Below are 230,686 nucleotides of genomic sequence, written 5' to 3'. Positions count from 1 at the left end.
TTGTCAGCCGTATGGGCGACGGGCAATTCCGGCCATGAGTCAGCAACGACCAACTCGGCAAGATTATTCAGGTCGTCACCGATCACCACGTACTGATGGTCGAAGGCGGTGGCCTTGACCAGATGGATGCGCGACGCCCTCGGCTGGCTGGCGAGAATGGAGAACGTGACCTTGGAGTTTTCCGAGCAGTTACCGCCCTTGATCTCAATGGCTTTCTGCGCGGTTTCTGCGCTCGTCAACCGGGCTATAAATTCACCTGATTGAAGATCCAGTTGCCGGAGCCCTTTGATTTTCGCAATTGCCGAGCCGCCTTTTTCCCAGATACTCGGCAATTGGTTACCCGAGAGCGGCAGCAACTCCTTGGCCTGGAATACGGCGCGCTGCGCCGATTGCAAATTGGCCATGACCAGAGGCGATACCTCAGCCGAGGTCGGAATGATCGTCTCATCTTGCGCATACAACCTGCTGCGCCACAGTTCGATCGATGGCTCACCGGGGTGTACCGGGTTTGCGTGAACCGCCTGTTTGAGCGCGAGATATGCCTGATCCAGCCCGGTCTGTTGCAGCGTGCGCGCATTGATACCCAACTGGCATTCGGACTCCGTCAGCGGCTTCAGGCCATCCGCGGCAAAGAGTCTCCCGGCCAATTGCTGGAAGGCTTCGGCGGGCATCAGCGCCTTCAGGTCTGGCAAGACTTCGATACTCTGCACCACCCGTTGATTGGCTTCATAACTGTCCTGGTTGGCTGTGCGCAACGCCTCCCAAAGGCTGTCCAAATAATCGACCGGCAGACTTTCATCCATCAACTTCAGGCCGCGCAGATAGTTGTAACGCTCTACTTCGGCAACGCTGGGGTGAAATGCTGCGGCAACGAACGGGGCAAATTCGTCAGCGACGCTCTGTAATGCAGCGACCTCACCCGCGTCGGGCAGCCCGCCCCCACGCAGGCGCATGACCGACGGGTCGAAGGTATGCACTTGCAGAACGGGCAAATCGTTGAGGATCTTCAGCAGGCGATGAGGTTTGAGAGCATGCCCACGCAGTGCAGACCTCAATTTCGGCCCCTCGCCAATGTGAACGCCCAGCGCATTGCGCTCGGCATCTGGCAACGCCTGCAAGATTGCCGTGTAGAAATCACTGGCGCGGTGCAATGCCTGGCCCGTGTCATCGTATGCCTGGAACCTGCCGTTCTCGTCGACGACGATCGTGCGCTGAATCAACGCTGCGTCAGGGCCGATGCGGTCCAACTGGCGCCCGCCGTATTGATACAACTGCAGGTCGATGTTCACCTGCGGGTTCCAGCCCGGCAAGTTCTCCAGCGAATGCAATACCAGCGCGTCGCCGTCAGTGCTGCTGACCGAATCGAGAAACAATCCTTCATACGCGCGGCTGATGCGTAAATCACGCAGCGCCCAGCGCCCGAAGTTCAGCAACCGTGAGGGAACCTGATTCTCTGCCAGTGTCTCCAGCTCCGAAGGTGTGGCCAGCGCGACCAACTCCTGTGCCACCGGCCCCGGCAGTCCAGGCAATTTGTCCTGAATGACTTGTGCCTGATTCGAGACTGCTTTTGTGTAACGGCTGTAACGCGATTCGAACAAACTCGATTGACGCTGACGAGCCCGTTGCGCCAAGGCGCCGCGCAAACGCCGGGCACTTACATCGGTCGAGGCGACAGGAGCATTGGGCGGATCCCCCAGCAGCGTTCGGGTTTGAGCATCATCGAGTCGCGTCACCAGGGTTTTCAGCAAGTCGCCGTTGGTCAACCGCTCCGACGACAGCCGCACGGGCTTCTTGCTGCCCGAGCCGAGAACCGCCACCACTTCGCCGTGAGCATCGACCAGTTCAACGGCGTCAGCGGTCCACCAGCCATCCAGTAACTGAAACTGCCAGAGGGGATCAGCACTCAGATACGCTGCCGGGTCGGCACTGGACATTTTGTCGATGAAGGCTGTGATATCGCGATCGATTCTGAACCGTTTCACCGTGTCACTGAGCAAGGGAATGGCCCGCTCATTGTTGCTGTACATGCGCAGTAGTGCGCCTGGATCGACCTTGCTGACCGCGCGGATATCGGTGAAATCCTCGGTCAGCCCGTCCACCGACGGCCCAAGCCTTTGCATCAGCGTCTGAATATTCCAGGTGTGCGGTTTCTCGCCTTCGATCACGAACGCACCCTCACCATTGGTCGCGACCAGCGGTTGATAAGCGTCGGGACGCCCCGGATGCAGGACCCGATGTTTGCCGCTACTCGCCTCTTTCCTGACCTCGAAGTGACGCCCCTCCAGGCGCAGGATCGACTTGCCTTGATGCACATGCAGCCCGCCAGCATCCGGCTTCGAGTCGGTCGCCAGAAGTAGATTGCGTTGCAGGTAGGGATCGATATTCTGCCCCCACAGGCGCCGGCTGCCATCGGCCAACGTAACCGGTCTGGCATTTTCGAGGAACGACGACAGTCTCGGTCGAATGACCTCTTGGGCAAAACTGCCGCCAATCGCGAACAGCCCGGCCTCGACAAGCGATACAGTCACACCGATGAGATGTTCTGCCGCTTGCTGATACTCGCCTTCGGCGAGGTCTATCACGCCCTCCACGACCTCGCTGACCAACTGGTAAACCATGTAGCCCAGCATCAGCTCACCGAGAAACGGTACAAACGGCGTCACCACCAACAGCGCGACATTGAGAATGTCGGAGAGCATTTTTTCCAGATTTTCGACCCAGGCCCAGCGCTCGTTGCTGTCGGCGGCCGCCGTGGAAACAGCCAATGTGCGGCCGTCGTCGAGCATTTTGTTGACGTGCTGCTGGAACAGATAAGTCCACACGTCACCGTTGTAACGCTCGCCCGTCTGCTCGCCAAAGCCAATCATGGCAATGCGCAGATGCGGGTTTTGCGCCGGCGTTTCGCGCCACGACGGTACATCCGGTCGCGGCGAAGGTCCGTGATACTGAACCGGAAACAGCAGCGCCTTGAGCTCGGCGAAAAAAAACCCACGCTGCTGATGATCGACGAACTGGCTGAAAAACACTTGATAGGGATTCGGCGAAGATTGCGACGCCAGGACATCGCCCTGCAACTGTCGCGTCAGCTCGGTTGAAAAAGCCCGCAGCGACGGGTACTCCTTCAAGGGGTGCACGGGGTCGTTCGGCACATAGGCGATTACACGCCTGACGCTGGTAACCGGTGCATCAGGATCCGGCATCATCAGCACAATGCCTGTCAGACGAACACCCAGCATCGACAGGTGATAGTAGCGGACCGGCAACCCGTCAAGTTGCAGCCCTCGTTTGCCGTCAAACATGTGCAGAGCGTGCAAATACGCTTGCGCAGAGATGTCTTTTTTCATCAATGCCAGATGAGCGGCTGTTTTGAAGGCATGTCGCTGGCATTCGATAACGCTTTTGCGCACGACACCACGGGCCAGGGGTTCAGCAGAATTCAAATAATCTTCGAGATAGATCTGGTATTGCGCGCCGATGTCCAGCGTTCGACACAATGTCTTGAACTGCTCGACAGTCATCGTCTTCAAACTTAAAGTTTCAAATAACCCGCGCTCATCCGGTTTGCTGATGAACTGGCTGCCCGCCAGCAACTCTTCACCTATGGAAAAATTATGCAATGCCGCATCAAGCATTGAAACGGTCCGAGCACTTACACCACCCGTTACATGAGCGGCCCAAGGTGACAAATGCGCCGGCGAATACAGTCTTATATAAGTTTCCCGAACATCAACTGTCACGCCGTACTGATCGTTAAGCGCCTGAATCAACAAGCGTTGCCCGAAGGCATGGGCGTCCTGCAATTTCGCAAAAATCTTGTCCACAGCAGTCTGCGCCTGCCATCCAGACACCATGGCGCGCTTGAGTGCATCGCGTTCGATCGAAGATGCCGCTTTCAACCAGGGCGGCATGACTTTGGCGCCCTGATTAAGATCGACAACTCTTTTGTGACTGGACTGTACCAACCACCCCGGAATGTTTTCCTTGATTAAAGCGTAATGAACACTTTGACCGACACCATCTTGTGTCGAGCTTTTAATAGTCGACATTAACTCATTCATTTCTAATTTCCACTCAGCCAACTGAAAGTATCAACGGCAGACTACAGTGAGAAATTCATTATCTTTTGAAGTAAGTTTCGGATAGTTCTGTAAGAAATATCCTTTTCGCATTAGAACAATTTATGCCGACGATAAAACTCCGGTGTGCAACCCGCCTGGCGTTGAAACATGGCGATAAAGGCTGAACCGCTGCTGTAACCGAGATCGAAGGCGATCTCCTGAACGCTGCGCTGACCTTCCAATGCTTCGATCGCCGCGAGATAGCGCAAACGCTGACGCCACTCGCCAAAACTCATGCCCAACTCCCGCAAAAACTGCCGTGCCAGCGTGCGTTCACTGACATGCACCTGCGCCGCCCAATGCGCCAACGGCTGATTGTTGCCCGGCTCGGCTTGCAAGGATTCAAGGATCGTCAGCAAACCCGAACTGCTCGCGTAGGGCAGATAACACTCGTGCACCGGCGCCTGCTGCAATTGATCGACCAGCACCTGCGCTAATCGCTGATCGGCATCCAGCTGGGGAATCTTCACGTCGCGCGCGGCGAAGTCCTTGAGAATCGCCTTGAGAATGTCGCTGATCGCCAGCGTGCAGGCGCGGGCGGGCAAATCGGCACAGACCTTGGCATCCAGACACACCGCGCGATAATTGACGGGTTGATGGCTGTAGAAACTGTGTTCGATCTGTGGCGGCACCCATACCGCATATTGTGGCGGCGACATGAAGCGGCTGCCGTCGACGTCCATGTGCAGCACGCCATGTGCCGCATACTCCAGCGTGCCCCACGGGTGGCGGTGCGGTGCGGCGAATTCGTGGGCGTTGAAGTCGGCGTAGCGAAAGTACACCGCCGATGGCAGTTCGCTGAAATCCAGCAGATCGATGTGTTTGCTGTTCATGCTGTCCGGTTTCAGAGGCAGGTTGTCCGGTTCGAAGTATAGGCCTGCATCCAGACAAGGGATAATTGCGCTTCATCAACGTACTGGTTCCAACGCATGCAATACGCTTTTCCGCTGCTGGCGATTTTTATCTGGGCCGGCAACACCGTGATCAACAAACTCGCGGTCGGTGCAATTTTCCCGGCCGAGATCGGTTTTTACCGCTGGCTGCTCGCCGGTTTGCTGTTTACCCCGTTCATGCTCAAAGCGGTGATCGCGCACTGGCCGCAGATTCGCCCGAACCTGAGCAGGATTTTCGTTCTCGGCGTGCTCGGGATGGCGGTCTATCAAAGCCTTGCCTACTTCGCCGCAACGCTGACCACCGCCACCAACATGGGCATCATTCTGTCGCTGATGCCGTTGATGTCGCTGGCCATGGCGATCATCAGCCTCGGTCAGCGCCTGACCGCCGGGGCACTGGTAGGCGCGGTACTGTCCTTCGCCGGAGTGCTGGTGGTGGTGTCGTCCGGCAGCCTTGGCGCATTGCTGCAACACGGCGTCAACCTGGGTGATGCGATGATGCTGATCGCGACCCTGGCCTATGCCATCTACAGCACCCTGTTGAAAAAATGGCAGCTGCGCTTGCCGCCGCTGGTGTTGCTGTATTTGCAGGTGCTGGTAGCGATTGTCGTATTGTTTCCGCTGTATGCCACTTCGCCGAAAACCGGTCTGACCGTGCAGAATATTCCGCTGGTGCTGTATGCGTGCCTGCTGGCCTCGATGCTCGCGCCGTTGGCGTGGATGCAGGCAGTGCAGCGTTTGGGGCCGAGCCGGACGACGCTGTTCTTCAATTTGCTGCCGTTGATTACCGCGCTGATTGCCGCTGTGGTGCTTAAAGAACAACTGGCGATGTACCACCTGGTCGGCGGCTTGCTGACGTTGGGTGGGGTGATTCTTTCCGAGCGCTGGACGACCGTGTTGGGCCGCAGACCAAGCATCGCCTGATCGGGCCTCGTCGCTGGCAAGCCCACCCACCAGGATTCACTTGTTCGCAAAATCTGTGTTCAACACAAAACCTGTGGGCTTGCCAACGATGAACGATGACTCGATCTGAAGGTTAAAGGCCGGCAGCCTTGAGGCGCGCCGCATGCTCGACAAACAATCGCAGCGGGTCCGCCCCCCTCCCCACCAGCCCCAACGATTGGTTGACGATGTCGAAGTGATCCAGCGGATAGTCATCACCGATCACGGTCCCCAGATGCGAGCTAAAACGCCCGACCATCCCGTCACACTGCCCCGGCTCACGCACAAAGGTTTTCGCAAACAAGCGACAGCTGCGATTCGTCCCGTCAAACAGATTGCCGCCACGATCCGTCTTGCCTGGCTGCAATGTCCCCGACCACGAGTAATAGCGCACGCCGCCGACCTCCTCCGGCCCGTGCCCGCCCCAGGTTTCAGGCAATCCCTGTGGATAACGCTGGTTGAACAGCGCCACGCCAGCGCTGGTCAGCGATTGGTGCGACGCATGGATATCCACCGGCAGTTTCGGCCCGTGATAACCGGTTTCGAGTAAGGCCATCAGCCACCCGACAAAACCCAACAGCGCGGCGAGAATGCGTCCTTTGGCGCTGTCCGCCGGATAATGTTTTTGCAGATAATCGGCCAGCTCCGAACCATGATTGGGCCCAGCGACCGAAGTCACCGAAGCGATCAGATCCGGCCGTTTCGCCGCCGCATACCGCGCTGTCAGTGAGCCCTGGCTGTGGCCGAACAGATTGACCTTCTGCGCGCCAGTCTCGCGCAGAATCTCATTGATGCGCGCGAGCAATTGCTCGCCACGCACTTCAGTCGAATTGAGCGGCGACACCTGCACGGCAATCACCGTTGCACCCGCTCGGCGCAACGCCTTGATGATCCCGAACCAGTAGGGATAGAGCACCAGCCGGATAAACCCGAGCATGCCCGGCACCAGCACCAGCGGATAACGCGTCGACATGAGCAGACATCCTTGAGTTCGGTGAATAGAGGCAAGGCCTGCAAAACCCCCGCCAAGCATCCCTGCTGAACATGACAGCACAACCATCAGCCTGCTTCGACGATCTTTTCGCCCCTCCAGATCCGATAAAACTTTTTGCTTCGCTCGGGACTCACAACTTGGGTAGCGACCACGGCCGCAGAACGTGGCGCCCATCGGATTAGCCTCCAGGAGACTGAAATGAGTGACGACCTGCATCTGTCAGATGTGCAAACACTGCGCGAACGTGCGCGCCAACACGTCGAGAACGGCGCTGTGACCGAAAGTTATAGCGCCGACCGTGAGGAGGTGCTGCGCTTGCTCAATGCATCGCTGGCCACCGAACTGGTTTGCGTGCTGCGCTACAAGCGCCACTACTTCATGGCCAATGGCGTGAAAGCCCATGTGGCCGCCGAAGAATTCCTCGAACACGCGAATCAGGAAGCCGAGCACGCCGACCGTCTGGCCGAGCGCATCGTGCAATTGGGCGGTGAACCGGAGTTCAACCCTGACCTGCTGTCGAAAATGTCCCACGCGCAATACGTGGCCGGGAACAACCTCAAAGAGATGGTTTACGAAGACCTCGTGGCCGAGCGCATCGCCATCGACAGCTATCGCGAGATCATTCAGTACATCGGCGAGAAAGACCCGACAACTCGGCGCATCTTCGAAGACATCCTCGCGCAGGAAGAAGAGCACGCCGATGACATGGCCGACATCCTGAAAGACCTTTAAACCTTAAAAGCAAAAGATCGCCGCCGCCGGCGATCTTTTGCTCTGCCTTACCTGGATGGCTTGACCGTCACGGGTGCCTTGCCCGCCTTCATCTGCTCCAGCAATGGCGCACACTGATTCGGCTCACCACCACTCGGCGCTACCAGCGCCAGCAACCCTGCCGCCGGTGCCGCAATCACACCCAATGCGACCATCCCCGCGCCGCGAAGCAGCAGTGGCACAGCCTTGACCCCGGCGTCGGGCTTGATGAACTTGCCGCGCACGTACAGCGGCGAGCGCAGGGAAATCAAACGCCAGCCCTTCGATTCCGGTGTCACGGTCAAATCCAGTTGCTCGGTGGCCATGTTTGCCGTGCCGTCGATATAGATGATCGCGTTCTCGGTATCGAAGACGAACAGTCGTGTCGTCGCCAATCCGGTCTTGATGTCGAAGTCCGCTGCCGCGCAATTGATCTTCACTTCCTTGTCGCCGAAGATCTTGCCGACCACGTAGTTGCCTACGTTGAGCCCAGCCAGTTCCATCAACTCACGGCTGATCGCACCGTCATTGATCAACATCTTCAACTGGCCATTGGCGCCGCCGAGGAGCTTGGCCACCGAGTTGCCGCGACCGCTGATATCGGCATCGCCATTGAGCTCACCGAAACTGGTCTTCATCGGCTCAAACGTCGGGAACAGTTCTTTCAGCTTGAACTTGCGCGCGGTCAGCTTGGCCCGGCCTTCCAGCGGTTCTGTGCGACCGTTGAGGCGAATTTGCGCGTCGAGATTGCCACCGGCAACGCCGAAACGCAGCGGTTCGAGGCTGAGTTCGCCATCATTGAGTTTCAGGTGGGTATAGAGGTCAGTGAACGGCAGCTTTTCGCTGTGGACGATGCGTTTGCCGGTGAACTCGACATCGGCGTCCATCGCGCGCCAGCGATCAGTCTTGAACTCTTCAACCGGCAGCACTTTATCCGCCGGTTGCTTGCTTTCACCGCCACGGGCCTTTTGCTTGTCGTTCGAATCGGCGCCGATCAACGGCGCGAGGTCGGCGAACAGCAATTGATTGGACAGCAGCGCGCCGCTGAGTTTTGGCCTTGGCTGGCTGGCGGCGTAGGTCAGGTCGCCGTGGATGTCGCTGTTGCCGATCTTGCCGTTGAATTGCTCATAGGTGAACTTCGCGCCGGCGGCGTCATGCAGCTTGGCGATCAGGTGGCCATCGGTGGAATACGGCGGCGTGTCCGGCAAGGTGACGCCAGTCAGCGGGTAGAGATTGCCCAGGCTGGCACCGGCCAGCGTCAGGCGCAGATCGAGGGCGCCAAGATTCATCGGGTCGGTCAGGGTGCCGGCCAGTTCGATACGGGTGTCGCCGATCTTCGCCTGCGCTTGCAACGGGAACGGCTTGCTGGCGTCCTGCAAGGCCAGCAAGCCACCGATTTTGCCCCGACCGCTGAGGTTCTGGCCGTGATATTGGCCTTTGACCTTCAGCGCAAACGCGTAGTCCTGTGGTGCACCGCCCTTGTCCTGCGCAGTTTTTGCCGCTTTGTCGCCGACGATGTCGCTGTAAGGGATCGGTTTGCCCAGCGGATCGATCAACACATCGAGGTTGGTTTTCAAGCTCTGGTCATCAAGGGTGACGTGGCCCTTGTCGAACTTGATGGCGCCAATGTCGACAACCCAGTTAGACGGTTCAGCGTTCGGGTCCTTGGGATCGAACTTGAAGGTCCAGTTGGCGCGGCCGTCCGCCAGGCGCTGCAAATCGGCGTTGGGTTCAGTCAGGTCGATACGCGGAATCATCACGCGTTGCGCCAGCAGAGCCAGTGGCGAGATACGCAACTCGACGCGTTTGAGGGTGACCATCTGCGGTTTCTTCGACCAGTCCGGATTGCCCAGGCTCAAATCCTCGGCGACAACGTGCGGCCACGGCACCCAGGCACGCCAGCCACCTTCATCCGGTTCGCGCTGCCAAATAACGGCGAGGTTGCCATTGATCGCAAACGGTCGGTGCAGCTCTTCCGAGACTTTGGCGTTGAGCGGCGGTTTGATCCGGTTCCAGTCGAAGAACACGATGATCAAAACCAGCACGGCCAATAACAGCACGAGGATGGCGAAGGTCCAGCTGAAGATTTTTCCAGTGCGCGTCATGCACAAAGCTCCTGATCACGACCGTTCGCCAATGTCGCGGCGAACGGCTGAAACGGCGGGCCAAAGCGGCCCCTATGAATTCTGTGACTGGCAAAAGGCCCGCAGGTTTAATCAAAAGGCCGATTAAGGCGCAAAAACCTGCGTGCAATCTGACCGGTCAGTCGAACAGCGTTACCGCCCCCGCACTTTTGCGAGGCGTGAGTGAGTCGAAAATACCCACCTCGATGCAAAACCGATGCTCCGAAAGGCCCGATCTAGAGCCTCCCGCCAGAACAATCAATTCTGTTGATTATTACCATTGCGTTTATGAACTTTTATATCGACTTATCGAGAGTAGCATTGCCCTCGTACCCACTTTATCGCCCTCCCAAGGAGCAACCCATCATGAAACGCCAATTACTGCTCAGCCTTACCCTGTCGATGCTAGCCAGCACTGCTTTCGCCCTGCCGGCTGCCGACCAAGCCACGCCACAAGTCAAAGACAGCCACTCGGTGTTCAGCCAAACCCTCGCCGAAGACGGTTATGACCGCACTCCACAGGGTCAGACCCTGGCCGAAGATGGCTACGACAAAACCCCACAAGGTCAACTCGCCGAGAACGGTCGCAACCGTCTGGAAGAAAAAGGCCTGGTAGAAGACGGCTACGACAAGACTCCACAAGGCCAGGCTGTCGCCGAAGGTGGCCGTGATCGCCTGGAAGAAAAAGGTCTGGTCGAAGATGGCTATGACAAAACCCCACAAGGTCAGCTTGCCGAAGGTGGTGGTGACCGTGTGATCGAACGCAACAGCGCTGTGAGCTAAGCCCGTGGCGGCCTCGAAAAAAAGCCCAATCGACGGATTGGGCTTTTGACTTTTCAGGCGCTGGTAAAAGATCCCGCAAAAATCCCCGCTGCACCGTCCTGCCGTTCGACGCCGATAAAGCCGATTTGCTAGAGTGCGGCGCTTGTCCTGCCGAAGAACACACTCTGCGATGCTGCCCCGCGCCGAACAGAAACAACAGACCCGCAACGCCCTGATGGACGCTGCCCGCCACTTGATGGAAAGCGGCCGAGGATTCGGCAGCCTGAGCCTGCGCGAAGTGACGAAAACCGCCGGGATTGTGCCCACCGGTTTCTACCGGCATTTTGCCGATATGGACGAACTCGGGCTGGTGCTGGTCAGTGAAGTCGGCCAGACCTTTCGCGAAACCATCCGCCTGGTCAGACACAACGAATTCGTCATGGGCGGCATTATTGATGCCTCGGTGCGGATCTTTCTCGATGTGGTCAGCGCCAACCGTTCGCAGTTCCTGTTTCTCGCCCGCGAGCAGTACGGCGGTTCGCAGCCGGTGCGTCAGGCCATTGGGCGCTTGCGCGAGAACATCAGCTCCGACCTGGCTGTTGACCTGACCCTGATGCCCAAGCTTCAGCATCTGGACGCGGCCGGGCTGAGCGTTATGGCCGACCTGATCGTTAAATCGGTGTTTGCCACCCTGCCCGACATCATCGACCCGCCGCCCGAAGCGTTGCCGGAGCATTTGACGCCGCAGGCGAAGATTACCCAGCAACTGCGCTTCATCTTTATCGGCCTCAAGCATTGGCAAGGCCTGGGCAGCACTGAGTAAAGACCCAAAGATCGCAGCCTTCGGTGGCTCCTACAGGGATTGATGTAGGCGTTGCCGACGGCTGCGATCTTTTTTGCGCGCCACAAAAAGGTGCGTGTAAAAATCTTCACGCACCAAAACCTTCCAAAATCCCGCAACATCTTGAAACATCCGCTACGCTCCGACAGGGATTTCCTACATCTCGTCCGATTGGCAAGGCCCTTGCTCTAGCCTGAGCATTGTCCATAGCTGGAAGTTTTCCGATGCTGGTGATTCACCGCAGAATCGACCCCCAACCCGTCTGGGCCGCTGAATTGCACCTGACCTTCGAAGCGCGGAGTAAAAGCCGTTTGCGCTGTTTCAGTGCCGAGGGTGAAGACGTCGGGTTGTTTTTGGAGCGTGGCCAGGCGCCGCTGCATGGCGGCGAATGCCTGCAAGCAGAAGATGGCCGAATCGTCCGCGTTTGCGCGCGTCCCGAACAACTGCTGCACGTCACCTGCGCCAACGCTTTCGAATTGACCCGCGCCGCGTATCACCTCGGCAATCGCCACGTGGCCCTGCAAGTTGGCGATGGCTGGCTGCGCCTGCTCGACGACTACGTGCTCAAGGCAATGCTGGAACAACTCGGTGCACAGGTCGAAGCCATTGAAGCGCCGTTCCAGCCGGAACACGGTGCCTACGGCGGCGGCCATCACCATTCACGTCACGGCGACGAAGATTTCAACTACGCGCCAAAACTCCATCAGTTCGGCGTGCGCCTGTGAATCCGGCCTGGGCGCTGCTGCGCCTGGCCAGTCCGCAACTGCCGATTGGCGGCTACAGCTATTCACAAGGCCTGGAAATGGCGGTGGATAACGGCCGGGTGAACAGCCCCGACAGTGCGCGACGCTGGATCAGTGATCAGTTGCTGCTCAATCTGTCGCGCTTCGAAGCGCCGCTGTTGCTTGCCCATTGTCAGGCGGCGGCGGATGAAAACTGGGCTGAGCTACTGCAGATCAGCGAAGGCCATCGCGCCAGCCGCGAAACCCGCGAGCTGCATCTGGAGAGCCGGCAGATGGGCTATTCGTTGCAGCAACTGCTCAACGGCTTGCCGGAACTCGACGCGCCCGCCCGCACCTTTCTCCAACAATGCAGCGAACCGCATCTGGCGCTCTGCTGGGCACTGGCCGCGCGCGCCTGGGGCATCAGCCCACAGGATGCCCTTGCCGCATGGCTGTGGAGCTGGCTGGAAAACCAGCTCGCGGTCTTGATGAAAACCCTGCCGCTGGGCCAGCAAGCCGCCCAACGCCTGACCAGCGAACTGCTGCCGCTGCTGCAACAAGCCCAGCAGGACGCGACCCGAATCAATCCTGAACACATTGGCAGCGCCGCATTCGGGCTGTCCCTGGCGTGCATGGCCCACGAGCGCCAGTACAGCCGCCTGTTCCGTTCCTAGGGCCTTTTATCTTGGAGAATCAAATGAACACACAACCCCTGCGCGTCGGCATCGGCGGCCCGGTCGGTTCCGGCAAAACCGCGTTGACCCTGGCCCTGTGTCTGGCGCTGCGCGAGCGCTACAACCTCGCCGTCGTGACCAATGACATCTACACCCGCGAAGACGCCGATTTTCTGGTGCGCAACGAAGCCCTCGCGCCAGAACGCATCATCGGCGTTGAAACCGGCGGCTGCCCGCACACCGCGATCCGTGAGGACGCCTCGATCAACCTTGAAGCGGTCGATCAACTTAACCGACGCTTTCCCGGGCTGGATCTGATTCTGGTGGAGTCCGGTGGCGACAACCTGTCGGCGACGTTCAGCCCGGAACTGTCCGACCTGACCATTTACGTGATCGACGTTTCGGCCGGCGACAAGCTGCCACGCAAGGGTGGGCCCGGTATCTGCAAGTCCGACCTGCTGGTGATCAACAAGATCGACCTGGCGCCGCTGGTGGGTGCTTCGCTGGAGATGATGGACAGCGACACCAAACGCATGCGCAACGGCAAACCGTTCGTCTTCAGCAATCAGAAAACCGGTCAGGGTCTGGAAGAGATCATCGCCTTCATCGAACGTCAGGGCCTGTTGACTGCTGCCTGATTCACGACTTATCAACAAGGAAGCTTATTCATGACACTTAAACGCATTCTTGGCGCACTGGCGCTGCTGCTGACCCCGGCGCTGGCCTTTGCTCACCCGGGACATGGCGACAGCGGTTTGATCGCCGGCATCAGTCACCCGATTGGCGGTCTCGACCATTTGCTGGCGATGGTCGCTGTTGGTTTGTGGGCGGCGCAGCAACAAGGCGCGGCGCGCTGGGCGCTGCCGTGCACGTTTGTCGGCACCATGCTGATCGGCGGCATGCTCGGCTTTGAAGGGCTGGAATTGCCGGCGCTGGAAAGCGGGATAGCCGCATCGGTGCTGGCGCTGGGTCTGGCGGTGGCGCTGGCGGTGCGTCCGCCACTGGTTTTGGCGGTGGCGGCAACGGCGGTGTTTGCGCTGTTCCATGGTGTCGCGCATGGCCTTGAATTGCCTGACATGACCAGCCCGTGGGCGTATGCCGCAGGTTTCGTCGCCGCCACTGGCGTGTTGCATGCCGCCGGTTATGGCGTGGTGCGGGTGCTGCCTCAAGCCGCAGCGCCGCTGGTGCGCCTTGCAGGTGCTGCCTCAGCAGTGACCGGTGCTTGGTTACTGGCGGGCTGATCTCTATCGCCTGAACCGTCCTCATCGCTGGCAAGCCAGCTCCCACAGGTTTTGTGTACGACAACAAATCCTGTGGGAGCTGGCTTGCCAGCGATGACGGCCGATCAGACACCGAGCCGCTAATGTCGGTCTCTCTGCTACCATGTCGCGCAATCGCCCCAGCCGTGACGACGTCCGCCCATGCCCCACGCTTCCCGCTCCACCTCCCTGCCTGAATTGACCGCCCTGTTCAGCGAAGTGCAACAGCATTTCGTCAACGTGATCGTGCCCCTCTGGCAAGGTCCGGGCTGGAATGCCGACATGGCGCTGCCTTACGAGGCGCTGGATGCTGCGCATCAACCGCTGCCAGCGCAACGCTATCGGGCAATGGCCTGCGCACGACAGCTCTATCTGTTTTCCAGTCTGATCGGGGTTGTGGATAACGCGGGTGTTCGCGCGGCGGAGCTGTTCCGCTCGCTGCAACGGCACTTCCACGATGCCGAGCACGGCGGCTGGTTCTACAGCATCGATGCGCTGGGCAAACCGCTGGATCAGCGCAAGGATCTCTATACCCACGCGTTCATCCTGTTCGCCTGCGCGCATTACTGGGAAAAGTCCCGCGAGCCGCTGGTCGAGTCGACGCTCAACGCGGCGCTGGAAATCATCGGCCGACGTTTCGCCACGGGTGACGGCTTGTACGAAGCGTGCCTTGAACGCGACTGGATCACCTTGCAAACCGGCCCGTTGCAGAATCCGCTGATGCATTTGGCCGAAGCCTTTCTCGCGACATTGTCAGTGCGTGAAGACGCGGCAACGCAACAAGCGCTGCTTGAGTTATGCACAGCCATGCACAAGCAGTTCGTCGACCCGCAACACGGCGTGCTGATGGAGAAGCCGCTCGGGGCTGTGGATAACTGGTATGAGCCGGGGCATCAGTTCGAGTGGTATTTCCTGCTGGAGTCATCAACGCTGCTGCGCGGTTCGAAACTGCATGCTGCACTTGATCGCGCCTTTGCCTTCACCGAGCAATATGGCGTGGTGCAGCCATCCGGCGCGGTGCGGGCGATGCTTGATCTGGAAATGGACGGTCGGCCGAAAGATTCGACTCAGCGGATCTGGGCGCAGGCTGAATATTTACGGGCGTTGACGTTGCGGCCAGCCAGTGAAGCGGCGGTGCTGCACCAATTGCAGGCGTTGCAGCAGCGGTTTCTGCATGCCGGTGGCTGGCATGAGTGCCGGGATGAGCTGGGGGAAGTCAGCCGCAAGGACATGCCGTCGACGACGCCGTATCACCTAGCGACTTGCTACAGCGGCTTGGCTGAATACCTGCACTGATTTCATGCCAATGAGATCCACTGTGGCGAAGGGATTTACTGTGGTGAGGGTATCCACTGTGGTGAAGGGATTTACTGTGGCGAGGGGATTTATCCCCGTTGGGGCGCGAAGCGGCCCTAAAAAGGGGCCCTAAAAAGAGCGGGGCCGCTGCGCAGGAGAGTGTCAGATTTTTTGTGTGCGGGCCGTTAATGGCCTGCCGTCAGGCAGGCCTTCATTTCACCAGTTAGACCTGATGAATCGGTCCCCGTACAAAACCGCAAATTGATTCATAGCGTTTTTCCAGTCATGGGCGGCGCTTCCCCAGTTGGCGGTGATGTTTTGCAGTGCCAGCCAGATCAGTTTCGTCGCGGCTTCGTCGGTTGGAAAGTGACCTCTTGTCTTGATGATCTTGCGCAGCTGCGAGTTGATACTCTCGATGGCATTGGTGGTGTAGATCACCTTTCGTATGGCTGGCGGGAACACAAAGAACGGGATAACTCGATCCCAAGCGCGTCGCCAGGCTGCAACCACCGTTGGATATTGCTTGCCCCAAGGCCCCGATTCGAAGGCATCCAGAGCTTGCTCGGCGACTTCGGCGTTGAGTGCTTGATAAATCGGTTTCAGGGCCTTGGCCAGTTCGCGACGCTTGTCCCATGCCGCGTAATCAAGGCTGTTGCGGATCAGGTGAACGATGCATGTCTGCAACGCTGTCTGAGGAAACACTGCACTCAAGGCTTCAGGCATGCCTTTGAGACCATCCGTTACCGCAATCAGGACATCTTCGACACCTCGGGTTTTAAGGTCGTTGAAGACTTTCATCCAGAACTTGGCGCCCTCTGTGTTCTCAATCCAGATGCCCAGAATGTCGCGGGTGCCGTCCGGAAGTACGCCCAGAGCCAGGTAAATCGCTTTGTTGCGAACCACGCCTTCATCACGGATTTTAACCCGCAGCGCATCAAAGAAAATGACCGGGTACATGGGCTCGAGGGGCCGTTGTTGCCACGTACTGACTTCCTCCAGAACAGCGTCGGTAACGGTGCTGATGAAGTCATGGGAGACATCTGTTGCGTACTGTTCCGAGAGAAATGCACGAATCTCACGAACGCTCATGCCGCGGGCATACATGGCAATGATCTTGTCATCAAAGCCTGTAAAACGCCGCTCGTGTTTGGGGATCAAAATCGGAGAAAAGCTGCCGTCACGGTCTCTGGGAATATCCAGACGCAACGGGCCGTCATCGGTCAGCACGGTTTTGCCGCTCTTGCCGTTACGCTGGTTACTCGAATCCTCAGGGCGCTCCGCGCCCTGAGGATAGCCAAGGTGAAGTCCCAACTCGGCACCAAGGGCTCTTTCGATAAGCGCCTTTTTGAACGCCATCGCGGCATCCTGAATCGCTTCGGCACTCATCGTCTCGCTGAGGAACTGGTCGATCAGCTCTTTTGGAATGGACGGAAGGTCACGCTTGGCCTCACGGGCCGGTTTCTTTTTGGTTGGCATACATGCACCTCTGCAGCATGTTATGCCCGAACACAAAATTTATGACACTCCCCTGCGCAGCCCAACGGGGATAAATCCCCTCGCCACAATAAATCCTCTCCCCACAATAAATCCCCTCCCCACAATAGATCCCATCCCACAATAAATCCTCTCTCCATAAAGATCCCTTCACTACAGTAGATCCCCTATCCACAACGGTGTTCTCACCACAGATCCGGATTACATCAGGCGATCCACTTCTTGTCTCCGGTAAAGCTGATGGTCAACCAGCGCGCCGCATCCGGTTTGCCCAGCTTCGCCGAAATCTCCTCACGCAATGCATCCAGTTGCCCGACATTGCTCAGCGCATAGTCCGCCGGCAACACCACATGAATCTCGATAAACCGCGCTCGCCCGTGCTTCTGCACGTAGGACACGTAGTCGTCGAAACCATGCTCAACCTTGGCGGCGTCCATCACCAGGCGCACCTGCTCATCCAGTGTGTCCGGCGCAATCCCCAGGACATCCCGCAAAGCGGGTCCGAGGATCTTGAACGCCGGCGGCAACATGGTCAGCGCCAGCACGATCAGGATTAGCGGGTCGACGTAAACCGCCCACTGACCATAGCCCTGAGACTTGAGCAGCAGCGCCGCGAGGAAACTGATCAACAGGCCGACCGAGAGCATCGCGTCCACCAGCCAACTGATGTTGTCGAATTGAATCAGCGTGGATTTGAGCTTGCGATTGCGCCGGCGAACGTAGAAGAAATAAGCGAACTCAACCACGGTAAACACCGCGGCATAAATGATCACCAGCCCCAACTCGATCTCGCGACCACCATTGATGATGCCGAACACACCGTTGAGAAACGCGTAGATAGCGATCAACAGCAGGAAACTGCCTTCGATCAGCAACACCATCGGCTCCAGATGCCAGAAGCCGAACTGGAAACGGTGATTGCTTTGCTTGGCGATCAACTTGGCAGTGATCAGCATCAAGACTTTGATGAATGTTGCGATCAGCGAAAAAAAACCATCGAACATGATGGATTGGGAACCCGATACAAAACCGGTGACGATCCCGGCGATCGACACCGCGAACATCAGGATGGTCGATTGCTTGAGCAGCGACTGCTCACCTCGGTTACTCACTTTAACTCCTCGAAAAACCTTGAAAACCGCAGGGTGCGGTTGGGTTGTTGCGAGAGGAGTTTACCTTATCGCCCTGTTCTGGCCGATTTGGCCTCTTCGCGGGCAAGCCTTGCTCCTACTTTGAAATGCATTCCAATGTGGGAGCGAGCCTGCTCGCGAAGAACGATGACGCGGTATTAAGCCTTGTTACGCTCGATCGCAAACCCAGCCCAGGTCTGGCTCACCGGCATCAATTCCAGGCTATTGATGTTGATGTGCGCGGGCGCGTTCATGACCCAGAAAATCGTTTCGGCGATGTCCTGCGGCTGGATCGGCTCGGCACCCGCGTACGTCGCGTTGTAACGCTCCTGATCGCCAGCGAAACGCACCAGCGAAAACTCGCTCTCGCACAGCCCCGGCTCAATGTTGCTGACCCGCACACCCGTGCCCTGCAAGTCGCAGCGCAGGTTCAGCGAAAACTGTTTAACGAACGCTTTGGTCGCGCCATACACGTGGCTGCCCGGATACGGATAGTTACCGGCAATGGAGCCGAGGTTGACGATACCGGCGCCACGGCCATGGGCGATCAGGCGCGGCAGCAGCAAGCGCGTGGCGTACATCAGGCCTTTGACGTTGGTGTCGACCATGGTGTCCCAATCGTCCAGATCGCATTTCGGCGCCGGGTCCACGCCCAGCGCCAGACCGGCGTTGTTGATCAGGCCACGCAGTTTGGCGAACGATGGCGGCAGCTTGGCAATCGCCTCTTCCATCGCCTTGCGGTCACGGACATCGAGGACCAGACCGAGCACTTCAGTCTGCTTCGACAGTTCGGCGCAAAGCGCATCAAGGCGTTCTTCACGACGGCCGGTCAGCACCAGTTTCCAGCCAGCCTCGGCAAAACGGCGGGCGCAGGCTTCACCAAAACCGGACGTTGCGCCGGTGATAAACAGGGTGTTGGACATCGTGTTCTCCTTGCTTCGGCCACCGGAGCAGCCCTGAAATAGAAAATCAGCCCGCAGCATGCCCGGCCCGTGAATATCGGGCAACACCTGCGGCAGCTCCTGCATGGACGTATTTCAGCTCAAAAAATGATCAATCGTCGAAACGCCATACAGGGCGTGGCCTGTAGCCATGTGCGCGCACGTTATCCACAAGCCCTTCCACAGTTTCCGGGGGCAAGTGAAAACGCGCAAAGCCGCGCCACACAAGGCTTTGCGCGGAAAATAGAAAGTTTTTTGCTTGACCCTAACGCGGCAGATGTGCGGGACATGGCATTTTGCACGACTGCACAGTCACGGCGGTGATTGCGCCGGGCCAGTAATTACGCCGCTTAGCGCAGTCTTTCCAGAGTTTAGTCACAGACTTATCCACAGGATGGTTCATATGGAATCGGCTGCTCGAACGCAACTATAAAGAGGTTGACAAAGACGTCTGCCGCTATCGCAAAAACGCCTGATCAAAAAACACTCACACACCTGCAAGCCACGTATTACAAGGGCTTCAGCCAGCTACTCCCACGTTATTCACAGCCAGCTCCACAGCAAACGGGGACAAGTCAAAACTGTGGAAAAACAGCCATTTGCAGCGTCTATATGTCGCGCTTTGGCAGGTAGCGGAATTTGTTTTCCACAATTTCGGAATCGACTTGATATGGAAGATGGATTCACTGTAGGAGCTGCCGAAGGCTGCGATCTTTTGACGTCGGTTTTTAAGATCAGAAGATCGCAGCCTTCGTCAGCTCCTACATGGAATATGGCGGGCATGAAAAAGCCCCGGGACTTGCGTCGCCGGGGCTGTGTGTCTCCGGGGATAACTCAGTGCCCGCCCAGATAAGCGTTACGCACCTCCTCGTTCACCAGCAACTCCTTACCCGTGCCGGTCAGGCGAATCTCGCCGTTGACCATCACATATGCCCGATCCGACAGTTTCAACGCATGGTTAGCGTTCTGCTCAACGAGGAAAATGGTCATGCCGGTTTTGGCCAACTCGCGCAGGGTCGCGAAGATCTGCTTCACCACGATCGGCGCCAGACCCAGGCTCGGTTCATCGAGCAGCAGCAACTTCGGCCGGCTCATCAAGGCGCGGGCGATGGCAAGCATTTGCTGCTCGCCGCCAGACATGGTCATCGCCCGTTGCGTGCGTCGTTCCTCCAGCCGCGGGAACAGTTCGAACATGCGCTGCATATCTTCTTTAGCGTATTTGTCACCAATTGGAATGGTGCCCATCAGCAGGTTTTCCTCGACGGTCATGTCGGGGAACACCCGCCGCCCTTCCGGCGACTGCGCAATGCCGTTGGAGGCGATGTAGTGCGAAGACTTCTGGGTAATGTCGACGCCTTGATAAAGGATCTGCCCGCCCGCAGCCCGCGGCTGGCCGAAGATCGACATCAGCAATGTCGACTTGCCGGCACCGTTGGAGCCGATGAGGCTGACGGTTTCGCCTTCGTTGATCTGCAGCGAAACGCCTTTGAGTGCTTGAATAGGGCCGTAGAACACGTCCAGGTCTTTTAGCTCGAGGATTGGTTGGGTCATACCAGCTCCTCTTCGTCGGCGCCCAGATAGGCCGCAATCACTTTCGGATCATGGCGGATGGCTTCCGGTCCTCCTTCAGCGATGACAATGCCGTGGTCCAGCACCACGATGTGGTCGGAAATGCTCATTACCATGCCCATGTCGTGTTCGATCAGCACCACGGTCAGATCGTGCTCGTCGCGCAGCAGCCGGATCATCGCGCTCAGCGCTTCGGTTTCCTGAGGGTTGAGGCCGGCGGCCGGTTCGTCGAGGCAGATGATCTGCGGCCGCGTGCACATGGCCCGGGCGATTTCCAGACGGCGTTGCTGGCCATACGAAAGCTCACCGGCGAGACGGTTGGCGCAGTCCACCAGATCGACCACTTCCAGCCAGTAGAACGCGCAATCCAGCGCGTCGCTTTCGGCCTTGCGGTAACCCTTGGTGTTGAGGATGCCGGCGAGCATGTTGCGGTTGACCCACATGTGCTGCGCCACCAGCAGGTTTTCCAGCACCGACATTTCCTTGAACAGGCGAATGTTCTGGAAAGTCCGCGCCAGGCCTGCGCGGTTCACCAAGTGAGTGCCACCGAACATCTTGTAATACAGGCGGCTGAGGAAGGATTTCGGCGAAACGAAATCGGTTGGTTTGAACGACTCACCGAGCAGTTTGATGACGTTAGTCTTCTGGCCGCGCACGTTGAGTTCGATCTTGCCGCCGGAGGCCTTGTAGAAGCCGGTCAGGCAGTTGAACACCGTGGTCTTGCCCGCGCCGTTAGGGCCGATCAGGGCGAAGATCGAGTTGCGCTTGACCTTCAGGCTGACATCGCTCAAGGCCTTGATGCCACCGAAGTGCATCATCAGTTTTTCCACAGAGAGTACGACTTCACTCATGGCGCAGTCCTCTCATAGTGAATGACACCTTTGCGTGGAGTAACCCCGGTGCGGCTGATGCGGATCAGCCCACGTGGTCGCCAGATCATCATCAACACCATCAGGATGCCGAACAGCAGCACGCGATATTCAGCGAAGCCGCGCAACAGTTCCGGGGCGACGGTCAGCACGAATGCGGCGATCACCACGCCGATGGTCGAACCCATGCCGCCGAGCACGACGATGGCCAGAATCAGCGCCGATTCGAAGAAGGTGAACGAGGTCGGGTTGACGAAGCCTTGATAGGTGGCGAAGAACACCCCGGCAAGACCGGCAGTCGATGCACCGATAGTGAATGCCGAGAGCTTGACCAGTACATGGTTGAGGCCCATCGAACGGCAGGCAATTTCATCTTCACGCAAGGCTTCCCAGGCGCGGCCGACCGGCATTTTCACCAGACGATGCTTGATGTACAGCACGGCCAGGACCACGAGGAACAACACTGCATAAATAAAGTAGTACTTCACGTCCGGGTTGTAGGCGATGCCGAAGAACTCGTGAAACGGTACCCCGCCATCCTTCGCCCGTTTGCCGAACTCCAGACCAAAGAACGTCGGCAGCGGCGCCGGCATGCCGTTCGGGCCGCCGGTCAGCGACAGCCAGTTGTTGAGGATCAGACGAATGATCTCACCGAAGCCCAACGTCACGATCGCCAGATAGTCGCCGTGCAGGCGCAGCACCGGGAACCCGAGGATGCAACCGGCCAGACCCGCAGTGATCGCCGCCAGTGGCAGCACGGTCCAGAAGCCCAGCCCCAGATACTGGTAGCCGAGCGCCAGACCGTAGGCACCGATGGCGTAGAACGCCACGTAACCGAGGTCGAGCAGACCGGCCAGCCCGACCACGATGTTCAACCCCAGCCCCAGCAGCACGTAGATCAACCCGAGGATGACCACGCCCAGCAGGTAGGAGTTGGAGACAAAGGGCACGATGACGGCCAGCACAATCATCAGCGAGATGATCCAGCGCAGGCGTGATTTGTGATCGGCAGGCAACACATGCACGCCAGAACCGGTGCTCTCGAATCCGTCGAGAATCTTCAGGCCCTTGGGCGTTTGCAGGAACAGGCTGAGGGCAAAGCGGCCAATCATGACGATGCCAATCAGCCACGCTACACGGGTCGGTTCAAGGTTGAAGCTGTAACCCTCAAGAACGACGCCGACAATCGGCCCGAATACGATCAGGGCAATCAGGCCGGCCAGAATCGCCTCAACCAGGCTTTTTTTGATATCAATGCTTTTTGGGGTGGTTGAAGACATCGCTTACACCTTCGACACAAGAGGACGGCCCAACAGGCCCTGCGGCCGGAAGACCAGAACAAGTACGAGCAGCGAGAAGCTGAACACGTCTTTGTAGTCGGAGTTGACCAGGCCGGAGAACAGCGACTCGGAGATCCCGAGAATGATCCCGCCGAGCATCGCTCCGGGCAGCGAGCCGATGCCGCCGAGCACCGCTGCAGTGAACGCTTTGATGCCGATGACGAAACCTGCGTAGAAGTCGAACGTGCCGTAGTTCATGGTGATCAGCACGCCGGCCAACGCCGCCATGGCTGCACCAATGATGAACACATAGGAAATCACTCGGTCGGTGTTGATCCCCAGGATCGAGGCCATCTTGCGGTCTTGCTGAGTGGCGCGGCACATACGGCCGAGCTTGGTGTACTTGATCACGTAGGTCAGCAGGCCCATGCCGACGAACGCGGCCACGAGGATGAAGATCTTGGTGTAGGTCAGCTGGACGAAGCCGGTGCCGATATCGATGCGCCAGGCGCCGGTGAGTAGCGTCGGAACACCCTGTTGGCGGGCGCCCTGACTGATCTGGGCATAGTTTTGCAGAATCAGGGAGATACCGATGGCACTGATCAGTGGTGCCAGCCGGGTGGAATTGCGCAGAGGTTTGTAGGCGACTCGCTCAATGACCCAGCCATACACCGCGGTGACGACGATGGTGAAGATCAGTGTGCCGAGCATCAGCAGCGGGAAGGATTCGATACCGAAGTACGCCAGCAGAGCCAGACTGATTGCCGCCAGGTAAGCGGAAATCATGTAAACCTCGCCGTGGGCGAAGTTGATCATGCCGATGATGCCGTAGACCATTGTGTAGCCGATGGCGATCAGGCCGTAGACCGACCCGAGGGTCAGGCCGTTGACCAGTTGCTGCAGGAAAATACCATCCATAACGCAATCTCACGCAGTGAGAACCTGCACACCTGTGGGCGTGCGGCTCTTCTAGGGAAAATACAGATTTACGTCGGAGCAGTGTCAGCCACGATCAGCCCTTCCCACCCCGCCCCCTGTAGGAGCAAGGCTTGCCCGCGAAAGCGATTCAACATTCAACAAATGCTGTCGCCTGTCAGTCCGTCTTCGCGGGCAAGCCCGGCTCCTACAAGGAACCGTGGGATCAACTGATCGCGTCAGCCCTTACTTCTGTTTTTCCAGCTGGTGGTATTTGCCGGTCGCATCCCACTGGTAAACCACGTAGTCGGAGACTTTCAGGTCACCCTTGGCATCCCAGGTTTTTTCGCCCATGACGGTTTTCACCGGGTTGGCTTTCAGCCATTTCGCAGCGTCTTCGCCCTTGTTCGACTTGGCGCCGTTGAAAGCGGCGGCCAGGGTCTGAACCGAAGCGTAGGCGTACAGGGTGTAGCCTTCTGGCTCGGTGCCGGCCTTGCGGAACGCATCCACAACGGTCTTGCTCTCAGGCAGCAGACGCGGGTCGGCGCCGAAGGTCATCAGTACGCCGTCAACGTATTGCGGGCCGCCAGCGGTGGTCACCAGTTCGTCGGTGACGATGCCGTCGTCGGACATGAATTTCACGTCTTTCAGGCCTTCGGTACGCAGTTGTTTGACCAGTGGACCGGCTTCCGGGTGCAGGCCGCCGAAGTAGACAACGTCGGCACCGGCCGCGCGGATCTTGGTCACCAGGGCGCTGAAATCTTTCTCGCCACGGGTCAGGCCTTCATAGATGACCGGCGTCACGCCGCGCTTGATCAATTGGGCCTTGGTCGCATCGGCCAGGCCTTGGCCGTAGGTGTCCTTGTCGTGGATGACTGCCACTTTCTTGCCCTTGAGCACATCGACGATGTAGTCGCCGGCGACGATGCCTTGCTGGTCGTCACGCCCGCACATACGGAACATCGCGCTCAAGCCGCGTTCGGTAACTTGCGGGTTGGTGGAACCTGGAGTGATCGCAATGATGCCGGCTTCGTCGTAGATCTCGGAAGCTGGAATGGTCGAAGAGGAGCAGAAGTGACCGACCACACCGGCGACTTTCTGGTTGCTCAGGTCCTTGGCGACCGTCACGGCCTGTTTCGGCTCGCAAGCGTCATCACCCTTGACCAGCTGGATTTTCTCACCGTTGACGCCGCCCGCCGCGTTGATGGCGTCCGCTGCTGCCTGTGCACCCTTCATGTACTGCTCGCCAAATGCCGCGTTGGCGCCCGTCATTGGACCCGCTACGCCGATTTTGATATCAGCCTGAGCAAACGCAGAAACACCCAACGCAGTAGCCACTGCGAGGGCCAGAAAGCCTTTCTTGTAAAACGTCTGGGACATGAGGTGGTGCTCCAAGGTTTTTTTTAGTTGGCACTGCGACTTCACTTCACTGAATGCTCAGAGCAAGGGCCGTGCCATCGGTTTTTTATTCTTCAAAAAGTCGCTGCTTTCTTGTTATTTCGACTGTTTCGTTCCCATTTTCATTGGGCGTGCAACCGTCTAAACCGCGGAAGGTGAAACCGTTTATTTTTTCAGGCGCAACCCGCCTGCGACATCATTGCAACCGCGGCACCAAACGACGTGCAACCAGCGTGTAACAGCCCGCGTCACCGAACTGCACACTGTTGGTGCGGGACTGCTACAACCCGCACCATTACAGGCTAGTCGCTGCATCGGAAAGCGCCGCTTCCGGCAACAAATTTCAACACTCAGATGACGATGCGCAGGCACTGGCCCGCGTGATACAGCGAGAACCCGGCCTCGTACAGACAGCTGCGCAAGCCCACGCCAGCCAAGGGCTGCATCGGTGCGAAGGGAATCGGCAGCGCTTGCCGATTACCGTCACACAGATAATCCGCGAAGGCTTTGCCGACCACGGTGCCGGTGGTCACGCCACGGCCGTTATAGCCGGTGACGGCCACCAGGCCGGGCGCGGGTTCGAACAGACGCATCAGGTGATCGGGGGTAAACGCGATACGCCCGGTCCAGGTGCATTCCCACTCGACCGGCTTCAGATTGGGGAAGTAATGCTGCTGCACGCGATCGGCCCAGGCCTTGAGAAACCAGGCCGGTTTCTGATTGCCATTGCCGAGACTGCCGAGCAACAGACGCCCTTCTTTATCGCGGCGAATGCTGCTCAATACCTGGCGGGTATCCCACGAGCCCTGCCCGCCCGGAAGAATCTCCTGCGCGGCATCTTCGGTCAGCGGCACCGAGGCCACTTGATAGTAATAACCGGGGAAGAAGTTGCGCTTGAGTTCAGTCCAGTCGCCTTCGGTGTAGGCGTTTGAGGCGATGACCACCTGCTCGGCCTGCACCGAACCCTGTTCGGTCTGCACGGACCAATTTTGGCCGATGCGTTCAAGGCGAGTGACCGGCGAATGATCAAACATCTGCCCACCGAGCCCCCTCACGGCGTTAGCCAACCCGGTGACGTAAGCCATCGGATTGAGCGTGCCCGCTCGGCGATCTAACAACGCAGCGGCGATCTTCTGCGTGCCCGTGGCTTGCTCGCACGCCTTGCCGGTGAGCAATTCGACCGGAGCACCACGGCGTTTCCATTGCTGCTCACGACTGCGCAGATCGGCCTCGCCCTTGGCGTTGTGCGCCATGTGCAGGGTGCCTTCACGGCGTAACTGGCAGTCGATGTGGTACTTGTCCACAAGGCTGAAGACCAACGCGGGCGCAGCACCGAGCATGCGATTGAGCTGGCTGCCGACCGCTTCGCCGAAACCGGCTTCGATCTCGTCCGGCGCAATCCACATGCCGGCGTTGACCAGCCCGACGTTGCGTCCGGACCCGCCATGACCCGCGCGATGAGCTTCGAGTACACAGACGCTTTTACCTTTTTCCAACAGATGCAGCGCCGCCGACAATCCGGTAAACCCGGCGCCGATCACGCAGACATCGACTTTTACCTCGCCCTTGAGCGCGGTGTTATCCGGCCTTTGTGGCGTGAGTTTTTCCCACAGACATTCTTCGCGTAACGGCATTGCCAGACTCCAACAGAAACCTGCCAAACACACAATTCAATGTAGGAGCGAAGCTATCTGTGACGAAAACCTGTGGCTAGGGGATTTATCCCGTTCGGCTGCGAAGCAGTCGTCGCTGTTAGATTTTCAGGGCCGCTGCGCAGCCCGACGGGGATAAATCCCCTCGCCACAAGGGTTCACTCCGACAAGGGAGTTCTCATCGATCAGTCGAACGTGATGCCCTGCGCCAGCGGCAGCTCCAGCGAATAGTTCACTGTGTTGGTCTGGCGGCGCATGTAACCGCGCCATGCATCCGAACCCGATTCACGGCCGCCGCCGGTCTCCTTCTCGCCACCAAACGCGCCGCCGATTTCCGCACCGCTCGGGCCGATGTTGACGTTGGCGATGCCGCAGTCGCTGCCGACCGCCGACATGAACTGCTCGGCTTCACGCACGTCGGTAGTGAAGATGCACGACGACAGGCCCTGCGGTACAGCGTTGTTCAAACGCAGCGCTTCGTGGAAATCGCTGTAGCCGACCACATACAAAATCGGCGCGAAGGTTTCACTGCACACCACATCGCTCTGCTCCGGCATTTCGACGATGGCCGGCGACACGTAGTAGGCATTGGGGAATTGATCTTCGAGTTGGCGCTTGCCACCAAACACCCGGCCGCCCTCGCTCAGCGCCTGCTCCAGCGCATCCTGCATATTTTCGAAGCTGTGCTTGTCGATCAGCGGGCCGACCAGATTGCCTTCCAGCGGGTTGCCGATGCGCACTTTCGAATACGCGGCTTTGAGGCGGGTGACGATTTCTTCTTTCACCGACTCGTGGGCAATCAAACGACGCAGCGTGGTGCAGCGTTGCCCCGCAGTGCCGACCGCGCTGAACAGAATCGCACGCACCGCCATGTCCAGATCGGCGCTTGGGCCGAGGATCATCGCGTTGTTGCCACCCAGTTCAAGAATGCTGCGAGCAAAACGTGCAGCGACTTTCGGCGCCACTTCGCGGCCCATGCGCGTGCTGCCGGTGGCGCTGATCAGCGCGACACGCGGGTCATCGACCAGCGCCTCGCCTGCATCGCGACCGCCGATGATCACCTGGCAGAGATTGGCCGGAGCGTCACTGAAGTTTTTCACCACGCGATCAAACAGCGCCTGACAGGCCAGCGCGGTCAGCGGGGTTTTCTCCGACGGTTTCCACACCACCGGGTTGCCGCAGACCAGCGCCAGCGTGGTGTTCCACGCCCACACCGCAACCGGGAAGTTGAACGCGCTGATCACACCGACCACGCCCAGCGGATGCCAGCTCTCACGCATGTGGTGGCCCGGACGCTCGGAGGCGATGGTCAGACCGTACAGCTGACGCGACAGGCCGACGGCGAAATCGCAGATGTCGATCATCTCCTGCACTTCGCCCAAACCTTCCTGAGTGATCTTGCCCGCCTCCCAGGAAACCAGTTCGCCGAGATCATTTTTGTATTCACGCAATACTTCGCCGAACTGACGCACCAACTCACCGCGACGCGGGGCCGGCACCTTGCGCCAGGCCTCGAACGCATGATCTGCGCGACTGATGTGCTGCTCGACTTCGGCCGGGCCTTCCCAGTTCACGGCGGCAATACGGCTGCCATCGATGGGCGAATGCACCGGCACTTTGCCGTTTTGATAAAGGGCCGGGTTCACACCAAGACGATCAAGCAATGCGGCAACCATGGGTCACTCCTCAAGCGAAAAACTGAATGTGTGCGGGCGCTTTTTCGCGACCGGGCAGGCCTTTAGTTGTAGCGTCACAATGGCGAGGCAACAAACGACCTTTACGCGAGATATCATTCCGTTTATTCATGCTGGGCATAGAAAGACAAGAAAAGGATCGGCCATGCTGAACAAACGCCACTTGCCATCGATCACCGCGTTGCAGTGCTTCGAGGCCGTGACCCGGCACCTGAGCTTCACCCGCGCCGCCGAGGAGCTGAACCTGACCCAGAGTGCAGTCAGCAAACAAGTCGCACAGCTTGAAGAGTTGCTACAGCATTTGTTGTTCCGCCGCGTGCGCCGCCGTTTGCAGATGACGCCTGCTGGAGATTTGTACTTGGTGGAAGTACGAAAAATCCTCACGCAGGTGGAAATGTCGACCCATTACCTGCGTTCCTACGGCGGTGAGACTGAAGTCCTGCGTGTCTCTACACCGTCGACTTTCGGTGCCCGCTGGCTGGTGCCGCGCCTGAAAGGCTGGCGTTTGCGTCATCCGTCGATTCATCTGGATTTGTGCAACGAGCAGGAAGCCGATGATCTGCTGCAAGGTCGCAGCGATCTGGCGTTCTATTTCGGCCAGGGTTCACGGCCGGGGACTGAATGTTTGAAGTTGTTCGGCGAAGAGTTGGTGCCGGTGTGCGCGCCCGGCAGCCTGCCCGATCAGCCGTTCACTGACCCGACGCAACTCACCGATCTGGTCCTGCTGCAAAACGCCTCGCGCCCGCAAGCCTGGCACGACTGGTTCGACAGTCAGGGCTATCACACCGAACACAGCTACCACGGCCCGCGTTTCGAAACCTTTTATATGTGCATCCGTGCCGCGCAAGTAGGCTGCGGTGTGGCGCTGTTGCCACGGTTTCTGGTGGAAGAGGAATTGGCCGATGGCAAACTGGTCATTCCCTGGCAGCATGCAATGCCGAGTTCCGACGCCTATTACCTGGCCTACCCCGAGCATGCGGCGGAAGTGCCGAAGGTGCGGGATTTCGTCAAATGGATGCTCGAACAGATTGATAACCCCCTGTAGGAGCTGCCGAAGGCTGCGATCTTTTGATCTTCAAAACCAACATCAAAAGATCGCAGCCTGCGGCAGCTCCTACGAAAATTTGTCAAACAATCACAAACAGGCCATCCACAACCTGAGCTTGAGCGAGACGCGCGCGCAGATCGGCATCAATGGCGCAATCATCAGCTTTGTACAACCGGACACGACGATAGGCCGCGACCCGATCAATTTCCTGTCCCAGATAATCCCAGACAACTCTTGAACAGGAAGGAGCTCGATGATCAGCAGCCGAAACGCCCAGCTTCAACCCATTTAGCCGTGTAATACAGCTTTTGAAACTTGGGATAAGAATAGTCTGACTGATCTCGTTTGAGGTCAACGACTCATAATCCACGAGGAAAATTCGATCTCGCAGGTAATAAGCAACACCTTTATATCGATATCTTTCAAACGCGCCTTCCACCCCAGACATCTGTAACTGTTCGTTTCTCTCATAGACTATGTCACCGCCTTCTTCCCGCACATGCACAAGCGAACACAGAATAGAACCGGGTTCAGTCATCGCGTGATAATACTCGTGGTAATAACCCGTGTGAGCCATCAGTTCTGGAGAGGATTGTTTGCGCAGGTGTCTCAACACTCTTTGTGACACTGTTTCTTCATCAAAGAGCCTTGCCTTGCTGGTTTTAAGGCTAACCAAAGCGATGAACTGCTCGCTTGGCAGGCGCATCTCAAACTCTTCCACACCAAAAAAATCGCAGATACGCTTGAGATTAAAAGGCGCGGGCATACTATTCCCACATAGGTACTTATTGAATTGCCCACGATTAATACGAACTTTCCTACAGACTTCCGCGACAGATATGTAGTGACTACACAAAAACTTCAAGTTAGCAGAAAAAAACTCACACATAAATGACTCAGCAAAAACTCAGGAGCTCCCACCATAGCAGCAACTAGCATCACATTTGAGCAACTTGCGAAATTGCATCGAAGGAAATATGGCTGGATATTACGGCTCCTGAAAGGCTTCAGGACTGGCGACACCAATAATTCGCCAGCACTTCACATAGCAAGGAGCTTTGAATGCTAGACATCATCAATGACTTTCTGTCAGGCAAGGTATTAATACCCTTGGTTCTTGGACTGGGAAGCTATTTCACTGTCCGATCGGGATTTGTTCAGTTCAGATATTTCCTCCATATGTTTGGCGTATTACACGGCAGTTGGCGCAGCAACAGCCTTCACTTGAGTTCATTTCAGGCACTGATGCTCAGCCTTGCCGGGCGAGTCGGCACGGGTAACATCGTCGGCGTCGGGATCGCGGTAAGCATGGGCGGGCCTGGTGCGGTGTTCTGGATGTGGATGACTGCTCTCTTGGGCATGTCGAGCAGCTTTTTCGAATGTACGCTTGGGCAGCTCTATAAGCGTAGCGATGGCAAAGGCCTCTATCGAGGGGGCCCATCCTGGTACATACAGCACGGTCTGGACAAGCGCTGGCTCGGCATGATCGCAGCGGCTCTATTGCTGGTGACCTTTGGGTTTGCGATCAACGGCCTCGAATCGCATGCGGTATCACATTCACTAAAAGATGCGTTTGGCGTGGCGCCGATCTGGTCAGGGCTTGCACTTGCGCTGATGTTGGGGATCGTTTTCATCGGCGGGATAAAGCGCATAGCGGCAGTTGCTGACCTTCTGGTGCCTATTAAAGTACTGGCCTACATTGGCGTGACGGCCTACGTGATGGTTCTGCAGTTCGATCAAGTTCCGACGATGCTCATGACCATTATCAAAAGCGCGTTCGGGCTGGACCAGGCCTTTGGTGGGCTGGTGGGCAGTGCAATTATCATGGGGGTGAGACGCGGCGTATTTTCCAATGAGGCAGGACTGGGAAGCGCTCCCAATGTCGCATCAGTAGCGAAGATCGGCCACCCGGTTGCACAAGGTGTAGTACAAGCGCTGAGTGTTTTTATCGACACATTCATAATCTGCACCTGTACTGCGCTACTAATTTTGTTATCCGGTTTCTACCAACCGGGATTTGAAGGGGACGGGATTACTCTGGCGCAAAACTCGCTGGCAGCCGTTGTAGGGGAATGGGGAAAGATGTTTATCAGCGTCGTGCTTGCGCTATTCGTATTTACGGCGATGCTTTACAACTATTATTTGGGAGAAAACAGCCTACGATTCATGTTGGGTGAACCTCGGAAAACGCTGCTCTTGTACCGTGGATTGGTGTTGATATTAGTGTATTGTGGCTCCGTCGAAGATCTGTCAACTGTTCTGGCCTTTGCAGACATCACCATGACGCTACTCGCGCTTGTCAATCTGGTAGCAATGTTCTTGCTCTTCAAAATCAGCATGCGTGTAGTGCGCGACTACGATGAACAGCGTCGTGCTGGAATCAAAAGACCTATTTTCGATTCAAAAAAATTCCTGGATCTGGATATCGATCCTATGGCCTGGCCGCCGCAATATGACAGCCCAGTCATAACCGTTCATAGCCAGCCCCTTATTTCTTCGAACGCCAGCAAACAGATTGCCAACACTTAAATAGTGCATGCAAAGTCATTAAAGCAACTAATGACTTTGCAGCCAATACATCAAAACAACCTGAACATAAAACCTCAAGAACCATGCTTTCTTCGAACCGCCACGACCAGAACAAACTGAAGGAGTTTATCCCATGAATCGCTTTTACCCCCTAAAAGCAAATGCAACGAATACTCCAACATACTTCATAGACTCACATGCCACACCCAATCAATTATTCGAAGACGCCTGTTTCAGAATTCGCGCATCCGCGGGGCTTTTGGAAGCTTTTACATTAGTCACCATCAAAGGCACTAACGATTCTGATTTTTACAAATTAATACTTCCAGCTTACGTGCTACTTCAGGACGGCGTTGACACACTGGAACAGATCACCTTCAAAGGAGGCATCATTCATGTATAAAATAGTCACCCAGGAAATGCTCAGAGCCGCTTTGATTAAAGCAGTCGAAATCAATCTGATACCAAAACACTCTCTACTGGCCGATTATTTAAAAAGCGGAGAACAACTTGAACACGTCATTAAAGCCGCGCTTGAGGCGCAACCGAAAATAGCTAAGTTTTGCGGGCTGAGATGTATGGCATCAGAGGATCTTTCACTTGAAAGCAAAAAAGCGCTGGCAATTCCCACCACTGATATGCGCCACTAGCGCCATCGATTGAGACCGCGCCACAGCGCGGCGCACCTGGAGACCCTTTATGAGCGAGAGTGTGTTTGCCGATCGCATCGTGCAGAACCTGCTCGACACCGACTTCTACAAACTGACAATGATGCAGGCGGTGCTGCACAACTACCCCAACGTCGAAGTCGAATGGGAGTTCCGTTGCCGTAACAGCGAGGATTTGCGTCCGTATCTGGCCGAGATCCGCTATCAGATCGAGCGCCTGGCCGAGCTGAGTCTGAGCGCCGATCAACTGAGTTTTCTTGAACGCATCAGCTTTCTGAAACCGGACTTCCTGCGCTTCCTTGGGCTGTTCCGCTTCAACCTGCGCTACGTGCACACCGGCATCGAGAACGGCGAGCTGTTTATCCGTCTGCGCGGGCCGTGGCTGCATGTGATTCTCTACGAAGTGCCGTTGCTGGCCATCGTCAGCGAAGTGCGCAACCGCTATCGCTACCGCGAAACCGTGCTCGAACAGGCGCGTGAGCAGCTCTATCGCAAGTTCGACTGGCTGACCGCCAATGCCTCGGCTGACGAGTTATCGCAACTGCAAGTCGCCGACTTCGGCACTCGCCGGCGGTTTTCCTACCGGGTACAGGAAGAAGTGGTCAACGTGCTCAAGCACGATTTCCCCGGCCGTTTCGTCGGCACCAGCAACGTCCACCTGTCGCGCGAACTGGACATGAAACCGCTGGGCACCATGGCCCATGAATGGATCATGGCTCACCAGCAACTCGGCCCGCGGCTGATCGACAGTCAGATCGCCGCGCTTGATTGCTGGGTCCGCGAATACCGCGGCTTGCTGGGGATCGCCCTCACCGACTGCATCACCACCGATGCTTTTCTCGGTGATTTCGATCTGTTCTTTGCCAAGCTTTTCGACGGTCTGCGCCACGATTCCGGGGATCCTGTGGTCTGGGGCGAAAAATGCATCGCGCACTATCACAAGCTCGGTATCGACCCGATGAGCAAGACCCTGGTGTTCTCCGACAGTCTGACCTTGCCCAAGTCGCTGGAGATATTCCGCGCACTGCACGGTCGGATCAACGTCAGCTTCGGCATCGGCACCAACCTCACCTGTGACATTCCGGGTGTTGAACCGATGAGCATCGTGCTTAAAATGACCGCATGCAACGGCCAACCGGTGGCGAAGATCTCCGACGAGCCAGGCAAGTCCCACTGCAAAGACCCGAATTTCGTCGCCTACTTGCGACATGTTTTCCAGGTTCCTGCCGATTCCCGTCTATCTAGCAAGGAGTGAATTCATGCAAGCCGTACAGCGTGAGATTGCGCAGCAGCTCAAGGTGCAACCGCCGTTCGCCGACTACCAGGCCTTGCAGGCCGAAGTCGCACGGCGCATTACCTTCATTCAGGATTGCCTGGTCAACTCCGGGCTCAAAACGCTGGTGCTGGGCATCAGCGGCGGCGTCGACTCGCTGACGGCGGGCCTGCTGGCCCAGCGCGCCATGCGTGAACTGCGCGAGCAAAGCGGCGACAACAGCTACAAGTTCATCGCTGTGCGCCTGCCGTACGAAACCCAGTTCGACGAGCACGACGCCCAAGCCTCAGTGGACTTCATCGCCCCGGACGAACGCCACACCGTCAACATCGGCCCAGCGGTGAAGTCGCTGGCCAGCGAAGTCGCGGCGTTTGAAGGCAAACACGCGGTGTCGGTGGATTTCGTCCTCGGCAACACCAAGGCGCGGATGCGCATGGTCGCCCAGTACACCATTGCCGGCGCGGCGCATGGGCTGGTGATCGGCACCGATCACGCGGCGGAAGCGGTGATGGGCTTCTTCACCAAATTTGGTGATGGTGCCTGCGACCTGGCGCCGCTCAGCGGTCTGGTGAAAAACCAGGTTCGGGCGATTGCCCGCAGCTTTGGCGCGCCCGAGTCGCTGGTCGAGAAAGTCCCGACGGCCGACCTTGAGGATTTGTCCCCGGGCAAACCGGACGAAGCGTCGCATGGTGTGACGTATGCCGAGATCGATGCGTTCCTGCACGGCGAGCCGGTACGTCAGGAAGCGTTCGACATCATCGTCGCGACGTACAACAAGACCCACCACAAACGCGTGATGCCGTTTGCGCCGTAATCGGTGATGGAATGAAAAAGCCCGCTGAGGAGTGATCCTCAGCGGGCTTTTCTTTGGCCATTGCATTCACTGATGCGGATGGCCCCTTCGCGAGCAGGCTCGCTCCTACATTGACGGTGTGAACCTGTGGGAGCGAGCCTGCTCGCGAAGAACGATGACGCGAAGGTCCTGATTACTTAACAGTAATGGTGCCTTTCATCATCGAGATGTGGCCAGGGAACGAGCAGAAAAAGCCGTAGCCGCCATCTGCAATCTTCGCCACGTCGAAGGTCAACGAGTCGGTTTCCTTGGCGCCGATGATTTTGGTGTGGGCGATGATGCGAGCATCGCCTTCTTTCAGGTAATTCTTGTCGATGCCGGCGGCCAGGCCATCGGTGGCGATTGGCTGCATGTCAGCTTCTTTGCTGATCACCAGGTTATGGCCCATGACGTTCTTCGGCAGGCTGCCGGAGTGGGTCAGTTCGACGGTGAAGGTCTTGCAGCTCTTGTCGATCACGATTTCCTTGGTGTTGAAGGACATCTGATCGGTGGAGTCAACGGTGGTTTTGCACTCGGCAGCCATCAATTGGCTGCTGGCCAGCGCCAGCAGGGATACCGCAACAACTTTGGAAAACATGGTGAATCTCCAAGGCAGGGTTAACAAAAACACTAATGGTTGAAAGACTGCCTGAAATCTTCGCAAGTTCCTATGACTTGAGTCAAAAATTGTATACAACTTTCAGGCTATGACACTCATCGACACAATCTAACGGCCAGATCAACCAGCAGAACCTATGATCGGCGCATCCCCTTGAGACGGAGTGCCAGTGATGATCTTTAACGGCCTGTTGTGCAGCCTGCTTGCCGCGTATGCCTGTGGTGCCAGCGGCACCTGCGAAATGCCCAAGCGCGAAGTTTAGCCCTTGGATCAAGGCGTGCCAGCCATTACCCTGTGACGGATTGACCCAGGAGGAAGGCATGTCTCTGAAATCCGTGTGTGTATTTTGTGGTGCCAACGCTGGCACTGTTCCGGCGTATACCGAAGCGGCCGTCGCCCTTGGCCGGGCGCTCGCCGAGCGCAAGCTGACCCTAGTCTACGGCGGTGGCGCCGTGGGTTTGATGGGTATCGTTGCCGATGCGGCATTAGCCGCTGGCGGTGAAGTGATCGGCATCATTCCGCAAAGCCTGATGGACAAGGAAATCGGCCACAAAAGCCTGACACGCCTGGAAGTGGTCGATGGCATGCATGCGCGCAAGGCGCGGATGGCCGAACTCAGCGATGCGTTTATCGCGCTGCCCGGCGGCCTCGGCACGCTCGAAGAGCTGTTTGAAGTCTGGACCTGGGGCCAGCTCGGCTATCACGGCAAGCCGTTGGGCTTGCTGGAAGTGAACGGTTTCTACAGCAAACTCACCGCATTTCTCGACCATATCGTCGGCGAAGGCTTCGTTCGCGCGCCACACCGTGACATGCTGCAAGTGAGCGAATCGCCGCAAACGCTGCTCGATGCCTTGGATAACTGGAAGCCGACCGTCACGCCAAAGTGGGTCGACCAAAAACCCGGTTAACCCTCTGACGTCGATACAGGGCAGAATACGCGCCGCTCAACCTCACCTTCGACCCTAGAGGATCGCCCATGGCCAAACCCAATTACTCCTTCGCCAAACGTCAACGCGACTTGGCAAAGGAACAGAAGAAAGAGGAAAAACTTCAGCGCAAGAAACAAACCGCTGAAGAAGCAGCACTGAACCCTGAGGGTGAAGTGGCAACGGAAGATGATGTTGATGCAACTGAAGCACCGAAAGATCAGGCGCCCGACGCCTGAGCCCCACCGGGTTTGATGATCGAATCAGACCCTGCGGATTTGTGACGGGGCTGGCGGTTTCACTGCCGGCCCTCACAGCCCCCTTTCCGAAACACCCCAATTCCCTTGTCGGAGTGAGCCTGCTCGCGATAGCGGCGTATCAGTCAAACATCTGCTGCCTGACACACCGCTATCGCGAGCAGGCTCACTCCTACAGTTTGATCTGCGTTAATCCAGGGGCATCACGGTGACGCGTACTTCCGGATCGTGGTTGCCGCCGCCGAGGATCACCCCGCGTAGCGGCGACACATCGGAGAAGTCCCGGCCCCAAGCCAGCGTGATGTGCTCCAGCGCAGGTTGCACGTTGTTGGTCGGATCAAAATCCACCCAGCCCAATATCGGGCAAAACACCGACACCCACGCATGCGATGCATCGGCGCCGATCAATCGCGGCTGCCCCGGTGGCGGCTGGGTCAGCAGATAGCCGCTGACATAACGCGCGGCCAGGCCGCGGGAGCGCACACACGCCAGCATCAGATGCGCGAAGTCCTGACAGACACCACGCCGCCGCTCCAGCACTTCTACCAGCGGCGTCGCCACCTGGGTGGCCTCGGCGTCAAAGGTGAATTCGCTGAAGATCTTTTGCATCAACGCCTGCACACCCTTCAGCAACGGCTGCCCCGGCGCAAAACAACTGTGCGAGAACTCGACAAAACTGCGCTTCAAATGCACATACGGTGACTGAAAACGATAGCGGCAAGCCTCAAGCAAATCGGCAGACAACGGCTGGCTGCTGTAGGTCAGCGCGTCGCGGGTCTGCTCCCACGCGGGGGATTGATTGAAGTCGAGCGCCGGTCGCGCCAGCACTTCGACGCTGAGCCGCGCATTGACCTGCAACTCATCATGCGGTCGCTCGAACGCGAGTCGGGTCAGCGGATTGCCGAATACATCCAGCTCATCGCGCCGCGCCGTCGGCTCCGGACTGATCAGCAGTTGCCGTTCGGTGCAACGCTGCCAGGTGCATTCACGAGGCCACAGATGCGCCAGTTGCTGCGCCAGCGAAACCGGGCTGTCGTAGTGATAACAGGTGTCGTGGAAAATCTGGTACTGAGCACTCATCAGACGGACACCGTACGCTGGCTGACATCATCGACATGAGCAAAATGGCGCAGGGCCAGGCGATCCGACACTTGCCCACTGGCCTCGGCAATCTCTTGCAGCATATCCGCCAGACCATCGAGCGCCGCACGCACGCTGGACTCGCCGAACAACGGGTTTTCCAGACAGCCCAGATCGAATCGCGCCAGACGCTCCACCAGTGATGACAAACCCGCCTCCCGTGGCGCAGCGAAATCATCGTTCAAACGTTTCACCGTGCGGGTGACCAGTTTCAACTGGAACAACACCGCGTGCGGGTTCTGCTCGTCGAGCAGCAACAGGTCGAGCACTGGAATCAGCTGCGCCACCGCCAAATAGCGTGACCGATAAGTGATGCTGCTGTTGCCCAGCTCCAACAGCCATTCCAGCCCCGCCTGATCGAACGCCCCGGCGCCACGCAGAAACGCCGCGAGGCTGCTGCTGAGAAACTGCAGGCGCTCGATACGGCGGCCGATCATCAGGAAGCGCCAGCCCTCGTCGCGGGTCATGTCGTCCAGGGCAAACCCGGACAGCGCCGCCAGCGACATCACCAGACGGTTGAGGAAATCCAGCAACTCGCCGAAATCCGGCTCATCGGTGTCCAGCTCCATCGCTTCGCGCTGCAATTCCACCAACGCCTGCCAGTTCTCTCGCGAGAGCTTGCCACGCACCTGCGAAGCGGCCCATTGCAAGCGTTGCAGGTTGGAGCGCAGGCTGAACGACCAGTCTTCGCCGAGCAGCGCCGCCAACAGCCGCTCCGGCAGCTCGCCTTCATCCGGCAACAGCGTCAATCGCTCACCGAGCTCGACCGCTGCCTGCAACGCTTGCGGGTCATCACCGTCGACGTAACGCGTCAGCATGATGCGCAGCAGCCGCGCACTGTCATCGCAGCGCTCGCAATAACGACCAAACCAGAACAGGTTTTCCACCACCCGCGACGGCAGGTACGGATCGCGGCGTACCAGATCGTGCACGCCGACATTGCGCTGGGTTTTCCATTGTTCGCCACTTGGCGGCCGATCACCAAGCACCCAGGTGTCCTTGCTTGCCCCGCCGCGTTGCATCGACACCACCTCGGCATCGGCCTCAGCGGCGACCCGGGTCAACCCACCGGGCAGCACGCGATAGCCGTCACGACTGGCCACCGCGTACATACGCATACCAATTGCACGGGGTTGCAGTTGACCGTCCTCAGGCTGCCAGATCGGCGCTTGGGAGAGCTGAGCCAATTCTTGCGAGACATAGGCATAAGGCCGCGCCTGCATGCGCTCAGCCAGTTGCTGACGCTGTTTTTCACTCAAATCACGGCCAAACACCGGCGCGAAGCTTTGCGAGGGGAAGGCCGGTTTGATCAGCAACTCGGGGAGTTTTTCCAACGCCTGAGCCAGCACCGGCGCCTCACCGCACCACCAGGTCGCGATGGACGGCAGGATCAACTCTTCGCCAAACAGGTATTGATTTATTTTCGGCAGAAACCCGAGCAGGCCCGGCGATTCCAGGACACCGCTGCCCAATGCGTTGGCCACCAGCACGCGGCCCTGACGAACCGCTTCAAGCAGGCCCGGAACGCCGAGCGCCGAATCGGTGCGCAGCTCCAGCGGATCGCAGAAGTCGTCGTCGAGGCGGCGCATGATCGCGTGAACCCGCCGCAAGCCGCTGAGGGTTTTCAGGTAGACCGTGGCATCGCGCACCGTCAGGTCGCCGCCTTCGACCAGCGGATAACCGAGCTGGCGGGCCAGATACAAATGTTCGAAGTAGCTTTCGTTGAAGCGTCCCGGCGTCAGCAATACCACCAGCGGCACCTCATCGCCGCTCGGCGCCTGACGCGCGAGGGTTTCCTGCAATGTGCGGAAGAAACCGGCCAGATGCTGCACCTTCAGGTCGCGGTACAACTCGGGAAAAGCACGGGAGACGATAGTGCGGTTTTCCAGCGCATAACCGGCGCCCGACGGTGCTTGCGTGCGATCCGCCGTCACCCACCAACGGCCATCCGGCGTTCGCGCCAGATCCACCGCGTACAAATGCAGAAAAGCACCTTCCGGCGGCGCGATGCCCTGACACGGCCAAAGAAAGTTGTTGTGACCAAACACCAGTTCCGCCGGCAGCAATCCTTCGCTGATCAGCCGCTGCGGCCCATACAAATCAGCCAACACAGCGTTGAGCAGCCGCGCACGCTGGGCGATCCCGGCCGCCAATTGCTGCCATTCATCCGCCGCAATCACATGCGGTAGCAGATCCAGTTCCCACGGCCGATCCGCACCTTTCGGGTCGGCATAGACGTTATAGGTGACGCCGTTTTCCTGAATCTGCCGGGCCAGCAACGCTTGACGCTGCATCAGTTGCGCCGGGGTGCTGCGCTGTAACTGATCGAACAGTCGCTGCCAGTGCGGGCGCACTGCGCCACTGCTGTCTAGCAGTTCGTGATAAGTGCCCGCCGTCAGCGGGTAGCGGTCTAGCAGGTCAGGCATGGAAAGCTCGGCAGACAGCAGGGAACGGTCAGACTAACGCAGGCACATGACGTGCGGATAGACGAAAAATCTAAGCGTCGCGTACGATTTGGAAGCGTCGTAAATCGATTGTCATCGGTAGCTCGTCACTGATTTCCATGTTCGGTATAGGAAGTTTCCCTGGCGTGTGTCCGACGCGGAAGAATCGCGCCATCCGCCGGCTCTCCGCTTCGTTGGCATTGATCGGCAGCGTCTCGTAATTACGCCCACCCGGATGCGCGACATGGTATTGGCAACCGCCCAGCGAGCGGCCCATCCAGGTGTCGAGCAAGTCGAATACCAACGGCGCGTGTACAGCAATTGTTGGTTGCAAACAGTTGGCCGGTTGCCATGCGCGGTAACGCACCCCAGCGACAAACTCGCCAACTCGCCCGGTCGGGTGCAACGGCACCGCGACGCCATTGCAGGTCAGCAGATAGCGCTGCGGCGGCACCCCTTTGAGCTTGACCTGCAATCGCTCCAGAGACGAATCGACATAGCGCACCGTGCCGCCTGCCGTGCCCTCCTCGCCCAACACGTGCCACGGCTCAAGGGCCTGACGCAGCTCCAGCTCGATGCCATTGACGGCGTAGTCGCCGACCTTGGGAAAACGAAACTCCAGATGCGCCGCGAACCATTCCGCTCGCAACGGATAACCGGCGCTGTTGAGTTCGACGATAACGTCGGCGAAATCCTGCTCGATAAAGTGCGGCAACATAAAACGGTCGTGCAACTCGGTGCCCCAGCGCGCCAGTTTCGGCGGCGCATAAGGCTCGCGCCAAAAGCGCGCAACCAGCGCACGCAGCAACAATTGCTGAGCCAGACTCATGCGTGCATGGGGCGGCATTTCAAAGGCGCGCAACTCAAGCAAGCCGAGACGCCCGGTGGCGCCGTCCGGCGAATACAGTTTGTCGATGCAGAATTCGGCGCGATGAGTGTTGCCCGTGACGTCGATCAGCAGGTTGCGCAGCAGTCGATCGACCAGCCACGGCGCGCACTCCTCGCCGGGTTCCGGCATCTGCGCGAAGGCGATTTCCAGCTCGTACAGCGCGTCATTGCGCGCCTCGTCGACGCGCGGCGCCTGAGACGTCGGGCCGATGAACAAGCCGGAAAACAGGTAGGACAGCGACGGATGGTTGTGCCAATAACTGATCAGGCTGCGCAGCAGATCGGGGCGGCGCAGGAACGGCGAATCCGCCGGCGTCGCACCACCGAGAACAAAATGATTACCGCCGCCGGTGCCAGTGTGGCGGCCATCGATCATGAACTTCTCGGTGGTCAGGCGAGTTTGCCGCGCTTCTTCATAAAGAAACTCGGTGCGCTCGACCAACTCGTCCCAACTGGCGGACGGCTGCACGTTGACCTCGATCACGCCCGGATCCGGGGTGATGCGAAAGTTGCTCAGGCGCGGATCGCTCGGCGGCTCATAGCCTTCCAGCAGCACCGGGCAATGCAGTTCTGCAGCGGTGGCTTCGATGGCCGCCACCAGTTGCAGATAATCCTCGACCTGTTCCAACGGCGGCATGAACAGATACAAACGCCCCTCGCGCGCCTCGGCGCAGAACGCCGTGCGGGTCAGCCAGTCGGCGGATTCGTCGATTTTCGGCGCGCGCTCCTCGGCGCTGGCCGGTTCGGCATGATGGTTAAGTTGCGCGGCATCCGGCAGTTCGGGAAAGTCCTGATTCGGATCCTGGGGATGAATGAACGGGTACTCCGCCGCTTTCACCCAAGGCTGCGAACCGAGCGGCAAACGATAGCCCAGCGGCGAATCTCCCGGCACCAGTCGGCAATGCTCGTCGCGCAGGTACCAGCGCCCGCTCTGCCATTGATCGCCTTTGGCATTACGCGCCAACGGCAGCACCTGACCGATGACTTTATCGAGCCCCTGACTGAAGACTTTGCGCAGGCGCGCACGCTCCAGAGGCTCTTCCAGACGCGAGTCTTCGGCGCTGACGTTGCCCGGTAACGTGCCCTCACGCCATAGGTAGTAGAAATTGTCCTCGTAGGCCGGGAACACAAAGCGTGTAGGCAATTTCAGGCGTTCGGCGACACTCGCCAGAAAGCGCCCCGCCAACTCACCATTGGCGCCATAGTCCTGCTGCTCGTCGGCAATCAACGCGTCGTTGTGCCAGATCGGCACGCCGTCGCGGCGCCAATAGCAATTCAGCGACCAGCGCGGCAATTGCTCGCCGGGATACCACTTGCCCTGCCCGAAATGCACCAGCCCCTGCGGCGCGTAATGTTTGCGCAGGCGCTGGAACAGCTCCGCGGAGAGCCGACGCTTGTCCTCACCTAACGCAGCGGTGTTCCATTCGGCACCGTCCGGGTCATCGATGGAAACGAAGGTCGGTTCGCCGCCCATGGTCAGGCGCACGTCGCCTGCCAGCAAGTCGGTATCGATCTGCCGCCCCAGCGCCTGAATCGCCAGCCACTGCTCATCGGTGTAGGGCTTGGTGACGCGCGGCGCCTCCCAGATCCGCTCGACCGACATTTCGTGGCTGAACTGTGTTTCGCAAGGTTCGACCATCCCGCTGATCGGCGCTGCCGAAGAGGGATCAGGACTACAGGCCAGCGGAATATGCCCTTCACCGGCGAACAGTCCCGACGTAGCGTCGAGGCCGATCCAGCCGGCGCCCGGCAGATACACCTCGCACCAGGCGTGCAGGTCAGTGAAGTCGACTTCGGTGCCGGAGGGGCCGTCGAGGCTTTTCACATCGGCAGTCAGTTGAATCAGGTAGCCGGAGACGAATCGCGCCGCCAGCCCGAGGTTACGCAACAGTTGCACCAGCAACCACGCCGAATCCCGGCAGGAACCGGAGGCGTGTTCGAGGGTGTGTTCCGGCGTTTGCACGCCCGGTTCCATGCGAATCAGGTAGCCGATGTCCTCGCTCAGACGCTGATTGAGCGCCACCAGAAAGTCCACAGCAGGCAATGGTGTGCGGTCGATGGCGTCCAGATAGGCTTTGAATTTCGGCGTCAGCGGCAGCGTTTCGAGGTACGGCGACAGCTCCTTGCGCTCATCGGCAGCGTAGGCGAAGGGGATTTTCTCGGCGTACGGTTCGAGGAAAAAGTCGAACGGGTTGAATACCGCCATCTCCGCCAGAAGATCGACTTCGATGCGCAGCTCGTCGGTTTTCTCGGGGAACACCAAGCGTGCGAGGTAGTTGCCCTGCGGGTCTTGCTGCCAGTTGATGAAGTGCTGCTCGGGCGAGACTTTCAGCGCGTACGAGAGAATCCGCGTGCGGCTGTGGGCGGCCGGGCGCAGGCGAACGATCTGCGGGCCGAGTTCGACAGCGCGGTCGTAGCGGTAATGCGTGACGTGATGCAATGCGACATGAATCGACACGGCGTGCCTCCTGCGAGCCTAAGCGTATTCGAAAGCGCGCAAGACTTATGCCATGCAGAGGCTTGGGCGCTTTAGTGGAATGCTCAGGGCAGTACAGCACCAAAATCGGGCGACGCGGGGAAATGGTTTAGCGAAGTTGCGCCTAAATGTGGCGGGCGGTTGATATGCAGTGTTTGATCGGGCGCTTTCGCGAGCAGGCTCGCTCCCACATTTGGAATGCGGCTCCCTGTGGGAGCGAGCCTGCTCGCGAAGAGGCCAGCGGCTAAAACACATTTGCCGGGTCTGAAATGCAAAACGCCAACCCGAAGGTTGGCGTTCTGTTGAGCTTAGAGCAGCTTAGCGCGGCACTACTGGCTTGCGGGTCGGCTTCGGCCCTTTGCCCTTGGCGGCGTCCTTGCGTTCCTTGGCCGCTTGCTGGTTGCGGGCGAACGCCGCAGCCTTGGCCTGTTCACGCTTGTCCCAAGGGTTACCACCGTCACTGGCACGCGGCGGCAGACCGGTGTGCTGGGTGAGAATCTTGGTGGTCTTCTCTTTGCCTTCCTTCGCCACTTTATGGCTACCGGCCGGTGTCGAGTTCTTGCGACGTGCGCTCTGGTAGCTGTCGGTGGCCGGCTGATGCGTCGGGATCAGTTGATCCTTGCCCGAACCGATCAGGTCAGCGCGACCCATGCGGATCAGCGCCTCACGGAGCATCGGCCAGCCTTTCGGATCGTGATAACGCAAGAACGCCTTGTGCAAACGACGCTGCTCTTCGCTCTTGACGATGGTCACGCCGTCGCTCTTGTAAGTGACCTTACGCAGTGGGTTCTTGCCCGAGTGGTACATCGCGGTGGCAGTGGCCATCGGCGACGGGTAGAACGCCTGCACCTGGTCAGCCCGGAAGCCATTGCCCTTGAGCCACAAGGCCAGGTTCATCATGTCTTCGTCAGTGGTGCCCGGATGCGCGGCAATGAAGTACGGAATCAGGTACTGCTCTTTGCCCGCTTCCTTGGTGTACTTCTCGAACATGCGCTTGAACTTGTCATAGCTGCCAATGCCCGGTTTCATCATCTGGTTGAGCGGACCTTCCTCAGTGTGTTCCGGGGCGATCTTCAGGTAACCGCCAACGTGGTGGGTCACCAGCTCTTTGACGTATTCCGGCGACTCGACCGCGAGGTCGTAACGCAGACCGGAGGCGATCAGGATCTTCTTCACACCCGGCAAGGCGCGGGCGCTGCGGTACAACTGAATCAGCGACGAGTGGTCGGTATTCAGGTTCGGACAGATGCCCGGGAACACGCAGGACGGCTTGCGGCACGCGGATTCGATTTCCGGCGTTTTGCAGGCGATGCGGTACATGTTCGCGGTCGGGCCGCCAAGGTCGGAGATGACGCCGGTGAAGCCTGGCACCTTGTCGCGGATCTCTTCGATTTCGCGAATGATCGACTCTTCGGAGCGGTTCTGGATGATCCGGCCTTCGTGCTCGGTGATCGAGCAGAAGGTGCAACCGCCGAAGCAGCCACGCATGATGTTTACCGAGAAACGGATCATGTCGTAGGCCGGGATTTTCTCCTTGCCGTACGCCGGGTGCGGAACACGGGCGTAAGGCATGCCGAACACGTAGTCCATTTCTTCAGTGGTCATCGGAATCGGCGGCGGGTTGAACCAGACGTCGACTTCGCCATGCTTCTGCACCAGCGCGCGGGCGTTGCCCGGGTTGGTTTCCAGGTGCAGCACGCGGTTGGCGTGAGCATAAAGAACGGCGTCGCCACGGACCTTTTCAACCGATGGCAGACGAATCACGGTCTTGTCGCGGGTCATGCGCGGGCTGGCCAGAATCTGCACGACCTTGGCTTCCTGCGGATCTTCGACCGGCCCCTTCTCTTGCTCGATGGCGCAAGCCTGGGTGTCCTGGGTGTTGACGTACGGGTTGATGATCTTGTCGACCTTGCCCGGACGGTCGATACGCGTCGAGTCAACTTCGTACCAGCCTTGCGGCGTGTCACGACGAATGAATGCGGTGCCGCGCACGTCAGTGATGTCTTCGATCTTGTGACCGTAGGACAGACGCTGGGCCACTTCGACAATTGCGCGCTCGGCGTTGCCGTACAGCAGAATGTCGGCGCTGGCGTCGATCAGGATCGAGTTACGCACGCGATCCTGCCAGTAGTCGTAGTGCGCAATGCGGCGCAGGGAAGCTTCGATGCCGCCAAGCACGATCGGCACGTGCTTGTAGGCCTCTTTGCAGCGCTGGCTGTAAACCAGGCTCGCGCGATCCGGCCGCTTGCCGGCCATACCGCCGGGGGTGTAGGCGTCGTCGGAACGGATTTTCTTGTCGGCGGTGTAGCGGTTGATCATCGAGTCCATGTTGCCGGCCGCGACGCCGAAGAACAGGTTCGGCTCGCCGAGCTTCATGAAGTCGTCTTTCGACTGCCAGTTTGGCTGCGCGATGATCCCGACGCGGAAGCCTTGCGACTCCAGCAGCCGGCCGATGATCGCCATGCCGAACGACGGGTGATCGACGTAAGCATCACCGGTAACGATGATTATGTCGCAGGAATCCCAGCCAAGCTGATCCATCTCCTCCCTGCTCATCGGCAGGAATGGCGCTGGCCCGAAACATTCGGCCCAGTACTTTGGATAGTCAAATAACGGCTTGGCTGCTTGCATGTCGATAACCGGTGTTGGCTTTCATTGAATTTCGCGGGCGCGGAATATAGCACAAATTTTGACCAATTCCGACGGCTGTGGTCGGAAATTGTGCCAACCTCATTCGCGAGCAAGCTTTGCTCCTACAAGGGAACGCGCATCCATGTAGGAGCAAAGCTGCTCGCGAAGGCGTCAGCTCAGACGATCAAGAACTTACTCATCGTCGTCGAAGTTGTAGCTGCCCGGCGCAAGGTTTTCGAAACGTGTGTACTTGCCGATAAACGCCAGGCGGATAAAGCCGATCGGGCCGTTACGCTGTTTGCCGATGATGATTTCGGCAATGCCCTTGTGCTCGGTCTCCGGGTGATACACCTCATCCCGGTACACGAACATGATCACGTCGGCATCCTGCTCGATCGCTCCGGATTCCCGGAGGTCGGAGTTGATCGGACGTTTGTTCGGTCGCTGCTCGAGGGAACGGTTGAGCTGGGACAACGCCACCACAGGGCAATTGAATTCCTTGGCCAGGGCTTTGAGGGAACGCGAGATTTCAGAAATCTCGTTGGTTCGGTTGTCGCCGCCGGAACCTGGAATCTGCATCAATTGCAGGTAGTCGATCATGATCAGGCCGATGTCACCGTGCTCACGGGCCAGACGCCGGGTACGCGCACGCATTTCCGACGGGCTGATACCGGCGGTGTCGTCGATGAACAGCTTGCGGTCATTGAGCAGGTTGACCGCCGAGGTCAGGCGCGGCCAATCGTCATCTTCCAGTTGGCCGGAACGCACCTTGGTCTGGTCGATGCGACCGAGAGACGAGAGCATACGCATGACCAGCGATTCGCCTGGCATCTCGAGGGAGTACACCAGAACGGCCTTGTCGCTACGCAGTACGGCGTTTTCCACCAGGTTCATCGCGAAGGTGGTTTTACCCATCGACGGACGACCGGCGACGATGATCAAGTCAGCCGGCTGGAGGCCGCTGGTCTTCTCATCAAGGTCGGTGTAGCCAGTGGACAGGCCGGTAATGGCGTTGTCCGTGTTGAACAGCGTGTCGATGCGATCGATGGCCTTGGTCAGCAAATCGTTCACGCCCACCGGGCCACCGGTTTTTGGCCGGGCCTCGGCAATCGCGAAGATCTGGCGCTCGGCTTCGTCGAGAATCTCCTCGGCGGTGCGCCCTTCCGGGTTGAAGGCGCTGTCGGCGATCTCGGTGCTGATGCCGATCAGTTGGCGCAACGTCGCACGCTGACGGACGATCTGCGCATAAGCCTTGATGTTGGCGACGGACGGCGTGTTTTTCGCCAATTCGCCAAGGTAACCGAGGCCGCCCACCTGCGACGTCTGACCTTCCTTGTCCAGTTGCTCGGCAAGGGTCACGACGTCGATCGGGGAGTTCTGATCGGCCAGTTTGGCAATCGCCCGGAAGATCAGGCGGTGGTCATGTCGATAGAAATCACCGTCGGAGACTTGATCAAGCACGCGTTCCCAGGCGTTGTTGTCCAGCATCAGACCACCGAGTACAGCCTGTTCGGCCTCGATGGAATGTGGCGGCACCTTCAGGGCAGCGGTTTGCAGATCGTATTGCTCGGGAGCGGAGATATCGTTCATGGCCACTTGAGTTTGGTTGAAAATCAGGAGTTGCAGAAAGACAAAGGGCACGACCTGTAAACAGGATCGTGCCCGATGTTAACCGCCTGACGGGCAAGCCGCCAGCCGATCAGGTGTTGCTTAAGCTGCTACCACGACAACGCGTACGGTGGCTTCAACTTCGGCGTGCAGGTGCACAGCCACGTCGAATTCACCTACGTTGCGGATGGTGCCGTTCGGCAGACGAACTTCGCTTTTCGCAACTTCAACGCCGGAGGCGGTCAGTGCGTCAGCGATGTCGTGAGTACCGATCGAACCGAACAGCTTGCCTTCGTCGCCAGCGGTGGCAGTGATAGTCACTTCCAGCTCGGCCAGTTGGGCAGCACGGCTTTCAGCCGATGCTTTACGGTCTGCAGCAGCTTTTTCCAGCTCAGCACGACGCTCTTCGAACGCAGCGATGTTCGCTGGGGTCGCGGCGGTAGCTTTGCCGTAAGGCAGCAGGTAGTTACGACCGTAACCGGCCTTAACGTTCACTTTGTCACCCAGGTTGCCCAGGTTGGTGACTTTTTCCAGAAGGATCAGTTGCATGTGAAAATCCTCTTAACTTTTAACCTTCACCGTTCGCGCTATCGGTGTCTTTCGACACATGACGACCGCGAAAATCAATCAGGCTGTCGACAATGGCCAGGACCACGAGCAACGGATAGATCAGCTGCATGAATAGCAACAGCGTGACGTACAACCCCACCAGCCAGAAACCGGCCAGTCGCTTCTGCCCGACCAGCCCGTGAATCAGGGCAAGTCCGGCGAACACCAGCGGTACACTGCACAACGGCGTCAACATGGCCATCTGTGCACCGAGATTCGGGCCCAGAAGCATCAACGCCAGCAGTAACATCGCCGGCCCCAGCGGGATCCGGATGGCGCGAAACTCGCGACCAAAACCACCCGGGTTGTACAACAACGCCTGCCAATGACGCCCGACAATCAGGCTCAGCACGCTGACGATCTGCAACAAAGCCGCAATCAGTCCGGTCAGGACTGGTGCTATCAGGGACGCGAAACGCGCTTGCTCTTCGACCGACAATTGCTTGTAAGTCTCACCGAGGAGCGCCGGCATGACCTTTATCAAGGCCTGCGCGAGCATCTCGATCTGGGCCGCAAACGCGGCCCCGAGCACCACCGAAAACACCACTCCAATCGCTACGCTGACCAGCAGCGTACGAACCCAGGATTCACTTGCGCGCAAAACCAACGCAAGTGCCGAAGAACCCAGCAGCACCAGAAGTGCCCGTGGATCATCCGCGTACAACCACCAGACCAAGGCCGGCAGCAGTCCCAGGGGCAGAACGCCAAGGGCGTCCGTCAATCCGCGCCGCAGCAGCACAAGGCTCCCGGCGGCGGCACCCAACCAATACAACAACGGCAATGTTGCACACCCGGCCACTACGAGAGTGGCCTGCATGCGGCCGCGCATGATGAACTCAGCTAAGGCACGCATGCATTCAATCCTTTGCTACTTGTCGACTGCCCGGTCTCAGCGGCCGTGGCTGTCGGTGTAGGCCAGCAGGGCCAGGAAGCGGGCGCGCTTGATAGCGGTGGCCAGCTGACGCTGATAACGAGCTTTGGTACCGGTGATGCGGCTTGGAACGATTTTGCCGGTCTCGGATACATAAGCTTTCAGAGTGTTGAGATCTTTGTAATCGATCTCTTTCACGTCTTCAGCGGTGAAGCGGCAGAATTTACGACGACGGAAGAAACGTGCCATTTGATAGGCTCCTTAATAAGGTCCGTGGATTACTCGTCAGCGTTATCGCTGTTGTCGCTGTCATCACTATCGGTGCCTTCGGCGCCTTCGTGCTCAGGACGGTCGCGACGCTCACGGCGCTCACTGCGGTTTTCTTCAGCCTTGAGCATCTCGGATTGGCCGGTAACGGCTTCTTCGCGACGGATGACCAGGTTACGGATCACTGCATCGTTGTAGCGGAAGTTGTCTTCCAGCTCGGCCAGGGCCTTGCCAGTGCACTCAACGTTCAGCATCACGTAGTGAGCCTTGTGAACATTGTTGATTGCGTAGGCCAGTTGACGACGGCCCCAATCTTCCAGACGGTGGATTTTGCCGCCGTCTTCTTCGATCAGCTTGGTGTAACGCTCAACCATGCCGCCGACTTGCTCGCTTTGATCCGGGTGGACCAAAAAGATGATTTCGTAATGACGCATGAATGCTCCTTACGGGTTGTAGCCTGCCGCTCAAAAACGGTCAGACAAGGAGTGAATGACACTTATGGACTTGCTGGCGCGGGGCACATGCGTGCCTGCCGTCACAGCAAGGGGCGCAATTGTAGAGAAGGGACTGAAGAGGTGCAAGGCAATTGGTGATTATTTGAACAACCGCCAATTTTCGCCACAACCTAAAACACTGTGGGAGCAAGCCTGCTCGCGATTGGGCTTCACATTCAACAATGATGCTGAATGTAACTCCGCTTTCGCGAGCAGGCTCGCTCCCACATTTGGATCGTTTTCGACTCAGGACTTCTTGGCAGCAGGCTTGGCTTTGGCACCGCGCTGGCGCTGGGCTTCGAACAGGCAGACGCCCGTGGCAACCGACACGTTGAGGCTGCTGACGCTGCCGGCCATCGGCAGTTTCACCAGATAGTCGCAGTGTTCGCGGGTCAGGCGACGCATGCCCTTGCCTTCGGCCCCCATGATCAGAATGGTCGGGCCCGTCAGATCCTGGTCGTAAATGCTGACTTCAGCTTCGCCCGCTGTGCCGACAACCCACAGACCGCGTTGCTGAAGTTTTTCCAGGGTGCGCGCAAGGTTGGTCACCGCGACCAACGGAATCACTTCCGCCGCGCCACAAGCCACTTTACGCACGACTGGCGTCAAGGTCGCCGACTTGTCTTTCGGCACGATCACTGCCAGCGCACCAGCAGCATCGGCCGAACGCAGGCAGGCGCCGAGGTTATGCGGATCGGTCACGCCGTCGAGCACCAGCAGCAATGGCGCGCCGTCGGTGCGGTCGAGCAACTCGTCGAGCATTGCTTCGCCCCAGACCTGGCTCGGGCTCACTTCGGCGACAACGCCCTGATGGACGCCTTCAACCCAGGCGTCCATTTCGCGGCGCTCGGCCTGACCGACCTGGACGCGATTTTCGTTGGCCAGCTCAACCAGCGTCTGCACGCGCGGATCGTTGCGGCTTTCCGCCAGCCAGATCTGCTTGACGCGTTTCGGGTGGTGACGCAGCAACGCTTCTACCGCGTGAACGCCGTAGATTTTTTCCAACTGACTCATGACTTCGCCTTCGGTTTACGTGCCCCGCCACTTTTGGCTGGAGCAGAACCCGCTTTTGGCGGGCCTTTACGGTGTTTGCTCGGTTTCGCTGGCTTGCTGCCGGAGGCCTTTTCAGGCGCCGACCGTCCGGTCTTTCCCCCGGACGCCGCTTTACCACCGTTTTTGGCATCGGAAAGCAGGGCTTTCTTCATTTCACGGCTTTTGCGCAGCTCGGCGTTTTTCGCCACGGCATCGCTTGGGCGATAGGCTTCGGCAGCCTTTTCTTTGGCGGGACGGCGACCCGCTGTTTTCGCTGGAGCCGGCTCGGCTTTTTCCTTCGCGGCTGGCGCAGCGGTTTCAGCACCACGCTTTTTGCGACCGATCGGCGCGCTGATGGTTTTTTCGGCCATCTCGAAATCGATCTTGCGTTCGTCGAGGTCAACGCGCATCACGCGCACTTCAACGGTGTCGCCGAGACGGAAGCTGCGACCGGTGCGCTCGCCCGCCAGACGGTGATGCACAGGATCGAAGTGGTAGTAATCGCCCGGCAATGCGGTGACGTGCACCAGACCTTCGACATAGATGTCGGTCAGCTCGACGAACAGACCAAAACCGGTCACAGCGGTGATCACGCCCGGGAACGACTCGCCCACGCGATCCTTCATGAACTCGCACTTGAGCCAGTTCACTACGTCGCGGGTCGCTTCGTCGGCACGCCGTTCGCTCATCGAGCATTGCTCGCCGAGTTGCTCCAGCGCCGCTTCGTCGTACGGATAAATGCGCGCCTTCGGAATGGTCATCGCACCGGCACGGCGAACGTGCGGGGTGTCCTGTTTCGAATGGATCACGCTGCGGATTGCGCGGTGCGTGAGCAAATCCGGGTAACGACGGATCGGCGAGGTGAAGTGGGTATAGGCTTCGTAATTCAGGCCGAAGTGGCCCTGATTGTCCGCGCTGTACACCGCCTGACTCAGCGAACGCAGCATCACGGTCTGGATCAGATGGAAATCCGGACGGTCCTTGATGCTTGCCAGCAGTGCCTGATAGTCCTTCGGCGACGGGCCGTCCTTGCCTTTGTGCAGGGACAGACCGAGCTCGCCGAGGAAGGCGCGCAGTTTTTCCAGACGCTCCGGTGGAGGACCGTCGTGGACGCGGTACAGCGCAGGGATTTCGTGCTTCTTGAGGAATTCGGCGGTGGCCACGTTGGCCGCCAGCATGCATTCCTCAATCAGCTTGTGCGCGTCGTTTCGGGTGGTCGGACGGATTTCGGCAATCTTGCGCTCGGTACCGAAGATGATTCGGGTTTCCTGCGTTTCGAAATCGATCGCGCCACGTACGTGACGGGCCGCCAGCAGAACCTTGTACAGCGCATACAGCTGTTTGAGGTGCGGCAGAACGTCGTTGTACTCACCGCGAAGCTGACGCGCCTCGGTGATTTTCGGCGTTTCCAGCATCGCGCTGACTTTGTTGTACGTCAGACGAGCGTGGGAATGAATCACCGCTTCATAGAAGCAGTAGTCGGTCATTTCGCCGGACTTGGAGATGGTCATCTCGCAAACCATGGCCAGACGATCGACGTGCGGGTTCAGCGAGCACAGGCCGTTGGATAGCTGCTCAGGCAGCATCGGCACCACGCGCTCAGGGAAGTACACCGAGTTGCCGCGCACCTGGGCTTCGTTGTCCAGCGCCGAACCGATTTTCACGTAGCTGGAAACGTCGGCAATCGCCACGTACAACTTCCAGCCACCGGAGAACAGGCGCAGCTTGCCCGGTTTGGCTTCGCAGTAAACCGCATCGTCGAAGTCGCGGGCATCTTCGCCGTCGATGGTGACGAACGGCAGATGGCGCAGGTCGATGCGCTTCTCTTTGTCTTTTTCTTCAACTTCCGGCTTGAGCTTGGCGGCTTCTTTCAGAACCGCTTCAGGCCAGACGTGCGGAATGTCGTAGGTACGCAGGGCGACATCGATTTCCATGCCCGGCGCCATGTAGTTGCCGACCACCTCGACAACATCGCCTTGCGGCTGGAAGCGCGGTGTCGGCCAATGGGTGATTTTCACCTCGACGAACTGACCGATCTGCGCGTTGGCGTTGCGGCCCGGAGTGACCAGCACTTCTTGCTGGATCTTCGGATTGTCCGCAACGACGAAGCCAATGCCGCCTTCTTCAAAGTAGCGACCCACGATGGTTTCGTGAGCACGCGAGACCACTTCAACGATCACGCCCTCGCGACGACCACGACGGTCGAGGCCGGAAACACGCGCCAATGCACGGTCGCCATCGAACACCAGACGCATTTGCGCCGGGCTCATGAACAGGTCGTCGCTGCCGTCGTCCGGCACCAGGAAGCCGAAACCGTCACGGTGACCGCTGATGCGGCCGAGGATCAGGTCGAGCTTGTCTACCGGCGCGTACGTGCCACGGCGGGTGTAGATCAGTTGTGCGTCGCGCTCCATGGCGCGCAGGCGGCGGCGCAGGGCTTCGATCTGGTCTTCTGTGGTCAGACCAAACTCTTCAACCAGTTGCTCGCGGGCAGCGGGCGAACCCCGATCGGCGAGATGCGCCAGGATCAGTTCGCGGCTAGGAATAGGGTTTTCATATTTTTCCGCTTCACGAGCGGCCTCGGGATCGAGGGACTGCCAATCGGCCATTAGAGAGTTTTCACCTTGTCTATATGCGGGTTAGTTTGGCATAGGCGCCATGAAACGGGAAATTTCCGACTCTATAAGGCTCTTCTCAAGCCCTGTCACTACGCTCGCAAGCCGTTTTGACCACCGCTGGTAAAAAAAATCATATTTTTTGCTGAGAGGGGTTTACAGTTAAAAACACGCTCCGTATAGTGCGCGCCATCGACGACGCACAAGCGCTGCCGATGCTGCCCAGATGGTGAAATTGGTAGACACGCCAGCTTCAGGTGCTGGTGACCTTACGGTCGTGGAAGTTCGAGTCTTCTTCTGGGCACCAATTTCGAGTTTGAGACTAGATCAGTTTCAAGACTCATACAAAAACCCGCGAAAGCGGGTTTTTTGCATTCTAAGGAACGCTTTTGTTAAAACTGATTTATTAAAATTAAATCAGGGGTTTACAGATCAAAAAGCGCTCCGTATAGTGCGCCACATCAACAGCGGCAACGCTAGCGATGATTGCCCAGATGGTGAAATTGGTAGACACGCCAGCTTCAGGTGCTGGTGACCTTACGGTCGTGGAAGTTCGAGTCTTCTTCTGGGCACCAATTCAAATTCAAGGTTACGACCTTGGATTTCACAAAAACCCGCGAAAGCGGGTTTTTGCGTTTCTGGCTTCCGAAAAAACACAATCCCCCTGTAGGAGCTGCCGAAGGCTGCGATCTCTTGATCTTGCTTTAAAAACAGATCAAAAGATCGCAGCCTGCGGCAGCTCCTACATTTCAGCGCATGAGCAGTACCAGACCCTGCGTCGTCCCGCAAGGCGCACTTGAGAAACAATATCGTTTATCATTGTTGCAAGTTTTTGCAATGCGACAGTGAGGAACCCTGCGAATGACGTTTCGAAATACCCTGCGCCGAGGCCTGACCTTCACCCTCCTCGGCCTGGCGCTCGCCACTCCCCTCACCCAGGCTGCCGATGCGGTTTCCCTGACTCTCTATAACGGCCAGCACAAGGAAGTCGGCGACGCGATCGCCAAAGCCTTCGAAGCCAAGACCGGCATTCATGTCAATGTCCGCAAAGGCAGCAGCAATCAACTCGCCAGCCAGATCATCGAAGAAGGCGATCGCTCCCCCGCCGACGTGATCTACACCGAAGAATCGCCACCGCTGAACAATCTCGGCGAGCTCGGCCTGCTGGCCAAGACTGATGACGCCACCTTGGCCGTCCTGCCGGAAAAATACGTGGCTGGTAACGGCACCTGGATCGGCGTGACGGCGCGGGTTCGCGTAGTCGCTTACAACCCGAAACTGGTCGATGAAAAAGACCTGCCGAAATCGGTATTGGAATTCTCCGATCCGAAATGGCAAGGCAAAGTCGGCTTCGTACCGACCAGCGGCGCGTTCCAGGAACAGGCCGTTGCGATCATCAAGGTGCACGGTCGTGATGCTGCCGAAGAATGGCTGACTGGCCTGCGTGCGTTCGGCAAGACCTATAGCAACAATATGGTCGCCCTCAAAGCCGTGGAAAACGGCGAAGTCGCCACGGTACTGGTGAACAACTACTACTGGTTCGCCCTGCAGCGCGAGAAAGGCAAGCTGGATTCGAAACTGCATTACTTCACCGGCGGCGACGTCGGCGGCTTGATCACTGTTTCCAGCGCTGCCGTGCTGAAATCCAGCAAACATCCAAAAGAAGCTCAGCAATTTCTTGCCTACATGGCCAGCGAAGAAGGTCAGCGCGTGATCACTCAGACCACTGCCGAATACCCGCTGCACAAAGGCATGGAATCGGATCGCGGGCTCAAGCCGTTCAGCGAACTGGAAGCGCCGAATGTAACGCCGGCCGATCTGGGCAACGCCGAAGAAGCGCTGGAACTGGAACGTGAAGTTGGCTTGAACTGATGGCCGCATCGTTATCCGCCCCCGCCGCGCGCGGGGGTTACGTACCAAGGCGCAAGCGCCCGTCGATCTGGCTAGTGCTGCCGGTGCTATTGCTGGTGGTGATGAGCCTGTTGCCACTGGCCTACGTCGGGCTCAAAGCCTGGCAGGCCGGTTGGGCCGAGGCGCTGCACTTGTTGTGGCGCCCCTACGTGTTCGGCCTGCTGCGCAATACCCTGGCGTTGATGGTCGGCGTAACCATCACCTGTGGCGTGATTGGCCTGTCGCTGGCCTGGCTGCTGGAACGCAGCAATCTGCCGGGGCGACGTTTGTGGGGCGTGATTCTGTGCCTGCCGTTCGCTGTGCCAGCCTTTGTCAGCAGCTTTACCTGGGTTTCGCTGAGCGCACAGTTCGAAGGCCTCGGCGGTGCGATTCTGGTGATGAGCCTATCGAAATACCCGCTGATTTTTCTGCCGGTCGCGGCAACCCTGCGCAACCTGGATCCCTCGCTTGAAGAATCTGCCCGCACCCTTGGACAGAACCGCTGGGGCGTGTTCTTCCGTGTCACCCTGCCCCTGCTTTGGCCGTCGTTGCTGGCCGGCTCGCTGCTGATTGCCCTGCACATGCTGGTGGAATTCGGCGCCCTGTCGATCATCGGCCTGCAAACCTTCACCACAGCCATCTACCAACAGTTCGAATTGGAATTCAGCAACGCCAATGCGGCGATGCTCTCTGCCGTGTTGCTCGCGCTGTGTCTGGTGCTGTTGTGGCTGGAGCTGCGCGTGCGCGGCAAGGGCCGGCATGTGCGCACCGGACAAGGCGCTGCACGTCAGGCCGAACAGGTTCGACTGGGTCCGTGGGCGGCGGTCGGTCAGCTGTATTGCCTGTTGCTGGCAATTGTCGGCAGCGGGATTCCGCTGGGGATGCTGGCGTATTGGCTGGCGGTCGGTTCATCGGCGGCATTCCCGGTGGCGGCGATTACCGAGGCGCTGCTGTCGTCGCTGGCGCTATCACTTGGCGGTGCGGCGCTGTGTCTGGTGTTGGCGGTGCCGGTCGGGCTGCTGGTGGTGCGTTACAAAGGCCAATTGGCGATCTGGGCCGAGCGCTTGCCGTACCTGCTGCATGCGTTGCCGGGGTTGGTGATTGCGCTGACGCTGGTGTATTTCGCGCTGCATTACGTGCCCGTGCTGTACCAGACCTCCGGGCTCTTGCTGATCGCTTATGCGCTGCTGTTTTTGCCGTTGGCTCAGGCGCCGATTCGTACGGCATTGAACAAGGCTGCGCCGCAATTGGAAGAGGCTGCGCGTACGCTGGGGGCTTCGTCGTTCACGGCGTTTTGCCGGGTGACGCTGCCGATCATCTTCCCGGCATTGGGCGCGGCGTTTGCGCTGGTGTTTCTCGATGCGATGAAGGAATTGACGGCGACGTTGCTGCTCAGCCCGACCGGGCTGAACACCTTGGCGACCGAGGTCTGGGCACATACGGCGAATGTCGAGTTTGCGGCGGCGGCGCCTTATGCGGCGTTGTTGATTGTGGTTTCCGGATTGCCTGTGTATTTGCTTACGACTCGGATGTATTTGAGCCGCTGATATAGCTTTCGCGAGCAGGCTCGCTCCCACAGGAAAAATGCATTCCAATGTGGGAGCGAGCCTGCTCGCGATGTGGCCCTACCAGACAACATCAAGCCCTGAACTGCCCCAGACTCGCCTTGAGCTGCGCCGCCAGACCATCCAGCACCTTGCCACTCGCCGTGGTTTCCACCACCGCTTGAGCCGCTTTTTCGGCCTGCGCGTGAATCGTTTCGACCCGCCCGCGCACTGCCTGTGCGCCTTGCGCCTGATGCGCAGCGGCCTGTGTCGCCAGACCAATTGCCGCATGCACCTGCTCGACCGATGCCTGCACCGACTGCTGCAACCGCGCGCTGTCACGCAACACCAGCAACCCTTCACTGGCCTGTCGACCGGCCTGACCGATGGCCTCTACCGCTTCACGCGCGCCCTGTTGCAGGGCAACGATGTGCGCCTGAATGTCGCCGGTGGAGCTTTGCGTTTTGCTCGCCAGCGCACGCACTTCGTCCGCCACTACCGCAAAACCACGTCCGGTCTCGCCGGCCCTTGCCGCTTCGATGGCCGCGTTCAATGCCAACAAGTTGGTCTGCTCGGCGATGCCATGAATCACCGTCAGCACCACTTCGATCTGCTCACTCTGTTGAGCCAGTCGCTCGATGACTTTCGCCCCGGTATCGACTTGCCCGGCCAGCGCCTCGATCAAACCGCCAACCTTGGCTGACGTGCGGGTGTTTTCATCCGTGGCCTGGCGGATATCCACCACCTGCTTCAACGCCGCCTGCATCGCGTGGCTTTCCGACTGCGCCTCGTCAGCCATTTGCGACAGCGCGCGCAGGCTTTCGGCGACTTCGTCACGCTGCATACCCGCTGCGGCGTCGGCACCGGCATTGCGCAGGGTCATCGCGCCGATTTCCACGCCGGTACGCTGAGCCACGTCGCCTGCCTCGCGCACGATCGGTTGCAACTTATCCACAAAGCGATTGACCGCAGAGGCCATGTCGCCGATCTCGTCCTTGCTGTTGATCTGCACTCGCTTGGTCAGATCGCCCTCACCGGCAGCAAGATCATCCATGGCCGCGTTGAGCATCTTCAGTCGGTTGACCACACGATGACCCAACACCACGGCCAGCAACAGCAGCACACCGAGCCCCACCAGCGCCAGGCCCATGCCGATTCTCCAGCGCAGGGTCGCGGCGGCGTCTTGCACGGTGCTGGCGGTATTGGCTTTCATCTCGGCAGCGGTGGACTGTGCCGATTGCAGGCGTGCGCGCATCGCTGTAGCGCTGTCCGCGGCTGCACCTTTGAGACTGTCGCCGACCAGTTGATCACTGCTGGCGATCAGCGCCGAAAAACGTTTATCCAGCGCAGCAAGATCGGTTTCGACCGAAGCGGTGGAAACACCCATCAACACCTTGCCGATTTCCACGCCGTTGGGATTGATCGAAGCCTCGAGGTAGTAGACCGACGGATCGTTCTTCGCCGCGTCCAGCACTTTATCCAGCGCGCGCTCACCCTGGCCCTTTTCCAGCAAGGCCTTGTTGATCGGGTTTTCGCGATTGAGATAGCGGGTCAGGTGTTGACCGGTGGCGTCGTCGTACACCACGAACAGCACGTTGGGATTGCGCTGGGCACGGCGGGCGAACTCGGAAAGCGTCGGCACATCGCTGTCCCACATGGCGCGCGGGGCGACCGAGGCCAGCAACTGCGCCATGTCATTGGCCGAATCCTTGAGATCCTTTTCCAATGTCGTACGCAGCTGCGCCTGCTCGTCCTTCAGCCGCGAGGACAGACCAGCGGTCAGACGCTGACGAGTGCTGGTGGACAAGGCATCGAGGCTCGACGTGACTTCACGTCCCGCCTGCTCCAGTTCGCCGGACAGTTTCTGACTGTCGGCACCGAGGCGCAGTGCAAGATCTGCTTCCAGCGCCGTCACGGTGCTCCGCGTCAGGGCAACCGCCACCAACACCTGCACCAAAAGGGCGATACCAAGGGTAACGAACACAGGCCGCAACAACCGGCTTTGTAACAGTGAGAGAACGGCCGACACTGTGAATACCTCTACTTCTGACGCCATTAAATTGATGGCACTCTTGTAGGAAGATTCACAGCAAAGGTCATGCCGTCCTACAGGCATAAACGACAAAGGCCCCGATTAAGGGGCCTTTGTTTTTTACATCAACAACTTATCAAGCAAACGGATGACGCAGAACGATGGTTTCGTTGCGATCCGGGCCCGTCGAAATAATGTCGATCGGCGCGCCGATCAATTCTTCAACGCGCTTGATGTAAGCACGAGCGTTAGCAGGCAGCTCTTCCAGGGTTTTGGCACCCACGGTCGATTCGGTCCAGCCTGGCACTTCTTCGTACACAGGCTGCAGGCCCACGTAGCTATCAGCGTCAGTCGGAGCAACGGCGTTGCCTTGCGCGTCTTTGTAGCCGACGCAAATGTTGATGGTTTCCAGGCCGTCGAGTACGTCCAGCTTGGTCAGGCAGATGCCCGAGATGCTGTTCACGTCGATAGCGCGACGCAGGATAACGGCGTCAAACCAGCCGCAACGACGGGCACGGCCGGTGGTAGCACCGAACTCGTGACCTTGTTTGGCCAGGTGTGCACCGACCTCGTCGAACAGCTCAGTCGGGAACGGGCCCGAACCGACGCGAGTGGTGTAAGCCTTGGTGATGCCCAGGATGTAGTCCAGGAACATCGGGCCAACGCCCGAGCCGGTCGCAACGCCGCCAGCGGTGGTGTTGGAGCTGGTCACGTACGGGTAGGTACCGTGGTCGATGTCCAGCAGGGAGCCCTGGGCGCCTTCGAACATGATGTCTTTACCGGCGCGACGCAGGTCGTGCAACTCGGCAGTCACGTCGAGCATCAGCGGCTTGAGCAGCTCAGCGTATTCTTTGCACTCGGCAAGCGTCTTGTCGTAGTCAATGGCCGGCTCTTTGTAGTAACCCACCAGCATGAAGTTGTGGTATTCCACCAGTTCACGCAGCTTGTCTTCAAAGCGCGGCATGTTGAGCAGATCGCCAACACGCAGGCCACGACGTGCAACCTTGTCTTCGTACGCCGGGCCGATGCCGCGACCGGTGGTACCGATCTTCAGCTCGCCACGGGCCTTTTCACGGGCCTGATCCAGCGCTACGTGGAAGGACAGGATCAGCGGGCAGGACGGGCTGATACGCAGACGCTCACGCACCGGTACGCCTTTCTCTTCCAGCTTGGTGATCTCGCGCAGCAGGGCGTCTGGTGCAACCACTACGCCGTTGCCGATCAGGCACTGCACGCCTTCGCGCAGCACGCCCGACGGAATCAGGTGCAAGACGGTTTTTTCGCCGTCGATCACCAGGGTGTGGCCAGCGTTGTGGCCACCTTGGTAGCGCACTACGGCGGCAGCATGTTCGGTCAGCAGATCAACGATCTTGCCTTTGCCCTCATCACCCCATTGGGTGCCCAGGACTACGACATTCTTACCCATAACACTTGTCCTCATTCGCGCAAACTTGGTGCCGGCGATGGCCGGCAGGAAAACTCAAGAAGCCAGTGGCGATACTTGCCAAAGCCCGTTCTGCTGAATCAATTGCCGGTCGCAGTCCGCATCACGGGCGGCGGCCAAAGGTTGCCCAGGCAAAGCCTGAACGACACGCTGACCCTCACTGCGCAACTGGCAAACCTGCTGCCAGAGTGCCGCATCCGTACTGTCAGGCATCCAGATACCGCCAGACGGTAGCTCGATCTCAGCACGCCCCAGGGTCACCAGGGTTTTCAAATCGGTGGAAAAACCAGTCGCCGGGCGAGCGCGACCGAAGTCGGCGCCGATGTCGTCGTAACGACCGCCCTGAGCGATGGACTGGCCTACGCCCGGGACGAACACCGCGAACACCACACCGGTGTGGTAGTGGTAGCCGCGCAGTTCGCCCAGGTCAAAGTACAGCGGCAACTGCGGGAAGCGCGCCGACAAACGCTCGGCGACGGCCAGCAAATCTTCCAGTGCCGCGAGCACCGGCGCTGGCGCATTGGCCAGACGCTCGCGTGCAGCCGTCAATACTTCACGGCCGCCACACAGATCGACCAACGCACGCAGCATGCCGGACAGATCGGCCGGCAAGCCTTCGGTCAATGTAATGACCTCGTCGATGGCCTTGCGTTGCAATGCATCGAACAACTGCTGCTCGACTTCACCGGACAGACCGGCGGCACACGCCAGGCCACGGTAAATGCCGACATGACCAAGGTCCATGTGCACGTCCGGCACGTCGGCCAGTTGCAGCATGGCCAGCATCAGACTGATGACTTCGACGTCGCTGCTCGGGCTGGCATCGCCGTACAGCTCGGCGCCTAACTGGATCGGGCTGCGCGACGACGACAGGGCACGCGGTTGAGCGTGCAGCACGCTGCCGGCGTAGCACAGACGGCTCGGGCCTTCACGACGCAGGGTGTGCGCATCGATACGCGCCACTTGCGGCGTGATGTCGGCACGGAAACCCATCTGCCGGCCCGATTGCGGGTCGATGACCTTGAAGGTACGCAGATCCAGGTCCTGGCCCGCGCCGGTCAGCAGGGATTCCAGGTACTCGATATGGGGAGTCACGACAAACTCGTAACCCCAGCTCTGGAACAGATCCAACACCTGACGACGCGCTACTTCAATGCGCGCCGCTTCCGGTGGCAGTACTTCTTCGATGCCATCTGGCAGCAGCCAGCGGTCTACCGTTGCCATTACGCCATTCCCCTTTGATCCGGGCGGCCAGCCTGCGGGCGAGCCTTGAGTGAAGCAGAAAATGACCGATCCGTTCAAAACGCACGCGCATGAACGACGCGGCGAAAGGCCTGTTATCGGCTTCGCCCATCACTTTCCTCGAAATACTCTCGGGCCATTCAACCCGATGCCTGCAACAAAAAACAGCAATCAAACGTGCAGACGCAAAAAAGCCGGGAATTTCCCGGCTGCCGCATCATACACACGTTTTCCCAAAGGATCACCCCGCCCGAGGTTTTAGCCGCTGGGCGGAATGATTCAGGTCAACGTCGTATCAAGGCTTGGACTTTTCCAGGTAACGGAAGAAGTCGCTGCTTGGGTCGAGGACCAGGACGTCGGATTTGTTCGCGAAGCTTTCACGGTAGGCGCGCAGGCTACGGTAGAAACCGTAGAACTCCTGATCCTGACCGTAGGCCTTGGAGTAGATCGCAGCGGCCTGGGCGTCACCGTCACCGCGAATCTCTTCGGATTCACGATAGGCTTCAGCCAGCAGCACGCGGCGTTGACGATCAGCGTCGGCACGGATGCCTTCGGCCAGCTCGTTACCCTTGGCGCGGTGCTCGCGAGCTTCACGCTCACGCTCAGTGCTCATACGTTCGAACACGCTGCGGTTTACTTCTTTAGGCAGATCGATGGCCTTGACCCGGACATCGACTACTTCGATACCCAGCTCTTTTTCCGCCATCTTGTTCAGCGACGCGGTGATGTCAGCCATCAGCGCATCACGCTCGCCCGACACGACTTCGTGCAGGGTACGCTTACCGAACTGGTCACGCAGACCGGATTCCAGTCGACGCGACAGACGTTCATCGGCGATTTGCTTGAGGCCCGACGTTGCGGTGTAGAAGCGCTCGGCATCTTTCACGCGCCACTTGGCGTAGGCATCGACCATCACAGCTTTCTTTTCCAGGGTCAGGAAGCGCTGTGTCGGTGCATCCAGCGTCATCAGACGTGCGTCGAATTTACGCACCTGGTTAACGTAAGGCACTTTCACATGCAGACCCGGCTGAACATCAGCCTGTACCACACGACCGAATTGCAGCAGCACCGCACGCTCGGTCTGAGCGACGATGTAGAAGCAGTTCCAGCCAACCAGTAGCACAACGACGCCAACAATAAGGGCGATCAGCGATTTATTGCTCATCAGCGGGTCTCCCTTGTGCGCGACTGCGGCAGGTCAGTGACGTGCGGCGTGACATCCGTATTGCTGGCGGCGGCCGAACCAGTGACCGGCGCATTGCTGCCCGAGCTGTTCTGAATCATTTTGTCCAACGGCAGGTAAAGCAGGTTGCTCTGGCCGTTTTTGTTACCGGTCACGAGTACCTTGCTGGTGTTGCTGAAGACTTCCTGCATGGTGTCCAGATACAGACGCTGACGGGTGACTTCAGGGGCCTTGCGATACTCGGCAACCAGTTTGGTGAAACGATCCGCTTCACCCTTGGCACGCGAGACCGTTTCGTCGCGATAACCGTTGGCATCTTCAAGGATGCGCTGGGCCTGACCACGAGCTTCCGGCACGACGCCGTTGGCGTAGGTTTCAGCCTGGTTGCGCGAACGCTGCTCGTCTTCACGGGCGCGGATCACGTCATCGAAGGCTTCCTGCACTTCACGCGGTGCCGCTGCGCTCTGTACGTTGACCTGGGTGACGGTGATACCGGTGCGATAGGTATCGAGGAAGCGTTGCAGACGCTCCTTGATTTCGCTGGCCATCAACTCACGACCTTCGGTCAGCACCTGGTCCATGGCGGTCGAACCCACCACGTGGCGCAGGGCGCTGTCGGTCGCATGCTGCAGGCTGATCTCCGGCTGATCGACGTTCAGCACGAAGTCCTGCAGGTTGGTGATCTTGTACTGCACGGTCAGCGGCACTTCGACGATGTTCTCGTCTTCGGTCAGCATCTGGCCCTGCTTGGTGTACGCACGCTCACGCGTTACGTTTTCCATGTACTTTTTATCGATCGGCGGGAAGTAGATATTCAGGCCCGGGCCAACGGTCTCGTAGTACTTGCCGAAGCGCAGCACCACGGCTTGCTCCTGCTCATCGACCACGTAAACCGCGCTGTACAGCCAGACAGCCGCGAGCACGACCAGGCCGATGCCGAGCAGGCCGCCGAAGCCACCACCGCTCCTGCCCGAACCACCGCCGTCATCACCACGTTTTTTTCCACCACCGAACAACCCGTTCAGGCTTTCCTGCAGCTTTCGGAAGGCCTCGTCGAGATCTGGTGGCCCCTTGCGGTCGCCGTTATTGCGGCGCTTGCCACCCCAAGGATCCTGATTATTCGAGTTGCCACCCGGCTCATTCCAAGCCATAGCGCTCTCCATCTGATAAAGCAAAGACGCACCCACGGCGCGCCGACCAATGCTACAGAATGCCTGCCGTCGCGGCACAACCGCTTTTTCAGGCTTTTATTGCAAAGTGTGTTGCTCGATGAATTCCATCGGCTGCAATCCTTCGCGGCTTACCAGTCGATTCAACTCGACCCGGGGCAAACGAACGGCCAGCAAACTGATGCCTTCTTCGTCGTGTTCTTCTTTCTGCACCGCACCGAGTTCGAAAAACTGCGCACGCAGTCGAGCGAATCGTTGCGGCAAGCGCAAGGTGCCAACAAACAAATCACTGCCAAGCAATTCGGCAATGGCTTGTTCAAGCAATTCCAGACCCGAGCCGTCACGCGCCGACAGCCAGACCCGTTGGGGCTTGCCGTTTTCATCGCGCTGGATTTGTGGCTCAACGCCTTCAAGCAAATCGAGTTTGTTATAGACCTCGAGGATCGGCAAGTCCTGGGCTCCAATCTCGCCCAGCACCACCATCACCTGCTCGATCTGCAACATGCGATCCGGCTCGGCTGCATCGATCACGTGCAACAGCAGGTCGGAGTTGCTCGACTCTTCGAGCGTAGACCGAAATGCCTCGACCAGCTTGTGCGGCAAGTGACGAATGAAGCCCACCGTGTCGGCCAGAACAATCGGCCCCAGGTCGTCTATATCCAGACGGCGCAGGGTCGGATCCAGCGTGGCAAACAATTGGTCAGCCGCGTAGACGTCGGATTTCGTCACGTTGTTGAAGAGTGTGGATTTACCGGCGTTGGTATAGCCCACCAGAGACACGGTAGGGATATCCGCACGCGATCGGCCGCGTCGCGACTGTTCGCGCTGGCTGCGCACTTTTTCCAGCCGGCCCTTGATCTGGCGCAGGCGAACCCGCAGCAAACGGCGGTCGGTTTCCAGCTGGGTTTCACCGGGACCGCGCATGCCGATACCGCCACCCTGACGCTCAAGGTGAGTCCAGCCGCGAACCAGCCGGGTGCTCATGTGGTCAAGCTGGGCCAGTTCGACCTGGAGCTTGCCTTCATGGGTACGGGCGCGCTGGGCGAAAATATCGAGAATCAGACCGGTACGGTCGATCACGCGACACTCGAAAACACGTTCGAGGTTACGTTCCTGACTGGGCGTGAGGATGTGATTGAAAATCACCAGATCGGCTTCTTCAGCTTTGACCAGGTCGCGCAGTTCCTCGACCTTGCCGCTGCCAATCAGGTATTTGGCGGTTGGCCGATGACGCGGCACGTTAAAAAACGCAACGGTCTCGGCGCCGGCCGAATTAGCCAATTCCTGAAACTCCTGCGGATCTTCGCGCGCCTCAGGGTCCTGTCCATCCAAGTGAACGAGGATTACTCGCTCACCACCACCGTGGCGCTCAAAGAACAAAGGAGACTCCTATCAGGCGTTACCTGGCTCAGCGTCACCTGCTTCGGATTCGGTTGCGCTAGGCAGACGAATTGGACGAACCGGCACTACTGTCGAGATAGCGTGTTTGTAAACCATCTGGCTCACGGTGTTTTTCAGCAGGATCACGAACTGGTCGAACGACTCGATCGTGCCTTGCAGTTTGATACCGTTGACCAGGTAGATGGAAACCCCAACTTTCTCTTTACGTAAAGTATTCAAGTAAGGGTCTTGTAGCGAATGCCCTTTTGACATGTGCCGCACTCCTTTAAGGATTCAATAATAAAAAATAGGTAATTCAGATGGCTTTGGCCGTCACACCCCCAAGGATAGACGGCAATTGCAAGGACTCAGCTCAATATGGAGATGGTCCCAAGGTATTTCAAGGCGCGTGGCAGATTGTCGCAATCAAGACTGTCCAGCCAGTGTAAATCTTCCCAGCTGCGCAGCCAGGTGAACTGGCGTTTGGCCAATTGGCGCGTGGCGATGATGCCGCGCTCTTGCATTTCGGCCAATGTCAGCTTGCCATCCAGGTAATCCCAGACTTGGCGGTAACCTACTGCACGTATAGACGGCAACCCGGCATGCAGGTCACTTCTATTACGCAGGGCTACGACCTCGTCGATGAATCCCTGTTCCAACATATTTGTGAATCTTTGTTTAATGCGCTCGTGCAATACCTGACGATTTGCCGGGGCAATGGCCAAGTTCGCGACAGTATAGGGCAATTGTTGCAGTCCCGAAGCGGCTGCTTCAGTACTTTGCGCAGATTGTTGCTGGCGCAGTTCGGTCATGCTCTGACCACTGACCCGATAAACTTCCAGCGCGCGACTCAGGCGCTGCGGATCGTTCGGGTGAATCCGCGCCGCCGACACCGGATCGATGACCGCCAATTGTTCGTGCAGGGCTTGCCAGCCAAGGCGTTGAGCCTCTTCTTCGATCTGCGCGCGAACCTCGGGATCCGCCGCTGGCATATCGGCCAGGCCATCAACCAAAGCCTTGTAATAGAGCATCGTGCCGCCGACCAGCAGCGGAATTTTTCCGCGCGCGGTGATTTCCGCCATGGCTTGCAGGGCATCGCGACGGAAATCCGCAGCCGAACAGGCTTCGGCCGGGTCGAGGATGTCGATCAAACGGTGCGGATATTCGGCCAGCAGCTCTTTCGAAGGCTTGGCAGTGCCGATGTCCATACCGCGATAGACCAGCGCCGAGTCGACACTGATCAGCTCGCACGGCAGCACCTTGGTCAGCTCGATGGCCAGATCGGTCTTGCCCGCAGCGGTCGGGCCCATCAGGAAAATCGCTGGAGGGAGCTGGCTCATCAACGACCGCGCAGGAACAGTTTGTCCAGATCGTCCAGGCCCAATTGGGTCCAGGTCGGTCGGCCATGGTTGCATTGACCGCTGCGCTCGGTGTTTTCCATGTCACGCAGCAGGCCGTTCATTTCCGGCAAAGCCAGGCGCCGATTGGCGCGGATCGCGCCGTGACAGGCCATGGTGCCGAGCAGTTCGTTCAGGTGCGCCTGAATCCGGTCGCTGGTGCCGTACTCCATCAAGTCGGACAGCACGTCGCCGACCAGACGATTGGCTTCTGCCTGCTTCAGCAAGGCTGGAATCTGGCGGATCGCCAGGGTTTCCGGGCCCAGGCGCTGCAGTTCGAAACCCAGACGCTGAAACCACGCCGCATGTTCTTCGGCGCAATCCGCCTCGCGCTGACTGACCGCCAGCGATTCCGGCACCAACAGCGGCTGGCCGCTGAGGCCCTCGCTGGCCATGGCGATCTTCAGGCGCTCATACATGATTCGCTCGTGGGCTGCGTGCATGTCGACCAGCACCAAGCCTTGAGCATTCTCGGACAAGATATAGATGCCCTTGAGCTGCGCCAGCGCGTAACCGAGCGGTGGAATGTCCTCCTGACCGGCGGGCAGCGCATTGGCGTTGGCTTCCGGCAGCGGCGCGAAAAACTCGCGATAAGCCGCCTGAGCCTCGGCGGCCGGGGGCGTCGCCGATTGTGGACGCGGCGTGTATTGATACTGATAAGCGCCGCCAGCAGGCGCGCCAGATGCAGTGTTGAACACCGGTTGCGCCTGCGGTTGCTCCAGCAGCGCATTGGCCGCCAGACGCATTTCGCCCTGCGGGCCGAATTCGCCAGCATCCAACCCTGTCGGACGGACGATGGCGGTGGTCACTGAACCGGCAAGCTGATCCTCCGGACGCACATCGCCCAGCGCCCGGTGCAAGGTGCCGTAAAGGAAGTCATGCACCATGCGCCCGTCACGGAAGCGCACTTCGTGTTTGGTCGGGTGGACGTTGACGTCGACCGCCGCCGGATCAACCTCGAAAAACAGTGCAAACGTCGGATGGCGACCGTTGAACAGCACGTCGCGATAGGCCTGACGCACGGCGTGGGCCACCAGTTTGTCGCGCACTGCTCGGCCGTTCACAAAGAAATACTGCAAATCCGCCTGGCTACGGTTGAAGGTCGGCAACCCGACCCAGCCCCACAGATGCAAACCGTTACGCTCGATCTCGATCGGCAGCGCCTGCTCGAGAAAACCCGAGCCGCAAATCGCCGCCACACGGCGGGCACGGGCCGCGTCATCGTGGGCTTCGTGCAGGCTGAGGATGGTCTTGCCGTTGTGGCGCAGATGGAAAGCCACGTCGAAACGCGCCAATGCCAGACGTTTGATCACTTCTTGCAGATGATCGAATTCGGTTTTTTCGGTCTTGAGGAATTTGCGCCGCGCCGGGGTATTGAAGAACAGGTCGCGAACTTCCACCGAGGTGCCGACCGGATGCGCTGCCGGTTGCACCCGAGGCGCCATGTCGCGACCTTCAGTCTCGACCTGCCAGGCCTGATCGGCATCGCGGGTGCGCGAAGTCAGGGTCAGACGTGCCACAGAGCTGATCGACGCCAACGCCTCACCACGGAAACCCAGGCTCATTACCTGCTCGAGGTCTTCCAGGTTGCGGATCTTGCTGGTGGCGTGACGGGCCAGGGCCAGCGGCAGGTCATCGGCAGAAATACCGCTGCCATCGTCACGCACGCGTAGCAGTTTGACGCCACCCTGTTCAACGTCGACATCGATTCGTTTGGCTCCGGAGTCGAGGCTGTTTTCCAACAGTTCCTTGATCACCGAGGCCGGGCGTTCAACCACTTCACCGGCGGCAATCTGGTTCGCCAGCCGTGGGCTGAGCAGTTCGATGCGGGCGGCAGCGTTCAGCACCTCGTTCATTCTTTGGACGCCAGTTCGGTGCCAGGAATGGTCAGGTGTTGGCCGACTTTCAGCTCATCGCTTTTCAGATTGTTCGCGCTGCGCAACGTGGCCGGCGATACCTGATAACGCACACCGATCATCGCCAGGGTTTCGCCTGGGCCGACGCGGTGGTCGCGGGGGCCCTGGACGATCTTGCCAGAATCACGCAGCCAGGCGATGTAGGTGCCCGGTGGCGGGTTCTGTTGGAAGAACTGGCGCACGCCGCTGCTGATCGAGCGCGCCAGCGCTTGCTGGTGGCCCGAGGCCGAAAGCTTGTTCGCTTCGTTGGCATTGGAGATGAAGCCGGTTTCGACCAGGATCGACGGGATGTCCGGCGACTTCAGCACCATGAACCCGGCCTGTTCCACGCGCTGTTTGTGCAGCGGCGTCACGCGGCCGATATTGGTCAGCACTTTCTGACCAACGTTGAGGCTGGACGTCAGCGACGCAGTCATCGACAGGTCGAGCAGTACACCTGCGAGCATGCGGTCCTTGTCATCGAGGCTGACGTTGCCGGCACCACCGATCAAGTCAGAACGGTTTTCGCTGTCGGCCAGCCAACGGGCGGTCTCCGACGTCGCGCCACGGTCAGACAAGGCGAATACCGAAGCACCGAAGGCGGCCGCAGACGGCGCGGCGTCGGCGTGAATCGAGACGAACAGGTCGGCGCCCTTCTTGCGAGCGATTTCGGTACGGCCGCGCAACGGAATAAAGTAGTCGCCGGTACGCGTCAGTTCGGCGCGGAAGCCTTTCATGCCGTTGACCTGACGTTGCAGTTCGCGGGCGATCTGCAACACCACGTCTTTCTCACGCTGGCCGCGCGAGCCGGACGCACCCGGGTCTTCGCCACCGTGGCCGGCGTCGATCACCACAATGATGTCGCGCTTGCCGGCCGGGGCTGGCGGCAACTTGATTGCCGGTTCGGAAGGTGTGACCGGCACCGCAGGCATGGTCGCTACCGAAGGCGTTGGAGCAGGCACGGGCGCGGGAGCAGCGTCGGCCGGGTTATCGAACAGGTCGACCACCAGACGGTTGCCATATTGCGCGTTCGGCGCCAGCGAGAAGCTTTTCGGGGTAACGGCTTTTTTCAGATCGATGACCACCCGCAGGTCGGTCGGCGTGCGCTGAGCCGAGCGCATCGCGGTGATCGGCGTGTTCGCGGTCTGCACCTTCAGTGGCGCGCCGAGCGTGGCGCCATTGATGTCGATGACCAGCCGATCCGGCGCGGTCAGGGTGAAGACGCTGTGCTGCACCGGGCCGCTCAGGTCGAAGACCAGTCGCGTGTTGTCCGGCGCCCGCCACAGGCGCACGCTGTTGACCTTTGTATCGGCCACAGCGTTGACGGTTACTGCCATCAACATCAGTCCAGCGGCAGCCACCAACGCGCGAAAGCGCATACCTAACCCCATCATTTAATTGGATTCCAATGCCAAAGCGGCACACCAGGCTTCGCCACGCGAGCCCTGGGATAAAATTTTCAGCGAACGCCCGCTGTCTTGCGGGCTAATGGTAATGGTCAGGTCAGGCTTTGGCAAAAAGCCTGCACCTTTATCGGGCCACTCGATCAGGCACAGGGCATCGTCTTCGAAGTAGTCGCGGATGCCGAGAAACTCCAGCTCTTCCGGATCGACCAAGCGATACAGGTCGAAGTGGAAGGCGCGGACGTCACCGATCTCGTAGGGCTCGACCAAGGTGAAGGTCGGACTTTTTACCGCGCCGACGTGGCCCAACCCGCGAATGATCCCTCGCGACAACGTGGTTTTGCCCATCCCCAGATTGCCTTCCAGGAAAATCAGGCCATGGCCCTGGGTCACGCGGGCGATCCGTGCGCCAAAGTCGCTCATGGCCTGTTCATCGGCCAGGTACAGGGTTACTTCAGACACGGTGCTTGCTCCTCCAACAACTGACGAATGGCTGGAATCAGATCACTGGCCGCCAGCCCACGGCCCAATTTACCTTGTTGCATTCCCGCATTGGCATGCAGCCAGACCGACAGGCACGCAGCATCGAAAGCGTCCATGCCCTGCGCCAACAACGCTCCGGTCAAACCCGCGAGCACATCGCCGAGCCCGGCCGTGGCCATGGCCGGATGGCCCTGATGACACAGCGCCAAGCGACCATCGGGATGAGCGATCAGGCTGCCTGCGCCTTTCAACACCACGACCGCCGAGTATTTTTTACTCAATTGTGATGCTGCGCCCGGGCGATCAGCTTGTACTTGGGCAGTACTGATCCCCAGTAAACGCGCTGCCTCGCCCGGATGCGGAGTGATTACGCAATCCTTGGGCAGACTGACGAAACCGCTCGCCAACAGATTCAGCGCATCGGCATCCCACACTTGCGGCAAGGGCGCATTGGCGGCGGCGGAAAGTAACGCTCGCCCCCAACTCGCCTGCCCCAGCCCTGGTCCGACGACCAATACCGAAACCTTTTCCAGCAGACTCATCAACTGATTGGCCGATGACGCACCCAGTGCCATGACTTCCGGCAAGCGGGACAGCGCCGCCGGCACATGCTCGGGGCGTGTCGCCAGCGACACCATGCCGGCACCACTGCGTAGAGCGCTTTCGGCGCTCAGGAGAATGGCCCCGCCAAACCCGTGATCGCCACCAATCAACAGCAAATGCCCGAAACGGCCTTTGTGCGAGCTCGGCGCCCGTGGCGCCAATCGGGGAAGATTAGCCGCACCCAGGCGTTTGGCGCTGACAGGAACGTCACGATAAGTTTCGGCCGAGGCTTGTAAATCGTTAAACACCAGATGCCCGATGTGATCCGCCGCATCCCCGGTGAACAAGCCGATTTTCAAACCAATGAAGGTCACCGTCAGGTCGGCGCGAACGGCGGCACCGAGGACATGCCCGGTATCCGCTGACAACCCGGAAGGAATATCCACCGCCGTCACCGGCAAGCCGCAGGCATTGATCGCCTGGATTGCGCCGGCATAGGGCTCAAGCACTTCACCGCTAAGGCCGGTGCCGAGCAAGGCATCGAGGATGACGCCGCGCAATTCGCTTTGCGCAGTCCAGTTGAGCACGCTGAGCCCTTCAGCCAGCGCCTGGGCATGGGCCAACGCCGCATCTCCCTGCAAGCGCTGCGGATCGCCAACCGCGATTATCCGCACAGACCACCCGGCCCGGTGCGCCAACGCGGCGATCAAATAACCGTCACCCGCATTGTTGCCATGCCCGGCAAGCACCGTCAGCTCATTGGCTGAAGGCCACTGTCGCACCAGCGCCCGCCAGGTCGCATGGGCGGCGCGTTGCATCAATTCGAAGCCCGGCGTGCCGGCGGCAATCAGCCGCGCGTCGAGCTCACGCACCTGTGCGGCGCCGTACAGCGCGTCGGGTAATTCATCTTTCGTGTGCGGCATGCGTCTTCGGGCTCCGATGTCTGGCAGAATTATACGCACCTCAGCTCCGGTTTCTCTCGCCTCATGTCCGCCATCACCACAGACCTGCCCGCCCTCGCCCAATCGATCAAGGATTGGGGCCGCGAGCTGGGCTTTCAGCAAGTCGGCATCAGCGGCCTCGATCTGGCCGAGCATGAGCAGCACCTGGAGCGCTGGCTCGAGGCCGGCTACCACGGCGAGATGGACTACATGGGCGCTCATGGCAGCAAACGCTCGCACCCCGAGGAACTGGTTCCCGGCACCCTGCGCGTGGTTTCTCTGCGCATGGACTACTTGCCGGGCGACACCGAAATGGCCAAACGTCTGGCTCAACCGGAAAAAGCTTACGTATCGCGTTATGCCTTGGGCCGCGATTACCACAAATTGATCCGTAAACGTGTTCAACAATTGGCCGACAAGATTCAGTCCGAGATCGGTCCTTTCGGTTTTCGCGCCTTCGTCGACAGCGCCCCGGTGCTGGAGAAAGCCATCGCCGAACAGGCCGGGCTGGGCTGGATCGGCAAAAACACGCTGGTGTTGAACCGCAAGGCCGGGAGCTATTTCTTTTTAAGCGAATTGTTTGTCGATCTGCCGCTACCCGTGGACGACCCGCACAGCACTGAACACTGCGGCCGCTGCACCGCGTGCCTGGATATCTGCCCGACCAATGCCTTCGTCGGCCCCTATGTGCTGGACGCGCGCCGCTGCATTTCCTATTTGACCATCGAACTGAAAAACGCAATTCCCGAAGATTTGCGCCCGCTGATCGGCAACCGCGTATTCGGCTGCGACGACTGCCAGATCGTCTGCCCGTGGAACCGTTTCGCCAAGCCCTCGGGCGAAAGCGACTTCAAGCCACGGCACAATCTCGACAACGCCGAACTCGCCGAGTTGTTCCTGTGGGACGAGGACAAGTTCTTGAGCAGCACTGAGGGCTCGCCGCTGCGACGTGCAGGTTATGAGCGCTGGCTGCGCAATCTGGCAGTGGGGCTCGGTAACGCGCCGTCGAGCATTCCGGTGCTGGAAGCGTTGAAGGCACGGCGGGACTACCCATCAGAGCTGGTGCGTGAGCATGTGGAATGGGCGCTTAAGCAGCATGCCGAGCGTCAAGGCGCGTCGTTGTAAACGAACTTGGGCATTTCCCAGTGGAAGCGGATCGCCAGCAGGCGCAGCAGAAAGCCGCCGAACAGGGTGATGAGGATAGCTTGTTCGCTCGGCACGTTCAGATACAGGCAGAGCATGTAGCACCATGCCGCGGCAAACGACACGCTGGCGTACAGTTCGCGCCTGAAGATCAGCGGGATGTCGTTGCAGAAGATGTCGCGCAAGATGCCACCGAAGACCCCGGTGATCACACCGCTGACCGAGGCCACCAGCATGCCGTGGCCCATTTCCAGGGCGGTCATGCAGCCAATCAGGGTAAACGCCACCAGACCGACGGCGTCGAGCACCAGAAACAGCGAGCGCAGGTGGCGCATCCAGCGGGCAGTGAACACTGTGAACATTGCGGCTACCGAGGTCAGCACCAGGTATTCCGGGTGTTTGACCCACGTCAGCGGATAGTGTCCGAGCAACACGTCGCGAACCGAACCGCCGCCCAACGCCGTGACGCAGGCGATCAGCACCACGCCAAACCAGTCCATGCCGCGACGGCCGGCAGATAAGGCGCCAGTCATGGCTTCGGCGGTGATGGCGATCAGATAGAGCATCAGCAACATGGTGGCGATCCAGACAGGAAGGCGCGCAGTCTAGCCATTTCGGTCACGCGATCCAATGTAGGAACTATCGAAGGCTGGGATCTTTTGACTTTGATTTTAAAAACCAGATCAAAAGATCGTCCGATCGCGGTCCGGGCCTTCGGCAGCTCCTACAAAGATCAAATCAGAACTTGATGAAGTGCTGGCGGTAGTGCTGCAGCTCGGCGATCGATTCGCGGATGTCGTCCAGCGCCAGGTGCGTGCTGCCCTTCTTGAAGCTGTCGCGCACGTCCGGCGCCCAGCGGGCAGCCAGTTCCTTGAGCGTCGAGACGTCGAGGTTGCGGTAATGGAAGTAGCTTTCCAGCGACTTCATGTGGGTATAAAGAAAGCGACGATCCTGGCAGATGCTGTTGCCGCAGATCGGCGACTTGCCCTTCGGTACCCATTTTTCCAGGAAAGCGATGGTTTCGGCTTCGGCTTCGGCCATGCTGATGCGGCTGTCGCGCACGCGCTGGGTCAGGCCGGAGTTGCCGTGGGTGCGGGTGTTCCACTCGTCCATGCGCGCGAGCACTTCGTCGCTGTGGTGGATGGCGATCACCGGGCCTTCGGCCAAGGTGTTGAGGTCACTGTCGGTGACGATGGTGGCCATTTCGATGATGACGTCGTTATCCGGATCAAGACCGGTCATTTCGAGGTCGATCCAGATCAAGTTCTGCGGGTTTTGCATATTTCGGCTCCTGGGCAATGCTGCGCAGTTTAGCCTAGGCCGGTGCCCGGGCGTGCTAAACTCGCGGCCGTTTTACCTAATCGCAGCATTCTTCAGACGGAACACCCATGGCCAAACGCCAACTCAATCGTCGTCAAAACTGGCGCATCGAAAAGATTCAGGGCGAACGCGCTGCCCGCGCCGCCAAACGCGAGTCCTCGGCGGTCGAAGCCCTTGAGGGCGGTGACCTGGGCCCGGAACAGCACGGCCTGGTGATCGCCCACTTCGGTGTGCAGGTCGAGGTCGAGGCCAAAGACGGCGAGCTCGCCGGCCAGGTGTTCCGTTGCCACTTGCGCGCCAACCTGCCTGCGCTGGTGACCGGCGATCAGGTGGTCTGGCGTGCCGGCAATCAGGGCATTGGTGTGATCGTCGCGCAATTGCCGCGCATCACCGAACTCTGCCGCCCGGACAGCCGTGGCCAGCTGAAACCGGTCGCGGCCAACGTCGACATGATCGTCATCGTCTTCGCCCCGCTGCCCGAGCCGCATGCCAACCTGATCGACCGCTACCTCGTAGCCGCCGAACACGCCGGCATCCGTCCGCTGTTGCTGCTGAACAAGTACGACCTGATCGACGAGCAGAACGCCCCGGCGCTCAACGCCTTGCTGGCCGTTTACCGCACGCTGGGTTACCCGGTGCTGGAAGTGTCGGCGCACCACGGCAATGGCATGGAACAACTGCAACAGCAGCTCGACGGGCGCATCAGCGTGTTCGTCGGCCAGTCCGGTGTCGGCAAGTCCTCGCTGGTCAACAGCTTGCTGCCTGAGGTTGAAACCCGCGTCGGGCCGCTGTCAGAGCTGTCCGGCCAAGGCACGCACACAACCACCACCGCACGGCTGTTCCACTTCCCGGGCGGCGGCGAGCTGATCGACTCCCCGGGTATTCGTGAATTCGGTCTCGGCCACGTCAGCCGCGCCGACGTCGAAGCCGGCTTCATCGAGTTCAACGACCTGCTCGGCACCTGCCGCTTCCGCGACTGCAAGCATGATCGCGAACCAGGTTGTGCACTGCTCAAGGCCCTGGAAGATGGCCGCGTGCAGCAGCAGCGGATGAACAGCTATCGCTCGATCATCGCCAGCTTGCCGGAAAACGGTTACTGATCAGCAAGCTTCAAGCGTAAAAAAACCGCGAGATTCGCGGTTTTTTTTCGTTCAAGTTTTGACGATGGTTTTATCCGGCCAACGACCTCGATCCAAGCCGTGAGAAATCCGCTGGTCAAACTTGAAACCTTCTCAGTGGCCCCAGAGGGTAATCAAACCGCTTCAACGACTCTTCAAACCCAAGCAGAAAATCATTCCACTGAGACTTCTTCAGCGAAAAAACAAACCGAAATTGCGCGCCGTCATTCCTCTCGACTCACGCCCGACACTCCCTTTCTTCAAATCCATTTAGCAACACATGATAACCAGCACTCGAGCGGGGCTTTCCAACTGGCTTGAGGGCAGACGAAAAGAATGATCCCGCGCGAAAAGCAACCATTCGAAAGCCACAAGAAAAAGCCGCGATCATCGCGGCTTTTTCACCTCCACACGCCCTACTTCGGCTCAGGCGTCTTAAACGCATAAAGGTGCTGTTGCACAATCCCGCCCGGCAACTCTTTGCCAAACACGCCATAACGCACCGGCCATTCTTTCGGCGGCAGCTTGAAGGTGCCGAACAGCATGTCCACCAGCGGTGTGTGGATCGCGTAGTTCTTGTAGATGTAGTCCTTGTGCCGGGCGTGGTGCCAATGGTGGTAGCGCGGCAGGACGATCAGGTAATTCAGCCAGCCGCCGTTGATCCGCACGTTGGCGTGGGCCAGTACGGCCTGGATGCCGACCAGAATCACGTAGGCATTCAACGCCTGCGGCGCGAAGCCCAGCAGCATCAGCGGCACCAGCACGCCGGTGCGGGTCAGGAGGATTTCGATGAAATGCACGCGTGATCCGGCGAGCCAGTCCATGTGCGTGCTGGAGTGATGCACGGCATGGATGCGCCATAGAATTGGCACAACATGGTAGAGCCGATGCAACCAGTACTGGCCCAGATCCGCCACCAGTATCGCCAGCAGGAACTGCACCACCAACGGCAGGCTTTGTACGCTGGCCTGCAAGCCCGGCGACACTGCCCAACCGGCGATGTAACCCGACGAGGCGGTGATGAAAATCAGGATGAACTGCACCAGCATGTGGCTGACGAAAAAGTAGGTCAGGTCGGTACGCCAGTGCGGGCGCAGGATGTTCTGCTCGGGGTCTTTGGAATACAGCTTTTCCAGCGGAATAAACACGATGGCCGAGATCAGCAGCGCCAGCACAAACCAGTCCAGACCGAGCGAGTAAGGGGTCTGCCCGACCTCGCTGACCTGCACATTGGTGCCGCCGAGAATCACTGCCAGCCCTGACGCAACCAGGCCGGTGATGCCCAGACGTTTACGCTTGTTGAGCAGGATGTTCAGGGTACCGAGGCTGAACGACAGCACCAGTCCGAGCAACAGGGTGGTGCGCGCGAATTGCTCGTCGTAGACCTTGCGCAGCTCGGCCGTGGTCAACCATTCGGGAAACAGGAAGCAGAACACCGCCAGCAGGCTCAACAGCCCGAGCGTGGCCGAGATGTAGCCACTGACCCGACCCTCGCCGAATTTGAAGGGGGCGTTGCCGTGCCGCTGAAAATAGGCTTTGAGTCTTTCCATAACTGATCTTCCGTGATTGCGAATACTGCGACTGGTCAATGCGACGCAGGCAGGCACAAAAAAGCCACGGTAACCGTGGCTTTTTATGGGTCACTGTTTCGGCGCGGGGGCCGGTGCAGTAGCCGGTGGCGCTGTCGGCGTGGGCGCCGCACCTCCCGGCCCGGCCGGTTTGGGTGCAGCGTCGTCGAACAGGTTCAGCCGTTCACGCAGCTCATGTGCCGGCACCGGTTGCTGATCCGCCGGTAAGGCGTTCGGATCGACCGGCGTCGCCGGAGCGGCACCGTCCTGACCCTGATCAGCCGGTTTGGCCGGATCGGCACCTTGCGAACCTTCGATCGCTGCCTGAGCCTTTTTGGTCAGCACGACGATGTCGATACGGCGGTTGACCGGGTTGAACGGGTTTTCCTTGTCGAACAGCGCCGACGAGGCGTAACCGACGACCCGCGCCACTTGCGCATCCGGGTAGCTACCGGCGACCAAGGCACGGCGAGCGGCGTTGGCACGGTTGGCCGACAGCTCCCAGTTGCCGAAATCGCCCGTGCCGGTGTACGGCTTGGCGTCAGTGTGGCCACTGATGCTGATCTTGTTCGGCACCGCTTTGATGGTGTCGGCCATGGCCAGCAGGATGTCTTCGAAATACGGTTTCAGACGTGCAGAACCGGAGTCGAACATCGGCCGGTTCTCGGCGTCCATGATCTGGATGCGCAAGCCGTTCGGCGTGATCTCGAAGAGGATCTGGTCCTTGAATTTCTGCAGTTGCGGGTTCTCGTCGACCTTGTTCTGCAGTTCTTGCAGAAGCAGTTCCAGACGTTCTTTCTCGACCTGCTCGGCCATGCCTTCGACCTGCTCGGTGTCGACCGTGACCTTGTCCGGTTGCGGCTGGGATTTCACCTCGGGGTTGAGGGTGTTTTCCGGCGCCAGGGTCGGCGTACCGCCGAGATCAATGATGTACGGCGTGCCGCTTTCGGAGAAGCCGACCGGGTCTTTGAAGTAACCGGCGATGGCGATCTTCTGTTCCGGTGTTGCGGTGGACAGCAGCCACAACACCAGGAAGAACGCCATCATCGCCGTGGCGAAGTCGGCGAAGGCGATTTTCCACGCCCCGCCGTGATGCCCGCCGGCTATGCGCTTGACGCGCTTGATGATAATCGGCTGATTATTTTCCATGGCTTAACGACCGCGAACGGCTTGTTCCAGCTCGGCAAAGCTTGGACGGTGGGCCGGGTACAGAACCTTGCGACCGAACTCCACCGCCAGCGATGGCGGCATGCCGGAAGCCGAAGCCACCAGAGAGGCCTTGATGGCTTCGTAAACGTTCAGCTCTTCCTTGGCATCGTGAGCCAGGGAATGCGCCAACGGGCCGAAGAAACCGTACGCCGCGAGAATACCGAAGAAGGTACCTACGAGTGCCGCACCTACGTGCAGACCGATGGACTTCTGATCGCCTTCACCCAGCGAGGCCATGGTCACCACGATACCGAGTACCGCCGCGACGATACCGAAACCCGGCATGGCGTCGGCGATGCCGTTCACTGCGTGGGAAGGATGCTCGAGGTCTTCTTTGAGGCTGTAGAGTTCCATGTCGAACAGGCCTTCCAGCTCGTGCGGAGCCATGTTGCCGGAGGACATGATGCGCAGGTAGTCGCAGATGAACGCGGTCATGCGCTCGTCTTTAAGAACTGCCGGGTACTTGGCGAAGATCGGGCTCGCGGCGGCGTCTTCAATGTCGCCTTCGATGGCCATCATGCCTTCGCGGCGGCTCTTGTTGAGGATCTCGTAGATCAGCCCGAGCACTTCCAGATAGAACGTGTGGCTGAAACGCGAACTGAACATGCTCAGGGATTTCTTGAGCACGTGCATCGTCATGTAGCCGGGGTTGGCCTGGAGGAATGCACCCAGTGCCGCACCACCAATGATCATCACCTCGAAAGGCTGGATCAGGGCGGCAATCTTGCCGTGGGAGAGCACGTATCCGCCGAGCACGCTCGCGAATACGACGATGATGCCGATAATTTTAGCCATAGGTAGGAAAGTACTTACTGAGTCGGGTTCAAGGTCATATTCGGAAGTTAAAAAATCTCTTCTTCTACTTATCGGCAAAACTGCGCCAGACTATAGCCAGTTCAGGCGAAAAGCCAATTTAGCCCATGCCGGGCGCGTCTACAGTCAGTGAAGATCTCGTCCAGACATGGCTAATGAAACGAACGTCCCACAGGTAAAACCGACCACACTCGATGGCTGGGTCAAGTTGCTCGATGGCGTCCGACTGCCCGTACCGCAAGAGGCTCACGATAAAGTTTGCCGGGCAATTCGTGACAATCGCAGCTCGATCCGCGACATCGCTGACTTGATGCAGGACAGCCCGGCGCTGGCCTTGAGCATCATCCGAGAGGCCAATCGTCACACCCAGGGCAACATGGGCACGCCGGCGGAAAACCTCGAAGTCGCGATCAACCGCCTCGGCCTCGCCCGCACCGAAGAATTGCTGGCGCGCCTGCCGGCCCAACCGCAGATGCAAATCCCCAAGGCCCTGCGCCAACTGCAAATGATCAGCCAGCACGCCACTCAACAGGCCAACGGTTTTTTTGCCAGCCGCCTCGCGCGGCTGTGGCAGGACATTCATTGGGGCAGCCTGCTGTTTCTCTCGCCGTTGTGGCCGCTGGCGCTGACTTATCCACAGCTGCTTGAAGAGTGGGAGCTGCGGGTTATCCACAAGGGCGAATCGGCGCGGACCGTCGAGAAGCAATTGTTTGGTGTACGTCTGCTGAGAATCGCTGATGCATTGGTGCAGGTCTGGCACCTGCCGATCTGGGTGCAGCAAGGCTATAAATTGCTCCTCAGCGAGCAGCGCGAATTGGTCAAAGTGCTGCGCATCGCCCGCGACAGCGAACATCCGCTGCGCCAGCAAAACCGTCTCGACGATGATCCGACCCTGCGCCGCTGGCTCAATCAACCGGCCAACACCGTGTTGCTGGCCAACGGTCTGGCGCTGTCGGCGCAACAAGCGTGGGACAGTCCGCACAGCGAGCGCTGGCAGTACCTGACCAGCCTTTATCTACAGATTTCCATGGATGAGGTGCAGCAACAGTTGCACCAGCAAGCCGCCAACAGTGCGCGTCAGCATGCGATGCCCGACTTGTGGCACCCGGCCGTTTCATTGTTGTGGCCGTGGGGCACCCTTCGTTTGCCGGCAGGCATGTTGCCGGCGGCGGCACCGAACGCTGAAGATCTGACCCAGTGGCGCCGGCAATGCGCCGAATTGCTGGCCGAGCCGAGCCGTTTCACCAACGCGATGAGCCTGACCGTCGCCGCCCGCGATGCGCTGGTCGCCAGCGGCATGCGCCGGGTGATGATCCTGATGGCCGATCGCACCCAGTCCAATTTGCGCGTGCATCAAACCGTCGGCCTGCCGAAAGACGCTGCGGCGCTGAATTTTGTGGTCAGCCAGAGCAAAGTCCTGCAACGGCTGCTCGCGCAGCAGGCGCAGGTACGGATCAACCCCGAGAACAACGGGCAATTCTCCGCACTGCTGCCACCGAGCCTGCGCACGCTGTTCCGTGGCGAACACTTGTTCCTGCGTTCACTGGTCAACAATGGCCGGGTGATCATGATTGTGGTCGCCGATCAGGGCGGCGGGCCGTTTGCCGATATCACCGTGCAAGCCTTCGGCAAAACCGCGCAGTGCATCGAAAAAGCCCTGCACAGCTTTAGCAGCCGTGGCCGATGAGGCTGCGCTACAATCCCCCCCTTTGTGCTCTGGAGACCTCACATGTCTGACTTCTCTGGCTTGCCGCTCGTCATCGAGCCGAGCGACCTGCTCCCGCGTCTCGAGTCACCTGAACTGATTCTGGTGGACCTGACCAGCGCCGCCCGCTACACCGAGGGCCATCTGCCCGGTGCGCGGTTCGTCGATCCGAAACGCACCCAGCTCGGCCAGCCGCCGGCACCGGGGCTGCTGCCAGCGAAAGCGGATCTGCAAGCGCTGTTCGGTGAGTTGGGACATCGCCAGGATGCGGTCTACGTAGTCTATGACGACGAAGGTGGCGGCTGGGCCGGACGCTTCATCTGGCTGCTCGACGTGATTGGTCATGACAAGTACCACTACGTCGATGGCGGTCTGCCGGCGTGGCTGGCGGACGGCATGCCGATGTCGATCCAGGTTCCTGCCGCCGTCGGTGGCCCTGTGGCGCTGACCCTGCATGAAGAACCGACTGCCACGCGCGAATATCTGCAAAGCCGTCTTGGCGCTGCCGATCTGGCAATCTGGGATGCGCGCGGGCCGCTGGAGTATTCCGGTGAGAAAGTGCTGGCCGCCAAGGCCGGGCACATCCCCGGCGCGGTCAATTTCGAATGGACTGCCGGCATGGACAAGGCACGTCAACTGCGGATTCGCACAGACATGCCGCAGATCCTCGAAGACCTCGGGATCACCAAGGACAAAGAAATCATTACCCACTGCCAGACCCATCACCGGTCGGGCTTCACTTATCTGGTGGCCAAGTCCCTCGGTTATCCGCGGGTCAAGGGCTACGCCGGTTCCTGGGGCGAATGGGGCAACCACCCTGACACGCCCGTCGAGATTCAAGGTTTTTAAGGACTATTAATTAATGAAAGAGCGTCTGTTTATCCTCAGCCAGTACCTGCTGCCTCATCACCTGCTGTCGCGCCTGGCCGGCTGCGTTGCCGAGTGCCGTGTGCGCTGGTTCAAGAATGCCTTCACCCAGTGGTTCGCCAAGCGTTACCAGGTGGACATGTCGCAAGCACTGGTCGAAGACCTGACCGCTTACGAGCACTTCAACGCCTTCTTCACCCGCGCCCTGAAAGACGGCGCGCGCCCACTGGACCAGACTCCGGGCGCGATCCTCAGCCCGGCCGACGGTGCCGTCAGCCAACTCGGCCCGATCGAACACGGTCGCGTGTTCCAGGCCAAGGGCCACAGCTTCAGCGTGCTGGAACTGCTCGGCGGTGACGCCGCCAACGCGGCGCCGTTCATGGGCGGTGACTTCGCGACTATTTACCTGTCGCCGAAGGACTACCACCGCGTGCACATGCCGCTGGCCGGCACCCTGCGCGAAATGGTCTACATCCCGGGCCGGATCTTCTCGGTCAACCAGACCACCGCTGAAAACGTCCCGGAGCTGTTCGCTCGCAACGAACGCGTAGCGTGCATCTTCGACACCGAGCGCGGCCCGATGGCTGTGGTGCTGGTCGGCGCGATGATTGTCGCTTCGATTGAAACCGTATGGGCCGGACTGGTCACGCCGCCGAAGCGCGAGCTGAAGACCTTCCGCTACGACGAAGCCGCCCGTGCGCCGATCCACCTGGAAAAAGGCGCTGAACTGGGTCGCTTCAAGCTGGGTTCGACAGCCATCGTGCTGTTTGGCCCGGATCAAGTGAAGTGGGCTGAAGAGCTGGTAGCGGGTTCGCCAGTGCAGATGGGCCAAGGCCTGGCACTGCCAAAAGCCTGACCCCCGAAACACCCCGCTCCCCCGTACGAGCTGCCGCAGGCTGCGATCTGTTGATCTTGTTTTTTACAATCAACATCAAAAGATCGCAGCCTTCGGCAACTCCTACAGGTTGAAAGCCAGCCTGGTCATTTGCTGCTATGGTTTTTGGCATGAGCCAAGCCATCTCCCCTACGCTTTTACGCGCCCCAACGCCAACGCAGACGCGCCTGTCATTCTGCGAAGCCACCCCGCGCGACCTCAAGCGCTGGATCGCCGGCCTACCCAAGGCCAACATTGGCGAAACCGCCCGCCAGTTGTATCAAGGCTTGGGCGAACTCAATCAACTGCTGACCTCCAGTGACAATCGCCTGCAGTTGCTCGAATTGCTGCGCCCCGAGGTGTATTACGTTTGCCAGCATCTACAGCGGCATTTCCTGCATCAGGCGATCATGCTCGACGAGCGCTCGCGCAAGATCAGCAACCTGTGTCAGGCGCTGCAAAGTCAGCTGGCCGTCGGCTACAAACAGATCGTCCTGCGCATCGCGCCGAAGTACAGCAAGGATCGCGCGACGCTGCTCGCCACCGCCTTGCAACGGACCGCGCATGCACTCAAGGGTCAACTGGTGCGCGCCACGCAGTTGTATAGCCCGGCGCCGGAACATCTGTGGTTCGAGCTGCATCAGTTGTATCGCACGGCCTGTGAACTGCAGTTGCAACAGCGCCGGCTGCATGACGATCTGGCCAGTCTCACCACAGAATTGAGCCTTGAACAAACCTACATTGCCGCCCTGCTGCTGGGCAGCGCTCGCTGCAATCAGTTGCGCCAGAACCAGATCGCCCGACTGGCTGAAGTGCTCGAGCCGTGGAGTGCCCTGCTCAAACTGCATCCCGGTCGCTCGGACGCAGGCCTGTTTGCGATCAGCCCGGAAATCGACGCTGGGCCGCGCTACCGCACTATGTTTCGCAGCGAACAGCAAGCTGGACTGGTCGGTTTCGATCCGCAACCGCTGGTGAAAACCCTCGAAGCGCATTTAATCCATCAGGACACTTCAACGCCGCTGCCGATCCCGACGGGCCTCAGCTTCGACACCCTGCAACACCTTCACGCGAGCTGGGGTGAAGCCGCCGAACGCAGCTTTCAACGCACTGTCGGCGCAGGCAACCTGACCGTGTGCGTCGGCATGAGCGCCCTGCACTTCTATCTGGGTGGCGAACGCACCTTCAGCGAGTTACTCAAGCACCCCGGCGCACGCGCGGCGAACTTCAGCAGCGGCGTGGCCAAGGGTGAAAAGGACAGCTGGAGCCAAGCCTTCGACGCCGCGCCGCAGAGCAACGAACAGTTTTTGCCCTACGAAGAGATTCAATACGATCACTTGGTCGAAGACGACAGCAGCACCGACAGCACGCCGCATTACCCGACTTATGCCTTGCCAGTGATTAACCACAGCCCCGGCGGCTATTGCCTGGCATGGCCTAAAGAGGTGCCGGTCGAATTGCAGGCTGGGGAAATGCTCGGGATTCAGGACAGTGTCAGTCTTGGCTGGAGCATCGCGGTGATCCGCTGGATTCGTCAGGTTCGCGGGGGCGGTACGCACATGGGCATTGAGTTGGTGGCGCCACATGCCGAGCCCTGCGGACTGCAACTGGTGCGTTCGAGCGACGAGTCACAGTCAGTATTTGCGCGGATTATTACTGCCGGAGATCCGCGCAATCGACTTGCCCGCGACCTTGCTCGCGCCGCGCTTGCCATTTCAGGAAGGCAATAAAGTGCTGATCAACACCCAGGGCGAAGAGCACCGCGCCGGTCTGGATCGACGGGTGGCGAGCACACACAGTTTCAATCAGTTTGCCTATCGCTCACTGGAGGCCGCGCCGAATGGCGGGAGCGAGGAGGATTTCGATTCGCTGTGGAAGTCGCTTTAGCTATTCGACGATAAATCGGCGGTGCAGCCTTCGCGAGCAAGCTCGCTCCCACAGGTGGTTTGTGAACGCCACAGATCCAATGTGGGAGCGAGCCCGCTCGCGAAGGGGCCCGCTCGGGTTATCGAGATCTCAGAGCTGCCCGTCGCGATCGCGGAAGCCCAGCAGGTACAGCACGCCATCCAGACCCAACGTCGAGATCGCCTGCTTCGCCGACTGCTTGACCAGTGGCTTGGCCCGGAACGCCACGCCCAACCCGGCAATCGCCAGCATCGGCAAATCATTCGCGCCGTCGCCGACCGCGATGGTCTGTTCCAGACGCAAACCTTCCTTGTGCGCCAGTTCTTTCAGCAGATCTGCCTTGCGCTGGGCATCGACAATCGGCTCGATCGCCACGCCGGTGCACTTGCCGTCGACCACTTCCAGCTCGTTGGCAAACACGTAGTCGATGCCAAGTTTGGCCTGCAATTGCTTGGCGAAATAAGTGAAGCCACCGGAAAGGATTGCGGTCTTGTAGCCCAGACGCTTGAGCTCGGCGAACAGCGTTTCGGCGCCCTCGGTCAGACGCAACGAGGCGCCAATCGAATCGAGCACGCTGACATCCAGACCTTTGAGCAAGGCCAGGCGCTCTTTGAAACTGGCGCGGAAGTCCAGTTCGCCGGCCATCGCCCGCTCGGTGATTTCCGAGACCTGCTCACCCACGCCGGCAGCCTTGGCCAGCTCATCGATGACTTCGGCCTCGATCAGCGTCGAGTCCATGTCGAATACCGCCAGACGACGGTTGCGACGGAACAGCGAATCTTCCTGGAAGGCGATATCGACGTTCAGCTCTTGCGCAACGCTGAGGAATTCAGCACGCAGCGCCTGCGGATCGGCCGCTTCGCCACGTACGGAAAACTCGATGCAGCCCTTGCCCTTGTCAGCTGGCGTGTCCAACGGCATGCGACCCGACAGACGGTCGATGTGGTCGATGTTCAGGCCGTATTTGGCGGTGATCGAACTGACGGCCTGCAATTGGCCGGCGGTCACTTTGCGGGTCAGCAAGGTGACGATGTGGCGTTTCTTGCCCTGATTGCCCACCCATTGCTGGTAATCCTCTTCGGACACCGGAGTGAAGCGCACCTGCTGATCAAGCTCGTAGCCCTTGAACAGGATGTCTTTGAGCACGGACTTGCCTTGCTCGGAGTCGGGAATTTCGACCAGGATGCCGAACGACAGGGTGTCGTGGATCACCGCCTGACCAATGTCGAGGATGTTCACACCACCTTGTGCCAGAACGCCGGTAATGGCTGCCGTCAGACCCGGACGGTCGACTCCCGTGATGTTAATCAGGACGATTTCGCGCAACGCGCACCCCCGCAACTGGAAAAAAACCGCATTCTACCCACTTTCAGTGACCATCGGGCACCGCGAGCGCTTTGCCGGTCTAGGGCCTGTCGCTATACTGCGCGTCAACTTCACGGACAAAAGAGCCGAGCTCAGTGAACCGGCCCACGCCAGTTAAAACCGATAACTTCTTCCTGCTGATCTTCCGTGCACTGCGCCATCGCCGTGTACCGATTGCATTGCGCATTGCCAGCCATAACGTGATCCTGGTCGCTCTGGCCCTGGTCATCTATGCCGGCGTGATGGGTTTGCAATTCAAGCAGGCCATGCACGAGCAGGCCGATGCGCTGGGCGAAAGCCTGACCACGCAGACCGCCACCTCCGCCACGGAGCTGTTGGTGTCCAACGACATCCTCAGCCTCAACGTGCTGCTCAATAACCTGACCAAGAACAAACTGGTGGCCCACGCGGCGATCTATAGCGTGGATAACCGCATCCTCGCCGAATCCGGTCAGCGCCCCAAGCACAGCCTGCTGGGCGAAGCCGAAGGCATGTACGAGAGCAAGATCACTTTCCAGGACGTGACCGCCGGGCAACTGCGCATCAGCCTCGACATGGATCAGTTCCAGCAGCCGATGACCATCAGCCTGCAAAGCATGGGCATCCTCAGTGCGATTCTGTTGGCGCTGTCGCTGGCCTTGAGCCTGCGCATGGGGCGTTACCTGTCGACGCCGCTGCTGCAATTGCGCGTCTGGCTGCGCAATATCGATGAATACACGCCGGGCACGGATCGTCAGGACGAGATCGGCGATCTGGCGCGGCAACTGCACGCCGACTTCGCCCCGGAACCAGCGCCACAGCCTGAGCCTGAGCCGGAACCCGAGTTCGAAGAAGACGACGAGCCTGAGTTCGAAGTGCGCAACCTGCGCGATCCGAGCTTTGACGAAAGCCGTCCGATGGCCGCACAAAAACCGGCGCCACGCCATGTGGTCAGCACCGTTGAAGACGATGAAGACGACGATGCGTTTGCCGATCTGCGCGACGAATCGCTGGACCAGCCCCCGCAACCAACGCTGCGCAAGGCCACGCCAAGTGTTCCGCAACACAGCGCAGTGCTGGCCGTGCAACTTGGCTCGCAGGAACAACTGCGCCGTCTGCCGCGCGCACGCCTGGAAGAGTTGCTGGAGCGCTATCGCGACTGCCTCGATCAGGCCGCTTCGCTGTATCAGGGCGAAATCGAAACCCTCAACGATGGCAGCACGCTGATGCTGTTCCACACCGAAGACAGCGGCGACGATTACCTGACCAATGCGATCTGCTGCGGCGAGTTGCTGCGAGCGCTGGGCCATCAGCTGCAGATTGAAGTCGCGGACAGTGGCATCACCCTGCAATTGCAGTTGGGCCTGACCCTCGGCGATGAGCTGTTTGGGCTGAGCCAGATTGATCTGCTGCTGACCGATTCGGCGCAGGACGCACTGGCCTTGTCGCAGCACAGCCGCAACCTGCTGCTGGTTGAACGCAAGATCGGCGACGATGCATTGATCCGCCAACGTGCGCGGATCCGCCCGATTGCCAGCCCTGAAGGCGCTTGCTGCGTTGAGCGGTTGATGGAGCCTTATCCGTCGATGCTGGAACGGCAACTGGCGCGGATGCATGAGCGCCGGGCTTAAGCCTCAGGCCTGAAACACAGAAGCCCGCAGACGAGTGATTGTCTGCGGGCTTTTTTGTTGCCTGCACTTTCCCCCTCACCCTAGCCCTCTCCCAAAGGGAGAAGGAACCGATCCGGGAATATTGGAGACCTGCAGCGACTCGAACGCCCCGCTGTGAATCCATAATCGCCAGGATCGTTCAGGTCGATGTAGAGCACCAGACACATCGGTCAGTCCCCTCTCCCTCCGGGAGAGGGCTAGGCGGGCGGCGTTCCGATGAGGGGCTTTTGGTCTAAACCCAGACACAACAAAGCCCGCACAAGGCGGGCTCTGTCTTGTCTCGATCCAGGCTTAGAAGCGGAACACTTCCATGTCTGTCCGAATCGGCGATGCCATCGGTATCTTCGGCTGCTTCTCGGCTTCTGCCGCCGGTGCGGCCGGTTTCGGGGCCGACTTACGTGGTGCTTCAGCCACGGGTGGCTGATTGGCCAACGGTTTCAGCGCCACCGACAATTGCTCGGCCAGACGCTGCAACAAAATCCCTTGCGCCTGCACCTGCGAAGCCGTGCTACCCGCGTGCAACTCTTGCAGATGAATGATGCGGTTATCACGCACCTGACCACGACGGTCGATCAAGCGCCATTGCGCATCGAGGATCGCCGGTTGTTTCTCGCCGGAATCAAGACGCGTGATGGTCAACAATACCTGCACATCCGGAGTGAACCCGGTAGTAGCCGGCGCCAGCACGACTCGTTGGCTGTCCAGATGACCAGCCACCTGACGCATCAGCAACTGATCGATATCCGACGAAAGGCTGCCGGCCCAACGACCATCGGTTGCCGCTTGCAGGCTGCCGTCAGGTTGACGTTGCAGCAGTGTTTCACGTTGCAGGTAATCGGCTACGACTACCGGGCCCAACAAAACCGCCATACCCGCGCTTTGCGCAGGCTGAACCGGACTTCCGCTGTCCAGTTGATACAGCGACACCGGCTGGTGAACGCTGCAACCCGCCAGGCCAAGAACGCCAGCGAGCAACAAAAAAAGTGGAAGGCGCAGAGCAGTCATCATCCCGTCCAGGTGGCCGCCACAAGGCTGACCACAGTGAAAATTCTCAATAAATATGAAGAACGCTCGGCCACGCCGGCGCTTGGAAAGGCCATATCATCCGTGAATATGCGTTCCGACTCCAGCGCCAAAGCGTCGATCTACGCGTTAAATCGTAGATCGAACGCTCTAGGGCGCCTAATTGAGGTTTTCGACGAGCAGCGCATCAACCCGCTGAAAGCCCCTCGGGAGTTTATTCCCGCGACGTCCACGCTCACCTTTGTAGTGTTCGAGGTCCTCGGCTTTCAGTTTGTAAGGGCGTTTACCCGCTTGCAGGATCAACGTAGCGCCTGCGGGGATGACAGCAATGTCCGTGACAAACTCTTCACGGCTGGCGACACGGTCACCCGGAACACCGATGATCTTGTTGCCCTTGCCCTTCGCCAACTGCGGCAAATCGCTGATATTGAAGACCAGCATGCGCCCCTCGCTTGTCACTGCAGCGAGCAAATCATTCTCGCGGTCAGTTACCGGGCGAGGCGCGATAACCTTGGCGTTGTTCGGCAGACTCAACAGGGCTTTACCGGCCTTGTTCTTGGCCTGCAGGTCCTCGCCTTTGACCACGAATCCGTAACCGGCATCGGAAGCGATCACGTACAACGCATCGTCTTCAGGCATCAGCACGCATTCGAAGGTTGCGCCCGGTGGCGGTGTCAGACGACCGGTCAACGGTTCGCCCTGACCACGCGCCGACGGCAGCGTATGCGCGGCGACCGAATAGCTGCGGCCGGTGGAGTCAATAACCACGGCAGACTGGTTGGAACGCCCCGCCGCCGAGGTCTTGAAGCCATCCCCAGCCTTGTACGACAGCCCGGTGGCGTCGATCTCGTGGCCCTTGGCCGAACGAATCCAGCCCTTTTCCGACAGCACAACGGTGACTTTCTCGTTTGGCAGCAGATCGTGCTCGGTCAACGCTTTGGCTTCGGTGCGCTCGACGATTGGCGAACGGCGATCGTCGCCATAGGTTTCGGCGTCCTTGATCAGCTCGGTGCGCACCAGTTTTTTGAGCTTGGCTTCGCTGCCCAGCAGGGCTTGCAGCTTGGCTTGTTCCTTGAGCAGTTCGTCTTGCTCGTCGCGCAGCTTCATCTCTTCCAGTCGCGCCAACTGACGCAGACGGGTGTCGAGGATGTAGTCGGCCTGAATCTCGCTGAGGGCGAAACGCTCGATCAGCTTGGCTTTCGGGTGTTCCTCGGTACGGATGATATGAATCACTTCATCCAGATTGAGGTAGGCGATCAACAAACCGTCCAACAGGTGCAGGCGACGCTCGACCTTGTCGAGGCGGAATTGCAGGCGGCGACGCACGGTCTGCACGCGGAATTCCAGCCATTCGACCAGCAAGGCGCGGAGGTTTTTCAGCTGCGGCTTGCCGTCCAGACCGATGATGTTGACGTTGACCCGATAGGTCGACTCCAGCTCGGTGCTGGCGAACAGGTGCTGCATCAGCGCTTCGTGATCAACACGGCTGTTGACCGGAATGATGACGATGCGGCACGGGTTTTCGTGGTCGGATTCGTCACGCAGGTCCGCGATCTGCGGGGCTTTCGACGGTTTCGCCTGCATCAGCGCGGCGATCTGTTCCAGCACCTTGGCGCCGGATACCTGGTGCGGCAGCGCGGTGACGATGATGTCGCCGTCCTCGACGTGGTACACGGCGCGCATGCGCACCGAACCCTTGCCGGTTTCGTACATTTTCAGCAGATCGGCGCGCGGCGTGATGATTTCCGCTTCGGTCGGATAGTCCGGACCCTGAATGTGTTCGCAGAGCTGCTCGACCGTGGCTTTCGGCTCATCGAGCAAGCGTACGCAAGCGGTGGCGACTTCACGCAGGTTGTGCGGCGGCACGTCGGTGGCCATGCCCACGGCAATACCGGTGGTGCCGTTGAGCAGAATGTTCGGCAGGCGCGCCGGCAGAACCAGCGGTTCCTGCAGGGTGCCGTCGAAGTTCGGGCCCCAGTCGGCGGTGCCCTGGCCCAGCTCGCTGAGCAGCACTTCGGAGTAACGCGACAAGCGCGCTTCGGTGTAACGCATGGCCGCGAAGGACTTCGGATCGTCCGGCGCACCCCAGTTACCCTGGCCGTCGACCAGCGTGTAGCGATAGCTGAATGGCTGGGCCATCAGCACCATCGCTTCGTAGCACGCCGAGTCGCCGTGCGGGTGAAACTTACCGAGCACGTCACCGACGGTACGCGCCGATTTCTTGTGCTTGGAATCGGCGTCCAGCCCCAGCTCGCTCATCGCATAAATGATGCGACGCTGTACCGGTTTCAGACCGTCGCCGATATGCGGCAGTGCACGGTCCATGATCACGTACATGGAGTAGTTGAGGTAGGCACTTTCGGTGAAGTCAGCCAGCGACCGGCGTTCTACACCGTCCAGGCTGAGATCAAGGGGATTGCTCATGCAGGCCTCATCGGTTCGTTGTCTGGCGCAGCAGCATGGTGCCACCGCGCTGAGTAAATTCAAGTTTGTTCAGTGCGCTCATGCCGAGCAGCACCTGATCGCCATGCAGCCCCGGCGCCACCAGTGCGCGGACATCCCGCAGCACGATGTCGCCCAGTTGCAGGCGGTCAATTTTTGTACGATAGCCCTGGCTCAGGCCATTGGCCGTGCTCAGGGTCACACCGAAACCTTCTTCCAGCTTCAAGCGCTTGGCCAGATCCGCCGGGATCGCTACGTCAGTCGCGCCGGTGTCGAGCATGAACTCCACCGGCTCACCGTTGATCTGACCGCTGGCGACAAAATGCCCTTGGGCGTTGCTGGCCAGTTTCACTTCGATAAAACCTTCGCCCTGCTCCGAACTGACGACTACGTTCGGATTCTCCTGGCGTTGTTCCCACTGGCCGAAAAACCGTGTAGCCAGAAACAGCGCCGCGCACCAGGCCAGGATCATGAAAACCCGACCGGCGCGTTTGCCCGGCGGTTGCTGACTCACGGTTTGGCGCTCCAGCCACCCTCAGGCGCGGCAAAGCGCCAGACGATCGGGCGCTTTTCACCGTCGGCACGCGCACCGTCGTTATTGTCGAGGCCGATCCACGCACCCTGCGCGTCCACCACCAGAGCTTCCGCCAGACCATAGGCCTGTGAATAACGGCGCTGGGGCTGCAAGGCATCCTCGGCATACGACCAGCACTGCTCGACTTTGGCTGTCACCGCATCGCGGCGGCAAATCTGGAACGCATTACGTTCAAGAGTGAACAGCTTGCCATTGAACAGCGACAGGTCAGCGAAGTCGCGCGTTACGGCGCGGGCCTTGGGAAACTGCGGCGGCTGCATTTCAACGCCCGCTTCGCTCAACAGCACGCAGGCACCGTCGCAATCCCAGACCGTTTGCTGACGCTTTATCTTCAACAGGCCGCGACGCTCGCGCTCCGCAGCCAGCCATAACTGATCACCCGCCGGGTTGATCGCCAAGCCTTCGAACAGGGCGTTGAAGTGCAACAACATGCCGCTGGCGCGGGCTTCTTTCACCAGCATTGGCGAGATTTTCAGCCAGGACGCCGGCCCGCTCGGCGGCACTTGCAGTACCGCCGCGTGAGCTTCGCTGACGATGTAGCGATTGCCGGCGCTGTCGCAGCTAATGCCTTCGAAATCGAGGTCGCCGCCACGAATGAACGAAGCCGCCCAGGTGCGCGAACTCAAGCCCCACGGCAAGCCGCTGTCCGGTACTGGCGGCACATCGATGCGCACGGTTTCCGCCTGCCAAACCTGATCGCGGGTATCGAGACGGTAGATTTGATCATCATCGCGATCAGACACCGTCCACAACTCGTTACCGCAAAGCGCCAGCCCCGACAGGTTGCCGCCGCGCATGCCGTCGACCGGGTGTTCGGCCAGCAGGCGCAACTCTTGTAGCGGCTCGGCCGATACCGTCATCGCACTCAGCAGCAACGCACACGCCAAGGCCCAGCGAGACCGCATCAGGCCAGCACCTCGGCGAGGTTGCCTTTGGATTCGAGCCAGGTCTTGCGGTCACCGGCGCGTTTCTTCGCCAGCAGCATGTCCATCATTTCCGAGGTTTCGGCGAAGTCTTCGCCCAGCGTCAGTTGCACCAGACGCCGAGTGTTCGGGTCCATGGTGGTTTCACGCAACTGCGGCGGGTTCATTTCGCCCAGACCTTTGAATCGGGTGACCTGCGGTTTGCCGCGTTTTTTCTCGGCGACCAGACGGTCGAGAATCCCGTCGCGCTCGGCTTCGTCGAGGGCGTAGTAGATCTCTTTGCCAAGGTCGATACGGTACAGCGGCGGCATGGCGACGTAGACGTGACCGGCATCCACCAACGGGCGGAAATGCTGGACGAACAAGGCGCAGAGCAGCGTCGCAATGTGCAGACCGTCGGAGTCGGCGTCGGCGAGGATGCAGATCTTGCCGTAACGCAGTTGGCTCATGTCGGCTGCGCCCGGATCGACACCGATAGCCACGGCGATGTTGTGTACTTCCTGACTGGCGAGCACTTCGCTGCCGTCGACTTCCCAGGTGTTGAGGATCTTGCCGCGCAACGGCAGGATCGCCTGGAACTCTTTGTCCCGCGCTTGCTTGGCGGAACCGCCAGCGGAGTCACCTTCGACCAGGAACAGTTCGGAACGCATCGGGTCCTGCCCGGCGCAGTCAGCCAGTTTGCCCGGCAGTGCCGGCCCTTGGGTGACGCGTTTGCGCTCGACCTTTTTGCTCGCCTTGAGACGACGGCCGGCGTTGTTGATCGCCAGTTCGGCCAGCGCCAAGCCGGTTTCCGGATTGGCGTTGAGCCACAGGCTGAAGGCGTCCTTGACCACACCGGAGACGAACGCCGCCGCTTCACGGGACGACAAGCGCTCTTTGGTCTGGCCGGAGAATTGCGGCTCCTGCATCTTCATCGAAAGGACGAAAGCAATGCGCTCCCAAACGTCTTCCGGCGCCAGCTTGACGCCGCGCGGCAGCAGGCTGCGGAATTCGCAGAACTCGCGCATCGCGTCGAGCAGGCCCTGACGCAGACCGTTGACGTGAGTACCGCCCTGCGCCGTCGGGATCAGGTTGACGTAGCTTTCCTGCACCGCGTCGCCACCTTCCGGCAGCCACAGCAGTGCCCAGTCGACCGCTTCTTTATTACCGGCGAAGGCGCCGCAGAACGGTTCGTTCGGCAGACGCTCGAATTCGCTGACCGCATCGACCAGATAGGAACGCAGGCCATCTTCGTAATGCCATTCGATTTTCTCGCCGGTGCCTTTGTCTTCAAAACTGACCAAAAGGCCCGGGCACAGAACAGCCTTGGCCTTAAGCACGTGTTTGAGGCGGCTGATGGAGAATTTCGGTGAATCGAAATATTTAGGGTCCGGCGCAAAGTAAACGCTGGTGCCGGTGTTGCGCTTGCCGACAGTGCCGACGATTTCCAGCTCGGTGGCTTTGTAGCCATCAGCGAAAGTCATCTGGTATTCGTTGCCGTCACGCTTGACGCGCACCCGGACTTCGGTCGACAAGGCGTTGACCACCGAAATACCTACCCCGTGCAGACCGCCGGAGAACTGGTAGTTCTTGTTGGAAAACTTGCCGCCCGCATGGAGTTTGGTGAGGATCAGCTCAACGCCTGAAACACCCTCTTCCGGGTGAATGTCGACCGGCATGCCACGGCCGTCGTCGCTGACTTCCAGCGAGTGGTCGGCGTGCAGGATGACCTGCACCGATTTGGCGTGGCCGGCCAGGGCTTCGTCGACGCTGTTGTCGATGACTTCCTGGGCGAGGTGGTTCGGCCGACTGGTGTCGGTGTACATGCCGGGGCGTTTGCGCACCGGGTCGAGGCCCGAGAGGACTTCGATGGCGTCGGCGTTATAAGAGCTAGCGCTGGGAGTGGCCATAGGGTCTCGTCGTCAGTCATTCATGAAATAGGGGCAAGACTTCACAGTGCGGTGAAATCGATTGCCTGATACAAATCGGCGCCAATGCCGGCAAAACTCAGCAACGCCGGCAATTGCCCGGCAAAACCCTGAAAACCGTGATCGCCGCCGGCCTGGATGCGCAAGGCACAGGCCCGGTAGTACTGCTGGGCGTGGCGATAGTCCAGTGTTTCATCGCCGGTCTGCAACCAGACCTGATAGCGCTGGGAGTCCTGCGGCGCCGGCACTTCCAGTTCGGCCAAGGCCGTCACATGGTCGTGGGTCAATTCCCAGGTTTCATCGGTATACAGGTTTTTCTGCGGGCCCAGATAGCCGTCGAACATCCGGTGTGGGCTGACCGCAGGGTTGACCAGCAGGGCTTTCAGGCCATGGCGCTCGGCCAGGTGAGTCGCATAGTAGCCGCCGAGGGAGCTTCCCACCAGCAGCGGGCTGCCCAGCTCGGCAATCGCTTGCTCCAACTGACCGATGGCTTCGCGCGGATGGTGATGCAGGGCCGGAACCCGCAGTTGCTCGCTCAAACCCAGCCGTTCCATCACCTCGACCAGCTGGCAGGCCTTTTTCGAGGCCGGCGCGCTGTTGAAACCGTGGATATAGAGGATCGAACCGGACATTTGAGCTCCCTGAGTGTCGGCGAAAGATAGCGGAGTTTACAGGGAGAGAAGAGCGGATTGGGGGCGGTTTCGAGAAATTGGTCATTCAGCAGGAGCGGCTCTCACCCTAGCCCTCTCCCGGAGGGAGAGGGAACTGATTGGGGGATATTCAAGAGCTACACCGATTTGAGTGAGCTTCAGCGAATCCATAATCGACACATTCTTTCAGGTCGATGGATAGTGCCAGACAACTCGGTCTGCCCCCTCTCCCTCTGGGAGAGGGCTGGGGTGAGGGTTTTTTGATTGGCAATCAGTAACCGTCAGAGCCGTAATCGATAGTGAAGGCGAAGTCGGTGACGCGCTCGACGCCGGTTTCCAGCTGGCCATCCGGCAACAGCCGCAACCAGCGATAGCCCGGTGACTGCTCACCGACCTTGAAATCATCACTGCCCGGTTCGAATTGAATGCAGGTCGATGGCGAGGCGATCAGTCGTACGCCATTTCGCTCTCGGTCGATCTCCTGATGCACATGCCCCCACAGCACTGCGCGGGTCTGCGGAAAACGATCCAGCACTTCGAAAAACGCCTCGGGATTGCGCAAGCCGATCGGCTCCATCCACGCGCAACCAATCGACACCGGATGATGGTGCAAGCACACCAGATGATGACGTTCCGGCGCTTCGCTCAGCGAACGGGCCAGCAATTGCAATTGGTCGTCCTGCAAATAACCCGGCACCGAACCTGGCACAGCCGAATCGAGCAAGGTCACCCGCCAGTTGCCGATGTCGACCACCGACTCCAGCAATGCACTCTGCACCGCCGCTTGCGCCATGATCACAGGTTCGTCGTGATTACCGGGAATCCAGCGGGACGGCGCATCGATCTGCGCGCTCATCTGGCGAAACTGCTGATACGACTCCAGAGTACCGTCCTGGGAAATATCGCCCGTGGCCAGAATCAAGTCGATCTGCGGCTGCTGCCCCAACACCAGTTCGATGACCTTTTGCAGGCTGTCGCGGGTGTTCATGCCCAGCAGCGTGCCGTCCGCTTCAGCGAACAAATGGCTGTCGGACAACTGCACCAGCAGCGCCGGATCGGCGGTGGTCAACGTGGATACGCTCGGCAAGGCGTTCTCCCAAGGCAAAAGCACGGAATCGATCAAGTGGCGCAATTATGCTGGGGGATCACTGAAAGAGGAAACCGCCGAACCGGACGCAGTTCACAACTAGCGAACGACTTCGTACTCATGCCCCAACGCCAGGCAATGGCTCAACCACTCCCCCAGGAACAGATTGAGCTGAGCTTTTTCATCGGGCTGATGCATCGCGGCGTTCGGGTAAGGATAGATGCCGCGAAAGCGTCGCGCATGTTCGGCACTGACCACTTCGGCCATGCGCGCATCGTGATAGACCTGCACTTCCAGTTGCGGCACCGGCAACCACGGCAGGCTGTGTTCCTGACGCACTTGCAAGGTCGTGGTGTACGGGCAGGCCTGCAGCACTTCGAGGGCCAGCACGCCGAGCATCTGCTCGCCCTGGGTCACGGCAATGCGCCGTGCCTCGGGTTCGTTGCGCATGTCCGGCAACAGTCGCATCAGGCGCGCGTAGTTGGCCTCGCAGGCGGCTTGCAGCCCCACGAGGTCTACTCGATAACGATCGCGCAGCTTGTTTACAACCATAACCCCCTCACTTCGGCGCGGTTCAGCGCCAGCCATTGCAACGCGATGATGCTTGCAGCGTTGGCAATGCGTCCGTCGCGTACGGCTTGCAAGGCATCTTCGAATGCCCAGACCGTGACGCGGATATCTTCTGCCTCTTCCTCCAGCCCATGCAGGCCGCCTACACCGTCGGTGCTGCAACGCCCCAGATATAAATGCACGAACTCGTTGCTGCCGCCCGGCGACGGGAAATATTTGGTCATCGGCCACAGGGCCTTGATGTCCAGCCCAGCTTCCTCCTGCGCCTCGCGGTGAGCAACTTCTTCCGGTTGTTCATCCTTGTCGATCAGACCGGCGACCAGTTCGACCAGCCACGGGTTGTCGATCTTGCCCATGGCGCCAACGCGAAACTGCTCGATCAGCACCACTTCGTCGCGCTGCGGATCGTAGGGCAGCATGCACACGGCATCGTGACGGACAAAGACTTCACGGTTGATCTCGCGGCTCATGCCCCCGGCGAACAGTTCATGGCGCAGGTGCAAACGGTCGAGCTTGTAAAAGCCTTCGTAGCAGCGTTCGCGTCGCACGACGTCGACGGTGGTCGGAATGGCGTTGGCAAAATCAGTCATAAGCATCCTCTTTACTGCACATCCATTACGAGGTTGTGGTCTGTGACTGGCAACCTCGACTTCGCGCCATCCTAACGCGCCCGCACCGTTTGATGCAGCCCCTTTACCGTCAGCGGGATGGACGGTGAAGGCGAAACCCACTCTAATTAGCTTAGTGGCGAACTGACTGCTTCTGCGAGAGTCGAAGCGGATATCTTTTTGCCTTCCCCTGTTTCAGAAAGGACGCCCATGTCGCTTTTCAAAATTGCCTCCGTGGCCGCCATTGCCCTGACCCTGGGCGCGTGCGCGAGCCTGTTCCAGCCCAACTACCGCTCGCCGCTGGAGACCACGCGCGATGCGTCGGAACAGCTCAAGCCTGGCTGTTCCAACCCTGATTGCCCGCTGGTGAACATCGATACGCTGCGTTTCCCGGCGGAACCTGCGCTGGACGGCATCATTGAAAAACGCCTGCTGCAAATGACTCGTACCGAGGCGAACGCACCGGTTGCGCCGACCCTGGCGGCCTATCGCGAGCAGTTTCTGGCGAGCGCCGGCCCACGCAACAGCAGTTACCTGCAAGCGAAAGTACGCGAGCAGCATGACGGCTTGGTGATCATCGAGTTGTCGAGCTACCTCGACACCGGCGGCGCCCATGGCACCCCGGGTCGCGGTTTCATCAACTATTCGCGCCAGCAGCACAAGGTGCTGAACCTGTCCGACATGCTGGTGCCGGGCCAGGAAGACGCATTCTGGAAGGCGGCGCAAGTGGCGCATAACAGCTGGTTGATCAGCACCAAGCTCGATCAGGAAGCGGAGTTCGTGTCGAGCTGGCCGTTCAAGAAAACCCCGAACGTGGCGCTGACCTACGGCGGCGTGATCCTCAAATACGACGTGAGCACCATCGCGCCTTACGCGCTGGGCCACGTCGAACTGAAGATCCCTTACCCACGCCTGAACGGCATTCTCAAGCCCGAGCTGTTTCCCGGCCGTAACTGAAGGCCCGGCCCAGCACTAGCTGCAACAGCCCTGCCAGCACCAGCGCCGGCAGGGTCGCGCCGACATCAGGATACAAATTGGCCAGCAAGTGATAGGTGCTGACGCCACCCAGCCAGGCCAGCAGCGCCGGCCAGCGCAAGGCGGCCGATGCAACCTGGCCACTGCGTTTGCGCAGGATGAAGTGATCCACCAGCACCACGCCGAACAGCGGCGCAAACACCGAGCCGATCAGCAGCAGGAAATTCTGGTACTGCGCCAACGGCGCCAGCAATGCGATCAGCGTGCAGATCACGCCGATGGCCAAGGCCAGATGCTCGACTTTCAGGCGCAACAGAATCCCGCTGGAAACCGCTGCCGAGTGAATGTCGGCGAAAGCGTTTTCCGACTCATCCAGCAGAATCAGCAGCAGCGGAATGCCCAGACCGGCGCCGGCCAGTGCCAGCAGTAGCGCATTGACTTCACCGCTCGGCGCGAATGCCAATGTGTAGGCAACGCCGAGGCTCATCAGCCAGAAATTGCCGATGAAGAAGCCGACGGCAGTGCCACCGAAAACGTTCTTTGCCCGCTTGCCGAATCGCGAGTAATCGGCAATCAGCGGCAACCACGACAGCGGCATGGCGATGGCAATGTCGAAGCCCACGGCGAATGGCATCGAACCGTCACCGGCGCGGGACCAGAGAGCAGCCAGATCAGCCTTGGCGAAGAGGTTCCAGGTCAGCCAGATGCAGGCGGCCAATATCAGCCAGATGCCCCATTTGCGCAGGACCTTGCGTACAAACGTCAGTGGCCCGCTGACCGCGAGCAGGGTCGCCAGTGCGCCGAAGCACAACGTCCACAGCATCGGGCTGGCCCACAGCGAACCTTCGCTGAATGCGCGGGTGCCAAGCAGGCTGGCGGCGTCGCGCATGACGATGATTTCGAACGAGCCCCAACCGATCAGTTGCAGCAAGTTGAGCAGCGCCGGCAGGCTCGCGCCTTTGCTGCCGAGGCTGAGTTTGAGTGCGGCCATGGAGGACAGGCCGGTGTCGCTGCCGATCACGCCAACAGCGGCCAGCAGCAAAACGCCGACCAGTGTGCCGAGGAAAATCGCCAGCAACGAACCCGACAGGCCCAGACCCGGCGCGAGCAATGCGCCGGTCTGCAAGACCATCAGGCCGATGCCGAGGGAAAACCACAGGGAAAACAGATCGCGACCGCCGAATACACGCTTGTCGGCGGGCACGGCGAGGTCAGGGGAATAGGTGCTGGGTTGAATGCTCAAGGGTGTCATCTCAGAGGGACATTTGTTGTTGTGTTGACCGCATTCGCGAGCAGGCTCGCTCCCACAGGAGAATGCATTCCAATGTGGGAGCGAGCCTGCTCGCGAAGGAGCCCTTGCAGGCCCCACCTTCTCAGGTCAGATCAAACCTTTTTGTACAGCTGACTGCCTTCCTTCTTGAACCGCTCGGCCTGTTCCGCCAGGCCTTGGGCGACATCCACGTCGACCGCTTCGATCCGTTGGTTGGCCGCGTATTCGCGGACTTCCTGAGTGATCTTCATCGAGCAGAATTTCGGCCCGCACATCGAACAGAAGTGCGCGACCTTCGCCGAATCCTTCGGCAGGGTTTCATCGTGATAGGAACGGGCGGTGTCCGGATCGAGACCGAGGTTGAACTGGTCTTCCCAACGGAATTCGAAACGCGCCTTGCTCAACGCGTTGTCGCGAATCTGCGCGCCCGGATGCCCCTTCGCAAGGTCGGCGGCATGCGCGGCGATCTTGTAAGTGATGATCCCGGTTTTCACGTCATCCTTGTTCGGCAGACCCAAGTGCTCCTTCGGCGTCACGTAGCAAAGCATGGCGCAACCGAACCAGCCGATCATTGCCGCACCAATACCGGAAGTGATGTGGTCGTAGCCCGGCGCGATGTCGGTGGTCAGCGGGCCGAGGGTGTAGAACGGCGCCTCATCGCAGCACTCGAGCTGCTTGTCCATGTTCTCTTTGATCAACTGCATCGGCACGTGACCCGGGCCTTCGATCATGCACTGCACGTCATGTTTCCAGGCGATCTTGGTCAGCTCGCCGAGGGTCTCCAGTTCGCCAAATTGCGCTTCATCGTTGGCGTCGGCAATCGAGCCAGGACGCAGGCCGTCGCCCAGCGAGAAGCTGACGTCGTAGGCCTTCATGATTTCGCAGATTTCGTCGAAGTGGGTGTAGAGGAAGTTCTCTTTGTGGTGCGCCAGGCACCACTTGGCCATGATCGAACCGCCACGGGAAACGATGCCGGTCACGCGCTTGGCGGTCAGCGGCACGTAGCGCAGCAACACGCCAGCATGGATGGTGAAGTAGTCGACGCCCTGCTCGGCCTGCTCGATCAGCGTGTCGCGGAACAGCTCCCAGGTCAGGTCTTCAGCGACGCCGTTGACCTTCTCCAGCGCTTGATAGATCGGCACGGTACCGATCGGCACTGGCGAGTTACGGATGATCCACTCACGGGTTTCATGGATGTGTTTACCGGTGGACAAGTCCATCACGGTGTCCGAACCCCAACGAATGCCCCAGGTCAGTTTCGCCACTTCTTCTTCGATCGAAGAACCCAGAGCGCTGTTGCCGATGTTGCCGTTGATCTTCACCAGGAAGTTACGGCCGATGATCATCGGTTCCAGTTCGACGTGGTTGATGTTGGCCGGAATGATCGCACGGCCACGGGCGATTTCTTCGCGGACGAACTCGGCGGTGATTTCTTTCGGGATGCTCGCGCCGAAGCTGTGACCGGCGTGTTGCTGAGTTAACAGACCGGCAGCGCGGGCCTCTTGCAGCTTCATGTTTTCGCGGATGGCGACGTATTCCATCTCGGCGGTGATGATGCCTTGGCGCGCGTAGTGCATCTGGCTGACGTTGGCCCCGGCCTTGGCGCGGCGCGGGTTGTTGACGTGGGCGAAACGCAGCTTGGTCAGCTCGGCATCGGCCAGGCGCTGCTGGCCGAAGTTCGAGCTCAGACCGGCCAGGCGCTCGGTGTCACCACGGTCGTCGATCCACGCCGAACGCACATCGCCCAGGCCTTTGCGCACATCGATGACCACGTTCGGATCAGTGTACGGGCCCGAGGTGTCGTAGACGGTGACTGGCGCGTTGATTTCGCCGCCGAAGTCGGTCGGGGTCACGTCGAGGGAGATTTCGCGCATCGGCACGCGGATGTCCGGGCGAGAGCCCTGAACGTAGACTTTTTGCGAACGTGTGAACGGCTTGACCGATTGCTCGTCGACCTTGGCCGAGTCACTCAGGTTGATCGCGTTTTTTGATTTTGTAGTGGTCATCACGGGCTCTCCAGACAGCATCCAGGCAGTGGATTGTCGGAGCAGAACCTGAAAGGCACGGACGCACCAGGACTGGTGCTGTGCATCGTCGTCGAGCGTTCGATTGTCGAACAATTTCCCGGACGAAGCACAAGAGGACTCGCCGGGTGACGAGAAATCTTGTTCCCTACGCAGGCGCTAACCTGATCAGGTTCAACGGGATCCGAAATTATTCGATCTCAGCCTCATAGCAAGGCACCCCGACAAGAACCCGGCCAGTCTAGACACAACTGGCAAAGAACGCCAACACCGCGGCAAACACCATGATGAATGGCGCAATTGGCAGGACTTGCAGGATTGTTGCCGCCGCAATGCACAACTACACTCGCCTAGCCCCGCTGCGCCTTGACGCTGCGGGGGCCGCGCCGTAGCCTTGGCGCGCACATTATTTCCATAATATTCATGCTAGGGATCGCCTCATGCTGCGCAAACTTTCACTGGCTGTTGCCGTGTCTTGTGCGTCCAACGCAATGGCCTGGGCAGCAGAAGCGCCCTTGTCAACCAAAACCGATCTGGTCAGCGTCTATCAGGAAGCGGTCGACAACAACGCCGATCTGGCCGCCGCCCGCGCCCAGTACGGCGCACAGAAAGAAGTGGTGCCGCAGGCCCGCGCAGGGCTGCTGCCGAATCTGTCCGGCGGTGCCGAAACAGCCAACGTGCGTACCTCGATCGATCAGCCATCGGCTATCGCCAATCGCAGCGCTCACTCGTATCAGGCGACCCTCGCTCAACCATTGTTCCGCGCCGATCGCTGGTTCCAGTACCAGGCCGCCAAGGACGTCAACGAGCAAGCCGCGCTGCAACTCTCGGCGACGGAACAGAACCTGATCCTGCAATCGGCCGAGAACTATTTCAACGTCCTGCGCAGCCAAGACAACCTGGCCTCGACCAAGGCTGAAGAAGCCGCGTTCAAGCGCCAGCTCGACCAGTCCAACGAGCGCTTCGATGTCGGCCTGTCGGACAAGACCGACGTCCTGCAATCGCAAGCCAGTTACGACACCGCACGGGCCAACCGCATCGTCGCTCAGCGCCAGGTCGACGACGCCTTCGAAGCGCTGATCACCCTGACCAACCGTCAGTACAACTCGATTCAGGGCATCGTCCACACCCTGCCGATCCTGCCGCCGGCGCCGAACGACGCCAAGGCCTGGGTCGATACCGCGGCGAAACAGAACCTGAATCTGCTCGCCAGCAACTTTGCCGTCAGCTCGGCAGAAGAAACCTTGAAACAGCGCAAGGCCGGCCACCTGCCGACCCTCGATGCCGTAGCGAAATACGAAAAAGGCGACAACGATGCTCTCGGTTTCGCCAACCCGAACGCCTTCGGCGCGCCGTACGGTGGCAACGTCGAGCAAACCACGCTGGCCCTGCAGCTGAACATCCCGATCTACAGCGGCGGGCTGACCAGTTCGCAGGTGCGCCAGTCGTATGCGCAACTGGATCAGAGCGAGCAACAGCGTGAGTCCCTGCGCCGGCAAGTGGTGGAAAACACCCGCAACCTGCACCGAGCGGTGAACACCGACGTCGAGCAGGTACAGGCACGCAAGCAATCGATCATCTCCAACCAGAGCGCGGTGGAAGCCACGGAAATCGGTTATCAGGTGGGTACGCGCAACATCGTTGATGTGCTCGACGCGCAACGTCAGCTGTACACCTCGGTGCGCAACTACAACAACACGCGTTATGACTACATCCTCGACAACCTGCGTTTGAAGCAGGCGGCGGGGACGTTGAATCCTGGGGATCTGGAAGATCTGCGGCGTTATCTGAAGGCCGACTACAACCCCGACAAGGACTTCCTGCCACCGGACCTGGCCAAGGCAGCCGAGGCACAGCTCAAGGCACGCCCATAAACACTCTGAAATGAATCCCCCGTGGCGAGGGGATTTATCCCCGTCCGGCTGCGCAGCAGTCGTAAACCCCGCTTTCCAGATCTAACTGAATCACCACGTTGAATGGTTTTGGGGCTGCTACGCAACCCATCTGAAATGAATCCCCTAGCCACAATAAATGTTCCAAGCGACTATTTGATCAGTCTGCCCAAGCCATCCAGCAAGCGCTGCAAAGCCCCCTGATTGCGGCGCATCACCGCCAGCCCGGCCTCGGCCATGCGTTGCGCATCACGCGGTAACTCGAACAAGCGCTGCACTTCCACCGCCAGCCCTTCGGCATCATCCACCTCGGCCAACGCCCCGGCCTCGCGCAGTTGCGCGGCGATGTCGAGGAAGTTGAACAGGTGCGGGCCGCAGATAACCGGCTTCGCCAGCGCTGCCGGTTCCAGCAGGTTATGACCACCGTTCGCCACCAGGCTGCCGCCGACGAATGCGCTGTCAGCCAAGGCATAGAGAAACAGCAATTCGCCCATGGTGTCGCCGAGCAGCACTGACGTCTGCGCATCGACGTTGGTCCCGGTCGAGCGTCGCACCGTGGCAAAACCTTCACGCTGGCACAGTTCGAACACCGAGTTGAACCGCTCGGGATGACGCGGCACCAGAATCAGCAGCGCATCCGGGTGATTGGCCAGCAAACGACGATGGGCGTTGAGCACCACTTCGTCCTCGCCTTCATGGGTACTGGCGGCAATCCACACCGGACGCTCAAGCGCCTGCCACTGACTGCGCAGTTCGGCGGCACGTTGCAGCAGTTGCGGGTCGATGGTCAGGTCGAATTTGATCGAACCGGTGACCTCGACCGTCTCCGGGCGCGCGCCGAGATCACGGAAGCGCTTGGCTTCAGCTTCGGTCTGTACGGCAAACAGGCTCATCTCGGCGAGCATCGGCGCAGTCAGTTTGCTGAAGCGGCCGTAACCGCGCGCCGAGCGCTCGGACAAACGCCCATTGGCCAACGCCACTGCAATCCCACGCTTGGCGCATTGGTGAATGTGGTTGGGCCACAGCTCGGTTTCCATGATCACCGCGAGTTTCGGTTGCGCCCGATCAAGAAACCGCGCCGCCGCGCACGGCAAGTCATACGGCAGGTAGCAATGCTGAATGCGCGGTTCGTTGGCGAACAGCGCCTGAATGCGCTCCGAACCAGTCGGTGTCATGCAGGTGACGGTGATCGGCAACGTCGGATAACGTTGCAGCAAGGCGCGGATCATCGGCGCCGCAGCGATACTTTCGCCCACCGACACCGCGTGCACCCAGATCCCCCCGGGTTGCAGCGTCGGCATCCCATAAGAGAAGCGTTCGCCAATCCGCTTGGCATACGCCGGCGCCTTGTGCGCGCGCAGCCACAGCCGAATCGCCACCAATGGCAGCCCCAGATAAAACAGCGCGGTGTACAGAGTTCTATTCATGGCGGCGGAGTTTATCGACTTTTGTCGCCGATCGCCCGCAAGCGCACGGCAAAACGTTCGGCCAGCCAGCGCGCGGCCGGCCCGAGGGGTTCGTCGCGGCGCCAGACCAGCTCCACCACCAGCGCCGGCGGGGTCCATTCGCTGTCGAGTTCGACCATCAGGCCCTGATACGCCGAGTACTGCACGACGTGCCGCGGCAACCACGCCCAGCCAAGATCGCGCACTAGCCATTCGGCCATCACGTAAAAACTGTCGGCGCGCCAGACTCGCGGGCTCGCCGGCTCATTCCCGGGATAGACGCTGGTTTGCGTCGACATGAGTAACTGGCGGTGTTGCGCCAGTTGCTGACAGGTGACGTAGGACTGTGTCGCCAACGGATGATTGATCCCGCAGACCGTGACCATTTCCACGCTGCCGAGCACCCGACGCTCCAGCGCTTCGGGGATTTCGTCGTGATAAAACAGCAGTCCGAGATCGGCACGACGCTCGACCAGTTTGCGCGCGACTTCGCCTTGCGCGGCGCTGGTCAGTTGCACTTCGAGGCTGGGAAACTGCTCGCCCAGCTCACCAAAACTTTCCACCAAAGCCTGATAGGGCATCGCTTCATCCTGCGCCACTCGCAGTTGCGCTTCCTGCCCACGCATCATGGCCATCGCCCGGCCGTTGAGGCGCTCGCATTGGCGCAGCACTTCGCGCGCTTCTTCCAGCAGCGCCTCGCCGGCTTCAGTGAGGCTAGGCTGGCGGCCGCTGCTACGCTCAAACAGGCTGACGCCCAAGTCGTCCTCAAGCATCGCGATGGCAGTGCTGATCGCCGACTGCGCTTTGCGTTGCTGGCGCGCCACGGCAGAAAACGAGCGTTGCTCGGCGACGTTGACGAATATGCGTAGCTGATCGAGATTCCATTGCATGCCTGTCGGCCTATCTCCAATGCAGATAGGTAATGACTTTACCGCATCTGAGGAATCACTAAAATGCCGCCCTGGAAAGTAACGTTTCACATTGAGGATTGAACATGAACGCCTACGTCTATCTGGCCATTGCCATCTGTGCCGAAGTGATAGCCACCGTGTCGATGAAAGCGGTCAAGGGCTTCAGCACTCCCCTGCCGCTGATTCTGGTTATCGTCGGCTACGCAATTGCATTCTGGATGCTGACGCTGGTGGTGCGCTCGGTGCCAGTGGGTGTTGCCTATGCGGTGTGGGCCGGCATGGGCATCGTGATGGTCAGCGTGGCCGCGCTGTTCATTTATGGGCAGAAACTCGATGTGCCGGCGATGCTGGGGATGGCGTTGATCGTGCTCGGTGTCGTCGTTATCCAGCTGTTCTCGAAAACCGCCGGCCATTAAAGCCAACCCCAATCCCTGTAGGAGCGAGCCTGCTCGCGAAGAGGGCGTGTCAATCGACAACAATGTTGCCTGACACACCGCATTCGCGAGCAGGCTCGCTCCCACATCGGTTTTGCGTCAGCCCTGTTGATCATCGACAAATCCGCCTCTTTCCCGAGTCTGTATACTGCGCCCTCGTCTTGAACACTGAGGTCGTTGCATGCCATCCGTTATTTCCACCGACGTTCTGATTGTCGGCGCTGGTGTCGCTGGCCTCTGGCTGAACGCGCGTCTGCGCCGTCAGGGTTTTTCGACCGTGCTGGTGGAAAGCGCCAGCCTCGGCGGCGGGCAGAGTGTGAAGTCCCAGGGCATCATCCACGGCGGCGCCAAGTACGCGCTGCACGGTGCGCTGACCGGCGCCTCGGAAGCCATCGCCGACATGCCGCGACGCTGGCGTGAAGCATTGGCCGGCAACGGCGAATTGGACCTGACCGGCGTGCGCCTGCTGTCCGAGGCCCACTATCTGTGGTCGCCGGGCACCCTCGCCGGCAACCTCACCAGTTTCTTCGCCAGCAAGGCCGTACGCGGCCGTGTCGATCAGGTCAAGGGCGAGCAGTTACCGCCGGCTCTGCAAGACAAACGCTTCAAGGGCAAGGTCTACCGCCTCGCCGAACTGGTGGTCGATGTGCCAAGCCTGATTCAGCGCCTGGCCGAGCTGGCTGGTGATGGCCTGCTCGCCGGGCAAACCATCGCACCGCTGCTGGAGGCGGGCGTACTGGTCGGTTTGAAAGTCGACGGCCGCGAGATTCGTGCGCAGCGCATCGTCCTCAGCGCCGGGGCTGGCACCGCTCAATTGCTCGAAGACCTTGGCCTGACCCAACCGGCCATGCAACGCCGCCCACTGCACATGATCATCGCCAAAGGCCCGGGCCTGAAACCGCTGTACGCACATTGCCTGGGCGGCGGCACCAAACCGCGCATTACCGTGACCACCCATCCGGCCGCTGACGGTCAGTGGGTCTGGTACATGGGCGGCGACATCGCCGAGAGCGAAGGTGTGCACCGCGAACCCGCCGAGCAAATCGCCACCGCGCAAAAAGAAATCGCACAGTTGCTGCCATGGATCGACCTCAGCACCACGCAATGGGCAACCCTGCGTGTCGACCGCGCCGAGCCACTGCAAACCGGGCTGACACGCCCCGACAACGCCTTTCTCGCCGAACAGGGTCGCTTGCTGGTCGGCTGGCCAACCAAACTGGCGCTCGCGCCGGACTTCGCTGACCGGGTGATCGCTTCTCTTGAGCGCGACGGCATCCAGCCGCAAGCCACTGAACCGTTGCCGGCGCTGCCGAAACCACCGATGGGCGTTCCAGCCTGGGAGCAACTGTTGCCATGACCATCGCCAACCTGCACGACCTGCATCGCCCTCTGGGCAGCACCGGCCTGATGGTTTCGCCGTTAGGCCTGGGCACGGTCAAACTCGGCCGCGACCAAGGCGTGAAATACCCCAACGGTTTTCAGATCCCCGGTGACGACGAAGCGCGAATGCTGCTCCGCCAGGCGCGCGAACTGGGCATCAACCTGATCGACACCGCGCCAGCCTATGGTCGCAGCGAAGAACGCCTCGGCCCACTGTTGCGCGGCCAGCGTCAGGACTGGGTGATTGTCAGCAAGGTCGGCGAGGAATTTGCCGATGGTCTGTCGCGCCACGACTTCAGTGCGACTCACACGCGGATGTCCGTCGAGCGCAGCCTGCAACGTCTTGAAACCGATTTTATCGATCTGGTACTGGTGCATTCCGACGGCAACGACGTGGCGATTCTCGAGCACGAAGAGGTTTACGCGACACTCGCGGCGCTCAAGGCCGAGGGCAAGATCCGCGGCTTCGGCTTCTCCGGCAAAACCGTCGAAGGTGGCCTGAAAGCATTGGAGCAAGGGGACTGCGCGATGGTCACCTACAATCTGAACGAACAAAACGAGAAAGCTGTCATTGACTATGCTGCTGCCCACGGCAAAGCCATTCTGGTGAAAAAAGCCTTGGCCAGCGGCCATGTTTGCCTGAGCCCGGGCGTGGATCCGGTGCGCGCCAGTTTCGAGTTGCTGTTCGCGCAGCCTGGCGTGGCCAGTGCTATTGTCGGCACGATCAATCCGCTGCACCTCGCCCACAACGTTGCGACCGTAGCCCAGGTCCTACGTGGTCACTGACGCCGCTTCGCGGCCTTAAGCAGGAGCCGATATGCCGCGCACGCTCATCAGAAAGAACCCGAGCAACTTCAAGACCCTGCCACTGTTCGTCGAAGCCACGCCCGAGGGCCTGAGTTATCAGAGCGTCGGCATGCCGCTGAATTTTGCTCAGACCTTGCAGCGGCGCAAACCGGTGAGCGTCGCCGATGCCGAGCGGTTCGCGGTGGAGTTGGCCAACCTTGGCGTGTCGGTGCGACTGACCCTGCATTGGCAAAATCGCGACTACTGGGTGCTGGTGCGCCAGCGGCGCCAGGATCGCGGCGACGTAGTGCTCAAATTGATTTCCGGTTATGTACCGGCGCACGAACTGAACATTCCGCTGCACACGGCCATTCAAGAGATCGCCGAAGAATGTTTGCTGGAAACCCCTGAAGGCTGGCTTGGCGGTCGTTTCAATGACACCTGGCTGCCAGCGCCTTACGCCACGGCCCTGCACTATCGCGAAGCGCTGCCGTTTCGCTTGACGCCATTGTCCGGCTCGGCTCGGCCAGTACGCTGCGCCAACCTGCAATTGCTCGAACGACCACGGGCCTATGTGCACTTGCCGACGGCGTCGCTGCAATTGATCTATGACCTGCGACTGGAAGTGCCCAAGGAAGCAAAATCCTTGAGTTTGTTTCATGTCGATGAGCGGCTGGAGGGCGATCAACTGGTTGCACGGCTGGATCGCAAACGGCCGGATCTGTACCTGATGCCGCTGCAGGATGGCGAGCCGTTGGCCGAGTTGTATACGCTGAAGAAAGGGCAGTTGTACCCGGCAGGCACTCGCGGTTTGTATCTGGCCGAGAGCTTCGCCAAACAGGATGGCTGGCTGGTACGTGAAGAGAGGATTCGCTGGAAGGACTGGTTGCGGCAGCAGGGCCTGACGCCACCGGAGAAGCCTACCGGCCTGGCGCGGTTACGCGGCAAGGCCAAGCAGTTGCTGAAGAAGATCGTACCGCGCAAGGCAATGTGAAGGGTTCAGAATAATCTTGTGCAGAGGGGATTTATCCCCGCTGGGTGGCCAAGCCACCCTAAAACCTGTGACCGCGGTGATTGAGATCAATCGCGGTGACTGATTTTACGACTGCTGCGCAGCCGAACGGGGATAAATCCCCTCGCCACAATTTGCCGTTGCTAAGACTTGCGGATTTTCTCGACAATCGCCGTGGTCGAGCTGTTTTCCACCAGCCCCAGCACTTTCACCGTACCGCCGTAAGCAGTGACGATATCGGCGCCGACAACCTGATCGATGCCGTAATCCCCACCTTTGACCAACACATCCGGCTTGACCTCGCGCAGCAGGTTTTCCGGCGTGCCTTCAGGGAAGCTGATCACCCAGTCCACTGCGCCGAGACCGGCCAGTACTGCCATGCGGCGGTCGACACTGTTGATCGGACGACCCGGCCCTTTCAGTCGGCTGACCGAGGCATCATCGTTGATCGCCACGATCAGACGATCGCCCTGAGCGCGAGCCTGTTCCAGATAGGTCACATGGCCGGCATGCAGAATGTCGAAGCAGCCATTGGTAAAGACGATCCGCTCGTTGTGCGCACGGGCATCGGCAACCGCCAGCAGCAATTGCTCCAGACCCAACACGCCGCGTTCTGAACCTTCTTCGCGCTGAATGGCGCGGCGCAGTTCCGGCGCGCTGATCGCCGCCGTACCGAGCTTGCCAACGACGATGCCCGCCGCCAGATTGGCCAGGGCGACAGCGTGAGGCAGCTCCTCGCCAGCGGCAATCGCCGCCGCCAAGGTAGAAATAACGGTATCGCCGGCACCGGTCACGTCGAACACTTCACGGGCACGTGCCGGCAAGTGCAACGCCGGATGATCCGGGCGCAACAGGGTCATGCCGTGTTCGCCACGCGTCACCAGCAGCGCGCCGAGTTCGAGGTCGTGCATCAGGGCGGCGCCCTTGCTCACCAACTCGTGTTCATCGGCGCAACCGCCGACGATGGTTTCGAACTCGCTGAGGTTCGGCGTGATCAGGCTGGCACCCCGATAAATCGAGAAGTCCTTGCCCTTTGGATCGGCCAGCACCGGAATGCCTTTGGCGCGAGCCGCCTGAATCAGGGTTTGATGGTTCTTCAGTGCACCTTTGCCGTAATCCGACAACACCAGCACCTTGATGCCTTCGAGCAGGTCATCGACCTGCGAGGCTAGGGCCAGTGCATCGGTGGCGAACGGTTCTTCAAAGTCGATTCGCAGCAATTGCTGGTGTCGGCTCATGACCCGCAGTTTGACGATGGTCGGCTGATGCGCGATGCGCTGGAACAGAGCTCGCACGCCCGCGCCCTTGAGACTGTTGCTCAGGCTGTCGGCGGCTTCGTCATCGCCGGTCACACCGACCAGAGATGCCGGCGCACCCAGCGCAGCAATGTTCAAGGCAACGTTGGCAGCACCGCCCGGACGGTCTTCGATTTGCTCGACTTTTACGACCGGAACCGGCGCCTCAGGGGAAATCCGTGAGGTACCACCATGCCAGTAACGGTCGAGCATGACATCGCCGACCACCAAGACAGGGGCTTGATCGAATCGCGGCATGGACAACTTCATGGAGCAACCCACATACAAAATGAACAGGGGCGCGATATTAACACAGGGTTGGCGCAGGCTTGTGCGCAGGCTGCAACAGGATGAAACAGCTAGGCTTTCTGCTGGTTTTTTGAGCAGTCAGACTGCCGATCAGCAAGCGCAATGTCGACATTGCTCCCGCCAGGTAAACAATCAAGGGCTGATACAAACAACTGTGGGAGCGAGCCTGCTCGCGATTGCTTTGCATAACCGACGTGGGTGTCGGCTATGCAATTGCAATCGCGAGCAGGATCGCTCCCACAGGAGGATCAGTTAAGGGTTCAGGCGATGTCTTCGGCCGGAGCATCCAGGCCCATGGCATTGAGGCGTGCGTAGTAACCGTTCTGCGCCAGCAACTGGTCGTGTGTACCACGCTCGACGATGCGGCCCTGATCCATGACCAGAATCAGATCGGCTTTCTCGATGGTCGACAGACGATGCGCGATCACCAGCGTGGTGCGCCCCTTCATGACTTGATCCAGAGCCGCCTGAATGTGCCGCTCGGACTCGGTGTCGAGTGCCGAGGTAGCCTCGTCGAGAATCAGCAAAGGCGAGTTCTTGAGCAAAGCCCGGGCAATCGCCAGACGCTGACGCTGGCCGCCAGAGAGCAGCACGCCATTTTCGCCGACTTGCGTATCGAGGCCCTCAGGCAATTGCTCGATGAAGTCCATCGCGTACGCATCACGCGCCGCTTTTTCGATGTCTTCACGCGGCGCGCCGGCCAGGTCGCCATAAGCGATGTTGTTGGCCACGGTGTCGCTGAACAACGTGACGTGCTGGGTCACTTGGGAAATGTGACGACGCAGATTGAGCAGTTTGTATTGCTCGACTTCCACACCGTCGATAAGGATTTCGCCCTTGTTATGGTGATAGAAGCGCGGAATCAGGTTGGCCAGCGTCGACTTGCCGCTGCCCGAACGACCGACCAGCGCAACCATCTGCCCGGGCTCGGCCGTGAAGCTGATGCCGTCGAGCACCTGACGCTCGGTGCCTGGGTAGGTGAAGCTCAGATTGCGCACGTCCAGACGACCGGTCACCGAGTCGCGCTCGACGGTACCGGTATCGACTTCTGGCTCAACGTCCAGTTGCTCGAAAATACTTTCAGCACCGGCCACGCCTTTCTGGATGGTCGAGCTGACTTCGGACAATTGGCGGATCGGCTTCGGCAGCAGGCCGGCCAGGGTGATGTAGGCGACCATGTCGCCCGCCGAGGAATCGCCACGCAGGTACAGCACGAGGAACATCAGCACCGCCATGGCGCTGTAGATCACCAGTTGCAGCATTGGCGTGTAGATCGCACCGGTGCGGGTCATGCGCAGCTGTTTGTCGGTGTTGCTCTGGCTGGCCTTGAGGAAGCGTTTCTGTTCGTAGACTTCGCCCCCGAAGCTGCGCACCACGCGATAGCCCTGGATGGTTTCCGACGCCACGTGGGTGACATCGCCCATGGCCAACTGGATCTTCTTGCTCTGCTTACGGAATTTCTTGCTCGCGGTACGCACCATCACAGCGATCAGCGGCAGGATCGCCACCATCACCAGCGTCAGCTTCCAGTTCATGAACAGCAGGGAGGCGAACAGGAAGATGACCGTCATGCCTTCACGGATTACGACCTTGATCGCATCTGTTGCCGCCCCTGTGACCATGGTCACGTTGAAGGTGATACGCGAAATCAGATGACCGGAGTTATGCTTGTCGAAGTAGCGGTTAGGCAGTACCAGCAGGTTATTGAACAACTGCACCCGCAGGTCATGCACCAGACCGAGGGAAACCTTGGCCAGAAAGTAGTTGCCCAGATAAGATCCCAGGCCTTGCCACGCGGCGATCAGGATGATCAGCAGCGGTACGGCCTGCAGCAGTTGCAGGTCACGCAGGTAAGGCACGGACGGAAACAGCACCGCTTCAGGGTTCGACAGGCCGTCGACGAAATACTTGAGAATGTAACCAAGCATCGGCTGGGTCGAGGCGAAAATCAGAAAGCCGACGATGCTGATCAGAAACAGACTGATGTACGGCCGGACGTAGCCGAGCAGGCGGAAGTAGATTTTCAAGCTCGAAGGGCTTGCGGCGGGACTGGAGTCGGTCATATCACGCGAAAGTCGATAAAAAGGACGCTGACTTTAGCACAGCTTCTTCAGGGTTCTGGCAATCGGCGAAAGGCTGTTATTGTTAAGCATCTTTTTCAGCATCAAATAGCCATCACCCGAATGGTCGATCAACTTCAGGATTGAATCTCACAGCATGCAACTTCGCGGCTTCAGCAGTACGTCCAATCGAGTCTTCGATTTCATTAGCCTGTGGATTCTTCCCACCGGCTATCTCTTGCTCTTGTGCGCGCTGTTCTTTCTGCCCGGCCGAAGTCTGCATCACAAGCTGTTTTACGGGCTGTTCAGCATCCCGACGCTGATCGCCTTGTGCCTGCGTCCGCGCGAACTCAAAGAGTTGCTGCGCGAGCCGATCATCATCGCCATTTTGGTGTTTGTCGCCTGGGCCTTGCTCAGCCTCATTTGGGGGCCCGGCGGGGAATCGGTTGGTGGCATGTTCAAACCGCCGCTGCACACCTTGCTGCTGTTTGCCGGCACGTATTTGCTGGTGCGTTATCGCAACGACATCCTGCAACCACTGCTGTTTGCCGCCGCACTGGTCGCGCTGGTGGCAACGACGTGCTTTCTGTTCAAGTACGCCCGCGTTTATGAGCCCGGCATGCGCCTGATTGGCGGCGGAGCCTTCGACAACCCGTTGCTGAGCTCGCACCTGTTCGGATTTTTCAGTGCCTATTGGCTAGCCGTGACCATGACCTGCAAGCGTCGCCAGATGATGTGGCTCAGCGTACCGGCCATGGCGATCATGTTCATGGCCGTGATCGGCACCGGCTCCCGGACACCGCTGGTGGCCCTGACGATGGCAGCGTTGTGGCTCTGCTTCATTTGCTGGAACCGGCGCTCGCTGTGGCTGCTGGCAGCACTGGCCGCCAGCGGCATTGCGGTGTTGACGGCTTTTTCGCAAATGATCATCGAGCGCGGTGACTCTTACCGATTCGAAATCTGGCAACAAGCGCTGCACTTGATCAGTGAGCATCCATGGATCGGCCATGGCTACAGCGCCAGTCTGGCGATTGACCCCGGCGTTGGTTACACCTTTCAGGAACCGCACAGCTTTGTCCTGGGCGTACTGTTTTATGTCGGCATCTTCGGCCTGCTGCCGTGGCTGTTTTTCCTAGCCTGGGGCCTGCTGAGCAGTTGGCGTCAACGGGTGCAGCCGCTGTTGATCCTCGCCTCCAGCCTGCTGGTGTTCGGTATCGGTGCCGGGCTGACCGAAGGCGGCGGCATTATTTCGCGGCCAAAAGAGCACTGGTTCCTGCTGTGGATCCCACTGGCATTGATCGCTGCGCTGAGCATCAATCAGCGCGCACGCCGCCTGTTGACGCTGCCGGTGCAGAAACTCTCGGCGTCGGGCCTGCAACAGATGAGCAACGAGGCGCAGATCATTGAAGAAGATGGTCTCGGCCCGAAAGTCCTGCGCCTGAGCGACGGCACATTCCTCAAGCTGTTCCGCCGCCGCCGCTGGTACACCTCGGGCAGCTTCAATCCTTACTCCGAACGCTTTGCGGTAAACAGCGAACAATTGCGCCAGATGGGCATTCCCACGCCACAGGTGCTGAATCTGTATCGCCTCGATGACGGCAGCAGTGCCGTGCATTACGCGCCATTGCCTGGCCACACGCTGCGCCAGGTTCTGCAAAGCATCACCGCGCCAGCGGTTCGTCAGGCACTGGTTGAACGCTTTGGCAAATTCATGGCGCAATTGCATGAGAAGGGCGTGTACTTCCGCTCTCTGCATCTGGGCAACGTGCTGGTGCTGGAGGATGGCGAGTTCGGCCTGATTGATCTGGCCGACCTGCGCGTCTACCCTACCCCGCTCAGTCTGTCCCTGCGTCAGCGCAATTTGCGCCATATGCAACGTTACACCGTCGACAAGCGCTGGCTGTTCGAGGATCACTTCGAAGCGCTGCTCCAGGGGTACGCCACGATGGCGTCGAAATCCGCTGTGGATAATCTGCACAGGCAAGTGCTCGCCGGCAACACTGCGGCCCAGGTTCAATGATGAACGAAACCAATCCATTGATTGCGCTGGCAGCCTATCTGCTGGCAATCGTATCCGCTGCCTTGTTACTGCGCGCGGTACCGAAAATAGCCCGTCACTTGCAGCACTCCGGCGAAAGCCGTTATGCGAGCATCGACGGCCTGCGCGGCTATCTGGCGTTTGGCGTGTTCGTGCACCATTTGGTCATTACGTGGATATTCCTGCGGACCGGTGTGTTCGCGTTTCCGCCGAGCAACTTTTACTCGATGCTTGGTCAGGGCAGTGTCGCGCTGTTTTTCATGATCACCGGGTTTCTGTTCTGGAATCGCCTGCTGGCACAGGGTCGACAGCATGACTGGCTGGCGTTCGGGATTTCGCGCGTGTTCCGCCTCTATCCGCTGTACCTGCCACTGATGTTGATCGTATTTGTCACCGTCTTCCATTTGCAGAACTGGGAACTCAAAGAACCCGGGGCACAACTGATCAAGCAAATTCTCGCGTGGCTGACCTTCGACCGACCAGACATCAACCAGTATCCGCAGACCGGCATGCTGATTTCCAACGTCACCTGGACGCTGGCCTATGAAGTGTTTTTCTATCTGGCGCTGCCGCTGGCCGGGCTGGTCTTCATCTATCGCGGCAACTGGTTACAAGTGGTGCTGTGCCTGATCGGCATTTACGCCTTGTACCAGGTAGTGGGCTGGGAGCACTCGCTGAAGAAGCATTTCCTCGCCAGCTTTCTCGGCGGTATCGCCGCCGCGTACTGGATTCGTCGACCAGCGCTGCTGGCATGGAGCCGCACGCGCCTGGCCGGATTCATTGCCTTGCTGGCGCTGGTCATCGCTTTCACCGCGTTCAATCGTGCCTTCAAGACAGCGCCGCTGCTGCTGCTGACACTGTTCTTCGTGATTGTCGCCTCCGGCAATAACCTGTTCGGCGCACTAAAGCCGCGCAGCATTCGCTGGCTGGGCGAGATCAGCTACAGCACTTACCTGCTGCACGGTTTCGTACTGTGGCTGATGGTGCAGCGACTGCCGCTGATGCTGCATCTGGACGCCACCCAAACGTGGGTCTATCTGCCTCTGGTGGCTGTGTGTACGTGCCTGTTGATACTCATCAGCAGCGCGACCTTCCTGTACATCGAGCTGCCGGGGATCGCCGCTGGCAAGAAAGTCCTGCAGTGGCTGCGTCAGCGCCAGAAAGGCGAAAAGAGCCTGTCGGAGAAAGCCGCTCGCTGATCCCGGCGAGCGTTGCCTTCAGTCCTTTTCCAGCGGCGAAAACAGCAAACGCCCCAGACCGCGCCAAGTCTTCTTGTTCCATGCCTTGAACGGAATCTGCGCGAGCAGTTCACGCGCGAGCTTGCGGTCGCGATTGGCGGTTTTCAGGAACATCGAATTCAGCGATTTGTAGCGCACCTCGTCATACAGCGGGTGATCGCTGAACAGCGCGTAAATGCGCAGGATGCTCTCGATCATGAAGCGATGATTCTTGTACGAATTGGTCGCGTGCTTGCGATAGCGCGCCATGACCACGTTCAAGCCATCGATGAAATAACCTGCCCGCGTCACCTTCAGCTCGATATACAGGTCTTCGAGGCGAATCGTCGGATCGAAGCCGCCGACCTTGTCCAGCGCTTCGCGGCGGATCATCAGAGTCGGTGCCGGTGGATACGGCTTGCGCTCGAGGAACATGTCGTCGAAATCCAGGCGACGGAACGGCACATCGCGGCGCTGGCGCTTTTCCGGGTAAAGATTGCCCTCAGCGTCCATCAACTCGATGTTGCCGGCGCAAATTCCGACTTCGGGCTTACCGTCCATGTACGCCACCTGAGTGGCGATACGCTCGGGGTACATGATGTCGTCGGAGCCGAACGGTACGATCAGGCTGCCCTTGGCACGGGCAATGGCGCCGTTGAGGGTGTTGGTCAGGCCTTGATTCTGCTGCACCTGAAAATCGAAACCGTACTGCGCCTGCAAGGCGCTGATACGCTCGACGCTGTCGTCCTTCGAGCCGTCATCGACCACCAGCAATTCGATGTTTTTGTAGCTTTGATTGAGGACGCTGAGAATGCTTTCCTCAATGTACGGGCCGTGGTTGTAGGACGCGATGATGACGGTGACGAGGGCATTGGCGTCGCTCGACACTGCGTCATCGCTCAGGGCTTTTTCTTCGCTCACGGCTGTTCCTTGCGCGCTTGTTCCAGGCCTGAATCGATCAGGTCCAGGTACTCCTGACGGAACACCTCGATGTCATGTTGTTCTTGCAGATAGCGGTAGGCTTGCTCGCCCTTGGCCTTGAGTTCGTCGTCGGACAGCGCGAGATAGTTATCCAGCGCCGCGACCAGACTCGGCACATCCTTGGGCGTGATCGCCAGTCCGCCCGCGCCTTCGATCAGCGGCAGCATGGCCGGCACGTTCGAAGCGATCACCGGCAAATGCCCGCTCATGCCTTCCAGCAACGCCAGCCCCAGGCCTTCGGCCAGCGAAGGCATGGTCCAGATGTCAAAGGCTCGCACGTATTGCAGAGCGTTTTCCTTGAAACCCAGCAAGTGTGCACGACCGCTCAAACCCAACTGTTCAATCTCGGCGGCCAACGGTGCTTGCAGGCGCCCGGCACCGATGATTGCCAGCTGCGTGTTCGGGTATTTGTCTTTCAGCGCCGCGAAGGCCTGCAACAGATAGGTGTGGCCCTTGACCGACACCAGCCGACCCAACGCGCCGATCAGACGCACATTCGGGTCGATGCCCAACATCTCGCGAGCCTTTTCGCGGCTGTGCTGCAAGCCTTCGGCCTGCTCGATGTCGATGGCATTGGTGATCGCGTAGGTGTTCTGGTCGGTAAAGCCGCAAGCGCAATCGAGCAGGTACTGCTTGACTGCCGGCGACACGCCGACGAAACGCCAGTGGCGATCGATCAGGCGCTGAGTCTGGCGGCGGCGGTAAAAACGGTCGTATTCACCAAAACCGTGGGAGATGCCGATGCACAGCGGCACCTTCAACCAGCGGTTGAGCGTGAGCATCATGTTCACCGGTTTGAAGCGGTTGCAGATCACTACATCGAACTTTTCCCGGCGGCAGAACTTGTACAACTGCCACATCGCCCGCAGGCGCATGCCTTTTAGCGACTTGTCGGAAAACTCGAAATACACCGAGCGGTCGGCGCGACTGACCGGTTCACCGGGCGCGGGTTTACCGCGCAGAAACGCCGCGGTCACCTCGTAGCGATCCGACGGCAGCGCCTTGACGATCTGCTCGGCAAGGTCGGCGAAATCATTGGCCTTGACGTTGTAGTCAGGCTGCAGCTGCAACACCTTCGACCGTTGACTCATAACTCTCCCCGGTTTACGCCTGATTCACCCGGCTTCAGCAGCCAAAGCAATTCCTGGCGCCTGACCGCTTTTCGAAAAAATTCGTTTTCGCCGTACACCGACGGTTTGCGACCGGCCAGCAAACGCTGGATCACGCGGCGCAAACGGCGCTTGAACGGCGCTGGCGGCTGCAAGTCATGCATCATGCCCAGCGCCATGGCCTTGTCGCGCTGCTGCTCAAGCGTCAGTCGCAGGCTCAGTGGCTGCATCGGTGCGGCGGCATCGAACGCCGGCGGCAATGCAATGCCCTCACCGGCATTGCCCATCGGCCAGCGATCGTTGTCGTGCAAATGGTTGGCGTAGCCGAGCAGAGTCGGTTGCCAGTCGAGGCTGCCCAGCACCTGCAACACCGCTTGCTGACTGCAAATATGGTCAGGGTGCGGATCGAGTGTCGGGTGCGGCAGCACGATCACGTCCGGGCGTGCGCGCAGCAGCACTTCGCGCAAGTCGGCCAGCAAGTTGTTCCAGGTCGGTGCGCCGTCGACGTCGCCCGGCAAGGTGAACGGATTCAACTGGCGGAACAGACGTGTATCGTTCAAATCGGCTTCACGTGAGCCGACCGCTTGATTCGGCGCGGCCTGCATCGCTGCCAGTTGCAGACAGAAGTAGCCCAATTGCACGCAGTTTTCTGCTGGCACACCGGCCCAACGTGGCACGGCGAGGCTGTCCCAGGCACGCAAACGGCCCTTGAGCCGTGCGGCTTCGATCTTGTCCAGGCCCATCTTTTGATAGTGTTCGGCTTCGATTTCACCGGCGGTCAGGGTGACGATCCAGGCCTCATCGGCCTGGCTGTACAAACCGTAGGCGGCCAGTTCAGCGTCGTCCGCATGCGGTGCAATCACCATCACCCGCGAGCGGCGATAATCCGCTTGCTCAAGCGCCCACAACACCGGCTCACCGGACACCCGGCAGAAGCGCCCACGCAGACGCAGCAAGCCTTGCGACAAGGTCTGCGACTGACCACTGAGGTTCAGGTAACGCAGGCCATTGACGCCGCGCTCGAAGGTTTGCGCATCAGGATTCGTGCCGCCCACCAGCTCGATTCGTGGGTCGAAGAAGCGTCCCAGCCAGGTGCTTTTGACCCGTACCGCAAGAATCAGCGTGGCGTCATCCACCAGCATCACACCGTCATCCAGGCGCAATTGCTCGCCGTTCAGATGCACTTTTGGCTGCGGTGTATACGGTGGAAAGCTGTACTGGTAATCGTCTTTCGGCGAATAAAACAGGTGATCGGCAAACCACGCTTCATGGGCGATCCAGCCGATCACCGCCAGCAGCAGCGGCAACCACCAGGCGACCAGCACACCGATCGCGATCAACACGATCAGCGCGATCAACAGACCGATACGCTTGTTACGCCGGTGGCGCTTGAGCAGTTGCTGTTTGCGGCTCATGGGCTGACTCATACGGTGAACACCGGCACAGGATTGCACCAGCGATCCTTGTATTCACGGTCGGCGCGACCGAAGGAGAAACGCAGCGGTTTTTCCAGCGCCCGCGCATGCTCCCAGGCGCTTTGCGTATTGAGAAAACTCAACACGCTGCCGGGGCTGAACTCGCGGGTTTCAGGGTCGACGCCGCCGTTGATGTATTCGACGCTGATCCACTCCGGCGCTTCGACGCGATAGACCAGTTGGATCGCGATCGGTGCATCGTTGAGGAAAATCACCGAGCCGATCAGCAGCTCGCGCAGCAGTTCGATGACCTCGGCCATACGCGCCGCACCCGTGGCCGGGAAACCCCAGCGACGCTGAAACAGGTCGCAGTAGATCGCCGCCAGTTCAACGCTGGAGAACTCGCTGACCGGGCGCACTACTCCGCCCGCCTCTTCCAGCAGACGCAGTTCGCGGCGCTGGTTGTAGCGAAACTTCTTCGACAGTTCTTCCGGGGAGCGGGCCATGGCCAGTTGTTCGGTCTGCAACTTCATGCCGCTGAAACGGCCTTCGTTGAGCGCCGACAGGTAGCGTGCGCGGTGGCGCAGCGGGGCTTGCGCATCGGCAGCGGCCGGCAGGATCAGTTCGGCGTTGCCGAGGTCGAACAGGCCTTTTTTGCCGTTGCGCTTGAGCACGTCCTTGGACAGCGCCAGATCGCGGCCCCAGGTCGGGATCGCGGCTTTGACTTCGCCCTGCTGCTCCCAGGCCAGATAGCGCACCGGGATGCCGGCCAGATCGGCCAGACGCTCGACCACCAGCGGGTGGGTGGCAAGGCTGCCGCCAAATTGCTGCCAGGCGTTGGCATAGGTGGAGGCGTCAACGGGCGACCAGCCACGTTCGCGCCAGCCTTGGAATCGGTTGAGCATCAGCCCCTCGGTGCCAGATCGGTAACTTGCGGCAGACGCCAGAAGGTCTCGCGCACCGCTCGGTCGGAGAAGCGCTCACGCAGGCGATCGAGCATCATCTCGGCGCACTGACGGCGCTGCTGATCATCCATACCGGCCAAATGTTGCAGGCCTTGGGCAAGGTGTTCGGCATCGCCGAGCGGGAACAGAATGCCCACACCTTCGACCACTTCCTTCGCCCCGCCGCACGCTGTGGCCAGCAGCGGGACGCCGGCGGCCATGGCCTCCAGCAGCACCATGCCGAACGGTTCGTGATCGGAGCTGAGCGCGAAGACATCAAAAGCGCGGAAGTAATTGCGCGCGTCCGCCACCTGACCGAGGAACAGCACGCGGTCGCCGATACCCAGCTCCCGCGCCAACTCCTTGAGATCCTGCTCCAGACGGCCCTTGCCGAGAATCACCAACTGACTGTTGTCCGGCAAACCCGGCAACGCGGCGGCGAAACCTTGCAGCAACGTCGCCTGATCCTTGTCCGGGTGCAGCCGACCGACGTTGCCGACAATCCAGGCATCCGCCGCCAGACCCAACGTCTCGCGGGCTTCGCGGGCGGACACCTGACTGAATTGCAGCGCCGGCACATCGATACGGTTGTACAGCGTTTGAATCCGCTCTTGCGGCCACTTCGGCAGGCAACGACGCATGTCGTCGCGCACCGCATCGGATACGCCGAGCAGACTCAACCGCTTGCGGAAAATATGCGCGAACAACTTGCGCGTACGGCGCTGGTAATCACCAAACGCGTGGTGCACGCCAATCACCGGCAGCGAAGTGCCGAGCAAGGCGATGTAGATCGGCTTGAAGCGATGGGCGATGCAGAAACTGAAATTGCGTGAAGCGGCGATCTTGCGCAGATCGCCGATGGCACCCAGCTTCAGGCCACGAATGGCCTTGGAGCTGTATTCCATGAACAACACTTCATCGGAGGCACACGCTGCGGCCACCTCGCTATCGGCGGCCCCGGTCAGAAAGACCGTGGTCACTCGATAACCGGTGCCCGCGAACAGGCTGGCGTACTGCCGTGCGCAGTCGAGGAACGGCCCGTCATAGCCGTGACAGAACTGCAACACATGGCGTTCAGCCGAGCGAGTCATAAGCGTTTGCGCCCTCTTTGACCACCAGAATGTCTTCCATGATCAGGTACTGCAGATCGGAGCCAAAGAACATGTTCAGCGCGTCGGTCGGCGAGCAGATCATCGGTTCACCACGACGGTTGAGCGAGGTGTTCAGCGACACGCCGTTACCGGTCAGCACTTCCAGCGCCTTCATCATGTCGTAGTAGCGCGGGTTGTATTCGCGCTTGAGCACCTGGGCACGCGAGGTACCGTCTTCGTGGACGACTTCCGGCACGCGGGTTTTCCACTCGTCCGCCACTTCGAAAGTGAAGGTCATGAACGGCGCCGGGTGATCGATCTTGATCATCTGTGGCGCAACGGTGTCGAGCATCGACGGGCAGAAAGGCCTCCAGCGCTCGCGGAACTTGATCTGATGGTTGATGCGGTCAGCGACGCCGGGAATGCTCGGGCAACCGATGATCGAGCGACCGCCCAAGGCACGCGGGCCGAACTCCATGCGGCCCTGGAACCAGGCCACCGGGTTGCCATCGACCATGATCTTGGCGATCTGCTCAGGCATGTTGTCGAGCTTGCGCCAGGTCGGCTTGTTCTCGTGACGGGCGCACGCGGCGATCACGTCTTCGTTGCTGTACGACGGGCCGAGGTAGACGTGTTCCATCTTCTCGACCGGTACACCACGGGCGTGCGACACGTACGCGGCGGCGCCAACAGCGGTGCCGGCATCGCCGGACGCCGGCTGCACGAACAGCTCTTTGACGTCATCGCGGGCGATGATTTTCTGGTTCAGCTTGACGTTCAACGCACAGCCGCCGGCGAACGCGAGCTTGCCGGTTTCCTTGAGGATGTCGCCCAGATAGTGGTCGATCATCTGCAGCGAGATCTTCTCGAACAGCGCTTGCATGCTCGCGGCGTAGTGGATGTACGGTTCGTCAGCGATGTCGCCTTCGCGTTTCGGGCCCAGCCATTCGATCAGCTTCGGCGAGAAGTAGAAACCTTTGCCTTTCTCTTTGTAGCGACGCAGGCCGATCACGTTGGCGTAATCGGTGTTGATCACCAACTCGCCGTTCTCGAACGAGGCCAGACGCGAGAAGTCGTATTTGCTGGCGTCGCCATATGGCGCCATGCCCATGACCTTGAACTCACCGTCGAGCATCTCGAAACCGAGGAACTCGGTGATCGCGCCGTAGAGGCCGCCGAGGGAGTCCGGATCGAAGAATTCCTTGATCTTGTGGATCTTGCCGTTTTCGCCATAACCGAAAAAGGTCGTGGCGTACTCACCCTTGCCGTCGATGCCGAGGATTGCGGTTTTCTCTTTGAAACCGGAGCAGTGATAGGCGCTGGAGGCGTGAGCCAGATGGTGCTCGACCGGCTCGATCTTGATCTTTTTCGGATCAAAACCCAGTTGTTCAAGGCACCAGACGATCTTGTTGCGATAGCGCTTGTAGCGACGGTTGCCCATCAGGATCGCATCGAGGGCGCGATCCGGTGCGTACCAGTAGCGCTTGGCGTAGTGCCAGCGAGCCTCACCGAACAGACTGATCGGCGCGAACGGAATGGCTACTACGTCAACGTCGGACGGCTTGATGCCAGCCTGCTCAAGGCAGAATTTCGCCGACTCGTAGGGCATGCGGTTCTTTGCATGCTTATCGCGTACGAAGCGCTCTTCTTCAGCAGCTGCCACCAACTTGCCGTCGATGTACAAGGCTGCTGAAGGATCATGGCTAAGGGCGCCGGACAGGCCAAGAATCGTCAATGCCACAGGGGTCTAGCCTCTTTAGTCTGCATGCAGGCGCGATGCGCCTTGAAAATTGATGTGCCCTCGCACCGGGCGAGAGACAGCTAAAGGGCGGGATTATAGCGTAAACGTGGCGCGAATGACCCAGACCTATTTGCCGCACAGCGTTGAGGATCAAAAGATCGCAGCCTTCGTCAGCTCCTGCAGGAAGTTGCATTCCAAATGCAGGAGCTCCCGAAGGCTGCGATCTTTTAAGTCTTCAGACTCGATCGATACTTTTCGGCAAACGCTGATCAATCAATTGATACAGCGCGCTGTTTTCTGGCCAGTTGCGCATGAACCGCGCGCGATCCCGGGCGTAGGCCGGGGCGAAGCTGCCGAGGGAGCCGTGTTGGCACATCGAGTCGAGGTCGATCAGCGCCCAGCGATCGTCCTGCCAGAACAGGTTATGGCCCTTGAAATCACCATGACTGATGCGCTCGGCGATCAAGCGCGCGAACAGCTGATCCAGCGCCTGCAACTCGGATTCCGGCGCGGCGCCGCTTTCAACGTACGGTGCAAAGCGCTCGATAATGTCCGGCCCCGGTAGAAACTCAGTGACCAGGTAAGCACGGCTGCGCAGCCACAGAAAACGCTTCTCCAGTACCGCCAGCGGTTTCGGCGTGGCGATGCCGAGGAACGCCAGACGATTGCCTTCGCGCCACGAATGCCACGCGCGGCTCGGGCGCCAGAAGCGCTTGAGCCAATGCGCAAAGTTCTTGATGTTGTAGCGCTTGATCACCAGCGTGCACCCGGCCACGTCAACCTTGCCAACGCTCGCTGCGCCGCCGGTCTTGTACAAGTGGCCCTGATCGAGCAGCGCATCAGCCTGTTCCAGCACCGGCACCATCGCCGCTTCTTCCTCGCGACGAATAGCGCGCAAAGCGAACGCACCGCGCTGTACCGCAAACAGCGTGCACTCGCGGCCAACCTTGATCAGGTAATCGCGCAGGCGCCAGGCGCGCACTTTGTCGATTTGTTTCTGCAACGCTTCCAGCGGCAGCGCGTGCTCGGCGTTGCTCAGCAGGTAATACACCAGCAACTCTTCGGTGAACGGTTCCAGCGACTTGGGCAACTGGGCAAAAAATACCCCGAGGTTTTCCAGCACTTTCTGCCGCGACAACGGCTGGCCGGCGGTTTCCACACAGATTCCGGCGCCGTCGATCAAGTACAACTGACCGCCGTGACGCAGCAGATTGTCGAGGTGCAGATCTGCCTGCCACAAGCCTTTGCCATGCAGTTGAGCGATGGCGCCGAGCGCCTCGGCCAATACCGCCGATTGCTCATCGGCGAGTACGGGCAACGACTCGACCTGTTGCCACGCATCGCCAAGACTTTCTGCGCCTTCGAGGAATTCGAACAGCAGCCAGCCGCCCTCGCCCTCTTTCAAGCCATCCGCCAACAGCAACGGCGTGGTCAAGTGTTGAGCGGCGAGCAATTTCACGCCGTCCAGTTCGCGCTGGAAATGCCGCGCAGCCTTGCTGCCGACCAGCAGCTTGGCCAACACCGGCCGACCGCGCCAGACGCCGGCACCGACATAGCGCTGGCCGGGCAACACGCGTAACAGCGTCAGCAACTGCAAATCCGCCGGGCCTGCGGCATCGGCCAGCGAGATCGTCATTGGCAGGCTCGGCGTACGCCCGGCGTTTTTCAGGTCGGACAACCGCATCAGCGCGTCTCCTTGCGATTGCGTCGTGCGGTCAGACGCGTGACCCAACTGTCGACCAGTGAGCTGTCACTCGGCTGATCAACATACGCCGCCAGCAATTCACGCAACTGCGCCTCGCTCCATTCAGGGGCGCGGCGCAGCAAAGGCTCCAGATCCTTGACCCGATCACGCAGGCCGAACAGCAAGGGCCGGGTCTTTTCCAGATCGATCAACTGCGCCTGATAACCGCTGCCGTCAGCCTGCAAAAAGATGTGCTTGGGATAAAAACAGCCGTGCACCTGACGCAAGCCGTGCAGACGGCGCGCCAGTTGTCCGCAGGCCTTGAGAATCGCCGATTGCTGCACAGTGGTCAGTTCAGACCAACGCTGCAATAACGAATCGAGATCGTCCCAGCCATCGAGGGCGCGGGTCAGCAAGATTGCGCGGACCTCGCCGTTGACCTTGCGCTGCCCGAAAAACGCGGCTTGCAGCGCCGGAATACCGAGCTTGTTGTAGCGGCTGATGTTACGAAACTCACGGGCAAAACTCGGTTCGCCGAACGGCGCGTGCAAGGTGCGGGTCAGGTAGTTGCTCTGGCGCTTGAGGTAGTAGGCGTGGCCTTCCAGCTCCAGGCGAAACACGCTGCTCCAGCCGCCGCCGTCGGTGTTCGGTTCGTCCACCGCTTCGAGCTGCTTGGCCCACAGGGCGTCGAAGGTGCCGAGGCCATTGCGCTCAAGTAGCGCACGGTCTTCGGCGGCCAGAAAATCAGTCATTCGCGTCCCTCGAAAAATCTCACCACGTGGCGAATGCGCTTCTTGTCAGCGGCATTCAGGCGATCACGCCCACGGTATTGCAGATAGAAGCGCAGGCGCTGGGTGTTCGACAGGTGATATTTGGCCACCTTGTCGAGGCAGGCCAGATCCTTGGTGATGCGGTATTTGAGCCAGAAGCCGCGCCAGAAATCGCCATTCGGGCAATCGATCAGAAACAGTCGCGCCTGATCGTCGATCAGCAGGTTGCGCCACTTCAGATCGTTATGGGTAAAGCGGTGGTCGTGCATGGTTCGGGTGTAACCGGCCAATTGTCGGCTGACACCATCGACCCAGGCGCGATCCTTGAGCTTCGGATCGTTGCGCTCGGCCAGCGCCGAGAGGTCTTCGGTGCGCGGCAATTCGCGGGTGATCATCGCGCCACGGTCGTACGCCGCGCCACGGCGCTCCAGCCCCCAGGCCACCACTTCGGCAGTGGGAATGCCCCACTTGGCGAAGCGCTTGAGGTTCTGCCACTCCATCTTCACGCGCGGCTTGCCGAGGTAACGGCGCAAGCCTTTACCGGCGCCGACGTAGCGTTTGACGTAATAGTTGATGCCGCTGCGCTCGACGCGAACGACTTCGGACAGCGGATCGCGGGTCAGGCGTTCGCCTTGCAAGGCAAATACCGCTTCGAGGCTGCCAAAGTCTTCGGCGAGATCACTGTATTCAGGTTCAAGCGTCCAACCCGCCATCAGAGCGCATCTCCGTAGCGCTGTTTACGCGCGTAGAGCTTGTTGGCCTTGCCTTCCAGCCAGTTCAGCAACGGCGCTTCTTCGCCCAGAATCTGCCGCAGCGGTTGCTGGAAATAGCCCTTGAGGAAGCGCAGCTTGTCGCGGCGGGTCAGGCCGATGTCCAGCGCCGAAAAGTATAGCGCGGCCAAATCCTTGTTGCGCCAGCGCTGAGTGATTTTCGCGCGGGTCTGAGCGCGGTGCAGGTCAATCACCGACAGTTTGAAATCTTCCGCCGTCACCGGTTTGTCGGTGTGCAGCAGGAAGTGACAGATGTAGCAGTCGCGGTGATTGACCCCGGCGCGGTGCATCATGCCGGTCATGCGTGCGACTTCGGCGATCAGCGCACGCTTGAGTGTCGGCTCGGGCGGCTGCTTGACCCAGTCGATGCTGAAGTCTTCGAGGCTGACGGTCGGCGCCAGCTCTTCGGTGACGATGAACGAGTGCTGATCCGCCGGGTTGCTGCCCTTTTCGCCGTACGCGACAGCGGTCATGGTCGGCACACCGACTTCCTGCAAACGCTGGATCGCCTTCCACTCCTGACCCGCACCGAGTACCGGCAGCTTGGCAGTCAGCAGGTTCTTGAAGATTTCGCTCCAGCCGATGCCACGGTGAATCTTCACGAAAAATCCGTTGCCGTCGACTTCCGTGCGTAGCGTGCGGCGAGCTTCCAGCTCGCGGTAAACCTCGCCCTGCAAGCCTTCGACTTCGGCGAACGGGTCGCGTCCGGCCCAAAGGCTTTTGAACGGTTCAGCCAGCATCAACTTCATTAAGCGTGCTCCGCCAGAATCACATCGGCCGCGTGCTGCGGCATGCTGTAGAGGTCGGCCGTCTCGGCGAACGCCAGACCATTGCGGCTCCACGCCGCGCGTGCAGCGTCGTCATGCAACATGTCCGTCAGGAATTGCGTCAGCTGCGCCTGATCGAACGGCTCGTCCAGCACTCGCCCGGCATCCGCTTCGGCAATGTAATGGGCGTAACCGCAGACCGCGCTGACCAGCACCGGCAAGCCGGCGACCAGCGCTTCAAGCAACACGGTGCCGGTGTTTTCGTTGTACGCCGGGTGGATCAACAGATCGGCACCGAGCAGGAAACGCGGGATATCGCTGCGTCCTTTAAGGAACGTCACGTTATCGCCCAGGCCCAATGTGGCGCTCTGCATCTGGAATAATTTGGGGTCATCCTGGCCGATTACAAACAGCCGGGTGCGTTTCTTCAGCTCGGCGGGCAATGCGGCCAGTGCCTTGAGGCTGCGATCAACACCTTTGGTCTTGAACCCGGAGCCGATCTGCACCAGCAGCAGTTCGTCGTCCTTGAGGTTGAATTCGGCGCGGAAAGCGGCGCGGATTTCGTCGGCATCTGCCGGGCGACGACGATCCTGGGCAATGCCCGGCGGCAGCAGATGAAAGCGCTCGATCGGCGTGTCGTAATGCTTGATGAACAGCGGTTGCTGCACTTCGGAAATCATCAACACTTCGGTCTTCGCATCTTTGGCGAACACCGCGCGCTCGTACTCGGCGAAGTGGCGATAACGGCCCCAGCGGCGGTACAGCGAATGGCGCAGGTTTTGCGCCTTGTCTTCGAAGCAGCCGTCGGCGGCGTAATAGACGTCGAGCCCCGGCATCTTGTTGAAGCCGATCAGACGATCGACCGGGCGCTTCGCCAGGTCCGCTGCCATCCACGCGCTGAGCTTTTCATTGCGACGATGATTGAAGAACGCCTTGACCGGCGCCACCAGCACTTCAAAACCGGGCGGTACGTCGCCTTCCCAGATCAGCGTGTAGACACGGATCTGATGGCCGCGCTTCTGACATTCGAGGGCGATGCGCATGAAGTCGCGCTGCAAGCCACCAAACGGGAAATATTTGTACAGGACGAATGCCAATTGCATCAGCGCAGCTCCTCAGCCATTAACAACGTGCTCAGTCGGCTGGCGACACGCTCGGGGTTCAGACGCGTGAAGCACAGAGGCTGCTCACGCTTCAGGTCAAACTGACGGGCATCCTGCGCGGTCGGTTGATAGGTACATTTCTTTTGCAGGCACGGCGCGCACGGGAAGTCGCTGGCCAGGTGAATCTGCAATTTGCCGTAAGCGCCGGTCAGGCCCGGGTTGGTCGGACCAAACAGCGAAATGGTCGGCACGTCCAGCGCCGCGGCCAAATGGCCGAGACCGGTGTCCACCGCGACGCAGGCTTGCGCGCCGGCAAGGACTTTGCCGACGCCGGCCAGATTGAGTTTTGGCAGCACTTCGGCGTGTTTGAAACCGGCGGCGATGCGTTCGGCGCGGGCCTTTTCCTGCGGGTTGCCCCACGGCAGTTTGACGCCGACGCCGAGGTAACCGACGCGTTCGGTCAGTTCACGCCAGTAACTTTCCGGCCAGTGTTTGGTGTCCCACGTGGTGCCGTGGAGGAACACTACGAATGCGTTTTTGCGTGGCAACTCGACCAGGCGTTCGACGTTGAGGCCGTAATCGCCGAGGCCTTTTGGCAGGTCGTAACCGAGGGCGATGGCGAACAACTGCCGCACCCGCTCGACGGCGTGTTGGCCACGGGCCACGGCCAGTTTGCGGTCGTAGAATCGCGCCGCCATCGGCTCACGGGCCGAACCTTTGTCGAGGCCGGCCACCGGGGCTTTGACGTAACGGGTCAGCCAGGCGCTTTTCAGCAGGCCCTGGGCGTCGATCACCAAGTCGTATTTGTTCGCGCGCACGCTTTGTTTGAAGCGTTTCCACTCGCCGCTGGTAATGGTCTTCCAGAGGTTTTTGCGCCAGCGGCGGATCGCCACCGGAATCACCTTGCCGACGGCCGGGTGCCAGGTCGGAATCTCGGCGAAGCCTTCTTCCACGACCCAGTCGAACTTGATGCCGGGGATGGCCCGGGCGGCGTCGGTCAACGCTGGCAACGCATGAATCACGTCGCCCAGCGATGAAGTCTTGATTAGCAGTACCCGCAACTTAATGAACCTCGACCACGGAGCCCTGCAATTTCTGCAAGGCATCGTTGACCGCGTCCGGCATCAGCTGGCGCAGGCAGTTGTAATGGCCGAAGCGGCATGTTCGGTCGAAGCACGGGCTGCAATCGAGGCCCAGACGGACGATTTCGACGTGTTCGGCCAACGGCGGCGTGAAGCCCGGCGATGTTGAGCCGTAAACTGCCACCAATGGACGGTTAAGCGCGGCCGCGACGTGCATCAACCCAGAATCGTTGGACACTACCGAATCAGCGCAGGACAGCAGGTCAATGGCTTCGGCCAATGAGGTGTCGCCGCTGAGGTTGACGGACTCTTCACGCAGGCCCGGGATCAGGCGCGCACGGATGTCTTCGCCCACCGCATGATCGTTTTTGGAGCCGAACAGCCACACCTGCCAGCCTTCGCGAATGCGTGCTTCGGCGACTTGGGCGTAATGCTCGGACGGCCAGCGCTTGGATTCGCCGAACTCGGCGCCTGGGCACAGGGCCAACACCGGGCGGTCGAGGGCCAGGCCGAACTTGGCCAGCGCCGCTTCGCGGGTGACCGGATCGATTTGCAGGCTTGGGCGCGGATAGGGTTTCGGCAACTCGGCGTTTGGCTCGTAAGCCAGCGCCATGAAGCGCTCGATCATCAGCGGATAGCGCTCTTTGTCGAGCGTGCGCACGTCGTTGAGCAGGCCGTAGCGGAATTCGCCGCGCCAGCCGGTGCGCTTCTTGATGCCGGCAAAGAACGGCACCAGTGCCGACTTCAGCGAGTTGGGCAGCAGGATCGCCTGATCGTACTGGCCGGCCAGGGATTTACCGATGCGTCGGCGTGTCGCCAATTCCAGCGCGCCGTGACCGAGCGGAAAGCTCAAGGCCTTGCGCACTTCGGGCATGCGCTCAAGGATCGGCCGGCTCCACTCGGGGGCCAGCACGTCGATTTCGCATTGCGGGTGGCGCTGTTTGAGACACTGAAACAGTGTCTGCGCCATCACCATGTCACCGACCCAACTGGGCCCAACGATCAGAATATTCATGTGGTTTCCAAAAACGAACCGGGGAGGCATTTACGCCTCCCCGCCTCGAGAATTCTACAAACACTGTAGATCTACTGTGGGAGCGAGCCTGCTCGCGATGGGGTCTTCACATTCAACATTATTGTCGCCTGATACTCCGCTATCGCTGGCAAGCCAGCTCCCACAGGGTTTTGCATACGTTCCAACATCTGCATTTCAGCGCAGATCACTGTGGGAGCGAGCCTGCTCGCGATGGGGCCGGCACATCCAAAATCAATGTCGCCTGATACTCCGCTACCGCTGGCAAGCCAGCTCCCACAGGGTTTTGCATACGTTCCAACATCTGCATTTCAGCGCAGATCACTGTGGGAGCGGGCTTGCCCGCGATGGGGCCGGCACATCCAAAATCAATGTCGTCTGACACGCCGCTATCGCTGGCAAGCCAGCTCCCACAGGGTTTTGCATCCGTTCCAACTTCTGCAATTCACCGCAGATCACTGTGGGAGCGAGCCTGCTCGCGAAGGGGCCGGCACATCCAAAATCAATGTCGCCTGATACTCCGCTATCGCTGGCAAGCCAGCTCCCACAGGGTTTTGCATACGTTCCAACATCTGCATTTTCAGCGCAGATCACTGTGAGAGCGAGCCTGCTCGCGAAGGGGCCGACACATCCAAAATCAATGTCGTCTGATACTCCGCTATCGCTGGCAAGCCAGCTCCCACAGGGTTTTGCATCCGTTCCAACATCTGCATTTCAGCGCAGATCACTGTGGGAGCGAGCCGGCTCGCGAAGGGGCCGGCACATCCAAAATCAATGTCGCCTGATACGCCGCTACCGCTGGCAAGCCAGCTCCCACAGGGTTTTGCATCCGTTCCAACATCTGCATTTCACCGCAGATCACTGTGGGAGCGGGCTTGCCCGCGATGGGGCCGGCACATCCAAAATAAATGTCGCCTGACACTCCGCATTCGCGAGCAGGCTCGCTCCCACAGGGTTTTGCATACGTTCCAACATCTGCATTTCAGCGCAGATCACTGTGGGAGCGAGCCTGCTCGCGAAGGGGCCGACACATTCAACATTGATGTTGACTGACACTCCGCATTCGCGAGCAGGCTCGCTCCCACCTTTTGAATCTCATTGCCTTCATTGGCGTGTTTCAGCTTAGCCCCATCTCTTTCCAGATCCGCAACACCTGCCGGCGTTCTTCGACAAACTGGTCGCCTGCAATCACTCCGGCGTCCTTCTGCAAGGCCTGCCGGTGAGCGGCGGAGCGGTAGGCTTTATAGGCCTCGCGCAACAGGCTGGCGTCTTCGGCAGGCATCAGCCCTTCGTGTTCCAGCTCTTCCAGAATGCGGATGTTATCGGTCCAGCGCAGCAATGGCGGGTGGCTTTGCGACCACGCCAGAGCCGCGTATTGCACCATAAATTCAATATCGACGATACCTCCGGCGTCCTGCTTGAGGTCGAACGGTGCCGTGGCGTCGAAGGCATTTGCCGCGGTTCCGGCCGCAGTGCTCTTGGTGCCGAGGTTATCGCGCATCTTCGCGCGCATCTCGCTGACTTCCTGCTGCAGCGTGGCCAGCTCCCGTGCTTTGCCCAATACCTGCGCGCGGACGCCTTCGAACGCCCGACCGACATCCTGACTGCCAACCAGCACCCGCGCCCGCACCAGGGCCTGATGCTCCCACGTCCATGCTTCATTTTCTTGATAGCGGGCAAACGCGCCCAGCGAACTCACCAGCAGCCCCGAGGCACCGGACGGCCGCAAGCGCATATCCACTTCATATAACTGGCCCGAGTTGGTTTGCGCCGTCAGCAAGTGAATGATCCGCTGGCCAAGCCGGGTGAAGAATTGCGCGCCATCGATCGGCTTCGCCCCGTCGGTTTCTGCCTGTGGATCACCGTCATGGATGAATACCAGATCCAGATCCGAACCATGCCCCAGTTCCAGACCACCGACTTTCCCGTAACCGACAATGATGAAGCCGGGATCGCACAACGTCCCGTCGGTACGCAACGGCGTGCCGTACTTGGCGACCGTCTGACGCCAGGCCAAGGCCAGCACTTGTTCGAGAATCGCCTCGGCCAGCCAGGTCAGATAATCGCTGACTTTCATCAATGGCAGGCTGCCGGCGATTTCCGAGGCGGCAACGCGCAAGCGATGCGCCAGCTTGAAATGGCGCAGAGCCTCCATTTGTTGTTCAAGGTCTTCTTCGGGAATCCGCGTCAGTCGCTCGCGCAATTCGGCGGCCAACTCGGGCGCCAGCGGCGGCTTGAACAGTCGGCCTTCGTTAAGCAACTCGTCGAGCAGTAGCGGGAAGCGGGTGATCTGCTCGGCAATCCACGGACTCGCCGCGCACAGGGTAAGCAAGCGGCGCAACGCCCCGGGGTTTTCCGTCAGCAACACTAAATAAGCCGAACGCCGGGCAACCGCTTCAACCAGCGGCAGCACCCGTTCAAGCACCAGATCAGGGTTGGCATGCTCGACCGCCTGCGCCAACAGACGCGGAATAAACGCATCAAGACGCTCACGCCCCAGCCGCTGCATCGCGCGCAATTGTGGACTGCCGCGCAAACCGGCGAGCGCTCGCAGGGCTTTGCTCGCATCGGCAAAACCGCCCTCTTGCAACTGACGGCAAGCGGCCTCTTCATCCTGCGCCTCTTCCCACAGCGGCAGCCATTCACCACCGACCACCACTTCGCTTTCGGTGCCTTCTTCCTCGTCGGGATCAGCGATCACCTGGGCGAAATGCCAAGCGACACGACCGCGCCAGAACATCAGTTTTTCGTGGAACGCCTCCCAGTCGGCGAAACCGAGCATGAACGCAATACGCGCCTGATCCTGCGCGCCGTCCGGCAGCATCTGGGTCTGGCGGTCGGCAATCGCCTGAATCGCGTGTTCGGTGTACCGCAAGAATTCGTAGCCTTCGCGCAGCTCACTGATCACCGCCGGCGGCAAATAACCCTGGCCCTCCAGCGTGCTCAATACTTTTAATAGAGGCCGCTGCTGCAGACTCAAGTCGCGGCCACCGTGGATCAGCTGGAAGGCCTGAGCAATAAACTCGACCTCACGGATCCCGCCGGAGCCCAGCTTTATATTGTCGGCCATGCCCTTGCGCCGCACTTCCTGCTGGATCAACTGCTTCATCGTGCGCAGCGCTTCGATCGCCGAGAAGTCCAGGTAACGCCGATAAACAAACGGGCGCAGCATGTCGAGCAACTGCGCGCCGGCCACTTGATCGCCCGCGACCACACGCGCCTTGATCATCGCGTAACGTTCCCAGTCGCGGCCCTGATCCTGGTAATACTGCTCCAGCGCATTGAAGCTCAGTACCAGCGCGCCGGACGATCCGTACGGGCGCAAGCGCATGTCGACGCGGAACACGAAGCCATCGACCGTCATCGGGTCCAGCGCCTTGATGAGGCGCTGGCCGAGGCGGATAAAAAATTCCTGGTTATCCAGCGCGCGTTTCACGCCGACGGTTTCACCGCCCTCGGGGTAGGCGAAAATCAGGTCGATGTCCGAAGACAGGTTCAACTCCACCGCACCGAGCTTGCCCATGCCGAGGATGACCATCTGCTGCGGCAGACCGCTACGGCGCCCGGTCGGCGTGCCGAACTGCTGACAATGGCGGCTGTACAACCATTGATAGGCCTGGTCGATGGTCGCGTCAGCCATGTCCGAGAGGTCGCGGCAGGTCTGCACCAGATCGGCCTGACGGTTCAGGTCACGCCAGATGATCCGCACTTGATGGCGCGCACGTTGGCGGCGCAGGACACGACCGAGCTCATCTTCGCTCTGTGCGGCATTCACCGCAGCCGCAATCTGCGCGCACAGCTCACCAGCGGCATACGGGCGATCGAGCTCGCCGGACTGCACCAGCGACAGCAACATCAAAGGGTCACGAACGCTCTGTTCAATGACAAACTCGCTGGCGGCACTGACGCGGGCGAATTGCGCCCAGCGTTCTGGCGTCCAGGTCGCGAAGCCGTGATCGTCTTCAAGCGAGGCGACAGCCGTACGGAACGACTGCTCGGAACGAGTGACCAACGGCAGGAGAATGGCAGGCAGTTCGGCAAGCACGGGCAGGGTCATGGTCTATCCTTGATCGGCGTGTAAATGGCCGCTTGTAGTGAATGGTGAAAACCCGCTACGCGATGGACTGTCGAACAAAAGTTAGAAATAGCTGAAAATTCTTTTTCTTTGGCAGTGAACATCAAACTTTCACCTTTTTCGGATGGCAAAAGACCAACCTTAACGATTATTCTCACAACGCGGCCGGAGGCCACAAGCCATTCTTCTGTAGTTTTACTACTCGTCTATACATTCGAAAGGCTGAAATGCCGGAAGATTTGTAGTAAAACTACACGCCGCCGGAACAACCTGTCGGCAATCCAAGAATTTTAAATCGTCTGCCCACAAGGCCAGTCGCAAACTCAGGCAACCGATTCTGGAAGCCTTTCCGCCCTGGAGCAAGCCATGCAAGACCTCGATCCCGTCGAAACCCAGGAATGGCTGGACGCCCTGGAATCGGTTCTCGACAAAGAAGGCGAAGACCGTGCTCACTATCTGATGACCCGTATGGGCGAACTCGCGACCCGCAGCGGCTCGCAACTCCCTTACGCCATCACCACGCCTTACCGCAACACCATCCCGGTAACCCACGAAGCACGCATGCCTGGCGACCTGTTCATGGAACGCCGCATTCGCTCGCTGGTACGCTGGAACGCGATGGCCATGGTAATGCGTACGAACCTGAAAGATTCTGACCTGGGTGGTCACATCTCCAGCTTCGCTTCCAGCGCGACCCTGTATGACATCGGCTTCAACTACTTCTTCCAGGCCCCTACCGATGAACACGGCGGCGACCTGATCTACTTCCAGGGCCACACCTCGCCAGGCGTTTACGCCCGTGCGTTCATGGAAGGCCGCATCACCGAAGACCAGATGAACAACTTCCGCCAGGAAGTCGACGGTCAGGGCCTGTCGTCCTACCCGCACCCTTGGCTGATGCCTGACTTCTGGCAGTTCCCGACCGTATCCATGGGTCTGGGTCCGATTCAAGCGATCTACCAGGCACGCTTCATGAAGTACCTGGAGCACCGCGGTTTCATCCAGCCGGGCAAACAGAAAGTCTGGTGCTTCCTCGGCGACGGCGAGTGCGACGAGCCGGAATCCCTGGGCGCAATCTCCCTGGCTGGCCGCGAGAAGCTGGACAACCTGATCTTCGTCATCAACTGCAACCTGCAGCGCCTCGACGGCCCGGTTCGCGGCAACGGCAAGATCATCCAGGAACTCGAAGGCGTGTTCCGCGGTGCCCAGTGGAACGTGACCAAAGTCATCTGGGGCCGTTTCTGGGACCCACTGCTGGCCAAAGACGTCGACGGCATCCTGCAACGTCGCATGGACGAAGTCATCGACGGCGAGTACCAGAACTACAAAGCCAAAGACGGCGCGTTCGTCCGTGAACACTTCTTCAACTCGCCAGAACTCAAGGCGATGGTTGCTGATCTGTCTGACGATGAGATCTGGAAACTCAACCGTGGCGGCCACGACCCGTACAAGGTCTATGCGGCGTACCACGAAGCGGTCAACCACAAAGAACAACCGACCGTCATCCTCGCCAAGACCATCAAGGGTTATGGCACCGGTGCCGGCGAAGCGAAAAACACTGCGCACAACACCAAGAAAGTCGACGTCGACAGCCTGAAGTTGTTCCGCGATCGTTTCGACATTCCGGTCAAGGACGAAGAGCTGGAGAACCTGCCGTTCTTCAAGCCAGAGCCAAACAGCGCCGAAGCCCGCTACCTCAGCGAGCGTCGCACTGCACTGGGCGGTTTCGTACCACAGCGCCGCGCACAGAGTTTCAGCGTGCCGACGCCGGATCTGGACACCCTCAAGGCCATCCTTGACGGTTCCGGCGACCGTGAAATTTCCACCACCATGGCCTTCGTGCGGATCCTCGCGCAACTGGTCAAGGACAAGGAAATCGGCCCGCGCATCGTGCCGATCATCCCGGACGAAGCCCGTACCTTCGGTATGGAAGGCATGTTCCGTCAGCTCGGCATCTACTCGTCCGTCGGCCAGCTCTACGAGCCAGTCGATAAAGACCAGGTGATGTTCTACAAGGAAGACCAGAAAGGTCAGATCCTTGAAGAAGGCATCAACGAAGCAGGCGCCATGAGCTCCTTCATCGCTGCCGGTACTTCGTACTCCAGCCACAACCAGCCGATGCTGCCGTTCTACATCTTCTACTCGATGTTCGGCTTCCAGCGTATTGGTGACCTGGCCTGGGCTGCCGGCGACAGCCGCACCCGTGGCTTCCTGATCGGCGGCACCGCCGGCCGGACCACCCTGAACGGTGAAGGTCTGCAACACGAAGACGGTCATAGCCACCTGTTGGCCGCGACCATCCCGAACTGCCGCACCTACGATCCAACCTACGGCTACGAGCTGGCGGTGATCATTCAGGACGGCATGAAGAAGATGACCGAAGAGCAACAGGACATCTTCTACTACATCACCGTGATGAACGAGTCGTACCAGCAGCCAGCCATGCCGGCCGGTGCCGAAGAAGGCATCAAGAAAGGCATGTACCTGCTCGAAGAAGACACCCGCGATGCGGCGCACCACGTACAGCTGATGGGCTCCGGCACCATCCTGCGTGAAGTCCGTGAAGCGGCGAAGATTCTGCGTGAAGAGTTCAACGTTGGCGCTGACGTATGGAGCGTTACCAGCTTCAACGAACTGCGTCGCGACGGCCTCGCTGTAGAGCGCAGCAACCGTCTGAAGCCGGGCCAGAAGCCTAAGCTGAGCTACGTCGAAGAGTGCCTGAACGGCCGTAAAGGTCCGGTCATCGCCTCTACCGACTACATGAAACTGTTCGCCGAGCAGATCCGTCAGTGGGTACCGTCCAAGGAATTCAAAGTCCTGGGCACCGACGGTTTCGGCCGCAGCGACAGCCGCAAGAAACTGCGTCATTTCTTCGAAGTTGACCGTCATTTCGTGGTGTTGGCAGCCCTGGAAGCACTGGCTGACCGTGGTGATATCGAACCTAAGGTGGTTGCTGAAGCCATCGTCAAGTTCGGCATCGACCCGGAAAAACGCAACCCACTGGACTGCTGAGGAGACATTTTGTGAGCGAACTCATTCGCGTACCTGACATCGGCAGCGGTGAAGGTGAAGTAATTGAACTGTTTGTGAAGGTCGGCGACCGTATCGAAGCCGACCAGAGCATCCTGACCCTGGAATCGGACAAGGCCAGCATGGAAGTGCCGGCCCCGAAAGCCGGTGTCATCAAAAGTCTGAAAGTGAAGCTGGGCGACCGTCTGAAAGAAGGCGACGAACTGCTTGAGCTGGAAGTCGAGGGCGCCGCTGAAGCGGCCCCTGCGCCTGCTGCAAAAGCTGAAGCCAAACCGGCTGCCGCTCCTGCTGCTGCCGCTCCGGCCGCTGCCCCTGCTGCCGCTTCGGTTCAGCAAGTGCACGTGCCGGACATCGGCTCGTCGGGCAAGGCGCAGATCATCGAGATCCAGGTCAAGGTCGGCGACACCGTCGAAGCTGATCAATCGTTGATCACCCTCGAATCCGACAAGGCGAGCATGGAAATCCCGTCGCCTGCCGCTGGCGTGGTCAAAGCCATTAGCGTCAAGCTCAACGACGAAGTCGGCACTGGCGACCTGATTCTGGATCTGGAAGTGGCGGGTGCTGCGGCCCCTGCTGCTGCCGCTCCGGCTCAGGCTGCTGCACCAGCCGCTGCTGCTGCGCCTGCTCCGGCAGCCGCGCCAGCGGCGCCGGTAGCCGACAGCGTTCAGGACATCCACGTTCCGGACATCGGCTCGGCCGGCAAAGCCAAGATCATCGAAGTGTTGGTCAAGGCTGGCGACAGCGTTGAAGCCGACCAGTCGCTGATCACTCTGGAATCCGACAAGGCGAGCATGGAAATCCCATCGCCTGCCGCTGGCGTGGTGGAAAGCATTTCCATCAAGCTGGATGACGAAGTCGGTACTGGCGACCTGATTCTCAAGCTGAAAGTCAAAGGCGCAGCGCCTGCTGCTGCCCCGGCTCCAGCTGCCGCTGCTGCTCCAAGCGCTCCAGCACCTGCCGCTGCTGCTCCGGCTGCCGCTGCACCTGCTGCCGCTCCAGCCGCCGCACCGGCCAAGCCGGGCGCGAAAGTTCACGCCGGCCCTGCCGTGCGTCAACTGGCCCGTGAGTTCGGCGTCGAGCTGAACGCTGTCGGCGCCAGCGGCCCGCACGGTCGTATCCTCAAAGAAGACGTGCAGGTTTACGTCAAAGCGATGATGCAGAAGGCCAAGGAAGCACCGGCCGCTGCTGCTGGCGCAACCGGTGGCGCGGGCATTCCGCCGATTCCGGTCGTCGACTTCAGCCGTTTCGGCGAAATCGAAGAAGTGCCGATGACTCGCCTGATGCAGATCGGCGCGTCGAGCCTGCACCGCAGCTGGCTGAACATCCCGCACGTGACTCAGTTCGATTCGGCTGATATCACCGAGCTGGAAGCGTTCCGCGTGGCGCAGAAAGCCGTTGCAGAGAAGGCCGGCGTCAAGCTGACCATCCTGCCGCTGCTGCTCAAGTCGTGCGCGCACATGCTCAAGGAACTGCCGGACTTCAACAGTTCGCTGGCGCCAAGCGGCAAAGCGATCATCCGCAAGAAGTACATCAATATCGGCTTCGCCGTCGACACCCCAGATGGCCTGCTGGTACCGGTCATCAAGAACGTCGACCAGAAGAGCCTGTTGCAACTGGCAGCCGAAGCCGCTGCGCTGGCCGCCAAGGCCCGCGACAAGAAGCTCACCGCTGACGACATGCAAGGCGCCTGCTTCACCATTTCCAGCCTCGGCCACATTGGCGGCACCGGCTTCACGCCGATCGTCAACGCGCCGGAAGTGGCGATCCTCGGTGTTTCCAAGGCAACCATCCAGCCAGTCTGGGACGGCAAAGCCTTCCAGCCGAAACTGATGCTGCCGCTGTCGTTGTCCTACGATCACCGTGTGATCAACGGCGCCGCCGCTGCACGCTTCACCCAGCGCCTGGGCAGCCTGCTGGCGGACATCCGCACCATCCTGCTGTAATCCCCAGCGGCCCTCCGGAAACGGAGGGTCGCTGGTGCTTCACGTTTTCGAGCGCCACACGCTCGTACCTCAACCCCGTCAGTTTGACGGGGCTTTTTTTTGCCTGACATAAACCACTTCATACTTTTCCCACAAACTGCGCTGACATCGGCTACAGCCCGAGTCACCTTAACGCCGATCTTTTTAGTTCATCGACAACTAGTCTTGGCGCAGCAAAGTCAATCAATGGACTTCTCTGCAATCCACTTTTTATTCCACACTCATTCGAATGGATTCGAACATGTTAAAACCAACTATTGGCCCGCTTGTTGGCCATATAACTACTGACCACGCGCGCCTGTTCATCCGCGGTGAAATACAAAAAGACCTTCAAGTATTTGCCGGCATTCGTTATCGCGTCAGCGGATCGCCGCACTGGATTAAAAGCGTATTTGCCAAACTCAGCGAGTCTCGCGACATGTCCGCTGTGATCGCACTCAATCACTTGCGCGAAGACACCGAGTACGAATATCAAACCGGCTGGTTCTGCCCGATGAGCCCGGTACACACCGTCGACAGTGTCGCTGAACTGCCGCTGCAATGGCCGCGCGAGATCTATCGCTTGCGCACCCGCTGCAACCAGCCCTTGCAGGCGCGCGCATACATCATCGGTTCCTGTCGCTATCTGCGCCTGACCGCAGGCATCGCGGTATTGCCGCAACTCGGTGACCGGATCTTCGCCTCGATCAGCCAATTGATCGAAGGCCGGCAGCCGCCTGTCAGTGCATTATTAATGACCGGCGACCAGGTTTATCTGGATGACCTCAACTTGATTGCCCCGGATCGCGAATACACAGACATGCTCGCGAAATATCGCGCCGCCTTTTCTCAACCCAATATAAAACGACTGATGTCGAGCACGTCGACTTATATGATTCTTGATGATCATGAAATCGAAGACAATTGGCCCGCCCATGCCGAAGCAGGCGACAACGCGCTATATAACAACGCGATCAAAGCTTATGAGCTGTATCAAGCCAGCCATAGTCCGGCCTTTTCTTTGACAACTAACGGCCAAGTGGATCACGCCACACTGAAGCACTACTGGTATCAATTCAGCGACGGCGATCTGGAATGGTTCGTGACCGACAGCCGTACCCGCCGCAACTTGTCGGCTAATGATCGACGCATCCTCGACGAAGAGCAGGAACACGCGTTGCTGGACTGGTTGATCAACAGCAGCGCGCGGGTCAAGTTCGTGGTCACCAGCGTGATGTTCTATCCGGATCGCAAACAGCTCGGCGACGATGCCTGGAAAGCCTTCCCGGAGCAGCGGCTGCGTCTGCTGGAAACCATTCGCACGCAGCGGATCAAGAATGTCGTGTTCATTTCCGGCGACGTGCACGGCTCATTGACGTCGTGTCTGCGCCATAGCGAGGATTCGGACTTTGAAGTCCACACCATCGTCTCCTCGCCGCTGTGCAACAGCAAACTGCTGCCGTACGCCACAGCGTCCACTTTCATGCTTGACCAGCCGCTGGCGAAGACGGCAGCGGGCGATTATCGGCATGAGTTGACCAGTGCCGTGATCAGCGAAGACAACTTTGCCCATGTGGTGGTTGAAACTGATCAAATTCTGGTCAATTACCACGATCGGGATGGGAAAAAATTGCAGTCGATCATCATAAAACTGCGCTGAGCCTTTAAAGATCGCCGCCTGCGGCAGCTCCTGCAGAAGATCGTAATCCCCTGCAGGAGCTGCCGCAGGCTGCGATCTTCGGCTCTTTTCAACCACGCGCTGGAGAAATGCCCAACGCAGCCGACACATTCTTATAGCACTTGGCCTTCATCTCTCTTGTCAGTCAGTGCCGCAATGATGCAACCTTGCCGCAGGCAACAGTAAAGAGGGCGAGAGCCCGGCGCGTTCAGCATATTTCCAAGCGAGTTCCCTTCATGAAGAGCCAACCCGATGCCGCCAGCCGTATGGCGGCCGAGGTAGTGACGCAGTTGCCTGTGCCCTCGCGGCTCGGCATGCTGCGTTTCGAGCGCTTGAATGAAGCCAGTTGGGCGATGTTGTTTCTTGATCCCAACTGCGAACGCCAATTCGGTCAACCGGCTGTCGAGCTCTGCGCTCTGGTCGGTGCGCCCTACGCCAGCCTGATGGAGCCGGAAGCGCGCTATCAGCTGCACGACGCGATCCAGCAACAACTCGGCGCCAGCCCGCATTATCTGGTGCGCTACACCCTGCATACCCCGGCCGGGGCGCTGAGCATCCTTGAACTGGGCGAAGCCTATAAGCAACACAACCGGCATCTGCTGCGTGGCTATCTGCTAGTCGTCGGCGAAGCGTTCAGTGAAGCGCCGCCGTTGCCCTGCGTCGACCTCGAAACCCAGAATTCACGCCTGCAAATCGCCCTCGAGCTGAACCAGCGCGCCCAGCAGGAACAACTGCAACACCTGGAACGTGTGCGTGCCCAGCAGGACTTGATTCTGCTGCTCGCGCGTCAGCGCTACAGCACGCACAACTCCTTGCAAGAAGCCGCCGAGCTGATCACCCGCTGCGCCTGCGATATCTATGAAATCGACTGCGCCAGCCTGTGGAACCTCGAAGGCCAGCAACTGCTGCCGATCTCCGCTTATCACCGCGCCACGCAGGAATACATCCTGCCGGACGTGATCGACGTCAGCAGCTTCCCCGACTACATGGACGCGCTGCACAGCAGTCGCGCGATCGACGCACATAATGCGATGCGCGATCCGCGCACCCGCGAGATGGCCGAAGCCCTGCGCCCGCGCGACGTCAACGCGATGCTCGATGCGAGCATCCGTGTCGATGGCCAGGTGGTCGGCGTCTTGTGCCTGGAGCAGACCGGCGTCACCCGCGCCTGGCAGTCCGACGAAATCGCCTTTGCCGGTGAGCTGGCCGACCAGTTCGCGCAAGTCATCAACAACCACAACCGTCGCACCGCCACCAGCGCCCTGCACCTGTTCCAGCGTGCGGTCGAGCAAAGCGCCAACGCCTTTTTGCTGGTCAATTGCGACGGCGTGGTCGAATACGTCAACCCGAGCTTCACCGCGATCACCCAGTACACCACCGAGGAAGTCCACGGCCAGCGCTTGTCCGAGCTGCCGGCCCTGGAAAACCTCAGTGAATTGTTGTTCGACGCACCCTCGGCGCTGGCCAAGAGCAACAGTTGGCAGGGCGAATTCAAAAGCCGCCGCAAGAACCTCGAACCGTACTGGGGCCAGTTGTCGATCTCCAAGGTTTACGGCGACAACCGCGAGCTGACGCATTACATCGGCATCTACGAAGACATCACCCAGACCAAGCTCGCGCAGCAGCGCATCGAGCGTCTGGCGTACACCGACAACCTGACCAACCTTGGTAACCGCCCGGCGTTCATCCGCAATCTGGACGAACGCTTCGACCGAGATAGCGATACCCCGATCAGCCTGTTGCTGGTCGACATCGACAACTTCAAGCGGATCAACGACAGCCTCGGCCACCAGACCGGCGACAAACTGCTGATCAGCCTCGCCCGGCGCCTGCGCAACAGCCTGAGCCCGAGCGGTAGCCTGGCGCGGTTTGCCAGTAACGAGTTTGCCGTGCTGCTCGACGACACTGACCTTGCGACCGGCCAGCAGATCGCCAACCAATTGTTGGCGACGCTGGATAAACCGATGTTCGTCGACAACCAGTTGATCAGCGTCACAGGGTCTGTAGGCCTGGCCTGCTCACCGCTGCACGGACGCGACCCGCAGACCTTGATGCGTAACGCCGGTCTGGCGCTGCACAAGGCCAAGGCCAACGGCAAACACCAGGTACAGGTCTTCACCGAAGCCCTGAACGCCGAGGCCAGCTATAAATTGTTCGTTGAGAACAACCTACGCCGCGCCCTGACCCAAAACGAGCTGGACGTGTTCTACCAGCCCAAGCTGTGCCTGCGCAGCGGACGTTTGCTGGGCATGGAAGCACTGTTGCGCTGGAATCACCCGGAACGCGGGATGATCCGCCCCGACCAGTTCATCAGCGTTGCCGAAGAGACCGGCCTGATCATTCCGATCGGCAAATGGATCGCCCGTCAGGCCTGCCGCATGAGCAAAGCGCTGACCGCCGCGGGCCTGGGCAATCTGCAAGTGGCGATCAACCTCTCGCCCAAGCAGTTCTCCGATCCGGACTTGGTCGCGTCCATCGCCAATATCCTCAAGGAAGAAGCGCTGCCGGCCAATTTGCTCGAACTGGAGTTGACCGAAGGTTTGCTGCTGGAAGCCACCGAAGACACGCACTTGCAGCTTGATCAGCTCAAGCGTCTGGGCCTGACCCTGGCCATGGACGACTTCGGCACTGGTTATTCGTCGCTCAGTTACTTGAAGAAATTCCCGATCGACATCATCAAGATCGATCGCAGCTTCATTCACGAAATCCCCGACAACCAGGACGACATGGAAATCACCTCCGCGGTGATCGCCATGGCGCATAACCTGAAACTCAAGGTCGTGGCCGAAGGCATCGAGACGGCTGAACAACTGGCATTCCTGCGCCGCCACCGTTGCGACGTCGGCCAGGGCTACCTGTTTGACCGGCCAATTCCCGGCGCCGAGTTGATCCAGGCGCTCAAGCGCTACCCGCGCGGCCCGCTCTGCCTCTAAATCCCACCTGTCGAAGATCCCCTGTGGGAGCGAGCCTGCTCGCGAAGGCGTTATAACCGCCGACATCATCGTCGCCTGACACACCGCTTTCGCGAGCAGGTCGAGTCGTCGCACCGTCGCTCCCAGATTTGAATAGTGCGAAATCGGGCATCATTGGGCACACTGGCGGTCTACTTTTTTACATCCCATCCTGACTGAGAGGAACGATCATGGTTCTGCGCTCGGAAATTCTGGTGAACAAAAACGTGCTCCCGACTAAAGATCAAGCTCTACCCGGTCGCGAAACCGCGATGACCCTGCCTGAAAAGCACTTCGTCTTTGAAGAAACCCCGCTGCTTGGCCCGTTTTTCCAGGACGTCGACTTTGCGATTTTCGGTCTGGGTTGCTTCTGGGGTGCGGAACGCCGCTTCTGGCAGCGCGAAGGCGTGGTCAGCACCGTGGTCGGTTACGCTGGCGGCTATACGCCGAACCCGACCTACGAAGAAGTCTGCTCGGGCCTGACCGGCCACGCCGAAGTGGTGCTGGTGGTGTATGACAAGGCCAAAGTCAGCTACGAAGAGCTGCTGGCGATGTTCTGGGAACTGCACAACCCGACGCAGGGCATGCGCCAGGGCAACGACATCGGCACGCAGTACCGTTCGGTGATCTACGCCACCTCGCCAGCGCATCTGGACGCGGCGCTGAAGAGCAAAGCCGCGTATCAGGCTGAACTGTCGAAGGCCGGCCTGGGCGAAATCAGCACCGAAATCGAACAGGCACCCACCGTGTACTTCGCCGAGACGTATCACCAGCAGTACCTGGCGAAAAACCCGGAAGGCTATTGCGGGATCGGCGGCACTGGCGTGTGCATGCCACCGAGTCTGGCGGGTAACTAAACCCCGAAGGCAAAAGATCGCAGCCTTCGGCAGCTCCTACAGGGTTCGGAGACGTCCACCCCTATGTGAACGGTCACTAATCCCTGTAGGAGCTGCCGCAGGCTGCGATCTTTTGATCTTGCCGTAGATCAGCTCTCGGCGATCAACCAGTCCATCTGCCACCCGCCCTGGGTCTGGCCCAATTTCTTCGACAACCACGGCAGCAGCTCACGCAATTCTTCCTCCAGCCCCCACGGCGGATTGGCAATCGCCATGCCCGAGCCGTTCAGACTGTTCGGCGTGTCCAGCGGATGCACCAGCAGCTCAACCCGCAATAACTTCGGCGCCCCGGTGCCAGCCAGATCCTGATAGAACCGACGCAACGCACGCTGATCCTTCACCGGATACCAGATCGCCGCCACGGTTTGACGCATACGGCCAATCGCCTCTTTCAACGACGCTGCGCAACGCTGCATCTCGTCGAGCTGCTCGAACGGAGGATCAATCAACATCACCGCACGCTTCTCCTGCACCGGCAACATCGCCCGCGCGACATGCCAACCCTCGCCCAGATGTACTTTCACCCGACGATCACCGGCCATGTTGTCCTTGAGCATCACGCCATCTTCCGGGTGCTTCTCGTTGAGCATCACCCGATCCTGCGGGCGAGTCAGACGCCGCGCCAATTCCGGCGAGCCCGGGTAATAGCGCAACTGGCCATCCGGATTCATCTCGTGCAGCACTTTCATGTAATCGGCTGTCAGCGCCGGCAGATCCGGCTGATCCCACAAACGCGCAATGCCTTCCAGGTACTCGCCGGTGCGATTGGCCTGATCGCCCTGCAAGTCATACAGACCAATGCCGGCATGTGTGTCGAGATAGGCAAACGGCTGCTCCTTGCGCGACATCAGGGCGATGAGGCGGGTCAAGGTCAGGTGTTTGAACACATCGGCGTGATTGCCGGCATGGAAGGCGTGACGATAATTCATGGCTGCTCCTGCGAAGGGCGCAAAGTTTACCTTTTACCGCGCGGCAAGTCAGGGGTTGGCGGCTGAGCGGACAAAAGCCTGCCCTCACCCTAGCCCTCTCCCAGAGGTAGAGGGGACTGATTGTGGTGGTCTCGCGGCTTACATCGACCTGAAAGATCAACGCGATCTCAGGCCTGGCCAATCGAAGATCACCGCAGGCATCGCACGTCGGCGTACCTCACCCAGCCGACTCGGTCAGTCCCCTCTCCCTCCGGGAGAGGGTTAGGGTGAGGGCGTGGCTGTACGCAGTTACACTGGCTCGACTCGACCGACAGGACGTCAAAACCCATGCGTTACCTCATCATCTTCTTACTCTGCCTGGTCAGTTCAGCCCTCGCCCTCAGCGACGAAACGCATACTGAGCAAGCCCGCCAAACACTCAAGAACTATGGCCTGAGCCACTGCATCCTGAAGTCATTCAATGAAGATTCGGCACTGAAAAAAGACATCGAACTCTCCGCCGGCACCTACTCATTCATGGGCAGAGGCCTGCACACCGTCCTGCAAAACGAAGACACGCTGCAGGTGCTGCACGATCCCTTTAAAGACACCAGAAACCATGTATCCAAGGCGTTTAACCTGACCGCTGCCAACAGCAAATACTCGGATGAAAAAATGGTCTTCCATGCTTGCCTGCAGGTTTACAACTCAGAGGCGTTCGACCGTTTCATCCGGACTCAGGATGCTTACATCGTTGTTGATTGACCCTTTTTGAGAGTCAAAAGATCGCAGCCTTCGGCAGCTCCTACAGATGACCCCGTGTAGGAGCTGCCGCAGGCTGCGATCTTTTGATCTTGAGCCGCGTCAGGATGGCATGCCGCCCATCCTCCGCCCAATTACATCCAGCACATCACAGCCATCACGCAACGAAATAGCGCAGAGCTGGGCGAAGTCGCTGAGGATGACGGAGTCGCATTCGACCGATCCGCGCATGCAAATGTTTTCCAGCACTTGAACCACGGCGCGAAGACGGTAGTTGGCGGCGTCCAGAAGGATGTCGAGGGGCGCGTGGGTGTCGACGAACAGGGTGGGCATGTCGCTGCAATTGCTGGACAGGGCCATGAAGCGGTTGTCGGGGTGAGGGATATGTTTTACGTAGGGTGGATCGGGATGCAAAGTCGTCATTTGATTATCTCCATGATTGATAAACGTAAGCCGCCAACGCACCTTCCTACAGGTTTGGGTGGCAGCTGTGCGCAGGAGTAGGAACCGAGCAATCATGGACCTCGGTCACGCCGAAGCGTGTCCCGCGCACAGCCGCCGCGAACGATTTTACGGACTTGAATCAAGTGCCGCAAAAAGCCAACTAACTGTAACGCCATGAAAGCGAGGGTTCCTACACCCTGTCACCACTCTCGCGGTGACAACGAAAAGACTATCCCTGCACCCCACCGCCCACCAGTTCATGAAAACCGCCGCGACTCGAAGGAAACGTCCAAGGCCTTCGCCCGGAAACCTCACTCCGACTCTGTTAGCAAAAACTCTAATAACGCCGATTGCGTCGTATCTTCCGACGCCGAAACTAGAAAAAACTGGCTGACCTTGCAGCGCAAAACCGGCTCAGGAAACGCCTCGAACAACGCCGGATATTCCTCGCTCAGCCACTGCACAGCGTTACTGACCTGAACATCAGCTCCGTCCGCTGCCAACACCGATTCCGGCACTTTCCACCATGGAAACACCTGCCCGGAAACCTGCGCCTTCCCCCCGATATCAATGGCCTGACCATTAATCAGTCCACGCGAGATCACCGGCAACAGTTGCGCCGCGCTGACCGCCTCGGACTGCAAGATCGGCGACAAAAACCGCCCATCCCAAAAACGGAAAAACACCGCTTTGCCGTCCGGCATCAACACTTGGGTCAGACTGCGAAAATGCTCAACCACCCCTTCAAGGCTCGCCGAAGAAACCGCCAGCCAGCCCCAATCAAGAGACTCAGTAGTCGCCACCCAATCGAGAAACTCACTGTCTGCCGGGACAATTCCCACGAAGGGCATCACGGCATCCCACTCGGCGTAAATCGTATTCGCCCAAATCGGACTTGGCGCTTGGGCGGTAGTTGACCCGCTCCAGATCTTGAATGGCTCGCCATCGCTGGTGCTGCTGAGAACTGCAAACAGTTGTTCATCGGCCATTAGCGGCTGACGCTGTAACCAATGTTGGGGAATTAGTTTATTCATTCAAGGGCCTATGCAGCTCTCGACAATATCGAGAATGCTGTTATCTACAAAAACAAATGGCTGAGTTACAAACCAACGTAAGGAGACAACCTGCATGACAAAAACAGATTGATCATCGAAAAGTGGTTAACTCAACCAACCATTAACCTTCCCCAACACCACACCGATTATTGCAATGGCGCTTAACACCAACATCATCCAATTGGAACATAAAATTATCCGCCGCAAGCCTACTGGCAAGGCTTCGTAATCCTTGGCGTCCAGCTCTCCATTTCGTATGGATTTACGCGAGAAGATCATGAGCGCGCCCACACTACTAATAAACAGAAATCGGCCAATCGGCTCCTACCCCAAGGTGCGTTTTCTAGAAATAACAGCCGGTGAATTGCTCAAACACTTAAAGATATCCTGCGCAAAAAAATAAGCGACAAACAGCAAAATCAATGACGACAGAAAAATAAGTGCAATCAATACCAAACCACTTAACAGGAACAGTATTTCAATATCCGATCTCATTTCTGGATCTCATAGACAACGTCTGCCCCTTGCTCGCCCCACTCCCCGAATGGATAGCAAAACCCATTCAATTAAGACTTACCAACAGAAAGAAACTCTATTTAATCAATAAAAAATTCATTCAATCCAACCCATATATTTGCAACCAATCAAGAGAATAATCATTGCAATCCCGCCCCCAAGTGCAGCCAGATAAAAAAAACGAATTGCGCACAGCAAACCACAAGGGAAATTCAAATAGTCACTTTCATCCAAAGACCCGCCCCTGATTGCCCAAGATGGCAACACCAGGTATGACCCCACACAAACAAACATTAAATAAGCACCAAACAAGCCCCTAGACAAAGAGGACTTTCGCATCAAAACACCACGAGAACTACTAAGACAACTCAAGATTTTCCGCATTTGAAAAAAATACAGATAAACTTGCCCGACAACAGAGATAAAACTTAGCCCGAAGAACAGGCCGCCAAAAGTCAAAACAAACCAAACCTCGTCGTCTTTGGTCATTCATACATTCCCTCATAAATTATTTCTCCAATTTTTTCCCCCGCGACTTCCCCACTCACTCCTCCGCCGAGAGTTCCAATACCGACTAAAACCAAAGAACAACCCACCACACCAGCTCCCGCGGTGACAAGTCCGATTCCCACACAAACAAGAGATCCAAGAGCCCCGCCTGCCATGCTTCCTCCCACAGCACCCGAAAGCTTCCCAGCCTCGGAAAATCTGATCTTCCTGCAAGCCTCTTCAGTCCCAAACCGGCAAGTTTCTTTGACCTTAAACCCAGAAGCGGATGCCCCTAATGCTATGCCAACCCAACCACCTACCTTCATGACCTTTCCGGCCTTGCTCACCTTGTCAATATGCGTCGCATAACCAGAAATACCACCCGCAGTGCCTGCCTTACTCCAATGATGCACAAGGCTACGACTGGAAATCCCCAACGCCCTTTTCAGCTTCGGATGCTCCGAAATGCCAACGCCTTTGCGAACTAGAGGCCCAAGGCTGCTATCCAGTCTCCCTATCAGTTTTTTCCGCTCAGCAAAGAAGTCCGCGCCTTGAAGTTTTCCGTGCATTTCAAAGGTTCGCTTATGCAGGCTTTCTAGTTCTAGAAGGGTGTCTTTGAGATTACCCAAGTGCGTGGCGAACATCGCTGAGCCGATGCCGAGACCGGTGGAACCTTGCGATAGGAACGATCCAATTTCCTCATAGTGACGCGATACAAACTCAGCTTCCGCATCGCTCAAAGGTTCGAACGCCGCATCAACTTTCTGCGCCGCCTCCATCAGCAACGCCTCTTCTCGAGTGCATTGCGTATTTCGTGGATCGCTGAGGACGATCAGTTGCCCAGGTTTGGCGTATTGGGTGAGTTGCGGATTGAGGCTACGAAATTTCTCCAGCACGGACGGATCTGGCTGCGGGAACAATGTGGATTCCAGTGCAGACCGCGACATTCCCTGTTCAACAATATGAAAGCCCGGCTCAGCGCCCGAAGGTGCCGGCCGGGCTGAGGACTTTGGGGGTGGCGACAACGTGTCGGGCGCCGGGCAGAGGCCATTCTTACACCGCTCGCACTCTTCGCAGAACGGCGCATCGCTTTTCAGGCTCATGATCTGTGCCGGCGTGAGGATGGCGGCGGGCGCTGCTGTCAGCTTCTCAGGCAACCCTGGCACAACTGGCGCGGCACTCATGGCCACCATCGGCGCACCACCGACCATGATCGGCACGCTACTGAAAATTCCGCCGGGGCCGATGTTGATCCACTGCCCGCCCGCCTGAATCGTCGCGCTCGCGCCGCCGTCGATCACCACTTGCTGGCCAGCGCTGACATGGAACTGCCCGCTGGCGCTGAGCGCCTGACTGCTCACGCGAATATGCCGGTCGCCGGTCACGGTCAGGTGATCGTCTTGCCTCACTTCGGTCTGTCGCTGGCCGTGGGTGATGCGTTGTTCGTCGGCCTTCAATTCGTGCCGCGCGGTGCCGGTGACGACAATGCTGCGCTGGTTATCGACCTGCACCTGTTGATCGTGTAACACGTGCTGCGTCCAGTTGCGCTGGGCACGCAGGTAAATTTCTTCGGCGCCTTTGCGGTCCTCGATGCGCAGTTCGTTATAGCCCCCGCCGCCGGGACTGCTCTGGCTGCGGAAAATGCTGCGGGTCTTGTCCGCCGGCAGATCCAGCGGCACTGGCGTCGCGGCGTTCGGCAGGCAACCCATGACCAGCGGTTTGTCGGCATCGGCGTCGATGAAACCGACCAGCACCTCCATGCCGACCCGTGGGATCAGCACACTGCCGTAACGATCATGGGCCCAGCCACTGGCAACACGCAGCCAGCAACTGGAATGCTCGTTCAACTCGCCATCACGATCCCAGGCCAGTTGCACCTTGACCCGGCCGAACTCATCACAGTGGATCTCGGTGTCTTTCGGACCGGTGACAACGGCCGGTTGGTAACCGAGCATTCGTGGTTTTTCCGGGCCCAGCGGCGGGCGAAAGAACACTGCCCACGGCGTGGCGAGAAAGGTATTACGGTAACCCTGGAATTCTTCCCCGTCGCTGGTGACCGATTCCTCCAGCACTTGCGGCTGTCGGCCATGGTGTTCAACGGCGGTGAGTAGCCACAGATCATTCCAGTCCTGACGTGGATGCTCGGTAAGTTGCAGGAAATGTCCGCAAACCAGCGAGGATTCATCGCTGATGCCCTCGGCCTGACGATAATCGGCGACATGTCGCTCATGTGCGCGCTGGGCGAGGTGCTTGCCCGTTTCACGATCGTTGAATTGGCCAGGAAAGTGATAGTCCTCAAGTACCGGCCGCTGTTCCCCGTCGATGCGGCTTTCCAGTTGCAAGCGCGGTTTGATGAAGTTGTAGTCGCGCCGTGTAACCACGCTGGTACGCGTTTCCACGCGCACGTTGAAACGCTTGATGGCCGGGGCACCACCGGCCATGCCACTGCCGGGCAGATAGAGCGTTGGTTCGGCCAGTCGGGGAAACACGGTCTGGTCATCGCCGAACACCAGGCGATGCCCCTCGGGGCTGTGCTGAAAGTGGTAGTGGATGCCGACTTCGGCGCACAAGCGCTGGATGAACGCCAGATCGCTCTCGGCGTACTGCACACAATAATCACGCGGCGGGTAGTCGCTGCCGAGCTGGAATTCGAAGGCATCGCGCAGGATCGCATGATCCTTGAGGATCCTCTCAACGATTTGCGGAACGCTGAGGTGCTGAAAAATCCGCTGATTGATCCGATGCCCAAGGTACGTCAGACGCGGGACCAAGCTAAGGTGATAACGCGTCAGACGTTTTCCGGAGTCGCCCTGCCCGACCTGATAAATCTGACCGTGGACGCCGGAACCGTCCGCATCAAAACTCAGAAACGCCTGACAGTGCAGCAGGCTTTCGAGGTCCAGATCCGGTCGTTCACTGACCAGCTCCAGCTCGAAGCGAAAGGGTTGGCTGATGGCTTCCTTGCCCGTGAACTCAAGGACTTTGAGGTCGTGTTGGGCGCCTTCAAGGGTCAACGTGAAGCGCGGTTGATTGGCAGGCGCGAACATCCGATGTTTCTCTGCAGAGTGAGGGCGGGCGATTCTGCATGAGGCGCAAGGGTGATTGAGCGGACGACGGGGAAATCAGATTTGCCCTACTTTCTTTGCTGAAAACCCCTGCAAATATCGGCGCATTCAACTACAGACAAATCCCCAAAACCACCGCCGAACCCTGTGGGAGCGAGCCTGCTCGTGAAGGCGGTACACCAGTCAACACATTCAGTGCATGAACAACCGCATTCGCGAGCAGGCTCGCTCCCACAATGGATATCCACCGGATTCGAGAAATCACAGGCAATAAAAAACGGCCCGTTCCTTGTAGGAGACGGGCCGTTTTCAGGTGAGCCGAAGCTCAGTGCATCACTTGTTCAGGTTGAAATCTTTTTCCGCCGCTTCGAAGCGCATCACCATGCCTTTGCTTGGCGAACCGAGCTTGCTGACGATGAAGATCGCCAGGCTGGCGAAGATGAAGCCCGGGATGATTTCGTACAGACCCATCACCTCGAAATGCTTCCACACCACCACGGTGATCGCGCCGACCAGGATACCGGCCAGTGCGCCGTCGCGGGTCATGCCTTTCCAGATCACCGAGATCAGGACAACCGGACCGAACGCAGCACCGAAACCGGCCCAGGCGTACGACACCAGGCCCAGTACACGGTTTTCCGGGTTGGCGGCCAGAGCGATCGCGATCAGTGCAACCAGCAATACCATCGCGCGGCCGACCCAGACCAGTTCAACCTGGGAGGCGGATTTGCGCAGGAAGGTTTTGTAGAAGTCTTCGGTCAGGGCGCTCGAGCACACCAGCAACTGGCAGCTCAGGGTGCTCATCACAGCAGCCAGAATGGCCGACAGCAGTACACCGGCAATCCATGGGTTGAAGAGGATTTTCGCCAGTTCAATGAACACACGTTCGTGGTTCTCGGTCACGGGACCGGCCAGCTCAGGGTGCGCCGAGAAGTAAGCGATACCGAAGAAACCGACGGCCACGGTGCCGCCCAGGCACAGGATCATCCAGGTCATGGAAATGCGACGCGCCTTGGCGATCGATTTCACCGAATCCGCTGCCATGAAACGCGCGAGGATGTGCGGCTGACCGAAATAGCCCAGACCCCAACCCATCAGCGAGATGATGCCGATGAAAGTGGTGCCTTTGAGCATGTCGAAGTTGCTTGGATCCTGGGCTTCGATCGCCAGGAACGTGGTATCGACGCCGCCAGTGGCCAGCAGGACGATGATCGGCGTGAGGATCAGCGCGAAGATCATCAGCGTGGCTTGCACGGTGTCAGTCCAGCTCACCGCGAGGAAACCACCGATAAAGGTGTAGGCAATCGTCGCCGCAGCACCGGCCCACAGCGCAGTCTCGTAGGACATGCCGAAGGTGCTTTCGAACAGACGGGCACCGGCCACGATGCCGGAAGCGCAGTAGATGGTGAAGAACACCAGGATCACGATCGCCGAGATGATCCGCAGCAGGCCGCTGTTGTCTTCAAAACGGCTGGCGAAATAGTCCGGCAGGGTCAGGGCGTCGCCGTTGTGCTCGGTCTGTACACGCAGACGGCCGGCAACGAATAGCCAGTTCAGGTAGGCACCGATGATCAGACCGATGGCGATCCAGCTTTCGGACAGACCGGACATATAGATGGCGCCCGGCAGGCCCATCAGCAACCAGCCACTCATGTCGGAAGCACCGGCAGACAGCGCGGTGACGACGCTGCCCAGGCTGCGACCGCCCAGAATATAGTCAGAAAGGTTGTTGGTGGAGCGATAGGCCATCAAGCCGATCAGCACCATTGCTGCGATGTAGATCACGAACGTGATCAGAGTTGGATTGCTTACGCTCATTGAGTTACGCCCTGGCTTTGTTTTTATGTAGCGGCGGTGGTGAACCGCTCGCAAACGACGACGTTTGGCAGACGATCCGGGATCCGGCGCATTTAGGACTGATGTTTCCCCAGGAAAGCCATCAGCCGGTACACCGGGTTATTCCCGGTTGCACCTAGGGCGCGAATGCTATGCAACAAAGCAAAACAGGTGCAACCAGTTTTTTGAGAATAAGTTGCACCTAGTCGGAATTATCGGCAATCACCCTGTTTTTGCTCCCTTTTAGCGCAGTCACGGCCCTTTGCTAGAAGCAAAAGCACCAACCAGGAGCAGCACTTTCGTACCAGAAAATAATTCCTGACGAGCTGCCTATTATTCCGACAAAAAAAGGGTTGCACCCGGTTGCACCTCTTTCAGCGCACGGCTAATCTTGCCGCCAGCTGATGCCACGCAACTGTGGCAACCATGAGGATAAAAATATGGCTACCACCACCCTTGGGGTCAAACTCGATGACCCGACCCGCGAGCGCCTGAAGGCGGCCGCGACCTCGATTGATCGCACACCGCACTGGCTGATCAAGCAGGCAATTTTCAATTACCTGGAAAAACTCGAGGGTGGTGCAACCCTGACCGAGCTGAACGGTTTGACCGCCAAGGACGCCGATGAGGCGGGCGAAGTCCACACCGATCACGCCCACCAATGCTTCCTCGAATTCGCTGAAAGCATCCTGCCGCAATCGGTACTGCGCGCATCGATCACTGCCGCTTACCGTCGCCCTGAGCCGGAAGTCGTACCAATGCTGATCGAGCAGGCGCGTCTGCCGGCTCCGATGGCCGAAGCCACCAACAAGCTCGCCGCCTCCATCGCCGAAAAACTGCGTAACCAGAAAAGTGCCGGCGGCCGTGCAGGCATTGTTCAGGGCTTGCTGCAGGAATTTTCCCTGTCGTCCCAGGAAGGCGTGGCGCTGATGTGCCTGGCCGAAGCGCTGCTGCGCATCCCGGACAAGGGCACTCGCGATGCGCTGATCCGCGACAAGATCAGCACCGGCAACTGGCACCCGCACTTGGGCAACAGCCCTTCGCTGTTCGTCAACGCCGCCACTTGGGGCCTGTTGCTGACCGGCAAGCTTGTGTCCACGCACAACGAAGCCGGCCTGACTTCGTCGCTGAGCCGCATCATCGGCAAGAGCGGCGAGCCGATGATCCGCAAGGGCGTCGACATGGCCATGCGCCTGATGGGCGAGCAGTTCGTCACCGGCGAAACCATCGCCGAAGCACTGGCCAATGCGAGCAAGTTCGAAGCCAAGGGCTTCCGCTACTCCTACGACATGCTCGGTGAAGCGGCACTGACCGAGCACGACGCGCAGAAGTACCTGGCGTCGTACGAACAAGCCATTCACTCGATCGGCAAAGCCTCCCACGGTCGTGGGATTTATGAAGGCCCGGGCATTTCCATCAAGCTCTCGGCACTGCACCCGCGTTACAGCCGTGCGCAGTACGAGCGTGTGATGGACGAGCTGTATCCGCGTCTGTTGTCGCTGACCCTGCTGGCCAAGCAATACGACATCGGCCTGAACATCGACGCCGAAGAAGCCGACCGTCTCGAGCTGTCGCTGGATCTGCTTGAGCGCCTGTGCTTCGAGCCGCAGCTGACTGGCTGGAACGGCATCGGCTTCGTGATCCAGGCTTACCAGAAGCGTTGCCCGTACGTGATCGACTACGTGATCGACCTGGCTCGCCGCAGCCGTCATCGCCTGATGATTCGTCTGGTGAAAGGCGCGTACTGGGACAGCGAAATCAAGCGCGCTCAGGTCGAAGGCCTGGAAGGCTATCCGGTCTACACCCGCAAGGTGTACACCGACGTTTCCTACATCGCCTGCGCACGCAAACTGCTGTCGGTGCCGGAAGTCATCTACCCGCAGTTCGCCACGCATAACGCCCATACGCTGTCGGCCATTTACCACATTGCCGGTCAGAACTATTACCCCGGCCAGTACGAATTCCAGTGCCTGCACGGCATGGGCGAACCTTTGTACGAGCAGGTTGTAGGCAAAGTTTCCGAAGGCAAGCTGAATCGTCCGTGCCGCGTGTACGCGCCGGTCGGCACCCACGAAACCCTGCTGGCGTACCTCGTACGTCGCTTGCTGGAAAACGGCGCGAACACTTCGTTCGTCAACCGTATCGCCGACCAGTCGATTTCGATTCAGGAATTGGTGGCCGATCCGGTAGCGCAGATCGAGCAGATGGCGACCGTGGAAGGTGGTTTCGGCCTGCCGCACCCGCGCATTCCGCTGCCGCGTGACTTGTACGGTTCTGAACGCGCCAACTCCAGCGGCATCGACATGGCCAACGAACATCGTTTGGCCTCGTTGTCCTGCGCATTGCTCGCCACCGCTCACAACGACTGGAAAGCCGCGCCGATGCTCGGTTGCGCTTCCAGCACCGAAACACCTGCACCTGTGCTGAACCCGGCAGACCACCGTGATGTGGTCGGCCACGTTCAAGAAGCCACGGTTGAAGACGTCGACAACGCCATTCAATGCGCCCTCAACGCTGCACCGATCTGGCAGGCCACCCCGCCGGCCGAACGCGCGGCGATTCTGGAACGCGCCGCTGATTTGATGGAAGGCGAGATCCAGCCGCTGATGGGCCTGCTGGCTCGCGAAGCCGGCAAGACCTTCGCCAACGCCATCGCCGAAGTCCGCGAAGCCGTCGACTTCCTGCGTTATTACGCGGTGCAGGCACGCAACGATTTCAGCAACGACGCCCATCGCCCACTGGGTCCGGTGGTGTGCATCAGCCCGTGGAACTTCCCGCTGGCAATCTTCAGCGGCCAAGTCGCTGCGGCATTGGCTGCCGGTAACCCGGTTTTGGCCAAACCTGCAGAGCAAACTCCGCTGGTTGCCGCTCAAGCCGTGCGTTTGCTGCTCGAAGCCGGTATTCCGGAAGGCGTGCTGCAACTACTGCCGGGGCGCGGTGAAACCGTCGGTGCCGGTCTGGTTGGTGATGAGCGCGTCAAAGGCGTGATGTTCACCGGTTCCACCGAAGTCGCGCGTCTGCTGCAACGCAACATCGCTGGCCGTCTCGACAGCCAGGGCCGCCCGATTCCGCTGATCGCCGAAACCGGTGGCCAGAACGCGATGATCGTCGACTCCTCGGCACTCACCGAACAAGTGGTGATCGACGTGGTGTCCTCGGCCTTCGACAGCGCTGGTCAGCGTTGCTCGGCACTGCGCGTACTGTGCTTGCAGGAAGACTCCGCGGATCGCGTCATCGAAATGCTCAAAGGTGCCATGGCTGAAAGCCGTCTCGGCAACCCTGAGCGTCTGTCCGTGGACATTGGCCCGGTGATCGACGCCGAAGCCAAGGCTGGCATCGACAAGCACATCCAGGGCATGCGCGACAAAGGTCGCAACGTGTACCAGGTGGCGATTGCCGACACCGAAGAAGTCAAACGCGGCACCTTCGTCATGCCGACCCTGATCGAACTGGAAAGCTTCGACGAACTGCAACGCGAGATCTTCGGTCCGGTGCTGCACGTGGTCCGCTACAAGCGTAAAGAAATCGATCAACTGATCGGCCAGATCAACGCTTCCGGTTACGGCCTGACCCTCGGCGTGCACACCCGCATCGACGAGACCATCGCCAAGGTGATCGACAACGTCAACGCCGGTAACGTCTACGTCAACCGCAACATCGTTGGTGCTGTGGTCGGCGTGCAGCCATTCGGCGGCGAAGGCTTGTCGGGCACTGGCCCGAAGGCTGGCGGCCCGCTGTATCTGTACCGTTTGCTGGCGACGCGTCCTACCGATGCGATCGAACAATCCTTCGCTCGCGGTGATGCTGCCGTGGCACCGGATGTTCGCCTGCGTGATGCCATGAGCAAGCCGCTGAATGCCCTGAAAGCCTGGGCTGACAGCAACAAGTTTGCTGACCTGAGCAGCCTGTGCGCGCAGTACGCTGCGCAGTCGCAAAGCGGCATCACCCGCGTGCTGGCCGGCCCGACCGGTGAGAAGAACAGCTACGCGATCCTGCCGCGTGAGCACGTGCTGTGCCTGGCGGAGGTTGAAGGTGATTTGCTGACGCAACTGGCAGCGGTGCTGGCGGTAGGCGGTTCGGCGGTATGGCCGGAGTCCGACATCAGCAAGGCATTGTTCACACGCCTGCCGAAGGAAATTCAGGCGCGGATCAAGCTGGTTTCTGACTGGAACAAGGATGAGGTGGTGTTTGATGCGGTTCTGCATCACGGCCATTCCGACCAGTTGCGCGGCGTTTGCCAGCAGATTGCCAAGCGCGCCGGTGCGATTGTCGGAGTTCAGGGCTTGTCCCAGGGCGAGACCAACATTGCGTTGGAGCGACTGGTGATCGAGCGCGCGTTGAGCGTCAACACGGCGGCGGCGGGTGGTAATGCCAGCCTGATGACCATCGGCTAAACCGCTGTAACTCCAGGCGACCGCAATGGTCGCCTGGAATGAAATTCCCTGTAGGAGTGAGCCTGCTCGCGATAGCGGCCTGTCAGACACATTTATTTGACAGACAGACCGCTATCGCGAGCAGGCTCACTCCTACATTGGATTAGTGCTGCCCCCGCCTCTCCATCACCGCCATCAATCATCCTGTTCAGCCTTTATCAGCACGCCTAGACTCGGCCCAATCCAAAAAAAGGTAAGCCGCCATGTCCGAGACGCTGCTCAGTTCCCGCAATCTGGCTTTCGAGCTGTATGAAGTCCTTGATGCCGAGGGCCTGACCCGGCGCGAGCGCTTTGCCGAGCACAACCGCGAGACCTTCGATGCCGCCATCGGCACTGCGCGCAACATCGCCGAAAAGTACTTCGCGCCGCACAACCGCAAGGGCGACGAGAAGGAGCCGCGCTATGAAGATGGCAAAGCGATTCTGATCCCCGAAGTGAAACCGGCAGTCGATGCCTTCCTCGAAGCCGGATTCCTCAACGCTGCGCGAAGTTTCGACGCTGGTGGCATGCAACTGCCTACGCTGCTGTCGCAAGCCTGTTTCGCTCACTTCCAATCGGCTAACGCCGCCTCGACCTCGTACCCGTTCCTGACCATGGGTGCGGCCAACCTGATCGAAAGCTTCGGCACCGAAGAGCAAAAACAGCGCTTCCTGCAACCGATGATCGACGGTCGTTTCTTCGGCACCATGGCCCTGACCGAACCGCACGCCGGTTCATCGCTGTCGGATATTCGTACACGCGCCGAGCCGGCGTCCGACGGCACGTATCGGCTCAAGGGCAACAAGATCTTCATTTCCGGCGGCGATCACCCGCTCTCGGAAAACATCGTGCACATGGTCCTGGCCAAGCTGCCGGACGCGCCGCCGGGGGTGAAAGGTATTTCGCTGTTCATCGTGCCGAAGTTTCTGGTCAACGATGACGGCAGCCTCGGCCAACGCAATGACGTTTTGCTGGCCGGGCTGTTCCACAAGATGGGCTGGCGCGGCACCACTTCCACGGCGCTGAACTTCGGCGATAACGGTGAATGCGTCGGCTATCTGGTAGGCAAGGCGCATCACGGTTTGAGCTACATGTTCCAGATGATGAATGAGGCGCGGATCGGCGTGGGCATGGGCGCAGTCATGCTCGGTTACGCCGGGTATCTGTACTCGCTGGAATACGCCCGCGAGCGCCCGCAAGGTCGCGTGCCGGACAGCAAAGACCCAAGCACCGCGCCGGTGGCAATCATTCAGCACGCGGACGTCAGACGCATGCTGCTGACGCAAAAATCCTACGTCGAAGGGGCGTTCGACCTCGGCTTGTATGCGGCGAGGTTGTTCGACGACACCACCACGCTGGAGACCGAAGACGAGCGCAAACAGGCGCATGAGTTGCTGGATCTGCTGACGCCCATCGTCAAATCCTGGCCGTCTGAGTTTTGCCTCAAGGCCAACGAACTGGCGATCCAGATTCTTGGCGGCCACGGTTACACCCGCGAATACCCGGTTGAGCAGTATTACCGCGACAACCGGCTGAACCCGATCCACGAGGGCACTCACGGCATTCAGTCGCTGGACTTGCTCGGGCGCAAACTGGCGCAGAACGGTGGCGCGGGACTGAAGCAATTGATTCGTCTGATCGCCAACACCGCAGAGCGCGCAACCGCGTACGAATCGCTGACCGCATTGCGTGAGCCACTGGAGAAACTGGTAGCTCGCCTGCAAACGGTGACCCTTGGCTTGCTGACCGATCTGGCACAGGGCAAGGTCAACAGCAGCCTGGCGAATTCGGCGTTGTACCTGAAAGTGTTCGGGCACACGGTGATTGGCTGGCGCTGGCTGGAGCAGGCGATTCGTGCGGAGGAAGGGTTGGCCAAGGGCAAAGCGGCGGACGTCGACTTCTATAAAGGCAAGTTGCAGGCGGCGCGCTATTTTCTGACGTGGGAAGTGCCGGGTTGCCACCATGAGCTGGCGTTGTTGGAGGCGCGGGATGATACGTGTCTGGCGATGCAGGATGCGTGGTTCTGAAAACCTACCCTCACCCCAGCCCTCTCCCTCTGGGAGAGGGGGCCGACCGAGGTGTCAGACGCTATACATCGACCTGAAAAACCGCGTCGACTATGGATTCAGTACAGTACTTTCAGGTCGGTGTATTTCTCAAGCATCCCACATTCAGTCCCCTCTCCCTCTGGGAGAGGGCTAGGGTGGGTAAAGACCGGGTACATCCTTTACGTTTGAGACCGGGGACATGGTTTACAGGTATCAATCATGGTCAGGAGGTGCTGACCATGCCCTGGAATCAAGAGTCCCCAATGGATCAACGAGTGAAGTTAGTCAGCGACTGGCTTGGCGGCAGTTTCACCAAGAGCCAATTAAGCCGGCGCTATGGCGTCAGCCGTCCAACCATCGACAAGTGGCTGGAACGGTATGCAGCGCTGGGCGTGGATGGCTTGAAAGAGCAATCGCGTAAGCCATTGAATTGCCCTCATCAAACGCCCGACGAAATCATAGCCACGCTGCTGACCAAGAAAAACGAGCATCCCGATCGGGGGCCTAAGCAGATCATTGATCGTCTGCGCGTCTCCGATCCGGATATCCACTGGCCGGCCGCGAGTACCGCCGGGATATGGTTGAAGAAGGCTGGTCTGGTCACTGCGCGGCGCCCCTATCCCGTGCGCCCACGCGCTCCGACGCATTTGCGTCCGGTCGACCAACCCAATCAGACCTGGTGTGCCGATTACAAAGGGCAATTCAAAATGCAGGATGGCAATTGGTGCTATCCGCTGACCATTACCGACCAGATGAGTCGCTATCTGCTGCTTTGCCGGGCATTGCCCAGCACGCATGGGGAGCCCACGCGGCAGGGCTTCGAGTGGGCCTTCCGGGAGTTTGGGTTGCCGGATGTGATTCGCACGGACAATGGCGCTCCCTGCGCATCAACGGGTTTGGCGCGTTTGTCGAAGTTGTCGGTGTGGTTCATCAGGCACGGAATTCACGTCGAGACAATTACACCTGGCCGTCCCGACCAAAATGGCCGGCACGAACGGATGCACCGAACGCTGAAAGCAGCGGTATTACGAACACCTGCGGAAAATCTTGTGCGCCAGCAATTGGCCTTTGAGGATTTCATCCAGGACTTCAATCAGGTTCGACCGCACACCGCGTTGGACATGAAGCCACCCGCTTCGGTGTATAGCCCGTCGTTACGACCCTACCCCGGTTACCTGCCAGCGGTTGAATATGGCACTGACGTTGAAGTGCGTAAGGTTCGTTCGAACGGAGAGTTCAAATGGAAAGGACAGCTGATTTTTCTGGGAGAGGCACTGATCGGCGAAGAGATCGCGCTGAAGGAGGTGGCTGATGATGTGTGGGAGTTGTACCTTTGCACCTTCTGTTTAGGCAGGCTTGAACGCGGCGCTAAACGCGTAGCAAGCCTGGAAAAGGTGTAAACGATGTCCCCGGTCTAATGTGTAAAGGATGTACCGGTCTCTACAGTGAGGGGCTTTTCTGATTGAACACTTAGCTCAGCTTGAACCCACCCATCTGCCGCGCCAGATCATCCGCCAGTCGCTGCAACATCTGACAATCCTCACGACAAGCCCGAACCTCCCCCGCCGTCGCCCGCGCCAGATCGGAAATGCCCTGCACGTTGCGGTTGATCTCTTCAGTCACCGCCGACTGTTCTTCCGTCGCCGTCGCCACCTGATGGTTCATGTCACTGATGCGCTCGACCTGCCCGGTAATCGCCGTCAGCGAAGCTCCGGTACGCTGGCTCGACTCAACCCCGGTGCCCGTCGCCGCCTGCCCCGTGCGCATCGATGACACGGCGTTTTCCGCCCCCTGCTTGAGGCTGCCGATCATCTGCTGAATCTCGTCAGTGGACGCCTGAGTCCGCCGTGCCAACGTCCGGACTTCATCAGCAACAACTGCAAAACCACGCCCCATATCTCCGGCACGCGCGGCTTCGATAGCTGCGTTCAAAGCCAGCAAATTCGTCTGTTCGGACACCCCGCGAATCACCGCCAACACCGAATCAATCGACGCCACTTGATGCGCCAGTTCACCCACCGCGCCCGCTGCCAAGCCAATCTCATCGGACATGCTTTCAATGTGCCGAATCGAACCGCCAACCACTTCACGCGCCTGCATGGCTTCATCGCGCGCGGTTTGCGAGGCGAGCGCCGCGTTGCCGGCGTTCTGCGCGATTTCCTGCACGGTCAGGCCCATTTCATGAACGGCCGTGGCAACCATGTCGGTCATTTCCTGCTGACGGCCGGAGCGCTCGGCAGTGTTATCGACAACCTTGGCCACTTGCCCGACAGCCGTGCGCAAACGCTCGCTGGTGGTCAGCACTTCGGCAATCATCCCGCGCTGGCTATCGAGGAAGCGGTTGAAGCCCCGCGCCAGATCGCCCAGTTCATCAGCGCGACTGGAATCTAACCGATGGGTCAAATCTCCCCCACCGCTACCGATTGCTACCAGCGCGGCTGTTACCTGACGAATCGGCCGCACCAAACCCTGCGCCAGCCAGACCACCAACGCCAGGCACACCAGCGCCACGGCCAGACCGATGCCGCCGCTCATCCACATCGCTTTGCGGGCTTCGGCATAGATTTGCGACTGCGGCACTTCGGCCACCAGGGTCCAGCCCAGATCACGCAAGGGCAGGCTGAAGGCGAGGAAATCCTCTCCCGCTCTTTGGAAGCTGCTGCTTACGGCAGTTTTTTGACCCATGACGGCCTGCGCGGCCGAGGCACCGATCTGCTCTGTAAGGGTGCGTTTACCGCTGAACTGCGCCTCGGGATGCACCTGGATCAAACCATCGGAACGCACGAGATAGACCTTGCCGCGCTCGCCGAAGCTGAAGTTGTGGATCAGCTCGGACAGCTCTTTCATGCTCAAGCCGAGTCCGGCAACGCCGACAACTTTGCCAGCCTGCTCGACCTTCAAGTCAATGAACAGCGCCAACTCGCCGGTCGCGCCATCGTTGTCGATATTGAGGGTGCGCGGCTGCTGACTGTCGAGGAAAGAGTAGAACCAGGCATCGGCAGGTTTGGCGCGACTGAGGGTGCGATCCAGGCCTTTTTCGGTGATGTAATGATTGGATTCGGTGCCGATGATCAACGCCGTAAAAGCTTTGTGTTCGGCGCGAATGCCTTCCAGATACTGCGCAAAGGCTGCTGTTTTGCCGCTGTCTTCACCCGACGCGAGCCAGTCGCGAACCATGGTGTTGCTGGCAATGTCTTTGGCCGCCGTCAGCGGTTGCACGAGGATGCGTTCGATGTCGTTGCGCGTCGCTTCGATGCTCGACGGCAATGCTTGCTCGACCAGATAGCTCTGGGCGAGGCGGTTGACCACCAGGGTATAAATGCCAACCACGATCAGGATGCTGACCAGCAGGGCGGTGCCCATGCTGAGGATCAGCTGCCATTGAATACTGCGTCGCCACAACTGCATGGAGCACCCCCAAAGAATAAGTGGCCGAAACGATGCAACAGCCGTGCCGATTGTATACAACTCAATCAACAATCTATTCTTTGGTTGTGCGCAAACCCATCAGCCCTGATTGATGGTCTTGGCGATGGTGTCGACCGTGGCGCTGACTTGCTCTTGGTAACGGTCGAGTTCTTCCTGGTGCTGCTTCTTCATTTCGATCTGCTGCGAGCACAGATTCATCGCTGCCAGCACCAGCAAGCGGTCACCGATCAGCGTCGGGTATTTGCGTTTGGTGTCGGCCAAAGCGGCCTTGAGCATCAATGCCGCGTCCAGCAGGGTCTGTTCTTCCCCGGCCGGTGCCTTGATCGAATAGTCCTCCCCAAGAATGGAGATGACCTTTACCCCTGCTGTGCCGTGGTTCATGCGCTGACAGGACCTGCGTTGACGCGATCAACCAGGGCCTGAATGCGCGCGGCGGTGGCGCCGTGCTTTTCTTCCTGTTCCATCAGGTTCAGTTGCAGGCTTTCGTTTTCATCCTTGGCCTGGGCCAGTTCCGTGGTCAGGGTCTGGTTGGTGTGTGCCAGGGTCTGGTTCTGTTGCACCAGGTCGCTGACGAGCTGTTCCAATTGGCTGAGGGATGCTTCCAACATTTTGATCTTCCAAGCGTTTTTCAAAGGGCGCGTACGATAAAGAAAAGTCACCACAGATGCCAGGGTTAAACCGGCGCAAAGCCTTGATTTTCCTGGCGGGCGAGCGTTCCCGCGAGCTTTAAAGACTGTGATTTGCCGATCTTGTTCCTGCACTTCGTCGCTCAGGCCCGTCTGCGACAAATACGCACACCGACTCAAGACTTTAGTCGTAGGACCGATAAGTCACCCATACAGCAGTTTCAGCCCGCATGGATGCGGCCCTTTTCGGTACCCGCCCATGTCCCTTCGCAATATGAATATCGCCCCTCGGGCGTTCACCGGTTTCGCCCTGATCGGCGGCCTGATGTTGATTCTTGGCGTGTTCGCCTTGAACCAGATGAGCAAAATCCGCGGCGCCGCCGAGGATATCTCGTCCAGCAGCGTGCCGAGCATCAAGAACCTCGACGAGTTCACCCAACTGACCCTGCGCCTGCGAGTGTTGTCGTACCGCTTGCTGGTCAACCGCGAACCGGACGTACAGCAGAAAACCATGGAACTGCTGGACATGCGCAATCAGCAGATCCGCGCCGCTCAAACGGCTTACGAGCCATTGATCGGCAGCCCTGAGGAACGCACGGCGTATGACCAATACGTGCAACTGCTCGGTCAGTACCGCCAGATCGAAGACCGCATGAAAACCCTGTCACGCAACAATCAGGTCGATGAGCTGCGCACCCTGCTCAACACCGAGTTGCTGAACAACTCCGAAGCGGTGAACGGTGTGCTCAACCGTCTGATGCAGATCAACGGCGAGCAGATCAGCGAGACTAACGAGCAAGCCGCTAATCAGTATTCTTCGGCTTTCGATCTGGTGGTGACCCTGCTGGTGATTGCCACCGGCCTGACGCTGCTGTTCGCCTGGCTGCTGACCACCAGCATCACCAAGCCGATTTCCAAGGCACTGGAAGCGGCGGAAACCATCGCAGAAGGCAACCTGACCCAGCCGATCCATGTCGACGGTTCCGACGAAGCCGGGCGCCTGCTGGCGGCCATGGCAAAGATGCAGTCGAAACTGCGTGACACCCTGCAGCGGATTTCCGGCTCGGCCACGCAGCTTGCATCGGCAGCGGAAGAGCTGAACAGCGTCACCGACGAAAGCGCCCGTGGCCTGACTCAGCAGAACAATGAAATCGAGCAGGCGGCCACGGCGGTCAACGAGATGACCAGCGCCGTGGAAGAAGTGGCGCGCAACGCGGTGAGCACTTCGGAAGCCTCGAAGAACGCCACCACATCGGCCGGCGACGGTCGTGATCTGGTCCAGGAAACGGTGAGCGCCATCGAACGCATGAGCGCCGATGTGCAGAGCACTGCCTCGTTGATCGGTGATCTGGCCAATGAATCCCGTGACATCGGCAAGGTGCTGGACGTGATTCGTGGTCTGGCCGATCAGACCAATCTGCTGGCGCTGAACGCGGCGATTGAAGCGGCGCGTGCCGGTGAGGCCGGTCGTGGTTTTGCGGTAGTGGCGGATGAAGTTCGCGCATTGGCGCATCGCACTCAACAGTCGACCAGCGAAATCGAGCGGATGATCGGCAGCATTCAGAGCGGCACCGAACACGCCGTGGATTCGATGCGTAACAGCACCGAGCGCGCCGAGTCGACGCTGAACATTGCCCGTGGCGCCGGGATGTCGCTGGACACCATCAACACGGCGATCGTCGAGATCAACGAGCGCAACCTGGTGATCGCCAGTGCGGCGGAAGAACAGGCGCAAGTGGCGCGCGAAGTTGACCGCAACCTGGTGAACATCCGTGATCTGTCGGTGCAATCGGCGACTGGGGCGAATCAGACCAGTGCAGCGAGTAATGAACTGTCACGCCTGGCGCTGGATCTGAACAATATGGTTGGGCGCTTCAGCCTCTGATTCAGTAGATCAAGATCAAAAACACCCTCACCCCAGCCCTCTCCCAGAGGGAGAGGGGGAAAGGGAGCAGATCTTCATGTTCTTCAAGACCTGAGTTTGGCTCGATATCCCAGTGAGTTCGGCTCGATATCTCAGGTCGATGTGCCTCGCAAGAACTGCTCGGTCAGTCCCCTCTCCCTCCGGGAGAGGGTTAGGGTGAGGGCAGCAATCCTTAGCCGAACCAAAATCCCGAACACGCCAGCGCAAAAACCTTTTTGACAGCATCACATTTCAACAGGTTAGAATCGCTGGCACGCAGACTGCATGGTCAGTTTGTGCCCGTCTTTACGTCCCTGGAGTACTGCCTTTGAATGCGACGACCATCAACAGCCTGTTCTTGATCGGCGCGTTGCTGGTAGGTGCGAGCATTCTTGTCAGTTCACTTTCCTCCCGTCTCGGCATTCCGATTCTGGTCATTATCCTTGCGGTCGGCATGGCCGCCGGGGTCGATGGCGGCGGGATCATTTTCGATAACTACCCAACGGCCTATCTGGTCGGCAACCTCGCACTCGCGGTGATCCTCCTCGACGGTGGTTTGCGCACACGGGTGTCGAGTTTCCGCGTGGCGTTATGGCCGGCGTTGTCGTTGGCCACGGTCGGCGTGTTGATCACCACCGGGCTGACCGGCATGGCGGCGGCGTGGCTGTTCGACCTCAACATGATTCAGGGCCTGCTGATCGGCGCTATTGTCGGTTCGACAGACGCCGCTGCGGTGTTCTCGCTGCTGGGCGGCAAAGGCCTCAACGAACGGGTCACCGCCAGCCTGGAAATCGAATCCGGCAGCAACGACCCGATGGCGGTGTTTCTCACCGTGACCCTGATCGACATGCTCGCCAGCGGCCAGACCGGACTGCACTGGAGCCTGCTGACGCACCTGATCCGCGAATTCGGTATCGGTGGCGTGATCGGTCTCGGCGGCGGCTGGCTGATGCTGCAGTTGGTCAACCGGATCAATCTGGCTGCAGGTCTCTATCCGATTCTGGTGATCGCCGGCGGTCTGCTGGTGTTTGCCCTGACCAACGCCCTGCATGGCAGTGGCTTCCTCGCGGTGTACCTGTGCGGTCTGGTGATCGGCAACCGTCCGGTGCGCAGCCGCCACGGCATTCTGCACATGCTCGACGGCATGGCCTGGTTGGCGCAGATCGGCATGTTCCTGGTGTTGGGGCTGCTGGTCACGCCGCACGATTTGCTGCCAATCGCCCTGCCCGCCCTCGGTCTGGCGCTGTGGATGATTCTGTTCGCGCGGCCGTTGTCGGTAATCGTCGGTTTGCTGCCATTCAAGGCGTTCCACGGCCGTGAAAAAGCCTTCATCTCCTGGGTGGGTCTGCGTGGTGCGGTACCGATCATTCTCGCGGTGTTCCCGCTGATGGCCGGGCTGCCGAATGCGCAGCTGTACTTCAACCTCGCCTTCTTCATCGTGTTGGTCTCGTTGTTGGTGCAGGGCACAAGCCTGCCGTGGGTCGCCAAACTGTTGAAGGTGACGGTGCCGCCGGAGCCCGCGCCGATCTCCCGATCCGCGCTGGAAGTGCACATCACCAGTGAGTGGGAGCTGTTCGTCTACAAGCTCGGCGCAGAGAAATGGTGCATCGGTTCACCCCTGCGCGAGCTGAAAATGCCCGAAGGCACGCGGATCGCAGCACTGTTTCGTGGCCAACAATTGCTCCATCCGTCGGGTAGTACGGTATTGGAAGTCGATGATTTGCTGTGTGTTATCGGCCATGAACACAACTTGCCGGCCCTCGGAAAACTCTTCAGCCAGGCACCGCAACGCGGCCTCGATCTGCGCTTCTTCGGCGACTTCGTACTCGAAGGAGACGCCCAGCTTAAAGCGGTTGCGGCGCTTTATGGCTTGCCGACCGAGGGCATCGATCCAGACACGACGCTGGGCGCCTTTATCGCCCACAAGGTCGGTGGTGCACCGATCGTCGGTGACCAGGTCGAGTGGAACAACACCCACTGGACGGTCGCGGTCATGGACGGGAACAAGATCGGCAAAGTCGGCGTCAGATTCCCCGAAGGAAGTCGCCCGGGCCCCGGACTCTTCCTCTAAACTGCGTCCACTCTCACTTGCTCGACCGGTCTCTATGCCTACCCTGCGCTCCTTTTTTGCTGCGGCCCTGCTGGGCCTGAGTCTTACTGTCGGCCCGCTTTACGCCGCCGAACCACCGTCCAGCGAAGCCGTGCAGGCCAGTCTGGACAAACTCGCCGACAGCAAACTGCCGGACGCTGATAAAAAGACCCTGCAAACCGTTCTGCAGAACACGCTCAACCAGCTCAACAACAAGAATGATTACGAGCAGAAGCTGGTCGACCTCAAGCAGCAACTGGCCACCGCACCCAAGCAGACGATTGAAAACGCCCGCGAGCTGACGCGCCTCAAGGCCAGCAGCGTGGTGCCGGTGGCGCAGCGCTTCCCCAGGGAATCAATCCAGCAACTGGAGCAAATCCTCACCGATCGCTCCACTCAGCAAAGTGATCTGCAAAAGGCCCTGGCCGACGCCAACAGCCTGATCATCACCGCGCAAACGCGCCCCGAGCGCGCCCAGGCGGAAATTTCCGCCAGCCAGACGCGCATCCAGCAGATCAACAACATCCTCAAGTCCGGCAAGGACGCGGGCAAGACCGTCAGCGCCGAGCAACGCGACCAATTGAACGCCGAACTGGCGGCACTGAACGCGCTGATCCCGTTGCGCCGTCAGGAACTGGCCGGCAACAGCCAGTTGCAGGATCTGGGCAACTCCCAGCATGACGTGCTCTCGGAGAAATCCGATCGCCTCGACCGCGAGATTCAGGAACTGCAAACCCTGATCAACCAGAAGCGTCTGGCGCAGTCGCAGGAAACCGTTACCCAACAGTCGATCGAAGCGCAAAAGGCCGGCGGCAGCAGCCTGCTCGCCAGCGAAAGCACGGCCAACCTCAAGCTCTCCGACTACCTGCTGAAAAGCACTGACCGGCTCAACGAAGTCACCCAGCAGAACCTGCAAACCAAACAACAACTCGACAGCCTGACCCAAAGCGATTCCGCTCTGGACGAGCAGATCAACGTGCTCAAGGGCAGCCTGCTGCTGTCGAAGATTCTCTACAAACAGAAACAAGCCCTGCCGCGCCTCAAGGTCGACCGCGACCTGGCGGACCAGATCGCCGACATTCGTCTGTATCAGTTCGAAGTCAGCCAGCAGCGTGAATTGCTCAGCAATCCTTCGACCTACGTCGACAACCTGCTCGCCACACAACCGCCGGAACAAGTCACCCCGCAACTGCGCAAAAGCCTGCTGGATCTGGCCAATACCCGCGCTGACTTGCTCGAGCGGCTGAACCGCGAGCTGAGCGCGGTACTCAACGAATCGATCACCCTGCAACTGAACCAGAAGCAACTGCTGAGCACTGCGCAAAGTCTGCGCGCGACCCTCGATGAGCAGATGTTCTGGATTCCCAGCAACAAGCCGCTGGACATCGAATGGATGCGCGGTGTGCCGGAGCGCCTCAAGCGTCAGGTCGACACCCTGCCGTGGGCCTCGAGCCTGAGCGAACTGACCGACGGCCTGATCCAGCGACCGCTGCTGTTCCTGCCACTGGCACTGCTGATCGGTGCACTGCTGTGGCGGCGCAAAAGTCTCTACGGGAAACTCAACAAGGTTCACCAGGACATCGGTCACTTCAAGCGCGACAGTCAGTGGCACACGCCGCAGGCGATCCTGATCAACATTCTGCTGGCGATGCCGGTGGCGCTGGGTCTGGCGCTGTGTGGTCTGGCCTTGCAGATCGACGCCCGAGGGCAGAACGCCAACATGGGCGCGGCACTGCTGCAAATGGGGCAGGCGTGGCTGGTGTTCTACACCGCCTACCGGATTCTGGCGCCGGGTGGCGTGGCAGAACTGCACTTCCGCTGGGAAAAACCCCAGGTCGAATTTCTCCAGGGCTGGGTGCGTCGACTGGGGCTGGTGGTTCTGGCGCTGGTGGCCGTGGTCGCAGTGGCCGAATTGCAACCGGCAGCATTGGCAGACGACGTATTGGGCATGCCGGTAGTGCTGATTTGCTACGCCCTGATGGCGTGGCTGCTCAGTCGCCTGCTGATCAGTAGCCCGGCCCACGAAAACGCCTCGCTGTTCCGTAAAGCGGTGGGCGTAATGTTCACCTTGCTGCCCATCGCGCTGTTCGTTGCGGTGTGCTTCGGCTACTACTACACGGCACTGAAACTCAGCGACCGCTTGATCAACACCCTCTACCTGCTGATGTTCTGGCTGGTGATCGAAGCCACTTTCGTCCGCGGTCTCGCGGTCGCGGCACGGCGCCTGGCCTATCAACGCGCCCTGGCCAAACGTCAGGCAGCAAAAGAGGCCGGCGATGGCGAGGCGGTAATCGAAGAGCCAACCCTGGACATCGAAAAGGTCAATGAACAGTCTCTGCGCCTGATCCGTCTGGCCTTGCTCGGCGGTTTCATCGCCGCGCTGTACTGGGTCTGGTCAGATCTGATTTCAGTGTTCTCGTACCTCGACAACATCACCCTCTACGAATACACCAGCGGCACCGGCGCCAACATGAGCATGGTGCCGATCAGCATTGGCGACATGCTCGGCGCGCTGATCATCATCGGCATCACCTTCGCCCTCGCACGCAACTTGCCGGGCCTGCTTGAAGTGTTTGTGCTGTCCAAGCTCAATCTGGCGCAAGGCAGTGCCTATGCGACCACGACGTTGCTGTCCTATGTGATCGCCGGTGTCGGTTTCGTCTCGACCCTGTCGACCCTCGGCGTCAGTTGGGACAAGTTGCAATGGCTGGTGGCGGCGCTGTCGGTCGGCCTCGGTTTCGGTATGCAGGAGATCTTCGCCAACTTCATCTCCGGCATCATGATTCTCTTCGAGCGCCCGGTACGCATCGGCGACACCATCACCATCGGCAACCTCTCGGGCACGGTGAGCAAGATCCGCATCCGCGCGACGACCATCACCGACTTTGATCGCAAGGACATCATTGTCCCGAACAAGACGTTCATTACCGGGCAACTGATCAACTGGTCGCTGACCGACACCATTACCCGCGTGACGCTGAAACTGGGGGTCGACTACGGTTCGGATCTCGATCTGGTCAAAGAGCTGCTGCTCAAGGCCGCCCGCGAGAACCCGCGCGTGCTCAAGGAACCCGAGCCGCACGTGTACTTCCTCAACTTCGGTGAAAGCACCCTCGACCATGAATTGCGCATGCACGTGCGCGACCTCGGTGACCGCAATCCGGTGATCGACGAGGTCAACCGCTTCATCAACCGTGAGTTCAAGAAGCAGCACATCAACATCTCCTTCCGCCAGATGGAGGTTTACCTGAAGAACCTGCACGGCCAGGAATACAAGTTGGTGCCGGTCGAAGCAGAGACGAAAACCATCGTCGCGGTGCCCGACGAGCAAAAACCGCCGCAAGAACCGCCGCCGGCCAAACTCGACTAACCGACCTATACCCAGCAGAATGCTCGGACATTCTGCTGGAGCCGGCCCGTGAAAGCCCTCGACGAACTGACCTTCGATAATCGCTTCGCCCGCCTCGGCGATGCGTTCTCCGCTCACGTGCTGCCCGAGCCGATCGACAACCCGCGTCTGGTAGTGGCAAGCCCGGCGGCCATGGCTTTGCTCGATCTCGACCCGGCAACCGCCGAAACCCGGGAATTCGCCGAACTGTTCGGTGGCCACAAGCTGTGGGCCGATGCCGAGCCACGGGCGATGGTCTATTCCGGGCATCAGTTCGGCGGCTATACACCGCAACTGGGCGATGGCCGCGGTTTGCTGCTGGGCGAGGTGTACAACGCGGCTGGCGAGCATTGGGACCTGCATCTCAAAGGCGCCGGGCAGACGCCGTTTTCGCGCATGGGCGATGGCCGTGCAGTGCTGCGTTCGTCGATCCGTGAGTTCCTCGCCTCCGAAGCTTTGTACGGACTCAACATTCCCTCCTCGCGCGCCGCCTGCGTGATCGGCTCCGACACCCCGGTCTGGCGCGAAAAACAGGAACGCGCGGCGATGGTGCTGCGCCTGGCGCCGAGCCACATCCGATTCGGCCACTTCGAATATTTCTACTACACCAAGCGCCCCGAGCAGCAGAAAGCACTCGGCGAGCACGTGTTGGCCATGCACTTCCCGGAATGCCTGGAGCAGCCGGAACCGTATCTGGCGATGTTCCGCGAGATCGTCGAGCGCAATGCCGAGCTGATCGCCAAGTGGCAGGCCTACGGCTTCTGCCACGGCGTGATGAACACCGACAACATGTCGATCCTCGGCATCACCTTCGACTTCGGCCCGTTCGCCTTCCTCGACGACTTCGACGCCAACTTCATCTGTAACCATTCGGATGATCAGGGCCGTTACTCGTTCAGCAATCAGGTGCCGATCGGTCAGTGGAACCTCAGCGCGCTGGCCCAGGCGCTGACACCGTTCATCAGTGTTGAAGCGCTGCGCGAAACTCTGGGTTTGTACTTGCCACTGTTCCAAGCGCATTACCTCGACCTGATGCGCCGGCGCTTCGGTTTCACCACCGCAGAAGAAGATGACCAGAAACTGCTGGAAGACTTGCTGCAACTGATGCAGAACAGCGGCGTCGACTACACGCTGTTTTTCCGCCGACTCGGAGAGGAATCAGCAGAAAAATCCGTCGCCCGTTTGCGTGACGACTTCGTCGACATCAAGGGTTTTGATGCCTGGGGCGAACGCTACGTTGCCCGGGTTGCCCGCGATGGTGATGCTGATCAGGAACAGCGCCGAGCGCGGATGCATGCGGTCAATCCGCTGTACATCCTGCGCAATTATCTGGCGCAAAAAGCCATCGATGCGGCTGAGCAGGGGGATTATTCGGAGGTGCGTCGGCTGCATGCGGTGCTGAGCAAACCGTTTGAGGAGCAGCCAGGGATGGAGGGTTATGCCGAGCGACCACCGGAGTGGGGCAAGCATCTGGAGATCAGTTGTTCGTCATAATCCAGTGTCTGTGACGAAACCTGGCATTTCTGCTTCAGAAAATACCGCTGCGTATCGGACATCGTGGCAAAACAGGACAAGGACGTTTCCATGGCAGGTTGGCTTTCCGTTGGCATCACGCTGTTCCAGGCGCTTTCATTGCTTTTTTACATCGGAGGTATCTGGGCCTGCCAATTCAGGCTGAATGCGCTCCGCCGTAATGAGCCATTGCGCTGTGCAACGATAGAGGAGCAACGCTTACTCGCTCTCTACTATCCGAAGGAAACGTTCAACCGCGACGTTCACTTGATCAACGGATGCCATCGAAAAACCGGCACCATGAAAGACCAGACTGGCATGGACCGCATCGCCGAGCTGCCGGTGTTTCTACCTGAACTGGCCTTGAAATTCCTGAAAAAAGAAGGCAACAACCGCGCTGAGGTCATCTGCGGCAAGAAGCGCGCGTATGTGATCCGTTTGAACGACGACTATCACATCGAAGCCTTCGCACTGCGTGTCGAAACAAGCCAGAGAGTGGCTGCTCAATGGAAGTTCGGCATTCCAGGCCCCTGCCTCGAAGACGAGGAGACGCTGATCCTGGGCCAACGGCGCACCACCAAACAAGAGCGACGCCGCCTCGCCTATGAGATGAATGAGCACATGCCCTGCATCAGACGATTGCTGGGCTCATGCGCTGTTGTGGCGAGCGTGTTGCTGTTCTGGACAATGGCCCTCGGGTGGCTGACCGCCAAGGAATGGTTTTTCCCTTTCTTCTTCATTGCCATCACAGGCTTGCTGCCCATGGTCATGGAAAAGCATCGACCCCGTGAGAAGGTCAACCGGGTTCAAGGTGTTTACCGCAAGGCACCGGACGTGGGAATGACCATCGGCAAAAGACGCATATACGCCGAATCATCGGCTTGGCAACAGATCACCGACCACCTCAAAGAAGGTCAGACCGTCATTGTGCATATCACCGTCAACGTTGATAAGGGCTGGTATGACTGGGTGCTCAACGTAGAAGGTCTGCCTGACACCTACGCGGGCTGGCGCTACCAGGAACACGAAAAGTGGCTCGGCAACGCCGTGATGTGCGGATTGCTTGCGCTTTCATGGTTCATCGCGCATCTGTCTTACCCTGAAGTGGATCGCAGCAACGCCCAGGCGTGGATCGAATATGCCAGCGGCGGACTGTGCATTGCTTACGGCATCAACCTGATCAGACGCCTGTGGCAACGTCGGCCGGTGGCCGATCGTTTGAGTACTTCGTGATGGGGAAGGCGTCGGACTGCTCATCGCACCGGCGGTGATGTTTCTCTGGAAACTCGTTGCCCTGTCCTGGTCGACCCGCCGGTTTAGCGCCAACACCCAGCCGTGCCGCGAATTGCACGATGCCAGCGCCGCGTTGAAGCAACGTGTCTGGCGCAGGGGCTCAACTGCAAGTGATAAACGCCTGGCTTAGATAAACACGTCTACGGGCACACCGAAGCGCTCGGCCAGCCAGCGGATCTGGCGCAGGTTGAGCTTGCGTTTGCCATTGAGGATTTCCGATACGACCGATTGCGTTCCGACGCCAGGCAGATCGCTCTGAGTCAGGCCGTGTTCGCGCATCATGTAGCCGAGAACCTCTTCACCACTGGCTTGGGCCATCGGGTGATGGGTGTGATCCCACTCTTCGATCCAGTCCCCGATGATCTCGACCAAGCTCATCAACGGATGCGACTCGTCATCACCGGTCATCTCAAGCAACTCGTCGACTGCCCGCACCAGGGCGTCGTAGTCCTCTTCGGTCTTCGGTTTGCGCAGCAATGGAGAAACAAACTCCCAGTGCTCGGCAACCGTTCTGATCAAAGCATTCATACGCTTTTCTCCTTCCACTTACCGCGCTCATGTTCACGGTGATCCATTACATGCTTTATGTAGAGACGCTGAGACCGGTAACTGACAAAGGCGATCAGCCTGAGTTTGTTACCACCGATGTCGAAGACGTGAAATTCACCCACCTTGTCAGTTGCAGGAAATATCGATTTCATCGCCGAGAAGTCCTTTGGACAGGTCCTGCTTGCCAGACGAAACCACTGCGCCAACGCGCTTGCTGCCTGCGGCCACTGCTCCTTGGCCTCTCGAATGGGTTTTTCGCTGAACACATGCATGCAACATCCTTATCGCATTCTGCTATGGGGAGTTAATCACAAACCAGAATTATCGCAAGTTGCGATAACGATAGGCAGACTAATGGCCGCGCCCAGTCATCTCAGCCTAGGTTCAACGTCGAACACTGCACGATTGAAAATATCAGCAAACGTCTCCAATTAGCTGTTATCCGCTCTTAACTGGAACTCGATCATGTCCGACCCACTCCTCATCCCCTGCCCCTCCTGCAACGGCCTCAACCGCATTCCCGCCGAGCGCCTCGCCGATCAACCCAAGTGCGGTCGCTGCAAATCTGCGGTGCTGCTGAACAAACCCTTCGAACTCAAGCAAGGCGACTACGCTAGCCAGATCAAGGGTGATTTGCCGTTGCTGGTGGATGTCTGGGCGGATTGGTGTGGGCCGTGCAAGTCGTTTGCGCCGGTGTTCGAGCAGGCGGCGGCGCAACTGGCGGGCAAGTGTCGGTTGGCCAAGCTCGACAGCGAGGCCAATCAGCAGTTGTCGGCGCAGTTGGGGATTCGCTCGATTCCGAGTCTGATTCTGTTCAAGAACGGTCGGGAGGTAGCGCGGCAGAGTGGCGCGTTTCCGTTGCCGCAGTTGATGAGCTGGCTGCGTAGCCAGGGGATCTGACCCAACACAAATCCAATTGTGGGAGCGAGCCTGCTCGCGAAGGCGTCCGGTCAGTCAACTCAGGTGTTGAATCTACCGGCCTCTTCGCGAGCAGGCTCGCTCCCACAGGTAGGTTGGGTGCAATCCGGGGGATCAGTGGTCTTCGAGCAGGTTGTGCAGCTCGACGAATTGCTGGGTCAACTTGTGTCGCGGATCAAGGTGAATCAACGGCGTATTGGCCTGGTGTGATTCACGCATACGCACTGAACTGGTCAGGTACACCGGCAGCACCGGCAAACCTTCGGCAATCAACTCATCAAGAATTTGCTGCGGCAGACTGGCGCGGGCCTGGAATTGGTTGACCACGATGCCTTCAACTTCCAGACCTTCGTTGTGGTCTTCTTTCAATTCTTCGATTTCCGCAAGCAAGCCGTACAAGGCTTGGCGCGAGAAGCTGTCGCAATCGAAGGGAATGAGCACACGATCAGCGGCAATCAGCGCTGATACCGCATAGAAATTCAGCGCCGGCGGCGTATCGAGGTAAATTCGGTCGTAGTCTTCGGACAGCTCATCAAGCAACTTCCGCAACTTGTTGATCTTGTGCTTGGCCTCAAGCTTGGGCTGCAAGTCGGCCAACTCGGCGGTCGCCGTGATGATGTGCAGGTTGTCGAACGGTGTTTCGTAGATGTCTGCCTGATTCTTCTTCGAGAACGGTCCCGAGGACAGCGTCTGCTTGAAAAAATCGGCAATCCCCATCGGGATGTCGTCGCCAGTGAGCCCGGTCAGATACTGAGTGGAGTTGGCCTGCGCATCGAGATCCACCAACAGCGTGCGATAACCCTCGCTGGCGCTGACCGCCGCCAGATTGCAGGCAATGCTGGATTTACCTACGCCACCTTTCTGATTGAACACCACGCGCCGCATGACAAAACCTCCGTGTATCAAAGAATGACCGAGTGTAGATGCGCGCGACCTCGCTTCGCTACCTTCACGGACATGGACTACAAGGTCAGGTGTAAATATCCCCAGGCCGACGGCGTAAAAACTGCCATTGATCAGCGAGACGGCCGACAGACAAGCCTCTGCCAATCTGGATAATGGCCATATGACAGCTTTTCCACGAACCACTCAGTACATTTCACTGCACAAAATGTAACCAACATTTGCTACACACCCGTCTCACCGGGATAATGCGCGCCACTCAGCGCCAAGCGCGACGCTACGTTCAGCAAAGTCAGCCCAGCTCTGGCGACTCCATAGCGTCAATGAAAGCCCGCAGGGGCGGGATGAATGTCCGTGATCAACTTCAACATCGCCCAATGGCGCGCGTGGGCCCCGGGGCTCGACAGCGTGGACGACTGGCAGGCCTGGAGCCGACAGCCAGTCGTGCTCCAGAGCAGTGATGCCGCGCCCGATGTGTCGTTCTTGCCGGCCATGCAACGCCGCCGTCTCAGTCGCCTGGCACGCATGGCGTTCAGTGTTGGCTGGCCGCTGGCCGACGGACGGGAGAACCTGCCGCTGGTGTTCGTCTCTCGACATGGCGAAACCCCACGCACCTACGAGATCCTCAGCGATCTGGCAACCGAGCAGCCGCTGTCACCGACTCAGTTCAGCCTTTCCGTGCACAACGCGATCATTGGCCTGTGGTCGATCATGCGCGGCGAAACCAGCGAAATGACCGCCCTCGCCGCGGCTGGCGACGGCCTCGAGCACGGCATGCTGGAAGCCGCAGCGCTGCTCAATGAAGGCGCACCTGCGGTACTGCTGGTGATCAGCGAAGAACAACCACCCGCCGCCTATTCACAGTGGATCGACGATGTACCGTTCCCCTACGCCGTCGGCCTGCTGCTCACCCCCGGTACCGACTGGCGGCTGACCCTGAACAGCACCACAGAAGCACTGTCCAAAACGCAATGGCCTCACGCGCTCAACCTGCTGCGCGCCCTGCTCGGCCAGCAACCCCTTTGCCAACATGCCTGGAAAAACCGTCTATGGACTTGGCAACGCAACCCGTGACCGAGAAACACCGCGACGCCTATTACTGGCGCCTGCTCGCCACCGCCGCCAGCTTCGCGCTGTTCGGGCTTGGCGGGCTGTGCCTGCGTGTGCTGGTGTTTCCGCTGCTTGGCTGCCTGCCCGGTGATGCGCTGAAACATCGCCAACGCGCAAGGCAGACAGTCAGTCGCCTGTTCTGGTTTTTCGTACGGTTCATGGCCCGCACCGGTGTGCTGACCTACGACATTCAAGGCGCCGAGCGCTTGGGCCGTCCTGGGCAGATGATCATCGCCAACCACCCGTCGCTGATCGACGTGGTGTTTCTTATCGGCCTGGTGCGCCAGGCCAATTGCGTGGTGAAGAAAAGCCTCTGGGAAAACCCCTTCACCCGTGGCCCGCTGCGCAGCACCGAATACATCAGCAACGACGGCAGCATGGACATGCTCGATGCCGCCGCCGAGTCCCTGCAAAACGGCCAGACTCTGATCATTTTCCCCGAAGGCACGCGCACCCAGCCGGGGCAGGCGCCAGCCTTTCATCGGGGCGCGGCGGCGATTGCCCTGCGCGGTGCGAAAATCCTCACGCCAGTGATCATCAAGGTCAACCCGACCACGCTGACCAAAGCCGAACCGTGGTATCGGATCCCCAATCGCCGCGTGCACTTCAGTTTTCAGGTCGGGGCCGATATAGACCCACAGACCTTTGCCGCGCAGGGGCCTGCACCGCAAGCCTCGCGCAAGCTCAACGATTATTTGCACTCTTACTTTATTAAGGAGCTCGCCGAAGATGAGCGATCTGAATCGTGACATTAAAACGCTGATCATCGACGCCCTCGGCCTCGAAGACATCAGCGTCGACGACATCGGCGACGAGCAGACGCTGTTCGGCGAAGGCCTGGGCCTGGATTCTGTCGACGCGCTGGAACTGGGTCTGGCGATCCAGAAAAAGTACGGCATCAAGATCGACGCCGACGCCAAAGACACCCGCAACCATTTCACCAACGTGGCGAGCCTTGCGGCGTTCGTCACGGCAAAACAGGCAGCTTGAGACCGGACCATGCAAACTCGTGAAGACATTTTCAACACCCTGCGCGATGCCCTGGTCGAGCTGTTCGAACTCGATCCGGCGCGTGTGAGCCTGGAGTCCAATCTGTATCAGGATCTGGAAATCGACAGCATCGATGCGGTCGACCTGATCGATCACATCAAGCGTCAGACCGGCAAGAAAATCGCTGCCGAAGAATTCAAATCGGTGCGCACTGTCGGTGACGTGGTCGAGGCGGTCTATCGTCTGGCTCAACCGGCCGCATGAGCCGATTGATCGGCCTCGGCCTGCTGCTGGCCGGTCTGCTTTACCCCTTTGCGGTGTATTTCGGCATGGAGCACTTCGCTCCGTGGCAATTCGGCCTGCTGCTGGGCAGCTTGTGGCTGGCGCGGGCGCTGACCGGCGAACGCAAACCCGGCAGCCTGTGGATGGCCTGCGTGGCGATCGTCTTCTGTCTGTTACTGGCGGTATTCGACAGTCCACTGTTGCTGCGCTGGTATCCGGTGCTGATCAGCGGCTTCATGCTGGTGCTGTTCGGCCTGAGCCTGAAATACGGCCCGCCAATGGTCGAGCGACTCGCGCGGTTGCGCGAGCCGGAACTGCCGGACATTGCGATTCGCTACACCCGAAAGGTCACGGTGGCCTGGAGCGTGTTTTTCTTCTGCAACGGTTTGTGCGCCGCCCTGCTGACCCTGTGGGCGCCGCTGAATTGGTGGATGTTGTACACCGGCCTGATCTCCTATGGATTGATCGGCCTGATGTTTGCCATTGAATGGCTGATACGACAACGGGTAAGAGGCCGTACATGAACTGGATAAAACTTGAGCAGCTGTTGCTCAAGGCGCTGCCGGCGCGGGCGATCAGCCACGCACCGGCCCTCGATCACGCGCAATTGCGCGAGCAGGCGTTGAGCGTTGCCGCCGGCCTGCAAGCGCAGGGCGTGCAGCGTTTGGCGCTGCATCTGGAAGATGCCGCTGAACTGGCCATTGCTCTGCTCGGGGCCTGGCGAGCAGGCGTCAGCGTGTTGCTGCCTTCCGATTTGCAGCCACAGACCCGCGCTCGCTGGTCGGGTGACGTCGACCTGTGGCTGACCGATCACAGCGATGATCGTCACTTGCATGACTTTCTTCAGCCGGCATTACCCGGCGCCGAACTGGATCTCGATCAGTGCCAACTGAGTCTGTGCACTTCCGGCTCCAGTGGCGAACCGAAACGCATCGACAAGACCCTGCGCCAACTGGCCAACGAGGTCGAAGCGCTGGAGCAACTGTGGGGCGCCGATCTTGGCGAAGCGTGCATCATCGGCAGTGTCGCCACCCAGCACATCTACGGTCTGCTGTTTCGGGTGCTATGGCCGCTGTGCGCCGGGCGCCCGTTCGTGCGCAAGCAATTGGCATTTCCTGAAGACCTGCAGCGCGCCAGCCGCGAACATCCGGCCTTCGCCTGGATCGCCAGCCCGGCGTTGCTCAAGCGCATGGGCGACAATCTCGACTGGCCCGCCCTGAGCGCCGTGCGCCGGGTGTTTTCCTCCGGCGGCGCGTTGCCGCTTGAAGCCGCGCAGAGCCTGCATCAGCGCTTGCAGCAGTGGCCGACAGAAATCCTTGGCAGTTCGGAAACCGGCGGTATCGCCTGGCGTCAGGGTGAAAGTCTGTGGCAACCGTTCGCTGACGTCGAGTTGAGTCAGGATAACGATGGCGCGTTGCTCATCGCCTCGCCCTACCTGCCCAACGGCCATGTCGAACACACCGCCGATGCTGCGCGCATCGCCGCCGATGGTCGCTTCGAGCTGCTCGGGCGGCTGGACCGGATCGTCAAACTTGAAGAGAAGCGCATTTCCCTGCCAATGCTTGAACAAGCCCTGGTCGCTCACGATTGGGTGGCTGAAGCGCGCATGGGCGTGGTGCAGGAAAACCGTGCCTCCCTCGGCGCCGTACTGGTGCTCAGCGTTTCGGGCCTGTTTGCGCTGCGTGAGCACGGGCGTCGCAGCCTGACCGAAAGCCTGCGCAGGCATCTCAGCCAACATTGCGAAGCCCTCGCGCTGCCACGGCGCTGGCGTCTGCTGCGGCAATTGCCGCTGAACAGCCAAGGCAAATTGCCTCAGGCTGACGTCGAGGCGCTGCTCATCGCTGATCGTCCGAAAACCCCCGAAGTGTTGGCGCAACTCGAAACCGACGGTGAATGGAGCCTGCAACTGAGCGTGCCGCCGGACCTGGCCTATTTCAGCGGTCACTTTCCCAAAGCCCCGGTGTTGCCCGGCGTGGTGCAGGTCGAATGGGCGCTGAACCTCGGTCGGCAACTGCTGAACCTCAGTGGCCCGTTCGCTGGTATGGAAGTGCTGAAGTTTCAGCAACTGGTGCGCCCCGGCGATGAAATCCAGCTGCACCTGCGTTTCGATCCCGAGCGCAGCAAACTGTATTTCGCCTACCGCAACGACACCGCGACCTGCTCCAGCGGCCGAATTCTTCTGGGGACTGGCGATGCATAACCCTTGTGCAGTGATCCCGGTCTATAACCATGAAACGGCCATCGGCACGGTGGTCGACGCTCTGCTCGCGCAAGAATTGCCGTGCATTCTGGTGGACGACGCCAGCACGCCATCCTGCGCGAAAGTGCTTGATGCTCTGGCCGAGCGTGACAATGTCTATCTGGTGCGCCTCACGGTGAATCAAGGCAAGGGCGGAGCGGTGATGACCGGTTTGCGCGAGGCTTCGCGACTGGGTTTCAGTCATGCCTTGCAGGTCGATGCCGACGGCCAACACGATTTGCACGATGTCGCCCGTTTTGTCGCAGAGTCCCGTGCGCACCCTGAAGCGATGATCTGCGGTTATCCGCTGTTCGACGAAAGCGTGCCGAAGGGCCGTTTGTACGCGCGCTATCTGACCCACGTGATGGTGTGGATCAACACGCTGTCGCTGCAGATCCGCGACTCGATGTGCGGTTTTCGCGTTTACCCGCTGGCCCCGACGCTGGCCGTGATCGACTCGGCGAAAGTCGGCAAACGCATGGATTTCGACTCGGACATTCTCGTGCGTCTGGCGTGGCGCAATCAGTCGATGCGCTGGCTGCAAACCAGCGTGCATTACCCGCTGGACGGTGTGTCGCACTTTCGGCTGTTCCACGACAACGCGCTGATTTCGAGCATGCACACGCGACTGTTCTTCGGCATGCTCCTGCGCCTGCCGGTGATCCTCTGGCGACGGTGGCGAGCATGACGACCGAGACCGACAAGAAGCACTGGGCCGATCGCGAAGAGCGAGGCAGTTTCCTGCTGATGAAATTCACCGCGTTCGCCGCCAAAGTCCTTGGCCGGCGTCTGCTCAGCCCGTTGCTGTACGGCATCGTCCTGTACTTTTTCCTGTTCGGCCGCACGGCGCGCCGTAGCGCTTGGCAGTATCAGCAACGGCTGGCCGTCTGCAGTCAACGCGAAGATTTGCGCCCGACTCATTGGCGGGTATTTGGCCAGTTCATGGCTTTCGCCGATTCGATGCTCGACAAGCTCGACGTATGGAATGGCAAGCTGCGTATCGAACAGATCGAAATCATCGACCCGGCGCTGCTGCGTAATCAGTTGCGCGGCAGTCGCGGGCAACTGCTGGTCGGTGCACACCTGGGCAACCTTGAAGTCTGCCGGGCACTGGCGGAGATCGGCGAAAAAGTCACCATGAACGTGCTGGTACACACCAAGCACGCCGAGCAGTTCAACCGTTTACTGGGCGAGGCCGGCGCGACCAACCTGCGCCTGATTCAGGTCAGCGAACTCGACCCGGTGATCATGCTGCAACTGCACGAACGCCTCGAGCGCGGCGAGTGGCTGGCGATCGCCGGCGACCGCGTGCCGCTGCACGGCGGACGCAGCGTGACCGTCGATTTTCTCGGCCACCCCGCACCGTTCCCACAAGGGCCGTGGCTGCTGGCCGGCCTGCTGAAATGCCCGGTCAATCTGCTGATGTGCCTGAAACAACCGGACGGCCACTATCGCCTGACCCTCGAACCCTTCGCCGACGCCGTGGTGTGGAAGCGCAGCGAGCGCGAGCAGGTCATTCATCAGTGGGCCACCCGCTATGCGCAGCGTCTGAGTCACTATTGCCTCGAAGCGCCGCAACAATGGTTCAACTTTTACCCTTTCTGGAAGACCGATGACCACGCCAACCCATGAGCCGGTAACCTTCGGCGAACGCCCTTTGCGCATCGAAGACGTGCTGGCCCTGGCCAACCGTCAGGCACCCGTGCAATTACAGAGCGACGCCGACTATCGCGAGCGCATCGCCAAGGGCGCGCGGTTTCTTGATTCGTTGCTGGACAAGGAAGGCGTGATCTACGGCGTGACCACCGGTTACGGCGATTCCTGCGTGGTCGCGGTGCCGCTGCATCACGTCGAAGCGTTGCCGCGTCACCTCTACACCTTTCATGGTTGCGGGCTGGGCAAACTGCTCGACGCGCAAGCCACCCGTGCGGTGCTGGCGGCACGTTTGCAGTCGCTGTGCCACGGCGTGTCCGGGGTGCGCGTGGAGCTGCTGGAGCGCCTGCACGCGTTCCTTGAATACGACATTCTGCCGCTGATTCCTGAAGAAGGTTCGGTCGGTGCCAGCGGCGATCTGACGCCGCTGTCCTACGTCGCCGCGACCCTCTCGGGCGAGCGCGAAGTAATGTTCCGTGGCGAGCGCCGTCAGGCTGCCGACGTACACCGCGAACTCGGCTGGACGCCGCTGGTATTGCGCCCGAAAGAAGCGCTGGCGTTGATGAACGGCACGGCGGTGATGACCGGTCTCGCCTGCCTCGCCTACGCCCGCGCCGATTATCTGCTGCAACTGGCCACGCGCATCACCGCGCTCAATGTGGTCGCGCTGCAAGGCAATCCCGAACACTTCGATGAGCGTCTGTTCGCCGCCAAACCGCACCCGGGGCAAATGCAGGTCGCAGCATGGTTGCGCAAGGATCTGGCCATCGACGCGCCAACCGCACCGCTGCACCGTTTGCAGGATCGCTACTCGCTGCGTTGCGCGCCGCACGTGCTCGGCGTCTTGGCCGACAGCCTGAACTGGCTGCGTTCGTTCATCGAAACCGAACTCAACAGCGCCAACGACAACCCGATCATCGACGCCGAAGCCGAGCGCGTGCTGCACGGCGGGCACTTCTATGGCGGCCACATCGCGTTCGCCATGGACAGCCTGAAGAATCTGGTGGCCAACGTCGCTGACCTGCTCGACCGGCAACTCGCGCTGCTGGTCGACGAGCGCTACAACCATGGTCTGCCGAGCAACCTCTCCGGCGCGCCAGCGGATCGCGCGATGCTCAACCACGGCTTCAAGGCTGTGCAGATCGGCACCAGCGCGTGGACCGCCGAAGCGCTGAAAAACACCATGCCGGCCAGCGTGTTCTCGCGCTCCACCGAGTGCCACAACCAGGACAAAGTGAGCATGGGCACCATCGCCGCCCGCGATGCGATCCGTGTGCTGGAGCTGACCGAACAGGTCGCCGCCGCCACTCTGCTCGCCGCCAATCAAGGCGTGTGGCTGCGTGCCCAGGCCGAAGACGCCCGAGCGCTGCCGCCATCGCTCGCGGCGATGCACGCAGAACTGGCCAAGGACTTCCCGCCGGTCATCGAAGACCGCGCGCTGGAAGGCGAATTGCGCCTGTGCCTGCAACGCATCGCCGCGCAACACTGGAGGCTGCATGCGTAGCGCCGGAGTGCTTCACGCCGACACGGAAATCCTCGTGCCGTTTTTCGACGTCGACACCATGCACGTGGTCTGGCACGGCCACTACGTCAAATATCTGGAAGTAGCGCGCTGCGCGTTGCTCGACAAGATCGGCCACAACTACACGCACATGGTCGAGTCCGGTTTCGCCTGGCCGATCATCGACCTGCAACTGCGTTACGTGCGCGGCGCGGTGTTTGGTCAGCGGCTCAATGTGCGGGCCAATCTGGTCGAGTGGGAAAACCGCCTGAAGATCAACTACCTGATCACTGACCTGCAAACCGGCGAACGCCTGACTCGTGCCAGCTCGGTGCAGGTCGCGGTCGACGTGAGCAGTCGCGAGATGCAACTGGCCTCTCCGAAAGTCTTCACCGATGCCGTGGAAAGGATGCTGCGATGAATGTTTTTGTTAAAAGTTTGAGCGTATTGGTGCTGCTGACGATGTCAGCGCTGGCCAATGCTTTCGACCTGCAACAACTCAGCGAGCAACTGGCGAAACCGGACGTGATTCACGGCCAGTTCATCCAGGAAAAGCACCTGCGTGCCCTGCCGCACCCACTGATCAGCAAGGGCAGCTTCGTCCTCGCGAAGAATCATGGCCTGCTCTGGCTGCTGAAAACCCCGTTGCAGCAGGACTACCGCATCAGCGCCAAAGGCATCGCCCGACGCGACGATAACGGCTGGCAACTGCTGCCGAACAAGAGCGCCGGGGCCGAACAAAACCGTTTGTTCCTCGCCGTGCTGCAAGGTGACAGCAGTGGCCTGCAACGTGACTTCGAACTGGCCCTGAGCGGCGACGCGCAGCAGTGGAAACTGACCCTGAGCCCGCGTTCATTGCTGCTCAAGCAAGTGTTCAAGCAGATCAATATCGACGGCGGTGCGCTGGTGCAAACCATCGAACTGCTCGAAACCCAGGGCGACAGCACCGTGCTGCGCATGCAGGACAGCAACGCCAATCAACCGTTGAGCGACGCGGAGCAACATGACTTTGCCGAGTGAACGCAGGCTGCCTTGGCTATTCCTGATACTGCTACTGGCAGTCGTTGCGCTGGCCGGTTGGCAATGGCGCAACGGTGCGCCGCTGTCGGCGAACCTCATGGAGCTGGTGCCGGGCACCCACCCGGACGCCCTCGAACTGCGCGCCGAACAGCGCATGCAGGAGCCGCTCAACCGCGAAATGCTGGTGCTGGTCGGCCACGCCGATCGCCAGCAAGCGGTGGCCATGGCGCAAACCCTGGGCGAGCAATGGCAAGCCAGCGGATTGTTCGAGAAAGTGCAGTGGAACCTGCAAGCGGACCTCCCGGCCCTGCGCACGCAACTGCTGCAAGGACGACTGGCGATGCTCTCGGCGGATGATCGGCAACTGCTGATCGAACATCCCGACGTCTTTATTCAGCAACGCGTGCAAGCGCTGTTCGATCCGTTCAGTGGTTTCAGTCTGGTGCCGAGCCAGGACGACTGGCTGGGCCTGACCGGACGCATCCAGAACAGCCAGCCGCAGCACGGTTCGGTGCAACTGGACATCGGCAGCGGCGCGTTGGTCGCCGATGCCGACGGCAAGAGTTGGGTGCTGCTGCGCGCACGCACCACTGGCAATGCCTTCGACATGAACCTGCCACTGAAAGTCGCGGATTTGCTCCAGCACAGTCGTGAGCAGGCAGCGACATCAGATGTGCAGTTGCTGGCCGCCAGTGGCTTGCTGTACGCCGCCAACGGTCAGCAGCAAGCCACTCGCGAGATGACCTGGGTCGGCGGCGGTGCCACGCTTGGCATCCTGCTGTTGCTGCTGCTGGCGTTTCGTCGCTGGCGGGTATTGCTGGCATTCGTGCCGGTGCTGGTTGGCATGCTGTTCGGGGCGGTGGCGTGTGTCGCGCTGTTCGGCCATATGCATGTGATGACGCTGGTGCTCGGCTCCAGCCTGATCGGCGTGGCGGTGGACTACCCGCTGCATTACCTGTCGAAGAGCTGGAGCCTGAAACCGTGGCGCAGTTGGCCGGCCTTGCGCCTGACGCTGTCGGGGCTGACGCTGAGCCTGATCACCAGCACCATTGGTTATCTGGCGCTGGCCTGGACGCCATTCCCGGCGCTGACGCAAATCGCAGTGTTTTCCGCCGCCGGCCTGCTCGGCGCGTATTTGTCGGCGGTGTGTCTGCTGCCGGCACTGCTGAAAAACGTCGAGTTACGCCCGGCGCAATGGCCGCTGACGCTGGCCGAGCGCTTGGTCAATCTGCGCGAAAAACTTCTCGAACGCGTGCGCACGCCGGTGCTGTTGGCGTTACTGATCGCCTTCTGCGCTGGCGGCCTGATGCAGTTGCAAAGCAAAAACGACATCCGCCAGTGGGTCGGTGCCCCCCAACACCTGACCGATGAAGCGCAAGCCATCGCGCGAATCACCGGGTATCAACCGACCAGCCAGTTCTTCCTTGTGCGTGCCGCCAATCAGCAGCAGTTGCTGGAGCGCCAGGCCGCGCTGAGCGAGCGCCTGCAACAACTGGTCAACCTCGACAAACTGCAAGGCTATCTGGCGCTCGATCAACTGGTCAGTCCGCCGAGCCAACAGGAACAGGTTCGCGCAGCACTGAACAAACTGCCGCAGTACTGGCAGCCGCTGCTTGACCTCGGAGTACCACCCGCCGCGCTGCAAAACGAACTGCAACAGTTGCAGAGCGTTCCCGCCGAAGACATCGACGCCGCACTGGCCGGCCCGCTCGGCGAGCCTTATCGCACGCTGTGGCTCGGCGCGACCGAAGGCGGCGTCGCGGCGATGACCAGCCTGCAAGGCCTGAATAACCCGGCGCTGTTGCGCGTGCAGGCACTCGACTTGCCCGGGGTGATGCTGGTCGATCGTCTCGGCGAACTGAATGAAGTGTTTGCCGCGACACAAATCAGCGCGGCCGAACTGAAACTCGCGTCCTGCGTGTTGATCGTGCTGGTGCTGATCCTGCCGTTCGGTTTCGGTGGTGCGCTGCGCATCGTCGCATTACCGTTGCTCGCCGCACTGTGCAGTCTCGCCAGCCTTGGCTGGCTCGGTCAGCCGCTGACCTTGTTCAGCCTGTTCGGCCTGCTGCTGGTCACGGCGATCAGCGTCGATTACGCGATTCTCATGCGCGAGCAAGTCGGCGGTGCGGCAGTGAGCCTGCTCGGCACGCTGTTGGCGGCGCTGACCACGTGGCTGTCGTTCGGGCTGCTGGCGGTTTCCAGCACACCGGCGGTGAGCAATTTCGGCTTGTCGGTCAGCCTCGGTCTGGCGTTCAGCTTCATGCTCGCGCCGTGGGCCGGGCGCCATGAACAGCGCGTCAGTGCCGCGGAGCCGACAACATGATGGTCGTCGGATTCTGGCTGCTGGCCCTGGCGTTATTCGCCGTGGCCACCCGTATCGGCCGTCACTTGGGTCTGATTCCGATTGTCAGCCAGTTACTGTTGGCGAGCTTCGGCTTGTCACTGCTGATGTATTTCTGGATCGAACCGGGCTGGCAACTCAGCGGCGCACAATTGATCGCCCCCGAGTGGCTGAAGAACCTTTACAGCCTGAGTTTTGCCCTGCTGCTCGGGCACATCCTCAGTGACGTGATCGACCTGCGCCTGGATCGCCAGAGCGTGAAAATCGCGCTGCCCAGTTTTGCCGTGCCGTTTGTCTGCGGCGTCGCCGTCGCAGGCTGGCTGCTGCCGGCGCAACCGTGGCTAAACTCGCTGGCCATCGGCCTGGTGTTTGCCATTACCGCGATCCCGGTGCTGTACCTGTATCTGCGCCATATCGACTACCCACCCGCCGCCACTCGGCGTCTGGTGCAAACCGCGATTCTGATCGACCTGAGCTGCTGGACGCTGTTCGGCCTCGCGCAGGGCAGTCTGCACCTGAGCAGTCTGTTGCTGCCGTTGCTGCTGGCCTGTGTGCCTTTGCTGTTGTGGGTGTGCGCTGTGCGGCGGCCGCTGACTTACAGCCTGGGCTTTTTCGCGCTGCTGGTAATGGCCGAGCACTTCAAACTCAACGCGCTGATTTTCGGCGTCGGCTATCTGCTGTGCATGGCAGCGCTGAAAATGCCGCTGGTGCTGCCGTTACCGGCGCGCTGGATGAGCCGTTTACAGACGTGGATAGCGATCCCGCTGATCCTCACCTTCGGCATTGTGCAGATTGACGTACACAGCGCCCTCGCCAGCCTCGGCGCGGTGCAATGGGCGGCGCTGCTGCTGTTGCCGATTGCCAGTAAACTGCTCGGCAACTGGCTCGGTCTCGGCTGGGCCGGCGCCTCGTTCGAAGGCGCCAGTCGCTGGCGCGAAAGCGTGCTGCTGAACATTCGTGGCCTGAGCGAAATCGTCTTTCTCAATCTGCTGCTGCAACAACAGCTCATCACCCCGGCGCTGTACTTCGCGCTGATGCTGATGGGCCTGATCGCCACGCTGTTGCCGGCCATGATCGGCCTGCACAGCGCCCCCCTGAATTTGAAAAACCCTTTGCCCCGGAGCTCGCGTGCCAATCGTTGAAATGGAATCCCGTCAGGTCGTGATCATCGGCGCAGGCCCGTCCGGCGCTATCGCCGCGGCACTGCTCAAGCGCAAGGGCCACGATGTACTGGTGATCGAGCGCCAGCATTTTCCCCGTTTTTCCATCGGTGAAAGCCTGCTCAGCCATTGCCTGGACTTCGTCGAAGAGGCCGGCATGCTCGACGCCGTCAACGCGGCCGGATTCCAGCGCAAGACCGGCGCTGCGTTCGCGTGGGGCGAGCGCTACAGCGCGTTCGATTTTGGCGACACCTTTTCTGACGGCAAACCGACCACGTTCCAGGTGCAGCGCGCCGATTTCGACAAACTGCTGGCGGATCAAGCCGCGCTGCAAGGCGTCGAGATTCGTTACGGCGATGCCATCGTCAGCGTCGATTTTCAGCGGCCAAAACCGCAATTGAATGTGCGTCGTGAAGACGGCAGCGAATACCGTGTCGAGGCAGACTTCGTGCTCGATGCCAGCGGTTACGGTCGCGTGTTGTCGCGCTTGCTCGATCTGGAAGCGCCGTCGGGCTTTCCGGTGCGCCAGGCGGTGTTTACCCACGTCGAAGATCACATCGACAACCCGGCGTTCGACCGCGAAAAAATCCTCGTCACCACCCATCCACAGCACCGCGATATCTGGTTCTGGACGATCCCGTTCAGCAATGGTCGTTGCTCGGTGGGCGTGGTCGCGGCTGCAGAACACTTCAAGGGCCGCGACAGCGACCTCGATGCCTGCCTGCGCGGTTTCATCGCCGAAACCCCAAGCCTTGCCGGCGTGCTCAACAACGCTGTGTGGGACACGCCGGCGCGCACCCTCGGTGGCTACGCGGCCAATGTCAAAACCCTGCACGGTCCGGGCTTCGCGCTGCTGGGCAATGCGGCGGAGTTTCTCGACCCGGTGTTCTCCTCCGGCGTAACCATCGCCATGCGTTCGGCGAGCATGGCGGCAGCGGTGCTGCATCGTCAGCTGCAAGGCGAAACCGTCGATTGGCAAAGCGAATTTGCCGAGCCGCTGAAACGCGGTGTCGACACCTTCCGCTGCTACGTCGAGGGCTGGTACGCCGGCACCTTTCAGGACGTGATTTTCTATGAGGACAGCCAAGCGGAAATCCGCCGGATGATCTGCTCGATCCTCGCCGGTTACGCCTGGGATGAGCGTAATCCGTTCGTCAGCGAAGCGCGCCGCCGCTTGAAGATGATCTCCGAACTCTGTGCAAAGGACGCCACATGAACTACTTGAGCGACAACTATGTCGAGGAAACCCGCTTCGGTTTCTGGTTCCTGCGCAGTCACACCTGGCAGCACCACGTGTTGCGCGTAGCGATCAACGATTTGCGCGGGCTGTTCAGTGAGGCGCTGCCGGAACACCCGGTGCTGCTCGATGCCGGGTGCGGGCAAGGCAAGTCGTTCGCTCACCTGCGCCAGACCTTTGCGCCACAGCGCCTGATCGGCGTCGATGCCGACCCGCACAGCCTTGAGTTGAGCGCCGCAGAAGCGGCGCGTCAGGGTTTGCCCGTCGAGCTGATCGGCAGCGATTGCGCGACGCTGAACGTCGCCGATGCGAGCGTCGATCTGCTGTTCTGTCACCAGACCTTCCATCATCTGGTCGAGCAGGAAAAGGCCCTCGCCGAGTTCTATCGCGTGCTCAAGCCGGGCGGATACCTGCTGTTCGCCGAATCCACCGAGGCTTACATTGATACGTGGGTGATTCGTTGGCTGTTCCGTCATCCGATGCATGTGCAGAAGAGTGCGGCGCAGTATCTGCAGATGATTCGTGAACAGGGTTTCGAGTTTGCCGAGCGCAACGTTTCGTACCCCTATCTGTGGTGGAGCCGCTCGAAGGATTTTGGCTTGCTGGAGCGCTTTGGGCTGAGCAAGCCAAAGCCGTTTGGTCAGCGTGAAGAGACGCTGGTCAACGTCGTCGCGCGCAAACCGCTTCAAGGTGATCGTTAATGCGACACATGACTTTTGGGAGCGAGCCTGCTCGCGAAAGCGGTGGGCCAGCCAGCCTCTTTGTTGAATGGGCCCGCGCCTTCGCGAGCAGGCTCGCTCCCACAGTGTCCGCTGTGTGGCGGCTATTGGTGCTGAGCATTTTACTTCTGTTAAGTGCCTGCGCCAGCCACGCGCCATTGCCGGCGGGCAACCCGACGCTGCCCCTGCCACTGCAACTGCACATCGAGCGCCAGCAAGCCGAGCAACGCCAGGACTGGCTTTTGGTGATCCAACGCGAAGGTACGGGCATCCGTTGGTCGATGATGGACCCGCTGGGCATCCCCCAGGCGCGTCAGCAATTGATCGACGGTCATTGGCAAGCCGATGGCCTGCTGCCGCCGAACCCGGAGGCCCGCGAGCTGTTCGCGGCCCTGCTGTTCGCCCTGACCCCGTCCGGCGAGCTGCTGCGCAACTATCCCGATGCGCAGCAACACGGTGAGCAACGAACTCTGCCGCCGCGTTGGGCCATCCGTTATGCACAACCGTTGCACTTCGAATTGAACCTGCCCCAAGGCCCGCACTATCGCGTTTCTCCGTTGGGTGAATCGACGCCATGACCGCTTACCTGAACGCTCTCGGCGTGATCTGTTCGTTGGGCCGTGACAAATCGACCGTTGCGCGCAACCTGTTTGCCGGTGACTGCTCGGGCATGCGTCGCGAGTCCGGCTGGGTGCCGGAGCGTGAACTGCCAGTCGCGGCGGTTCACGGTGATCTGGCGGCGATTCCGGCAGAACTGGCCGATCAGAGCAGCCGCAACAATCAGCTGTTGCTCGAAGCCGCGTTGCAGATTCGCGATGCCATCGACCAAGCAATCCAGACCTACGGCCGCGAGCGCATCGGTGTGGTATTGGGCACCAGCACGTCGGGGATCGACGAGGCCAGCCGTGGTCTGGCGCATTACATTCGCCAGCAGCAATTCCCCGCCGAATACGACTATCGGCAGCAGGAACTCGGTGCGCCGGCAACCTTTCTCGCCGAATGGCTGCAAGTGAGCGGCCCGGCCTATGTGATTTCCACGGCGTGCACCTCCAGCGCCCGCGCCCTGATGAGTGCCCAGCGTCTGCTCGATCTGGGCCTGTGCGACGCGGTGCTGTGCGGCGGCGTCGACAGTTTGTGCAAGCTGACCCTCAATGGCTTTTCGGCGCTGGAAGCGGTGTCGGACGAGCGCTGCAATCCGTTCTCGGCCAACCGCAACGGCATCAATATCGGTGAAGCCGCGGTGCTGTTCGTGATGAGCAAACAACAGGGTGACGGTCCGGCCATCGCCCTGCTCGGCGCGGGCGCCAGTTCCGATGCGCATCACATTTCCGCCCCGGAACCAAGCGGTCGCGGCGCCCTGCAAGCCATGCAAAAAGCCTTGAGCCGCGCGCAGCTGCAAGCTGAGCAAATCGACTACTTGAACCTGCACGGCACCGCGACTCAGCACAACGACGCCATGGAAAGCCTGGCTGTCGCGTCACTGTTCCCCGCCGGCGTGGCCTGCTCGTCGACCAAACCGATGACCGGCCACACCCTCGGTGCGGCCGGTGCGCTGGAGGCGGCGTTCTGCTGGCTGAGCCTGAGTGCCGATAACCCCGACCACGCATTACCGCCGCACATCTGGGACGGCCAGGCCGATGCCGCGCTGCCGCCGCTGCAGTGGGTGACCGCAAGCGCACGCCTGACGTCCATTGCACCCCGCTACCTGATGAGCAACTCGTTTGCCTTCGGCGGCAACAACGTCAGCCTGATTATCGGAGACGCCCCATGACCGACTGGCCGCTCGCCGAACTGCTGCCTCACGCCGGCGACATGATCCTGATCGACAAGATTGTCAGTTTCGACGACGAACAAATTTTCACCCGGCTTACCGTCAAGCCCGACGGCCTCTTCAGCCTGCCCGACGGCAGCCTGCCCGCCTGGGTCGGTATCGAACTGATGGCGCAAAGCGTGGCTGCATTCGCTGGCTGCCATGCGCGGAAAAAAGGCAATCCGGTGGAGCTGGGTTTCCTGCTCGGCACGCGCAAATTCGAGTGCAACGTCGAAGCGTTTCCGGCGGGCAGCGAATTGACTGTTCACGGTATCCGTTCACTGGAAGACGACAACGGCATGGGCGTTTTCGAATGCCATATCAACGCCCCCGGCATCGAAGCGACTGCCCGGTTGAATGTGTTCCGGCCGCCTCAGGCGGCTGATTATCTTGTGCAAAAAAGGGAGTCGAACGATGACTGAATCCGTACTGGTCACCGGCTCCAGCCGTGGCATCGGCCGCGCCATAGCCTTGCGCCTGGCGCAGGCCGGGCACGATATCGTCCTGCATTGCCGCAGCGGCATGACTGAAGCACAAGCGGTGCAGGCTGAAATCGAAGCACTGGGGCGCAACGCGCGCATCCTGCAATTCGATGTCGCCGACCGCGAAACCTGTAAAAGCATTCTCGAAGCCGACGTCGAAACCCACGGCGCCTATTACGGCGTGGTACTCAACGCCGGGCTGACCCGCGACGGCGCATTCCCCGCGTTGAGCGAGGACGATTGGGACGTGGTGCTGCGCACCAACCTCGATGGTTTCTACAACGTCCTGCATCCGGTGATGATGCCGATGATTCGTCGCCGCGCCGCGGGGCGGATTGTCTGCATCACGTCCGTCTCGGGGCTGATCGGCAACCGTGGCCAGGTCAATTACAGCGCCTCGAAAGCCGGCGTGATCGGCGCGGCGAAAGCGTTGGCGATTGAGCTGGGCAAGCGCAAAATCACCGTGAACTGCGTCGCACCGGGTCTGATTGACACAGCGATGCTCGACGAAAACGTGCCGGTGGAAGAACTGATGAAAATGATCCCCGCACAACGCATGGGCACCCCTGAAGAGGTCGCTGGTGCGGTGAATTTCCTGATGTCGGCGGAAGCCTCGTACATCACCCGCCAGGTTCTGGCGGTCAACGGAGGCTTGTGCTGATGAAGCGCGTCGTCGTCACCGGCATGGCCGGTATCACTTCGCTGGGCAGCGACTGGGAGACCATCGCCGGCAACTTTGCGGCCAACCGCAGCGGCATCCGCCGGATGGATGAGTGGGATCGCTTCAGCGAACTCAACACGCGTCTGGCCGGACCGATCGATGATTTTGTCGTGCCGTCGCACTGGACGCGCAAGCAGCTGCGCAGCATGGGCCGGGTCTCGCGGCTGGCGGTCGGTGCGGCGGAAAAAGCCCTCGCCGACGCCGGCCTGTTGGGCGACCCGTCGATCAAGGACGGGCGCATGGGCGTGGCCTGTGGTTCGTCCACCGGCAGCACCGACGAGATCAAAGCGTTCGGCAACATGCTGCTCAACTCGGTGGCCGAGGGCCTCAACGCCAACTCGTACGTGCGGATGATGCCGCACACCACTGCCGCCAATATCAGCATCTTCTTCGGCCTCACCGGGCGTCTGATCCCGACGTCCAGCGCCTGCACCAGTGGCAGTCAGGGCATCGGTTACGCCTACGAGGCGATCAAGTTCGGTCGCCTGCCGTTGATGCTCGCCGGTGGCGCCGAAGAACTGTGCCCGACCGAAGCCATGGTCTTCGACGCGCTGTACGCCACCAGCCTGAAAAATGATGCCCCACAGACCAGCCCGCGCCCCTACGACAAAGGCCGCGACGGCCTGGTGATCGGTGAAGGCGGCGGCATGCTGGTGCTCGAGGAGCTGGAGCACGCCCTCGCCCGCGGCGCGCACATCCACGCTGAGCTTGTCGGTTTCGGCAGCAACGCCGACGGGCAGCACACCACCCGCCCCGAGCAAGTCACCATGCGCCGCGCAATGGAACTGGCGCTGGAAGACGCCGGGCTGACGCCGGACGCCATCGGCTACGTCAACGGCCACGGCACCGCTACAGAACAGGGCGACATTGCCGAAACACTGGCGACCAGCAGTTTGTTCGGCGAACACATGCCGATCAGCTCGCAGAAAAGCTTTCTCGGTCACACCCTTGGGGCCTGCGGGGCGCTGGAGTCGTGGTTCAGCATTGAAATGCTCAACCGCGATCAGTACGTGCATACGTTCAACCTTGATGAGGTCGATCCGCACTGCGGCAAACTCGATTACCTGCGCGGCGAGTTCCGCCAGATGCACCACGATTACGTGATGAACAACAATTTTGCTTTTGGTGGCGTCAACACTTCGTTGATTTTCCGCCGTTGGCCGCAACCGAATTAATCCGGGTCAAGGAGACCTCCATGCACTTCAAGAAACTCGCTGTCGCTACCTTGCTGCTCTGCGCCCTGCCGGCTGTCAGCCAGGCCCGTGACACGGCGGTTTACCTGCCGTTCGACAAAGCCGTCGCCGAAGCCACGCGCTCCGGCAAAATCGATGGCAGCGTGAAGTTCTACCTGGCCGGCAACACCCCGGCGGGCAAAGTCAGTGTCGTCAGCCCTGGTGCCGTGACCAACAAGAAGACCAACGCCTTCAACAAGTCCGACGCAGAGGCCTGCGAATGGGTCGCGCAATCGGCCATCATCAGCCTGCACCAGGCCGCGAAAAGCGCCGGCGCCAACGCGGTGACCAACATCGTCAGCTTCTACAAGAGCAACGAGCGCAAGGACTCGCAAACCTACGAATGCCACGCCGGCGCGATCATGGCCGGTGTTGCGCTTAAGGGTGATCTGGCGAAGGTTCAGTAACCGCCGGAAACGACAAAGGGCGCCATTCGGCGCCCTTTCACAAACAGGTTGGCTGGTCATGGCCGACACCCTGTCTGCGTCAAACACTGATTGAATTGTGCTGAACCTGTGGCGAGGGAGCTTGCTCACGCTCGGCTGCGCGGCGGAATCTGGCGAGGCGGATTAGCTGACGAACCGCGAACACTGGATCTGGGGCAGCTTCGCGACCCAACGGGGATAAATCCCCTCGCCACAAAGGTGTAGCGTCTGGACGGCGTCTACACTCGCTGATGCAGGCCTCAGCACATCGCCTGTATACGCGCTTCTCTTTCACCGTCAAGGAGATGACCATGCAAGTGAAAGCCCTGATCGCCGCCACGCTTTTCGCGCTGATGCCCAGCGCCAGCCATGCCACCAACCTGATGTACATGCCGTTCGAAACCGTCGTCTCGGACGCGCTGCGGGCCGGGCGGCTGGATGGCAGTGTGAAGTTTTATCTGGCCGGCAACGGGCCGCAGGGCACTCAGCAGTTGCTGCGCCGGGAGGTGATCAGCGACCTGAAAACCAATGGTTTCAACAAGAGCGATCATGATTCCTGCGAGTGGGTATTGCAGTCGAATCTGATCAGGTTGCAGGCCGACGCCAAGCGTGTCGGGGCGAATGCGGTGGTCAATATCGTCAGTTACTACGACCAGCATGTGCGCAAGGATTTGAATACATACGAGTGTCGGGCGGGGATTTTTGTTACGCGGGTGGCGTTGAAGGGGGATTTGGTGCGGTTGCCCTGAAAGCTGCAGTGTTTGAGCGGACGCCTTCGCGAGCAGTCTCGCTCCCACAGGGGAACGCATTCCAGGGTGGGAGCGAGCCCGCTTGCGAATGACTGCGCAGCAGTCAGTTTTTCAATGGGTCGACTTTGCGCGTGAGCAATTCGACAAACGCCTTGGCCATCGGTGATTTCTGATCCTTGCGTTGCACCAGCCACACCGCTGTCACCGCTTCTGGATCAAGCAGCGGACGGTAAACCACGCCATCGATGCGCATCCGCTGATACGACGCCGGCATCACCGACACGCCCAAACCCGCCGCGACCAGGCCGATGATGGTCATCGCCTCTCCGGCCTCCTGGGCAAAATGCGGACTGAATCCGGCGTCGCGGGCCAGGCTGAGCAACTGCGCATAGAGGCCGCTGCCGTAACTGCGGGGGAAGAACACGAACGGCTCGTGGGCCAGTGCCGCCAGAAACAACCCTTCCTCCGAGCCCTGCGCCAGCGGGTGTTTGGAACTGAGCACCGCCACCAGCGGCTCACGCATCAACTCCACCACGCTTAACGAATCCGGTAGCCCCAGCGGGCGCATGATGCCGACTTCGATCGACTGATCAACCAACGCGTCCGCCACCATGGTGCTGCTCATTTCGCGCAAATTCAGATGCACCGCCGGGAAGCGTTGCCGAAACGAAAAGATCGCCTGAGGAATGGTCGAGTTGAACGGCGCCGATGAAGTGAAGCCGATCTTCAATTCCCCCAACTCACCGAGTTGCGCACGCCGGGCGACATCTGCCGCTTTATCGACCTGCGCCAGCACCAGCCGCGCCTCCTCCAGAAACAATCTGCCTGCCTCGCTCAGCTCGACCCGACGATTGGTACGTTCAAACAACCGCGCGCCGACCTCTTGCTCCAGCGCCTGAATCTGCTGGCTCAACGGCGGCTGAGAAATCCCCAGCACCTGTGCGGCCCGGCCGAAATGCAGTTCTTCGGCAACGGCGATGAAGTAGCGCAGATGACGCAATTCCATGAAAACCCCATTAGGTCGTTAAAGCTATCAAACAGGTCGAACAATATATTGGATAGAAACATTAGCCAGCTATATGATTTTTTCATTGCCTGCCTGGCCGTGTCCTCCGAGGTCTGAAGTGAAAACAGCTGTCGCCCCCCTGGCCCATGAAGTCCCGCCTGCTGCGGTGGACGATGTCGTCGCCGAGCTGCAAGAGATCTACATCGAAAAAGGCACGCCGATGTTCATGCGCACGGTGCTGGCGTTGTTCAGCGGCGGTTTTGCGACCTTTGCCCTGCTGTACTGCGTGCAGCCGATGATGCCGCTGCTGTCCCATGAGTATTCGATCAACGCCGCGCAGAGCAGCCTGATCCTCTCGGTGGCCACCGGCATGCTCGCCATTGGCCTGCTGATCACCGGGCCGATTTCCGATCGGGTCGGGCGTAAACCGGTGATGGTCACCGCACTGTTCGCAGCGGCGCTGTGCACCATGGCCAGTGCCATGATGCCGAGCTGGGAAGGCGTACTGATCATGCGCGCGTTGATCGGTCTGTCGTTGAGCGGCCTGGCGGCGGTGGCCATGACCTACCTGAGCGAAGAGATTCACCCGCAGCACATTGGCCTGGCGATGGGTTTGTACATCGGCGGCAACGCCATTGGCGGGATGAGCGGGCGCTTGATCACCGGCGTGCTGATCGACTTCGTCAGCTGGCACACGGCGATGCTGGTGATCGGCGGCCTGGCGATGATTGCGGCGGCGGTGTTCTGGAAAATTCTTCCGGAGTCACGCAACTTCCGCTCGCGTTCGCTGCACCCGCGCAGCCTGCTTGATGGCTTCACCATGCACTTTCGCGATGCCGGCCTACCGCTGCTGTTCCTTGAAGCGTTCGTGCTGATGGGCGCGTTCGTCACCCTGTTCAACTACATCGGTTATCGCTTGCTGGCTGCGCCGTATCAGCTCGATCAGGTGTTCGTCGGTTTGCTGTCAGTGGTGTATCTGTCGGGCATTTACAGCTCAGCGAAGATCGGTTCGCTGGCCGACAAGCTGGGCCGACGCAAGGTGTTGTGGGCAACGATTGCGCTGATGTTCGTCGGCCTCGCCCTGACCATGTTCACACCTCTACCGCTGGTGATCATCGGCATGCTGATCTTCACCTTTGGCTTCTTCGGCGCGCATTCGGTGGCGAGCAGCTGGATCGGCCGCCGCGCGACCAAGGCCAAGGGGCAGGCGTCGTCGTTGTATCTGTTCAGTTATTACGCGGGGTCGAGCATTGCCGGCACGGCGGGTGGGGTGTTCTGGCATCTCGGCGGCTGGAATGGCATCGGCCTGTTTATTGGTTCGCTGTTGCTGATTGCGCTGCTGGTGGCGTTGAAACTGGCGAAGCTGCCGCCATTGCAGGGTGTTAAGGCCTGATACAAAACCCATGTGGGAGCGAGCCTGCTCGCGATAGCGTTTTATCAGTTAATGCAAATGTTGCTGATCCACCGCTTTCGCGAGCAGGCTCGCTCCCACATTTGATCTATGTCTGACTTTGGATCGCGGAAACAAAAACGCCCGGCATATGCCGGGCGTTTTTTATTGAAACGCGATCACTCGTGATACTGCGCCGACAGTTCATGCACCGCGCGCAGGAACGCACCGGCATGCTCAGGATCAACCTCAGGGGTGATGCCGTGGCCGAGGTTGAACACGTGGCCGCTGCCCTTGCCGTAGCTGGCCAGAATGCGTCCGACTTCGGTGCGGATCGCTTCCGGTTTTGCGTAGAGCACGGTCGGGTCCATGTTGCCTTGCAGGGCAACCTTGTCGCCAACGCGGGCGCGGGCGTTGCCGATGTCGCAGGTCCAGTCCAGGCCCAGCGCGTCGGCGCCAGCCTCGGCGATGCTTTCCAGCCACAGACCGCCGTTTTTGGTGAAGAGGATCACCGGCACCTTGCGACCGTCGTTTTCGCGGATCAGGCCGCTGACGATTTTCTTCATGTAGGCCAGCGAGAACTCCTGATATGCCGCCGCCGACAGGTTGCCGCCCCAGGTGTCGAAAATCTGCACCGCTTGCGCACCGGCCATGATCTGGCCGTTGAGGTACGAGGTCACCGACTGCGCCAGTTTATCCAGCAGCAGGTGCATGGCTTGCGGGTTGTCGTAGAGCATCGCTTTGGTCTTGCGGAAGTCTTTCGACGAACCGCCTTCGACCATGTAAGTGGCCAGCGTCCACGGGCTGCCGGAGAAGCCGATCAGCGGCACACGGCCATTCAGCTCGCGGCGGATGGTGCTGACGGCGTCCATCACGTAGCCAAGGTCTTTGTGCGGATCAGGAATCGGCAAGGCTTCGATATCAGCGAGGGTGCTGACGACTTTTTTGAAGCGCGGGCCTTCACCGGTCTCGAAGTACAGGCCTTGGCCCATCGCGTCGGGGATGGTGAGGATGTCGGAAAACAGGATCGCCGCGTCCAGTTGTGGATAGCGGTCGAGCGGTTGCATGGTGACTTCGCAGGCGAATTCCGGATTCATGCACAGGCTCATGAAATCACCGGCGTGGGCACGGCTGGCGCGGTATTCCGGCAAGTAGCGGCCGGCCTGGCGCATCATCCACACGGGGGTGACGTCTACGGGTTGCTTGAGCAGGGCGCGGAGGAAACGGTCGTTCTTCAGGGCAGTCATGTCGGCATCCGGAAAAAAAGTGCGGGCATTTTCTCAGAGCGCGACGCAAAAGGCACGGTTGCAGGTCAGCCTTTTGTCTATCGGGTCAATTTGTCGCGCTGAAATACTGACTTTGCAGCAGCCAAAAACAACTGTAGGAGTGAGCCTGCTCGCGATGGCAGTAGATCAGTCACCAGATGCATTGACTGATACGCCGCTATCGCGAGCAGGCTCACTCCTACAAGGTATTGCGTTGTCTGGTTAGACGCCCAAGTAGTCGAGGATCCCTTCGGCGGCATTGCGGCCTTCGAAGATTGCCGTCACCACCAGGTCGGAACCGCGCACCATGTCGCCACCGGCAAAGATTTTCGGGTTGCTGGTCTGGTGCTTGTACTGACCTTGCTCAGGCGCAACGACGCGACCCTGGCTGTCGGTCTGGATCTCGAACTGTTCGAACCACGGCGCCGGGCTCGGGCGGAAACCGAAGGCGATGACCACGGCGTCAGCCGGAATGATCTCTTCGGAACCCGGGATCGGCTCAGGGCTGCGACGGCCACGGGCGTCCGGTTCGCCGAGACGGGTCTCGACCACCTTCACGCCTTCAACCTTGTCTTCGCCGACGATGGCGATTGGCTGGCGGTTGTAGAGGAATTTCACGCCTTCTTCCTTGGCGTTCTTCACCTCTTTGCGCGAGCCGGGCATGTTCGCTTCGTCACGACGATAGGCACAGGTCACCGACTTGGCGCCCTGACGGATCGACGTGCGGTTGCAGTCCATCGCCGTGTCGCCGCCGCCGAGTACCACAACCTTCTTGCCTTTCATGTCGACGAAATCTTCCGGCGACTTTTCAAAGCCCAGGTTGCGATTGACGTTGGCAATCAGGAAGTCCAGTGCGTCATAAACGCCCGGCAGGTCCTCACCGGCAAAGCCGCCCTTCATGTAGGTGTAAGTACCCATGCCCATGAACACCGCATCGTATTCGGCGAGCAGTTGCTCCATGGTCACGTCTTTGCCGACTTCGGTGTTGAGACGGAACTCGATGCCCATGCCAGTGAAGACTTCGCGGCGATTGCTCAGCACGGTCTTCTCAAGCTTGAACTCGGGAATGCCGAAGGTCAGCAGACCGCCGATTTCCGGGTTCTTGTCGAACACCACCGGGGTCACGCCGCCGCGTACCAGCACGTCGGCACAGCCCAGACCTGCCGGGCCCGCACCGATGATCGCGACACGCTTGCCGGTCGGCTTGACCTTGGACATGTCCGGGCGCCAGCCCATGGCGAACGCGGTGTCGGTGATGTACTTCTCGACCGAACCGATGGTCACCGCGCCGAAGCCGTCGTTAAGGGTGCAGGCACCCTCGCACAGACGATCCTGCGGGCACACGCGGCCGCAGACTTCCGGCAAGGTGTTGGTCTGGTGCGACAGCTCGGCGGCCTGGAGGATGTTGCCCTCGGCCACCAGTTTCAGCCAGTTGGGAATGAAGTTGTGCACCGGGCACTTCCATTCGCAATACGGGTTGCCGCAACCCAGGCAGCGGTGGGCCTGATCGGCCGACTGCTGGGGTTTGAACGGTTCGTAGATTTCGACGAACTCTTTCTTGCGTTGACGCAACAGTTTCTTCTTCGGATCTTTGCGCCCGACATCGATGAACTGGAAGTCGTTATTCAGACGTTCAGCCATTGTTAAAACCTCATCAAACTCTTCAGGCGCATATCACTGCGGGTTGGCACGAGTGCTGGAAAGCAACGACTTCAGGTTGGCAGCCTTAGGCTTGACCAGCCAGAAACGGCGCAGGTAGTCATCGAGGTTTTCGGCGAGTTCACGACCCCACTCGCTGTCGGTTTCCGCGACGTACTCGTTCAGCACGTTTTGCAGGTGGCTGCGATAGGCTTCCATCGCTTCGCCGCTGATCCGCTGGATTTCCACCAGTTCGTGGTTGACCCGGTCAACGAAGGTGTTGTCCTGATCGAGCACGTAGGCGAAACCACCGGTCATGCCAGAGCCGAAGTTGTAACCGGTCTTGCCCAAAACGGCGACGAAACCACCAGTCATGTACTCACAGCAGTGATCGCCAGTGCCTTCCACAACCGTGTGGGCACCGGAGTTACGCACGGCGAAACGCTCGCCTGCGGTGCCGGCGGCGAACAGCTTGCCGCCAGTGGCGCCGTACAGGCAGGTGTTGCCGATGATGGCGCTTTCCTGAGTCTTATAAACGCTGCCCTTCGGCGGCACGATGGTCAGCTTGCCACCGGTCATGCCTTTGCCGACGTAGTCGTTGGCGTCGCCTTCCAGGTACATGTTCAGGCCACCGGCGTTCCACACGCCGAAGCTCTGACCCGCAGTGCCTTTGAAGCGGAAGGTGATCGGCGCCTTGGCCATGCCCTGGTTGCCGTGCTTGCGCGCGATTTCGCCGGAGATCCGCGCGCCGATCGAACGGTCGCAGTTGCAGATGTCCAGGTCGAACTCGGCACCGCTCATGTCGTTGATCGCCGAGGTCGCCATCTCGACCATTTTCTCGGCCAGCAGGCCTTGGTCGAATGGCGGGTTGCGCTCAACACCGCAGAACTGGGGCTTGTCCGCCGGGATGTGATCGCTGCCCAGCAACGGCGTCAGATCGAGGTGGTTTTGCTTGGCGGTCTGGCCTTCGAGGATTTCCAGCAGATCGGTGCGACCGATCAGCTCTTCGAGGGAACGCACGCCCAGCTTGGCCAGCCACTCACGGGTTTCTTCGGCGACGTAGGTGAAGAAATTCACCACCATGTCGACGGTGCCGATGTAGTGATCCTTGCGCAGCTTCTCGTTCTGAGTCGCAACGCCAGTGGCGCAGTTGTTCAGGTGGCAGATACGCAGGTATTTGCAGCCCAGCGCGATCATTGGCGCGGTGCCGAAGCCGAAGCTTTCAGCGCCGAGAATCGCAGCCTTGATCACGTCGAGGCCGGTTTTCAGGCCACCGTCGGTTTGCACCCGGACTTTACCGCGCAGGTCGTTGCCGCGCAGGGTCTGGTGAGTTTCGGCGAGGCCGAGTTCCCACGGTGCGCCAGCGTATTTGATCGAGGTCAGTGGCGATGCACCGGTACCACCGTCGTAGCCGGAGATGGTGATCAAGTCCGCATAGGCCTTGGCCACACCGGCAGCGATGGTGCCGACGCCCGCTTCAGCTACCAACTTGACCGAAACCAGTGCCTTCGGGTTGACCTGTTTCAGGTCGAAAATCAGCTGCGACAAGTCTTCGATCGAGTAGATGTCGTGGTGCGGCGGCGGCGAAATCAGGGTGACACCGGGCACTGCATAACGCAGCTTGGCGATCAGCCCGTTGACCTTACCGCCCGGCAGTTGCCCGCCCTCGCCCGGCTTGGCGCCTTGCGCGACCTTGATCTGCAGCACTTCGGCGTTGACCAGGTATTCCGGGGTCACACCGAAACGGCCAGTCGCGACCTGCTTGATCTTCGAGCTCTTGATGGTGCCGTAACGCGCCGGGTCTTCACCACCTTCGCCGGAGTTGGAACGCGCACCGAGGCGGTTCATGGCTTCGGCCAGGGCTTCGTGAGCTTCCGGCGACAAGGCGCCCAGCGAGATACCGGCGGAGTCGAAGCGCTTGAGCACCGATTCCAGCGGCTCGATTTCACTGATGTCCAGCGGCGTGTCGAGGGTCTTGACCTTGAACAGGTCACGAATCATCGACACCGGACGGTTGTCCACCAGCGAGGTGTATTCCTTGAACTTGGCGTAGTCGCCCTGCTGCACAGCGGCTTGGAGGGTGTTGACCACGTCCGGGTTGTAGGCGTGATATTCGCCACCGTGAACGAACTTCAGCAGACCGCCCTGCTGGATCGGCTTGCGCGGACTCCAGGCTTCGGCAGCCAACGCTTTCTGCTCGGCTTCGATGTCGACGAAACGCGCACCCTTGATGCGGCTCGGCACGCCACGGAAGCTCAGCTCGCAGACTTCTTCGGACAGGCCGATCGCTTCGAACAATTGTGCTCCGCGGTACGAAGCGATGGTCGAGATACCCATCTTCGAGAGGATCTTCAACAGGCCTTTGGTGATGCCCTTACGGTAGTTCTTGAACACCTCGTAGAGGTCGCCCAGTACTTCACCGGTACGGATCAGGTCACCCAGCACTTCGTAGGCCAGGAACGGATACACCGCCGAGGCGCCGAAACCGATCAGCACCGCGAAGTGATGCGGATCACGGGCGGTCGCGGTTTCAACGAGGATGTTGGAATCGCAGCGCAGGCCTTTTTCGGTCAGACGGTGGTGCACGGCACCGGTCGCCAGGGAAGCGTGGATCGGCAGCTTGCCCGGAGCGATATGGCGGTCGCTCAGAACGATCTGGGTGCGACCGGCGCGCACGGCTTCTTCAGCCTGATCGGCGACGTTGCGGATCGCCGCTTCGAGGCCGACGCCTTCGTCGTAGTTGAGGTCGATGATCTGCCGCTCGAAACCCGGGCGGTCGAGGTTCATCAGCGAGCGCCACTTGGCCGGGGAAATGACCGGCGAGCTGAGGATCACGCGCGAAGCGTGTTCCGGCGACTCCTGGAAGATGTTGCGCTCGGCGCCGAGGCAGATTTCCAGCGACATCACGATCGCTTCACGCAGCGGGTCGATCGGCGGGTTGGTGACCTGCGCGAACTGCTGGCGGAAATAGTCGTACGGCGTGCGCACGCGCTGGGACAGCACGGCCATCGGCGTGTCGTCACCCATCGAGCCAACGGCTTCATAGCCTTGCTCGCCGAGCGGACGCAGGACCTGATCGCGCTCTTCGAACGTGACCTGATACATCTTCATGTATTGCTTGAGCTGATCGACGTCGTAGAAAGCCGAACCGTGATCGTTGTCTTCCATGGTCGCCTGAATGCGCAGGGCATTCTTGCGCAGCCATTGCTTGTACGGATGACGGGATTTCAGACGGTTGTCGATCGCATCGGTGTCGAGGATCTGCCCGGTTTCGGTATCCACGGCGAGGATCTGCCCCGGACCGACACGGCCCTTGGCGATCACGTCTTCCGGCTGGTAGTTCCAGACGCCGATTTCCGAAGCAACGGTGATGAAACCGTTGGTGGTGGTGACCCAGCGCGCCGGGCGCAGACCGTTACGGTCAAGCAGGCACACCGCGTAGCGACCGTCGGTCATGACCACACCGGCCGGGCCGTCCCACGGTTCCATGTGCATCGAGTTGTACTCGTAGAACGCACGCAGATCCGGGTCCATGGTTTCAACGTTCTGCCACGCTGGCGGAATGATCATCCGCACGCCACGGAACAGGTCGATGCCACCGGTGACCATCAGTTCAAGCATGTTGTCCATGCTCGAGGAGTCGGAACCGACCCGGTTGACCAGCGGGCCGAGTTCTTCCAGATCCATCAGATCGTTGCTGAACTTGGTCCGACGGGCCTGCGCCCAGTTGCGGTTACCGGTAATGGTGTTGATCTCGCCGTTGTGGGCGAGGAAGCGGAATGGCTGCGCCAGCGGCCATTTCGGCAGAGTGTTGGTGGAGAAGCGCTGGTGGAACACGCAGATCGCGGTTTGCAGGCGCTCGTCGCTGAGGTCTGGATAGAACGCGGCCAGATCGGCCGGCATCATCAGGCCTTTATAGATGATGGTCTTGTGCGAAAAGCTGCAGATGTAGTGGTCAGAATCGACGGCATTGGCCACCGACGATCGACGACGCGCACTGAACAGCTTCACGGCCATGTCCTGGTCGCTCAGGCCTTCACCGCCGATGTACACCTGCTCTATCTGCGGCAGACGCTCAAGGGCCAGGCGGCCGAGGACGCTGGTGTCGATTGGCACTTTGCGCCAGCCGATCAGTTGCAGGCCTTCAGCAAGGATCTCGCGGTTCATGTTCTCGCGAGCGGCTTCGGCCTTGGCCGGATCCTGATTGAAGAAGACCATGCCCACGGCATATTGCTTGGGCAGCTCGACGCTGAAGGTTTCCTGGGCAATCGCACGCAGGAAGGTATCAGGCTTTTGAATCAGCAGACCGCAACCGTCACCGGTCTTGCCGTCGGCATTAATCCCACCGCGGTGGGTCATGCAGGTCAGGGCCTCAATGGCCGTTTGCAATAGGGTATGACTGGGTTCGCCCTGCATATGGGCTATCAGGCCGAAACCGCAGTTATCCTTGAATTCATCTGGTTGGTACAGACCTGCTTTCATAGACACTTTCTCACCAGGCTGCCTCTTTTCGAGGCAAATTTCTTTTCAATTCAACCACTTGCATTCCGCGCCGAACGTACGCCGGCTTAGCGGGGGCAAAAGGGTGGTCATTGTACACAGCGACACAGACGCTCACAAATTTGACGACGAAATGTCGCAAATCTATGTCGCATTTGTGAAAGGTTTAAAGCGATCTGCTGTGCTAGTCAAAACTTTTTTAATTCTGACTGCAACGACTCAAAGACTACTATGACGCAGACACCACAAGGCACGCGGTCTGTAGAGACGGCGCGCACTCGTAGAATTTTGAGGTGCTTGGAGAGGCGGCCTGGGTAAGGTCGCCGAATCTTCAGCGAGTTGTTGCCAGTTCCTGTTGGACGCTGGCGACAGTGCGAGGCCAAGGTTTACCAGCCTGAACCTTCGCTGGCAAGGCCTTGATGGCAGAAACAGCCGCGTCACGATTGGCAAAATTGCCGTAGGTGATCACGTAAAGAGGCTTGCCGTTGAGGACTTTCTTGAAATAACGGTACTCACCGCCCTGTTCCTTGACGAAGCTTTGCGCGGCCGCTTCAGAGCTGGTGCCGAGGATCTGCACCACGTAATTGCTGGTCGGCTGACCGGCGTACCAGCTGCCACCGGCCGCTTTGGCAAGGGTAACCGGCTTCTCGGCCGGTTTGGCCGCTACAGCAGGCTTGGCAGGCGTTGGCGCCGGTTTGGCCGCTGGAGCCGGCGCAGGTTTGGCGGTAGCGATTTGTGTCGGTGCCGGTGTCGGCTTGGCGGCTGGTGTCGGAACCGGCGTCGGCGCAGGACCGGCCGGAACACCCGCAGGCGGTGCGGAAGTGGTCACGGTTGGCGGAGTCGCGCTGGAGCCTTCCAGCGGCACACCGTCGTCGCCTTCAGTGATACCGCCAGCAGCTTCGGCCAGCGGGCCACGCATGACCGGCTGCGAGTTGCCGACCAGCGGCAACGGCATCGGCTGTGTATTACCGGCGAACTCGACGTTCGGCGCGCCCCCGTTGGCACCCTGGCCCAATGGCAACTGCGCCTGTTCATTGGCTGGTGCGCCAGTGGTTGGCGTCTTGTTGCGACCCGGCATCAGCCAGGCGGCGGCGACCGCGACCACCACGACGGCGGAAATCGCCAATACGTGTTTCTTCGGCATGTTGAACCCCATACTTGGACGCTTGACCGCAGAGCGGCTGGCAATCATGACTTCGATAAGAGCATCGCGAGCGACCTGGTTGATATTGCCCGGCCAACCCTCGGCACTTTCGTGAATATCAGAGATCTGATCCGCGGTGAAAAGTTCGACACCGCGGCCCGCACCTTCCAGCCGCTGGTCGAGATACTCGCGAGTCTCTTCCTCGGTGTACGGCTGCAGTTCGATGACGTGGAAACGCTCTTCCTCGAGGTGCAAAGCCTCAAGCTGAGCGATCAGCGACGACTCACCGAACAGGAAGACATGCGGGCGACCTTCCGGCGCGCCGGCACCCAGCGCCATCAGCGCTTCGAGAGCAGACTCGTCGAGTTGCTCGGCGTCGTCCACCAGCAGATAGACTTCCTGACCGGTCAGCGCCAGTTGCACGACCTGATTCAGAATCGCGCCAACCTCGGCCTGCGCCACGTTCAGTGCTTGAGCCACCTGACGCAACACGCCAGCCGCATCGCCAGCGCCACGCGCGGAAACAACCACGCTCTGCACCGACTGTTTGTTAGTACTGGCAACCAGCGCCTGGCGCAGCAACGTCTTGCCGCTGCCTTGCGGGCCAGTGACCACCAGCAACAACTGGCTGTAACGCGCCAGGTGATGCAACTGACCCAGCACCGGTTTGCGCTGGGCCGGGAAGAATTTGAAGCCCGGCACCCGCGGCGCGAAGGGGTCGTGACTTAACTGGAAATGGCCGAGGAACGCCTCGTCGGCATGCAAACTAGTCATCGGAATCTTATTAACCTTTAAGCTGAGCCAGGGCGCGGTAATCCGCTCCCAGCGTGGCCTGTAGAACCTCTTTCGGATAATCGGCGGTCACCACCGCTTCGCCCATCCGGCGCAGCAGCACCAGGCGTAGACGACCGTCGATCACTTTTTTGTCGATTGCCATGTGTTCGAGAAAATCGGCTTCGGTCATTTCTGTCGGCGGCACCACCGGCAGACCGGCGCGCTGAAACAGACGGATGCCGCGATCACGCTCCTGCTCACTGATCCAGCCCAGACGCGCGGACATTTCCAGGGCCATCACGGTGCCAGCCGCGACCGCTTCACCATGCAACCAGACACCATAGCCCATGTGGGTCTCGATGGCGTGGCCGAAAGTGTGGCCGAGGTTGAGCGTGGCGCGTACGCCGGTTTCCTTCTCATCGGCGCCGACCACCGCAGCCTTGGCCGCGCAGGAACGCTCAATGGCAAATGTCAGGGCTTTTTGATCCAGGGCGCGCAGTGCGTCGACGTTTTCTTCGAGCCAGCTCAGGAACGGCTCGTCGCAGATCAGCCCGTACTTGATGACTTCCGCCAGACCGGCCGAGAGTTCGCGCTCTGGCAGGGTATTCAGGGAGGCGGTATCAATCAGTACGACGTTCGGCTGATAGAACGCGCCGACCATGTTCTTGCCCAGCGGATGATTGATCCCGGTCTTGCCACCCACCGACGAATCGACCTGGGACAGCAATGTCGTAGGGATCTGGATGAAGTCGACGCCACGCTGATAGCAGGCCGCGGCGAACCCGGCCATGTCGCCGATGACACCGCCGCCAAGAGCGATGACGGTGGTGCGACGGTCATGACGAGCGGTCAGCAGACCATCAAAGATCAGTTGCAGGGTTTCCCAGTTCTTGAAGGCCTCGCCGTCCGGCAATACCACAGAAATCACCGAGAACTGCGCCAGGCTGCGGGTCAGACGTTCGAGATAGAGCGGCGCAACGGTCTCGTTGGAGATGATTGCCACCTGCCGCCCATGAATATGCGGAGCCAGCAACTCGGGCTGATCCAACAAACCTTCGCCAATATGAATCGGGTAGCTGCGCTCGCCTAGATCGACCTTGAGTGTCTGCATGTGTCCCCACAGTGAAGATGGAAGCAGGCGTCCTGCCCTGAATTATTGGTTATCGGCGGCCTGTAGCGGGTATGACGCCGCTCGCACGCCATCCGCCACAACCTCGACGGGCTGTGACAGGACGCCGAGGATAGCGCATTTCGAGCGATGCTTTAACGGGGCGGCAGTTGCGCGAGGCGGTCGAGAATGTCGAGCACCACCATGCGTGGCGGCCGTTCGTCGGTTTCCACCACCAGATCAGCGATTTCCCGATAGAGCGGATCGCGGATTGCCAACAGATCGCGCAGGGTTTTCTCGGGATTGGCGGTGCGCAGCAAAGGCCGATTGCGGTCGCGCGCAGTGCGGCCGACCTGCTGTTCGACGGAGGCGTGCAGATACACCACGCGCCCACCCTCACGCAGGGCTTTGCGATTGGCATCGCGCATGACGGCGCCACCGCCGGTCGCCAACACCACGCCGTCGAACGCGCACAGCTCGGCGATCATCGCCTGCTCACGGTCACGAAAGCCGGGCTCGCCTTCCTTGTCGAAGATCCACGGGATATTGGCGCCCGTGCGCAGTTCAATTTCCTTGTCGGAATCTTTGAACGGCAGGCGCAGCTCTTTGGCCAGCAACCGGCCGATGGTGCTTTTTCCAGCGCCCATCGGTCCTACAAGAATCAAATTTCGCACAGAATCAACGACTCACAGCAATCGCCTGGTTATTCATGATACGTGGTGTGAGAAATACCAGCAGCTCGGATTTTTTCTCCGAAACCACATCACGCCGGAAAAGGCGGCCAAGATACGGCACATCGCCAAGAAATGGCACCTTATCTACAACCTTGCTTTGAGTATTTGAGAAAACACCGCCAATCACGATGGTTTCGCCGTCATTCACCAGCACCTTGGCGTTGACTTCGTTTTTCTTGATGGGCGGTACATCCTGCACTTTGTTCAGGTAATCCGGTTCGTCCTTGGTGACCTTGACCTCCATGATGATGCGGTTGTCGGGGGTGATCTGCGGCGTCACTTCCAGCGACAGCGAAGCCTCCTTGAACGACACCGACGTCGCGCCGCTGGAGCTGGCCTCCTGATAAGGAATCTCGGTGCCCTTGAGGATTTTCGCGGTCTCCTTGTCGGAGGTGACCACTTTGGGCTGCGAGACGATTTCACCGTTGCCGGTTTTCTCCATCGCCGTCAGTTCCAGATCGAGCAGGACGTTATCGGTGATGAAGGCAATGCCGATCCCCGAGGTGTTGCCGATGGTGCCCATGTCGACGAACGGCGAGTTGGTACTGGTGCTGCCCGGCGTGCCGATGGTGGTCGATGAACCGTTACTGACCCCGGAGGTGTTCCAGTTGCCCTTGTTCTGGATCGAGCCGCCCCAGCGCACGCCCAGGCTCTTGTCGTAATCAACGTTGGCCTCGACGATGCGCGCCTCGATCATCACCTGGCGCACCGGAATATCCAGTTGCGCCACGATCCGCCGCAGTTCGTCGAGGCGATCCTGGGTCTGGTACGCAATGATGTTGTTAGTGCGTTCGTCGACGGTGATCGAACCGCGCTCGTCGATTTTCGCTTCAGCGCTGGTCACCGACTGGAACAGTTTGGCGATGTCCGCGGCCTTGGCGTAGTTCACTTGCAGCAATTCACGACGCAGCGGCGCCAGTTCGGCGATCTGCTTTTGCGATTCCAGTTCCTGTCTTTCGCGCGCGGCGATTTCGTCGGCCGGCGCCACCAGCAGCACGTTGCCGATCTTGCGTTTATCCAGCCCTTTGGTTTTCAGCACCAGGTCCAGCGCCTGATCCCACGGCACGTTTTGCAGACGCAAAGTGATGCCGCCCTGCACCGTATCGCTGGCGACCAGATTGAGGTTGGTGAAATCGGCGATCAGTTGCAGCACCGAGCGCACGTCGATGTCCTGAAAGTTCAGCGACAGCTTTTCGCCGACATAGGCCTGGCGGTCGGCATTACGCTTTTGCAGGTCGTCGACGGTCATCGGGCGAATGCTGACGGTGAGCTTATTGTCGGTCTGGAAGGTGGAATACTCGTAAGTACCGCTGGGTTCGACAGTAATTACCGTGCGATCACCGGTCACACCGGCATTGACGAACTGCACCGGGGTGGCGAAATCCTTGACGTCGAGACGTACCCGCAGCTTTTCCGGCAGTTGCGTGCGGGCGAAGTTGAGGATGATCTTGCCGTCATGCTCCTGGATGTCCGGCGCGATGGTCGGGTCCGTCAGATCAATCACCACATTGCCTTCGCCCGCGGTGCCGCGCTGAAAATCCACACCGCGAATGGCCCGGGTTTTCGGCACGAACGCCTTGACCGGCGCCGCTGCCGCTGTCGCGCGCGGTGCAACGGCGGCCGGCCGCGATACTGGCGCTGGCGCTCCCTGGCCGACCACCACGAACAGATTGTTGCCCTCGACTCGCGTGTTATACGGGGCAAGCTGCGTGAGACTGACGATCAGCCGCGTCCGCTCAATGGCTTCGACCACCGTAGCCGTGCGCGCATTGCCGCTGCCCAGATCGAAATTCTTGCTGGTCAGTTGGCTGGCGACACCGGGCAAATCAAGGGCGATCCGCGCTGGCGATTCGGTGGTATAGCCTTTGGGCGGTGGCGGCGGGCCGTCGAACGACAGCTTCAGTTCTACGCGGTCACCCGGCAACGCCGCCACGTCCAGCGCCTTCAGATTGGCCGCGAGTACCATCGGCGACATCAGCGCTATCCATAGCGAAAAACCGAGGGTGGAAAAAATCCTGTTCATTGTTCGACTTCCACTATGAGTGCTCTTTCAAAGGAATGGTGCGCGGACGCTCCAGCCAGGCGCCTTCGCCGTCGGGGACGATTTCGACCACATCAACCTGGGTGGCACTGATGGCGACAATGCGACCATCGTTGCGCCCCAGGTAATCGCCTACTTTCAGGCGATGCACCCCGCCCGCCCCGCGCAACAGCGCAAAGGAGCCGGAAACATTGGAGATCGTGCCGACCATCTCGAACTGCTCGATGTTAAAACCTTCGAGGTACTGCTTGACCCGGTTGGGGTCGGGTTTGACGTTGCGCGAACCGCGCTGCTGCCCGGCCAGATCAACGCGCACCTGACGCGAGAACGGACTGCGCAGGTTGGCGGCGCTATAGGTGAATGTCGGGTAAGAGCGGAAAGTCGGGGTGGGTTCAATCTTGCCGGCCGGGCGCAGACGCACTTCGTTCATGTAGGCATCAAGGTCACTGAAGTCATCGCTGCCGCCACAACCGTGCAGCGCCAACAAGGCCGTCGACAAGACGAGATAACGAATCGGGGTCATTTCGCCAGCCCCTTGTCGTTGTAGCGGTAGGTCTTGGCGAGGATGCTCATGCGCAATTTCGGCCCGCCATCCTTATCGGCAGGCGCCAATTCGAAGTCATGCAGAGTGACGATGCGCGGCAGCCCCGCCACACCACTGACGAAGGTAGCCAGGTCGTGATAAGCGCCGGTGACGGTGATCTGAATCGGTAGTTCGATGTAAAACGGCTGAGTGACTTCCGGCAGCAGTTTGATTTCTTCGAATTCCAGACCACTGCCCAACCCGGTGCGGGTGATGTCTTCCAGCAGCCCCGGCACTTCGGTGTCGCTGGGCAACTGCCGCAGCAACACGCCGAAGGAGTTTTCCATTTCCTTCATCTGCTGGGTGTACAGCTCCAGATTGGCCGACAGGTGCGCCTTGCTGGCGAACTGCTCCTTAAGCGTGGCCTCCTCGTCGCGTTTGGTTTCGAGTTCGGTTTCCAGGTCGCTGATGAAAAAGTTATAACCAAGCGCCAGCACCAGCACCATCAACAGGGCGCCGGCGATGGCTTTCACCGCGGCTGGCCAGGAGCCGATATTGCTGGTGTCCAGGTCGTTGAAGTCGATGTTGCGCAGGCTCTCCAGCCATTCGGACGGCTTCATTGCTCGTCCTCCGCAGTCTTCGGCTGGGTCTGACGAACGGTCAACTGAAAGACGTTGGCCTGCTGCAACTGATCGGCAGAGGTGGCTTTCACTTCGTTCAGGCTCGGTGCGTCAAACCAGTCGGAGGCATCGAGATTGCGCATCAGCTCGGAAACACGGTTGTTCGACTCGGCGGCGCCACTGATCGACAGGGTTTTGCCGAGCATTTTCACGTCGGTGAAGTAAACGCCGTCCGGCAACGTGCGCGCCAACTGATCGAAGATCCGCCCGCTGATCTGCCGGTTGCCCTGCAAGTCTTGGATGATGCGCATGCGTTCGACCAACTGCTGACGACGCGCCTTGAGCTCGCTGATCTGTTTGATCCGTTCGTCGACTACCGCGATTTGCTTGCCGATGTAGTCGTTGCGCGCCACTTGCTGCTCGATCGCGGCGCTGATGACCTGATCGGCAATGAACACGGCGCCCACCGAGCCGACCACGACACCGATCAGCGCCAGCAGGAAGCGTTTGCGCCGCTCTTCACGGCGCTCCTCGCGCCAGGGTAAAAGATTGATCCGCGCCATCAGTCGAAACTCCTGAGCGCGAGCCCGCAGGCAATCATCAGGGCCGGCGCGTCACTGGCCAGCGCCCCGGCATTGACCTTGCTGCTCAGGGCCATGTCGGCAAACGGGTTGGCTACCTGAGTCGGGGTCTTCAGGCGCTGTTCGATCAGGCGGTCCAGCCCCGGCACCGACGCCGTGCCGCCGGCCAGCAGAATATGGTCGACCGCGTTGTACTGGCCGGATGCGAAGAAGAATTGCAGCGAACGCGACACCTGCTGCACCAGCGCCTCGCGAAACGGCTGCAAGACTTCGCTGACGTAATCGTCGGGCAGACCGCCCTGTTTCTTCGCCAGCCCCGCCTGTTCGAGGGTCAGGCCATAACGCCGCTGGATTTCTTCGGTGAGTTGGCGCCCGCCGAACAATTGCTCGCGGGTGTAGATGATCTTGCCGTTGTGCAGGACGCTGAGGGTGGTCATGGTCGCGCCGATGTCGACCACGGCGACGGTAAGGCGCTCTTGGGAAGCGGCCAGTTGCGTGGCGAGCAGGCCGAATGAGCGCTCCAGCGCGTAGGCCTCGACGTCGACCACGCGCGCCGTCAGCCCGGCGAGGGCGAGCGCTGCTTCGCGCACTTCGACGTTTTCCTTGCGACAGGCGGCCAGCAGCACGCTGACCCGCTCGGGGTTGCGCGGCGACACGCCCTGGACTTCGAAGTCGATGGCGACTTCGTCCAGCGGATAGGGAATGTATTGGTCGGCTTCGATCTTGAGCTGATTTTCCAGTTCGTCGTCGGACAGCCCGGCGTCCATTTCAATGATTTTGGTGATCACCGCAGAACCGGCGACGGCCACCGCCACGCCTTTGAGCCCGGTGCGCGCCTTGACCAGCACTCGGCTCAGGGCCAGGCCGACGCCTTCGAGCTCGGCGATATTCTTTTCGACCACGGCGTTCGCCGGCAATGGCTCCACCGCGTACGCCTCGACCCGGTAGCGATCGCCCTGACGGCTCAGTTCCAGCAGCTTCACCGAAGTGGAGCTGATGTCGATCCCCAGTAACGTATTGGTCTTTTTATTGAAGAGTCCCAGCACTACCAATTCCCTATGACTTTCCGTGAGTTACGGACTCTGTAATACGCATTGCGTTCCTTCACCCCGTCTTGACAGAAGCGCAAATGACGCCCCCGCTAGAAAAGTGCTTATAATGCCCAGCGTTTTTTTCCGCTTTTTACTGCCTGCGCGGGTTGTTCTGTGTGTCGCCGGAACCCCGTCGCCAAATTCATTCTTTGCCCTGGATGTCCAAAAGCCTTGATTCGTCTGCTGAAATTTTTCGGTTGGTCCATCGTCGCCGTTTTCTGCGGACTGCTTTTAGGTCTCAGCGGCGCCTATCTTTACCTTAGTCCGGGTTTGCCGTCTGTGGAGGCCCTGAGAAGCATTCAGTTGCAGATTCCTTTGCGGGTATACAGCAGCGATAACAAGTTGATCGCAGAATTTGGCGAAATGCGCCGGACTCCGATCCGTTTCGCCGACATTCCGCCCAATTTCATTAATGCGTTACTAAGTGCTGAAGACGACAATTTCGCCAATCACTATGGCGTTGATCCGAGCAGCCTGATGCGCGCCGCGACCCAGTTGGTCAAAAGCGGTCACATCCAGTCCGGCGGCAGCACCATTACCATGCAGGTGGCGAAGAACTTCTTCCTGACCAGCGAACGCAGCTTCTCGCGCAAAACCACCGAGATTTTGCTGGCACTGCAAATTGAACGGCAGCTGACCAAGGACGAAATCCTTGAGCTGTACGTGAACAAAATCTATCTCGGCAACCGCGCCTACGGCATCGAGGCGGCGGCGCAGGTGTATTACGGCAAGTCGATCCGCGACGTCAGCCTGGCGCAGATGGCGATGATCGCCGGCCTGCCGAAAGCCCCGTCACGCTTCAACCCGCTGGCCAACCCGGCGCGCAGTAAAGAGCGTCGCGACTGGATCCTCGGGCGCATGTACAAGCTCGGCAAGATCAGCGAGGCGGACTACACCGCCGCGATCAACGAACCGCTGAACGCCAGTTATCACGTGCCGACGCCGGAAGTGAATGCGCCGTACATCGCCGAAATGGCCCGTGCCGAAATGGTCGGTCGTTATGGCAGTGACGCCTACACCGAAGGTTTCCGCGTCACCACCACGGTGCCGAGCAACCTGCAGGAAATGGCCAACACCGCGCTGCACGAAGGCTTGATGACCTACGACCAGCGTCACGGCTACCGTGGCCCTGAATCGCGCCTGCCGGGCAAGACTCGCGAGGCCTGGGTCAGCGAGCTGAGCAAACAACGCACCATCAGCAGCCTCGAACCCGCCATTGTCACCCAGGTCGACAAGAACGGCCTGCAAGTGCTGACCCGCACCGGCGAAGAACATGTCGCCTGGGACACCATGAAATGGGCGCGGCCGTTCCTCAACACCAACAGCATGGGCGCCAACCCGCGCCAGCCGTCGGATGTTGCCCAGGTCGGCGATCTGGTACGCGTGCAGCGCCAGAAGGACAACTCGCTGAAGTTCAGCCAGCTCCCGCAGGCACAAGGTGCGCTGGTGTCGCTGGATCCGCAAAACGGCGCGATTCGCTCGCTGGTCGGCGGTTTCGCTTTCGAGCAGAGCAACTACAACCGCGCCATGCAGGCCAAGCGTCAGCCGGGTTCGAGCTTCAAGCCGTTCGTCTACAGTGCGGCGCTGGATAACGGCTACACCGCCGCCACGCTGGTCAACGACGCGCCAATCGTGTTTGTCGACGAGTACCTCGACAAGGTCTGGCGTCCGAAGAACGACACCAACACCTTCCTCGGCCCGATCCGCCTGCGTGAAGGTTTGTACAAGTCGCGCAACCTGGTGTCGATCCGCTTGGTGCAAGCGATGGGCGTTAGCAAGACCATCGACTACATCAGCCGATTTGGTTTCAACAAGCAGGATCTGCCGCCGAACCTGTCGCTGGCCCTGGGTACCGCGACGCTGACACCGATGGAGATCGCCACCGGATGGAGTACGTTCGCCAACGGTGGTTACAAGATCACGCCTTACGTCATCGACAAGATCGAAAGCCGTAACGGCGACACCCTGTTCGTCGCCAACCCGCCAACCGTACCTAAGGGTGGTTCGGCGACAGACGGTATCGCCGCACCGAACGCCGAATCGTTCACGGTCAATGCGGCACCGGTTCCGGGTGAAGCACCAGGCAATGCTGCCGTGCCGCAAGCGCCGGCCGTGGCTGAGCGAATCGTCGATGGTCGCACCACGTACATCCTCAACAGCATGTTGCAGGACGTGATCAAGCTCGGCACTGGCCGTCGTGCACTGGCCATGGGCCGCAGTGACATCGCCGGTAAAACCGGTACCACCAACGAATCGAAAGACGCCTGGTTCTCCGGTTACAACGGCGATTACGTGACCACGGTCTGGACCGGTTTCGACCAACCGGAAAGCCTCGGTCGTCGCGAATTCGGCGGCACCGTGGCGCTGCCGATCTGGATGAACTACATGTCGGCTGCGCTGAAGGACAAGCCGCCTCACGTCCAGCCTGAGCCGGAAGGTTTGCTGAGCCTGCGGGTGGATCCGGTGAGCGGTCGCGCGGCAACGCCAAGCACGCCGGGTGCGTACTTCGAGCTGTTCAAGGCTGAAGACACGCCGCCGTCGGTGAATGAGCTGGGTAACGGCGCTGTACCGGGCAGCCCGCTGCCAGCGGATGAGCAGGCGCCGATCGATCTGTTCTGATCCGCAGCTACTGAAAAGCCCCGCCTTCGTGAGAAGTGCGGGGCTTTTTTACGGCTGAAGATCAAGAGCCCCTCACTGTAGAGACCGGTACATCCTTTACACATTAGACCGGGGACATCGTTTACACCTTTTCCAGGCTTGCTACGCGTTTAGCGCCGCGTTCAAGCCTGCCTAAACAGAAGGTGCAAAAGTACAACTCCCACACATCATCAGCCACCTCCTTCAGCGCGATCTCTTCGCCGATCAGTGCCTCTCCCAGAAAAATCAGCTGTCCTTTCCATTTGAACTCTCCGTTCGAACGAACCTTACGCACTTCAACGTCAGTGCCGTATTCAACCGCTGGCAGGTAACCGGGGTAGGGTCGTAACGACGGGCTATACACCGAAGCAGGTGGCTTCATGTCCAACGCGGTGTGCGGTCGAACCTGATTGAAGTCCTGGATGAAATCCTCAAAGGCCAATTGCTGGCGCACAAGATTTTCCGCAGGTGTTCGTAATACCGCTGCTTTCAGCGTTCGGTGCATCCGTTCGTGCCGGCCATTTTGGTCGGGACGGCCAGGCGTAATTGTCTCGACGTGAATTCCGTGCCTGATGAACCACACCGACAACTTCGATAAACGCGCCAAACCCGTTGATGCGAAGGGAGCGCCATTGTCCGTGCGAATCACATCCGGCAACCCAAACTCCCGGAAGGCCCACTCGAAGCCCTGCCGCGTCGGCTCCCCATGCGTGCTGGGCAATGCCCGGCAAAGCAGCAGATAGCGACTCATCTGGTCGGTAATGGTCAGCGGATAGCACCAATTGCCATCCTGCATTTTGAATTGCCCTTTGTAATCGGCACACCAGGTCTGATTGGGTTGATCGACCGGACGCAAATGCGTCGGAGCGCGTGGGCGCACGGGATAGGGGCGCCGCGCGGTGACCAGACCAGCCTTCTTCAACCATATCCCGGCGGTACTCGCGGCCGGCCAGTGGATATCCGGATCGGAGACGCGCAGACGATCAATGATCTGCTTAGGCCCCCGATCGGGATGCTCGTTTTTCTTGGTCAGCAGCGTGGCTATGATTTCGTCGGGCGTTTGATGAGGGCAATTCAATGGCTTACGCGATTGCTCTTTCAAGCCGTCCACGCCCAGTGCTGCATACCGTTCCAGCCACTTGTCGATGGTTGGACGGCTGACGCCATAGCGCCGACTTAATTGGCTTTTGGTGTAACTGCCGCCAAGCCAGTCGCTGACTAACTTCACTCGTTGATCCATTGGGGACTCTTGATTCCAGGGCATGGTCAGCACCTCCTGACCATGATTGATACCTGTAAACCATGTCCCCGGTCTCAAACGTAAAGGATGTACCCGGTCTTTACCCACCCTAGCCCTCTCCCGGAGGGAGAGGGGACTGACCGAGTTGTCTGGCGCCCTACATCGACCTGAGAGAGTTGTGTCGATTATGGACTCAAAACAATGCGTTCAGGTCGGCGCAACTCCCGAGCATCCCCCAATCAGTCCCCTCTCCCTCCGGGAGAGGGTTAGGGTGAGGGGCTCTTGATCCTCAGGCAATAAAAAGCCCCAACTCTCACGAGCCGGGGCTTTCGGTTGAAGCGTTACAACGGCTTAGCCGTTGAACACGTCATCCACGCTTTTCAGCGGGTAGTTCTTCGGATACGGCAGGGTGGCCACACCGGTCTCGATCGCGGCTTTGGCCACAGCGTCGGAGATCAGGGTGATCAGGCGCTTGTCCATTGGCTTCGGAATGATGTACTCACGACCGAATTCCAGCGGAGCACCACCGTAGGCGTCGCACACGTCCTGAGGCACTGGCAGCTTGGCCAGTTCACGCAGGGCGTTGGCGGCAGCCACTTTCATTTCTTCGTTGATGCGCTTGGCACGAACGTCCAGAGCACCACGGAAGATGAACGGGAAGCCCAGTACGTTGTTGACCTGGTTCGGGTAGTCCGAACGGCCGGTCGCCATGATCACGTCGTTGCGGGTGGCGTGCGCCAGTTCCGGGGAGATTTCCGGATCCGGGTTCGAGCAGGCGAACACGATCGGGTTGGCCGCCATCGACAGCAAGCCTTCAGCGCTCAGCAGGTTCGGGCCGGACAGACCGACGAACACGTCAGCGCCTTGCAGAGCGTCAGCCAGGCTGCGCTTCTCGGTGGCGTGGGCGAATACGGCTTTGTACTGGTTCAGGTCGTCACGGCCGGAGTGGATCACGCCGGTACGGTCAACCATGAAGATGTTTTCGATGCGTGCGCCCATGCTCACCAGCAATTTCATGCAGGAGATGGCGGCAGCACCAGCGCCCAGGCAGACGATCTTGGCGTCTGGCAGGGTTTTGCCGGCGATTTCCAGGGCGTTGATCATGCCCGCAGCGGTCACGATCGCGGTGCCGTGCTGGTCATCGTGGAATACCGGAATGTCGCACTGCTCGATCAGAGCACGTTCGATTTCAAAGCACTCAGGCGCCTTGATGTCTTCCAGGTTGATACCACCGAAGGTGATGGAAATGCGTTTTACGGTGTCGATAAAGGCTTGCGGGCTTTCGGAGTCGACTTCGATGTCGAAAACGTCGATGCCGGCGAAGCGCTTGAACAGCACGCCTTTACCTTCCATCACTGGCTTGGAAGCCAGTGGGCCGAGGTTACCCAGGCCCAGAATCGCGGTGCCATCGGAAATGACTGCAACCAGGTTGCCCTTGCCGGTGTATTTGTAGGCCAGTTCAGGATCGCGAGCGATCTCACGCACTGGTTCAGCTACGCCGGGGCTATAGGCCAGCGACAAGTCGCGAGCAGTAGCAGTGGCCTTGGTGAGCTCGACACTCAGCTTTCCTGGACGAGGATTGGCATGATATTCGAGAGCGGCAGTTTTCAGATCAGACATTTTGGCATTCCGCTTTTTACTGTTGGACAGACTGGTCAGCGAGGATACGCGCCTCGCAAAGTCCCCACAAGACTGAGCGGTCACCCCTGTCAAGCGCCCTGCCCTACGACTTTGGGCCAAGAGCCACGGCGCACAAGGGCTTGACTGTTCACAATCGACAGAAAAAATGTCTACAATTTTTATTCAGCGTGCGCTCTGCAACATCGAAGGATCGGTCAATGGCAAAAGCCAACGCGATTCATCCGATTTCAATCCGCCGCGCCGCGAACGATCGACGATCCAGCCGCGAGCCTCGATTTGTCGGCCCTTCAGCGCCTGCAAACGAACATGGTCAAATTGTCCGACGAGATTGGGTGCAACACGCAATACAAGCGAGCCCTGCAACTCGATCCAGATTCCGCCACGATTGCGCTGAACCTTGCTCACACGCCCTTGAACCACGGCGAACCCCGAGCGCTGGATCTGCTCCGCTTTCAGTACAGGTGACTGACGCCAGAGCCCCAGGCCCGCCTGTCGCGCGCTGCTTTCGGCGGCTTGCTGACACTTAACAAGATCAACATTCGGCGCCACCGCGACCTGGAAACCGAGGCCATCGGCGAGCATTTGCGCTTCGAGATTGGCGCCGCCGGCACTGTAAATATGCGCGAGCGTACGTCCGTAATGGTCTTTGGCTTGCTTGCCGAGGCGCAAACCGACACGTCCGCCGCTGGCATCGACCAAGGCTTGCAGACGTTTGCGCGCTGCCACCGCGAACGGTTCGTCGCTGCGGCCTTGCTTGCCCAGTTCAGGCGTATTGAGACCGATCATGCGCACGCTGCGGCCGTCGCTCAGGCGCACTGTGTCGCCATCGACCACGCGCTGCACGGCGACGCTGGCCAGTCCGGAAGGCACCGGACAGAAGGCTTGCGCGCTGGAAAGCCAAATGGCAGACACAAAAAAGGCGCCCGCAAGGGACGCCTTTTTCAACAGCAAGGAAAAGCCCATTGGGCCCTTCAACCTTACTCTGCAGCAGCTGGAGCTTTCTTGCCGAAAGCGCCGAAACGGTCTGCGAAGCGCTGTACACGACCGCCAGTATCCAGAGTCTTCTGCTTACCGGTGTAGAACGGGTGGCACTCGTTGCATACGTCAGTACCCAGTGGCTTGCACAGGTTCGAACGAGTTTCGAACTTGTTGCCGCAGCTGCAAGTTACTTCGATGGTTTCGTATGCTGGATGGATATCGGCTTTCATGGTGTATTCCTCAGGCTAGCGTGCCGCCACTCAACACTATTGTTGAATACCGCACGTAATTAGGCCGCGGATTCTACCAGACATTGCCAATCACGCAAGCTGTCGCTGACACCGACCGTCTGCTAGGCTCCCGACCCATTGCACTGTCCCTGTGGGAGCGAGCCTGCTCGCGAAGCCGATCTATCAGCCAGCATTTTAGTCGCCTGACACAGCGCTTTCGCGAGCAGGCTCGCTCCCACAGGTTATGTCCGCAGTCCTTTTAATCGTCTGTTGATCGAGATCCCCCCGCGTGCCCGACGCCATTCTGCGCCTTGCCTTGCCCTCGCCTCTGCGCCGCCTGTTCGACTATCGAGCGCCGGCCGGCGTGCTGCGCGAGCAATTGCAGCCGGGCATGCGCCTGCGCGTGCCGTTCGGTCGACGCGAGATGATCGGCATTCTGGTCGAGGTCACGGACACCAGCGAAGTGCCGGTCGAGAAGCTCAAACCGGCGCTAGCGCTGCTCGATGCCACGCCGCCGCTGCCGCCAGCGCTGTTCAAACTGTGCCTGTGGACGTCGCAGTATTACCAGCACAGCCTCGGCGACACGTTGAGCTGGGCGCTGCCGGTGCTGTTGCGTCAGGGCGAACTGGCCGAAGCCCGGCAAGAGCGCTTCTGGTCGATTACCCCCGGCGCCAGCCTTGATGATCCGCGTGTCGCCCGCGCCCCGCGTCAGCGTGAAGCACTTGCCACCCTGGCCCAGCATCCGCACGGCGTCGCGCATCAGCTACTGAGCAAGCTGATGCTGAGCAAGGACAGTCTCGATCTGCTGCTGGCCAAGAATTTGGTGCAAGTGGAAATCCGTCGCCATGCGCCGGGCGCGCGCCATGAGCACTGGCTGGCACAGCCGGAACTGCCGCTCAACACCGAACAACGCGCCGCCTACGAGGCTATCCGCGCCGGTTTCGACAGTTATCACGCCTTCCTGTTGGCCGGCGTCACCGGCAGCGGCAAGACCGAAGTCTATTTGCAGCTGATTCGCGAAACCCTCGAAGCCGGCAAGCAGGCGCTGGTGCTGATCCCCGAGATCAACCTCGGCCCGCAGACGCTGGCGCGCTTCGAACAGCGTTTCAATGCGCGCATCGCCCTGCTGCATTCGGCGGTCAATGATCGCGAACGCCTCGACGCCTGGCTCGCCGCGCGCGATGGCGAGGCCGACATCATTATCGGCACCCGTTCGGCGCTGTTCACCCCGATGAAAAACCCCGGGCTGATCATCATCGACGAGGAGCACGACGGTTCTTATAAACAGCAGGAAGGTTTGCGTTACCACGCCCGCGACCTGGCGCTGGTGCGAGCGCGGCAGGAAAACATCCCGATCGTGCTCGGCTCCGCCACGCCTTCGCTGGAAAGCCTGCACAACGCCTACACCGGGCGGTACGGCCTGCTGCGCCTGAACGAACGCGCCGGTGGCGCCAAACAACCACGCTTCCTGCGCTTGGATGTGAAAAGCCGTCCGCTGGACAGCGGTATTTCCGGGCCGATGCAGCAAGCCATCGGCCAGACTCTTGCCAATGGCCAGCAGGTGTTGGTGTTCCTCAACCGCCGCGGCTTTGCCCCGACGTTGCTGTGTCACGATTGCGGCTGGATGTCCGAGTGTTCGCGTTGCGATGCGCGGATGACGGTGCATCAGCGTCATGGCGAATTGCGTTGCCACCATTGCGGCTACGTTGAACGCGTGCCGCGCCAGTGCCCGAAGTGCAACAAGGTCGATCTGCGTCCGGTAGGCGCGGGTACCGAGCGCGCCGAGGAACGATTGTCGATTCTGTTCCCGGATTACCCGGTGCTGCGGGTCGATCGCGACAGCACTTCACGCAAAGACGCAATGAATCAGTTGTTCGCAACGATTCAGAAGGGCCAGCCGTGCATTCTGGTCGGCACGCAGATGCTTGCCAAAGGTCACCACTTTCCGCGAGTCACGCTGGTGTCGATCCTCGATGCCGACGGTGGTTTGTTCTCCGGCGACTTCCGCGCCAGCGAGCGCATGGCGCAGTTGATCGTGCAGGTCGCCGGACGGGCCGGGCGCGCGGAAGAACCGGGCAAGGTGATCATTCAGACTCACCTCGCCGACCACCCTTTATTGGTGCAACTGACCGAACAGGGTTACTTCGCCTTTGCCGAGCAGGCATTGAGCGAACGCCGGGCGGCCGGGCTGCCGCCATTTGCGCATCTGGCGCTGCTGCGTGCCGAAGCGCACAAACCGGGCCAGGCCGAAGGTTTCCTTGATGAGGCGTGCAGCGAAGCCGAGCGTTTGCTGGTCGAGCAGAACTTGAGCGGAATTGAATTGCTTGGACCGGTGCCCGCGCCGATGGAGCGACGGGCCGGGCGTTATCGTGCGCAGTTGTTATTGCAGGCGACGGCGCGGGCGCCGCTGCACCGGTTGCTGGCCAGTTGGTTGCTGGTATTGGAGCAGATGCCGAGTGGGCGCGCGGTGCGCTGGTCGCTGGATGTCGACCCCGTCGATTTGTATTGACCCCACAACCTGTAGGAGCAAGGCTTGCCCGCGATAGGGCCCTGAAGATCGCCTTCGCTGGCAAGCCATGCTCCTACAAGCGATGGCGTCCTGAAGATCGCCTTCGCTGGCAAGCCTTGTTCCTGCAAGGGATGGCGGTCGAATTGTCACCACATATCCATAAGCTGCCTGCTAAGGTTGGCAAGCCCGACTTCGCAACGGATAATGCCCAGTTTTTCCACCCGCGCATCGATGCGCCGCCGCGCTTGCGGTCGAAAGAGAAGACCATGAAAGACACCATTCGCCAGCTGATCCAACAAGCCCTCACCCAACTCGTCAACGAAGGTGTGTTGCCTGAAGGCCTGTCGCCGGCGATTCAGGTGGAGAACGCTCGTGACAAGACCCACGGCGACTTCGCCAGCAACATCGCGATGATGCTGGCCAAGCCTGCGGGCATGAAGCCGCGCGATCTGGCGGAAAAAATCATCGCCGCGCTGCCGGCTGACGAAAACGTCACCAAGGCTGAAATTGCCGGCCCGGGCTTCATCAATTTTTTCCAGAACACCCAGGCTTTGGCCAATCGCCTCGAAGCCGCTTTGGCCGACGAGCACCTTGGCGTGCGCAAGGCTGGCCCTGTGCAGCGTACCGTGATCGACCTGTCGGCACCGAACCTGGCCAAAGAGATGCACGTCGGCCACTTGCGCTCGACCATCATCGGCGACGGTGTAGCGCGAGTTCTTGAATTCCTCGGCGATGAAGTGATCCGTCAGAACCACGTTGGCGACTGGGGCACCCAGTTCGGCATGCTGATGGCCTATTTGCAGGAAAACCCGATCACCAGCGACGAGCTGTCTGACCTGGAAAACTTCTACCGCGCCGCCAAACAGCGTTTCGATGAATCCGAAGAGTTCGCCGACCTCGCCCGCGGCCTGGTGGTCAAGCTGCAGGCTGGCGATGCCGAGTGCCTGGGGCTGTGGACCAAGTTCAAGGACATCTCGCTGTCGCACTGCCAGAAGATCTACGAACTGCTCAACGTAAAACTGACGATGGCCGACGTGATGGGCGAAAGTGCCTACAACGACGACCTGATCAACGTGGTCAACGACCTGAAAGCAGCCGGCATGCTCGTTGAGAGCAACGGCGCGCAGTGCGTGTTCCTCGACGAGTTCAAGAACGCCGACGGCGACCCGCTGCCGGTGATCATCGTCAAGGCTGACGGCGGCTACCTGTACGCCACCACTGATCTGGCGGCCGTGCGCTACCGCAGTGGCACGCTGAAGGCTGATCGCGCTCTGTACTTCGTCGATCAGCGTCAGGCCCTGCACTTCCAGCAAGTGTTCGCCGTGGCGCGCAAGGCCGGTTTCGTCACCCATCCGATGGAGATGGAGCACATGGGCTTCGGCACCATGAATGGCGCGGATGGCCGTCCGTTCAAGACTCGTGATGGCGGTACCGTGAAACTCGTTGATCTGCTGATCGAAGCAGAAGATCGCGCTTTCAAACTGGTACAGGAAAAGAATCCGGACTTGCCAGTCGAAGCGCTGAAAGAAATCGCGAAGGTCGTTGGTATCGACTCGGTTAAGTACGCTGACCTGTCCAAGCATCGCGCCAGCGACTACAGCTTCAACTTCGATCTGATGCTGAATTTCGAAGGCAACACGGCTCCCTACCTGCTTTACGCCTACACCCGTGCTGCCGGCGTTTTCCGCAAGCTGGAAAAGGACTTCAGCGAAGTACAAGGGCAAATCGTCCTTGAAGCCGAACTTGAGCAAGAACTAGGTACCAAACTGGCACAATTCGGTGAAGTTCTGAATGGCGTGGCGGAAAAAGGCACCCCGCACATTCTCTGCACCTATCTTTATGATCTGGCCAGTCTGTTCTCCAGTTTCTATGAGAACTGCCCGATCCTGAAAGCCGAAACGCCAGACCAGATGCAAAGCCGTCTGCGCCTGACTGAATTGACACGTCGCACCCTTAAACAAGGCCTGGAGCTGTTGGGCCTGAAAGTCCTGGAGCAAATGTAAGTTGGCTGCCAAGAAAAAACCTGCACCCAAGCGTGGCGCCAGCCGTTATCAAGCTCCTGCGAAGCAACCGATTCCGGGTTGGCTATGGATGGCCATCGGCCTGACGGTCGGCGCGTTCATCGTGTTCCTGATGAAGCTGGAGCCGGGCAAGGGTAGCGACACGGTCAAGCGCGAGAAAATCGAACAAGCGCAACAGCAGAAAGCGTCGAAAATCGCCGAGGCCAACAAGACCCCGCCGAGCCCGACGCAACCGGTGAAGCCGAAGTACGACTTCTACACCCTGCTGCCGGAGTCGGAAGTCATCGTGCCGCCGGACGCCGTGCCTGAGAAGACGCTGCCGACGCCACAAGTGCCGGCCATCCCGACCACACCGGTGACACCGGCAGAAGCGGCGAAGATCGATACTGCGCGCGCACAGGCGGCGCTGGCCGGGATTACCCCGCCGCCAGCACCACCCGTGAGCAAAGCGGCACCAGTGACCAAGTTCTTCCTCCAGGCCGGTTCATTCCGCAAGGAAACCGATGCCGACAAGGTGCGCGCGCAGATCATTCTGCTCGGTCAGGCGGTGGCGGTTGAATCCGGCACGGTCAAGGATGAAACCTGGTACCGCGTACTGGTCGGCCCGTTCAGCAACCGTGAACAGCTGACCACTGCCCAGAAACAACTGGCCGGCGCCGGCTTCAGCAACCTGTTGTTACAACAGCGCCAAAGCCGCTGATTGTCTCCCGTGGGCACCTCACTCTGAGGCTGCCCACAATCCCTGTGGTGAGGGGATTTTTCCCCGACCGGCTGCGCAGCCGTGGTAAATCCGGCATTCGCGGTGTGTCAGAGCGACTGCAAGCGCAGGTTTGAGGGCCGCTTCGCGCCCCAACGGGGATAAATCCCCTCGCCACAGTCTCATTCGCCGTTCGTCCCTCTGCGCCCTCTGCGGTTGAAATCCTCTCCAGCACCCCCATATGAATGGGCATAAGGCACTTTCGCCCAGCTGTGTGGAGACTCTTCCCTTGACCACCATCGTTTCAGTCCGCCGCCACGGTAAAGTCGTCATGGGCGGCGACGGCCAGGTTTCTCTCGGCAACACCGTGATGAAAGGCAACGCGAAAAAAGTCCGTCGCCTGTACCACGGCCAGGTCATCGCCGGTTTCGCCGGTGCCACTGCCGACGCCTTTACCCTCTTCGAACGTTTCGAAGGCCAGCTTGAGAAACATCAGGGCCACCTGATCCGTGCCGCCGTCGAACTCGCCAAAGAATGGCGCACCGACCGTTCCCTGAGCCGACTCGAAGCCATGCTCGCGGTCGCCAACAAAGACGCGTCCCTGATCATTACCGGTAACGGTGACGTGGTCGAACCCGAAAATGGCCTTATTGCCATGGGTTCCGGCGGCGGCTATGCGCAGGCTGCCGCCAGCGCCCTGCTGAAAAAGACTGATCTGTCGGCCCGTGAAATCGTCGAAACCGCTTTGGGTATCGCCGCCGACATCTGTGTATTCACCAACCACACTCAGACCATTGAGGAGCAGGATCTCGCTGAAGAAGCCTGATACGGCCCCTGTGCCACGGCTTTTTTCTGCTTGAGGACCGCCAATTATTATGTCCATGACTCCCCGCGAAATCGTCCACGAACTCAACCGCCACATCATCGGCCAGGACGATGCCAAGCGCGCCGTCGCGATTGCCCTGCGCAACCGCTGGCGCCGCATGCAGCTGCCTGAAGAGCTGCGCGTTGAAGTGACCCCGAAGAACATCCTGATGATCGGCCCGACCGGTGTCGGTAAAACCGAGATCGCCCGTCGTCTGGCCAAACTGGCCAACGCACCGTTCATCAAAGTCGAAGCGACCAAGTTCACCGAAGTCGGCTACGTCGGCCGTGATGTCGAATCGATCATCCGTGATCTGGCTGATGCCGCGATCAAGATGCTCCGTGAGCAGGAAATGACCAAGGTTCGCCACCGCGCCGAAGACGCCGCCGAGGATCGTATCCTCGACGCGCTGCTGCCGCCGGCACGCATGGGCTTCAGCAACGAAGAAGCGCCGAGCAGCGACTCCAATACCCGTCAGCTGTTCCGCAAGCGCCTGCGCGAAGGTCAGCTGGATGACAAGGAAATCGAGATCGAAGTCGCCGAAGTGGCCGGCATCGAGATCGCCACGCCGCCAGGCATGGAAGAAATGACCAACCAGTTGCAGTCCCTGTTCGCCAACATGGGCAAGGGCAAGAAGAAGTCCCGCAAGCTCAAGGTCAAAGAAGCGCTGAAGCTGGTGCGCGACGAAGAAGCCGGGCGTCTGGTCAATGAAGAAGAGTTGAAAGCCAAGGCCCTGGAAGCCGTCGAGCAGCACGGCATCGTGTTCATCGACGAGATCGACAAAGTCGCCAAGCGTGGCAACGTCGGCGGCGCCGATGTCTCCCGTGAAGGCGTACAGCGCGACCTGCTGCCGCTGATCGAAGGCTGCACCGTCAACACCAAACTGGGCATGGTCAAGACTGACCACATCCTGTTCATCGCGTCCGGTGCGTTCCACCTGAGCAAGCCAAGCGATCTGGTGCCGGAGCTGCAAGGTCGCCTGCCGATCCGCGTCGAACTCAAGGCCCTGACCCCGTCGGACTTCGAGCGTATTCTCAGCGAACCGCATGCCTCGCTCACCGAGCAATATTGCGCGCTGCTGAAAACCGAAGGTTTGAACATCGAGTTCCAGCCGGAAGGCATCAAGCGCATCGCCGAGATCGCCTGGCAGGTCAACGAGAAGACCGAGAACATCGGTGCCCGTCGTTTGCACACCTTGCTGGAGCGCCTGCTTGAAGAGGTGTCGTTCAGTGCCGGCGATATGGCCAGCACCCACGATGAGAAGCCGATTCTGATCAACGCCGAATACGTCAACAGCCACCTCGGCGAATTGGCGCAGAACGAAGACCTGTCCCGTTATATCCTGTAAGCCTCTCTTACAGATGTAATGGAACTGTGGGAGCGAGCCTGCTCGCGAAGACGGCAGTACATTCAACCCTGTGTTGACTGAACCACCGCATTCGCGAGCAGGCTCGCTCCCACAAGGTTCCGCACTAGACGGATACCTGATCATGACCCCCAAAGAAATCAAACTGCACAAAGCCTCGAAAACCCTGACGCTCACCTATGCGTCCGGCGAGGAGTACACCCTGCCCGCTGAATTCCTGCGCGTGCATTCTCCCTCTGCCGAGGTCCAGGGCCACGGCAAACCGATCCTGCAATTCGGCAAGCTCAACGTCGGTCTGAGCAAGCTGGAACCGGCCGGTCACTACGCACTGAAACTGACCTTCGACGACGGTCACGACAGCGGCCTGTTCACCTGGGACTATCTCTACGAGCTGGGGCGACGTTATGACGCACTCTGGGCCGATTATCTGGCCGAGCTCAAAGCCGCCGGAAAAACCCGCGACCCGGACGAGTCGATCGTCAAGCTGATGCTCTAGCCCGAGCCTTGCGCTCATTAGAGGGCATTTTCTAAATTCATCTGTTTGAATGCTCCGCTGTATGGCCGAGGATCGGCCTGCTTGCGAAAAAAATTAAACTCGGGTAACCAATGGAGCTGGCAAGTTCCCTGCAGTGCTCTACGACTGTAAAGCAGCTATGCAGAATTAACGGTCACCCGAGCAGTAGTACCTGGCATTGGCTGTGGAACTGCACAGCAG

General features: G+C 59.7%; 179 protein-coding genes, 2 tRNA genes, 3 pseudogenes and 1 riboswitch (1 of these 185 running past the window's edge). Of the genes and pseudogenes, 82 read left to right on the top strand and 102 right to left on the bottom strand.

The genetic code is table 11. From position 1 onward, the window contains the following. A protein-coding gene (locus tag JFT81_RS26960; RefSeq protein ID WP_201230344.1) for a DUF6543 domain-containing protein crosses the window boundary here: on the bottom strand, nt 1-4,058 show its 5' portion. Its footprint begins 340 nt before the window's first position; only the first 4,058 of its 4,398 coding nucleotides appear in the window; its start codon is at nt 4,056-4,058; the stop codon falls past the left edge of the window. A 110-nt stretch (nt 4,059-4,168) separates the two neighbouring features. Next, nucleotides 4,169-4,951, bottom strand: coding sequence for a helix-turn-helix transcriptional regulator (locus tag JFT81_RS26955; protein ID WP_201230342.1), 783 nt, complete (start codon nt 4,949-4,951; stop codon nt 4,169-4,171). 96 nt (nt 4,952-5,047) lie between these two features. Here JFT81_RS26955 and JFT81_RS26950 point away from each other — a divergent pair, with 96 nt between their 5' ends. Beyond that, nucleotides 5,048-5,935 (top strand): DMT family transporter, encoded by an 888-nt coding sequence (locus JFT81_RS26950; protein ID WP_201230341.1) that lies wholly within the window; start codon nt 5,048-5,050, stop codon nt 5,933-5,935. A 112-nt stretch (nt 5,936-6,047) separates the two neighbouring features. Here the strand turns inward: JFT81_RS26950 and JFT81_RS26945 are convergent, their stop codons facing one another. Next, on the bottom strand, nt 6,048-6,926 hold the full coding sequence (locus tag JFT81_RS26945; protein ID WP_201230340.1) for a triacylglycerol lipase: 879 nt from the start codon (nt 6,924-6,926) through the stop codon (nt 6,048-6,050). 219 nt (nt 6,927-7,145) lie between these two features. On the opposite strand from JFT81_RS26945, the gene JFT81_RS26940 reads away from it, so the two are divergent. Continuing rightward, nucleotides 7,146-7,679, top strand: coding sequence for a ferritin-like domain-containing protein (locus JFT81_RS26940; protein ID WP_201148480.1), 534 nt, complete (start codon nt 7,146-7,148; stop codon nt 7,677-7,679). 47 nt (nt 7,680-7,726) lie between these two features. Here the strand turns inward: JFT81_RS26940 and JFT81_RS26935 are convergent, their stop codons facing one another. Beyond that, nucleotides 7,727-9,802, bottom strand: coding sequence for an AsmA family protein (locus JFT81_RS26935; RefSeq protein ID WP_201230339.1), 2,076 nt, complete (start codon nt 9,800-9,802; stop codon nt 7,727-7,729). 384 nt (nt 9,803-10,186) lie between these two features. Between JFT81_RS26935 and JFT81_RS26930 the strand changes: the two genes are divergently transcribed. The 7 genes from JFT81_RS26930 (at nt 10,187) to JFT81_RS26900 (ending at nt 15,374) form a co-directional block, all read left to right on the top strand. Then, nucleotides 10,187-10,603: a hypothetical protein gene (locus JFT81_RS26930; RefSeq protein WP_201230338.1), complete on the top strand. Its 417-nt coding sequence runs from the start codon at nt 10,187-10,189 to the stop codon at nt 10,601-10,603. A 169-nt stretch (nt 10,604-10,772) separates the two neighbouring features. Next, complete coding sequence (locus JFT81_RS26925) at nt 10,773-11,405, top strand: TetR family transcriptional regulator (RefSeq protein WP_201230337.1); 633 nt, start codon at nt 10,773-10,775, stop codon at nt 11,403-11,405. Nucleotides 11,406-11,647: 242 nt separating this feature from the next. Further along, entirely contained in the window at nt 11,648-12,148 is a 501-nt protein-coding gene (ureE, locus tag JFT81_RS26920) for an urease accessory protein UreE (protein WP_201230336.1), read from the top strand. After that, nucleotides 12,145-12,819: an urease accessory protein UreF gene (locus tag JFT81_RS26915; RefSeq protein ID WP_201230335.1), complete on the top strand. Its 675-nt coding sequence runs from the start codon at nt 12,145-12,147 to the stop codon at nt 12,817-12,819. Before ureE ends, JFT81_RS26915 begins: the two co-directional genes overlap by 4 nt. A gap of 23 nt (nt 12,820-12,842) precedes the next feature. After that, nucleotides 12,843-13,457 carry an urease accessory protein UreG gene (gene ureG / locus JFT81_RS26910; protein WP_071174254.1) on the top strand — a complete coding sequence of 205 codons (615 nt, stop codon included), beginning with the start codon at nt 12,843-12,845 and terminating at the stop codon, nt 13,455-13,457. 30 nt (nt 13,458-13,487) lie between these two features. Continuing rightward, nucleotides 13,488-14,060: a HupE/UreJ family protein gene (locus JFT81_RS26905; RefSeq protein WP_201230334.1), complete on the top strand. Its 573-nt coding sequence runs from the start codon at nt 13,488-13,490 to the stop codon at nt 14,058-14,060. Between the two features lie 180 nt (nt 14,061-14,240). Then, nucleotides 14,241-15,374 carry an AGE family epimerase/isomerase gene (locus JFT81_RS26900; protein WP_201230332.1) on the top strand — a complete coding sequence of 378 codons (1,134 nt, stop codon included), beginning with the start codon at nt 14,241-14,243 and terminating at the stop codon, nt 15,372-15,374. Nucleotides 15,375-15,590: 216 nt separating this feature from the next. On the opposite strand, the gene JFT81_RS26895 is transcribed toward JFT81_RS26900, so the two are convergent. The 10 genes from JFT81_RS26895 to JFT81_RS26850 all read right to left on the bottom strand — a co-directional run bounded on the left by JFT81_RS26895 (nt 15,591) and on the right by JFT81_RS26850 (nt 28,298). After that, complete coding sequence (locus JFT81_RS26895) at nt 15,591-16,850, bottom strand: IS256 family transposase (RefSeq protein WP_201225351.1); 1,260 nt, start codon at nt 16,848-16,850, stop codon at nt 15,591-15,593. 224 nt (nt 16,851-17,074) lie between these two features. Next, on the bottom strand, nt 17,075-17,980 hold the full coding sequence (locus JFT81_RS26890; protein WP_201230329.1) for a cation diffusion facilitator family transporter: 906 nt from the start codon (nt 17,978-17,980) through the stop codon (nt 17,075-17,077). Nucleotides 17,981-18,156: 176 nt separating this feature from the next. Next, entirely contained in the window at nt 18,157-18,921 is a 765-nt protein-coding gene (locus JFT81_RS26885; RefSeq protein WP_201230328.1) for an SDR family oxidoreductase, read from the bottom strand. A gap of 852 nt (nt 18,922-19,773) precedes the next feature. Then, nucleotides 19,774-20,490: an ABC transporter ATP-binding protein gene (locus JFT81_RS26880; protein ID WP_201230326.1), complete on the bottom strand. Its 717-nt coding sequence runs from the start codon at nt 20,488-20,490 to the stop codon at nt 19,774-19,776. Continuing rightward, the gene (locus JFT81_RS26875; RefSeq protein ID WP_201230324.1) at nt 20,487-21,359 is read right to left on the bottom strand and encodes an ATP-binding cassette domain-containing protein; all 873 of its coding nucleotides are present in this window, start codon (nt 21,357-21,359) and stop codon (nt 20,487-20,489) included. Before JFT81_RS26875 ends, JFT81_RS26880 begins: the two co-directional genes overlap by 4 nt. After that, nucleotides 21,356-22,657: a high-affinity branched-chain amino acid ABC transporter permease LivM gene (livM, locus tag JFT81_RS26870; protein WP_201230315.1), complete on the bottom strand. Its 1,302-nt coding sequence runs from the start codon at nt 22,655-22,657 to the stop codon at nt 21,356-21,358. Before livM ends, JFT81_RS26875 begins: the two co-directional genes overlap by 4 nt. 3 nt (nt 22,658-22,660) lie before the next feature. Then, nucleotides 22,661-23,575, bottom strand: a complete 915-nt coding sequence (locus tag JFT81_RS26865; RefSeq protein WP_201146864.1) for a branched-chain amino acid ABC transporter permease LivH — start codon at nt 23,573-23,575, stop codon at nt 22,661-22,663. A gap of 243 nt (nt 23,576-23,818) precedes the next feature. After that, entirely contained in the window at nt 23,819-24,952 is a 1,134-nt protein-coding gene (locus JFT81_RS26860; RefSeq protein ID WP_201230312.1) for a branched-chain amino acid ABC transporter substrate-binding protein, read from the bottom strand. A gap of 368 nt (nt 24,953-25,320) precedes the next feature. After that, nucleotides 25,321-26,604 (bottom strand): FAD-binding oxidoreductase, encoded by a 1,284-nt coding sequence (locus tag JFT81_RS26855; protein WP_201230311.1) that lies wholly within the window; start codon nt 26,602-26,604, stop codon nt 25,321-25,323. 203 nt (nt 26,605-26,807) lie between these two features. Beyond that, nucleotides 26,808-28,298, bottom strand: a complete 1,491-nt coding sequence (locus JFT81_RS26850; RefSeq protein ID WP_201230309.1) for an aldehyde dehydrogenase family protein — start codon at nt 28,296-28,298, stop codon at nt 26,808-26,810. 163 nt (nt 28,299-28,461) lie between these two features. On the opposite strand from JFT81_RS26850, the gene JFT81_RS26845 reads away from it, so the two are divergent. Beyond that, complete coding sequence (locus tag JFT81_RS26845; protein WP_201230307.1) at nt 28,462-29,361, top strand: LysR family transcriptional regulator; 900 nt, start codon at nt 28,462-28,464, stop codon at nt 29,359-29,361. Between the two features lie 82 nt (nt 29,362-29,443). On the opposite strand, the gene JFT81_RS26840 is transcribed toward JFT81_RS26845, so the two are convergent. Next, the gene (locus JFT81_RS26840) at nt 29,444-30,253 is read right to left on the bottom strand and encodes a helix-turn-helix transcriptional regulator (RefSeq protein ID WP_201230305.1); all 810 of its coding nucleotides are present in this window, start codon (nt 30,251-30,253) and stop codon (nt 29,444-29,446) included. A 173-nt stretch (nt 30,254-30,426) separates the two neighbouring features. On the opposite strand from JFT81_RS26840, the gene JFT81_RS26835 reads away from it, so the two are divergent. The 5 genes from JFT81_RS26835 (at nt 30,427) to nadE (ending at nt 34,648) form a co-directional block, all read left to right on the top strand. After that, nucleotides 30,427-31,893 carry an alanine/glycine:cation symporter family protein gene (locus JFT81_RS26835; protein WP_242485647.1) on the top strand — a complete coding sequence of 489 codons (1,467 nt, stop codon included), beginning with the start codon at nt 30,427-30,429 and terminating at the stop codon, nt 31,891-31,893. A 133-nt stretch (nt 31,894-32,026) separates the two neighbouring features. After that, entirely contained in the window at nt 32,027-32,296 is a 270-nt protein-coding gene (locus tag JFT81_RS26830) for a hypothetical protein (protein ID WP_201200163.1), read from the top strand. Then, nucleotides 32,289-32,543 carry a hypothetical protein gene (locus JFT81_RS26825; protein WP_201230303.1) on the top strand — a complete coding sequence of 85 codons (255 nt, stop codon included), beginning with the start codon at nt 32,289-32,291 and terminating at the stop codon, nt 32,541-32,543. The genes JFT81_RS26830 and JFT81_RS26825 overlap by 8 nt, the downstream gene beginning before the upstream one ends. A 49-nt stretch (nt 32,544-32,592) precedes the next feature. Beyond that, entirely contained in the window at nt 32,593-33,816 is a 1,224-nt protein-coding gene (pncB, locus tag JFT81_RS26820) for a nicotinate phosphoribosyltransferase (protein WP_201230301.1), read from the top strand. Between the two features lie 4 nt (nt 33,817-33,820). Continuing rightward, on the top strand, nt 33,821-34,648 hold the full coding sequence (nadE, locus tag JFT81_RS26815) for an ammonia-dependent NAD(+) synthetase (RefSeq protein WP_201146858.1): 828 nt from the start codon (nt 33,821-33,823) through the stop codon (nt 34,646-34,648). A gap of 172 nt (nt 34,649-34,820) precedes the next feature. Here the strand turns inward: nadE and azu are convergent, their stop codons facing one another. Further along, nucleotides 34,821-35,264 (bottom strand): azurin, encoded by a 444-nt coding sequence (azu, locus tag JFT81_RS26810; protein ID WP_201230299.1) that lies wholly within the window; start codon nt 35,262-35,264, stop codon nt 34,821-34,823. Nucleotides 35,265-35,605: 341 nt separating this feature from the next. Here azu and JFT81_RS26805 point away from each other — a divergent pair, with 341 nt between their 5' ends. Together JFT81_RS26805 and JFT81_RS26800 are read left to right on the top strand one after the other, a co-directional pair. After that, entirely contained in the window at nt 35,606-36,193 is a 588-nt protein-coding gene (locus JFT81_RS26805; protein ID WP_201230297.1) for a TIGR00730 family Rossman fold protein, read from the top strand. 68 nt (nt 36,194-36,261) lie between these two features. Continuing rightward, complete coding sequence (locus JFT81_RS26800) at nt 36,262-36,450, top strand: hypothetical protein (protein ID WP_158836123.1); 189 nt, start codon at nt 36,262-36,264, stop codon at nt 36,448-36,450. A 207-nt stretch (nt 36,451-36,657) separates the two neighbouring features. On the opposite strand, the gene JFT81_RS26795 is transcribed toward JFT81_RS26800, so the two are convergent. The 11 genes from JFT81_RS26795 to rnr all read right to left on the bottom strand — a co-directional run bounded on the left by JFT81_RS26795 (nt 36,658) and on the right by rnr (nt 53,537). Beyond that, complete coding sequence (locus JFT81_RS26795; RefSeq protein ID WP_201230295.1) at nt 36,658-37,548, bottom strand: transglutaminase family protein; 891 nt, start codon at nt 37,546-37,548, stop codon at nt 36,658-36,660. After that, nucleotides 37,548-40,034: a circularly permuted type 2 ATP-grasp protein gene (locus JFT81_RS26790; protein ID WP_201230293.1), complete on the bottom strand. Its 2,487-nt coding sequence runs from the start codon at nt 40,032-40,034 to the stop codon at nt 37,548-37,550. The genes JFT81_RS26795 and JFT81_RS26790 overlap by 1 nt, the downstream gene beginning before the upstream one ends. A gap of 70 nt (nt 40,035-40,104) precedes the next feature. Continuing rightward, on the bottom strand, nt 40,105-43,398 hold the full coding sequence (locus JFT81_RS26785) for a transglutaminase family protein (protein ID WP_201230291.1): 3,294 nt from the start codon (nt 43,396-43,398) through the stop codon (nt 40,105-40,107). Nucleotides 43,399-43,734: 336 nt separating this feature from the next. Next, the gene (locus JFT81_RS26780; RefSeq protein WP_201146853.1) at nt 43,735-46,047 is read right to left on the bottom strand and encodes a YgiQ family radical SAM protein; all 2,313 of its coding nucleotides are present in this window, start codon (nt 46,045-46,047) and stop codon (nt 43,735-43,737) included. Nucleotides 46,048-46,239: 192 nt separating this feature from the next. Further along, nucleotides 46,240-47,637 carry a replicative DNA helicase gene (dnaB, locus tag JFT81_RS26775; protein ID WP_053116810.1) on the bottom strand — a complete coding sequence of 466 codons (1,398 nt, stop codon included), beginning with the start codon at nt 47,635-47,637 and terminating at the stop codon, nt 46,240-46,242. A 120-nt stretch (nt 47,638-47,757) separates the two neighbouring features. Next, entirely contained in the window at nt 47,758-48,204 is a 447-nt protein-coding gene (gene rplI, locus JFT81_RS26770) for a 50S ribosomal protein L9 (RefSeq protein ID WP_008078307.1), read from the bottom strand. Nucleotides 48,205-48,223: 19 nt separating this feature from the next. Then, entirely contained in the window at nt 48,224-49,117 is an 894-nt protein-coding gene (locus JFT81_RS26765; RefSeq protein WP_201230289.1) for a hypothetical protein, read from the bottom strand. 36 nt (nt 49,118-49,153) lie between these two features. Next, nucleotides 49,154-49,384, bottom strand: coding sequence for a 30S ribosomal protein S18 (rpsR, locus tag JFT81_RS26760; RefSeq protein ID WP_002551829.1), 231 nt, complete (start codon nt 49,382-49,384; stop codon nt 49,154-49,156). Between the two features lie 29 nt (nt 49,385-49,413). After that, a complete protein-coding gene (rpsF, locus tag JFT81_RS26755; RefSeq protein ID WP_103304671.1) occupies nt 49,414-49,836 on the bottom strand; it encodes a 30S ribosomal protein S6 in 423 nt (140 codons plus the stop codon). Nucleotides 49,837-50,142: 306 nt separating this feature from the next. Next, nucleotides 50,143-50,910 carry a 23S rRNA (guanosine(2251)-2'-O)-methyltransferase RlmB gene (gene rlmB / locus JFT81_RS26750; protein WP_201230287.1) on the bottom strand — a complete coding sequence of 256 codons (768 nt, stop codon included), beginning with the start codon at nt 50,908-50,910 and terminating at the stop codon, nt 50,143-50,145. Then, a complete protein-coding gene (gene rnr, locus JFT81_RS26745) occupies nt 50,907-53,537 on the bottom strand; it encodes a ribonuclease R (protein WP_201230285.1) in 2,631 nt (876 codons plus the stop codon). The genes rlmB and rnr overlap by 4 nt, the downstream gene beginning before the upstream one ends. A 226-nt stretch (nt 53,538-53,763) precedes the next feature. Between rnr and JFT81_RS26740 the strand changes: the two genes are divergently transcribed. The 4 genes from JFT81_RS26740 (at nt 53,764) to JFT81_RS26725 (ending at nt 56,980) form a co-directional block, all read left to right on the top strand. After that, a tRNA-Leu gene (locus JFT81_RS26740) sits at nt 53,764-53,850 on the top strand. A 181-nt stretch (nt 53,851-54,031) separates the two neighbouring features. After that, a tRNA-Leu gene (locus JFT81_RS26735) sits at nt 54,032-54,118 on the top strand. Between the two features lie 286 nt (nt 54,119-54,404). Next, on the top strand, nt 54,405-55,415 hold the full coding sequence (locus tag JFT81_RS26730) for an extracellular solute-binding protein (protein WP_201230283.1): 1,011 nt from the start codon (nt 54,405-54,407) through the stop codon (nt 55,413-55,415). Then, nucleotides 55,415-56,980 (top strand): iron ABC transporter permease, encoded by a 1,566-nt coding sequence (locus JFT81_RS26725; protein WP_201230281.1) that lies wholly within the window; start codon nt 55,415-55,417, stop codon nt 56,978-56,980. The genes JFT81_RS26730 and JFT81_RS26725 overlap by 1 nt, the downstream gene beginning before the upstream one ends. 91 nt (nt 56,981-57,071) lie before the next feature. Here the strand turns inward: JFT81_RS26725 and JFT81_RS26720 are convergent, their stop codons facing one another. The 12 genes from JFT81_RS26720 to JFT81_RS26665 all read right to left on the bottom strand — a co-directional run bounded on the left by JFT81_RS26720 (nt 57,072) and on the right by JFT81_RS26665 (nt 72,071). Next, entirely contained in the window at nt 57,072-59,006 is a 1,935-nt protein-coding gene (locus tag JFT81_RS26720) for a methyl-accepting chemotaxis protein (protein ID WP_201230279.1), read from the bottom strand. A gap of 139 nt (nt 59,007-59,145) precedes the next feature. Then, nucleotides 59,146-60,435 (bottom strand): adenylosuccinate synthase, encoded by a 1,290-nt coding sequence (locus JFT81_RS26715; protein ID WP_201148326.1) that lies wholly within the window; start codon nt 60,433-60,435, stop codon nt 59,146-59,148. 54 nt (nt 60,436-60,489) lie between these two features. Continuing rightward, nucleotides 60,490-61,677 (bottom strand): ATP phosphoribosyltransferase regulatory subunit, encoded by a 1,188-nt coding sequence (locus JFT81_RS26710; RefSeq protein ID WP_201230277.1) that lies wholly within the window; start codon nt 61,675-61,677, stop codon nt 60,490-60,492. Nucleotides 61,678-61,990: 313 nt separating this feature from the next. Beyond that, complete coding sequence (hflC, locus tag JFT81_RS26705) at nt 61,991-62,860, bottom strand: protease modulator HflC (RefSeq protein WP_008078329.1); 870 nt, start codon at nt 62,858-62,860, stop codon at nt 61,991-61,993. After that, entirely contained in the window at nt 62,860-64,029 is a 1,170-nt protein-coding gene (gene hflK / locus JFT81_RS26700) for an FtsH protease activity modulator HflK (RefSeq protein WP_201230275.1), read from the bottom strand. The genes hflC and hflK overlap by 1 nt, the downstream gene beginning before the upstream one ends. 96 nt (nt 64,030-64,125) lie before the next feature. After that, entirely contained in the window at nt 64,126-65,427 is a 1,302-nt protein-coding gene (gene hflX / locus JFT81_RS26695) for a ribosome rescue GTPase HflX (RefSeq protein WP_053116772.1), read from the bottom strand. Between the two features lie 12 nt (nt 65,428-65,439). After that, nucleotides 65,440-65,700 carry an RNA chaperone Hfq gene (gene hfq, locus JFT81_RS26690; protein ID WP_007902656.1) on the bottom strand — a complete coding sequence of 87 codons (261 nt, stop codon included), beginning with the start codon at nt 65,698-65,700 and terminating at the stop codon, nt 65,440-65,442. A gap of 95 nt (nt 65,701-65,795) precedes the next feature. Next, nucleotides 65,796-66,767 (bottom strand): tRNA (adenosine(37)-N6)-dimethylallyltransferase MiaA, encoded by a 972-nt coding sequence (miaA, locus tag JFT81_RS26685; RefSeq protein ID WP_201230273.1) that lies wholly within the window; start codon nt 66,765-66,767, stop codon nt 65,796-65,798. Further along, nucleotides 66,767-68,668, bottom strand: a complete 1,902-nt coding sequence (mutL, locus tag JFT81_RS26680) for a DNA mismatch repair endonuclease MutL (RefSeq protein ID WP_201230652.1) — start codon at nt 68,666-68,668, stop codon at nt 66,767-66,769. Before mutL ends, miaA begins: the two co-directional genes overlap by 1 nt. An 8-nt stretch (nt 68,669-68,676) precedes the next feature. Then, nucleotides 68,677-70,113 carry an N-acetylmuramoyl-L-alanine amidase gene (locus JFT81_RS26675; protein WP_277952823.1) on the bottom strand — a complete coding sequence of 479 codons (1,437 nt, stop codon included), beginning with the start codon at nt 70,111-70,113 and terminating at the stop codon, nt 68,677-68,679. Next, nucleotides 70,114-70,584, bottom strand: coding sequence for a tRNA (adenosine(37)-N6)-threonylcarbamoyltransferase complex ATPase subunit type 1 TsaE (gene tsaE, locus JFT81_RS26670; RefSeq protein ID WP_007967425.1), 471 nt, complete (start codon nt 70,582-70,584; stop codon nt 70,114-70,116). Continuing rightward, nucleotides 70,572-72,071, bottom strand: coding sequence for an NAD(P)H-hydrate dehydratase (locus JFT81_RS26665; RefSeq protein ID WP_201230265.1), 1,500 nt, complete (start codon nt 72,069-72,071; stop codon nt 70,572-70,574). Before JFT81_RS26665 ends, tsaE begins: the two co-directional genes overlap by 13 nt. Nucleotides 72,072-72,134: 63 nt before the next feature. On the opposite strand from JFT81_RS26665, the gene queG reads away from it, so the two are divergent. Next, on the top strand, nt 72,135-73,214 hold the full coding sequence (queG, locus tag JFT81_RS26660; RefSeq protein WP_201230263.1) for a tRNA epoxyqueuosine(34) reductase QueG: 1,080 nt from the start codon (nt 72,135-72,137) through the stop codon (nt 73,212-73,214). On the opposite strand, the gene JFT81_RS26655 is transcribed toward queG, so the two are convergent. Then, nucleotides 73,196-73,807, bottom strand: a complete 612-nt coding sequence (locus JFT81_RS26655; RefSeq protein ID WP_095120635.1) for a trimeric intracellular cation channel family protein — start codon at nt 73,805-73,807, stop codon at nt 73,196-73,198. The genes queG and JFT81_RS26655 overlap by 19 nt on opposite strands. A gap of 163 nt (nt 73,808-73,970) precedes the next feature. Then, nucleotides 73,971-74,513 (bottom strand): oligoribonuclease, encoded by a 543-nt coding sequence (gene orn, locus JFT81_RS26650; RefSeq protein WP_201230261.1) that lies wholly within the window; start codon nt 74,511-74,513, stop codon nt 73,971-73,973. A gap of 107 nt (nt 74,514-74,620) precedes the next feature. Here orn and rsgA point away from each other — a divergent pair, with 107 nt between their 5' ends. Beyond that, entirely contained in the window at nt 74,621-75,652 is a 1,032-nt protein-coding gene (gene rsgA, locus JFT81_RS26645) for a small ribosomal subunit biogenesis GTPase RsgA (protein WP_201230259.1), read from the top strand. Between the two features lie 434 nt (nt 75,653-76,086). Here the strand turns inward: rsgA and JFT81_RS26640 are convergent, their stop codons facing one another. The 3 genes from JFT81_RS26640 to motA form a co-directional block, all read right to left on the bottom strand. Beyond that, nucleotides 76,087-77,220 carry a sterol desaturase family protein gene (locus tag JFT81_RS26640; RefSeq protein WP_201230250.1) on the bottom strand — a complete coding sequence of 378 codons (1,134 nt, stop codon included), beginning with the start codon at nt 77,218-77,220 and terminating at the stop codon, nt 76,087-76,089. A gap of 90 nt (nt 77,221-77,310) precedes the next feature. Continuing rightward, the gene (gene motB, locus JFT81_RS26635) at nt 77,311-78,387 is read right to left on the bottom strand and encodes a flagellar motor protein MotB (RefSeq protein WP_201230248.1); all 1,077 of its coding nucleotides are present in this window, start codon (nt 78,385-78,387) and stop codon (nt 77,311-77,313) included. A gap of 3 nt (nt 78,388-78,390) precedes the next feature. Continuing rightward, nucleotides 78,391-79,242: a flagellar motor stator protein MotA gene (motA, locus tag JFT81_RS26630; RefSeq protein ID WP_007952169.1), complete on the bottom strand. Its 852-nt coding sequence runs from the start codon at nt 79,240-79,242 to the stop codon at nt 78,391-78,393. Between the two features lie 166 nt (nt 79,243-79,408). Here motA and JFT81_RS26625 point away from each other — a divergent pair, with 166 nt between their 5' ends. The 4 genes and pseudogenes from JFT81_RS26625 to JFT81_RS26610 all read left to right on the top strand — a co-directional run bounded on the left by JFT81_RS26625 (nt 79,409) and on the right by JFT81_RS26610 (nt 84,590). Further along, a complete protein-coding gene (locus tag JFT81_RS26625) occupies nt 79,409-80,947 on the top strand; it encodes an HDOD domain-containing protein (protein ID WP_201230246.1) in 1,539 nt (512 codons plus the stop codon). A gap of 42 nt (nt 80,948-80,989) precedes the next feature. After that, nucleotides 80,990-81,814, top strand: coding sequence for a thiosulfate sulfurtransferase (gene rhdA / locus JFT81_RS26620; RefSeq protein WP_201230244.1), 825 nt, complete (start codon nt 80,990-80,992; stop codon nt 81,812-81,814). A 13-nt stretch (nt 81,815-81,827) separates the two neighbouring features. Next, nucleotides 81,828-82,688, top strand: a complete 861-nt coding sequence (gene asd, locus JFT81_RS26615; protein ID WP_122661074.1) for an archaetidylserine decarboxylase — start codon at nt 81,828-81,830, stop codon at nt 82,686-82,688. 137 nt (nt 82,689-82,825) lie between these two features. Then, nucleotides 82,826-84,590: pseudogene (locus JFT81_RS26610) on the top strand (molecular chaperone). 129 nt (nt 84,591-84,719) lie between these two features. Here JFT81_RS26610 and serB read toward each other — a convergent pair. Then, the gene (gene serB, locus JFT81_RS26605; RefSeq protein ID WP_008079219.1) at nt 84,720-85,934 is read right to left on the bottom strand and encodes a phosphoserine phosphatase SerB; all 1,215 of its coding nucleotides are present in this window, start codon (nt 85,932-85,934) and stop codon (nt 84,720-84,722) included. Between the two features lie 134 nt (nt 85,935-86,068). Between serB and JFT81_RS26600 the strand changes: the two genes are divergently transcribed. Beyond that, nucleotides 86,069-87,583: an AhpA/YtjB family protein gene (locus JFT81_RS26600; protein ID WP_201230237.1), complete on the top strand. Its 1,515-nt coding sequence runs from the start codon at nt 86,069-86,071 to the stop codon at nt 87,581-87,583. A gap of 330 nt (nt 87,584-87,913) precedes the next feature. On the opposite strand, the gene JFT81_RS26595 is transcribed toward JFT81_RS26600, so the two are convergent. From JFT81_RS26595 to JFT81_RS26555, 9 genes are all read right to left on the bottom strand, one after another. Further along, a complete protein-coding gene (locus JFT81_RS26595) occupies nt 87,914-88,627 on the bottom strand; it encodes an ABC-type transport auxiliary lipoprotein family protein (protein ID WP_201230235.1) in 714 nt (237 codons plus the stop codon). A gap of 177 nt (nt 88,628-88,804) precedes the next feature. Further along, nucleotides 88,805-91,069, bottom strand: a complete 2,265-nt coding sequence (parC, locus tag JFT81_RS26590) for a DNA topoisomerase IV subunit A (protein WP_201230227.1) — start codon at nt 91,067-91,069, stop codon at nt 88,805-88,807. Between the two features lie 7 nt (nt 91,070-91,076). Next, the gene (locus tag JFT81_RS26585) at nt 91,077-91,601 is read right to left on the bottom strand and encodes a TIGR02281 family clan AA aspartic protease (RefSeq protein WP_201230219.1); all 525 of its coding nucleotides are present in this window, start codon (nt 91,599-91,601) and stop codon (nt 91,077-91,079) included. After that, on the bottom strand, nt 91,598-92,587 hold the full coding sequence (locus tag JFT81_RS26580; RefSeq protein ID WP_201230217.1) for an esterase-like activity of phytase family protein: 990 nt from the start codon (nt 92,585-92,587) through the stop codon (nt 91,598-91,600). The genes JFT81_RS26585 and JFT81_RS26580 overlap by 4 nt, the downstream gene beginning before the upstream one ends. After that, complete coding sequence (gene parE, locus JFT81_RS26575; protein WP_201148305.1) at nt 92,587-94,494, bottom strand: DNA topoisomerase IV subunit B; 1,908 nt, start codon at nt 94,492-94,494, stop codon at nt 92,587-92,589. The genes JFT81_RS26580 and parE overlap by 1 nt, the downstream gene beginning before the upstream one ends. A gap of 41 nt (nt 94,495-94,535) precedes the next feature. Continuing rightward, nucleotides 94,536-95,144 (bottom strand): YqiA/YcfP family alpha/beta fold hydrolase, encoded by a 609-nt coding sequence (locus tag JFT81_RS26570; protein ID WP_201230215.1) that lies wholly within the window; start codon nt 95,142-95,144, stop codon nt 94,536-94,538. A 289-nt stretch (nt 95,145-95,433) separates the two neighbouring features. Further along, nucleotides 95,434-96,249 (bottom strand): 3',5'-cyclic-AMP phosphodiesterase, encoded by an 816-nt coding sequence (gene cpdA / locus JFT81_RS26565; protein ID WP_201230213.1) that lies wholly within the window; start codon nt 96,247-96,249, stop codon nt 95,434-95,436. Nucleotides 96,250-96,348: 99 nt separating this feature from the next. Continuing rightward, on the bottom strand, nt 96,349-96,801 hold the full coding sequence (locus JFT81_RS26560; protein WP_008079245.1) for a DUF1249 domain-containing protein: 453 nt from the start codon (nt 96,799-96,801) through the stop codon (nt 96,349-96,351). Further along, entirely contained in the window at nt 96,792-97,409 is a 618-nt protein-coding gene (locus JFT81_RS26555; protein WP_201230211.1) for an NUDIX domain-containing protein, read from the bottom strand. Before JFT81_RS26555 ends, JFT81_RS26560 begins: the two co-directional genes overlap by 10 nt. 228 nt (nt 97,410-97,637) lie before the next feature. Between JFT81_RS26555 and JFT81_RS26550 the strand changes: the two genes are divergently transcribed. Next, nucleotides 97,638-98,384: an RsiV family protein gene (locus tag JFT81_RS26550; protein WP_201230210.1), complete on the top strand. Its 747-nt coding sequence runs from the start codon at nt 97,638-97,640 to the stop codon at nt 98,382-98,384. On the opposite strand, the gene cytX is transcribed toward JFT81_RS26550, so the two are convergent. Together cytX and thiC are read right to left on the bottom strand one after the other, a co-directional pair. Continuing rightward, nucleotides 98,353-99,645 (bottom strand): putative hydroxymethylpyrimidine transporter CytX, encoded by a 1,293-nt coding sequence (cytX, locus tag JFT81_RS26545; RefSeq protein WP_201230208.1) that lies wholly within the window; start codon nt 99,643-99,645, stop codon nt 98,353-98,355. The genes JFT81_RS26550 and cytX overlap by 32 nt on opposite strands. A gap of 140 nt (nt 99,646-99,785) precedes the next feature. Continuing rightward, complete coding sequence (gene thiC / locus JFT81_RS26540; RefSeq protein ID WP_201230206.1) at nt 99,786-101,678, bottom strand: phosphomethylpyrimidine synthase ThiC; 1,893 nt, start codon at nt 101,676-101,678, stop codon at nt 99,786-99,788. A 146-nt stretch (nt 101,679-101,824) separates the two neighbouring features. Next, a riboswitch (TPP riboswitch) is annotated at nt 101,825-101,930 on the bottom strand. A 206-nt stretch (nt 101,931-102,136) separates the two neighbouring features. Between thiC and JFT81_RS26535 the strand changes: the two genes are divergently transcribed. Next, on the top strand, nt 102,137-103,570 hold the full coding sequence (locus JFT81_RS26535) for a TolC family outer membrane protein (protein ID WP_201230204.1): 1,434 nt from the start codon (nt 102,137-102,139) through the stop codon (nt 103,568-103,570). A 170-nt stretch (nt 103,571-103,740) separates the two neighbouring features. Here the strand turns inward: JFT81_RS26535 and waaA are convergent, their stop codons facing one another. Beyond that, nucleotides 103,741-105,015, bottom strand: a complete 1,275-nt coding sequence (gene waaA / locus JFT81_RS26530) for a lipid IV(A) 3-deoxy-D-manno-octulosonic acid transferase (protein ID WP_201230202.1) — start codon at nt 105,013-105,015, stop codon at nt 103,741-103,743. A gap of 11 nt (nt 105,016-105,026) precedes the next feature. Continuing rightward, the gene (locus JFT81_RS26525; RefSeq protein WP_201230200.1) at nt 105,027-105,923 is read right to left on the bottom strand and encodes a LysR family transcriptional regulator; all 897 of its coding nucleotides are present in this window, start codon (nt 105,921-105,923) and stop codon (nt 105,027-105,029) included. A gap of 104 nt (nt 105,924-106,027) precedes the next feature. On the opposite strand from JFT81_RS26525, the gene JFT81_RS26520 reads away from it, so the two are divergent. The 5 genes and pseudogenes from JFT81_RS26520 (at nt 106,028) to JFT81_RS26505 (ending at nt 109,538) form a co-directional block, all read left to right on the top strand. Continuing rightward, on the top strand, nt 106,028-106,360 hold the full coding sequence (locus tag JFT81_RS26520; RefSeq protein ID WP_201148297.1) for an SMR family transporter: 333 nt from the start codon (nt 106,028-106,030) through the stop codon (nt 106,358-106,360). Nucleotides 106,361-106,371: 11 nt separating this feature from the next. After that, nucleotides 106,372-106,464 (top strand): annotated as a pseudogene (locus JFT81_RS29605) (metal ABC transporter ATP-binding protein); the annotation flags it as partial. 95 nt (nt 106,465-106,559) lie between these two features. Then, on the top strand, nt 106,560-107,735 hold the full coding sequence (locus JFT81_RS26515) for an FAD-dependent oxidoreductase (RefSeq protein ID WP_201230198.1): 1,176 nt from the start codon (nt 106,560-106,562) through the stop codon (nt 107,733-107,735). Further along, nucleotides 107,732-108,544, top strand: a complete 813-nt coding sequence (locus JFT81_RS26510; RefSeq protein ID WP_201230196.1) for an aldo/keto reductase — start codon at nt 107,732-107,734, stop codon at nt 108,542-108,544. The genes JFT81_RS26515 and JFT81_RS26510 overlap by 4 nt, the downstream gene beginning before the upstream one ends. Nucleotides 108,545-108,575: 31 nt before the next feature. Continuing rightward, complete coding sequence (locus JFT81_RS26505) at nt 108,576-109,538, top strand: metal ABC transporter ATPase (RefSeq protein WP_201230194.1); 963 nt, start codon at nt 108,576-108,578, stop codon at nt 109,536-109,538. A gap of 161 nt (nt 109,539-109,699) precedes the next feature. Here JFT81_RS26505 and hldE read toward each other — a convergent pair whose 3' ends face one another. Next, nucleotides 109,700-111,121 (bottom strand): bifunctional D-glycero-beta-D-manno-heptose-7-phosphate kinase/D-glycero-beta-D-manno-heptose 1-phosphate adenylyltransferase HldE, encoded by a 1,422-nt coding sequence (gene hldE, locus JFT81_RS26500; protein WP_201230192.1) that lies wholly within the window; start codon nt 111,119-111,121, stop codon nt 109,700-109,702. A 299-nt stretch (nt 111,122-111,420) separates the two neighbouring features. Then, the gene (gene msbA, locus JFT81_RS26495) at nt 111,421-113,223 is read right to left on the bottom strand and encodes a lipid A export permease/ATP-binding protein MsbA (RefSeq protein ID WP_201230191.1); all 1,803 of its coding nucleotides are present in this window, start codon (nt 113,221-113,223) and stop codon (nt 111,421-111,423) included. Nucleotides 113,224-113,377: 154 nt separating this feature from the next. Between msbA and JFT81_RS26490 the strand changes: the two genes are divergently transcribed. Together JFT81_RS26490 and JFT81_RS26485 are read left to right on the top strand one after the other, a co-directional pair. Further along, entirely contained in the window at nt 113,378-115,240 is a 1,863-nt protein-coding gene (locus tag JFT81_RS26490) for a bifunctional O-antigen ligase/aminoglycoside phosphotransferase family protein (RefSeq protein ID WP_201230190.1), read from the top strand. Next, nucleotides 115,240-116,457 (top strand): acyltransferase, encoded by a 1,218-nt coding sequence (locus tag JFT81_RS26485; RefSeq protein ID WP_201230189.1) that lies wholly within the window; start codon nt 115,240-115,242, stop codon nt 116,455-116,457. Before JFT81_RS26490 ends, JFT81_RS26485 begins: the two co-directional genes overlap by 1 nt. A gap of 18 nt (nt 116,458-116,475) precedes the next feature. Here the strand turns inward: JFT81_RS26485 and JFT81_RS26480 are convergent, their stop codons facing one another. The 14 genes from JFT81_RS26480 to glnE all read right to left on the bottom strand — a co-directional run bounded on the left by JFT81_RS26480 (nt 116,476) and on the right by glnE (nt 135,022). Next, on the bottom strand, nt 116,476-117,378 hold the full coding sequence (locus JFT81_RS26480) for a glycosyltransferase (RefSeq protein WP_207199975.1): 903 nt from the start codon (nt 117,376-117,378) through the stop codon (nt 116,476-116,478). Between the two features lie 14 nt (nt 117,379-117,392). Further along, nucleotides 117,393-118,547 carry a glycosyltransferase family 4 protein gene (locus tag JFT81_RS26475; protein ID WP_201230188.1) on the bottom strand — a complete coding sequence of 385 codons (1,155 nt, stop codon included), beginning with the start codon at nt 118,545-118,547 and terminating at the stop codon, nt 117,393-117,395. Beyond that, a complete protein-coding gene (locus JFT81_RS26470; protein ID WP_201230187.1) occupies nt 118,544-119,980 on the bottom strand; it encodes a PIG-L family deacetylase in 1,437 nt (478 codons plus the stop codon). Before JFT81_RS26470 ends, JFT81_RS26475 begins: the two co-directional genes overlap by 4 nt. 8 nt (nt 119,981-119,988) lie before the next feature. Continuing rightward, nucleotides 119,989-120,885, bottom strand: coding sequence for an antimicrobial resistance protein Mig-14 (locus JFT81_RS26465; protein ID WP_201230186.1), 897 nt, complete (start codon nt 120,883-120,885; stop codon nt 119,989-119,991). Then, nucleotides 120,885-122,015, bottom strand: coding sequence for a glycosyltransferase (locus JFT81_RS26460; protein WP_201230185.1), 1,131 nt, complete (start codon nt 122,013-122,015; stop codon nt 120,885-120,887). Before JFT81_RS26460 ends, JFT81_RS26465 begins: the two co-directional genes overlap by 1 nt. Continuing rightward, the gene (locus tag JFT81_RS26455; protein WP_201230184.1) at nt 121,999-123,756 is read right to left on the bottom strand and encodes a carbamoyltransferase; all 1,758 of its coding nucleotides are present in this window, start codon (nt 123,754-123,756) and stop codon (nt 121,999-122,001) included. Before JFT81_RS26455 ends, JFT81_RS26460 begins: the two co-directional genes overlap by 17 nt. Before the next feature lie 235 nt (nt 123,757-123,991). Beyond that, a complete protein-coding gene (locus JFT81_RS26450) occupies nt 123,992-125,440 on the bottom strand; it encodes a lipopolysaccharide kinase InaA family protein (RefSeq protein ID WP_201230182.1) in 1,449 nt (482 codons plus the stop codon). Next, nucleotides 125,440-126,192 carry a lipopolysaccharide kinase InaA family protein gene (locus JFT81_RS26445; protein ID WP_201230180.1) on the bottom strand — a complete coding sequence of 251 codons (753 nt, stop codon included), beginning with the start codon at nt 126,190-126,192 and terminating at the stop codon, nt 125,440-125,442. The genes JFT81_RS26450 and JFT81_RS26445 overlap by 1 nt, the downstream gene beginning before the upstream one ends. Beyond that, complete coding sequence (locus JFT81_RS26440) at nt 126,189-126,923, bottom strand: lipopolysaccharide kinase InaA family protein (RefSeq protein WP_201148766.1); 735 nt, start codon at nt 126,921-126,923, stop codon at nt 126,189-126,191. The genes JFT81_RS26445 and JFT81_RS26440 overlap by 4 nt, the downstream gene beginning before the upstream one ends. Next, nucleotides 126,923-127,729, bottom strand: coding sequence for a lipopolysaccharide core heptose(I) kinase RfaP (gene rfaP, locus JFT81_RS26435; protein ID WP_201230178.1), 807 nt, complete (start codon nt 127,727-127,729; stop codon nt 126,923-126,925). Before rfaP ends, JFT81_RS26440 begins: the two co-directional genes overlap by 1 nt. Then, complete coding sequence (locus tag JFT81_RS26430) at nt 127,729-128,850, bottom strand: glycosyltransferase family 4 protein (protein WP_201230177.1); 1,122 nt, start codon at nt 128,848-128,850, stop codon at nt 127,729-127,731. Before JFT81_RS26430 ends, rfaP begins: the two co-directional genes overlap by 1 nt. After that, nucleotides 128,850-129,911 (bottom strand): lipopolysaccharide heptosyltransferase I, encoded by a 1,062-nt coding sequence (gene waaC, locus JFT81_RS26425; protein ID WP_064117144.1) that lies wholly within the window; start codon nt 129,909-129,911, stop codon nt 128,850-128,852. Before waaC ends, JFT81_RS26430 begins: the two co-directional genes overlap by 1 nt. Before the next feature lies 1 nt (nt 129,912). Further along, nucleotides 129,913-130,947, bottom strand: coding sequence for a lipopolysaccharide heptosyltransferase II (gene waaF, locus JFT81_RS26420; RefSeq protein WP_201230176.1), 1,035 nt, complete (start codon nt 130,945-130,947; stop codon nt 129,913-129,915). Between the two features lie 1,135 nt (nt 130,948-132,082). Further along, nucleotides 132,083-135,022, bottom strand: a complete 2,940-nt coding sequence (gene glnE / locus JFT81_RS26415) for a bifunctional [glutamate--ammonia ligase]-adenylyl-L-tyrosine phosphorylase/[glutamate--ammonia-ligase] adenylyltransferase (protein WP_201230175.1) — start codon at nt 135,020-135,022, stop codon at nt 132,083-132,085. Nucleotides 135,023-135,406: 384 nt separating this feature from the next. Between glnE and aceE the strand changes: the two genes are divergently transcribed. The 5 genes from aceE to msrA all read left to right on the top strand — a co-directional run bounded on the left by aceE (nt 135,407) and on the right by msrA (nt 145,517). After that, on the top strand, nt 135,407-138,052 hold the full coding sequence (gene aceE, locus JFT81_RS26410; RefSeq protein ID WP_201148770.1) for a pyruvate dehydrogenase (acetyl-transferring), homodimeric type: 2,646 nt from the start codon (nt 135,407-135,409) through the stop codon (nt 138,050-138,052). Nucleotides 138,053-138,063: 11 nt separating this feature from the next. Beyond that, the gene (aceF, locus tag JFT81_RS26405) at nt 138,064-140,013 is read left to right on the top strand and encodes a dihydrolipoyllysine-residue acetyltransferase (protein WP_201230174.1); all 1,950 of its coding nucleotides are present in this window, start codon (nt 138,064-138,066) and stop codon (nt 140,011-140,013) included. A gap of 280 nt (nt 140,014-140,293) precedes the next feature. Next, a complete protein-coding gene (locus JFT81_RS26400) occupies nt 140,294-141,691 on the top strand; it encodes an alkaline phosphatase D family protein (protein ID WP_201230173.1) in 1,398 nt (465 codons plus the stop codon). 254 nt (nt 141,692-141,945) lie between these two features. After that, nucleotides 141,946-144,642 (top strand): GGDEF and EAL domain-containing protein, encoded by a 2,697-nt coding sequence (locus JFT81_RS26395; RefSeq protein WP_201230172.1) that lies wholly within the window; start codon nt 141,946-141,948, stop codon nt 144,640-144,642. Between the two features lie 209 nt (nt 144,643-144,851). After that, entirely contained in the window at nt 144,852-145,517 is a 666-nt protein-coding gene (gene msrA / locus JFT81_RS26390) for a peptide-methionine (S)-S-oxide reductase MsrA (protein WP_201230170.1), read from the top strand. 128 nt (nt 145,518-145,645) lie between these two features. Here msrA and rlmJ read toward each other — a convergent pair whose 3' ends face one another. Further along, nucleotides 145,646-146,485 carry a 23S rRNA (adenine(2030)-N(6))-methyltransferase RlmJ gene (gene rlmJ / locus JFT81_RS26385; RefSeq protein WP_201230168.1) on the bottom strand — a complete coding sequence of 280 codons (840 nt, stop codon included), beginning with the start codon at nt 146,483-146,485 and terminating at the stop codon, nt 145,646-145,648. A gap of 327 nt (nt 146,486-146,812) precedes the next feature. Here rlmJ and JFT81_RS26380 point away from each other — a divergent pair, with 327 nt between their 5' ends. Next, the gene (locus JFT81_RS26380; RefSeq protein ID WP_201230166.1) at nt 146,813-147,229 is read left to right on the top strand and encodes a hypothetical protein; all 417 of its coding nucleotides are present in this window, start codon (nt 146,813-146,815) and stop codon (nt 147,227-147,229) included. 99 nt (nt 147,230-147,328) lie between these two features. Here the strand turns inward: JFT81_RS26380 and JFT81_RS26375 are convergent, their stop codons facing one another. From JFT81_RS26375 to putP, 5 genes and pseudogenes are all read right to left on the bottom strand, one after another. Beyond that, complete coding sequence (locus JFT81_RS26375; protein WP_201230164.1) at nt 147,329-147,649, bottom strand: hypothetical protein; 321 nt, start codon at nt 147,647-147,649, stop codon at nt 147,329-147,331. A gap of 332 nt (nt 147,650-147,981) precedes the next feature. Beyond that, nucleotides 147,982-148,704 carry a DUF4123 domain-containing protein gene (locus JFT81_RS26370; RefSeq protein WP_201230162.1) on the bottom strand — a complete coding sequence of 241 codons (723 nt, stop codon included), beginning with the start codon at nt 148,702-148,704 and terminating at the stop codon, nt 147,982-147,984. A 633-nt stretch (nt 148,705-149,337) separates the two neighbouring features. Then, the gene (locus tag JFT81_RS26365; protein WP_201230160.1) at nt 149,338-149,730 is read right to left on the bottom strand and encodes a hypothetical protein; all 393 of its coding nucleotides are present in this window, start codon (nt 149,728-149,730) and stop codon (nt 149,338-149,340) included. Nucleotides 149,731-150,764: 1,034 nt separating this feature from the next. Continuing rightward, a pseudogene (locus tag JFT81_RS26360) lies at nt 150,765-152,777 on the bottom strand (type VI secretion system tip protein VgrG); the annotation flags it as partial. A 351-nt stretch (nt 152,778-153,128) separates the two neighbouring features. Further along, the gene (gene putP / locus JFT81_RS26355) at nt 153,129-154,613 is read right to left on the bottom strand and encodes a sodium/proline symporter PutP (RefSeq protein ID WP_201230158.1); all 1,485 of its coding nucleotides are present in this window, start codon (nt 154,611-154,613) and stop codon (nt 153,129-153,131) included. 458 nt (nt 154,614-155,071) lie between these two features. Here putP and putA point away from each other — a divergent pair, with 458 nt between their 5' ends. From putA to JFT81_RS26340, 3 genes are all read left to right on the top strand, one after another. Further along, on the top strand, nt 155,072-159,025 hold the full coding sequence (gene putA, locus JFT81_RS26350; RefSeq protein WP_201230150.1) for a trifunctional transcriptional regulator/proline dehydrogenase/L-glutamate gamma-semialdehyde dehydrogenase: 3,954 nt from the start codon (nt 155,072-155,074) through the stop codon (nt 159,023-159,025). Nucleotides 159,026-159,267: 242 nt separating this feature from the next. Next, nucleotides 159,268-161,070, top strand: coding sequence for an acyl-CoA dehydrogenase (locus JFT81_RS26345; protein WP_201230148.1), 1,803 nt, complete (start codon nt 159,268-159,270; stop codon nt 161,068-161,070). 260 nt (nt 161,071-161,330) lie between these two features. Then, nucleotides 161,331-162,491, top strand: coding sequence for an integrase core domain-containing protein (locus tag JFT81_RS26340; protein WP_201228987.1), 1,161 nt, complete (start codon nt 161,331-161,333; stop codon nt 162,489-162,491). A gap of 70 nt (nt 162,492-162,561) precedes the next feature. On the opposite strand, the gene JFT81_RS26335 is transcribed toward JFT81_RS26340, so the two are convergent. The 3 genes from JFT81_RS26335 to JFT81_RS26325 all read right to left on the bottom strand — a co-directional run bounded on the left by JFT81_RS26335 (nt 162,562) and on the right by JFT81_RS26325 (nt 165,128). Beyond that, on the bottom strand, nt 162,562-164,499 hold the full coding sequence (locus JFT81_RS26335; RefSeq protein ID WP_201230147.1) for a methyl-accepting chemotaxis protein: 1,938 nt from the start codon (nt 164,497-164,499) through the stop codon (nt 162,562-162,564). 99 nt (nt 164,500-164,598) lie between these two features. Then, entirely contained in the window at nt 164,599-164,901 is a 303-nt protein-coding gene (locus JFT81_RS26330; RefSeq protein ID WP_095138056.1) for a cell division protein ZapA, read from the bottom strand. Then, nucleotides 164,898-165,128 carry a hypothetical protein gene (locus tag JFT81_RS26325; RefSeq protein WP_201149626.1) on the bottom strand — a complete coding sequence of 77 codons (231 nt, stop codon included), beginning with the start codon at nt 165,126-165,128 and terminating at the stop codon, nt 164,898-164,900. Before JFT81_RS26325 ends, JFT81_RS26330 begins: the two co-directional genes overlap by 4 nt. A 277-nt stretch (nt 165,129-165,405) precedes the next feature. On the opposite strand from JFT81_RS26325, the gene JFT81_RS26320 reads away from it, so the two are divergent. From JFT81_RS26320 to JFT81_RS26300, 5 genes are all read left to right on the top strand, one after another. Continuing rightward, nucleotides 165,406-167,031 (top strand): methyl-accepting chemotaxis protein, encoded by a 1,626-nt coding sequence (locus JFT81_RS26320; protein WP_201230145.1) that lies wholly within the window; start codon nt 165,406-165,408, stop codon nt 167,029-167,031. A gap of 346 nt (nt 167,032-167,377) precedes the next feature. Beyond that, nucleotides 167,378-169,120 (top strand): potassium/proton antiporter, encoded by a 1,743-nt coding sequence (locus tag JFT81_RS26315; protein ID WP_201230143.1) that lies wholly within the window; start codon nt 167,378-167,380, stop codon nt 169,118-169,120. 34 nt (nt 169,121-169,154) lie between these two features. After that, nucleotides 169,155-172,508 (top strand): mechanosensitive channel MscK, encoded by a 3,354-nt coding sequence (gene mscK / locus JFT81_RS26310; protein WP_201230136.1) that lies wholly within the window; start codon nt 169,155-169,157, stop codon nt 172,506-172,508. Between the two features lie 48 nt (nt 172,509-172,556). Beyond that, a complete protein-coding gene (gene selO, locus JFT81_RS26305; protein WP_201149618.1) occupies nt 172,557-174,020 on the top strand; it encodes a protein adenylyltransferase SelO in 1,464 nt (487 codons plus the stop codon). A 90-nt stretch (nt 174,021-174,110) separates the two neighbouring features. Then, nucleotides 174,111-175,271 (top strand): hypothetical protein, encoded by a 1,161-nt coding sequence (locus JFT81_RS26300; protein ID WP_201230130.1) that lies wholly within the window; start codon nt 174,111-174,113, stop codon nt 175,269-175,271. A gap of 186 nt (nt 175,272-175,457) precedes the next feature. On the opposite strand, the gene JFT81_RS26295 is transcribed toward JFT81_RS26300, so the two are convergent. Continuing rightward, a complete protein-coding gene (locus tag JFT81_RS26295) occupies nt 175,458-175,859 on the bottom strand; it encodes a transcriptional regulator (RefSeq protein ID WP_201230128.1) in 402 nt (133 codons plus the stop codon). Further along, nucleotides 175,856-176,152, bottom strand: a complete 297-nt coding sequence (locus JFT81_RS26290; protein WP_201230127.1) for a type II toxin-antitoxin system HigB family toxin — start codon at nt 176,150-176,152, stop codon at nt 175,856-175,858. Before JFT81_RS26290 ends, JFT81_RS26295 begins: the two co-directional genes overlap by 4 nt. A gap of 193 nt (nt 176,153-176,345) precedes the next feature. Between JFT81_RS26290 and trxC the strand changes: the two genes are divergently transcribed. Beyond that, nucleotides 176,346-176,780 carry a thioredoxin TrxC gene (gene trxC, locus JFT81_RS26285; RefSeq protein WP_201230126.1) on the top strand — a complete coding sequence of 145 codons (435 nt, stop codon included), beginning with the start codon at nt 176,346-176,348 and terminating at the stop codon, nt 176,778-176,780. A 132-nt stretch (nt 176,781-176,912) separates the two neighbouring features. Here trxC and JFT81_RS26280 read toward each other — a convergent pair whose 3' ends face one another. Further along, nucleotides 176,913-177,683 carry a ParA family protein gene (locus tag JFT81_RS26280; protein ID WP_201230125.1) on the bottom strand — a complete coding sequence of 257 codons (771 nt, stop codon included), beginning with the start codon at nt 177,681-177,683 and terminating at the stop codon, nt 176,913-176,915. A gap of 366 nt (nt 177,684-178,049) precedes the next feature. On the opposite strand from JFT81_RS26280, the gene JFT81_RS26275 reads away from it, so the two are divergent. From JFT81_RS26275 to JFT81_RS26170, 22 genes are all read left to right on the top strand, one after another. Further along, nucleotides 178,050-178,775, top strand: coding sequence for a beta-ketoacyl synthase chain length factor (locus tag JFT81_RS26275; RefSeq protein WP_201230124.1), 726 nt, complete (start codon nt 178,050-178,052; stop codon nt 178,773-178,775). Continuing rightward, nucleotides 178,751-179,560 carry a lysophospholipid acyltransferase family protein gene (locus JFT81_RS26270; RefSeq protein ID WP_201230123.1) on the top strand — a complete coding sequence of 270 codons (810 nt, stop codon included), beginning with the start codon at nt 178,751-178,753 and terminating at the stop codon, nt 179,558-179,560. Before JFT81_RS26275 ends, JFT81_RS26270 begins: the two co-directional genes overlap by 25 nt. Beyond that, a complete protein-coding gene (locus JFT81_RS26265; protein ID WP_201149609.1) occupies nt 179,541-179,801 on the top strand; it encodes a phosphopantetheine-binding protein in 261 nt (86 codons plus the stop codon). The genes JFT81_RS26270 and JFT81_RS26265 overlap by 20 nt, the downstream gene beginning before the upstream one ends. Before the next feature lie 9 nt (nt 179,802-179,810). After that, on the top strand, nt 179,811-180,065 hold the full coding sequence (locus JFT81_RS26260) for an acyl carrier protein (protein WP_201230122.1): 255 nt from the start codon (nt 179,811-179,813) through the stop codon (nt 180,063-180,065). Then, nucleotides 180,062-180,607 carry a hypothetical protein gene (locus tag JFT81_RS26255; RefSeq protein WP_201230120.1) on the top strand — a complete coding sequence of 182 codons (546 nt, stop codon included), beginning with the start codon at nt 180,062-180,064 and terminating at the stop codon, nt 180,605-180,607. Before JFT81_RS26260 ends, JFT81_RS26255 begins: the two co-directional genes overlap by 4 nt. Further along, complete coding sequence (locus tag JFT81_RS26250) at nt 180,604-182,283, top strand: acyl-CoA synthetase family protein (RefSeq protein WP_201230118.1); 1,680 nt, start codon at nt 180,604-180,606, stop codon at nt 182,281-182,283. The genes JFT81_RS26255 and JFT81_RS26250 overlap by 4 nt, the downstream gene beginning before the upstream one ends. Then, on the top strand, nt 182,276-183,010 hold the full coding sequence (locus JFT81_RS26245) for a glycosyltransferase family 2 protein (RefSeq protein ID WP_201230116.1): 735 nt from the start codon (nt 182,276-182,278) through the stop codon (nt 183,008-183,010). The genes JFT81_RS26250 and JFT81_RS26245 overlap by 8 nt, the downstream gene beginning before the upstream one ends. After that, complete coding sequence (locus JFT81_RS26240) at nt 183,007-183,954, top strand: glycosyl transferase (RefSeq protein WP_201230114.1); 948 nt, start codon at nt 183,007-183,009, stop codon at nt 183,952-183,954. The genes JFT81_RS26245 and JFT81_RS26240 overlap by 4 nt, the downstream gene beginning before the upstream one ends. Next, nucleotides 183,935-185,479, top strand: a complete 1,545-nt coding sequence (locus JFT81_RS26235; protein WP_201230112.1) for an aromatic amino acid ammonia-lyase — start codon at nt 183,935-183,937, stop codon at nt 185,477-185,479. Before JFT81_RS26240 ends, JFT81_RS26235 begins: the two co-directional genes overlap by 20 nt. After that, nucleotides 185,472-185,897, top strand: a complete 426-nt coding sequence (locus JFT81_RS26230; RefSeq protein ID WP_201230110.1) for an acyl-CoA thioesterase — start codon at nt 185,472-185,474, stop codon at nt 185,895-185,897. The genes JFT81_RS26235 and JFT81_RS26230 overlap by 8 nt, the downstream gene beginning before the upstream one ends. Then, nucleotides 185,894-186,496, top strand: a complete 603-nt coding sequence (locus JFT81_RS26225) for an outer membrane lipoprotein carrier protein LolA (RefSeq protein ID WP_201230108.1) — start codon at nt 185,894-185,896, stop codon at nt 186,494-186,496. The genes JFT81_RS26230 and JFT81_RS26225 overlap by 4 nt, the downstream gene beginning before the upstream one ends. Further along, nucleotides 186,480-188,819 carry an MMPL family transporter gene (locus JFT81_RS26220; protein WP_201230106.1) on the top strand — a complete coding sequence of 780 codons (2,340 nt, stop codon included), beginning with the start codon at nt 186,480-186,482 and terminating at the stop codon, nt 188,817-188,819. Before JFT81_RS26225 ends, JFT81_RS26220 begins: the two co-directional genes overlap by 17 nt. Continuing rightward, on the top strand, nt 188,816-189,979 hold the full coding sequence (locus tag JFT81_RS26215) for a sodium:proton antiporter (RefSeq protein ID WP_201230102.1): 1,164 nt from the start codon (nt 188,816-188,818) through the stop codon (nt 189,977-189,979). Before JFT81_RS26220 ends, JFT81_RS26215 begins: the two co-directional genes overlap by 4 nt. Next, the gene (locus tag JFT81_RS26210; RefSeq protein ID WP_201230101.1) at nt 189,966-191,213 is read left to right on the top strand and encodes a tryptophan 7-halogenase; all 1,248 of its coding nucleotides are present in this window, start codon (nt 189,966-189,968) and stop codon (nt 191,211-191,213) included. Before JFT81_RS26215 ends, JFT81_RS26210 begins: the two co-directional genes overlap by 14 nt. After that, nucleotides 191,210-191,935, top strand: coding sequence for a class I SAM-dependent methyltransferase (locus tag JFT81_RS26205; protein ID WP_201230100.1), 726 nt, complete (start codon nt 191,210-191,212; stop codon nt 191,933-191,935). Before JFT81_RS26210 ends, JFT81_RS26205 begins: the two co-directional genes overlap by 4 nt. Beyond that, nucleotides 191,935-192,531, top strand: a complete 597-nt coding sequence (locus JFT81_RS26200; RefSeq protein WP_207199924.1) for a hypothetical protein — start codon at nt 191,935-191,937, stop codon at nt 192,529-192,531. Before JFT81_RS26205 ends, JFT81_RS26200 begins: the two co-directional genes overlap by 1 nt. After that, nucleotides 192,528-193,724 carry a beta-ketoacyl-[acyl-carrier-protein] synthase family protein gene (locus tag JFT81_RS26195; protein WP_201230098.1) on the top strand — a complete coding sequence of 399 codons (1,197 nt, stop codon included), beginning with the start codon at nt 192,528-192,530 and terminating at the stop codon, nt 193,722-193,724. The genes JFT81_RS26200 and JFT81_RS26195 overlap by 4 nt, the downstream gene beginning before the upstream one ends. Further along, nucleotides 193,721-194,185, top strand: coding sequence for a hotdog family protein (locus JFT81_RS26190; RefSeq protein ID WP_201230096.1), 465 nt, complete (start codon nt 193,721-193,723; stop codon nt 194,183-194,185). Before JFT81_RS26195 ends, JFT81_RS26190 begins: the two co-directional genes overlap by 4 nt. After that, a complete protein-coding gene (gene fabG, locus JFT81_RS26185; protein ID WP_201230094.1) occupies nt 194,178-194,906 on the top strand; it encodes a 3-oxoacyl-ACP reductase FabG in 729 nt (242 codons plus the stop codon). Before JFT81_RS26190 ends, fabG begins: the two co-directional genes overlap by 8 nt. After that, nucleotides 194,906-196,141 (top strand): beta-ketoacyl-ACP synthase, encoded by a 1,236-nt coding sequence (locus JFT81_RS26180; protein ID WP_201230092.1) that lies wholly within the window; start codon nt 194,906-194,908, stop codon nt 196,139-196,141. Before fabG ends, JFT81_RS26180 begins: the two co-directional genes overlap by 1 nt. Nucleotides 196,142-196,161: 20 nt before the next feature. Then, entirely contained in the window at nt 196,162-196,605 is a 444-nt protein-coding gene (locus JFT81_RS26175) for an excinuclease (RefSeq protein ID WP_201230090.1), read from the top strand. Between the two features lie 329 nt (nt 196,606-196,934). Then, on the top strand, nt 196,935-197,372 hold the full coding sequence (locus JFT81_RS26170; RefSeq protein WP_201199961.1) for an excinuclease: 438 nt from the start codon (nt 196,935-196,937) through the stop codon (nt 197,370-197,372). A 103-nt stretch (nt 197,373-197,475) separates the two neighbouring features. Here the strand turns inward: JFT81_RS26170 and JFT81_RS26165 are convergent, their stop codons facing one another. Continuing rightward, nucleotides 197,476-198,378, bottom strand: a complete 903-nt coding sequence (locus JFT81_RS26165; RefSeq protein ID WP_201230088.1) for a LysR family transcriptional regulator — start codon at nt 198,376-198,378, stop codon at nt 197,476-197,478. 118 nt (nt 198,379-198,496) lie between these two features. Between JFT81_RS26165 and JFT81_RS26160 the strand changes: the two genes are divergently transcribed. After that, nucleotides 198,497-199,771, top strand: coding sequence for an MFS transporter (locus tag JFT81_RS26160; RefSeq protein ID WP_201230086.1), 1,275 nt, complete (start codon nt 198,497-198,499; stop codon nt 199,769-199,771). Between the two features lie 176 nt (nt 199,772-199,947). On the opposite strand, the gene hemE is transcribed toward JFT81_RS26160, so the two are convergent. The 11 genes from hemE to JFT81_RS26105 all read right to left on the bottom strand — a co-directional run bounded on the left by hemE (nt 199,948) and on the right by JFT81_RS26105 (nt 215,742). Then, complete coding sequence (gene hemE, locus JFT81_RS26155) at nt 199,948-201,015, bottom strand: uroporphyrinogen decarboxylase (protein ID WP_007909440.1); 1,068 nt, start codon at nt 201,013-201,015, stop codon at nt 199,948-199,950. Nucleotides 201,016-201,255: 240 nt separating this feature from the next. Further along, entirely contained in the window at nt 201,256-202,674 is a 1,419-nt protein-coding gene (locus JFT81_RS26150) for an FAD-dependent oxidoreductase (RefSeq protein ID WP_007909438.1), read from the bottom strand. Nucleotides 202,675-202,707: 33 nt separating this feature from the next. Then, nucleotides 202,708-207,153: a glutamate synthase large subunit gene (gene gltB, locus JFT81_RS26145; RefSeq protein ID WP_201230084.1), complete on the bottom strand. Its 4,446-nt coding sequence runs from the start codon at nt 207,151-207,153 to the stop codon at nt 202,708-202,710. 349 nt (nt 207,154-207,502) lie between these two features. Beyond that, entirely contained in the window at nt 207,503-209,089 is a 1,587-nt protein-coding gene (locus tag JFT81_RS26140) for an AAA family ATPase (protein ID WP_201230082.1), read from the bottom strand. A gap of 10 nt (nt 209,090-209,099) precedes the next feature. Then, a complete protein-coding gene (gene aroB / locus JFT81_RS26135) occupies nt 209,100-210,200 on the bottom strand; it encodes a 3-dehydroquinate synthase (RefSeq protein ID WP_201230080.1) in 1,101 nt (366 codons plus the stop codon). Nucleotides 210,201-210,352: 152 nt separating this feature from the next. After that, a complete protein-coding gene (aroK, locus tag JFT81_RS26130) occupies nt 210,353-210,871 on the bottom strand; it encodes a shikimate kinase AroK (RefSeq protein ID WP_201230073.1) in 519 nt (172 codons plus the stop codon). 4 nt (nt 210,872-210,875) lie between these two features. After that, nucleotides 210,876-212,954 carry a type IV pilus secretin PilQ family protein gene (locus JFT81_RS26125; protein ID WP_201230069.1) on the bottom strand — a complete coding sequence of 693 codons (2,079 nt, stop codon included), beginning with the start codon at nt 212,952-212,954 and terminating at the stop codon, nt 210,876-210,878. Between the two features lie 13 nt (nt 212,955-212,967). Next, a complete protein-coding gene (locus tag JFT81_RS26120) occupies nt 212,968-213,495 on the bottom strand; it encodes a pilus assembly protein PilP (RefSeq protein ID WP_201230067.1) in 528 nt (175 codons plus the stop codon). Continuing rightward, nucleotides 213,492-214,115, bottom strand: coding sequence for a type 4a pilus biogenesis protein PilO (gene pilO / locus JFT81_RS26115; protein WP_201230065.1), 624 nt, complete (start codon nt 214,113-214,115; stop codon nt 213,492-213,494). The genes JFT81_RS26120 and pilO overlap by 4 nt, the downstream gene beginning before the upstream one ends. Beyond that, on the bottom strand, nt 214,112-214,678 hold the full coding sequence (locus JFT81_RS26110; RefSeq protein WP_201230056.1) for a PilN domain-containing protein: 567 nt from the start codon (nt 214,676-214,678) through the stop codon (nt 214,112-214,114). Before JFT81_RS26110 ends, pilO begins: the two co-directional genes overlap by 4 nt. Beyond that, a complete protein-coding gene (locus tag JFT81_RS26105) occupies nt 214,678-215,742 on the bottom strand; it encodes a pilus assembly protein PilM (RefSeq protein ID WP_201230055.1) in 1,065 nt (354 codons plus the stop codon). Before JFT81_RS26105 ends, JFT81_RS26110 begins: the two co-directional genes overlap by 1 nt. A 216-nt stretch (nt 215,743-215,958) precedes the next feature. On the opposite strand from JFT81_RS26105, the gene JFT81_RS26100 reads away from it, so the two are divergent. Then, nucleotides 215,959-218,406: a penicillin-binding protein 1A gene (locus tag JFT81_RS26100; RefSeq protein WP_201230054.1), complete on the top strand. Its 2,448-nt coding sequence runs from the start codon at nt 215,959-215,961 to the stop codon at nt 218,404-218,406. A gap of 121 nt (nt 218,407-218,527) precedes the next feature. Here JFT81_RS26100 and JFT81_RS26095 read toward each other — a convergent pair whose 3' ends face one another. The 4 genes from JFT81_RS26095 to rpmE all read right to left on the bottom strand — a co-directional run bounded on the left by JFT81_RS26095 (nt 218,528) and on the right by rpmE (nt 222,513). Next, nucleotides 218,528-219,688, bottom strand: coding sequence for an integrase core domain-containing protein (locus JFT81_RS26095; RefSeq protein ID WP_201228229.1), 1,161 nt, complete (start codon nt 219,686-219,688; stop codon nt 218,528-218,530). Between the two features lie 327 nt (nt 219,689-220,015). Next, nucleotides 220,016-221,284, bottom strand: a complete 1,269-nt coding sequence (locus JFT81_RS26090) for a malic enzyme-like NAD(P)-binding protein (protein WP_201147803.1) — start codon at nt 221,282-221,284, stop codon at nt 220,016-220,018. Between the two features lie 183 nt (nt 221,285-221,467). After that, nucleotides 221,468-222,268, bottom strand: a complete 801-nt coding sequence (locus tag JFT81_RS26085; RefSeq protein ID WP_201230053.1) for a thermonuclease family protein — start codon at nt 222,266-222,268, stop codon at nt 221,468-221,470. Nucleotides 222,269-222,282: 14 nt separating this feature from the next. Continuing rightward, on the bottom strand, nt 222,283-222,513 hold the full coding sequence (rpmE, locus tag JFT81_RS26080; RefSeq protein WP_008080648.1) for a 50S ribosomal protein L31: 231 nt from the start codon (nt 222,511-222,513) through the stop codon (nt 222,283-222,285). Between the two features lie 289 nt (nt 222,514-222,802). Here rpmE and JFT81_RS26075 point away from each other — a divergent pair, with 289 nt between their 5' ends. From JFT81_RS26075 to JFT81_RS26050, 6 genes are all read left to right on the top strand, one after another. After that, complete coding sequence (locus JFT81_RS26075; protein ID WP_201230052.1) at nt 222,803-225,022, top strand: primosomal protein N'; 2,220 nt, start codon at nt 222,803-222,805, stop codon at nt 225,020-225,022. Nucleotides 225,023-225,288: 266 nt separating this feature from the next. Further along, nucleotides 225,289-227,025, top strand: a complete 1,737-nt coding sequence (argS, locus tag JFT81_RS26070) for an arginine--tRNA ligase (protein WP_201230051.1) — start codon at nt 225,289-225,291, stop codon at nt 227,023-227,025. 1 nt (nt 227,026) lies between these two features. Next, the gene (locus JFT81_RS26065) at nt 227,027-227,743 is read left to right on the top strand and encodes an SPOR domain-containing protein (protein ID WP_201230050.1); all 717 of its coding nucleotides are present in this window, start codon (nt 227,027-227,029) and stop codon (nt 227,741-227,743) included. A 286-nt stretch (nt 227,744-228,029) separates the two neighbouring features. Further along, nucleotides 228,030-228,566, top strand: coding sequence for an ATP-dependent protease subunit HslV (gene hslV / locus JFT81_RS26060; protein ID WP_003220875.1), 537 nt, complete (start codon nt 228,030-228,032; stop codon nt 228,564-228,566). Nucleotides 228,567-228,615: 49 nt separating this feature from the next. Continuing rightward, entirely contained in the window at nt 228,616-229,953 is a 1,338-nt protein-coding gene (hslU, locus tag JFT81_RS26055; protein WP_201230048.1) for an HslU--HslV peptidase ATPase subunit, read from the top strand. 142 nt (nt 229,954-230,095) lie between these two features. After that, on the top strand, nt 230,096-230,467 hold the full coding sequence (locus JFT81_RS26050) for a DUF971 domain-containing protein (RefSeq protein ID WP_201230046.1): 372 nt from the start codon (nt 230,096-230,098) through the stop codon (nt 230,465-230,467). The last annotated feature ends 219 nt before the right edge of the window (nt 230,468-230,686 follow it).

Source organism: Pseudomonas sp. TH43 (assembly GCF_016650635.1).
Taxonomy (GTDB): Bacteria; Pseudomonadota; Gammaproteobacteria; order Pseudomonadales; family Pseudomonadaceae; genus Aquipseudomonas.
Note: the sequence above shows the minus strand (reverse complement) of the source record. Positions and strands in the feature narration are given on the sequence as shown.

Excerpts from the sequence above, each read along its gene's own strand:
- JFT81_RS26180 (WP_201230092.1), top strand. The coding sequence starts at position 194,906 with ATGAAGCGCGTCGTCGTCACCGGCATGGCCGGTATCACTTCGCTGGGC.
- JFT81_RS26340 (WP_201228987.1), top strand. The coding sequence starts at position 161,331 with ATGCCCTGGAATCAAGAGTCCCCAATGGATCAACGAGTGAAGTTAGTC.
- JFT81_RS26880 (WP_201230326.1), bottom strand. The coding sequence starts at position 20,490 with ATGACCCAACCAATCCTCGAGCTAAAAGACCTGGACGTGTTCTACGGC.
- fabG (WP_201230094.1), top strand. The coding sequence starts at position 194,178 with ATGACTGAATCCGTACTGGTCACCGGCTCCAGCCGTGGCATCGGCCGC.
- parE (WP_201148305.1), bottom strand. The coding sequence starts at position 94,494 with ATGGCCACTCCCAGCGCTAGCTCTTATAACGCCGACGCCATCGAAGTC.
- rlmB (WP_201230287.1), bottom strand. The coding sequence starts at position 50,910 with ATGAGTCAGTTGGAAAAAATCTACGGCGTTCACGCGGTAGAAGCGTTG.
- JFT81_RS26370 (WP_201230162.1), bottom strand. The coding sequence starts at position 148,704 with ATGAATAAACTAATTCCCCAACATTGGTTACAGCGTCAGCCGCTAATG.
- JFT81_RS26380 (WP_201230166.1), top strand. The coding sequence starts at position 146,813 with ATGCGTTACCTCATCATCTTCTTACTCTGCCTGGTCAGTTCAGCCCTC.
- JFT81_RS26335 (WP_201230147.1), bottom strand. The coding sequence starts at position 164,499 with ATGCAGTTGTGGCGACGCAGTATTCAATGGCAGCTGATCCTCAGCATG.
- JFT81_RS26835 (WP_242485647.1), top strand. The coding sequence starts at position 30,427 with ATGCTAGACATCATCAATGACTTTCTGTCAGGCAAGGTATTAATACCC.
- putP (WP_201230158.1), bottom strand. The coding sequence starts at position 154,613 with ATGAGCGTAAGCAATCCAACTCTGATCACGTTCGTGATCTACATCGCA.
- JFT81_RS26875 (WP_201230324.1), bottom strand. The coding sequence starts at position 21,359 with ATGAGTGAAGTCGTACTCTCTGTGGAAAAACTGATGATGCACTTCGGT.
- msbA (WP_201230191.1), bottom strand. The coding sequence starts at position 113,223 with ATGACCGACTCCAGTCCCGCCGCAAGCCCTTCGAGCTTGAAAATCTAC.
- JFT81_RS26485 (WP_201230189.1), top strand. The coding sequence starts at position 115,240 with ATGAACGAAACCAATCCATTGATTGCGCTGGCAGCCTATCTGCTGGCA.
- rpmE (WP_008080648.1), bottom strand. The coding sequence starts at position 222,513 with ATGAAAGCCGATATCCATCCAGCATACGAAACCATCGAAGTAACTTGC.
- JFT81_RS26925 (WP_201230337.1), top strand. The coding sequence starts at position 10,773 with ATGCTGCCCCGCGCCGAACAGAAACAACAGACCCGCAACGCCCTGATG.
- JFT81_RS26490 (WP_201230190.1), top strand. The coding sequence starts at position 113,378 with ATGCAACTTCGCGGCTTCAGCAGTACGTCCAATCGAGTCTTCGATTTC.
- JFT81_RS26765 (WP_201230289.1), bottom strand. The coding sequence starts at position 49,117 with ATGCGTGCCTTAGCTGAGTTCATCATGCGCGGCCGCATGCAGGCCACT.
- JFT81_RS26400 (WP_201230173.1), top strand. The coding sequence starts at position 140,294 with ATGTTAAAACCAACTATTGGCCCGCTTGTTGGCCATATAACTACTGAC.
- JFT81_RS26215 (WP_201230102.1), top strand. The coding sequence starts at position 188,816 with ATGATGGTCGTCGGATTCTGGCTGCTGGCCCTGGCGTTATTCGCCGTG.
- JFT81_RS26805 (WP_201230297.1), top strand. The coding sequence starts at position 35,606 with ATGTCTCTGAAATCCGTGTGTGTATTTTGTGGTGCCAACGCTGGCACT.
- JFT81_RS26655 (WP_095120635.1), bottom strand. The coding sequence starts at position 73,807 with ATGTTGCTGATGCTCTATCTGATCGCCATCACCGCCGAAGCCATGACT.
- JFT81_RS26430 (WP_201230177.1), bottom strand. The coding sequence starts at position 128,850 with ATGCAATTGGCATTCGTCCTGTACAAATATTTCCCGTTTGGTGGCTTG.
- gltB (WP_201230084.1), bottom strand. The coding sequence starts at position 207,153 with ATGAAAGCAGGTCTGTACCAACCAGATGAATTCAAGGATAACTGCGGT.
- rfaP (WP_201230178.1), bottom strand. The coding sequence starts at position 127,729 with ATGAAGTTGATGCTGGCTGAACCGTTCAAAAGCCTTTGGGCCGGACGC.
- JFT81_RS26795 (WP_201230295.1), bottom strand. The coding sequence starts at position 37,548 with ATGAGTGCTCAGTACCAGATTTTCCACGACACCTGTTATCACTACGAC.
- JFT81_RS26580 (WP_201230217.1), bottom strand. The coding sequence starts at position 92,587 with ATGCGGTCTCGCTGGGCCTTGGCGTGTGCGTTGCTGCTGAGTGCGATG.
- JFT81_RS26900 (WP_201230332.1), top strand. The coding sequence starts at position 14,241 with ATGCCCCACGCTTCCCGCTCCACCTCCCTGCCTGAATTGACCGCCCTG.
- JFT81_RS26295 (WP_201230128.1), bottom strand. The coding sequence starts at position 175,859 with ATGAATGCTTTGATCAGAACGGTTGCCGAGCACTGGGAGTTTGTTTCT.
- JFT81_RS26895 (WP_201225351.1), bottom strand. The coding sequence starts at position 16,850 with ATGCCAACCAAAAAGAAACCGGCCCGTGAGGCCAAGCGTGACCTTCCG.
- mscK (WP_201230136.1), top strand. The coding sequence starts at position 169,155 with ATGCCTACCCTGCGCTCCTTTTTTGCTGCGGCCCTGCTGGGCCTGAGT.
- pncB (WP_201230301.1), top strand. The coding sequence starts at position 32,593 with ATGAGCGAGAGTGTGTTTGCCGATCGCATCGTGCAGAACCTGCTCGAC.
- JFT81_RS26125 (WP_201230069.1), bottom strand. The coding sequence starts at position 212,954 with ATGAACAGGATTTTTTCCACCCTCGGTTTTTCGCTATGGATAGCGCTG.
- JFT81_RS26535 (WP_201230204.1), top strand. The coding sequence starts at position 102,137 with ATGCTGCGCAAACTTTCACTGGCTGTTGCCGTGTCTTGTGCGTCCAAC.
- JFT81_RS26440 (WP_201148766.1), bottom strand. The coding sequence starts at position 126,923 with ATGGCGGGTTGGACGCTTGAACCTGAATACAGTGATCTCGCCGAAGAC.
- rplI (WP_008078307.1), bottom strand. The coding sequence starts at position 48,204 with ATGCAACTGATCCTTCTGGAAAAAGTCACCAACCTGGGCAACCTGGGT.
- JFT81_RS26675 (WP_277952823.1), bottom strand. The coding sequence starts at position 70,113 with ATGATGGGGTTAGGTATGCGCTTTCGCGCGTTGGTGGCTGCCGCTGGA.
- JFT81_RS26640 (WP_201230250.1), bottom strand. The coding sequence starts at position 77,220 with ATGGAAAGACTCAAAGCCTATTTTCAGCGGCACGGCAACGCCCCCTTC.
- JFT81_RS26465 (WP_201230186.1), bottom strand. The coding sequence starts at position 120,885 with ATGCTCAACCGATTCCAAGGCTGGCGCGAACGTGGCTGGTCGCCCGTT.
- livM (WP_201230315.1), bottom strand. The coding sequence starts at position 22,657 with ATGTCTTCAACCACCCCAAAAAGCATTGATATCAAAAAAAGCCTGGTT.
- JFT81_RS26120 (WP_201230067.1), bottom strand. The coding sequence starts at position 213,495 with ATGACCCCGATTCGTTATCTCGTCTTGTCGACGGCCTTGTTGGCGCTG.
- JFT81_RS26800 (WP_158836123.1), top strand. The coding sequence starts at position 36,262 with ATGGCCAAACCCAATTACTCCTTCGCCAAACGTCAACGCGACTTGGCA.
- JFT81_RS26165 (WP_201230088.1), bottom strand. The coding sequence starts at position 198,378 with ATGGAATTGCGTCATCTGCGCTACTTCATCGCCGTTGCCGAAGAACTG.
- JFT81_RS26845 (WP_201230307.1), top strand. The coding sequence starts at position 28,462 with ATGCTGAACAAACGCCACTTGCCATCGATCACCGCGTTGCAGTGCTTC.
- JFT81_RS26570 (WP_201230215.1), bottom strand. The coding sequence starts at position 95,144 with ATGTCCGGTTCGATCCTCTATATCCACGGTTTCAACAGCGCGCCGGCC.
- JFT81_RS26375 (WP_201230164.1), bottom strand. The coding sequence starts at position 147,649 with ATGACGACTTTGCATCCCGATCCACCCTACGTAAAACATATCCCTCAC.
- motA (WP_007952169.1), bottom strand. The coding sequence starts at position 79,242 with ATGGCTAAAATTATCGGCATCATCGTCGTATTCGCGAGCGTGCTCGGC.
- JFT81_RS26245 (WP_201230116.1), top strand. The coding sequence starts at position 182,276 with ATGCATAACCCTTGTGCAGTGATCCCGGTCTATAACCATGAAACGGCC.
- JFT81_RS26085 (WP_201230053.1), bottom strand. The coding sequence starts at position 222,268 with ATGGGCTTTTCCTTGCTGTTGAAAAAGGCGTCCCTTGCGGGCGCCTTT.
- queG (WP_201230263.1), top strand. The coding sequence starts at position 72,135 with ATGTCCGCCATCACCACAGACCTGCCCGCCCTCGCCCAATCGATCAAG.
- rpsR (WP_002551829.1), bottom strand. The coding sequence starts at position 49,384 with ATGGCACGTTTCTTCCGTCGTCGTAAATTCTGCCGCTTCACCGCTGAA.
- JFT81_RS26625 (WP_201230246.1), top strand. The coding sequence starts at position 79,409 with ATGGCTAATGAAACGAACGTCCCACAGGTAAAACCGACCACACTCGAT.
- JFT81_RS26710 (WP_201230277.1), bottom strand. The coding sequence starts at position 61,677 with ATGGCAACGGTAGACCGCTGGCTGCTGCCAGATGGCATCGAAGAAGTA.
- rpsF (WP_103304671.1), bottom strand. The coding sequence starts at position 49,836 with ATGCGTCATTACGAAATCATCTTTTTGGTCCACCCGGATCAAAGCGAG.
- JFT81_RS26840 (WP_201230305.1), bottom strand. The coding sequence starts at position 30,253 with ATGTGTGAGTTTTTTTCTGCTAACTTGAAGTTTTTGTGTAGTCACTAC.
- rsgA (WP_201230259.1), top strand. The coding sequence starts at position 74,621 with ATGGCCAAACGCCAACTCAATCGTCGTCAAAACTGGCGCATCGAAAAG.
- putA (WP_201230150.1), top strand. The coding sequence starts at position 155,072 with ATGGCTACCACCACCCTTGGGGTCAAACTCGATGACCCGACCCGCGAG.
- JFT81_RS26550 (WP_201230210.1), top strand. The coding sequence starts at position 97,638 with ATGTCGCTTTTCAAAATTGCCTCCGTGGCCGCCATTGCCCTGACCCTG.
- JFT81_RS26345 (WP_201230148.1), top strand. The coding sequence starts at position 159,268 with ATGTCCGAGACGCTGCTCAGTTCCCGCAATCTGGCTTTCGAGCTGTAT.
- JFT81_RS26110 (WP_201230056.1), bottom strand. The coding sequence starts at position 214,678 with ATGGCGCGGATCAATCTTTTACCCTGGCGCGAGGAGCGCCGTGAAGAG.
- nadE (WP_201146858.1), top strand. The coding sequence starts at position 33,821 with ATGCAAGCCGTACAGCGTGAGATTGCGCAGCAGCTCAAGGTGCAACCG.
- JFT81_RS26460 (WP_201230185.1), bottom strand. The coding sequence starts at position 122,015 with ATGACTCGCTCGGCTGAACGCCATGTGTTGCAGTTCTGTCACGGCTAT.
- JFT81_RS26230 (WP_201230110.1), top strand. The coding sequence starts at position 185,472 with ATGCGTAGCGCCGGAGTGCTTCACGCCGACACGGAAATCCTCGTGCCG.
- parC (WP_201230227.1), bottom strand. The coding sequence starts at position 91,069 with ATGAGCAATCCCCTTGATCTCAGCCTGGACGGTGTAGAACGCCGGTCG.
- JFT81_RS26505 (WP_201230194.1), top strand. The coding sequence starts at position 108,576 with ATGCCGCGCACGCTCATCAGAAAGAACCCGAGCAACTTCAAGACCCTG.
- motB (WP_201230248.1), bottom strand. The coding sequence starts at position 78,387 with ATGGAAAATAATCAGCCGATTATCATCAAGCGCGTCAAGCGCATAGCC.
- JFT81_RS26865 (WP_201146864.1), bottom strand. The coding sequence starts at position 23,575 with ATGGATGGTATTTTCCTGCAGCAACTGGTCAACGGCCTGACCCTCGGG.
- JFT81_RS26260 (WP_201230122.1), top strand. The coding sequence starts at position 179,811 with ATGCAAACTCGTGAAGACATTTTCAACACCCTGCGCGATGCCCTGGTC.
- JFT81_RS26515 (WP_201230198.1), top strand. The coding sequence starts at position 106,560 with ATGCCATCCGTTATTTCCACCGACGTTCTGATTGTCGGCGCTGGTGTC.
- waaF (WP_201230176.1), bottom strand. The coding sequence starts at position 130,947 with ATGAATATTCTGATCGTTGGGCCCAGTTGGGTCGGTGACATGGTGATG.
- JFT81_RS26325 (WP_201149626.1), bottom strand. The coding sequence starts at position 165,128 with ATGTTGGAAGCATCCCTCAGCCAATTGGAACAGCTCGTCAGCGACCTG.
- JFT81_RS26595 (WP_201230235.1), bottom strand. The coding sequence starts at position 88,627 with ATGACTGCTCTGCGCCTTCCACTTTTTTTGTTGCTCGCTGGCGTTCTT.
- ureE (WP_201230336.1), top strand. The coding sequence starts at position 11,648 with ATGCTGGTGATTCACCGCAGAATCGACCCCCAACCCGTCTGGGCCGCT.
- JFT81_RS26940 (WP_201148480.1), top strand. The coding sequence starts at position 7,146 with ATGAGTGACGACCTGCATCTGTCAGATGTGCAAACACTGCGCGAACGT.
- JFT81_RS26330 (WP_095138056.1), bottom strand. The coding sequence starts at position 164,901 with ATGAACCACGGCACAGCAGGGGTAAAGGTCATCTCCATTCTTGGGGAG.
- JFT81_RS26170 (WP_201199961.1), top strand. The coding sequence starts at position 196,935 with ATGCAAGTGAAAGCCCTGATCGCCGCCACGCTTTTCGCGCTGATGCCC.
- JFT81_RS26560 (WP_008079245.1), bottom strand. The coding sequence starts at position 96,801 with ATGGTTGTAAACAAGCTGCGCGATCGTTATCGAGTAGACCTCGTGGGG.
- JFT81_RS26730 (WP_201230283.1), top strand. The coding sequence starts at position 54,405 with ATGACGTTTCGAAATACCCTGCGCCGAGGCCTGACCTTCACCCTCCTC.
- JFT81_RS26220 (WP_201230106.1), top strand. The coding sequence starts at position 186,480 with ATGACTTTGCCGAGTGAACGCAGGCTGCCTTGGCTATTCCTGATACTG.
- JFT81_RS26955 (WP_201230342.1), bottom strand. The coding sequence starts at position 4,951 with ATGAACAGCAAACACATCGATCTGCTGGATTTCAGCGAACTGCCATCG.
- hflC (WP_008078329.1), bottom strand. The coding sequence starts at position 62,860 with ATGAGCAATAAATCGCTGATCGCCCTTATTGTTGGCGTCGTTGTGCTA.
- JFT81_RS26850 (WP_201230309.1), bottom strand. The coding sequence starts at position 28,298 with ATGGTTGCCGCATTGCTTGATCGTCTTGGTGTGAACCCGGCCCTTTAT.
- JFT81_RS26790 (WP_201230293.1), bottom strand. The coding sequence starts at position 40,034 with ATGCCTGACCTGCTAGACCGCTACCCGCTGACGGCGGGCACTTATCAC.
- JFT81_RS26905 (WP_201230334.1), top strand. The coding sequence starts at position 13,488 with ATGACACTTAAACGCATTCTTGGCGCACTGGCGCTGCTGCTGACCCCG.
- JFT81_RS26095 (WP_201228229.1), bottom strand. The coding sequence starts at position 219,688 with ATGCCCTGGAATCAAGAGTCCCCAATGGATCAACGAGTGAAGTTAGTC.
- JFT81_RS26250 (WP_201230118.1), top strand. The coding sequence starts at position 180,604 with ATGAACTGGATAAAACTTGAGCAGCTGTTGCTCAAGGCGCTGCCGGCG.
- JFT81_RS26510 (WP_201230196.1), top strand. The coding sequence starts at position 107,732 with ATGACCATCGCCAACCTGCACGACCTGCATCGCCCTCTGGGCAGCACC.
- JFT81_RS26205 (WP_201230100.1), top strand. The coding sequence starts at position 191,210 with ATGAACTACTTGAGCGACAACTATGTCGAGGAAACCCGCTTCGGTTTC.
- JFT81_RS26930 (WP_201230338.1), top strand. The coding sequence starts at position 10,187 with ATGAAACGCCAATTACTGCTCAGCCTTACCCTGTCGATGCTAGCCAGC.
- JFT81_RS26780 (WP_201146853.1), bottom strand. The coding sequence starts at position 46,047 with ATGCAAGCAGCCAAGCCGTTATTTGACTATCCAAAGTACTGGGCCGAA.
- rhdA (WP_201230244.1), top strand. The coding sequence starts at position 80,990 with ATGTCTGACTTCTCTGGCTTGCCGCTCGTCATCGAGCCGAGCGACCTG.
- glnE (WP_201230175.1), bottom strand. The coding sequence starts at position 135,022 with ATGACCCTGCCCGTGCTTGCCGAACTGCCTGCCATTCTCCTGCCGTTG.
- trxC (WP_201230126.1), top strand. The coding sequence starts at position 176,346 with ATGTCCGACCCACTCCTCATCCCCTGCCCCTCCTGCAACGGCCTCAAC.
- JFT81_RS26475 (WP_201230188.1), bottom strand. The coding sequence starts at position 118,547 with ATGAGTCAACGGTCGAAGGTGTTGCAGCTGCAGCCTGACTACAACGTC.
- hemE (WP_007909440.1), bottom strand. The coding sequence starts at position 201,015 with ATGACTGCCCTGAAGAACGACCGTTTCCTCCGCGCCCTGCTCAAGCAA.
- JFT81_RS26950 (WP_201230341.1), top strand. The coding sequence starts at position 5,048 with ATGCAATACGCTTTTCCGCTGCTGGCGATTTTTATCTGGGCCGGCAAC.
- JFT81_RS26280 (WP_201230125.1), bottom strand. The coding sequence starts at position 177,683 with ATGCGGCGCGTGGTGTTCAATCAGAAAGGTGGCGTAGGTAAATCCAGC.
- JFT81_RS26830 (WP_201200163.1), top strand. The coding sequence starts at position 32,027 with ATGAATCGCTTTTACCCCCTAAAAGCAAATGCAACGAATACTCCAACA.
- rnr (WP_201230285.1), bottom strand. The coding sequence starts at position 53,537 with ATGGCCGATTGGCAGTCCCTCGATCCCGAGGCCGCTCGTGAAGCGGAA.
- JFT81_RS26265 (WP_201149609.1), top strand. The coding sequence starts at position 179,541 with ATGAGCGATCTGAATCGTGACATTAAAACGCTGATCATCGACGCCCTC.
- JFT81_RS26935 (WP_201230339.1), bottom strand. The coding sequence starts at position 9,802 with ATGACGCGCACTGGAAAAATCTTCAGCTGGACCTTCGCCATCCTCGTG.
- hfq (WP_007902656.1), bottom strand. The coding sequence starts at position 65,700 with ATGTCAAAAGGGCATTCGCTACAAGACCCTTACTTGAATACTTTACGT.
- hldE (WP_201230192.1), bottom strand. The coding sequence starts at position 111,121 with ATGAAGTTGTCCATGCCGCGATTCGATCAAGCCCCTGTCTTGGTGGTC.
- JFT81_RS26290 (WP_201230127.1), bottom strand. The coding sequence starts at position 176,152 with ATGCATGTGTTCAGCGAAAAACCCATTCGAGAGGCCAAGGAGCAGTGG.
- azu (WP_201230299.1), bottom strand. The coding sequence starts at position 35,264 with ATGTTTTCCAAAGTTGTTGCGGTATCCCTGCTGGCGCTGGCCAGCAGC.
- JFT81_RS26270 (WP_201230123.1), top strand. The coding sequence starts at position 178,751 with ATGGACTTGGCAACGCAACCCGTGACCGAGAAACACCGCGACGCCTAT.
- hslU (WP_201230048.1), top strand. The coding sequence starts at position 228,616 with ATGTCCATGACTCCCCGCGAAATCGTCCACGAACTCAACCGCCACATC.
- msrA (WP_201230170.1), top strand. The coding sequence starts at position 144,852 with ATGGTTCTGCGCTCGGAAATTCTGGTGAACAAAAACGTGCTCCCGACT.
- JFT81_RS26190 (WP_201230096.1), top strand. The coding sequence starts at position 193,721 with ATGACCGACTGGCCGCTCGCCGAACTGCTGCCTCACGCCGGCGACATG.
- JFT81_RS26825 (WP_201230303.1), top strand. The coding sequence starts at position 32,289 with ATGTATAAAATAGTCACCCAGGAAATGCTCAGAGCCGCTTTGATTAAA.
- hflK (WP_201230275.1), bottom strand. The coding sequence starts at position 64,029 with ATGGCTTGGAATGAGCCGGGTGGCAACTCGAATAATCAGGATCCTTGG.
- JFT81_RS26395 (WP_201230172.1), top strand. The coding sequence starts at position 141,946 with ATGAAGAGCCAACCCGATGCCGCCAGCCGTATGGCGGCCGAGGTAGTG.
- JFT81_RS26240 (WP_201230114.1), top strand. The coding sequence starts at position 183,007 with ATGACGACCGAGACCGACAAGAAGCACTGGGCCGATCGCGAAGAGCGA.
- asd (WP_122661074.1), top strand. The coding sequence starts at position 81,828 with ATGAAAGAGCGTCTGTTTATCCTCAGCCAGTACCTGCTGCCTCATCAC.
- aroB (WP_201230080.1), bottom strand. The coding sequence starts at position 210,200 with ATGCAGACACTCAAGGTCGATCTAGGCGAGCGCAGCTACCCGATTCAT.
- JFT81_RS26470 (WP_201230187.1), bottom strand. The coding sequence starts at position 119,980 with ATGAGCCGCAAACAGCAACTGCTCAAGCGCCACCGGCGTAACAAGCGT.
- JFT81_RS26450 (WP_201230182.1), bottom strand. The coding sequence starts at position 125,440 with ATGCGGTTGTCCGACCTGAAAAACGCCGGGCGTACGCCGAGCCTGCCA.
- JFT81_RS26725 (WP_201230281.1), top strand. The coding sequence starts at position 55,415 with ATGGCCGCATCGTTATCCGCCCCCGCCGCGCGCGGGGGTTACGTACCA.
- aceE (WP_201148770.1), top strand. The coding sequence starts at position 135,407 with ATGCAAGACCTCGATCCCGTCGAAACCCAGGAATGGCTGGACGCCCTG.
- JFT81_RS26200 (WP_207199924.1), top strand. The coding sequence starts at position 191,935 with ATGCGACACATGACTTTTGGGAGCGAGCCTGCTCGCGAAAGCGGTGGG.
- JFT81_RS26715 (WP_201148326.1), bottom strand. The coding sequence starts at position 60,435 with ATGGGTAAGAATGTCGTAGTCCTGGGCACCCAATGGGGTGATGAGGGC.
- JFT81_RS26175 (WP_201230090.1), top strand. The coding sequence starts at position 196,162 with ATGCACTTCAAGAAACTCGCTGTCGCTACCTTGCTGCTCTGCGCCCTG.
- JFT81_RS26855 (WP_201230311.1), bottom strand. The coding sequence starts at position 26,604 with ATGCCGTTACGCGAAGAATGTCTGTGGGAAAAACTCACGCCACAAAGG.
- JFT81_RS26665 (WP_201230265.1), bottom strand. The coding sequence starts at position 72,071 with ATGCCGCACACGAAAGATGAATTACCCGACGCGCTGTACGGCGCCGCA.
- dnaB (WP_053116810.1), bottom strand. The coding sequence starts at position 47,637 with ATGAACGATATCTCCGCTCCCGAGCAATACGATCTGCAAACCGCTGCC.
- argS (WP_201230051.1), top strand. The coding sequence starts at position 225,289 with ATGAAAGACACCATTCGCCAGCTGATCCAACAAGCCCTCACCCAACTC.
- miaA (WP_201230273.1), bottom strand. The coding sequence starts at position 66,767 with ATGAGCCAGCTCCCTCCAGCGATTTTCCTGATGGGCCCGACCGCTGCG.
- JFT81_RS26885 (WP_201230328.1), bottom strand. The coding sequence starts at position 18,921 with ATGTCCAACACCCTGTTTATCACCGGCGCAACGTCCGGTTTTGGTGAA.
- JFT81_RS26525 (WP_201230200.1), bottom strand. The coding sequence starts at position 105,923 with ATGCAATGGAATCTCGATCAGCTACGCATATTCGTCAACGTCGCCGAG.
- thiC (WP_201230206.1), bottom strand. The coding sequence starts at position 101,678 with ATGACCACTACAAAATCAAAAAACGCGATCAACCTGAGTGACTCGGCC.
- JFT81_RS26235 (WP_201230112.1), top strand. The coding sequence starts at position 183,935 with ATGACCACGCCAACCCATGAGCCGGTAACCTTCGGCGAACGCCCTTTG.
- JFT81_RS26150 (WP_007909438.1), bottom strand. The coding sequence starts at position 202,674 with ATGGCTGAACGTCTGAATAACGACTTCCAGTTCATCGATGTCGGGCGC.
- JFT81_RS26445 (WP_201230180.1), bottom strand. The coding sequence starts at position 126,192 with ATGACTGATTTTCTGGCCGCCGAAGACCGTGCGCTACTTGAGCGCAAT.
- JFT81_RS26050 (WP_201230046.1), top strand. The coding sequence starts at position 230,096 with ATGACCCCCAAAGAAATCAAACTGCACAAAGCCTCGAAAACCCTGACG.
- JFT81_RS26195 (WP_201230098.1), top strand. The coding sequence starts at position 192,528 with ATGACCGCTTACCTGAACGCTCTCGGCGTGATCTGTTCGTTGGGCCGT.
- JFT81_RS26090 (WP_201147803.1), bottom strand. The coding sequence starts at position 221,284 with ATGTCTGATCTGAAAACTGCCGCTCTCGAATATCATGCCAATCCTCGT.
- JFT81_RS26300 (WP_201230130.1), top strand. The coding sequence starts at position 174,111 with ATGGCAGGTTGGCTTTCCGTTGGCATCACGCTGTTCCAGGCGCTTTCA.
- JFT81_RS26365 (WP_201230160.1), bottom strand. The coding sequence starts at position 149,730 with ATGACCAAAGACGACGAGGTTTGGTTTGTTTTGACTTTTGGCGGCCTG.
- JFT81_RS26140 (WP_201230082.1), bottom strand. The coding sequence starts at position 209,089 with ATGACTAGTTTGCATGCCGACGAGGCGTTCCTCGGCCATTTCCAGTTA.
- ureG (WP_071174254.1), top strand. The coding sequence starts at position 12,843 with ATGAACACACAACCCCTGCGCGTCGGCATCGGCGGCCCGGTCGGTTCC.
- orn (WP_201230261.1), bottom strand. The coding sequence starts at position 74,513 with ATGCAAAACCCGCAGAACTTGATCTGGATCGACCTCGAAATGACCGGT.
- pilO (WP_201230065.1), bottom strand. The coding sequence starts at position 214,115 with ATGAAGCCGTCCGAATGGCTGGAGAGCCTGCGCAACATCGACTTCAAC.
- JFT81_RS26555 (WP_201230211.1), bottom strand. The coding sequence starts at position 97,409 with ATGACTGATTTTGCCAACGCCATTCCGACCACCGTCGACGTCGTGCGA.
- JFT81_RS26275 (WP_201230124.1), top strand. The coding sequence starts at position 178,050 with ATGTCCGTGATCAACTTCAACATCGCCCAATGGCGCGCGTGGGCCCCG.
- JFT81_RS26320 (WP_201230145.1), top strand. The coding sequence starts at position 165,406 with ATGTCCCTTCGCAATATGAATATCGCCCCTCGGGCGTTCACCGGTTTC.
- rlmJ (WP_201230168.1), bottom strand. The coding sequence starts at position 146,485 with ATGAATTATCGTCACGCCTTCCATGCCGGCAATCACGCCGATGTGTTC.
- JFT81_RS26225 (WP_201230108.1), top strand. The coding sequence starts at position 185,894 with ATGAATGTTTTTGTTAAAAGTTTGAGCGTATTGGTGCTGCTGACGATG.
- JFT81_RS26520 (WP_201148297.1), top strand. The coding sequence starts at position 106,028 with ATGAACGCCTACGTCTATCTGGCCATTGCCATCTGTGCCGAAGTGATA.
- waaA (WP_201230202.1), bottom strand. The coding sequence starts at position 105,015 with ATGAATAGAACTCTGTACACCGCGCTGTTTTATCTGGGGCTGCCATTG.
- JFT81_RS26860 (WP_201230312.1), bottom strand. The coding sequence starts at position 24,952 with ATGTCCCAGACGTTTTACAAGAAAGGCTTTCTGGCCCTCGCAGTGGCT.
- JFT81_RS26945 (WP_201230340.1), bottom strand. The coding sequence starts at position 6,926 with ATGTCGACGCGTTATCCGCTGGTGCTGGTGCCGGGCATGCTCGGGTTT.
- JFT81_RS26255 (WP_201230120.1), top strand. The coding sequence starts at position 180,062 with ATGAGCCGATTGATCGGCCTCGGCCTGCTGCTGGCCGGTCTGCTTTAC.